A 230,686-nucleotide genomic window follows, 5' to 3' on the forward strand; every position below is an offset into this window, starting at 1 on the left:
ATTGGGTTGGGCCAGCTTGGCGCTGACATGGCCAATGGTTCAAACCATTCCAACAAATAGTTTTTGGTTGATCATATTAGGTGGACTTACGTATTCCTTTGGTGTGATTTTTTACAAATGGGAAAACCTTAAGTTCTCTAACGCGATTTGGCATGTCTTTGTCGTTGTCGCGACCTTAATGTTCTATATCGCCATCTATATCGGCGAAATGGCCAAACAAGCAGTGTGATTAATTTAAAAACCCCGACACTAGGAAACTGGAGGGATCTAGTGCCGAGGTTTCGGTAAAATCGTTATGATTACCGTTAAAAGGTGATACCGTTCAGCTAGCCTTCCGAACGGAGATAAACATATCACCATAGTCGTGATGTTGTTTCAGCAGGTCCTGATCAATAGTCCCTGACAATCCAACCACGGTTTCCCGATATATACGGGTGTGTTGTTCAAAACTCTCTACAAAATTAAACATAGAGTTTTTTGAAACTGAAATTACAAGAGGTATATATCTCAAGAAATAATCAACAGGGGTGTAATTGCATAGAAAACACAAAAGCTGCACCTCTTTTGCCACTTGGCAAGATAGATACAGCACAACCATCGATATTATAATGAAATATAAAACCACTCAATCAATCCTCTTTACTGTCCTAAAAATAGAATACTCTTTATTATTTTAAATCAATTTCAGCTTAACACCAAGACCACCTAAGGTTGTTTTAGGGCAAAATTAAGGCAAAATAGTTAATGCGCGATACATTTTTATATAGTGTACATCGCCTTTCAAAAAAGTAGCGCCAGTTTGCTCAAACCCACATTTTTCATAAAAAGGCAAAGCAGTTATACGAGCATCAAGCCACAATGTTTTTGAAGTATTATGCGTCAACATATTAAAGATGTAGCGCAGTATATCTGACCCAACACCGCCCCCTTGTTTTTCGGGGACAACTGCAAATTTCCTAAGCCTGTAATGACCTTGTCCTTCAAAAACGGATGCGACTGCGATTAAGGTTCCTTGATCAAATGCACCAATATGTATTCCATCTGCATCATTCTTTAAGATACAGTCTTCAATAGATAAATCAGGCCACAGAACTTTTTGCCTTATAAATAATGTTTCTGTCGCATCAATTACACGTATCTTCACCACAGATTATATCCCATTTAACATTCAATATTATGCACTTAATAATTCGTTAATATCACGGCTCTCATCTAAGAAAATAAAGTTGTGACGCTCAAAACCTTTCCCACTTGGGCCAGTTGCGGTCTCTATTTCACTCCATGGAATGTGGCGCGTACCTGCGAAGCATCATAAACCTCATAACCTACATTTTTCATGATCTGAAATGTTTCCGCACCATTAGGACTAATTGACACGCCTTCTGGTTGCAGGTCCGTTAGGTTGATTTCAATCAGCCAAACAGGCTTCTGCTTTGTATATTTCAAAGTGCACTTAACATAAACCCAAAAGGAGTTTTAACAGCAGGACGTTGTATCCGTCTACGCGCCACACGTGCACGTAGATATCCACGTAACTTGTCTTTGATCCCCATCACAACCATCCCCTCAAATATCCATGGGTGTCTATAAGACCTTTTTCACGAGAATGTTACTAAAAAATAAAGTCGACTAATCTATTAAATATTCTCTTACACATGCCTGAACATGACGAAAACGATCACCACCCAGATGCGTACCCCCATACCAGCGGGTTACAACAACGATATGATCTGACAGTTTTTCACGTTCCAACATCCGTAGAATGATGGCTCCTGCCCCGCTTTCGCCATCATCATTTTTCACCTGCTCACCATCCGAAAAAATAACAGCCCATGTATTATGTGTGGCCTTGGCAAACTTCTTTTTGCGTTTTAGCTCTTTAATAAAAGCCGCAGCTTCATCCCGCGATTTAACCACCCCACCGCTGACCGCATATTTTGATCCTTTATCTGTGAGAACATGTTCAATCTGACGCATGACTAAACCGCGTATAGCGTATCCGCATGAAACGTGATGTGATCTTCCATAAATGTCGCCACGAAATAATAACTGTGATCATAGCCTTCTTGCATCCGCATCGTGGCTGGTTGGCGCTTAGTTGCAATTGCGGCAGCCAATGCTTCTGGTTTCAACAGGTCCAGAAAATTATCCGCACTGCCTTGGTCGATCAAAACATGGTTCGGATGACCTTTTTCTGCCATCAACAAACTCGCATCATATGCGCCCCAGCTGCTTTCATCATCGCCCAGATAAGCCGACAGTTGTTTACGTCCCCAATCGGATCCAGTTGGGTTTGCAATCGGTGCAAAAGCTGACACTGATTTGTAAACCTCGGGATAGGTCATGCCAATCGTCAGCGCACCATGTCCACCCATTGAATGGCCAGTGATCCCTTGTGCATCTACATCCAATGGGAATTTTGAAAATACCAATTCAGGTAATTCTTTCGTAATGTAATCCCACATCTGAAAATGTGGCGCCCATGGATCTTGGGTGGCATTCACATAAAACCCTGCACCCTGCCCAAGATCGTAAGCCTCATCATTCGCTACACCTTCACCACGTGGTGATGTATCTGGGAAAATCACAGCAACACCATGTTCTGCCGCCCAAGCTTGTGCGCCTGCTTTCGTCATCGCATTTTCATGCGTACAGGTCAGGCCAGACAAATACCAAATCACGGGTACCTTTTCGTATTTCGCATGAGGCGGCAGATAAACTGCAAAAGTCATATCACATGCACATGATTTTGAACTGTGCTTATAGACACCTTGAACACCGCCAAAGCATGCATTTTCTGAAACTGTTTCCATCGATCTGATCCTAATAAGCCATTTAAAAAGTTAACCAAGTGGTAACGGTATTTCATACGCACCGCCATCCATTTTGGACGGTTTAGGGCGAATTTCGCGTCATATATTTTGTCATACGTGTGGTGCACGTAAGTCATACGTGGATCATACATCTGTTTTGGGGGATTGAAACGCTCGCAAAAACCCAGTATCTGCCCCCTACCAGTCGCAGCCTACCTGGTTAAAAACAAGGACTACGAAAATGAAAACCATCGTCATCTGCTCCGGCGGATTAGACAGTGTTTCGCTTGCTTATAAAGTGGCATCCGAGAACACATTGCACAGTCTTTTATCCTTTGATTACGGTCAAAGGCATAAAAAAGAATTGGACTATGCCGCGCGTGCTGCCAAAGCGCTTAATGTCCCACATCAGATCATTGATATCTCTGCCATTGGCGCAAGTTTAACAGGCTCTGCATTGACCGATGATATTGATGTGCCAGATGGTCATTATGCCGAAGAAAGCATGAAGGTCACAGTCGTCCCAAACCGCAATGCAATCATGCTGTCCGTGGCGTTTGGTGTCGCTGCGGCACAGGATGCAGACGCCGTTGCAACAGCCGTTCATGGTGGTGACCACTTTATCTATCCCGACTGCCGTCCGGGCTTTATCGATGCGTTTCAAACCATGCAAAATGAAGCCTTAGATGGTTATGCATCAGTGAAACTGTACACACCTTTTGTACACGGTTCCAAAGCGGATATCGTTACTGCTGGCGCTGACGTAAACACACCATTTGCCGATACATGGTCCTGCTATAAAGGCGGTAAAAATCACTGTGGGCGCTGTGGCACATGTGTGGAACGCCGCGAAGCATTTGACCTTGCAGGTGTGCCTGACCCCACCTTTTACGACGATCCAGAATTTTGGCGCACAGCCACAAAAGAGGACGCATAATATGCCCTACCGCATCACCAAAGAATTTACCTTTTCTGCCTCTCATTGCCTAACAACACTGCCAGAAGGGCATCAATGCACGCGCATCCATGGGCATAATTTTATCGTCAAAGTGGAACTGTCCGCCGATACATTGAATGAGCATGGCTTTGTGCGTGAATTCAGTGATTTGTCTATACTACGAGACTATATCGACAGTACATTAGATCACCGCCATCTGAACGATGTATTGGGCGACAATATGGTCACTTCAGAACAATTGGCGAAGCATTTTTATGATTGGTGTTTGCCACACTTCCCAGAAATTACAGCGGTGGGCATTTCCGAGACACCTAAGATATGGGCAGAGTATCGTCCATGAGCGATATTCGTGTCAGCGAAATCTTTGGCCCAACCATACAGGGCGAAGGCGCACTGATCGGTGTGCCAACAGTTTTCGTGCGCACAGGTGGCTGTGATTACCGCTGTGTGTGGTGTGATAGCTTGCATGCAGTGGATCAAGAGTTTCGTCACACATGGCACCCTCTATCCGCATCTGGTGTCTTTGCCGAGGTGGAAAAACTGTCTGGCGGCAAACCCCTGACGATCACATTGTCTGGTGGAAACCCTGCCATTCAGCCATTTGGCGATTTGATCGCTATGGGACATGCCAAGGGATATAAATTCGCATTGGAAACCCAAGGTTCCATTGCAAAGGATTGGTTTGCGGATTTGGATACTTTGGTTCTAAGCCCCAAGCCACCATCAAGCAAAATGGATACGGATTGGGCGTTATTTGACGATTGTTTAAAAGTCGCGCAGGGCAAGCCCAATACCATCTTGAAAATCGTTATTTTTGATGATGCGGATTACGCTTATGCAAAAGATGCCGCAAAACGTTATCCTGAACTGCCAATTTATCTGCAACCAGGGAATGACACACCACCTGTGGGTGATGAACAAAATGCAGAAATCGATCAGGCTGATGTGACAGATAAAATGCTTTGGCTGGTCAACAAAGTAACAAAAGATCAATGGTTTACCGCAACCGTTCTGCCACAATTGCACGTGATGCTTTGGGGCAATAAACGCGGTGTTTAGAAAGGATCAATCCTATGAGTGAAGAAACAATCTACAGCAATCTGAAACAACTTGGCGGCGATACAGTCCTGCCAACAAATCCAGAAGAAGCTGAATTGGAGCGTGTGGAAAACCCACAAGCAGGTGTGCGTTATGCAGTGCGGTTCACAGCGCCAGAATTCACATCGCTTTGTCCTATGACAGGCCAACCAGATTTCGCGCATCTTGTGATCGATTACATCCCGAATAAGTTCTTGGTCGAAAGCAAATCCTTGAAACTTTATCTTGGATCATTCCGCAATCACGGTGCATTCCACGAAGATTGCACCGTTTCAATCGGGCGACGTTTAGAAGAATTCCTAGACCCTATTTGGCTCCGTATTGGTGGGTATTGGTATCCACGAGGCGGCATTCCCATTGATGTATTCTATCAAACTGGTGAAGCGCCAAAAGACGTGTGGATTCCAGATCAAGGTGTACCAACATATCGTGGGCGTGGTTAACTCTGGTCTTCTGGGTTATTCCTGCGTTCCGTGACATCCATCAAATAGCCAGACACAGTTTTAAGCAAGCTCATTGCTGTTGATGCATCATGTTCAACAACAGATAAGAAATCATCACGACCAACGCGTAGCGCAACCACGTCTGTGTGTGCGCGCATGTCCAGCCACCTGTTTTCACCACGGATCAATGTTATGTCACCAACCAGACGCCCAGGCACAACTGTTGATATCAAATCAGTTTCGCGGCCTGAATTCGGATAATACAATCCAGCTTCGCCTTCAATCAACAGATAGGCGCCATCAGAACCATCATCACCACGCTGGAAAATCGTGTCACCCGCTGATGCTTTGTACCAACGTGCACCAAATGCCAATAGACGTAATTGCTTACGGTCCAATCCTTTAAACATATCGGGCTTAGACAATGCTCTCATTTTATTGGTCAGATCAGTATTTGCTGCATCATCAATGTTTGATGTCTGCGTAATTTCATTGGTTGTAATACGCCCATCTTCCAATTCGATCAAAATATCGAACTCCGTTTCATCAGCAAATTTCTCATCAATGAAAATGATCGTCGCATCTGGTAAAAACTCTCGCATTTTGCGGGGTAATCCAGCACGTGTTTCAGGTTCTGAACTCATCAATGCACGTTCTAAAATTATAATATCAGGACGTTTAATCATCGCACGATTGAACGCGATACGCTGTTCAAAAAAGCTCGATAGCCCTGCACCATCTAACCCCGTTTCAAAATCATAAATCAGCTCAGCGACAAGACGTTTCAACCCAGCGTCCAAAAGCGTGTCTGCAACCAGTTTTTTTAATACATCCGTTTTGCTACCCGCTTCTTTTGATAGCTTCCCGTACAATGCATTCTCTAAGACAGTTAGGCTTGATACGAATTTATTGGGTGCTATTGGTGCAAATAAATCATTAAAACGCGGTTGAATTTGTGATGCTTTATTTCGACGCAACATCAAAATATGCTCTTTCATTTCATCCGTAAAAATAGCGCCAATCTGTTCCGCTGAGATACTAAATGGCACAGTCAGAAGCAGTGCAAGTTCTTCCTCACTTAACGGATCACCACCATTCACACGGCTTTTGCGTGTTAGCTCGATCGCGCGGTCATAAAATTCTGGATCAAGGTTAATCTTCTGAAATAACGGGTGGTCTGTACCATCTTGGCCAAAAGTTCGGGTCAACATCTGGATGACATCTTGCGATAACTTTAACAGGCTTTCTGCAAGATCAAGCTCACGAAGCAAATCCAAAAAACCAGCTCGATCTGCGAGCTTTTGTTGTGATATTTTCAGACGTGGCGTTGCAAACAAAAGGTTTCCAGCCAATGGAAGTTCTGGGTTGTATTTCTCTTCGTCAAATCGGAAATAAAGCTTTTCCAAACCTGCTTTCTCTATCTTTTCAGCAATCAACGGACGTAGCTCAATTAACTTTGCGGCTAATTCTGGGTGATACTTTTCTTGAAAAGGTTGATCGACACCACGACGGAATAAAGCATTACCAGAGCCTAAGCCATCGACCAGCTTTAGCCACCAATCACCGATATCTGCATCCGTTTTATATCCCGCTATTTTAGGATCTAGCCAATCGGCATTAAGATCATCCGCACTATTGCCGGACTTTAGTGCTTCTATACGGGGCTTCTTAAATTTTTCGTCTACATAATTCGGATTCACATTAGGTTTACGGTGCAACGGCATTGTTACATTTTGCCCTACTGTGCCTGAGAACACATGCGGTCGAGAGTTTATATGTCCAATACGCGCAGCAATAACCGCTTGATGTAAACTCGCCATATTATCATTTGCAATTGTTACATTGCCCCGTGATGGCACAATCTCGCGGGTCAATAAATCTGCGATAGCGCGCCTGTCAGCTTCGCTATCGCTGGTGATCCCAATTGTACTTCCTTTTGGTAAAGCTGCGTTCAGATCATCAAGCACAATATCGCCATCCACATCGCGAACCGTTACATCCTTCAAGATAATGTCACCTGAAAGCCGTTTAAGAATTTCTGGCTCATCTTCAAATAAGCTTTCTGCGACCATACCTTTCGGTGCAAAACGCTGCGTTATAATAGTCCAACGCAAACTCATGTCTTGGACTTGGTTATAATAGGCTAACAGTTCCTTCCAAGGCCCCGACAAATCCTTATAAGCCGCTAAACCAGCAACAAGTGCGCCAAGTGTTAAATTACCTTTAATGACCAAGAAGCCACCAACAGAGAAAAAGAAAAAGGGTGTCAGCTGAGTAATGAAGTTGTTGATGAACTTCATAAAGAACTTCTTTTGGTAAATCTGAAAACGGATATCAAACAAGATGCCAAGCCGTTTAGAAATCTTCGCCATACGATAACGCCATCCGCCATTCGTACGCAGCGAACTTGCACCCGCTGCATTTTCACCAATTTCGGCTGCAAGCTTTCGCACTTCTTGGATGCGTTCTTTGTTCAGCAGGTTAACCTGTCTTTGTAACTTTGGGATCAACCAGGCTTGCAAAGGAATAAGTGCGACTGCAGCAAGGCCCAACCAAAAACTTTGCATGAACAGGAATGCCAAAATTGTAATCATCTGGCCTGCTTGCAAAACAGGTTGTGCCAAAGCGTCCCCCATCAAGCCACCCAATGGTTCCGCTTCGGCAGTAGCCATAGACACAAGTTCGGCTTGTGATGTCCGTCTGAAATAAGGTTGCGGGAACCGTAAAATACGCGAAATCAAGGAATATCTAAAACGTCGTAACATACGTTCCGACAAGATGCCCTTCATCGTATTAATTCGCATTTTCAACAACCCATGCCCAAGAATTGCGACTAGGAATAAAATGCAGAGCACCCCTAGGAACGGGATTTGTTCAAGTTCAAAACCATAGAAATCAACGACATCCGTTTCCGCTCCGATGGCATCGTTGATAATGCGTTTGGGTAATTCCAATGTTAGATATAACAATGGGAATAAGCAGGCGGTTACAGCAAGTAAGACAAACTGTTCTTTCTTTGAATATTTCCAAATAAAGGCAAATAATGATTTTTGGATGATTATTGCTCCAACAAAAATTGGCGATTAAAATATAATATAGCGGTTAGTATTACCTAAGCCAACTATGTTCAATATTGCTGAGCTCTGGGTAAATCAAATGTTATCTTTTTGTTTGTTCGCTATACTTTAAAACAATCATAAACCGTTCAACGGTACTTTTAAAACTGGATTACCATTATCGTCTTCTGGAACTTCTCCTGCCCGCATATTCACTTGCAATGCAGGTATGATTAATTTTGGCATCGCCAGTTGAGCATCACGCTCTGTACGAAATTTCACGAAGTCTTCTTTAGTCTTTCCGGCCCCGACATGAATGTTGTGTATACGTTCATCCCCAACGGATGTTTCCCATTCAATATCGCGCCCGTTCGGCCCGTAATCATGACACATAAACAAACGCATTTCATCAGGTAGACTTAAAACCTTTTGGATTGAATCGTATAATTCTTCGGCTGACCCACCAGGAAAATCACAACGGGCCGAGCCTCCATCGGGCATGAATAAGGTGTCACCGACAAAAGCGGCATCGCCAATCACATGAACCATACAGGCAGGTGTGTGGCCTGGCGTATGCATTGTGAAAGCTTTCAGATTACCAATCTGATATGTAGAGTTTTCTGTGAACAAAGCGTCAAACTGGCTGCCATCACGTTGAAATTCTGTGCCCTCATTAAACACTTTACCAAATGTGTCTTGAATGATTGTGATATTTTCACCAATCCCCATTTTACCGCCAAGTTTTTCTTGGATATAGGGTGCTGCCGACAAATGATCTGCATGCACATGCGTTTCAATAATCCACTGCAAGTCCAGATCATTATTACGAATATGAGCGATCATCGCATCAGCATGTTCGTATGTGATACGCCCCGCTGCATAATCAATATCCATAACCGAATCTATAATAGCGCAAGCCTTGGATGCCGGATCTTTTACAACATAGGAAATCGTGTTTGTATCCTCATCAAAGAAGGCTTTGACTTCGGGTTTTTGCGTCATATCAATCGGGTAAGTCGGCATAATGATGTCCTTTATTGTCGCATGTAAAATCCAGCTTATCAGCTGTTTTTGGCTATTTAAGTCCACTTAACACACAGTAACGCTTAATTTATGTCACTCGTCAATTCGATCCATAAGCTGTGCGACATAAAGTGATATGTCGAAGCATGATCAGGAGAATACATACTGCTTACAAATATAACTTTTGTAGGTATCCCAATGTCTGAGATGTTCACAGCTGAAGTTTTAGCACGTATGCAATTCGCATTCACAGTATCGTTTCATATTATTTTCCCAAGTTTTTCCATTGGATTGGCAAGTTTTTTAGCTGTCTTAAATGCGCTATGGTTAAAAACACGCAATGAAAATTATCGCGTGCTTTTTGAATATTGGAAAAAGATATTCGCAATGGCATTCGCTATGGGGGTCGTATCAGGCATTGTGATGTCATATCAATTTGGCACTAACTGGTCTGTATTCTCTGACAAAGCTGGACCTATCATTGGGCCACTGATGGCATACGAAGTGTTATCCGCATTTTTTCTTGAAGCTGGCTTTCTTGGTATCATGTTATTCGGCCGCGAACGTGTAGGCGATAAGCTTCACATGTTCGCAACAGCAATGGTTGCCTTTGGTACTTTGATGTCTGCCACTTGGATTTTATCTGTGAACTCGTGGATGCAGACACCTGCAGGTTTTGCCATCAATGAAGATGGCCAATTTATCCCGACAAATTGGTGGGCTATCGTTTTCAACCCTTCTTTTCCATATCGTTTGGTTCATATGGTCATCGCAGCCTTTTTAACCACCTCATTCGTAGTGGGGGCTGTTGCGGCATGGCATTTATTAAAAGATCGCACCAACCCCGCAACTCGTATTATGTTCTCTATGGCATTATGGATGGCCGCACTCGTAGCCCCCGTGCAGATATTCGTGGGTGACCTCCACGGCCTAAATACTCTCGAACATCAGCCTGTGAAAATTATGGCAATGGAAGGTCATTATGACAGTCACCCAGAAGGTGCACCACTGATCCTGTTTGGCATTCCAAATCCCAAAGAAAAACGGATTGATTATGCGATTGAAATCCCGAAACTGTCATCCCTGATCTTAAAACATGATCTGAATGCTCCGCTTGATGGTTTGGACACCATACCTGATGAAGATGAACCACCTGTGGCAATCGTTTTCTGGAGCTTCCGCATAATGGTTTCCATCGGGTTTGCTATGTTGGGCGTTGGTATATGGAGCTTATGGGCACGCTTTCGCGGCTGCTTATACGATGCTAAATGGTTGCACCGCGTTGCAATCATAATGGGCCCAAGTGGGTTTGTCGCTGTACTGGCAGGATGGGTCACAACCGAAGTTGGGCGGCAACCTTTTACAGTTTATGGGCTTTTGCGCACCAGCGATTCACTTGCACCCATTGAAGCGCCTGCAGTGGCAGCATCTCTTATTGCTTTTATTATCGTTTACTTCTTTGTCTTTGGTGCTGGTACATTTTACATTTTACGTATGATGAACAAAGCTCCTGATACAAAACGATTGGGCTTACGCGATGGCCCCATCAGGGCTGCAGGTATTACACCTGTTCAACAAATCCAACTGACTGCGAAAGGATCCGATGATGTTTGATCTTGCAACAATTTGGGCCGCAATTATTGCCTTTGCCGTTTTAACTTATGTCATCTTAGACGGTTTCGATTTGGGAATTGGAATTCTATTTCCCTTCGCAGAAACAGATCAAGACCGCGATACGATGATGAATTCCGTAGCCCCTGTTTGGGACGGGAATGAAACGTGGTTGGTCATGGGTGGTGGTGGACTATTTGCAGTTTTCCCGTTGGCCTATGCTGTCGTCATGCCCGCCCTTTATATGCCGATAACACTTATGCTGCTTGCACTTGTTTTTCGTGGTGTTGCATTTGAATATCGATGGCGCACAGAACGTTGGAAGGGTGTTTGGGATTTCGCATTTGCAGGCGGATCATTTGTAGCGGCCCTCTGCCAAGGCATCGCATTGGGCGCATTGGTGCAAGGCATCGAAGTCGCCGACCGCGCTTATGCGGGCGGTTGGTGGGATTGGCTGACAGCTTTTTCAATCCTGACTGGCGTGGCTGTCGTGTTTGGATATGCCCTTCTTGGATCTACGTGGCTTGTGATGAAAACATCATCTGATCTGCAAGAACAAATGCAATCGTTCAGCTGGCCATTAGCGTTTATCACATTGGCGTTGATCGGCGTTGTCAGCCTATTCACACCTTTACAAAACCCAGTTTATTTCGACCGTTGGTTTTCTTGGCCTCAATTGGGATATAGTGCTGTTGTGCCAATCTTATTGACCTATGCAGCCTATCGTTTGTTTTGGGGGTTAAAGACCAACAAGGATATCTCGCCTTTCTTATCCACCCTTGCAATTTTCATACTTTGCTTTGCAGGCATTGGGATCAGTTTTTACCCTAACATCGTCCCACCATCCTTAAGCATTGCAGAAGCGGCAGCACCTGATGAAAGCCTTGCTTTTGCATTGGTCGGTACAGTCATACTTATACCTATGATTTTAGCTTATACGGCTTATGCATATTGGGTTTTCCGCGGTAAAATTGACCCATCAGAGGGATACCATTGATGGTACAGAATACTACAAGAAAGCTGCTATGGTTCATCGCTATTTGGTGTGCCAGCGTAACAATATTAGGAATTGTCGCATACGCAATCAAACTTGTTGTGCTTTAAAGCATAGAGTTTCAAAATTGTGTTTTGGATATATTATTCTGCAGCAAAATCTATAATCGTAGCAGCCACTGCATTCTTTAAAAGAAGCACTCCACCTGCACCAAGACCAGCGATACCCACCAATAATTCTGCATTACGAACATATTCAGCCGCAATCTCTGGTGTGCAACCAAGTTCATTGATCAGCGTATTCTCGATAAGTGTGCGTTCATCGTCACCAGAAAGCAGTTGAGCAATTCCCTCAGACGCAATGTTGCCCCCAATTACAGTGTTTTCAGCAGCAAGACCAACTAAAGCTGCACAAGTTAAACCACCTTTTTCAGGACATGCTGCTAATGCTGCTAGGCCACCTACAACTTGTACACCACCAATGAATAGTTTTGTACCGCTTTCGTGGTTAAGCGCAGATGCTTTGATATTCGCTGTCGCCCCATCAAAGCTAATCTCACCATCAAATGCTTTTAATAAGACGAATATGGTAGTTTAGGATAACATATCCATTGATTTAATATTCAAGCTCCAAAAACGGAAACAGCTTTCGAAACCAATCTGCAATATGTGGATTCTCTTTAAGAGCCCGCATAGCAGCCTCATCAGAAATAGTTTTATCAAAGTCACCTGTGATTTGTGTACCTCGTGCGACTGCAATACCGCTGATAGCATCGAGCTCGGCATCTGTTGCGCCCAAAGAAGGAGAAAAACCAACGACCCTTGAAATGGGGATTGCGTCCCCACGGACTTTGACCTCCATGAGGTCAAAGATAAAATGTGGAGGATCATCCAGTATTTGGGCCACATGCACACACCATTGTTCGAGTTCGGGCAAGGTGATAGCAGAGCAGATATAGCAGTCCTCAATAAATCCTAAATCATCAGAATTATTCTTATCATATATCCGTAAACCTTCCATTCATCGCCCCTGATTGATGGCTTCTCCGCCGATATGACCTGTCTGATTATGCAATCTTTGCCTAACCAACTGCATTCTACCTGCGTCCTGATGATGATGCCATGTATAATTCGGAATCTTCGCACTGCCCGCTTCCAAAGCTTTTAACTGATCGTCATTAAATTGCTGACGCAAACCTGGGTTAGACTGGAATTCCGCCTGAACCTCGTCAAACACATCGCCGAACGCATTAACATAACCTGCGTCGCCCAAGTCACGATTGGCTTGCATAAATGTGCCTTGAGCTTCGATATACCGACTACGTGCCCCAATACATTGAATAGCGCCTTGAGGAAAATCACCTGTTTCACGCTACGCCTCAGCTTTATCAAAACTCCAGCTATTATATAACAGTCGGAGTTTATCAAGCCACTGTCTGCTCATCACCGTTGACAGACTCAAAAATAGCACCCGTCACGCCAATATCCTCAAAACGACGCTTAACCTCTTCGCTGACAATAATCGAACCAAGGTGTTTCTTGAGACGGAAGATATGTTTCCCTTCAGTTTTCGAAGGGTCCACCACTAGATTAAAGAACGTACTGTATTGCCTGCCTTATCTGGCCGAACTGGATCATCGACTAAATACTTCTGAAAGTCAGACAGTTCTTCATCTACACAGTCAATCTGTGTCTCAATTATCATCAAAAAATAATCTTGCTCAACTGACATACCCTCTAAGTTAACAGGTTCCAAAACAGTGTGATAATAGGGTTCATCAATCTCTGGCAAACCAGAAAGCGCCTCCTTGGCTTTTTGACTAAGAACAGGAACACCAAATGCTTCAGTTACGGTATAATCCATCTCCGTACCTTTGCGATAAACATCTAGCGTGTATATCGCTGGCTCCATGAAGTAAGGTGTAGGATCACTAAAACCCCAGTTGTCTACATTACGAATATCTCCAAGAAACCACCGATTAGGCAGCTCTAAATCATCCCTTAGTAAATAATACTTTATACTTATTGCCCTGTAAGCCAACGATTTCACTCATATGACCACTTTGACGATTTAAGCAACAGACTCTACCAACTCAAAAGCTAACATTTTTGTTTACCGAGTATTAAAACCTGCCCATCTATACAAAAATCCACCCCATTTCTGCGAGCCAGTAATATGTTTGGCAAACTAAATTCTATTTTCGTATATTGAAACATAATCGACCACTTGCTCCAATGGGTAAAATCCACACCAAAGAAGAAGTCATTTAGAAACGCGCGTTCATGCGCCGAAATGTTATCAATTGTTCGTTTCCGAATTACTTTACCCATTTCTCCACGCAGCGTAAACATTTCGTCGGTATCATAATTTACTTCACCCAAAACAAATTTATTTAACAATGATAATTTCCCAGGAGGAAGTAAATTAATCATAGTGTTGATTTCATTTAAAAGCTCTTCTTCCCACCTAGGTTTTAATTGTTCATAATTTAATACTTGTGAAAAAATAAAATTGTATACGTGTTCTGAAAGAGGAAACTTTTCAAGTATCTGCTTTAATTGATTTTGCTCTAGAGCATTATGAAACAATGTTTCAACATTCTGTATTTCAGAATATTGCTCTGGTTCATTTATACTTAAGACGTCGTCAATAATACTTCTTGGCATTAATTAGGCCTCCTCGGTAGTAAACTTGGATCAATGCTCCAGCGCTCTGCAAAAGCTGGCAATGAGCCCCAAAAACTATTCATATCAGGGCTGTTTGAAATCAACTCACTCAATTCATTATGGAATGTTGTGCTGCCTGTAAATGGAGCATTAATGGGAGAGCTAATATGTCCGCCAGTTTGACCACCAATCTTTGCGACATCGTTGGGCACAGTCCATCTCAAATCACCTGTTGCCGTTGAAAGGCTTCGGACATCATCAACACTGAGACCCCATGCAGCAAATTGATCATAATGATCGCACATACACCATTCATGCCTACCACCTGGTCTGATCATATCCTTAAAATCTGACTTCAAATCAGGATCTTTCCATATTTTACCAATGTCATCAACCGATAAACTAGATACCCACTCATCAAATTCAGAGCGAGAAGTAGGAATGTCACCATTAGGGAGAATATCGTCTAGTGTTCTATTCGTAACACTATTTAAATTTTCTAAGTTTCCATTACGAATAGGCACTTGCGCCGTTTTACCAACTGCATTCTTTAATAAAAGGACACCACCTGCGCCAAAGTCAGCAATGCCCACCAATAGCTCTGCGTTATGCACATATTCAGCCGCAATCTCTGGTGAATAGCCAAGTTCATTAATCAGCGTATCCTCGATGAGTGTACGTTCATCTTCACCAGAAAGCAGTTGAGCAATGCCCTCAGATGCAATGTTCCCTCCGATCACAGTGTTTGCACCAGCAAGGCCCACTAAAGCTGCACAAGTTAAACCACCTGTTTCAGGACATGCTGCTAATGCTGCTAGGCCACCTACAACTTGCACACCACCCACAAATAGTTTTGTACCGCTTTCGTGGTTCAGCGCAGATGCTTTAATATTCGCTGTCGCTTCATCAAAGCTAATTTCACCATCAAGTGCTTTTTGATAATTACGCACAGCCAATGCATCTAAATTTACAGGGGTTTCCAAATTAAATTGATCACCAGCGGATACATAAAATTGATCAGCGCCTGGCTTACTAATTCCCAAACCACCACTCATGCCCAAAATGCGGTCACGTGAAACTTCTTGTACAAATTCAGTGGCATCCCGCACCATATCTGCACAGCTTGCTGCACCACTTTCACAAGCAGCAAGCAATCGAGCACTTTGTGTTACCGATAGAGCCTTATATGCATCAACCTGGGCAGCCAAAGCAGCTATTTTCTCGTCAGAGCACCCCGCAAAAAAGCCATTTCTACAGCGGAATAATTCATCCTGTGCTTCTTTCGCCTCGATAAGCTGTTCATGATTCAGATAATTATTTTCATGCGCAGAAGCCGCAAATCCACCTGCAAGGCCAGCGCCTTCGACATCCCCTCCTCTTAGCAGGACAGCAGCGGTACCAATTAAACGTTGCAATCTGATTTGGGCCTCGGGTTGCAAACCAGACGCACCCACAAGTGGCCCTGTCGCTTCTGCCAAACCTCCAGCAAGTGCACCATCAGCAAAGCTACCACCAGCCAATTCAGAGGCTAAGCCCCCTGCAACAGCATGGCTTAGAATTTTTGGAAAAGCGCCTTCTGGGATACCATTCGCAACGCCAAAGTCACCGATCTGTTGCTGTACACCAGCAAGCCCTGCCGTAATCGCAGCCGTGCTCCACCCTTTAACAAGGTTATCGCCCAAATTACCGCCATTAATAGCTGTATCAACAGTGGCATTGACCGAAGCATGTAGAAGCCCAGATTGTAATTTATATGTGGCATTCTGAAGAGCTGTCGCAGTCTTTGGGTTAAAGTCGCCTAAACCTACAACATCCGTTAAACCCGCAGTAAACCCAGCGGATACAATCGATGTTAATAGGCTGCGAAGGCTTTCTGATGATCCCAGCTGTTGTAATGCATCGCCTAAGTTACCCTGGTTGTTTACAAGCGCTACTGCGGACTGATTTACGAGTGTTGTTACACCTGCATTAATTGCAGCATTCAATGCTACGTTTTCAGCAGCAATACCAAGCCCGCCAGCAATATTACTTGCGATACCATTCACAAGCCCCCCTGCACCACCAACACCAAACCCGCCTGTTGCAAAGGTTGTGATTGCTGTAATCAACAAAGCACCAGCCTGTGTCAAACCTTGGGACTCATAGTCCCATTCTTCGACTGTGGCTTCTACTGCACGCCAATCCACATTTGGATTTGTTTTTAGATCAGCAACCCATGCCAAACTCGGAACTTGTGAGAGTTCTGCAATAGCATCATTAAGGTTCTCATGTGCTTCATACTCAACGATAATTCCGTTGCCAGCGTTAATGCGAAGGCCGCCACCTGAGATGATTTCCACGGTTTCAATAGTTTCGCGTCGCTCACCTTTGTCCGCTTCATTCCACCAAAATAGGTCTTCTTCGCGTATATAATCTTGTGTAAAACTGCTGTCGGTTTCTGTAAGTAAAGCAACTTTGCCTTCTTCAGCGCTCAGAACAGTTTCACCATCGCTTTCCAATCGCGAAGCTTTAACTGTAATGTCTTTCTCGGCAGAGGTCGCAATAATATCATTGCCAGAAAGAACGACAGATTTTACAGTTTCTGTTGATTGTTCTTGTTTGCGGATTTCGGTTTTCGTTCCGAACAGGCCTCCTGTCTCAATCTTTAAATTTAGGTCTGACTGATGTTGATCCTGAACACTCGAAATGATGATTTCGCCTTTGGCATCTAAGGCCGCATCCTCTTTTGCTTTTGCGCGTACACCCTGCAGGATTAGATCTTGTCCTGCTGAGATATTTAAATCTTTGCCAGCTTTTAAAGATGACAATCTATTCATCAAATCATAGCTGCTGTCATAGCCCCCATCAAATGTGTCTTTACGTGCGTTTTCTAAAACAAGGCTACCGATTTCAATATTTTGCCCTGCTGTGATCGTTGTCGTTTCACCCGATACAAACTCACCCCCCGTAGATGTCACTGTTTCAGATGCATCAATCTGGACGTTTTTACCCGCCTCGATACGTCCTATTTGCTGGATACGATCACTGATGCCAGATGGTGTGGTATCACGTATTTTTGCTGTATCATTAATGATCAACCCAGCTGCAATTTGCACATTGCCATTAGCAACAACTTCGCCAGAGGTATTGGCAAAAATTGCACCACTATCAATCGTGATATCAGCAGCAGAAAACAATCTGCCACCTTGATTCAATATAGCATCAGTTGCTTTAATATTTAATCCATTCTCTCCAGAAATAGCCCCTGAATTGAATAAAGACGCAGTTTGGATATCTGTTGTACCCGCTCTGATTTGCCCACCTGCTACATCAACATTTGCGCGCGTTGCACCAGATAAATAAACCCGAGGCACCAGCACCTGTTCACCCCGTACCGTTTGGGTTTCAAGCCATATAATATCGGATGATAACCCTGCAATTTGACTAGGCGTTAAAGCGGTTCCAAATGTTAAGTTTAAGTTTGCCTGTTCATCTATTGCATTATTATACAACGTTTTCATCTGTTCATAATCACTGGCACCTGCTGTGATATTACGGTGCCCAGTTAAGGCAAATAATTGTTCACGAATAAGGCGGCCTTCGATATACGCATCGCCAAAACGACGTAAAGTAATATCTGGACCATATCCGCCAACCCGATCTAAAAAATAATCGGACCCTAAAAATTGCCCCGGTTGTATAAACTCTGGACGCGTTTCAATTAGGAACGGTGCCTCTGGATCAGATGGTGTGTCGAAGATCGCTGACCGATTAAGCAAACCTTCGATAGTTACAATCAGGTTTTCTTGTTCCCTAAGTGCATTCGTTTGCGTGCTAGAACTTTCAGAAGCGCCATTTAGCGCGCGATCACCAGAAGAAAGGCCAATTTGTGCGACACCAGAACGTACGGCATTATTATTCAAATATCCTTCCACATTAGCCGTTAGAGATTTACCTGCCTCAATGGTGCCAAATACAGCGCCTTTAGTAGAGCTTTCAGTGTCCTGAGTTGTTGTCGTAAAATATCGAGTGCCACGACTGATACAGAACCCAAAAATACGTCTTCTACAATATCTTACAGAATTCAATGTATCCGTTGTAGTCACAACTGTCTCAGTTAGGTCAGTGCCTTCATTTGTGACAGTCCCTGCATTTATGCTTACATTCTCATTTGCAGAAATCTGACTGTGACTATTCCGAACAGAATCTGTGTTAATATCCACCGATCCTCCTGCCAGGATTTGAGCCGCAGGGGTACTATCCTGTAATGTTTGCGTACGGGTTTCTACAGTTGTCGTCACATTACCAGATTGGCTTACCTCTGAGCTAACATTTTCTGATACGACTAGATTTGTGCGCTGATTGTTAAGTGATGCAACATTAAGGTCGATATCGCCATTAACGGCTTCTATTGTGCCAGATGAATTTAATAAAGCACCAGAACGATCATTCATTAAACCCGTTATAATAATATTATCCTCGGCCAAAATATCCGCATCGATATTATCAAAGGAGCCATCCAGTTTATACGCAGATGAGGTGCCTGAATATAACAATCCAGTATTAGAAATATTTCCTTGAATTTCAGCATCCAGCGCACCATTTGCAGAACCGATACGACCTGCGTTATTCAATGTATTTGCTGACACAACCAAACCAGTGCCACCGTTAATCAAACCGTTTTGCGTATTATTTACTGCACCTGGTAATGTTAGCGTGGTCACGCCAGTGCTCAGTATCTTACCGCCGTTTGTCAGGCTTTCTGCAGTTGTAAGTGTTAAATCTCCACCTTGTGCACCCAGTTCACCTGAATTGCTTATAGAGCCTGTATCCAATGTTAGATTGGCACCGGAAACGATCACACCTGCATCAGTATTCCTAAATGCATTTTGCGTTGTGATCTCTAAGTTTCTTTCTGAAATTAACGCGCCTGAATTGGTTGCAGCAGTCTCAGCCGTCACTTTCAAACCAGTGGCAGCGGCCAGCCGCCCAGATGTAACGACTTCTCCTGAATTACCACGCAGGATTATATCCGCTTGTGTTTCAAATGATCCTGAGTTTGATATATTTTCCGCTTCAATACGCACACCTTGAACAGATGCAAAGTCACCACCAGTAATGCTAACATCGTTGTCCGATTTGACATGTATAACACCGCCCGATTTTATGCGTGCTTTTCGTGCCATAACGGTATCAGCTTCAATCGTAATCGAACCAAGCGACCGCAGCGTCTCTGCATTTGTAGTATCAGAATGGCTGATATCAATTTGGGAAGCGGCTAAATCAACATGTTTGCCAGCAGCCAATTGGCTGTCACTTGCTGCAATCGATTGATCTGCATGTAATGTTAAAACACCTGCCGAGGTTTGAGTACCATCCTGCTGTACACCGGCTGCAACAATTGCATCAGGTCCTATAGAAATATTTGCGCTTTCGATTGTCACATCGCCTTTTGAAGCAACAAGCGCATTATCCGATATATCTACAGCGCTTAATCCTTGAAGCGTCACCGCTTGGTCAGAAAATAGAGTGCGTTTTACTTCAATGGTTCCATTTTGAGATTTTGCTTTGATAGTCCCCTTAGATTGCACTTTCCCAAGAACCAATCGACCGTCAGCAGTCAGGGACATTTCTCCTGTGTTTGAGGCCATTTGGCCGCGCATATTGACGCCTGAACCAGCATCTGTAGACAAGATTTTGATACGCCCTGCATACATGCCACCCAAGAGAGAGCTGTCAATTGCAATGCTCGGCTCATCACCATCAGGGCCAAGGGATGTGGCTGTACCTGACTTATAATCATAAGCGTTACGCCCAGCGATCAAATTTAAATCTCCGCCCGCAGCAACAGGTCCATCTATTTTGATTTTGCGAGACACAATATCGAAAATTTGCGAGGACTTTAGATTTGCACCATTCTCGCCAATTTGAACATCACCACCATCGACCTGAAACCCTGATAACCCGCCTCTGGCGTTTAATTCGACGCGGCCTGTTGAAAGGCTTACACGTGGTGTGTTTATAAAACCACATCCATTACATGTAATACCATTAACGTTTGCAATCACAACATCTGCAGCACGCCCATGTACCTCTAACGCACCCTCAAGAGCAGATCGGCCTGCCCCTGTAACTTCGTTTAAAATAACAGAAGCCGAGCCAGTGCCCGATAAGTTAGAATTGCCCTCCAGCAACCCCCCTAATTGTGATTGAGATAACGGCGATGTTGAATTGTTTAAAATTACACCGTTTTGATCAACATTAAAGGTTTCATATTGATTGTGCGATAAACCTGAAGCATTAGGAGCCACAATATCAACAGTCGTGACACCATTCCCAGCCTGATATACGTTAGGTGCATGAATAGGTGCAGTCGTATCAGCTTGAATTTGCGCGGCTTGTGCTAGCAAAGGTTCTGCCGCCATCAAAAAACACATAATCCCACCAGTTGTGTTTCGCAATATTTTTGCCAGACCTGTCGGCTGTACATACAGCCCAGTGGCATAAGACTTTGAACGTTTTTTATTTTGTGTATGTGCCTTAAAAGTCATAAAAATACCTCCTAAAACGCAACCGATGCGGTTACATATAAAACGCCAGATTGGCTTTTGATGTTTGCAAGGCTGTCAGGTGCAACAACCAAATCAGCATAACTAATGTCTAAATTCACTTTGCCTCTGCGTGTTCGCAGACCGATTGCTGTCCCGCCGAGTGTACCTGCAGAAATACCTTGATCTGGGCTACCCCAAACGCGGCCAACATCGAATGCAACATAGGGTTCCAGATTGCCGAATATTTTCGAAAACTTTGTGTTTTTCATTGCAGGCATTGGGGCTGATAGTTCAGCACGGTAACTGGCTGAGCGATTGCCAAAAAGCACAGCAGAATCCACGCCGACAATACTGAACGGCCCGCCTAAAGAATGCTGTTCTGTGCTGAAAAGCAGATCATCCGACCATTGAGAATACAGCGCGTTGCGAAAAATAAACTGCTGTCCTGCCATCTCGAACGCGCGTACATAATTTAATGAAACAGTTGCCTTTTTAAACTGCCCTTTTGGTGATCCAGTTGGTGCCGTATTATCATTAAATGCGCCAAACAGTTTTAAACCTTGATTGTAACCGATAGACGCGGATGCTTGCCCGCCCCAAAGTTGCCGCGCATGCGAAAGGTTTAAACCTGCGACGGATAAACTGCGGCTTGAGACATCAATCAAATTTCCTAGAATGAAACTTTGCGTATCTTTCCAAGTAATATCACCCGTTAGCGTAGTCTTCGATATTTGATTGCGATGCAAAACACGACTTGCGTATAAACGTGCCGATGTTGAATTACCCGAAGTGTCGAGGCTTGAAACGGCACCCGCAATTTGCGAACGGTATTTATTATAACTTCCGCTAAAGCCAAAGGTCCAATACCCATAAGGAATTTCTATGCCTGCAGTAAGTGTATCTCCGTTTGGTCGCCCTGACATAAAAGCAAAAGGATGCTTTTCCATTGAACGTTGATAAGATAACGTGAGGCTATCATTAAGACCAAATAGATCATCGGCTCCAAAGCGCAGAGAACTTTGATATTCACCTGTACTTTGGCTCCCTAAATTATCTAAATGCAATGACGCATGCCATGGACGTCCAGCGCGCCTTGTTACAGATAAAACCGAACCACCATTCTCTGAACCTGCACCAATTTCCATTCTAGCATCAACAGATCTGAGACGACCCATTTGCTCTAAGCCTTGCTCAATATCTCGTAAATTTAGAGGTTTTCCAATCAAGCCAGGGAACGCTGTATTGCGATGCTTACCTACAGATTTTTCATCTTGATTGATCAAGATATCTTCTAGCTTTCCCTCAACGACAACAACATCTAACGTTCCATCGGATATATCTTGCTGCGGTAAATATGCCCGCGAAGTCACGTATCCTTTTTTGATATAAGTAAATGTGACCGTTTCCAAAACAGAGTTGATCTGTGCAAGCCCTAAACACTGATGCTCAAACTGTGAAAGAACTGTCTGAAGTCTATCAGGCCTTATCAAAGAAACGCCAGATACAACTATTTTACGGACATCTATACATCGTTCCTGAGCAGATTTCTCTGCTATGGCAGGTGCTGTTAGTCTTGGTGCAGACGGAGCCTCTGGCGTTTGTTGGCTTTGCCGCTGTGCCTGTTCGCGTTGAATTTGTTGTGCCTGTTGTGCAGCAAGATCAACAGCAGTTTGGGCATATGCTGAACTGCCTATGATACAGATACAAAATGCAAGTGCGCTATTCTTCATTAGTTCGCACCTTGTGACGTCAACTTATTATATGCCTGAGTAAAACCTTGTAAGGAAAAGACAACTTTGACGACCTGACCATCTGTAAGTCTGAAAAAGCCAGCACCCTCACGTGCTTTCTTTAAGCCTGCTAAAACATTCGCTGTAACTGGAACAACGACCCAACATCCTAATGACGTACAATTTCGGTAACGGGTCACGATTGGCTTTCGCGCCCCTAATTTAAGACCAAAATCTGATGGTAAATGCACATCTAGCGGCGTTAAGATGATAAGTGCCCAGTCTACTTTACCAGCTTTATCATCTGCTTTTGATAATGATATATTTAAAACTTCAATTGGTTTTCCATCTTGCTCTACCTGAACAGATTGTCCAAGTTCGCATATGTTTACACCTTTACTGTTTGCCTCATACTTTTGGCATCTATAAGTCCAGTCTTTAAAATTCTCAAAAATCAGATCATTTTCAACCACTTCAGCCTCTTGTGCATTAAGGTTCGACACCATCAAAACGCACAAAAATACACTGCTTACCCAATAGGGTAACTTCAAAAAAACCATAACAAAATCTTCTTCAGAACAGGGAGCGTATAAATAAGAAATACGCGAAATAACTAAGTGTAAATTCGCAAACTTGTTCCATGCATAACGTTCACAACAAGTTTATGTACAGATGAAAATCTTTATGCGTACCTAATGGGAGAAAACTCGCTCATATTATGATAAAGGAAATTATTGTACCGCTTCATACAGAGATAATATACTTTGGAAATTACTTATTAGAAGGTTGTTTGAACGATGCGGTTTTCTTTATTTATAAGTTTTTTTACATCTTTTTTATCAGGCTGTTTTATTTCACAAGAAGAAATAGCAGCTCGGAAAACACAATTTAATGGTGCAAACATTGCCGAAGTCACAAAGATTATCGGCCCCCCAATTGAGTACGATTCTACAAAAGCCATTTGGAAATATGAAGAAACTTACAAACGAAAAATACCTTTGCAATCCTTTGTAAATGGGACATGGATTACAACAGGGTACCGATCAGAAGAAATATCCATAGATTGTACTTATACTGCTCAACTTGAAAACGATTATATACAATCCAGTCACTACAGTGGAAATAGTTGTGCAAGATTATATCCTAAAATACTGTCATGATAATGATATTGGTGCCAATAATTGACGGTATTGGTATAGCAAACACATTCCTTAGTGATATCTAAATCCACACATTTGCAATTTCACACAATAGTATCAGCTGCACTTAGAGTAACCACAATCCCCACAAGTCATACAGCCCTCGACCATACGCATACTTCCATACTGGCCGCAGGATGGGCATGCAGGGCCTTTGGGACGTTCACCAACGGCTACGACTTCAGCTTGTGGATCAGACTTTAAGTGACCACCTTCGGATCCAATGAACCCAATGCGGATCATGTGTTGTTCAATGACACCGCCAATAGCAGCCAGAATAGATGGGATGTATTTGCCACCAACCCATGCCCCGCCACGTGGATCGAATACGGCTTTCAACTCTTCCACAACGAATGACACATCCCCCCCACGACGGAATACGGCTGACACCATACGTGTCAGTGCCAATGTCCATGCATAGTGTTCCATATTTTTGGAGTTAATGAACACTTCAAATGGGCGTCGTTTATCGTTTTCGATCACATCATTGATCGTAATATAAATCGCATGCTCATTTTCTGGCCATTTGATTTTATACGTGTGCCCTTCCAACGATTCAGGGCGACTGAGCGGCTCAGATAAATACACAACATCTGCACCCGTATCCACCTCTGGTGCTTTTTCTTCTGCCTCAGACACAGACAGAACAGAGCCTGTGACATCATTCGGACGATAAGTTGTACATCCCTTACAGCCTTGATCCCATGCCGCCATATAAACCTCTTTGAAATCATCAAAGCTAATGTCTTCTGGGCAGTTAATCGTCTTTGATATAGAACTATCGATCCATTTTTGCGCAGCCGATTGCATCCGCACGTGATCTAATGGTGCCAAAGTCTGTGCATTGGTGAAATAATCTGGCAAAGCTTTATCACCAAACTTCTCACGCCACATCTCTACCGCGTAATCCACGACTTCTTCTTCAGTTCGCGAGCCATCTTTTTGCAAAACTTTACGCGTATAAGAATAAGCAAATACAGGTTCGATACCGCTGGATACATTACCCGCATAAAGTGAAATCGTGCCTGTTGGCGCAATGGATGTCAGCAGTGCATTACGAATACCTTTTCCCGCAATCGCATCGCGCACATCTGCATCCATTTCCATCATCGTTTCAGAGGCTAAAAATGCATCCTGATCATATAATGGGAACGCACCTTTTTCCGCAGCCAAATCAGCAGATGCCAAATATGCAGCACGCGCCACACGGTTCATCCAATCTTCAGTGATCTTTGCAGCCTCTTCCGATCCATAACGCTGACCAACCATCAACAAGGCATCAGCCAAACCTGTAACACCCAACCCAATACGGCGTTTCGCATTCGCCTCTTGTGCTTGTGCATCCAGTGGGAAACGTGATGCATCCACCACGTTATCCATCATACGCACGGCTGTGCGCACCAAATCATCCAATGCAGCCGTATCCAGATCCGCACCATTTTCAAACGGGTCTTTCACCAAACGTGCAAAATTAATGGAACCCAGTAAACATGCACCGTATGGTGGCAGCGGTTGTTCCCCACATGGGTTCGTAGCAGCAATACTTTCGCAATAATGCAGATTGTTCTTTTGATTGATGCGATCAATGAAAATCACACCTGGCTCGGCATAATCATACGTGGCGCGCATGATTTGGTTCCACAAATCCAACGCATTTACAGTTTTGTAAATTTTGTCTCCGAATTTTAAGTCCCAAGACCCGTTGGCTTTCACGGATTCCATAAAATCATCTGTAATCAAAACTGACAAATTGAACATACGCAAACGCGCACTGTCTTGTTTTGCTTCAATAAACTGTTCCACATCAGGATGATCGCAACGCATCGTCGCCATCATTGCGCCACGGCGCGATCCCGCAGACATAATCGTGCGGCACATCGCATCCCATACATCCATGAATGACAGTGGGCCACTCGCATCCGCAGACACACCTTTTACAAAAGCACCTTTTGGACGAAGTGTAGAGAAATCGTACCCAATACCGCCACCCTGCTGCATTGTAAGCGCTGCTTCTTTGAGCATATCAAAAATGCCACCCATCGTATCTGGGATCGTGCCCATCACAAAGCAATTGAACAAAGTCACAGACCGTTCCGTACCAGCACCCGCAATAATACGGCCCGCTGGCAGGAATTTAAAATCCTCTAAAGCACTGTAAAACTTAGGTTCCCATTCAGATGGGGACTTTTCAACAGAGGCCAATGCACCCGCAATGCGGTGCCACGTATCTTCGACAGTTTCATCAATCGGTTTGCCTTCCGCATCTTTAAAACGGTACTTCATGTCCCAAATTTGTTCAGCAATAGGGGCGGCAAAACGGCTCATATGATTATTCTTTCGATTCAAGAGGTAGAGAACATATCGTAAACTTTTGTTAAGCTCTGGTCAATTCTGTAAGCGCAGATTAACGTAAAAAAATGACTGAATATGTAAACCTTATAAAACTCAGCGTGGGCAGCGAAAGCGTCGAAACGCTAGGCGAATGGCAAGCCAATCGCCGCATAGAATTAAACCGCGACCATTCGTTGCACATCACCCGCATGTGGCCAAAACGCGAGCCCGAAATCCTAAAGGGTGGCTCGATGTATTGGGTCATCAAGGGCTTTATCCAAGCGCGCCAAGTGATCATAGGCTTTGATGAAATCATCGGCCAAGATGGGATCAGACGCTGTGGAATTAAACTTGCGCCTGAATTGATCCGCACAACCGCAGCTCAACGTCGCCCATTTCAGGGATGGCGATATTTAACCGCAGATGATGCGCCATCAGACTTGCCACAAGGGCGGGCATCTGATGATAATTTACCCAAAGATTTAGAAATAGCATTGGCTGATTTAGGATTGCGATAATGGATTTTTTCAAAGCTGCGGAACGATTGATGACAATGGATGACGCAACTTGGGAACACCATGCAAACCCCCTAAGCGTTTACACCCGCTTCACCATCCTCCCCTTATTATCCCTCGCAATCTGGAGCCGCGTTTGGCTGGGCTGGTGGTGCCTGATCCCTATTGCCCTCACCATAGTATGGACGTGGTACAATCCACGCGCCTTTGGCAAACCGTTATCTACGAAAAACTGGGCATCGCGCGTTACATTGGGGGAACGTCACTATCTGAACCGCAAATCACACCCTATACCAGCACACCATAATGGCATCCTAACAGCAACGCATGTCCTATCTGTTATCGGATTGATTGCCCTGACCTACGGATTAATTGTTCTAAACCTATGGGCCACAATCTTCGGTGTATCTATCATAATGATTGCCAAAACATGGTTTTGCGACCGCATGGTTTGGCTTTATATGGAAACCCATCCAGACGGTTAGTTCATCGCATGTGCAAACTTGCATTTGGTTAAGACTGCTGTAGTCTTGTTATACTTTTAAAAGACTTTGTTATATTAAAATCAGGATCATTATATTGGGATCAAAACATTCACTCCATCAAACACGCATTTTTCGTAAAGCCCGCATAGAGTTCAATCGAAGACCACTATTTTTCTTCCTATATCTGTCATTGATTATCTTGCTTTTATGGCTAGGCAACGCGCTCGTGATGCTTGCTATATTTTCAGGGGATACAACCAAGGCTGGCCCCGCAGGGGACATGTTTGGTGCAATAACATCGCTGTTCACAGGGCTCGCCTTCGCAGGTTTAATCGGCACAATGATTTTCCAGCAACGGGAACTGAAATTGCAACGCAACGAGCTTAAATTGCAACGCGAAGAGGTTTCGGGAACGCGTGAAGAAATCAAAGCGCAACGTGAGCAGATGGAACTGCAAAACCAGCAGATGCAAAAGCAGATGTTTGAAGAAACCTTCTTTCAAATGCTCAAGGTTTTTAACGATTATATTCAGGATATTACCGGACCTATTAGTAAAGATGGAACCATCCCAAGAAAAGGTAGAGACGAGTTAGCAAACCTAACACCAAGCATGACATATTACAGTAGTGACAATCAGCAAGAGATTGCGACCGAGTATTTAAACATGTACGATGGCAATACTGATGACCTAGGGGGATATTTTAGGATAATATACAATATCATAAAATACGTTCATACTTCTGAAATACCTAACAAAAAATTCTACACAAATATTGTCAGAGCACAGCTATCAGAAAGTGAGTTAGTATTATTGAAATATAATCTATCTACCCCGTTGGGTGAGAAATTCATCCTATATGTTAATGAATACGACCTACTCAAGCACTGTCCTGAAAAGTACGGGGGCGAGAATAGGCATGGTAATGTTTCCCAGGTCGGAATCGTTGCGGATCACATTAAAGAGCTCTTTATTGAAGATGCATAGTTGCCTCAACCCCTCAAAAAGCCCTCACAAGCCAAATCCACAGCCTCAATCAAAGCCTCCACCCGTTCACTCAGCCATTCTAATTCCTCAGCCGTAATCTTGTAATGCTTTGAATATCGCGCTTCCACGTAGGCTTTTTTCAGCAGTTCAAAATGGCGGCGGGATTGGCGGGTGTCTCGGGGCCAGATGGGACGCAGGCTTGGTTCCATGTCTTCGCAGCGCGAACGCAGGGTTTTGATGTTGTGCGTGGCAGGGGAATAAAGCGTATGGGTTAAGAGGTAAGCGTTATAGGCACGTTCGGTGGCTTGGTGCAGGTTGAATGCAGCCTCATTATATTTATTACCTGATATTGCAGCACGTGCCATAAACACCGCATCATTCGCCCTTTTACTCCACAGCTCATAATATTCCTGCGCAATCTTCTTAGCCGTTGCTTCATCAGGCGGCATAGGTTTCACCAAACGGCGCACTTTACCGCTGGGCGTTTTTTCCCGCAGCTCATGCAACAAAATCCCATCGGTCACGATATCACTGAAAAAATACTGCCCGACTTTAAGCTGGCTGTTCACCTCATCCAACGTATGTACGATGAACTGCGGCACACTGCTTTCGCCCTTGCACAGTAGCAACAAACGATCCTCGGCCGCCGTCCAATAGGTGGCGACATCCGTGAACTCTTTGCCATTGACGATAATCAGCAAGTCATAATCAGAAAAATAACCGCTAGTGCGATCCTCGACCCAATCACCACGCGCATGGCTGCCGAACAGGATGATTTTCAACACCCGCCCCCGCTTGCGTCGCTCGCTTGTGGCTGTTGTGATCTTTTCATTGAAATCTTCTAACAGGATATCAACGACCTGTTCCAAAACGCGGCGTTTGCGCAGTGGCAGGTGATCCAAATCGGTTTTCATGTGAAAGTCAGCCGTCATGGGCGAACTATCCGACATTCAAAGCGTGATGTCTATAATGCTTTAGCTTCAAAGACTAATTCACCAAATGATTGTCTATCAAACGTGCACGCCCCAAATGAGCAGCCCCAAAGATACGACAGGCATGGCCTTCGGCTTTTTCAACCAATTCCAGCGTATCAGGATCACGGCATTCCACGTAATCCACTTTTTCAAAGCCCGCTTTCAAAATCGCCTCAGCCGCTTTTTCACAAACATCTGATGCAAAGCCACCCGTCCCAATATCATAAGCGGCTTTTTTCAAAATCACGTTGAATTTGCGCGCTATTTCAATTTCTTCTTGGCTCAAATATCCATTGCGCGACGACAGCGCCAATCCATATTCATCGCGGGCAACGGGGACACCGCGGATTTCGGTTGGAATATCCAAATCAAGTGCCAAACGCTTCACAACTGTAAACTGTTGCCAGTCCTTTTCGCCAAAGAACGTCGCATCCGCCTGCGCTTGGTTCAACAATTTCGTCACGATCTGTGCCACACCATCAAAATGACCAGGGCGTGCCTGACCACATAGCACATCTGTCAAACCATCCACCAAAACGCGCGTTGTAAAGCCTGTTGGATACATTTCAGACACAGACGGCACAAACATCGCATGCCCGCCCCGTTCAGCCACCATTTCCGTATCCCGGGTCTCTGTGCGCGGATAGCTGTCCAAATCTTCGCCTTCGCCAAATTGCGTTGGGTTCACAAAAATCGTCGTGATCACACGGTTGGTGTTTTCCAATGCTGCATCAATCAGCGACATATGTCCCTCGTGCAGATTGCCCATGGTGAACACCACACCTATACGCAAACCATCATGACGCCACGCCGCAACCTGATCGCGCATTTCCTGAACAGTTCTGAACGTTGGAAGGGTCATATCTAACCTTTTAGCTTTGTAACATCCCAGCCTGTTTTGGCAGCAATTGCACCAAAGGCCGTTTTAGCATCATCTGACCAGTCAGCCGCAAAACTGCCAAAAACACAAGCTTGCGATTGTAAGATCAAACCGTCCGATAAGATTTTAAGGTGGTTCGCACGCAGTGTTTCACCCGAAGATGTAATATCTGCGATCGCTTCTGCCGTCAGATTTTTTACCACACCTTCTGTGGCCCCTTGGCTATCAACCAATTGGTAATCTGCCACACCACGCGCACGTAAAAATCCGCGCACCAAATTGTGGTACTTCGTAGCAATCCGTAAACGATAGCCATGGTTCGTGCGGAACTGGGCACAAACGGCATCCAAATCTTCGATACAATCCACATCAATCCAACCTTTGGGTACAGCAATGATTAAATCTGCATGACCAAAGCCAAGCTTTTGCAAATTTACGACCTCGCGTTCCCAAAGTGGTAGCTTTTCATGGATCAAATCTTCACCAGTCACACCCAAATGGATACGACCCGCTTTCAATTCTTTTGGAATTTCACCAGCAGAAAGCATTACTAATTCAACGCCGTCTACACCAGACACAGCGCCAGAGTATTCACGATCTGATCCAGTGCGGGACAATTTAATCTCATGATCTGCAAACCAATCCATGGTCTTTTCTTGCAAACGTCCTTTGGACGGCACACCAAGTTTTAGAACACTCATGACGCACCTCCACCAACAGCTGCCAAAACATCAGGGCGGATCACACCACCCACCGCAGGAATAGAGCGGCCTTGTCCCAAGACTTGGGTTAAAGCATCATAACGACCACCACTTGCAATGACGTTTTCACCATCAAAGAAACCAAAGACGAACCCATCGTAATATTCCATTGATGTCAGTCCAAAGTTGGCCTCAAACGGTAACGATTTGATATCAATGCCGCTGGCAGCCAAAGCTGTCAGGCGCATTTCCAAACAATCGACAGCAGTACTAAAACCTTCCAAACGATCCTGAACACCTCGCAACGTTTTCAATGCATCTGCAGCCGTTCCATTCAACGCCAGTAATTCTTCGACAACAGCCAACTCTTTAGCAGGAATAGGAGCGGTCGCTGCATCTTCTTGTAAACTCGCTACACGCGCCAAAACTTCCGCCTCACTGCGCACACCCAAAAATGGTTGCGCGTCATTCAAAACCGCTTCCGCATCAGAACCAGATACCTGATCCAATAGTGCCACACGCGTTGGCAGATTATCCGCTTTACCACTGTACCAATCCAACAATTGACGAAAGCGCATTGGGCGCCAAATCTGGCGTTTCAAACGTTCCTTACGGCGATCTGTCGTAGACAACCCATCAATGGCAGCGGACAACAATCCGATATCACCCGTCATAGTACGCAGCCCATATGGGCGTAAAATATTGTAAAACAACGAGAATACTTCCGCATCTGACAAAGATGAATCATTGCGATCAAACAGCTCGTACCCGACTTGTAAATATTCCGTAGCTCGTCCAATAGTTGGCTCTTGTTTCCGCCAAACAGGACCATTGTAAGTATAGCGTGCAGGTTCAGCACCACCATTCATATGCATCTGCACGACTGGCACCGTGAAATCTGGACGCAACATTTGCTCGCCGTTCACAGGATCATCGGTCACATAAGCCCGCCCGCGAATGTCTTCGCCGTATAAATCCAGCAACACTTCGGCAGGTTGCAAAGCTGGCGCTTCGACAGGTACTGCACCTGCGTTCATAAACGCATTCGACAATTGCCCAGCTAAGGTTTTAATCGCAACGGGTGTCATTATTCGGCACTCTCTGCGCGCGCAATCATCTTGCGCACCTCTGCAACCAAATCACCACGCTTGATTTCCATTTGCGCAGGCTGGGCTTTCCATTCTTCGGTTGTTTCAATCTCGGCTGACAAACGTGCGCCCAGCGCCAAATCTTTGATCTGCACAACACCGTTGGCTTTTTCGTCACCACCTTCGATCACGGCAACAGGGCTTTCGCGCTTATCCGCATATTTCAGCTGATTGCCAAAATTCTTTGGGTTGCCCAAATAAACCTCCGCACGAATACCTGCGTTCCGTAATTCCGCAACCATTTCTTGATAATCGCCCATACGGTCACGATCCATAACAGTCACAACAACTGGCCCTTTGGATACAGAGCCCATACGGCCCTTTTCACGCAACGCTGCCAACAAACGATCCACACCGATGGACACGCCCGTTGCTGGCACTTCTTGGCCAGTGAACCTCTTGACCAGATCGTCATAACGACCACCGCCAGAGACAGAGCCAAACTGACGTTTACGGCCTTTGTCATCAAAAATCTCGAAGGTTAATTCAGCCTCATAAACAGGCCCAGTGTAATAGCCCAAACCACGTACAACAGATGGGTCAATTTCTACACGGTCAGAACCGTAGCCACCTGAAGCCATCAGGTCTCCAATGGTTTCCAATTCGTTGATCCCGTCCAAACCATTTTTTGAACCGCCAACTGCATTGCGCAAATTTGCCAAGGTACCAGAAGCATCCGCAGCTTTGGATGTTAGGAAGGCAATCACTGGTTCCGCCTGATCCGCAGACAGACCAACACCGTCGATATAAGCTCCAGAGGTATCCAAACGCCCTTTGGTCAGCAGCTCACGCACACCATTTTCGCCAACTTTGTCGAACTTATCGATTGTGCGCAAAACTGCATCGCGATCAGTGCCTGCTTCCTCGGACAATCCCATGCTTTCCAACACACCGTTCAGAACTTTGCGGTTGTTCACACGCACGATGTAATCACCGCGCGGAATGCCGACATTTTCCAACGTGTCAGACAACATCGAACAAATCTCTGCATCTGCAGCAACAGATGCAGCACCTACAGTATCCGCATCGCATTGGTAAAACTGGCGGAAACGACCAGGGCCTGGTTTTTCATTGCGCCAAACAGGGCCCATCGCATAACGGCGATATGGGGACGGCAGATCGTTGCGGAACTGTGCATACACACGCGCCAAAGGCGCTGTCAGATCGTACCGTAGTGCCATCCATGCATCGTCTTCGTCTTGCCACGCAAACACACCCGCATTCGGGCGCTCCACGTCTGGTAGAAAGCTTCCCAAAGCCTCTACCGTTTCCACAGCAGAACTTTCCAACGCGTCAAACCCATAGCGATGATAAACCTGCGAGATCTGGGAAAGCATTGCTGAACGTTCAGCCACTTCCGCCCCAAAATAATCCCGAAAACCCTTCGGCGGTAACGCCTTGGGCCGTTGTGGTTTCTTTTTCTTATCTCTAGCCATCGCTTTAGGCTCCTTTACTTAAGGCTCATCTAACGGATTGCACCTCAAGGGGCAAGTTTGTAAGACAGATGTATGAGTGATATTGAACGCATAACCGAATTGGAAATTCAGCTGGCCCATGCAACCCGCTTGGCAGAAGAATTATCCGATATTGTCGCAGAACAGACCAAACGCCTTGAATTGGTCGAACGTCGTATCCAAATGTTAATGGAGCGCGCTGCCGAACAAGAGGCACAATCTTTGTCTGGCGAAGTCGTTGGAAACCAACCACCACCTCATTGGTAGAATAGGATTAGGATAGATATGACACACCCCATCAGCCGTTTTCCCGTTCCAGAACTTGCAGATATGCCCGACGATATTCGCGAACGCATATTGGCTGTACAGGAAAAGGCAGGGTTCGTGCCAAACGTCTTTCTAACATTCGCCCACCGCCCGGATGAATTTCGCGCCTTTTTTGCCTACCATGATGCATTGATGGAAAAAGAATGCGGCCTGACGCAAGCTGAACGCGAAATGATCATCGTGGCGACATCTAACCAAAATGGCTGTCTTTATTGTGTTATCGCCCATGGCGCTGTTTTACGTATCCGCGCTAAAAACGCCTTGATCGCAGATCAAGTGGCGGTGAACTACCGCAAAGCAGATATTACGGATCGTCAAAAAGCCATGCTAGATTTCGCGATGAAAGTCTGCACAAATAGTGCTGCAATTGGACGTGAAGACTACGAGACGTTGCATGCCCACGGTTTCACAGACCAAGACGCATGGGACATCGGTGCCATTACCGCATTCTTTGGTCTATCGAACCGTATGGTGAACGTCACAGGCATGCGCCCGAATGACGAGTTCTTTGGAATGGCACGCGATATCTAAACCACTTAGCGTACGCTGGCCTAAGACATCCTCAATCCTTTGCGCTGTATAACATCCCTGCTAGCAAAAGTGGTTACGGGTTTTCAAAGGATGGTTAGAACCCATCAAATGCGAAAACCACCGAAATAACAGGTTACATTAGGTGCAGGGCTTTCAACCCTGTTCGGCTCATACATCCACGTTCTGGTGGCGCCACCTTTTTCTTATAACAAAATAGATCCTCTGGAATACAGCCAACACATCGTTTGATGACATCAAGCGATGATAAAGTGCTGTTTTAAGAGTATGCTAGGGATAGCTTACAGTTCCCGTTTTTCAATCAGAACACCATATAACGTGGTTATAATACTCACACTATACAGTCCCAATAATCCATTCAGAAGCTGTGCTAATAATATCCCAACGATATTAAATGCTATGGCTTTTACAAGCAGTCCAACAATTGCGGTAATAGCAGAAAGCATTAATGCCAACTTAAAAATTGTCATATTTTCACCTTCAGTCGCTTCCCATGATTCACTAATTTTCATTGGTGTACCGATTGCAGCTGCGGGCAAAACTAAACTTATTCTGGTACCAATGAACCAAATAAAGAGGCTGAATAGAAAACTCATTATAAAGAATACAGTATATCCCCCACTTATCCCGATAGAAGCAACAATCGCCCCAAATATAAGCATTGGAATGATCATGGTTAAGAAAATCATAAGGCTACTTAAAAAATATGCTATATTCTGATCGCCATGCCAATTGGGGAAAAAACGATTAGGACCTTCTCCAAGTAAGATAAATCTATGCCAACCCACAATAACCCACAGATAAACGCATAATGTCACGATAAGAATTGCCAGTGTAATCAAAAATGCTTCCGTTGTCTCATCTGAAAGATTAGTAATATCCATAGGCTCAGGAAACATCGTTCCAAATCGCACATTATTAGAAGCGAAAAGTAAGGCAAGAATTGCGAGCCAAGGCACAAAAGTAATCCGAATAACATCTGATAAATTATCAGCAATCATCCGGTATGAATGTAATAAAATCTGCAAACTCATCAATAAAACACCTTATTATAATTCTAAAAATCAACCGACAACATCATTGCGTCCAGTCACAGCCATCATCGTTGCAGTCATAACTGCAATCAATTTTTCAGAACCGTCTTTCACCGCATAAGCACGGCTTTCTGTGAATGTCAGCGTGCGGCCAGGTTTTAGAACCTCGCCACGGAAAATAAACCTCTCACCATCCGCTGGTGCCAAAAGGCTGGTTTTGAATTCTGCAGTCAAAACAGCAGCCTCATCCGCCATAAGCGAATATGCGGCATAGCCCGCAGCACTGTCCAATGCCGTCGTGATAATACCTGCATGGACAAACCCATGTTGTTGCGTGGTTTTTTTGTGATACGGCATCGATAAATCAACGTGCCCTACGGCGACATGGTCAAGAGTAATGCCCAGTGTTTGCATCGCAACTTGACGCGCGAAACTATCGCGCACGCGTTGCTCATACTCGACTGATCTAGGCTTAAAGTCTGACATCCATCAAAATTCCTCAACCATCTGAACACCTTGAATGTGCTTCAAGGCACCTTTCACCTGCGGGTTCAGCGGATATTCATTGGGCAATGCCATCTCAACTTCTCCTGGTAATTCAGGATGGGTTAGCACCAGATGCACAGGGCCCCGCCCACGTGGACCTGCCCCTTGGGATATTTCCACCAAGCGTGTGGCGATAGACCCGACTGCATTTTCGTCATTCACGAAAATCTTTAATCCCATGGCAGCGGCATCTGCCACAGCACCATCAACAGGTTGCACCGCTTGGGCCAACAGCTTCAACTGGTCCGCTTCCATATCGGCCTTGACCGACAGCACAACGTTCTGTCCAGGTTCCAACAGATCGCGGAATTTCTCTAATGTGTCTGAAAACACCGTGACCTCATAGAGCCCTGTCGTGTCAGACAGTTGCACAAAGGCAAAACGGTTACCGCGTGCCGATTTGCGTTCCTGCTTGCCAGCAACAGAGCCCGCGATTTTCGCCACAACCGTACCGCCAGATGCTTTTTGTTCCAGCTCTGCCAAAGTCAGAACCTGCTTGCGTTTCAGCGCCCCAACATAATCATCCAACGGGTGCCCAGACAGATAGAACCCAACTGCCGTGTGTTCCTGACGCAAGCGCTCTGTTGGCAACCAATCTTCTGGCATTGGTAAACGTGGTGCTGGCAGCGCTTCGCCCGCATCGCCAAACAGGCCACCTTGGGCAGAGTTGCGATCTTCATGCGTTGCCGCAGAATACGCAACTAGTTGATCCACACTTTCCAAACATTTGCGGCGGTTGCCATCCAACAGATCAAAGCCGCCTGCGCGCGCCATCATTTCCATTGGGCGTTTACCCACACGTTTCAAATCGACACGGCGTGCAAAGTCGAACAAGTCTGCAAATTCGCCACCTTCGGCACGGGCATCGGTGATCAAACGCATGGCCTCGGCCCCTACGTTTTTCAAACCACCCAGCGCATAGGCGATTTTGCCATCCACAACGCTGAACAACGCCTGACCGCGATTTACACAGGGTGGGATCACTTCGATCTCAAGGCGTTTCACCTCTTGGTGGAACACATTCAACTTATCGGTCAGGTGCAAATCACAGTTCATCGCCGCCGCCATGAATTCCACAGGGTGGTTCGCTTTCAGCCAACCTGTTTGATAAGATACAACCGCATAGGCCGCCGCGTGGGATTTGTTGAAACCATAGTTCGCGAATTTATCCAGAAGGTTCCAAACCTCCATCGCTTTTTTCTTATCAACGCCGTTCTTGGCAGAGCCTTCAAGGAACTTCGGGCGTTCCTCATCCATCGCTTCTTGGATTTTCTTACCCATAGCACGGCGCAAGAGATCAGCCCCACCAAGCGAGTAGCCCGCCATTTCCTGTGCGATCTGCATCACCTGTTCCTGATAGACAATAATGCCCTGCGTTTCGTCCAAAAGATGGTCGATAGAGGGGTGCAGTAATTCCCGTTCTGCCCGTCCGTTTTTCACATCACAGAACATCGGGATGTTTTCCATTGGGCCAGGACGGTAAAGGGCCACAAGGGCAACGATGTCCTCGATACAGGTAGGTTTCATACGCCGCAGCGCATCCATCATACCCGAACTTTCCACCTGAAACACAGCCACAGTTTTAGCGGATGCATAGAGATCGTAAGTAGCCTTATCTTCCAAATCAATTGCGCCGATATCAATATCAACGCCGCGCTTCTTGATCATGTCCACAGCGCCTTGGATCACGGTTAGGGTTTTCAGACCCAAGAAGTCGAATTTGACCAAACCCGCTTGTTCCACCCATTTCATGTTGAACTGGGTCGCGGGCATATCGGAACGTGGATCTTTATAAAGAGCCACCAATTCATCCAAAGGACGATCCCCAATCACAACACCCGCCGCGTGCGTGGATGCGTTTCGCAACAAGCCTTCCAGCTTTTCAGCAAAACCCAGCATACGGTCGACGATTTCTTCGGCATTTGCCTCTTCGCGCAAACGCGGTTCATCCGCCAGTGCTTTGGTGATGGAAACAGGCTTCACACCCTCAACAGGGATCAATTTAGATAAGCGATCCACCTGCCCGTATGGCATTTGCAAAACACGCCCAACATCGCGCACAGCCGCTTTTGATAACAACGCACCAAAGGTAATAATTTGGGCTACTTTATCGCGCCCATATTTTTCCTGAACGTATTGAATAACTTCTTCACGACGATCCATGCAAAAATCGATATCGAAATCGGGCATGGACACACGTTCGGGGTTCAAGAACCGTTCGAACAGCAATGAATAGCGCAATGGATCAAGGTCAGTAATGGTCAACGCATAGGCCACAAGGGAGCCCGCACCAGACCCACGACCGGGTCCTACGGGAATATCATTTTCCTTTGCCCAATAGATAAAGTCAGCAACGATCAAAAAATAGCCAGGGAACCCCATACCTTCAATAATATCCAGCTCGAAATCCAACCGTTTTTGATATTCTTCAACAGTCGCCGCATGCGGAATAACATCCAAACGCGCCTTAAGCCCTTCGTTTGCTTGGCGGCGCAGTTCTTCGACCTCATCATCTGCAAATTTCGGTAGGATCGGATCACGCAGATACGCCTTAAATGCACAACGCTTTGCAATCTCAATCGTATTCTCAACAGCTTCCGGCAAGTCAGCGAACAGTTTCACCATTTCATCTTGAGATTTGAAATAATGTTCTGGTGTCAAACGGCGGCGATCATTTTGCTGATCCACATAAGCACCATCTGAAATACAGATCAGCGCATCATGCGCCTCATACATGTCCTTTTCTGGGAAATAGACATCGTTCGTTGCCACCAATGGCAAATCCAGATCATAGGCCAGTGTAACCATCGGCCCTTCGGTCAATTCCTCAACAGGCGTGCGTGGATGATCCCCATCAGGGTGGCGCTGTAATTCGATATAGAACCGATCAGGATAAATTCCTGCCAAACGCTCCACCAAAGCCCGTGCTTTTTCTGATTGTCCATCTTGGATCAGTTGACCAAGCGGCCCCAACGAGCCGCCAGACAAACAAATCAAACCATCCGAATATTGTGCCAGTTGATCCAATGTTACATGAGGTAGCGCATCACCAGATTCCAAAAACGTACAGGAATTCAGCTTCATCAGGTTCATATAACCCGCTTCGGATTGCGCCAACAGAACAATAGACTTGGCATCAGGTGTTTTTTCACCTGGGCGCGATGCAGGCGCATAGCTTAGGTCAAACTGACACCCGATAATGGGCTGCACACCAGATTTCTTTGCGGTTTCGGAAAACTCCAATGCGCCAAACAGGTTGTTTGTGTCTGTCACAGCAACAGCCGGCATATCCCCTTTAACACACATATCAGGCAGTTTTTTCAGCTGAATAGCCCCTTCTAACAAAGAATAGGCTGTGTGGACGCGCAGGTGAATGAATCGGGGATTATTGCTCATTCCCGAACACTATAGCAGCTTTGAATTTAGGGAAAGCGGTTGCAAAATTTATCTTACTGTTTAAATCTATTTTATACGTTACCCATATAAAACCAATAAACACTGGGTAGCAGCCAAACAGGGGGCTTATTTAGTAAATGACATGTCTGTTCACAAAAATATTTGGCGAACGCAACACTGGCGCCACATATCTTAGCAAATTGATTGATAAGAACTTTGCCACCGATAACCTGCGTGGTGATTTCGGCGTTGATCGCCGTGTCATGCGTTTGGTTCTCCAAACATATAAGCCAAAAGAACGTCCCTTTCACAACAACCGCCTGCAAGATGAATACCATGAACGTATTCTCTATTCCGACTTTGGGCTGAAACATGCCGCCCCACCGATTGATGTGATCCGTGCTGCACCGCATTCGCAAAGCACACTTTATTTGTTAATCACAAAACACCCCGTACATTTTTTAACATCTTTGCATGCACGTCCAGAAAATCCATTACTATCCAGCGACGAAATTCCATTTGAGAAATTTCTAATGTCCGAATGGCCTGTAGCTGAACGCGACAACATTGGCGAAGATAATCTGGAAAGCCCGATTGAGTTATGGAATCGTAAGATGCGCGAATATATGCGCGTGATGGAAGTGGCTGATAATGTACTGCACATCCGTTACGAAGATATCCTGTCTGATTTTGAAGGTCAGATGGATCGCATTGCCGATTACATCCCAAAAATCACAAATGGTTATGGTAATATTCGCAGATCGGTCAAAGCCAAAGACAACATGCGCTTCGAAGATTACCAGCGCCGTTACAAGTATCACAAGTTAAAGACAGATCATAAGAAGCGCGATCTGGAATACATCTATCGTAAAATCGATGATGAGCTGATGGATGCGCTTGGCTATCGCGATGTGATGTAAAACTAGGCTGGTAACGTTTTCAGATGCCGCGCATAAGCAAGCAGCAAAACACCCAATGCTGCGGCTTCTAAAACCCCTGCGAAATAATATGGTGCTGCTGGTAAATATATCGGTGCATTTTCAGCTGTGAAATATCCAAACAGACCTGTCATCATCAGTGGACTCATAATAGAGGCAATCGCTGCGACGCCTGTCATAACACCTTGCAATTCACCCTGCTCATTATCACTAACGGCTTTTGACGTAACACTTTGCAAAGCTGGGTTGTTGACCATGCCCAAACAGGTGATTGGCATAAGCGCATAAATCATCCACCCATGCGTTGCCCCTGCAAAAAACGCGTATGATATCGTCGCAATCGTCATGCCAAAAATCATCGTACGCCATTCGCCTAAACGTGGAACAATCATACGAATGACACCACCTTGAACAACGGCCATGCCAATACCAAAGCACGATAACGAAATGCCCACATCCCAAGCCGTCCATGCAAACTTTTCCTGCGTGTAATAGGCCCAAGTTGTTGGGTATACGAAAAACGCGATTTGATGGATGAAGTAAACAATCAGTAACAATCCAAGACCAGGTAATGAGCCGATATATTGTAGCGCACGAAACGGGTTCATACGACGCCATTCCAATGGGCGTCTGATCTTATCAGTGACTGTTTCAGGTAGGATAAAATATCCGAATATCAAATTGGCGGTGGCCAATGCTGCTGCTGCATAGAATGGTGCACGCGATCCGAATTCACTGAGCAAACCACCCATCATTGGTCCCAAAACAAAGCCAATACCAAAAGCAGCGCCGAGCAGCCCAAAATTAGATGGTTTCTCTTCTGGAGTGGAGATATCTGCCATATAAGCTGCAGCCGTTGATTGTGTGGCAGAGGCGACACCGCCGATTAGACGTCCAAGCAATAAAATCCATATGGATTGAGTGAGCCCCATAATCACATAGTCGACAGCCATAACCAAAAGTGACAACAGCAAAACAGGTCTACGGCCATAACGATCTGATAAGTTGCCGATGGCTGCACCAAACAAGAATTGCATCACTGCGAATGAAGCACTCAAAATACCGCCCCAAACGGCAGCTTCTGATAATTCTGCCTCTAATAGCTCACGTATCAAATCTGGTGTCACAGGCATGATCAATCCGATGCCCATGGCATCGATCACAACCGTCATCAATAAAAATAAGATCGCAAGTTTTTTATTCAAAGCAATATCCGATGGATCAAAGTATTCCGCTACTCAACACCAGGCTATAAAATTAGACAAGCCGTTCCGCTGGGTCATTACCGTCTATTCAATTTAATCCCGCCCGACCGACGCTTGTATAAGTGCTGACTATTTGTTCTGATCATTCGTTGTAACAACGGCTGTTTTTATGGAATTCACTTATGCATGTATTGGCTATCCTTGATCACCCCAACCCAGCTTCTTTTAGCGCAGCGATTGCCCAAAAATTTATGGAGGGTGCTAAAGCAGCGGATCATACAGTTGAGCTTGCAGATTTACACGCCGAAGGTTTTAATCCTCTTTGGTCGATGGCTGACATAGAACGCAAGGATGACGGAGTAGCCCCACCAGATGTTGTTAAAGAACAGGAACGGATAGCAAGGGCAGATGCAATTTGCCTGATTTTCCCTCTATTTTGGTGGGGGATGCCATCCATGACCAAAGGTTGGGTTGACCGTGTATGGTCTTGGGGATGGGCTTATGACCAATTAGATGATCCTGAGAAATCACTTCAAAGACCTCGTTCTGGCGTTCTTTTAATCCCTGCAGGCGCCCGTTCAGATGAAATAGAAAATGAAGGCTACCTAGCTGCCATGGAAACCGCTTGGACTAAAGGGACATTTGGATATTTTGGCTTCTCTCCACGAAAAATAGAACTACTTTACGGTTCGACTGGATCATTAATACGCAGGCAATCTTTGTTAGAAAAAAGTTATCAAGTTGGCTTCACATTGCCAGCTCCTAAACGGCTTGAAGAGACGTGATTAGACTACAGCACTAATCTGCAGCACCGCCTTGGAAAGCATTGCCGTTCTTATAATCGCACGGTGCATCCTGCATTTCCAAATGCAAACCAGTTCCCGAGTAAGGATTAGCCTTGGCTAAGTCTTCGTCAAACTCAACACCTATTCCTGCCGCTTTAGGGGCATGAACAAAGCCGTCTTCCCATTGAATACTGTGCTTAATCAAATCACCCGCAAAGCCACCACCTGTTCCAATGGTTTCTACCATTAAGATGTTTGGGATATTCGCCGCCAGTTGAATATTCGCCGCCCATTCCACAGGCCCTGCATAAAGATGCGGGGCGACTTGCGCATTATAAACCTCTGCCATCGCTGCAATTTTCTTAGTTTCTAAAATACCACCAGAGCGACCCAACGCAGGTTGTAAGATATTTGCAGCACCAGCACGCAATACAGGTGCGAATTCTGCTTTTGTTGTCAGACGTTCACCTGTCGCTACTGGAATGCGCACTGATTGTGCAACTTTTGCCATAGATTCTACATTATCAGGCGGCACAGGCTCTTCGTACCAAAGTGGGTCATACGGCTCCAATGCACGGCCTAAACGAATGGCGCCACCTGTGGTGAATTGCCCATGTGTGCCGAATAATAGATCAGCCTTAGTTCCAACGGCCCCGCGAATGGCAGCACACATCTGAACACTTAGATCAATATCTGTCACCGCAGGCATATGCCCGCCGCGCGATGTGTATGGGCCCGCTGGATCAAATTTAATGGCTGTAAACCCAAGCTTCACCATTTCTTTCGCTGTTTCCGCTTGTAGATCAGGGGATGTCCAAAAGTCATTCGGATCATGATGGGGTAATGGATACAGATAAGTATAGGATCGGATGTGGTCATTCATCAGCCCACCGATCAAAGCATAGGCAGGGCGATCATGCGCTTTGCCCAGAATATCCCAACAGGCAATCTCTAGCCCCGAAAACGCCCCTATGGTCGTTGGATCAGGGCGTTGCGTAAACCCACTGGAATAAACACGGCGAAACATCATTTCTATGTTTTCAGGGTTTTCATCCAGCATGTGTCGTTCAAACACATCCTTAATCACGGCACTCATGGCATCGGGGCCAACGGCTGCGGCATAGACTTCGCCATAGCCAATTATGCCCGTATCCGTCGTAAGTTTTACAAAGGTAAAATATCGCCCACCCCAGCCAGGGGGTTGATTGCCAACAACGAAAATTTCTAGATCTGTGAGTTTCATATGATCACCCAACCACGGAGTTTAATCAAAAACAATAACATTGCGGCGTGATTGCCCTGCTTTGGTATCCTCTATCGCTTCATTGATCTGATCTAATGTGTATCTGTTGGTGATCAATTCATCCAATTTCAAACGTCCCGCTTGGTAATGGTCAAGCAACACAGGGATATCACGTTGCAACACCGTGTCGCCCATTTTAGAGCCGCGTAAGACTTGGCTCATCGCAGCAATATTAACTGGTTCAATACCCATTTCATGCCCACTTGGTGTCATGCCAACCATGACCAATTCACCACGTGCGGCCATATAGTTCAGCGCAGACTTATAAGCCGCGACAGACCCAACTGTGACAAAAACATAATCCACACCGCGCCCACCCGTAATGGCGCGCACTTGTTCGGCTGCATCCTTATCCATAGCGTTTACGGTATGGGTTGCACCGAATTCCAATGCCCCATCCAGTTTTGATTGCTCCACGTCTAGTGCGATGACATATGACGCTTCGGACAAAACTGCACCTTGGATCGTGTTTAACCCAACGCCACCTGCACCAATCACAGCGGCACTTGCCCCTTTGGGCATTGCTGCGGAGTTGGTTACAGCCCCTATCCCAGTAATAGCACCACAAGCCAACAGACTGGCAGCATCCATTTTAATACTTTCAGGCAGGCCAATCACTTGGCTTTGATCCACGACTACCTCTTCTGCAAAGGCGGCTGTTGCCATGCCATGCTCCAAAGCTTCGCCATTTGCATCTGTTAAAGGGGAACCGCCAACGCGGTCATAAGGTGTTTCGCAATCTGTAGGATGGTCACTTTCACACATGGCGCAAGTTCCGCAGGCTTTGATCAGCGTCACCAATACCGCATCCCCAACAGATACATTCGACACATTAGCTCCAACTGCTAAAACTGTACCAGCTGCTTCATGCCCATAGACCGCAGGCACATGACCGCCCCATGCACCTGATGCAAACATGATATCGGAATGGCAAATCGCACATGCAGCGACCTTTACATGAACCTGATCTTCATTGACTGAAGTCAACTTAACCTCTTCAATCGTCAATGGTTTTCCGAATTCACGACAGACAGCAGCTTTCATATAATCTCTCCCTTTTTTATCAGATTGAGCGATGCGTGAATTAATAACCGCCTAAAGGCGACATGGATAGGTCGCAACACCGTAAAACTTTCTTTTCCACGCCGTAAAGTAAAGGCTTTCACAATAGGATAAGCTCGGTTACACGCAGCCAACTTAGATTGATAATTCAAGGTATGGACCCGTGGCCCGATTTACGACGATTTCAGATTTCGCACGTGCGCTTCGCAATGAAGACGCAAATGGCAATGCAATCACGCTGACCGCAGCACAAGGCAGAATAGAAATTCTATCTGGCTTAACCGTAGCACTTGCCTTGGTTCCAGAAGCAGTTGCTTTTGCATTCGTGGCAGGCGTTCAGCCTTTGGTTGGCTTGTATGCAGCTTTCATCGTTGGCTTGATCACAGCCGTATTTGGCGGCCGTCCTGGTATGATCTCTGGTGCAACGGGTGCTTTGGCTGTTGTGATGGTAGCTTTGGTCGCACAGCACGGTGTTCAGTATCTTTTTGCCACAGTCGTCCTGATGGGGATTATCCAAGTTTTGGCAGGCGTATTCAAACTGGGTAAATTCATCCGCATGGTGCCACATCCCGTAATGCTGGGCTTTGTAAACGGTCTGGCGATCGTTATTTTCCTTGCGCAAATGGAACAATTCAAAGTGCCATCCCCTGATGGTGGTCACGAATGGATGTCTGGTCTGACACTTTGGATGACCCTTGGTTTGGTTGGTGCTACGATGGCAATCATATGGGGCACGCCAAAGGTCACAAAACTGATCCCTGCCCCATTAGCAGCAATTGGTTTGGTTGCAGCAGCAGTGATCGTATTCGACATTCCAGTTCCACGCGTTGGCGATTTGGCATCGGTTAAAGGTGGCTTACCAGAATTCGCAATCCCGCAAGTCCCGTTTGATTTAGAAACATTCAAAATTATCTTCCCATATGCAATGATTTTGGCTGCGATTGGTTTGATCGAAAGCTTACTAACTCTGAACCTTGTGGGTGAAATCACACGTGAACGCGGTGGCGCATCGCAAGAATGTCTTGCCCAAGGTGGTGCTAATATCGTCACGGGTTTCTTTGGCGGCATGGGCGGTTGTGCAATGATCGGACAATCGATGATCAACGTAAACTCAGGTGGTCGCACACGCCTATCAGGTATTTCCGCCGCTTTGTTCCTGTTAAGCTTTATCCTATTTGCAAGCAGCATTATCGAATTGATCCCATTGGCGGCTTTGGTCGGCGTTATGTTTATGGTCGTGATCGGTACATTCGCATGGCAATCCATTCGCCTGATGCGCCGTATCCCATTGTCCGATGCATTGGTTATTCTAACGGTAACCATTGTGACTGTTCTTGAAGATTTGGCGATTGCAGTTGTTGTGGGCGTTATCATTTCCGCATTGGTTTACGCATGGAATGCCGCTGCGCAAATTCGTGCAACACCGCACCCATCGAAATCCGAAAAAGGTGCGTTGGTCTATGACATCGAAGGTCCATTGTTCTTTGGTTCAGCAACAAGCTTCCAAGAAATGTTTGAGCCTGAAAGCGATCCAGACACTGTGATCCTAGATTTCGCAGGATCACGCGTGGTAGATCAAAGCGCATTGCAAGCGATCGAAGCTGTGGCAGAAAAATATTCACAAGCTGGCAAAAAGCTGAAACTGCGTCACCTATCCAAAGATTGTCACCGTCTGTTGCACGGTGCAGGTCAATTGGTTGTGGAAGCAAGCGACGATCCAAGTTACCGTTTGGCAGTTGATTACGATATTCAACTTGGCCGTATTGGCGGGCATTAACACGGGATGACATGAATGGTGGACAGTTCACTTATTGCACTTGGTTGGTCAGATCACTTTGATGATCAGATCACATCAGATGCATTTGTGAACACACCACCTGCGCGTATCAGCGACATCTACCGCAAACAAATCTCGGCCTATAGCGCTGCTGGTGAGATCACTTTGGATTTACCCCCAAGCATGAGTGCAGGTGATTTGACCGTTGGCGATTGGATATTAACCGATCCAGAAACCAACCGCGTTTTATCTGTGTTAGACCGTCATACATTGTTGCAACGCCAATCCGCAGGGGCTGGGATTACACGGCAGTTGATCTCTGCGAATGTGGATACATTGATGATTGTGTCCTCTTGCAATGATGATTTTAATTTGGCACGGCTTGAACGCTATCTGATCCTTGCTCAATCCAATGACACGCAACCTTTGATCGTTTTGACCAAGATCGACCTGACAGATGACAGCGAAACATATCGCAAACAGGCCGAAGCTTTGTCGCCTGATGTGCAAGCGATCACAATCAATTCCAAAGATCCCGCTTCGCTTGATCAATTATCCCCTTGGGTGCAAGCGGGCAAAACCGCAGCTTTGGTTGGATCATCGGGGGTTGGCAAATCCACCATTCTAAGCGGCCTGACGGGCATTAAGGTCGCCACACAGGGCATACGCGAAGATGACAGCAAAGGCCGCCATACCACCACCGCACGCAGCCTGCGCCCTGCGCTGGCAGGGGGATGGTTGATCGACACCCCTGGTGTACGATCTTTGGGCTTGGGCGAAAGCGATGAAGGACTGGAACGTGTGTTTTCAGATCTCACTGAAATTGCACATGGCTGTAAGTTTTCTGATTGCAAACACGAAACCGAGCCCAAATGTGCTATTCGTGCAGCAGTTGATGTGGGCACATTGGATGGCGTACGTGTAGAGCGTTGGAAAAAACTTCTGAAAGAGAATGAACAGAACTCAAAGACGATTGCGAAAGAACGTGAGCGTCTGAGTAACTTGGGTCGCCATTCAAAGTCTTATGCCAAAAAGAAGCGACGTGGCGAAGATCAGGAATGGTGAACACATCTAATTCGTGATCTTCGCATATTTGTAGTTCTCTCAAGCATGAGATTTTAATTCACATAACTCACGACTTCAATTTCGATACGGTCAGGTCCTTTAAAATAAAACCGCAAACCTGGTTCGTAATCATCATGGCTATGAGGTTCATAACCTGCTGCAATGACTTTCTTTTCAACGGCCTTGATATCGCTCACAACAACTCCAATATGGTTTAAACTTCCGGGGGTGGAATAATTATCAGCGGGCAGCTCTGTCCCCCCTTTCGAGTAGAGGGCGAGATAGCTTTTGTCACCGCCAATATGGTATGACTTCCCATTATCTAATGATGCTCCTTTCCAACGCACATGCCAGTCAAAAATTTCACACAACACAGCCGCTGTTTTTTCAAGATCACTGACTGTTACGTTTAAATGCTCCAAATAAACATCGCTCATTTGAGTTACCTTTCCATATTATTTTCTATTACATTTATCTTTTGTAATTGCTAAACCTAACTTCAGGTCAAGGTTTATTTTAAAGAAAGGAAATAAGATGCGTTCAACAGATTGCCTCTCAATAGGACAGCTTTCTACCCGTACTGGCATCGCTGTTTCAGCCATTCGTTATTATGAAAAACAGAATTTGATTTATCCGGATCGCAACGCAGGTGGGCAGCGACAATTTATACGTTCTGATATCCGCCGTTTAAGCTTTATTCGTGTCGCGCAGCAATTCGGCTTTTCAATCGACGAAATTCGTGTGCAATTAAACTTGCTTCCCAATGGTCGCACACCAACGAAAGCAGATTGGACAAAAATCAGTAAAAACTTTCGCACAACATTAGATGCCCAGATTAACACGTTAATCAATTTACGAGACCGATTAGATGGTTGTATCGGGTGTGGTTGTCTGTCTTTTAAGAAATGCCACCTATATAACCCAATGGATGTAGCAGCAGCCAAAGGAGATGGGCCGCGCTATTTATTGGGTGATACCCCTGATGCAGAATAATCTAAACGGGACTATGCTTATCCATGCACCCTACGCCCTGCGCCCCACAAACACAGCAACTCCACCGCCACATGTGCCCCTGCGATCGCGGTTGCCCCTGTTGTGTCATAGGGTGGTGAAACCTCGACCACATCCATACCGACCAGATTAATACCCGCGATATCGCGCAGCATGATCGATGCTTGTGAAGACGTCAAACCACCCCAAACAGGTGTTCCAGTACCGGGTGCAAAGGCAGGATCAAGGGCATCAATATCAAAGGTCAGATAAGATTGGTGATCACCTACGATCTCTTTTATCTGGCGCGCCGTTTCTTCTGGTCCTTGTGTATGAACTTGACGTGCATCGATGATGTTTACACCCAATGTATCCTCGTTCGTTGTGCGAATACCAACTTGAACTGAACGTTCAGGAACAACAATGCCGTCTTTCACCGCTTTGTAAAACATCGTGCCGTGATCAATACGGGTTGGATCGTCATCCACCCATGTGTCTGTATGCGCATCGAATTGGATCAGGGATAATGGCCCATATTTTTCTGCGTAAGCCTTCAGAACAGGATAGGTGATATAGTGATCGCCACCCAACACCAATGATGCAGCACCCGCATCCAGAATGCCTTTGATATGGTTTTGCAAAGCAGCAGGAAACTCCGAAACCTTTGCGTGATCAAAAGCAACATCGCCGTAATCAGCCACGTTAAAATCGGTCATAGGATTAATATCCCAGCCATAAGGCGCATCAGGAGATTGCAAAGCAGAAGCTTCACGGATTGCACGTGGGCCAAGACGTGTTCCAGGGCGGTTCGTCGTGGCGCAATCAAACGGAACGCCCGTGACAGCCACATCAACACCTGTTAAATCTTTGGTGTATGAACGGCGTAAAAAGCTGGTGATACCACCAAAGGTCAATTCATAAGAATGACCCTTATGCCCCTCACGTGTGATAGCTGTATCAATCTCTTTGGCTGCATCCTCTAAGGCCATGGTTTACTTTCCCTCTTCCGTATCGATCCAAATCGTCACTGGTCCGTCATTCAACAGCGACACCTTCATGTCCGCCCCAAATTGACCCGTTTCGACAGGGATGCCAAGGCCTTTAAAATCCTCTATAAAACTTTCATATAAAGCGCGACCTTCTTCAGCAGGCGCAGACATTGAAAACCCCGGTCTGTTGCCGCGACTTGTATCCGCACCAAGGGTAAACTGACTGATAATCAATGCGGATCCTTCGATATCTTTCAAAGAACGGTTCATGCGACCCTCATCATCTTTGAATATACGCAGCTTGGACACTTTAAGAGCGAGCTTCGCACCAACCTCTGCACGATCTCCTTGCATTGCACATATGAAAACCAACAATCCTTCTGGGATTTTACCAATTGTTTTATTGCCCACATCCACCTGCGCATGTTTAACACGCTGTATCAATGCTCTCATGAATTCACCTAAACCATCCCAAGTGTTATTTTGTTATTCGGCACAAGTTGGCACAGTTTTCAATGCACTGCCAAGAAAATCTCTTTTATGCCAGAATCCCACTTGACGCTTATCCCCATCTGTCTTAATCACGCCTCACCTTTGGCGGGGTAGCTCAGGTGGTTAGAGCAGCGGAATCATAATCCGCGTGTCGGGGGTTCAAGTCCCTCTCCCGCTACCAATTTCCTTATATATTTCAATTAGATGCAAAAAGATTAAGAAAAATATCTCCTTATGCAAAATGTCAGGGGGCATATAGGGGACAAAATGCCCGAATAATAGCAAGAAGGACTTAACTGCCTTTGGTTAATACCCACTGATATGCAATGAGGGCGAAAAGCGGAAGTTCGCTGTAGTATGAATTTACATCAGTTTTACGGGAAAAGCCCATTTGGTTGTGCCCAACTTTAGTGCAAGCAATCAGACTTACTTGATTGCGGGGAAAATTGGTGCGATTGAGTTTGTAATTCTGCCGATAATCAAAATCGATCAAACACGCCTTGCTATTAATTGGGAAACATTTTGCTCTTAAATAATTATTCCGCCCCTAATTTTGACTGGTCTGAAAACCCGACGAGTGTCCAACCTAGAGCAGACCTTTGGGCAATCTTTAACGGAATGGGATTTTCCAAAGAAATTACAGCTTCACTAATTTCTTCAGGCTATGTTGTCAGCGAATACAGCCCAGTCATAATCGATCGATTTCACGGAGGTCCGTCGATGTCTTCAGATGGGAGCACAAGGTTTTCAACGGATAGTTTCAAGAAAGTTATCGACGAAGGTGGATTTATGAATTCTCCATTCCCTGTACACCGAGCAAAGTCGGAGCAAGATGTTCGAGAATTTGTGAAAAAAATTCAAACAAAATTTCCGACCAAGCAATTATGCTTTCGTGGGCAAACAAGCCACTACACTTTGAACCGCGAAGTTAAAAACCCAAAGCTCAATCATCCAGACCTGGGGGAAACTTCATTAGTCCCTTCGGTTTGGAGACATATGTTAAACTCCACTCTTAACGTGTTTCCAGAATTTGTGGGGATTCCACTTTTATTCTGGAGTTCGATACTATATAAAATGTGGCCCATGGATGAAATACATTCTAGAGAGAAGGCCCTGCAAACCAAAGGTGAGTGGCTTTACACAGCTTCCGACATGGAAGACTGCTCGGATGAACTTTTAAGGGCGTTTGGAAAGTTTCGCCTTGATTTACTTGTTGATGAAGCCGTGTTCCAGACTGGTCTACTAACAATGATGCAGCACTATGGTCTCCCTACACCTTTTTTAGATTTGACCTCTGAACTCGACGTAGCGATTTTCTTCGCCACCCATAAATTTGGTTTTGATAACACTCATGCAGCGTATGATTTCGCTGGAACAAATGGTCAGCAGTCAATTATTTATGTGCTTTCCTTACGTGAAGTGGATATGCACACAAATGAGCGAAATCGGGTCATGCAAATGGCCAAACCGGAGCGCCCTCGTCGCCAATCATGTGTCGTATGTTCGACAAATGCTTGGTCAATAAATCTTCCAGCTGACTATATCGTTGGCGCAATTTTAATGGACTACGAAATGACCCAGGCTGGTCGCTATGGCACGCCCGATCTCTTCCCCAGTCCAGACGACGATCCTTTCCTCAAGGCGTGGATGTCCACAGGGGAATATCCTCTTACCGTATTTTGATCGATTTTGGAATTTACTGTCGAGTTTAAACATACGGTTTTCCAATCAATGTCCCGTATGGGCGGAACTTGGGGCAAAGGCAAATAAGCCACCTCTAATTTTAATAGAGCATATAAAGTGATATTAGGAGTTTTGATGAACAAGCACGAGCACTACTATTTGAATTTCAAAAACGATAAGGAACTAGATAAAAATGTTTATCGGATCATGAAACAAGAGCACGTTTTCGCGTTGTTTCAAGACAAGAAAAACGCCATGAGCAAATTCAGCAACTGGAAAGACGGTTTTGCTCCGCAGGCGCAGTATAGTTTTACAAAGCAAAGCTCGAATGTGGCTTTCTTTGATTATACGTCACATGATTTGAGTGTGACTTTTACCAAGGCGTTTTGAAGAGGGTTTGAGCAGTAAAAGCTTTGCTCTGTTTCCCCTCAATCATCAGACGTATGTAGAAACGATAGTTTGGTAGTCCGGTGGGTCTGCTGGATTACGTATCTCCAACTGTTTGTCTTTTATTTACTCACTTACACGTATGTGTAGAACTTGCGACTAAAGATAATTAGTAAAGCCGACGTTAACAAATGTTAGATTTTCCAAAAAAATAATACTTATATAACATTATCTTAAGTGGTTTATTAAAAAAATCTCTAGTAATAAGCGAAAATACGCACATCAAAAATGATAACTTTAGACTCATTGACTTTAAAAAAAAGCAATGCAATCGTTTCAACCATAGGGAGATTATTTATTCCCTGTAGTTTATTTAGTTTTAGTTTTTTTTAACGAATTATTCTTATGAAAGGTCGATGTTTTGAACTTGTCCCTGCCTAGCTTTAAATACACTGAAAATACTTTCAACCCGTTTATTGTCGAGTGTTTCGATGACAAAGGATTTGGCTTGAAAGCCATCTCGTTGATCTCTGAGGGTCAACTAATTGTAGAAAACCCTGCTCGAAAAATACCGAAAGGTTCTAATGTAGGTTTTTCTATGGCTCAATTCTTATTTGTTGATCCAACTTCCTACAAAGACAATCAAAAACGTGACCTAATTATGGTTTGTGGCCCTATGACGTTTTTAAATCATAGTTCTGAACCAAATTGTCGGGTGAAATGGAAAGTTGAAACAAATGGCTTACTGTTAGCAACATTATATGCGGCATCAGATATCCTCCCAGATGATGAACTTACAATAAAATACACTGATGAAAGAGATTATAGAAACGAAGGTCTCTTCGCATAATTTTGCTAACTACATAAATTTCAATTTTAAAAACTAAATTATTAGGAGTTAACCATGTTAACTAAAAAAGCGCGTGTCACCAAGTTAGAAGGAAATAAAGACGAAAGTTTTTATGAAAAACGCACTTCAAGAAACAGCTGTTTTCTTGGTGTTGATGAGCAACAGCAAAAAGCATCTCAAAAGAAATTATCAGAATCTGTCGTTGCTGTAGCGGGAGCTGGAGGTTTGGGAAGCTATCTTGCCGTTCAGCTCGCAAGGGTTGGTGTAAGACATATAAAAATCGCTGATCCAGATCATTTTGAAGAAACTAACATTAATCGCCAAAATGGTGCGGGAATTAAAACTATCGGCCATAACAAAGCTATTACAGTTGGCAAAATGATTTATGAAGATATGCCTGATGTTACAGTCGAAATTTTTCCAGAAGGTATACAACGTCACACAGCAGAAGAGTTTGTTGAAGGTGCTGATTTAATTTATGATTGCACAGATTTTTATCTAGTTGATGAGCGCTACGCCTTACATCGTGCCTACCTCAACAACTCTCGTGCCAAAACAATGCTATGTGGGTGCGTATGGGGGTGGGGTTCTGCTATATATAAATTTACCCGTGATGGGATGACTTACGAAGAACTTATTGGACTTAAAGAAGGTGAAGATTTAACGCCTGAAAAAATCGATAAGTTGGTGCGAATGCAAGCAAATTATTTGCCAAGGTTTCCAAGTAAAGACAGTATTTACGGATGGATGGAAGATGTTGGAAATATTCCAATTCTAGGCGCTATCCCGCCAATCTGTTGCGGACTATTAACCTCAGAAGGCGTGAAGGTTTTATGTGGCCTTGATGAAGAGCCATATAGTAAGCCATTACCTCCAATCCCTGAGTATTATTGGATGGATGCTCAAGAATTATCATCTGGAATTTATACATTTGATGGTAATTGGATAAATTTAAATAATTTTGAAAAACATTTTAGAAAGTAAATATGATGCAGTCGCAATCATTGATTTCTTTGGATGATTTAGAACTAGCTAAAATTCGTGAAATTCTTTCGGTTTCTTCTGATATATTAAGAGGTAAAATCGATGTTTCTAAATCAGCTATTGGCAAAATTATTACTCCAATTTTCTTACAGGAAAGCTCGCGTACATATACGAACTCCGTTAGCGCGTTTTTAAGAATGGGCGGTCAAGTACTGCCCATTACAATAAATAATACTAGGTTTGGCTCAAAATGGGCTGAGCCAATTCAAGATTTTTCTACTCTTGTAGATACATGTGCTGACTGTGCAGTGGTTCGTGCCTCAGATGTAAACACTGTTTTGAATTTTAACCGAACCAGTACAATACCTATCATAAATGCAGGTAATGGTTTTGGTTTAGGTTCAGAGCATCCTATGCAAGCTTTGATTGATTTGTTTACTATTCAGAATAAATTTAACGATCAAAAACTTAATATTTTGATGATGGGGGGGCAGCATATAAGAAGCGCTCGAACACAAGTGAAATTGTTCCACAGATTGGGCCACACTATAACAGTAATGTCACCAGAAGTCAGTTGCGATAACTCTGATGTAGACGAATTTATAGCAATAAATTGTAAAACAATTTCGTCTCTTGATGATGTGGATTTGGGCAATATTGATATTATTTATCATAACGGTTTAGATGAAGACCCAAATGTCCATGTTTTAAACAAGTATATTTTAACTAAAGACCTATTAGAAAAAAAACATTTCACGGGTGTAGTTATGCACTCATTACCGCGCAAACAAGAATTACCGAGTTGCGTAGATAACACCTCATATAATTTATATTTTGAACAAATGAGGATTTCAAAGTTTGTCTTTCAAAGCGTTTATAAAATGCAATTAGATGGAACTTTATATGAATAGATACACAGGACCATTATTGATATTTATCGCAGCTGTATCATGGAGCACAGCTGGGTTATTTACTAGAGTTGTAACAACAGATATTCCTACAACATTATTTTGGCGATCCCTTTTTGGTGGATTGTGTGTCTTGTTAATTGTTTTGTTTTACAACCGTAAAATAACAGTAAAATCTATGTTCCACTTTAGTTTAGGCGAAGTTGTTATTGCCAGCCTATCGACGGCTGGAATGATCTGTTTTATTTCAGCATTCTTCTATACCTCCATTGCAAACGTGTCTTTTGTTTATGGGATTATGCCACTCGTCACATATATTTTAGCTGTATTATTTTTAAAAGAACGCATAAATTCGTTGGCTGTATGTTGTTGTATTTTGTCTGCTATAGGAATGTCTTTAATGACCTTCGGTAGTAGTAATCTTGAAGACTACATTGGCATTTTATTAGCTTTAGGAATGACTATATTTATGGCTGCCCTTACCGTTGCAGCAAAATTCTTCCCAAATGCGGACAGTTCAAAAGCCACATATCTTTCAGCATTTCTTGGCGCATTGATTGTTCTCCCTTTCGCTACATTTACCAATATTGCAGTAAATGATTATTATTGGCTTGCTTTATATGGTCTCATTAATGTTGGGTTAGGTTTTGGAATTTACTTACTCGGTGTGATGCGGGTCACTGCTTTAACAGCAGCTTTGATTGGCCTTCTTGAAATTCCACTGGCCCCAATATGGGCGTCATTGTTATTTAATGAACAAGTAGGTTTTTTAACTATCAGCGGAGGTATTTTAATCCTGATTTCAGCAATATTTTATTTAATTAGATCAAAAACATAATAGGAGGAAAACATGCAAATTAATAATATAATGAAAAGTTTAACTACCGTTATTGGCCTAGGTTTTACATTTCCAGCAATGGCAAGCGACACTGTTCGAATGGTATTACCAAGCTGGGATGGTGGCAAATATATTGCTTATAACTTAGCTCATGAAATTAAGACAGTTACAGGTCGCAATGTAGAATTTGTTACCATGGAAACTGACAAAATGTGGATCGAAATGGATAAGGATGATGGAGAAGTCGATATTTTTCCTGATTTATGGATGCCTAATCAAGAGCACAATTGGGGTAAGTATGTCACAACTAATAAATCGGTCGTGCATAACGATGCCCCTTATGAGGGAAAGCAGGGTTTTTACATTCTCAATAATGATGATGGGATAGGCATTAAGGATTTATCTGGCGATATTCTAACGGACCTTGATTATGACAACAATGGTCTTTCTGAATATTGGCCTGGCGCTCCATCTTGGCATGCGCCTGTTTTCAATAAAGTAAAATTAAAAAGCTACGGCCTTTATGATAAATTTGAAGCGATAAACCAAGATGATAAGGCTTTCTTAACAACACTAGATGAACGAGCGCGATCTGGCGATGCATTAATGTTTTATTGGTGGGAACCAGATTGGGTTCATGCGAAATATCTTTTGAAACGTATTGATGAACCTGAATACGTTGAAGGTTGTAAGGATATTACAGATCCATCAGAAAGTGATGATTGGTTAAATAAATCCAAATTCGGATGCGCTTTCCCATCATCAGAAGTCTTCGTGGTTTTTCGTGATGATTTCTTAGAAGATGATAAGCTTGGAACATTATTAAAAAATTACAAAGTTAACATCGAACGGCTGCAAAAAGATATTCTAGTCAGCAAAGAAAGTGGTGAAGATCTTAAGGTTTTAGCCGAAGCTAGTGAATAAATCTATGAATGTTAATATGTATTGATAGGTTGCAAATATGAATAAATCATTTGCCAAAGCGCGTACATGCTATCAACATTTAGCTGGCGATTTAGGCATCCAAATATGTGATGCTTTGATCAAAATTGGCTGTGTCCATCATAATATCATTGATGGACACAGCCAATATAAATTGTCGGATATTGGCGTAACCTGGACTAAGGACGTTGGTTTCTATCAGACAAAGCGAACACAAATAAAAGCATGTATTGATGTGACACATAAGCGACCTCATTTAGCAGGTGCATGGGCAATTGAGCTATGTGCCTTCCTCCTGAGGAATGGGTACACTGAACAAGATTTAAAGACACGCCATATTAAAGTAACGGCTTTAGGAGAGCAGTTTTTACAGCAAAAACTGGCAATAAACTGGGCTCAAATTACAAAATAACAAGGAGATATACTAATGATTAATTTAAATAAACTTGAAGACAAAGAGAGCTTTCTTGAAGAACAGTTCGTTGTGAGCATTCAAACACCAACAAAAAGCGTTGAAGAGTTTGCAAAAATGTTAGGTGATAATATTGAACTCATACAAGGTAATTATTCTCACTGTATGTACATACGCAGTAATGGGCATTGCCGATTTAAAGGAAATGATGGCGCGCACGGTGGAGCGGAAGAAACCATCCAAGAAGTACCGTCCGCAGAGATTGTAGTAGCAATTCCCCATGAAGTAGAAATGTTACAAAAGCTTATTTTGGTAATTAATAAGTATCATGTCCATGAAGAACCAACAGTACACATCTCATCAGTATTTGGTCTGCGCTCAAAGTATTCCTCAGATTCGGATAATCCCAATAAATATTGGAACCGTAAAGATGCCAAAGAAATCCACGGTGAAGCCATCTCATAATTTGATCTGATTTTAAGGTGATATATCAATGTCATATTTAAAACCTGCTGAACTTTTACCACTTCTAGCAGATGCGGGGGCGCAAAAAATATCCATGAGCATTCATAAAGTAATGGCTCGATCTTTCATGGCTGGTGCAATCCTTGCAGTATCCGCTGTCTTTGCAATTACAGTTTCAGTGCAAACTGGTTATCCGATTATTGGCGCAATTTTGTTTCCTATCGGTTTTTGCTTACTGAACTTACTGCAATACGATCTATTGACTGGTGCATTTGTTCTGGGGCCACTTGCATGGCTGCATAATGAACCAAACATAACTTTACGGCGTATCTTGAAAAATTGGGCGTTAGTTTTCGTTGGCAATTTTATAGGGGCATGTTTCGTAGCATACCTTACGGCAATAGTATTTACTTATGGTTTTACTACTGCACCAAATGAAGTTGGAGAGGTCATCGCAGAGATCGGGAAAAATAGAACTGTAGGTTATAAAGACCATGGAGCTGGCGGCATGCTTACTATTTTTGTACGAGGGGTTCTGTGTAATTGGATGGTTTCTCTTGGAGTAATTGGCGCATACATAGCTACGTCCGTAAATGGCAAAATTACCATTATGTGGCTTCCAATAATGCTATTCTTTGGCATGGCTTTTGAGCATTCAATCGTAAATATGTATCTATTCCCAGCAGCACTTATGTTAGGAGGACAGTTTTCAATAAGTGACTATTTATTATGGAATGAATTACCTGTAGTGCTTGGAAATCTTGTCGGAGGAATGCTGTTAACGGGGTTACCTTTGTATATTTCACACGGAAATAAAACCGCTAGACCATTACACCCACTAAAAAAAGTATTATAAAAGCTCCAGAAGATTGAAAATAATAAGTCTACGATGATGGATACTGCTCCCTTTCACATTCATGTCGCCGAGGGCCCAATCAATGTTTTTGCATATTGGATACATACAGAGGACAATGTTCGACTTCGCGTAACGTATTGGCCAACGGATAAAGTATCCAAGGGGAGCATCTTTATTTTCCAAGGACGTACGGAAAACAATGAAAAATACGGTCGCACCGCCGAAGAAATCCATAAGGCTGGCTACAATACTTTCGCTATAGACTGGCGCGGCCAAGGTCTTTCCGACAGGCTTACTGATGACCGAATGACGGGCCATATACTTAAATATTCTGACTATCAGAAAGACGTAGCAGCGATGATTGACGCTGCAAGCGCACTTGATCTACCTAAGCCTTGGTACTTGATAGGACACTCACTGGGCGCCTGCATTGGTTTACGATCTATTACAGAAGGTCTGCTGCCAGTTTCTGCCTGCGCGTTCACTGCGCCTTTGTGGGATATAAACCTCTCTTTATTTCAACGCTACGCCGCTTGGTCTTTGGCTTGGACGGCTCAATTTTTGGGAAAGGGTCACTTGTATGCACCAGGTACTCGCGGAGAAAGTTATGTACTCAATACGGCTTTTGAAGATAACAGGCTCACTCATGATCCTGGAATGTATCAGTACTACATCAACATCTCGAAATCTCTCGTTGATCAACAAATTGGTGGGCCGAGTATGGGGTGGCTCTTTCAAACGCTAAAGGAAACACGCTCTTTGTCAAAGATGTCTTCTCCTAGCATACCCTGCATTACGTTCTGTGGCGCCGAAGATAGCATAGTTGCTGCTCCCGCGGCACAAAATCGCATGGCACGTTGGCCCAACGGTGCATTTGATTTGGTGCAAGGTGCCAAACATGATGTTTTGTATGAAAGCCCAAACATCCGCGAGAGTGTGATAGCTAAAATATGCGATCTGTTTGCAGCGGAAAATTAAAATGTAACCCTTAACGTTTAAGTGTCCTCGCACTGAATGCTTTCGTCTGTGTCCCCCTTATCATCTGACTTTGAATTGGCCCGCGTCATCGGTGATGGCCACAATCGAGCCCAGTTGTTTCACATACATAAACCCGTGTTGGAACGGATTATCAGCGGGCGGCACAGATGTGTCGTTTACCGCAGGTAATATGGTTTACGTTTGTGCTCAGGTAGATTGACCCGTGTGTAAGCGGCTTGCGCCATCAGTGACAGTATCAAACCATCCAACACATCTGTAACATCGCTTCCAAGCTTCCCCTTTGCCAAATTGATAATCAGCGGTGTACTTGTATCCATAACATGACGCAGGCGGATCGATTGTTCAGGATCACATAGTGATTTACGCAAAACAGGGTTAGTCTCTTAAATCACGTCTGTTTGAATGTTTTTCTATGTTCAGCTATGTTAATACTAATCAGCTAACATACTAAATATATAAATTATTTATTCAATTATGTGAGGATATGAAAAACCTAAAAAGTTGATTACAAATCCGCGTACACTGGTTCGTTTCCAGTACTCACCTCCATTTAAAATCAATGACTTACAATAAAATTAAGTAATCTCTACAGAAATGTATTTGTTATTTGATTGGTTTATTCAGCCCTGTAACCACGTAAATATGCATATAATCCAACGACAGAAAACATAAGCTTTTGCAGCCAAATCGGTTGCCCTGTCATATAAAACCCAAACGCCTTCGCAGCACGATATTGAACTGCGATTTGCAAAAGTGGATGAAGTTTTTTTCGTTTTACACGTTCTAAGCCCATAAAAAAAGCTTGCATCTCGCCAGCAGGGTCAAATGAAACTTCAATTTGTGTCTTGGGGCAGTTATGCGTATGAAAAGTATGGGGTTGATTTGGTAAAATTTCAATTTGCTCCCCTTCACGTAATTCTTGTTCCCGATCAGAAAGAACTATGAACATTTTACCAGAAATAACACGGAAAGTTTCAGTTTGTTCAGGGTGAATATGCATAGGTGGCCCACCTGCATCCGCATCCAGAACATCTTCGAAACGCAGCACATTACCTTCTAAGATATAACGAATTGGTTTATTTTCATCAGCTGTGCCGTGTTGCTGCGTCTCTAAAATTTCCATGTCAGACCTACCTGTAATTCTTCGTCGCCTTGAAAACCACTAAGAGCAGCATCTGTTTTTGTGTTTGTCGGCAAACGAAACTTAACATCAATCAAAACATCATCTTTTAAACGCTGCCCATACTCAAATTCCCATAGACTGGCTGACGTCTCCCAATCGTGAATCAACCGTATGCCCATAGAACGCCCCAAACTATCATTTAAAAGCCATTCCATGCCAATAGATATATCACTATCAAACAATGTGAGTGGCGCAGAGCTTGAGCGTTTATCGTAAAACGCCTCAGCAAATACAAAAAGGTCTGATTGCCCCGAATTAACGCCGTAAAAGTAGCGTTCAATTCCAAATGCATATCCATAAAAGCTGCCACCAGTCTGACCAGACCGATGAAAAGCCTCAGCACGCAAGACATATGATCCAGCAGGAATTTCAATTGATAGACCAGCTTGTTCAATGACTCTGTAAAAAGGCAAAAACTCTGTCACGCGGCCACCAGAAATCACAGATTGAAATTCTGGCTCACGTGAATGCCCCGTAAAATAGTTCAAGTTAATACCAATTGTCTCAAACTGAAAACGCAATCTTGTTGCAAATTCCAAACGGCCCTGCCCATCCTCAAATACAGGTTCAGCAAGTGGTGCTGGAACAAGACGATAGCGCAGCTCAGTGTCTGGCAAACGTCGTTCTCTTCCTCCTGGGCTTAAAAGCAATAAAGCATCAACTGACGGCCACAAGCTTGTTTCCAAAGCAACTGCGGGTTGGCCCAAACGTTGTGAGCCATCGATATTCTCTATAAAATCTGTTTGATTGACCACATCCAAAGCAGAGTGCGTGGTCAATACACCCCATCGTTCTTGGAGTATGCCAAATCGCAATCGTGTGTCATTTTTTGTCCAAAGCAACGTCGCCTGCTCTGCATCCACAAAAAAAAGATCTTCACGGTCTTCCGCTGCACCAAAGCGTAATTTGCCGCGAAATTCCAAATCTGTTTTGTCAGAGAGGTCGAATGAAAATTCGAGATCGCCCGATAAACTCGGGTACACGCCTGTGTCACGCTGTTGATCGAAAAGCGGTTCTGAAAAGTAAGAATACGTTTCCAATGTAAGTCGTCCAGATACAGATTGAGCCAATGCTGGGAAAGCACTCAAACAATACAACAGGGCCGCACAGATTGCGCCCCTGTTTTTGAAACACTTGTTTAAAAACCAAGTCATTTTTACTTAGCCCAATCTCGAATGCGGGTATCTTTAAAATTCGTTTGGTTGAAACCTTTACCAAAACGATAATTACTCCACTTGATGTCAGTGACAGCACCTGTGCGCAGGTTGGTCATACGCGCATTCATGGGACGCATTTGGCCATTTCCAACTTTCTTATAACCTGTCATTTCAAGACGTTTTAATTCACGATTGTTTTTATCGTAATATGTGATTTGGATTGGTTTCAGAATGCTCATATCGATCACCTCAACCAAACGCGCATATCCCGAATGTGGATAGCGCGGAATATTTACAAGCACTTCACATCCAGCTTTGGCTTTACACTTTGTTGGCCCGACATATTCATAATCATAACGGTCCAATTCCCAGCGAACGATATCTTCGAATGAAAACTCTGATCCAGCAAAAGAGCCCGATTTATCACGTGATGAAAGTCTACGAACGCGGTCAAATTCTGGCAGATAAACCCATTGCAAATCAGGTGTTTTAAACCGCGTGTGGCTTAAAGATACAAATCCATCCAATTCTGTAGGCGCACTAAATGTAACAGCACGCAGGTCTCCGCCTTTAACCACTTCCAAAGTGACCATCTCAAATTCACGTGAAGATTTCGAACCATTGCCCGATTTAATTGTCATAACTGCATCAACGGTCTCATCTGCATACCCTTGATATGTGCGTTCAACTTTTGACGCGATCTCATAGGCTTTTGGATCACTTGCTGCCCATGCGTTTTGTGCAGCACCAAATGACATCAATGCAGCAGCACCTAACGCCAAGTTTGACAGGGCTGAACCGTTAAAAAATAAAGTACCCATTTTAGTTTTACTCCTAGTATTTTGTTTTCAATAAGAAAAGTACGGCTGGTAGAAATATGAGATCAAACAACAAAGCAATTATCGCAACGATTGCAGTCATCAATCCCAACCAAGCGTTAATTTGGAAGCCTGAAATTGCGAGTATGCCAAATCCGACAACCAACAAAAATGTTGTGATCGCCATACCCGGACCCGCATCCCCAAGAGCTTCTGCAACTGCTTCACGTGGATCGCTCATAGTTTTCAAGCGGTTTCGCAAGGCTGTCAGCAGATGGATGGTATCGTCCACCGCAATACCAAGGGTTGTTGCTACAATAGTGGACACAGCCATTCCAAGCTCACCAACCAACAGTCCCCAAGCACCAAGAGCCACCAAGCTTGGCATAACATTTGCAAGCATAGCAATACTCACAATAAGCAACGACCTCTGAACCAAAAGGAGGAACACAGCAATCGCACCAAAAGCAACAATTGTTCCCAAAATCATATTTTCGATATTCTTCATACCAATATAGGAAAACATTACCGTCGTACCCGTTGCCACAACACTTGAGGCAAGCTGCGGTGTGTTTTCAACAGCCCAAACGTGGGCATTGTCGATGAGCGAAAGAACCTCACCAGTAGAACGATCATCTAGGGAAACAGTCATACGTGATGCACTCCGATCCACCAAAACCTGTTCACGCAAATCCAACCCATATGGCAATTGCATGGCATACATTTCATGCAACTGTGCAGTCTGGGATTGAGATGACGGGATAAGATACTTGTCTTGCTGTCCCCCGCTGAACGCACGGTTTACCATCTTGATGCGATCAGCATGGTTGGCAACATGCGTCACACCTGGCTGCTGTCGAATAAATTCGGCTAAAGCATCGACATCTTCCAGATAGGCAGGGCTAACAGCATTTGTCCCTTCTGGCGCAAGTAAATCATATTCCACAACGTAGAAACCACCAATCAGGCTGTTCATCCGATCGGTTGCTTGGCGAAACTCAAATCGATTGTCAAAATAACGCGTATAACGGTCGTCCAAATTGTTCATAAAAATAAAGGATGCAATTCCAACAGCAATCAACAGCACTGAGATCACAGAGCTTTTCGCTCGAGCTGTCACAAAGTACCCAATACGTTTAAACACATTTTGCATAGACGCTGCTCTTTTACGCCCGCGCCATGGGAAAACAATCAAGCATGTTGGCAGGATCAAAAAAGTAAACACCATCGCAAGTAATGTGCCGATACCAGCCAATATACCAAGATGTTGAAATGGAGGAGACTCTGAGAAAATCAAAGAAAAGAACCCCACAGCAGTCGTCAAAGATGTCAGCAAAACAGGCCAAGATACTTTTCTCAAAGCTGCTTCAACAGCCCTATGGCGTCGTTCTCTTCCAAGTTCGCTCTGCTGCGCAGTTGCATCCTTTTGAAATGCTGCAGTACTCATGTGAACAACATCCGCAACAGCAATGATCGTAATCATAAAAGGCGATATCACAGATACAGATGTCAATGGTATACCTATAAAGCCACCTATCCCTAAAGTCGCCCCAATTGCACCACTGATAACAAGAAAAGCCGCAAAAACAGGTACCCAAGAACCCAAAATCAACCACATAAGCCCCAAAAGCAGCGTATACATGATAGGTACAAGAAGTGCGCTGTCACTCACAGCAGCTTCACCAAAAGCACTGTCCAAAGCGACGGAACCACTTAGTGAAATCTCAAGGTCAGGATAGTCTTCTTGAAACTGTTTCACACGCTCACGCATAACAGAGGTTAAAACAGTAGGCGCATCTTCGGACTGTTCTTCTGGGATTTCAAATGTCACTGAAATCAAAGCCGTCGCCAAATCCTCTGATAAAATACGATTAATCAACAATGGTGTTTGAGCTGCCCAGCCTTCAATACGTTTTAAATAGGCAGAATCCGTTGGGTCACCCTCGCGCCAAAGCTGGTCGATAATCACTTCGTCGCCTTCTCCGATGGCAATTTGAAATGCAACTGGAGAATCTACACGGCGCACCATATCCAACGCCCAGACATCATCTGTCATTTTGCGCAATGCAGCCAAATGCTCTGGGGTAAACAAAGTGCCTTCTGGTGTATGTACAACTAAAACACCTGTATCATCTTTCCCATAACGCGCTTCAAAATCCCTCAGACGTTGTAAATGCTCATTAGACTCCGAAAAAAAGACACGTTCATCTGAACGAAAACCCAGATTTGCAGTTCCTGCAGAAAGCACTGCGGCTATCATTATACCGAACAGCAAAGCAGCCATAGGTCGTTTCATAAGGATGGAGAGGAGATTTTGCATTATGTTTGCAAAACGCCCAAGTGAGGCCTCTTTACGGTTCCCTAACCTTCGTTCTAAAGTCACTGGGAAACCGCCTCTTTCATAATGCTGATACAGCGCGCCATATCTTCTTCACGATGATCCGCTGTGATGAAAAAGCGAATACGTGAACCACCTCTTTCAACGACGGGATGCAAAATAGGATGAGCAATCATACCCTCTTTCAACAAAGCCCCTGCCGCATTCAAAGTCATCACATCATCACCCAAAATAATCGGAACAATCGGGACCTGTCCTGTTGCCAAACCTACGTTCAAATTTGCGGCACGCGCAGTGTCACAGAAGAATTTTGAATTCGACATCAATTTACGAAGTCGTTCTGGCTCCTGCTCTAACATTTCAACAGCGGCCAAAGCCGCAGCTGTATTTGCAGGGGAAATACCTGTGCTATACATTAGGAACCCTGGAGCTAAATTCCGTAAAAAAGTTCCAAATTGTGCGTTACAACAAATAAAACCGCCACAACTGCCAAAGCTTTTCGAAAGCGTTCCCATAATAAGGTCGATTTCACGCGGGTCTGTATCATAAAGCTCAGACAAACCACGCCCTGTTTCACCCAAAGTCCCGACTGAGTGCGCCTCATCCACCATCAGCCAGCAATTGTATTTATGCTTAATCTCAAGAAGGCGCGGCAAGTTTGCGATATCGCCATCCATACTATACGCCCCTTCCACAAGGATAATTGTCCTTTCCACAGAACCACGGTTTGCTTCCAATAAAGTTTCGAGATGATCTAAGTCATTGTGGCGAAAACTGATGCGTCTTGCTTGTGAAAGAACACCACCCATAACACCAGAATTGTGCATGAGCGCATCATGAATCAATAAATCGTTTTTCCCTAAGAAATAGCCAATAGCCGTCATATTCGCCACATAGCCACCTACAGTCACAATGGCATCTTCTGTGCCAACAAATTGGGCCAATTTACGCTCCAGCTCACCGTGTAGCGTAATCTCACCACCTACCATACGTGCAGCACCAGCATGCGTTCCAAAATCACGCACAGCCTTAACTGTACGTTCAATCACAGCAGGATCGGCCCCCAAACCCAAATAGTTATAACCAGAAAAAAGTGTTTTATACCCTTTAGGGGTTTCAATCTTGTCTGACATCAGCCCTTTACGCGGAAGAAAGTACAGATCCTCCATTTCAGAACCTTTTCCGAAAAACGCATCCATTTTACGAATAGTAGTCATATCAGGCAGCTTAGCAGGATCCGTCCACTCAGCATCATATCCAACTTGCTCAGATGTTTTGCTCTCAACATTATTGGGTGAAGTTTCATTCAAGGAATTTGGTTGATTTGTGTCTTTACACATATGTTTACGCAACGATTTAAGAAGTTCAGTCATCTTGTCCTCAAAATAATAAATATAAAATAAGTCAGCAGCGCGAGATCACGCTGCCGTAGCAATTATGTCTTTGCCCAAACCACGATCGTCCAGAATCTTAGCAGCAATATCGCTCGTCGAATTTCCTCCGATCAACATCATCGCAGGAACAGTGCAAGCGAGGGCCTCTTCAATCGCCATTTGAACTGTCACAGAAAGCAATGAGTCCAAACCCGCTTCATCAAGACCAATGTCAAGAGGAATAGACGTTGGATCAAGACGCATGGCACCAGCAATTACTTCTCTTAAGAGCAGGCTCAATGCCTCAAACCGCTCTTCGAATGGTGCAGCACCAAGCTCGCGCCACAATGCTTCCATTTGCGCATCATCACCGCTTTCCAAGAAAACACCCGTTGTGTCAGCCATACGTGGTGTCGCACCGCCTCGACGGTCATAGGCACCGTATCGCTTCCAATCAATGCTAACACTGACCAAGGCCGTTGTGGCACCAACCATCATTGCATGCCCCATGCCTTCTAAAGCATCTTCAGCAGGCAAAGCAGTTAGACCAATCTCTTTCAAACGTTGTGTCAAAACTTTATCTGATGCCATTCCTGCATCAGAAATCGCCCCAAAACGGCAAGACAAAGCGGCAAGTCCACGTTGGCGACGAGATGCTGCAAGCGCATCAAGCCATGCATTCGCCGCAACATAGTTACTTTGCCCAATATTTCCAATCAATGCTGCCACCGAAGAATAAAGCACAAAAGCGTCCAACGCACAGTCTTGCGTCTCGCGATCCAGTATTTCAGCACCCAGTGCTTTTGGCTTCATAACAGATGAAATGCGCTCTTCATCCATTTCCTCAAATTTGCCATCTTGCGTCAAACCCGCAGCATGGAAAACGCCACACAATGGCTGACCATTCGCTGCAGTTTCGGAAATTAAAGCTTGTATCACTGTGGATGCGCTGTCTTCATCTCCAAGATCAAGACGCACACCTTCAACCTCGCTCCCAAGGGCACAAATATCAGAAATAAGTTTTTCCGCACCTTTGCTGGCAACCCCGGACCGACCTGCCAGATAAATTTTACCAGCACCGTTTTGTGCAAGCCAAAGTGCTGTACGACTGCCTAGCGCGCCAAAGCCCCCTGTTACCAAATATGCGCCATCGCGGCGGAAGGATGGAACATGAGAGGTGCTGACCTCTAAAGCCTGCGAGCGATTGATCATAACAATCGCAGCTTCATTTGGCCATCCTGCCCAGTCTTGTGTATTCACAATGCTCTTAGTCAGATCCGCCTCATGGAAACATGGGGCATGCACGAGATTTTCCAGCTCAGATAGCAACTGTGCATCATGGCAAGATGGTACTTTTTGTAAAAGGCTCAAAAAAGTGGTTGCTTCAGGAGGTAAGCTGACTGTTTGATCCATCTCTAATGAAAGATCTATAACTGTCGCCTTCTTCTTAAGCCACAGACCCGCTGGGAACATTCTTACAAAAGATTGATAGGGAACGGCAAGCAGATCAAAACGCTGCGTTTTGTCAGCCATGATTTGGCCAAACAAAGTCGTCAAACCTGCCCCCTCTGGAAGTATAACAACTTCGCTTCCTGCGGCACGCAATTGCTGCGCCAAAAGATGACCATGAGGTGTATTGGCAACCCCTGCTCGTTTCGGAATGTTTGCCCCAATATCACGCATTATATTTGCAACAGGTAAAAACAGAGGGGCTGCAGCTGCGGCTTGTGCAGCAGTATGAGCATCCTTACATTGCACGTAGAGCGCAGGGCGTGAAATATGACTGCTTGGGTATTCTGGTCGTTCCAGCACTCCCGCATACAGAGTTCCATCTGAGTCTTTAAAGGCAACACCTGCAACGGATAATGTTTTGTCAGTGTCTAGCACACGGGGTAACAACCCCCATGCCTCAACAGTTACATCTTCTGAGTTAGGCTGTTTAGACATACGCTCAAGATGCGAAGCCCCCATAACAATGTCTTCAGACCAAGGCCCAACCAGTGTCTCAGTTTCGTGTGTTTCAAACGTATCACGATCACGCAAGATGGGCGCATATACTTTTTGATTGCGGATCGCACGCTCCACTTCCGTACGTCGAGCACAGACTTCATTTACAATAAATTGTGCAAGACCTGCCTCCTGTAACGCATGATCTAAATCTTCGGCTAAGATATCTACAATGTTCAACGGCAATGTTTTGGTTTCGTTGTACGTCACTCTGGTAAACCCAGCAAAACTGGCTTGCATTGGGTTCGCACCTTCATTTTCCTCAACTGTTTGTCCATGAAATGTACAAACAGTTACCAATGGTGCATCCTCACCAAGTTCTGCAAAGCCCAATAGAATACGCTGTAACAACGCCAAAGAAGAAACAGCATCACCTTCATTGAGGCTGACAATAATCCTTGCGCCTGGATGCGCCATAAGCTGCTGGATAAGTTGTGTTCTTAAATTTTCGACATCAATATCAACAGAAATCACAGACACATCTGACATGTTCAGCACAGCGTTCAAAGGATCCCCATTACGGTGTAGGTGTAAAAGAGGTGCATCAACCTCTTCGGCAGCCTCTATTTGCTCCCATACATAATCACAATCTGCACCATATGCTCTTATATTTGCATCTTTTTTTTGCAAGGCAGAACATGTCAATGATTGAAGCCTACCAAGAATTCTCCCCTCTTCGGATATATAATCAATATCACAAACAACGGTGTCATCTTTTCGGGAAACCAACGTGACTTTTGCATATAACTTATTTGGAAAGCTCTCCTGAATTGCTAAAGCGCGGATCGTTGTTGGCAAATAGGCCTTGCCATCCCCCATCAAAGTTAAAGCCGCTTGAAAACTCCCATCCAACAATGAAGGGTGCGCAACAAAACCTTCACTAGATAACAAATCTTCAGGAAGCTCCAAAGCCGCAATCACTGTCTGCTTATCCGACGACAAATAACAGCGTTTAATCGACTGGAATGCTGGGCCGTATTCCAATTCCATTTCACGATAAGCATCGTAACAAGTAGAAGATTCAATCTCTTCGCAATCGCGCAAAAATACATCTAAATCGATTTGTTCAGAAACCATATTTGGAAGCGCATTTAAATTCCCTTCCATGTGAACCACAGCTTTGTCTGGTTCATTTAAATCGCGCGACAAAAGGACGGTCTCACCATTTGATGTATTATGGGAAACTTCCAAATGCTGTTCCCTATCTGTTTTCAGCAAAAGCGGGCGGGCGATACGAATATCGCTCACCAAGACAGTCTCATCAAACACTCCTGCAGATTGCAATGAACGCGCGGACAACATCGCTTCTAGGTAACCTGCTGCAGGCATAATTGGTACACCAGCGACAACATGGTCATTTAAGAAATTCAACGATGCAATTCCAAGGTCACTCACAACAGTTCGTTCATCACTCTGTTGCTGTGCAAGAGGTTTGCCACTGTAATTCAGACGGTCTTGCTCCTGAAGCGCCGCCTCGCGCCACAATTCTTCACGTGCAAAAGCATATGGGGGTAAAGCGATAGAACGGTCGGAAACATTACGAACGGGCCAGTTTATATCGCCACCAGTGATATAAAGATTTGAAATCGCTTTACCGATGTTCTTAACATCATCTGTATCACGCATAGAGAGAGTAGAAATAATCTCAGCAGAAACGCCACTTTGATCTATTATGCTCTTAAGAGCACGTGATAAAACTGGATGTGGGCCCACTTCAACAAAGTGCGTATACCCATCTTCCAGCATTTTATTGATAGCTTTTGCGAAAAGAACAGGATTGCGAACATTATTCGCCCAATATTCACCATCAAACGGTCGGCCATCAGCATTACCAGAAACAGTTGAATAAAGTGGAAGTTCAACTGGCTGTGGATCCAGAACCGACAAAGTGTCAACCAGTTCCTCTTTCAGCGGGTCCATGTAAGCTGAGTGATAGGGCACCTCTACATCCAACTTGCGCGCAAATACACCTTGAGCGGACAGCTTATCCTCAGCACTTTCAATAGCAGCAGTCTCACCCGCAAGTGTTAATGAGTCTGGTGCATTAACCGCAGCAATTTCAATCTTACCATCGTAATCAGCCACCAATTCTTTTGCATCTTGCTCAGAAATACCAGCAGCCAGCATAGCCCCTTGCCCCGCTGCACGTGCCTGAATGGAACTGCGATAGCGGCTCACAGTAACAGCTTCCTCAAGAGGCAACATGCCAGCTGCCCAACCTGATGCCACTTCTCCAACGGAATGACCAACAACGCCATCAGGTTGCACACCTTCAGATAAAAGAACTTTGGTCAAACCGTATTGCAACAAGAAGTTAGCGGGTTGCGCAAATTCCGTCTCACCAATACGGCTCTCTTCTTCAGGTTTCAGCATTTCCTCTAAAATTGAAAACCCTGCTACATTATAAAAAGCTGCATCCGCTTCTCGAAGAGCTTCGGCATATATTGTTGAAGTCTCGAATAAAGAACGCCCCATGCCCCACCATTGTGGCCCCATTCCAGTATAAACAAATGCTGTCTTCGCTAGGCGCGATGAAGATAAAACAGATTGTCCAATTTGAATATTAGCGGCATGACCAGTTTTGCCTGCCTCCAATAGGGTTTCAGCAATATCTGTTGCATTTTCACCAATGGCCACCGCACGATATGAAAAATGTGCGCGACGTTCGCTGGCAGCAAAAATCATGTCAGACAAGTTGTCAGATTGTTCGTCCTGACCAAGGTGTTCACCATAAGCACTAAGCATATTTGACAATGCGCCGCTAGAACGCGCTGAGATTGGCAGAACTTCTAACAACGGCTTACTATCTGCAACATCATCAGTTGACACCACATCAGGCTCTTTGAGGATAACATGTGCATTGGTTCCACCATAACCAAAGGAATTGATAGCAATATGACGCTCTCCCGCAACCCCAGAAAGAGCACGCAACTGATCTGCAATTGCAACAGAATATGTATCCAAAGGCAAAGCTGGGTTTGGTTGCTCAAGTCCTGCAACAGGAGGTATCGTCTCGTTCTCAAACATACCAAGAACCTTGATAACGCTGGCAATACCGGCGGCAGCCTCAAGATGACCAATATTGGCTTTAACGGATCCAAAGTAACACGGCTCTGTACGATCTGCAGAACCATATACAGAACCGATCGCAGAAACCTCCAAAGGATCCCCAACAGGCGTCCCTGTTCCATGTGCTTCAACATATGAAATGTCTTTTGCGTTCAATTGGCTTTCAGCCAAAACGCGATGCATCAAAGCCTCTTGTGCATCTGGATTTGGTACGGTGATCCCCGTTGTCCGGCCATCCTGCCCAACACCTACGCCTGCAACTTCAGCAAGGATTGTATCCCCATCCTCAATAGCCTGCTCATGTGATTTTAAGACTACAACACCAACGCCTTCTCCGCGTCCATAACCATCCGCTCTTGCATCAAAGCTTTTTGATCGACCATCTTTAGCCAAAAATTTTCCATGGCTCATTGCAATAAAATACTCTGGACGCATCATAAAGTTTACGCCACCAACCAAGGCTGCCTCACATCGCTCAGTCTCAATGGCACGTACAGCTGCTTCAAAAGCAACAAGAGACGATGAGCATGCTGTATCAACAGTGTAACTAGGACCACGCAGGTCAAAAGCATAAGATAAACGATTTGCAAGCATCGTAAGAGTAGCACCAGCAGCAGAATGGCTACCAATCGAAGAACGTGCTCCACTTCCAAGCTGGTTCAGCATATGATCCAGTGTAAAACCGCCGACAAAAACGCCAGTTTCACTGCCTCTCAAAGCCTCTATATCTCCCAGACCTTGCTCAACAGCAACCCATGCAGCTTCCAGTAAAAGCCTTTGTTGTGGGTCAATAAATTCAACCTCTGCAGGTGCAAATCCAAATGCATTCGGATCAAACATGCGATAGTCATAGTTGATAAAATGACCACGTTTTACATATGCTTTTCCTGCATGTATATCCTGATTGTAAAATTTACTTGTCTGAAACCTATCAACAGGTATGTCACCACAATATGTCTGACCATTTGATATGTTTTTATAGAAATCCCGCCAACTATTTGAGTTATCAGGAAATTTACAGTGCGCCCCTACGAGCACGACGCGTTTTTTGGGAATATTAAAATGTTTCATCAGACAGTCCTATAGACGAGTGGAAGAAGCAGTTCAGGCGCACCGAAACCGCGATAAAATGACAAAATTTGACGTTAAAATAGGCCAAGAAAATAGGCCGAGGCCAAAGTTAAAAAAGATATTAGAAAATGAATTTACACATTGGTGTTGTTAAAAAATTACCGTTTCAGTACCCCCCAAAGATAATATAGTTTGGCTAATCTCTAAATATTAATTTTTTATTAACGTGATTACACCTTAGAGTAGAAATATTACATTTTAATGACACTATAGGTGTTTAGGGATAATATTAAGTTTTAAAAAATTAATGCAGCCCACGGTGTCCGCCATCGAATAATTTGATACATATGGCAATTTAACTTTGAAGAGTAATTGCTCATAGGGTAACTGGATATATATTCTTCTTGCACTGCCCAGTTAAAGAATATCTTAGCTGTCACATACGCATGATGTTGTTCTGACGGTTTCTCTTTGAGGCTGTTAAGACGGCGCTGTATGTCAGCGCGTGTAATTTCATCAAGGCGTGTCCTGCCAAAAGGAAAGTGTCGTTTGAGGTGACGTGTATAGTCATAGACAGTACGTGGGCGGTTTTTGAGCGCACAAGCATCTAAAAACAACTTCTTCGCCTCTGCACGTGCTTGCTTAAGTGAAAGCCTACCATATCGCCCTATAGAGTAACGGCGACGAGTGGGGGCTGAATTACTACAAAAGTTTAATGCCTCCTTGCGAGACACGAATACCAAAGCCTGATTGAGCTATATCCCAGTGGGTAATCTGCCCAAGCTCTGGGAGAGGTAAGTTACGAATAGCAACATCTGTCATTTTGATTTGGGGCATCTTAAGCTCTCTAGAGGCTTTTTTTAGTGGGTATTAGGGTGGTTTACTATGTTCACCTATACCATATAAAATCAATCTAATATATTGTTAATAATATATTTTAATTGAATATATAGCACCCTATGAGAACATAAGTCTAATAAATCATAATCCGCGTGTCCGAGGTTCAAGTCCCTCTCCCACTACCAATACTTTCAATGACTTATCTGAGATGCAGCTAGGTCTTTTTATTTTGGTAGCGGTTGCGAAGATAAACAACATAAGCGCTATTAAGTTAAAACAGTGGCCTTAATATTATCGTTAATTTGACTGTTTTGGTATGATTTTCAGGTTTTGTAGCCAGTGGTCATATTTAAGCCTTATTCATTAATATCATGAAATAATATTTAGTATTTTATATTTGTACAACGTTTTGAAAAATTTGACGCTATGAAATGGTGATTTAAGATGAAAATATTAGCCGTAGACGATGATCCAATTATACTCGATTTACTACGTGAATTACTAAGCTTAATTGGTCACACAAACATTGTTACAGCTGAATCCGCAATCGAAGCCCTTGAGGTTATTGAAAACTCAACCGACCCTATTGATTGTTTCTTATTTGATATTCAGATGCCTGTGATGGATGGAATACAGTTGGTCACAAATGTCCGTAGTATCGGTCGTTATCAACACACCCCTATATTAATGATAACAGCCATGTCAGATAAGCACTACATTGATCGTGCTTTTTTTGCTGGAGCAACCGATTATGTTAACAAACCATTCGATATTAAAGAATTAAGCAACCGTATTAATACCATTGAAGAATTATTAATCGGACGTAGAGGTTACACAGATAATCTATTTTCTGCCACAGGCGATAGCAAATCCTCGAGCTCGGTTAATCGCCCTACTTTTTCAGAGCCCCTTTTTGTTAATGATGTAGATGGGGTCATTGGCTTTACCCCTATGCAAAATTATTTAAAACAGCTGTCACGCCTTTCCTTGTTTGGCTGTAGTGCTTTTGCATTTACATTACAGGATGCTCAAAGATTATATGACAACTCCACTGAGTTTGATTTCACATGCGCAATTACGGATGTCTCAGAAGCTATTTCAGAGACACTGAAGCCTAACTTCTTTTTAATGTCCCATGCTGGAGGTGGTAATTTCGCATGTGTGAGTGACAGCCATGGTTTACTCAACCTCGAAGAGATACAATCGAACGTCAATGATAGGCTTACAGACATGGATACATATTTCAGCGATGGGCGCCCAATGTATTTAACAGTCACATTAGGGCAGCCTATCCGATTAAACTTTAAATCAGGCAACAACGTATCGACCGTGTTGAGGCAGGCATGTATAAATGCGGAAAATACGAACCCATCCACAACAATTACCAAAAAAGAACCATCCGGTCTTTTGGGTATGTTAGGGGTAATGTAAACAACTATAGATTAACTAACCTTAGGTAGGGTTTCCATGAATACGTCCAGCATTCCAAATAGTATTGAAGATCAATTACAGCCAATAAGAGCCCGTTTCGTATCGTTGCTATATAATAGGTTGGATGCTCTTGAAGACCTGCGTAGCGATATGGAAATACCCGAATTACGTGACAATGCATTAAATGAAGCTTGTTTCATTGTACATAAAACTGCGGGAAGCGCAGGTACGTTGGGTTTTAAAGATCTTGGAAAATATGCAATTCAAGCAGAAACTCACATTAAGCTTTATCAAAAAGACAATACACAAGATTTTAAAACCGTATTGAATCACATAGATCATTTTCTAGAGTTTGGCAGCACGATACCATACCAGACAGAATAAGGTTCAAGATATTGCTTTGGTAATTTCTGCGGCAAGAGTCGTTGGGTCAAATGGTTTCACAATTACGTCTACGGCCCCTAAAGCTTTTAATGCTGCGACCTCATCTTTCTGGGCTCTTGCTGTCATAAATATCGCTGGTGTTTCCTGATAATTGGGCAACTCTCGTAGATGTTTCAAAACAATTTCACCACTCATCTCTGGCATCATAACATCAAGTAACAAAATATCTGCAATATATCCTTTGGCAAATTCTAATGCTTCTTTGCCAGATGCACACTGTTTTACTTCAAAATCACCAAAAACTTCTAAAGATAATTTAGCAACTTCTTGTATATCCAGATCATCTTCAACATGAAGTATTTTAATTTTATCGGTCACTATACGCCCCTTAATTCATTCGTCACTGCTTTTGCAGAATCTGATAATATTTCTTGTGTTAACGGTAATGTAAAACTAAAAGTCGTGCCTTTGTTAACTTCACTTTCGAAAGACAAAGTACCATCGTGCCTCTCAACAATTGCCTTTGCTATACTTAGTCCTAGACCTGAACCACCCACAGCCCTACGATCAGAACTATCCGCTTGGCTGAAGCGATCAAAAATCGTATCTTGAGCTTCTTTTGGAATACCTACCCCAAAGTCTCTTACATAAACAGTAAGCATTTCATCAGTTTGAGATGTCATTATAATTATTTTACTTTTGGGTTTAGAGAATTTAGCGGCATTACTTAACAAATTAGTCATAACTTGCAAAGTTCGGTCGGCATCACAATTCACAAAAACAGATTTATTATGCGTTTCTAATTCAATTTTAACCCCAAATTTTTCAGCATAAGGTTCGCTCTCTTCTACAGCATCATGAAGCAAGGTATTAATGTCGCAAGGTTCAATTCTAAATCGCATACTGCCAGCGGCAATCTTTTCAATGTCTAGAATATCGTTAATCAGTAGAACCAAACGGTCTGCATTCCTATGTGCTATAGAAACCATGTTTGTTGCTTTTTCTGGTAATGGGCCCACAGCCCCAGATAAAATCAAACCCAGCGCTCCTTTAATAGATGTTACAGGTGACCGCAGTTCATGACTAACTGTCGAAATGAATTCATCCTTAACTGTTTCAAACTTAATACGGTCAGAGATATTCTTCGCAACACGTACAATATGGCGTGCATTCCCATCTTGGTCAGCCAAATAAACAGTTACTTCTTCCGCACGCTGCATATCAATGTATGTTAATTTATTCTGAGTTCCATCAATGAGCGGTCTAATTTTCTCGATAAAATATTTTACCGCCTCTAGTGGAATTAATTCATGTAAAGTTTTCCCAACATAACTTTGACTTTGTAAACCGCGGCTCTTAAGGGCGTGTTCATTCATATAAACTATTTCAAAAGTATCAGCTTTTAGAATCGAAACAGCATCATTTATCAACTCTAGTGAGTAAGATAATGTCTGAGGTGTTTCTGAGGACGATATCCTATCAATACGATGTAGGTTCCAAATATAAAGAAGCGCAAGGATCAGAGATATTGTACTTAAAATTAATCCTAAATATAAAATATTAATTCCCTCCAATAGCATTAGATTAATTATAAATTAACAGACTACTTGCGATATAATAGTAACCGTACTGTTAAACTATGTGCTTTTGTAATAACCATAAATACCCTTATTACACGGTAGCTCATTTCTATTTTCACATTACGTTTTCTTATCAATCTCAATCAAGCATCTGTCTCGAATTTCCTGCAATGTAAGTCGCGTTTTAACCAACTCGACAATCGAGTTGTCATTTTTGAGTGAGGGTTCCGCAGCAGACAGGCCAATAATCGGCACACCATGGCAATGTTCACTTATATCAGTCAATAAAGTCTCTCCATCACCATCAGGCAAACCCCAATCGATAATGATCATGGAATATGGTTCTAATTGTAAAACCCTTTTAGCTTCTTTAATACTAGAAGCACGTGTCACATTCGCAATATCAGAAAATGTCTCTGCAATTAATATTGAAAAATCTTCGTCATCTTCAATATGGAGGATGTTCATTTTATAATTATTGCTAATTGCCAATGGATCTTGCGTTATAACTTTTTTTCTACGTACAGGAATCGTGATCCAGAAAATAGTTTCAACATCTGGTGTACTACTATAACCGATCCCCCCACCCAATCGTTCGATAAGGTGTTTAGAAATATTAAGCCCTAACCCTGTACCGCCATTATTTCGCGTCGCAGAAGAATCTGCTTGTGCAAATGGTGAAAAGATTTTGTCCTTAAAATTGTCAGGAATACCACTGCCGCGATCAATAACCGAAATTTTAACTTCCTTTTCCAAAGCTTCGGTTAACACGGTTACTTTACCACCTGTCTTTGAAAATTTTACAGCATTTGACAAAAGGTTTGCGATCACTTGCTCAAAGCGATCGCTATCGATCCAAGCCTTTGACTTTCTTTTTGGTAATATAACTTCGACTTCAACATCAGCCTCGTGAGCCATTGGCTTAATTCGGGCAACTGAATTTTCTATTAATGTGCAAACATCTTCGGATGAGTAATTGAACGTCAGCTTATTGGACGCCATTTTTTCAAGATCTAAAATGTCATTCACAAGATTCGTTAAACGATCACAATTACTATGTGCTATCTCCAAAAGACGTAAAATATTTTCAGGAACAGAATCCCTCATTCCCCCCAAAATCAATCCAACTGACCCTTTAATCGATGTTAGTGGAGTACGCAGTTCATGACTAACACTTGCAACAAACTCACCCTTAACCAGCTCAGCTTCTTTCTTTTCAGTTATATCGATAATTTGGGCAATAAAATACGCAGAGGTGTCATCATTACTTGCCATCCAGGAAATATGCAGCAAGCCCCAAATTATACCTGCATTCTTATGGAGAAACCTATGTTCCTTTTGGTAAGACGTTTCTTTGCCTTTACCAAGATCTGAAACAGCCCGTAATATTTCTGGCAACTCGGATGGCTCCACCAAAGATTGGAAATCCGAACCAATTAATTCACTTTGTCTCAATCCTGTAAATTTGGCTAAAGCTTCGTTTACATTAAAGAAAAAACCATCGTTATCGACTAATGCCATCGCAACGGGTGCTTGTGCAATAATATAACTAAGCTGCTGACGGCTTGACTTTAACTTTTCACGCGCTGTTTTTAATTGCGTGATATCTGTTTGAGTGCCAATCATACGCGTGGGGGTGCCATTTTCATCATGCTCAGCAATTACAGAATCTGACCGCATCCAACGCCACTCATCAAGCCCATCAAGAATTCTATACTCGGTCAAAGATCGTTTTACTTCGCCGCTAATACAGGCCTTATCACCTGCAATTTTATCTTCTTTATCATCTGGATGAATACGGTCTAAAAAATCATCTGGAGACATGAAGTTTTCAGCTTTATCCGAAAACCTCATTAACTTCATCCAGGTTTTTGACATGACGGCAGTACCGTTAGTAAGATTGATATCAAACACACCAATCTCGGCACCTGTTAAGGCTAAATCCCAACGTTTTTCTGTTTTTTGAAGTTCTTCACTACTCTGTTTCAACTCTTTCGTCTTAAGAATAACTTCTTTTTCAACTTGGGTGGCACGATTACTTAATGCCCTTAGCTGTAGCGAAATTAATAGTGTTAGAAATACACCGCTAAACAAAGTAACAAATGGCAGGTAACTAAAGTGAATATCTTCGTATAAACGCGTTGTTTGCCAATGAAGCATCCAAGTTTGCCCATGTAGTGAAATTTTTTCAGTCTTATAAAACGCGCTTTTATCTCTGAAATCATTGGTCTTATAAATCAAGGCATCATCAGAAATCTCCTCACCGTCATAAATAGCAAGCTCAAAGTCCACACCCTGTGGCTCTGTTAACATATCTAAGGCTTTATCCGCGATAAATGCCGCATATACCCACCCTGAAAATTCCGCATCTCGATTTTCAGCAGTAATGTTTGTATTCGAACCATTGTAAACAGGGCGCAACATTAAAAAGCCAGGTGTATGATTATGGTCTTGGACCAAGAAGATACGCTTTGTTAAAGTAACTTCACCTGTTTTACGGGAAGACACCGCAGCGTCACGGCGGTTTTTTTCAAATGCAATATCTAGGCCTATAGCCTCTGCATTGTTTTCATAGGGCTCAATGAAAAGAATCACAAAATGTTCTTCGCTTTTCACTTCTGGGTGGATTTTGAAATCCTTAACCCCCGTAATCTTAACGTAATCTAAGAACTCATTGGTTACGTCATTATGGAAAGGTACAATCCAGCCGATCCCGTTTACACCACCTAGCTCTTTTTCTAAATTAAGTTCGTCAACATATGCCTTCCAATCATCAATTGAAACAAAATCAGATGCTTTCAATAAACCTGCACCACCATAAAGGCTTCTCTTATAAGTATCTAAACGATGTCGAATTGCTTGCTTGCTATCCAATGTCATCGTCTCAAATGTCTTAGCTGATCGTTTTTCACCCACCCCCATAACACCGAAAGTCGCGAACCCTGTTATAAGCAAGCAAACCAGAATGATACCGATCCTGATTATGAAAGATAATCTAAATTCTGATACGTAATTTTTAAGTCGATCTTTTATACTTTTGAAGAATTTCACTAGTCTTCCCGTAGCGTGATTAATAATAATTCTATGCTAAAAAATAACTTACTAGCTACTGAAAACAAATAATTCGCATTTATAATACTCATTGCATCATATCTAAATACTGCCTTTTTGTTTAGTATTTGACAACCTCGTTGCTGGTATAATGTGAGAATGCTTATCAGTCAGTTACCGTTACACAGCACAATTTCATGAAAAATCGTGTATATATTTTTCGATTTGGCAGAGGTAACAGAAGAATTATCAGAACCGTTTGGGTAAACCCTGAATAGTTTACCGTTCGAGGTAATGCCCCGCACAATAAAACATAGCTTAGCCGTACATTTAAACCTTAATCAAACTGCACCATTAAAGGTAAAAAATTACCACCTAAGTTAAGGTGATTATTTCTGTCAGGTATTGAGTTAACCGTAATAAATTGATAGTCACAAATCAAACTTTCAATCGGAGTCTTCTAATATGTTTCGCACATTTATTACCGCTGCAATGGCTACAACCTTTATTAGCACAGCGGTCCAAGCTGATGAGGTTAACGTTTACTCATACCGTCAACCAGAACTGATAAAGCCATTATTTGATGCTTTTACAGAAAAAACAGGCATTGATGTAAATATCGCTTTTCTGAAAAAAGGTCTTGTTGAAAAGCTGGTATCCGAAGGCGATCGTAGCCCAGCAGATTTAGTTGTGACTGTCGATATCTCACGTCTGAGCGCTGTGGTTGATGCTGGTGTAACACAATCCGTTAACTCAAATATTATAAACGCTAACATTCCCGCAGACTTCCGTGACCCAGAAGGCCATTGGTTTGGCCTGACATCACGTGCACGCGTTATTTATGCGTCCAAGGATCGTGTCGCAGATGGTGAGGTGACGACATACGAAGATCTTGCATCAGATAAGTGGAAAGGACGTATTTGCACGCGTGCGGGTACTAATGCATATAACCTTGCACTGACATCATCTGTAATTGCACACCATGGTGAGGAAGCCGCTAAAACATGGCTGAAGGGCGTTAAAGGTAACCTTGCACGCAAACCTTCTGGTAATGATCGGGCACAGATAAAGGCTATTTGGGCCGGTGAATGTGATATCTCTATTGGTAATACATATTATATGAAAAAATTGCTTGCCAACGAAGATCAAAAAGTATGGGCAGATAGTGTGCGTATCGTGTTCCCTAAATTTGAAAATGGCGGAACACATGTGAACCTATCAGGTGTAACATTAACAAAAGCAGCACCTAATAAAGAGAACGCTATAAAATTGATGGAATTTTTAACAGGTGAGGCTGCACAAGAAATCTATGCAGAAACGAATGGCGAATATCCATTAAGACCAGGGTCAAACGCATCAGAGCTTGTATCAAGCTGGGGTGAATTGGTTCCAGATGAAATTCCACTTACTGATATTGCAAAGCTCCGACCAACGTCATTAAGGCTTACAGAAGAAGTTGCGTTTGACGAATAAATGATTTTAGAAGCCCTCAAAGTTCTGAGGGCTTTTTTACATTCAATTGCTAAAAATCCGAAGCGTGGCTTGCTTAAAATTTCGAGCGCGCCTTGAAATAATTTTACTAATATCCAGAAACGGGCGCGTATAAATATCAATCATATTTGTTGCGCTTGCCTCATTCGGCAGTAGGCCAAATTCAAGTTCTTTGTCATCTTCAGACAAATGAAGCGACCCGAACATCCAATCCCATATAGCCAAAGCTACGCCAAAATTCTTATCATAATGCTCTTCTGCAATGGAATGGTGAAGTTGATGCTGGGCCGGTGAAATCAGGATGTATTCCAACCATGGCCAATAACTGATGCTAATATGTGAATGTCGTAGGTTAGAACCTGTTACATGAAACACAAACGACAGAATATTCACTCCTACGATTGTGTACAAGTCAACCGAATTTCCAAAAAGAAAAAGGAACGTTGATATCGCGACACCTTGAGCAAAGGCACTTCTCAATCCATAGAGAATACCTTCAAGCGGGTGGACACGATAAACAGTTACTGGCGTCAAAGTTTCTGCCGAATGATGTACCTTATGTATGGCCCAAAGAACATGAAAACGGTGCATCCAGCGATGTACAAGATATTTTGTAAAATCATCGATCACAAAAACAAACAAAGTAAACGAAGCAACAACTACCCCTATGTTTACATCGTTAAAATAGCCTGATTGGATAAAATCTTGTCGGTGTAAGAACAGATAAATCGCCGTCGCAATTGCGATCTGTGTCAATAATAATGGCGAGATAAATAAGGAAAACAATCGGTTGATTACAAAGATTTTATAATCAGCTTTTGACGACGCCGAAAAGAAGACTTTGCGATCAAATACCTTTGCAATAGCTGTTGAAAAGGTTGTTCGCTTAAACAGTATTAACCAAAGGAAAGCGATGAGTAGTGATAGGGCTAGGTAACCCACAAAAATGCGTTTCCTAGGGTCGGTGAAATCGACGAATATCGATGTTATTTGTTCAAAAAACTCCATCATTCACCGTTAAGATAAAGGTTAGGGTGGCGCAAGTATCTGCGCCACCCTAATAGATTAATCAGTTTCAGCGCTTGAAGCTTCGCCCAACTTACCAGCAAGAGCTTCGATATCTGATAGATTATCGTTTGCACGAGCTGCAACACTAAAAGTATCAACCATAAGCTGTTGAACTTTTAACATCTGAAGTTGGTAATCGCCCCATGTAAGTTTACGCTCTCTTACAAAGTTACCATCTGCATCAATGCCCGTTACATAAGAGTTGTCAGCAGTAACTGGACCAAAGCCAGTCAATTCATTTAAGGAAACTGCTGTTGCACCAAGGTTGTTTTTACCGCTTTGTAATGACATCGCAAAACCTTTTAGCTCGCCCCAATGTTTAACATAAGCACGGTAGGCTTTCGCTTTGTCTTCGTCGTTTGCAGCTTCCTTCATCTTAGTGATGTCTTTGTAAACTGAACCCGCATATTTGAATGTTGCTTCTGCTAGAACCTTTTCCCAAGCAGAGCCAATTGTTGCGGCATAAGCTTTAAGTTCTGAGCGCTGAGCGTCCGTCAATGCTTCACCGTTTGCAGCAGCAATCAATTTACGACCATCCAAGAACGCACCCATAATCGTTTGAGTGTAATCCGTGCTCTTCGTACCAGAACGGTCAAATGCAGCTGCATAATAAGCTGGGCCAAAGACATGCTCTGATTTCAAATCAATAACACCATCACCATTGGCATCAGCCAAAGCTAGGTCTTTCATTTTAGCAATATTGTATACTTCATCAGCTGACATGCCTTGGATATGTGCAGCAGCGCCCCAATATCCAAATGCTTCGTCCCAAGAATGTTCTTTACCTGTGTAAGCAGCACCATCTTTATATGGTTTATTATTTGGTTTTTTCTCAGCGCTTAATTTTTCATCAAGGTAGTTATCAACCACTTGGCTGTAAGCCATCGCACCCATTGTGTATTTAGATATAATTTGCGCCCAATCATATCCATTGTCAGCATCAAAACCTTTGTTTGCTTTTGCCGCATGTTTAATCATATGCAAGGCAGCCGCTTTACCAGTCATATTACCTGGCCATGCTGGCATCGCGCCATCATAAAACTTACCAGAAATATTCTTGCCTTTAGAAATTTCATTCAGTGTAGATTGCTTAACCGCATATCCATCTTTACCAGCTGGAGCAATGATTGGCAGATCTTCGTCTGAACCATTGAAATAAGACAGCAATTGCGCTTCGATTTCAGCAGCGTTTGCACCGCCATCACCTTTGCCTGCCAGTTTCTTTATGCTGTCATGCAGCACATGGCGCGCAATCTGACCTGAATAAGAAACAGAGTTCGTTTTATCACCTGAATAACTTTTTTCAGTTATAGGGAAAGGGCCATAGCTCTCCGCATTTGCAATACTAGCAATCATCGTCGCAGCAACGATAAATGTTGAGCATTTTAGTTTTGACTTTAACATTTACACTTCTCCATATTCTTGATTATTTTAATCAAGTTAATTTAATCTGAGTGTTTTAATCAACATATCGAAGTAAGAGTCAATACACATATCGAAAAGGAACGCCTAACTTGATGGAGTATTATTAAATATTTGGCCATTAAGGTTTGTTTAATCACTTCACAAATTAACAAAGGGAAAAAGGGTTACCCCCTTGGAATAGCAAGATTGCCGAAATTTATGACCATAAAATTTCTCAACATTGCAGGCAACTCAAAGGTTAATCTAGCGGAGGCGAAAACCAAGAATATGTGACAACATTATTCCTTCAATACCTTAACTTTGCTAACAGAGTAAACATTACCAAAAGCGTTCAATACCTTCGCCTTACGAAGGCTTAATTTGGTTCATACTTATTTAATACCCACAGTTTTTATAATCATTCTGCTTGCAACTATATGCTGCGGTTACAGCTTTTGCTTTGTCAGTTTTACTCATTTTTTCGAGCATAACAGCGCTAGATTTATCTGCCTTTTCATTTCCTTCACCTGCAGCCATTTGATACCACACGTATGACAAAATATTATCTTGCGAAACACCTTTGCCCTGTTGATAAAGCCAGCCAAGGTTATATTGGCCCACTCTGTTACCCTGTTCTGCTGCAAGCTTGTACCACTTAGCCGCCTGAGCATAATCTTGGGCAACACCCAGACCTTGGTCATAAAACCAACCCAGATTGCTTTGACCCGTCGCATAACCACTCTCTGCGGCTAACCTGTACCATTTCAATGCCTTGGCATAATCTACGGGTACACCGTTACCTTTTTCATGCATCCAACCTAATTTATTTTGTGCTCTTGCATGATTTTGGTCCGCTGCAAGCTTGTACCATTTAAGTGCCTCAGCATAATCTTGGGAAACGCCTTTACCATAGCTATACATTCCACCCAGATTGGTTTGCGCCCATTTAGAACCTTGTTCTGCGGCTAACCTGTACCATTTCAGCGCCTCGGCATAATCTTGTGGAACACCATCACCATATTCATACATATCCCCCAGATTGGTTTGCGCCCATTTGTAACCTTGTTCTGCTGATAATCTGTACCATTTCGCAGCTTTAACATAATCTTTGGGAAGGCCTTTACCAAAGTAATACATATCACCCAATTCGTATTGGGCCCATTTATCACCTTTTTCTGCAAGCGGTTTCCACTCTTTTAACGCTGTTTCATAATCACCACTTTCATAAGCATCCAATCCTATTTCGTAGTCTGCCGCATATAAAGGCGTAAGGCTTATAAATACTACAGACATAAGCGCTAAAATTGTTCTGATCATTATGAATTTCCCCCAGCTTTTAAGTTAGCAAATCTCAAGACTTCGATTGTGTCAAGATACCGCCATCCTATGTGCTTTGGTTTTGCAACTGCGAAATGTTTATGTACCATTCTTAAAATGGCATTTTGAATGCTTAGCAAAAAAGCCCAAATGCGGATCAACACATTCGGGCTTTAGTTCTTGCATGGGATAATGCAGGAGACTATCTCACGACATATACTGAGCATTTAGAATGTCGCACAATACGGGCGGCATTTGGGCCAAGCAAATAGTCTTTGAAATCAGGTTTATGTGCTCCAACCACAATCAATGTAGTGTTTGCTTCTTTTGCAACTTTAAGAACTTCATCATAGGCATTACCCGTTGAAATGATGTGGCGGACTTTTGCGTTTTCTTGATCACCGATAACTTTAGACACTTCTATATTCAGCTGCTTCTTTGCTTCTGACATAGCTTTATCATGGTGGTCTTGATTAAAAAACGATCCAACAACACTCATCCCAAAATCGGGGACTACTGTCACAACATCTAGTTGAGCATCATGTAATCGAGCGAGTTCTGCTGCAGTATTAATGACCTTGGCGTCAGCCCCCGGATTACTGATATCGACGGCACATAAAATTGCGTTACTCATGCTGTTTTTTCCTCTCTTGACACACGCGAGCGTTGTAGCATTGCTATTAAGACAAGCAGGATTAACGCTGGTATGAATATGATTTCTTTGGCCATCTGTGATGTTGGCGCTTGAATGCTTGCAAGGTTAACAGGTGTATCACCATAGAAATCAAAGCTTCCTAAGCTTGCAGCATATGGCGAACCAAAGGATGGTTCTTCCATTATCATAACACCGTCTTGTTCAAGCAGGATCAATCCTGTTTGTTCTAAACGTTTTGCACCATCACCGTCACCATCAATTGGCATAACCAAGGTTGTTTCTTTTGTTTCGCCCGTATCAAAGTCTGGACCTGAAACAACCACACGCAACTCTTGCCCAGCTTCGGCATTCCCCAATGCTTGGGTGAACTCGCTTGGCGCAACATTCGTAAATGGTGGCTGGATGCGATCCATTACAAAGTCAGGGCGGAACAACACGAATGCGATCAAAACAAGTGCTACACTTTCGTAGATACGGCTTTTGGTTACGAACCAGCCCATTGTGCCTGCCGTAAAGACAAGGATAGCAATAGACGCGATCACAAAGATCAACACGCCATGTGCAAAGCTTACATCAATCAACAACAGATCTGTGTTGAAGATAAATACGAATGGCAACGCGATTGTTCTTAGGGAGTAAAAGAACGCGGTGAAACCGGTTTTAATCGCGTCGCCACCTGATACGGCAGCCGCTGCAAAACTTGCAAGTCCGACGGGTGGAGTAACGTCTGCCATAATACCAAAATAGAATACAAACAAATGAACCGCGATCAAAGGCACGATCAAACCTGATTGTGCACCAAGTTCAACAACCACGCCTGCCATCAAGGATGACACAACGATGTAGTTTGCTGTTGTTGGCAGCCCCATGCCCAGAACAAGGCTGAGCAAGCCAACCATGACGAGCATAAGAACAAGGTTACCACCTGATAAAAATTCAACGAGGTCAGCCATAACCTGACCTACGCCTGTCAGCGTAACAGTACCCACGATCACACCAGCAGTTGCAGTGGCAAGGCCAATACCAATCATATTACGTGCGCCATCGATCAAACCTTGGATCAAGTCCGCTACACCATTTTTGAAGGCATTCGCTGTGTCACTTTCGCCGCGGAACATCGCTTTAAGCGGTTGCTGTGTCAGTAGGATAACAAAGAGCAGTGCAGTTGCCCAAAATGCTGACAGGCCGGGTGATTTTTGTTCAATCATCAAGAAGTAAACCAAGACGATGATCGGTAATAGGTAATACAAACCAGCTTTGTAGATTTCACCAACAACAGGAAGTGTAACCTCTTTGGCATTTGGATCATCAGGTTCCAAATCTGGAACTTGTGACGCTAAACGCAGCAGCCATACATACGTTAGGAAGATCAAAATAGACATGATCAAACCTGAACCTTCTGGGAACAATGATGACACCCATCTCACTGGATATTGAACGCCATAACAAAGGCCAGCAAAACCAGCAAAGAACGCCCCCATACCACCAATGGTTTTACCCATTGATACAACACGGTCACCTAAAGTTGGCATATTGGTTTTCACGGCTTCCAAGTGCACGATATACACAAGTGCGATATATGAAATCGCAGCTGGTAAGAATGCATGTGTGATCACTTCAACATATGAAATGCCCACATATTCAACCATTAGGAATGCAGCAGCACCCATAACAGGTGGCATGATTTGACCGTTCACAGAACTGGCCACTTCTACAGCGCCCGCTTTTTCAGATGAGAAGCCAACGCGTTTCATCAATGGGATTGTGAAGGTACCTGTTGTTACAACGTTTGCGATTGAAGAGCCTGAGATAAGGCCCGTTGCAGCAGAACCCACAACGGCAGCTTTTGCTGGGCCGCCTTTTAAGTGACCTAAGGCACCGAAGGCCATTTTGATAAAGTAGTTCCCTGCCCCTGCTTTATCAAGCAAGGCACCAAAGAGAACGAATAGGAATACGAATTTCGTGGATACGCCAAGGGCGATACCAAACACACCTTCAGATGTAATCCACATATGGCTCATTGCTTTTTTCAGCGATGCACCCTTCCAGCGGATAACGTCAGGAACAATTTCAGAAGAGCCAAAGAACACGTAACCTAGGAAGATAGTGGCAATAATTGCCATTGCTGGCCCCAATGCGCGACGTGCAGCTTCGAACAACAACAGCAAGCCAGCAAGAGCAAACCATTTATCTGTGTTGTCAGCAAGGCCGCCTGCATCAACGATTTTTTGATAAAAGATAAAGCCATAAAGGGCGATGAATGTCGCTGCTAAGGCCATTATCCAGTCTATAATAGGGATGTAATTTCGCGGACTGGATTTAAACGCGGGATAGGCCATGAAGGCCAAGAAAATTGCAAATGCCAAGTGGATTTGGCGTGAATTATTGATAATGTCACCTGGCAAAATATAATTTGCCAGTGGGGATGCAAGGATAACTTGGAATAAGGACCATACCACAGCAACGATTGCCAGAAGCATTCCAACCGACCCTTCTGGGTCTCGGGCACCTGCGTCTGAGGAAGCAACAAGGTCTTGAAGTTCTTCTTCGCTCAAAGCCTGGTTATCCGTGTTCTTATCAGCCATGGTTCCCTCCCTAAGGTTTTCCAAGTTTATTAATGACTTTTCTTTTCTAAGATGGGGAAGGGTAAAACACCCTTCCCCAAATACGTTATTTAATTACCAGTGGTAATTGATTACTCAATCAAACCAGCTTCTTTGTAATATTTCGCAGCACCTGGGTGCAGAGGAGCTGACAAACCTGCTGATGCCATATCTTTTGGCTCTAGATTTGCGAATGCTGGGTGCAATTTTCTGAAGTCTTCGATGTTTTCCATCACTGATTTCACAACTGCATATACGGCGTCGTCAGATACTTTGTCTGAAGTTACGAATGTAGCGCCAACACCGAATGTTTCTGTGTCTGCGTCATTACCGCGGTACATACCACCAGGAATTGTTGCTGTACGATAGAACGGGTTGTCGTCAACCAAACCAGTAACTGCATCACCAGAGACAGTCACAAGAACTGAATCACATGCTGTTGTTGCTTCTTGGATTGAACCAGATGGGTGGCCCACTGTGTAAACCATCGCATCGATTTGGTTGTCACAAAGAGCTGCTGATTGTTCTGCTGCTTTTAGCTCTGTTGCCAAAGCGAAATCATCAGTTGTCCAACCTTTAGCTTCCAATAGAACTTCCATTGTGCCGCGTTGACCTGAACCTGGGTTACCGATGTTAACACGTTTACCTTTTAGGTCATCAAACGTTTTCACACCTGCATCTGCGCGTGCAACAACTGTGAATGGTTCAGGGTGCACTGAGAATACAGCGCGTAGGCCTTCGAATTTACCCGCATCTGCGAATTTTGAAGTACCGTTATATGCGTGATACTGCCAGTCAGACTGAGCCACACCAAATTCCAACTCGCCTTCGCGGATTGTGTTGATGTTGTAAACAGAACCACCAGTAGATTCTACTGAACAGCGAATGCCGTGCTCTTTGCGACCTTTGTTTACCAAACGGCAAATAGCGCCCCCTGTTGGGTAGTAAACGCCAGTCACGCCGCCAGTACCGATTGTAATAAACTCTTCAGCAAATGTTGCTGGAGCCATAACAGCAGTCGCAGTAACTGCAGCCATCGTTAGTTTAAATTTAGAATACATAAGTTTTCTCCTTGAGTTGATAATTTGTATTTTAGGTTTCGCTCTTCTTTTCGAATGAGAGCGATTTTTACGAAATGAGCCGTTTTGGAATTCACGGCGCATTATTTCTGGAGCAACCAAACAAACGGCGCATTTGCACTCATTGGTTAAGATTGGAAGCGTATGCTGTTTGTGAAAGGTAGCCTTTTGATCTCGAGATCAAAATTGAAATTTACATTTATCTTGCGCTAATATTCCCCCCCGAGTGTTATCTTTGAGGTTTTCAGCTATCTATAGCCTTGTCTATAAGCGTGACTGCCTAGGCAATTACGCTGATTTACCTGAGCTGTGTTTAAGGGAATAAAGCCAAAGCTTTAGAGTTTGCACTTTAACAGCAATGGTATTGACCAATACACAACAGCACTATCAGTATAGGGTCATGTATTCAAAAATTGAGGGTATCAAAAACTCTCTATAGGAGCTTACTGAATGAAACTTTCGCTTGGTGCCATACTTGCGATTTGCTTAGCTGGCTTACAGCTTATAGCAGTGCTTTCAGTTGTTCTGTCATCTTATGTAACATCTGAACGCGTGCTGTTGGATCATGCACGTTCTTTACTAAGCGATCTTGGCCTCAATGCTATTGAACATTCAAAGGGTTTTTTACAACCTGCCCGTGGCACTGCGGAACTTGCTAAACGTTTGGCAGAAAACGAAATTGTTGCAAGCGATAACCCTGAAATATTGGAAAAACTATTATTTCAAAACTTGCAAATTTCCCCTCAGTTTTCGGGCCTATATTATGGTGATCAAACAGGTAGTTTCGTCTATGTTATGCGCAGCAGCAGTATTGGCCCATATCGTACAAAGATCATCACAAACAGCAAAGGGGATCGTGTCACAAAATTCATCTGGCGCAATGAAGATTACTCGGTTGTTGGAACACGATTTGATGCGACAGACACATTCGACCCAAGAGAGCGGCCTTGGTACAAAAATGTGCTCAGAACTCGTGATATCATTTGGACTGACCCCTATATTTTCTTTTCATCAAAGAAACCTGGAATTACTGCAGCATCCCCTGTCATTAAGTCAAATGGACAATTAGATGGCGTGATTGGTGTCGATATTGAGATCGACGCGATATCGGATTTTCTATCGAATCTAAAGATTGGTAATAACGGTGCGGTCATAATATTGAACCGAAATGGGGATGTGATTGCACATCCAAACCCTGATTTGATCAAGATTGAAGATGCTGATGGAACCTTGAAATTTGCGAATATCAACGAGATCCTAGACCCTATTGCGCAAGCCGCTTTTGGGACGTTGCCAAAAACAGATGACGTAACTGTACAAACGGAAATAAGTTCCAAGTTTAAACATGGTGGAAAAACCTATGTGTCAACTTTGATGCCAATGGGCCAATCCGAACTTCCGTGGACTATTGCAGTTTATGTGCCAGAAGATGACTTCACTGGGGGTATAAAAGACAATAGAACCAGAAATATATGGATTGCATTCGCCATTGCGGTGATTACGGGATTGCTTGGGTTAAAGTTGGCAGATCGTATTATTAAACCAGTTCGTGATTTTGCTGTGCGCGCAGAATTAGCCTCTAAAGGTGAGGTTGATGTCTCTAAGGATTTGCCAAAAACTTACCCAGAACTAGAAGACGCTAATGACACTTTAGTTCATGAAATCGTTCAGCGGAAAATTTCAGAACGTGAATACGGCCAGACATTTGATCTTGCATCACGCGGCATGGCAGAAATATCACCGAACACAGGACGTTTCATTCGTGTAAATTCACAACTTGCGGACATCTTAGGGTACAGCGCAGATGAGATATTGGGCATGCGCTTTTCCGACATTTTACATCCGGACGATTCTGACACATACGCATTTTTCCAAGATGCTGTTCATGAAGATTACGAATACAATCAGGAAAAACGGTACCTACATAAAGATGGCTCTACGATCTGGTTGCGCGTAAATGCCATTCTTATTCGCGATGAACATGGTAAACCATTGCACGCTGTGGCGACCGTTGATGATGTGACCGCGCAAAAAGTATCTGAAGTGAAAATTAACGGGCTTAGCAGAGATTTATCTCACTTTGCACGTGTAAACATGATGGGTGAGATGGCCGCAGGTTTAGCACATGAATTGAACCAACCTTTGACAGCAATCACACAAAATGCTGATGCCGCACTTTCGACATTACAAGAACAGACAACATCTGATCCTGAACTGACACAGATACTGACAGAGTTGGATCAGCAAGCGCACCGTGGTGCTGATATTATCCGTGCTTTGCGTGGATTTGTACGTAAGGACGAAGGATCGAAAGCTGCTTTCGATTTTTCTGAATTGGTAGAACAAGCGCTGCATCTTGTTCAATCCGAAGCAAGCGTCCATGGCATTTCCATTGTGTTTAATGCCGAAAATATCCCAAATGTTTTCGGCAATCGCATTCAAATTGCACAAGTCCTAGTCAATCTTATTCGTAATTCGATTGAAGCTATTGCAAGCGGAAATACAGCCCTTAAGCAAATTGATGTCATTGCTAAGGAGATTGATAATTTCGTGGAAGTTTGGGTTGAAGATACTGGTGCAGGAGTTAATCCAGATATCAATCTGTTCACGCAATTTGAAACCAGTAAAAGTGATGGTATGGGTTTAGGTCTTTCCTTTAGTCGTTCTATTGTTGAAGCAAATGGTGGTCAACTTTGGTACGATGTAAATAGCGCCGAAAAATCAAGGTTTTGTTTTACTCTTGCCAGCGCAGTTGTAAATGAAGAGGTTCTTTCAAATGTCTGAAGCCAATCTAACTGTTTTCCTCGTTGATGATGATGAAGATATCCGCTCATCCCTTTCAAGAGCTTTGACTAAGCGTGGTTTTCACATTGAGAATTTTGCGTCTGCAGAAGAGTTTTTAGACACTTATAATGGTGAAAAATCTGGATGTCTGTTGCTGGATTACGGAATGCCCCGTATGAACGGTCTAGAGTTGCAACAACACATGATCAGCAAAGGATACTCACTTCCGATCATTTTCATCACAGGCCACGGCGGCATTCCAGAATCCGTTCAAGCAATGAAAGCGGGTGCCATCGATTTTTTGGAAAAACCATTCCGCCAGAAAACATTGGTAGATTGCATCAATGCAGCATTTGAAACAGCTTTGGCGACGCAGGAACACGAAAAGAAAACAAAAGATCTACGTATCAAATTTGAACGCCTGACAGATCGGGAAAAAGAGATTGCCCAACTAATGGTTTCAAATTCATCTAGTACTTCCAGTAAAGACATTGGCAGGATATTAAATATCAGTCCGCGCACAGTTGATCATCACCGCGCACGCATCTTAGATAAAATGAATATAAATTCCGTCACAGAATTGGTCGATTTATCGATACGTGCAAATCTGTTTTCAAAATAGCTTATCTGATACGAGGCCGTCTCGGTTTCCAATACGCCCCCGCTTGATCACGCATGGATTCATAATTTGTGATTCTGGTTTTTACACCCTCTCCACCTCGCTTGATGAGATAGGATAATAAGCATTCCAAAACAGCCATTGCCCCACCGAAGCATGCAAATTCATGCGTAGAAAATGTGGACACTTTTAAAAAGTAATCTGGTTTGACATTAGGCCCAATCACTTCAGAATCTGATATCAAAATGATTTTTGCGCCTCGTTCTTTGGCAAACCGCATCGCTTGGATCGTTTCCGAACTATAAGGTGCAACCGTGATGGCCAGCAGGACATCGTCCTTCCCAATATCAACCAGTTCATCAAGTGGTGCGCTCATATACTTGGGAACCAATTGCAACTGCGGAACGGCCATACGACCAACATAATGAAAGTAATACGCCAATGCATAGCTAGCTCTAACAGCAACGGTATAACAATTTTTACTGGCCTGAATGACGTTAGAAATTTCTTCAACACGTTCGAGTGTCATAAGATGTAATGACCGCGATATATTATGAAGCTCATTGTTGATCGCTTGGGCATGCTGCTTTCCAGCCTCTCCATGCTCTTCTATTTCTGCGATCCATTCTTGACCTTCTATTGCTTCATTTTCCGCCACCAAAGCCACACGAAAAGGTTCGCGAAACGCATCGAACCGTTCAAAATCATACCTCTGTGCCAAACGCACCAATGAGTTTGGGCTCACGCCTATTTTCTGGGCCGATGTTCTAAGAGTATCCAAGCCAAAATCATTTGGATAATCCACAACGTATTTTGCGGCTGACTTTAAACTGACAGGCAGACCATCAATTGTGTTTCGGATCGTTTCTATAAGTTCAAATTTTTGAATTGGTTTCATAAAAATACTCCCAAACCAAAAAAGAACATATGTTTCTATTTTATTCAATTGAAATCAAATGTGCATAATGAAAGAGTTTTATTAATATACTTTACACCTTGAGGTATTGAAAATGCTGGACAGAAAATGACACCCTATAAATTAACGGTTGCCCCCAACGGGGCAAGATTGCAAAAAACAGATCACCCAGCCCTTCCAATCACCATCGCAGAGACTGTGAAAACAGCACAGGATTGTTTCACAGTTGGGGCCAATGAAATCCATCTACATGTTCGAGAAGATGACGGCAGCCACAGCTTAGATGCAGATCGTTATCATGAATGTATTCAAGAATTGAATAAAGCCGTTCCCGATATGACAATTCAAATCACAACCGAAAGTGCAGGAGTTTTTGACGTTCGCCAACAGCTTGACTGTATAGAACAGCTGCGCCCCAAAGCTGCTAGTATCTCGGTACGCGAAATGGCTCGTGACCCAAAACTGGCAGCGCGTGTTTATGCTATATGTGCAGAGGCACACACAAAAGTGCAGCATATATTATACACGCCAGAGTGTGCTGCGCAGCTTATTAGATGGCAGCAAGATGAAACAATCCCTTTAAACCAGAATGATGTGATATTCGTGCTTGGATATTACAATCCACCCGTGCTGGGGCAGCCTGATCATATAGATCGGTTTTTAACAACCATTAAAGGGCATAACTACAAATGGACTGTCTGTGCTTTTGGGAAAAATGAACACGCCTGTTTGTTAAAAGCTATTCAGCTTGGCGGGCATGTCCGCATTGGATTTGAAAACAATGATCGACAACCAAATGGGCAAAGATATGCAGATAATGCTGCGTCTGTTTCTGCATTTACCGCACTCGCAAAAGCGCATGATTTCACTGCAATGAAGGTTAAAAAATGAGCCATGTTTTTCCACGTCATACAAAAGCCAACTTACCAACCGCTGTTGCGGGGGATGGATGCTATTTAATTGATAAAGATGGCAAACGTTATTTCGATGGCAGTGGCGGCGCAGCAGTATCTTGTCTTGGCCACAGCAATGAACGCGTCATATCAGCGGTGCAAAGCCAAGTCGGAAAACTTGCGTTTGCTCATACAGGTTTTCTAACTTCTAACCCAGCAGAAGAATTAGCTGATTTATTGATCGAACACGCGCCAGGGGCCTTAGACCGCGTTTATTTTGTTTCAGGCGGGTCAGAAGCGGTAGAAGCGGCGATAAAGCTATCGCGCCAATATCATCTTGAGAATGGTGAACCTCAACGTGAACACATTATCGCACGTAAGCAAAGTTACCATGGGAATACTTTAGGCGCACTTGCAGTAGGTGGAAATCAATGGCGCCGTCAACAATTTGACCCTTTGCTAATCAATATCAGTCATATCTCACCATGTTATGAATACATTGGACGAGGCGAGGATGAGACGCGTTTTGATTATGGTCAACGCATGGCGCAAGAATTAGAGGATAAAATCCTACAGCTTGGTACAGATAAAGTAATGGCTTTTATTGCTGAGCCTGTTGTTGGTGCAACCCTTGGTGCCGTTGCTGCCGTTGAAGGGTATTTCAAGCGTATACGCGAGATTTGTAACGTTTATGGTGTCCACCTTATCCTTGACGAAGTTATGTGTGGTATGGGGCGGACTGGCCATCTGTTCGCCTGCGAAAAGGATAATGTTGATCCTGACTTTGTATGTATCGCCAAAGGTCTTGGTGCAGGATATCAACCTATTGGCGCAATGCTGTGTACTTCGCAAATTTACGAAGCCATCCAAAATGGAACTGGTTTTTTTCAGCATGGCCATACCTATATTGGACATCCAGTTGCTGCTGCTGCAGGTGTTGCTGTTGTGAAAGAAATATTAGAAAATGGGTTAGTCAATCGTGTGCGAACCATGGGACAAAAATTACAAACAGCCTTAAAGGCCGAATTCGCCCAACATCAACACGTTGGCGATATCCGAGGCCGTGGGTTGTTCCAAGGTATTGAGTTCGTCAAAAATCGTTCAACAAAAGAGCCATTTCCTGCAACGGATAGGCTGGCAGGAAAAATAAAGAAAGCCGCATTTGAAGCTGGCCTTATTTGTTATCCAATGCCAGGCACACGAGATGGTAAAGTCGGTGATCACGTTCTGTTAGCGCCACCCTTTATTTTGGATGACGCACAGATTGATGAAATCATAATGAAACTCTCTCAAGCAGTAGACAAGTCAATAAAGGTATAACTGTTCATAAGTCACTTGGAACGTTCTGCCTTTGTACGTGCTTTTTTACGTTTACCTTTAGCAATAGCCGCTTTGGATTTACCTTTGGCAGCTCTGCTTTCTGATTTCTTCTTCAGACGTTTTACTGCACCATCACCCAATAAATCGTCCTCTGGCCTTTTCTTTGCAAATGGCGCGCTTTTGGAACCACCTTTTGGGCGTTTCTTGCTTGGTTCTTGTCCACTGTTGTGATCCCAGTAGTCTTTATCAGATCGTGTATGTGAACGTGATTGTGGTTTTTCTTTACCACCACCACGTGGTTTATTATCACGGTGGCGGCCGCCTGAATTTGGGCGTGGTGATGCTGTGATCTTAGGCGCTTTATCCAGTTGAATTAACGTTGCGCCAGCCTCTACATTCAAATCTGGTCCCATCGCTTTTACAAAAGCATCAACGCTGGATTTACGGATTTCAATAAAGGTTTCATTTTGTTGAACACGAATGGCACCAACATCTTCTTTGGTAATGCCCCCCGCTTTGCAGATCATGGGCAGAATGCGCCGCGCTTCTGCATTATCTTTGCGCCCCCCAGCAAGAGAGAACCAAACGCTTGCACCAAAAGCAGCACGTTTTTGCGGTGCACCATCAGAGCCCGATGCGCTTAATTCTTCAGGGGCAGATTGCCGGCTATTATAAAGACGTAAATATGCAGCTGCAATTTGTTCTGCACTATAAAGTTCTGCAAGTTTCTGCGCACCAGCTTGCTCTTTTTCTGAAATGTCTTGTTGCCACGTTGGGTCATTCATCAAGCGCTCTTCGTCGCGGGCGATAACAGCATCAGCGGATGGTGCGTCACTCCATTCAGCCGTCACTTTTGCGGACTTCAAAATGCGTTCTGCTTTACGGCGTGATTTAGCTGGAACGATCAATGCGCTGACACCTTTGCGCCCAGCGCGACCAGTACGACCAGAACGGTGTAAAAGTGTTTCGTGGCTAGATGGTAATTCCGCGTGAATCACCAATTCAAGATTCGGCAAATCAATACCGCGGGCAGCAACATCCGTTGCGATACAAACGCGTGCACGACCATCACGCATGGCTTGTAATGCATGTGTCCGTTCATTCTGAGAAAGCTCACCAGACAAGGCAACAACAGAAAAACCACGGTTTGAAAAACGTGTTGTTAAACGGTTTACCATTGCACGAGTGTTACAAAATACAATCGCAGTTGGAGACTCGTAAAACCGCAAAACATTGATAATTGCGTTTTCACCATCGCGCGCAGAAACATTCATCGCTCGGTATTCGATATCGCTATGCTGCGATGCTTCGGCTTTTGTTGTGACCCGTACAGCGTCTTTTTGGTAATGCTGTGCAAGTGTTGCAATCGAGCGTGGAACCGTTGCGGAAAACATTAATGTGCGGCGATCTTCGGGCGCTTCGCCAAGGATCATTTCCAGATCTTCGCGAAACCCAAGGTCCAGCATTTCATCTGCTTCGTCCAAAACCACGGCACGCAATGCGTTCATATTCAATGAGCGACGGCCAATGTGATCCCGTAAGCGCCCTGGTGTACCCACAACAATATGTGCCCCACGTTCCAAAGTGCGGCGCTCATCACGCATGTCCATACCACCCACACAAGATGCAATGGTCGCACCCGCTTTGCCGTACAACCATTCCAACTCACGTTTCACCTGTAGTGCCAATTCACGTGTTGGTGCAATGATCAACGCCAATGGCTTACTAGCTTTTGGGAAGCGTTCCATATCCCCTAAAAGCGTTGGTGCAATCGCCAAACCAAAGCCAACAGTTTTACCTGAGCCTGTTTGGGCAGATACTAATAAGTCTGCTTCACCAAGCTCTGGTTGCGTTACAGCTTCTTGTACAGGTGTTAAAGTATCATAGCCACGCGCCTTTATGGCGTCTGAAAGAGTTTTTATCACAGCGTTATCTTCTATGGTTGGGTCCATCACCAGACCTGTCTGATCTCTGTAACATGGCACCTAAACTCGTGCTGGCAGAGAATAAGATTCGGCTGGTATAGGCTTTACTCTGGAATGTATAGCCCAAGATAGTATTCGCATCCGAATGATGCTCATATGATGTTAATCAACACCGCTTAATGCATCGGCCATAACTTGAAAAAGTACATTCTTTTTCACTGGTTTTGCCAAGTGATTATCCATCCCTACATCAATATATTCTGCAATTTGGTGTACCATAGTATTGGCCGTTAAGGCCAAAATTGGTGTATGTTTTCTGTTGAGTTCCGCATCTTTTTTGCGAATGGCCTGCGTTGCCATAACGCCATCGACGATTGGCATGTTAATATCCATGAAAATCAAATCAAATTCAGTCGTTTCCGTTGCATCAATGGCTTCTTGCCCATTGCCAGCAACGGTAATATCCAAATCAAATTGCTTTATGAATTTTTTAAAGACTAATTGATTAGTTCGATTGTCTTCGGCCAATAATATACGCCACTTCTTTTGTCCAATAATAGCTATAGAACTATCCATGTCGCGTTCCGCGTCATCCGCGATGGCTTCTGTTAAAATAACATTCACAGTCGCTGTAAAACATGACCCAGAACCCTCCGTACTTTCAATATGAATATCGCCATCCATCAATGCACATATCTGTTTGGAAATAGACAGTCCCAGCCCAGTCCCACCGTGTTTACGCGCAACAGATGCATCCACTTGAACAAACGGTTGGCATAATCCAGCTATCTTATTCGCAGGTATGCCAAGCCCTGTATCATAAACCGCAATGTTCAATTTTCCCTTTTGGTTGGTCTCTGTATCCAATGTAACATCGACAATAACAGACCCTATACTGGTAAATTTTATCGCGTTCGAGATCAAATTACCAACCACTTGGCGCAACCGCACAGGGTCACTTTTGATCCAACGCTTTGCACTTTCTTCGACACGGATTTCGAATGTAATACCTTTCTCTATAGCCTTGAAAGAATACAACTGGTGTGTTGCTATAAACAACGCTTCCAAATCAAATGGTAAGGTTTCAATTTCCAACTGTCCTGCTTCGATTTTAGACAGGTCTAAAATATCATTCAACACTGCCAGCAAAAGTTGGCCCGAATCCACAATTGTAGCAGCCATTGATTTTTGCTCATCGGACAGCTTTGTATCGGTTAATGCTTCCGCCATACCCAAAACACCATTGAGGGGTGTTCGAATTTCATGGCTCATACTTGCCAAAAAAACACTCTTGGCATGGCTTGCTGCCTCTGCCACTTCTCGGGCTTTTTCCAAATCCGCAGTGCGTTCCTGAACGGTTTGCTCTAGGTCATCTGCCTGTTTTATAAGCTTTTGATTTACATCCCATAGTTCACGGCTTTTCCCATCCAGCAATTGCTCTGCTTCTTGGCGAGCAAGGCGTTCGCGGTTGTAACGCCTGCGTGAAACATGCGGGCTGTCTGTTGGCGTATGTAACATTCGAAGCCCTTTACGCAGCCATAGAGATTTGAAAGTCTGCTTTGAACTCACGGCCAGAACTGTGGTCAACTTTATTGATCTGTGCAGGAGCTTTAAAGTGTTCAATACATGCTTCGATCATGCCTTGGCAAAAATCAATCAAAGGACGTTCAGAGCAATAAATCATCTTTAATGTAGTTTCATCCAAACGTTCTGTTGCAAATGTTGGCAACTCTACCTCAGGATATAGTTTTCGCACTTCTACATGTACTTCATCTTCAATGGATTCCAGCATGGTAAAGGCGTCATCTTTACCAACAAAAAAAGCAGGATAACCTTCGGCAAAACGCATAAACATCCAACGGCCAAATTTGTTCTGCAATTCAGATACAGGTGCATCTAATTTTTCACTAAATGCCTGAACAATAATCATCAACTCGCTACATGGATAATTGCCGACTGCGGTAAAGGCACCACCATTCTCCAAAGGACATTCATCCAAGATCGCATCAACGGCTTCTTCGCCTGCTATAGATTCTGCCATATTCAACAGCTCTACAAAAACCACACCCTTCATTCCAATCTCCTTATGTTTGCTTAACGACATCGTTAGGGGGTGAGGGTTAAGAAGGCGTTTAATCTTGTTGTTATGTTTCGATCAAAATTTATGAACCTTGGTACAATAAAGCGACCCATATATGGACGGCGATTAAGGGTAACATGATAAATGACAAGGAAATATGAACCCAAAACCACGTCAAATACATCCAGTGCTTTGGATACGAAATAATCTCACGGTTCAGCACACCCGTGATAGCTGTCAGTATGAAAACAATAACCAATGCAGATGTCCACATATGCCCAGCGCTAATGGCATGAAAGGCAAACAATAGAACCGTCATAACCCCTATCCATCTGTGTGCAAGATAGTGAAATCGCATCTGTTTTGTACGTTGCGTTTGACGCAAATATAAAAGGAACCATTGATAAGATATAACTATTACAAGAGCCGTACCCGATATGACTTGCCAAGTAAACTTAGGTACGTTTGGCTTAAGAAACCCCTGCAATTGCTGCATCAATGCAGCCAATGCCACAACGATCGCAAAAATAGCAAAGATCAAATATGGCTGCTTCTTTGCCTTTAAGACTATCGCATTCATTGCACATCCTCCTTTGGTTGGTTCGAAGCCAGCTGTATTAGGATCGTTTCGGCGGATGCGCGGCGCACTTCCGCCATGAAAATCTTGGCATTTGGCAAAACAACGTTTGTCTTGCTTGGCCATTCATCGGTGATCGGTATCGGCTGTTGAAAGCTTTCTGTTTTCTCCAGATATAATGCGTAGGTTTCTTCGATAGATTGAAACACCGCGTCCAAAGTCTCTAAATACTCTGAACTGCCGATGAGACCTTTGGGATATGTCCATGTCGTTGCACCCATCACATCATTCAATTCCCAATCCGTTTTAGGGCTGTCTAAATGATCATTGTGACAAGCAACACAGGGTTGCGCCCCTGCAATGTCAGGATACATCGCAACATATCCGATCATTTCATCTTGTTTAAAAATCGGGGCACGCGTTTGTTTCAATGTTGTAAATACTTTGGCTTGTTCACCCGTAAAAAGATTGGATTTATTGATCGGCTCATCGGACCCTAGATATAATCCCAAACGTGGTGGCTTTGTTTCTAATTGTTGGGCGACTAAGCGTAAGAACAATGCTGGAAGTGGGCCTTCTTCCACATTTGGTTCGGCCCAATCTTCACCATATTTAAATCCGATTTTCAAACCAACGCCAACAATACGTTTTGTATAGATTGTACGTGCCGCTTCATTGGCTGCATTCACAGCGTTAAACAGCTTTTCCACCTCAACCATACGCGCACCTGCTCTCACTCCATTTTGGTCATTCAAAGGTGGTGGAGCAGAGGCAAAGAGATAGACACTCATACATGTGAAAATTCCAACTAAGATTATCTTTGTTCTATTCATTTTCTTTCGCCTTATATGTTTTAACATCCCCATAGGGGCTGGGGCCCGCGTTTAAATATGCGCGTATATCGTCAAGTGAATGTGCCGCTTTGAGTGTTAACGGTGCCTTAACTGGATGGTTGCCGTGAAAGTCGTGGCACCCCAAACAGGTACCCCATGATTTATCTGCCAGTAATGTTTTATGAGGCACATCAATCGGGTCATTCTTAACATTCAGGTCAGCATGGCATGCCTGGCAAAATTCTGGCTCCACAAACACCCGTTGATCTGCATGCTCTGAATGGCAACCAAGACAAGACGATGCTTCAACTGTTTCTAGCGCTTTGACAAATCTTGGTTCGCGGAAACGGTAAATTGGGTGGCGTTCATTTTTACGCTCGTGACATGCGAGACATTGCGCAGAGGTAACAGGAGCATACCCAAAATCTGCGGGCGTTTCGCGTTGCCCTAATGCATACAAAATATTCGCTTGGATTTGCTGGCGGTATGATCCTGCACTTGGCGCGTGACACCCACTGCAATCGGTATTTTCGTGACCTGCCTGGATTGGACCATGCGCCACTAAGGGTTTGCCTGTATCCGTTAATAGAACCGCACCACCAAGCAATACAACTGGAATAGCCGCTATGAGAGCAAATAAGCGTAATCTTTGAAGGCTGACTTTCTTTGCCACGATACTAACCTTATTTTAATACATATTAAAATTAAGGTTATTTTGATTAAAGACTGTTTAAGAATTTATTAAAATAAACGAAAAAGCGCGACCCACTGGATCGCACTTCACTCTAAAATGTTTATGGAAAGCTTATAAACCCCATTTATCGCGTGTCGCAGCAAAGAACCCCTTTGCCTCTTTAAGTTCGATCCAGCTGTTCACATAATTGATCCAAACTTGATCTGCTTGTGGCAACAACATCGCAATCGGTGTTGGCGCACGTGCTTCAACATCAATGGCTGCTACTTCTGGAAATTTCGTCACCAATGTAGAGCCTTCGATGTTCGACGTTACAAACACATCTGCACGACCTGCAAGAACTTCTTGGTATCCACGCGCTGGGGCCTCTACTGTTTTGATGTCTGCGTTCGGGAACCAGTCTTTGACCAGCTTTTCAAATGATGTGCCCAATGTTGTTGCGACCTTCACGCCTGGTTGGTTGATCGCATCCCAGCTGTCGAATTTCGCAGCTTTGTCTTGTGTCGTGAATGGCAGCATTTCCACATATATGTAGCTGTCAGAATACCCTGCGACTTTCATACGTTTTGTGCTGATCGATGCAGAACCTGTCATGTGGTAGTTGCCCGCAACGATACCGTTCACCAATGTTTTCCAATCTGTTGGAACCATTTCCAGTTCAACACCCAAATCTTTGGCAAGCTCGGTTACGATGTCGATATCATAACCTTTGTAAGTGTTTGTCGCTGGATCTTTCACAGACATAGGGTTCCAATCCCCAGTTGTGCCAACTTTCAATGTGCCATTGTTCAAAATGTCATTTAACGCAGATTGCGCTGATGCAGGTGCACTGATCAAAAGTGCCACAGCCGTCGCTGCTAATCCAAGTGACTTTAGTAGTTTCATAATTTACCATCCCTTATTAATTTCACTTAACTTATCGTTGATACGAAATTTGTCGAGTTTATTTCCCGCACTATTTGTGTGTAGATAGGCGTAACAGGGTCGGGAAAACTGAATGCCAAGCACACAACATGCGATTGAAATCACGGGTTTGAACAAATGGTTCGATGATTTTCACGCTTTGAAAGATATCAACCTTACGATCAGCCAAGGCGAACGCGTTGTGATTTGTGGCCCGTCTGGATCAGGTAAATCCACACTCATCCGCTGCATCAACGATCTTGAAACACATCAGTCTGGTGAGATCATCGTCGATGACACCCAAGCAAATATTGGAATGGTGTTTCAACAGTTCAATCTGTTTCCACATTTAACGGTTCAACAGAACTTGACGCTCGGGCCAATGAAGGCGCTCGGGCTGTCAAAAGCAGACGCGGAAGAACGCGCAATGAAATTCTTAGAACGTGTTCGCATTCCAGAACAAGCTGATAAAAAACCACGCCACCTGTCTGGTGGACAACAGCAACGTGTAGCAATTGCGCGATCTTTGTGTATGTCTCCCGAAATCATGCTGTTTGATGAGCCAACATCTGCACTTGATCCTGAAATGATCGCAGAGGTTCTGGATGTGATGACCGATCTTGCAGATGACGGCATGACCATGATTGTTGTCACGCATGAAATGGGTTTTGCCCGTAAAGTGGCCGACCGTATGGTATTTATGGATGGTGGTGAGATCATCGAAACAGGCACACCAAAAGAGTTTTTCTCCACCCCAAAATCAAAGCGCTGTAAGCTGTTCCTTGAACAGATTTTGCAACATTAGGAGGGGTTGATGCGACTTAATACTTTTTACGCCGTTTTTTCCCTTTTGCTTTTAACGGGATGTGCATCAACCAGTAATACTTGGGGTTGGTATGTGATCAACCCTAATACTCCAAGTGGTTTGGCCAACATCAAATTCCTTTTGAATGGATTTGGCGCAACGATCAGCCTGTCAGTGATTGCGGCTTTGATGTCGATGGCGATCGGTTTGTTCGTCGCATTACCCAGCATATCGCAAAACAGATGGGTACGTTTACCATCCCGCGTATACGTAGAAATCATTCGCGCAATTCCATTGCTGCCAATGTTGTTTTGGGTTTTTTATGGTCTGCCTGTAATTTTCAAATCCATGGGGCTGAACATATCCATTGATCCGTTTTGGGGAGCGATTATCACGCTTGCCATTTCAGACAGCGCTTTTACTGCAGAGATTTACCGTTCTGGCATTCAATCCGTCAGCAAGGGGCAAACAGAAGCAGCAAAGACTGTTGGCCTAAACTACGTACAAACTATGCGTTATGTGATCTTACCCCAAGCAATCCGCCGCATCTTACCCCCCCTTGCGAACCAATTTATTTACATCGTGAAAATGTCCGCCTTTGCATCTGTCATTGGTATGCAAGAGCTAACACGCCGCGCCAATGAATTGGTTGTCACTGAATACCGCCCATTAGAGATATACACGCTGTTAATTTTAGAATATCTGGTTCTTGTCTTAATCATCAGCTTTGGAGTACGATGGTTGGAACGCAAAATGGATGCGGATGAAAGCAAGTAATCTATGAGATTTGATAGCCAAACCCCTCCGAAAGGGACTGTACGTGATTGGATAAATCACCGTGCGGATATAACCCCTGACGAGGTCAGCCATTTCTTTCCAGATAAGGGCACCACGCTCACTTGGGGCGAGCTACGAGATTCTGCGCGTGACGTGGCATATCGTTTGACGGCACTTGGCATCGATAAGGGCGAAAGTGTTGCCATCTGCAAGCCCAATGGGCGCAATGCAATCATATGCTTGTTTGGGATCTTTTATGGTGGATTTCGGGCAACGCCGCTTGATCTTTCTGTCGAAGCGTCCCAGTTGGGACATTCCATAAATCATTGTAAATGCAGATATATTTTTCTGGGAAAGAGTCAGGTAGGCCTATTTGGCGCCGCTTTATCAGAAGTCGACGCGCACCCCTGTACGATCCCCGTTGATACGCACATCATGTTCCCTGGTGCAGGTAAATTACAAGACGTTGCTTTGCATGACATCACCGCTGACGATCATGCATTGTTGATGTACACATCAGGTACGACGGGTGTACCCAAAGGTGTTGTTCACACCCATGCCAGCCTATTGGCAGGCGGCTGGGCCACATCTATTGCACATGATCTTACATCCGAAGATCGCGCGTTTTGTGTTTTACCTTATTACAACATCAACGGATTATGCGTCACACTTATCGCCCCATTGATATCAGGTGGCCAAGTTGCGATGGCGATCAAATTCTCTGCCAGTAAGTTTTGGCAACATTGCGAAGATTACGAAGCCACATGGTTTTCCGCAGTACCAACCATTCTTTCGCATCTTTTACATAGTGATCGCGTTCCGAATGAGATGTGTAAAAACCGTATGCGGTTTGGACGCTCTGCTTGCGCCCCTCTTGCCCCAGAAGTGCAAACCAGTTTTGAAGAAAAATTTGGCGTTACCATCATCGAAACGATGGGCTTAACAGAAGCTGCTGCTTCTATCCTTGCAAGCCCTTTACCGCCCAAACAACGCAAACTTGGGTCATCAGGAATTGCTTGTGGAAATGAGATAGCAATTTTCAACCATAAACAAGAACCTGTAAAAACTGGAATGACGGGCGAACTTGTTGTGCGGGGTCCGAATATCCTGAAAGAATATCTGGACAACCCAGAGGCCACAAAAGCCGTTTTAATTCACGATGGATGGTTCCGCACTGGTGACATGGGCTATCAAGATGAAGACGGCTATGTTTTTGTGACAGGCCGCTTAAAGGAATTGATTATCAAAGGTGGTGAAAACATTGCACCACGTGAGATTGATGATGTGCTTTACAGCCATAAAGAAGTCATCGAAGCAGCCGTTTTTGCCAGCCAATGCGAAACTCATGGTCAGCGTATCGATGCCGCAGTGGTTACACCAGTTGGCAGCACCGTTTCTGGCGCTGAATTGATCGAGCTTTGTAAAAGCAAATTAGGCCCATACAAATGTCCCGATAACATCCATTTCGTTAAAGAATTGCCCAAAGGCGCATCAGGGCAGATACAACGTTTAAAGCTGAAAGAGCTATTTTCTGAATAAACTTTCGGGTTTTCGCAACAGCACCTTGCCGCTTGAACCCCCGAACAGATTATCTTACAAGATCATCATACCGTTGGAGATCCCCAATTGAGGGGCTGAGAATTGCAATTGCATAAATCCATCGAACCTGATCCGGGGCAAACCGGCGTAGGGAACGGTCACGACTTATGTCCCCCGCTTCCTATACCATGACACTTCGGATCGTAATGATGCGGAGTAGACTATGACAGCGATAGCTTTGACAATTGCAGGATCAGACAGTGGTGGCGGTGCTGGTATCCAAGCCGACCTAAAAGCGTTTTCAGCTTTGAGGGCATATGGCGCTAGTGTAATTACAGCGATCACAGCACAAAACACACAAGCGGTTACCGCTGTTCAAGAGATTTCCACCGATGTGATTGCCGCACAGATTGACGCAGTGTTGAGCGATCTGTCAGTGAATGCGGTCAAAATCGGCATGCTGTCTTCGCCAGAGATTATTTCAACTGTTGCAAAAGGTTTAAAAGGCTTTGACGGCCCTATCGTTCTGGACCCTGTGATGGTGGCAAAATCAGGCGATGCATTGCTTAAAGACGAAGCTGTGTCTGCGTTGATTTCTGAACTATTGCCAATGGCAACTGTGCTGACACCTAACCTGCCAGAGGCCGCAAAGCTATTGGACATAGATGAAGCTGCATCATCTGAAGATATGCAATCACAAGGGCAAGCTTTGCTGAACCTTGGTCCGCAAGCCATTCTTATGAAAGGTGGTCATGCAAGCGGGGATGTTTGTAGTGACTTCCTTATTTCAGATGGCGATACTGTTGAGCTTACGGCCAAACGTGTTGATACGAAAAACACGCATGGTACGGGCTGTACATTGTCATCATCTATAACAGCAGGTTTAGCCAAACGATTGCCGCTGAATGCAGCGGTTCGTGAAGCGCATACATACTTGCAACAAGCGATCTTGAAAGCGGATGATTTGAATATCGGATCAGGCCATGGCCCCGTGCATCACTTTCACCAAGTTTGGACTGAATAATGGTTGATGTATCCATCATAGGTGCAGGAGTGGCTGGGCTGTGTATGGCCACAGAAATTGCTGCGCGTGGTGGAACAGTACATCTGTATGACCGCGAGGCTGCCATTGGCGAACACGCCTGTTCATGGTGGGCAGGTGGGATGCTGGCACCCTTTTGCGAAGGCGAAAGTGCCGAAGAACCTGTTGTGCGTTTGGGGCAAGAATCCATCGATTGGTGGGACACACATGCAGGGGGCGTTGAACGCAACGGTTCCCTTGTTTTGGCAATGGGGCGCGATCAATCAGAGTTGAAACGTTTTGCGCGGCGCACCAGTAATTTTGATCATGTAAGTGGTGATTTCATTGCTGAAAAAGAACCCGATTTAGAGGGACGTTTCAATGCTGGTTTGTTTTTTGGAAGCGAAGCGCATTTGACGCCAAGAGTGGCGTTGAGTGCGTTGTCTGAAAAGCTGGCCACGAAAGGTATTCACGTTCAAACGAGTTCTGCGCCCGAACAGACCACAATCGATTGTCGTGGTTTGTCTGCCAAGGATGCATTGACCGATTTGCGCGGTGTCAAAGGAGAAATGCTGGTTTTGAAATGCCCTGACATTACCTTGTCCCGCCCTGTGCGATTGTTGCATCCGCGTATCCCGCTTTACATCGTACCGCGTGGTGATGGTGTTTTCATGTTGGGCGCCACAATGATTGAAGCAACCGAGCGTAGCCGTATTACGGCGCGATCCATGCTGGAATTGCTGTCAGCCGCTTATGCGCTGCATCCAGCGTTTGGTGAGGCTGAAATATTGGAAATTGGTGTGGATGCACGCCCCGCGTTTCCTGACAATCTACCCCGCATTCGCAAACGCGGTGATGTAATTTATGCAAACGGTTTGTACCGCCATGGGTTCCTGTTGGCACCTGCTTTGGCACGTATGACCGCAGACTACTTATTCGAAGGCAAACGCCCAGAGGTGATGGATGAAGATTAATGTAAACGGCGAAAGCCAGAATGTAACGGCCGCGACATTGGCGGAGGCTTTGATCGAGCTGGGCTTTGGCGATGCAAAGGTTGCTACAGCGGTAAACGAAGGTTTCGTGCCCGCAGGTTTGCGTGCTGGTCACGTATTGAACGAAGGGGACAGATTGGAAGTTCTGGCCCCGATGCAAGGGGGTTAACCATGCGCCAATTCTACGGTGTCACTTTAGACAATCCTTTGATGTTAGGTACTGCGCTTTATCCATCCCCTGCAATTTTGGCGGATGCGTTTGCGCAATCCAAAGCGGCAGTTGCAACTGTATCGCTGCGCCGCGAAAGCGGGCAGGATAAAGCGGGGCAAGAGTTCTGGTCTATGATCCGCGATTTGGGCGTAGCGATCCTACCCAACACCGCTGGCTGCCATACTGTGAAAGAGGCGGTAACAACCGCGCATATGGCGCGTGAAGTGTTTGATACGAAGTGGATCAAGCTTGAAGTCATTGGGCATACGGACACGTTGCAACCTGATGTGTTTGGATTGGTGGAAGCCGCGCGTATTCTGACCGAAGATGGATTTCAGGTGTTCCCTTATACGACTGAGGATTTGGTTGTTGCGGATAAACTGCTGAACGCTGGGTGCGAGGTTCTTATGCCTTGGGGCGCGCCGATTGGATCAGGGCAAGGTTTGAACAATATCCTTGGCCTGCGGACATTGCGCGCGCATTTTGAGGATGTGCCTTTGGTCGTGGATGCAGGTATCGGCCTGCCGTCCCATGCCGCGCAAGCGATGGAGCTGGGCTATGATGCTGTGCTTTTAAATACAGCCGTTGCGAAAGCGGGTGATCCTGCGCAAATGGCGCGTGCTATGGCATTGGCTGTGGAAGCTGGTCAACTTGCGGCTGTTGCTGATCCTATGGAGCCACGCGATATGGCCGCCCCTTCTACCCCTGTTATTGGAAAGGCGTTCTTGGAATGAGTTTAGACCGTTTCTACCCTATTTTTGACCGCGCAGAGTGGCTGCCACGCATGTTGCCACTGGGTGTAAAACTGATGCAATTGCGCATCAAAGACCAGCCTTTGGATGTTGTGCGGTCTGATATCAAGATCGCCAAAAAGCTTTGTGCAGACTATGGATGCGAGTTGGTCGTGAACGACTTTTGGGAAATCGCAATGGATGAAGGGTGTGATTTCATCCACCTTGGTCAAGAGGATATGGATACGGCGGATATGGCTGCCATCCAAAAAGCGGGTATTCGGTTTGGTCTGAGTACACACGATGAAACTGAATTAGACCGCGCATTATCCTATAACCCAGAATACGTCGCCCTTGGGCCTGTGTATCCAACGATCTTGAAAAAGATGAAATGGACGGAGCAAGGTCTGGACCGTGTCACTGAATGGAAAAAGCTTGTGGGTGATACACCGCTTGTTGGCATTGGTGGCATGTCTGTGGAACGTGCTGCGGGTGTTTTTGCAGCGGGTGCCGATATCGTATCTGTTGTCACAGACATAACATTAAACACTGATCCAGAAGCACGTTTGACCGAATGGGTGAAAGCCACACGATGAGCCGTTATGCCCGTCAAATAATCCTGCCAGAGGTTGGCGCATCGGGGCAAAAAGCCCTGACAGATGCCCATGTTTTGGTTGTGGGTGCGGGTGGGCTGGGCGTACCTGTTTTGCAATATTTGGTTGGCGCTGGGATTGGGCGGATCACATTGGTAGACGGCGATGTTGTGGATGAAAGCAATCTACATCGCCAAACGCTTTATGGGCAATCTTGGGTTGGCAAACCAAAAGCAGAAGCTGCCAAAGAGATATTACATAACCTCAATTCAGAATGTGTTGTGACGCCTGTCGTTACATTTCTGGATCCTGTGAATGTTCACGATCTTATCCAAGATATCGACATTGCATTGGATTGCGCGGATAGCTTTGCAGCTTCTTATATTCTGTCTGATACATGCCTTGCACAAAACATCCCTTTGATCAGCGCATCTGCCCTTGGGCTTGCAGGATATGTTGGCGGTTTTTGTGGCGGCGCCCCCAGTTTACGCGCCCTCTTCCCTGATTTGCCTGACCGTGCGCAAAGCTGCGCCACCGCGGGCGTGCTTGGCCCAGTCGTGGGAACAATCGGGGCTATGCAAGCGCAAATGGCGTTGTCAGTATTGCTTAATCTAAAGCCCAGCCCGCTTGGGCAATTGGTGCGTTTTGATGCTGCAACATTCCGATCATCAAGCTTTCGATTTGATGCCGCACCAGAGCCAGAAAACATCCCCTATACTTTTATTGCATCTTCACAGATAAACGACACGGATTATGTTGTGGAATTACGAGGTGATATCGAAGCACCCACACCTGTGACACCCAACGCTTTGCGCGCAAATGCGCAAGAGTTTGGACAGAACGAGCCATTGCCCCAACAGGGACAACGCGCTGTTATGTGTTGCAAAAGTGGGTTGCGGGCTTGGACAGCTGCGAACAGATTGAATGACATATGGGACGGCCAAATCGTTTTGGTCGCCATGGGAGATAACTAACAAAGGGGACAGCGCAAATGCGTATCTTTGCAACTTTACTAATGATGATTATGGCGGCACCTGCAATGGCTGCTGATAAGATGACAGTTCTATTGGATTGGTTCATCAATCCAGACCACGGCCCGATTATTGTGGCACAAGAAAAGGGCTATTTTGCTGATGAAGGTCTGGAAGTTGAAATCGTAGCCCCTGCTGACCCTGCTGATCCCCCTAAACTGGTTGCTGCTGGTCAGGCTGAATTGGCAATTTCATACCAGCCATCACTGCACTTACAAGTCGCTGAAGGTTTGCCGTTGAAACGTGTTGGTACATTGGTTGCAACACCATTAAACTGTTTGTTGGTTCTAAAAGATGGCCCAATTCAAAACATTGCTGATCTTAAAGGCGGCAAAGTTGGGTTCTCTGTTGCTGGTGTTGAAGAAGCAGTTTTAGGTGCTGTTCTAAAAACACACGGTTTGACAGTTGATGATGTTGAATTGGTGAACGTGAATTGGTCTTTGTCGCCATCTTTGATGTCGAAGCAAGTTGATGCAGTCATCGGTGCATACCGTAACTTCGAATTGAACCAGATGGAAATCGAAGGCGTTGAAGGCAAGTGTTTTTACATCGAAGAAGAAGGTGTTCCAACATATGACGAGCTGATCTATGTGGCCAACCCAGCAACGATGGATGTAGATAAAATCAAACGCTTCTTGGCAGCGACTGAAAAAGCGACACAGTTTATTGTGAACAACCCTGAAACCAGCTGGGAAATCTTTTCAGGGTCTTCAAAAGAGTTGCAAGACGAATTGAACGCAAAAGCTTGGGTGGATACGTTGCCACGTTTTGCATTGCGCCCAACAGCATTGGATCACGGTCGTTATGCACATTTTGAGAACTTCTTGTTGGAAAGCGGTTTGATCAAAGAGGCAAAATCCGTTTCTGATTTGGCAATCGACCTTAACGCCCAATAATGAGCGCAGATACATCATATGGCAGCGTCTTTGCAGACTTGCGAGACGCCGCACCTGAGCCATGGCGCGCCTATACGCGCCATGCGTTTGTCGAAGGGGTACGTGATGGCACGTTACCAAAGGCAGCTTTCATTCATTATCTGATACAGGATTATGTGTTCCTTGTGCATTTTTCCCGTGCATGGGCATTGGCGGTTGTGAAAGCGGATACCTTAGAAGAAATGAAAATTTGCGGTGCCACTGTGAATGCATTGGTCAATGACGAGATGCAATTGCATGTGAAAACATGTGCAGAGCTTGGCATCAGTGAGGACCAACTTTTCAATGCTGTGGAAGAAGCTGAAAACCTTGCCTATACGCGTTATGTCTTAGAGTCTGGATATTCTGGTGATTTCTTGGACTTAATGGCGGCCTTGGCACCTTGTGTCATGGGGTATGGTGAAATCGGTGAGCGTTTAGGAAAAGAACGTACATCCGATATCTATCAAGATTGGATCAACACCTATGCCGATCCAGAGTACCAAGAGCTTTGCGTTATGGTTGGTGATATGATCGATGCTGCTTTCAAGTCGCGCTTAGGTGAAGATTATCAAAGCAGCCCACGCTGGGATGCTTTGATAAATCGTTTTTCCACCGCAACACAATTGGAAGTATCCTTTTGGGATATGGGATTGCGCGGCGCGTGACAGGTGGTGTTGGTATAAAGTTTTCAGGGTCTGCGACCATTGATGGTGCGCCCCTCTTTATGCCGATCACACTTAATATAACGCCTAATGAATGGACCTGTTTGTTGGGGCCATCTGGGGTTGGAAAAACAACCGTTTTACGCGAAATCGCTGCTTTGGAAACTGCTGTAGATTTCGATGGTAGTATTACAACTAGTGATAACAAACCCCTTAATGACCGCGTGGCCTATATGGCGCAAAGTGATCTGCTGTTTCCTTGGTTATCCGTTTTGGACAACATATGTATCGGGGCAAAGTTACGTGGGCAATCAGCTGATTTTGAACGTGCCACAAAGTTGTTAGATCGGGTCGGTCTAAGCGATCATAAAAGTAAAAAACCAAAAGCCCTATCGGGTGGTCAGCGTCAACGCGTGGCACTTGCACGGACATTGATGGAAGACCGACCCGTAATTTTATTGGACGAACCTTTTTCCGCATTAGATGCAAAGACACGTGCAGAGATGCAGGAACTGTCTGCGGAGCTGTTAAAGAGCAAAACTGTTCTGCTAGTCACACATGATCCAGCTGAGGCCGCACGATTGGGGCACTCTGTTTATGTCATGCAACAAGATGGGTTGCAGACAATAAAAATGCCGTCGACGTCCCCTATCCGCGCAACAGACGATGCTGACACTTTAACAACGCAAGGCGTCTTGTTCCGTATTCTTAGGGGACAAGTTATATGAATTGGAAGCATGGTCTACTATCTACTGTTTTTCTAATAGGCGTATGGCAATTGGTCATTATCATGACAGGCATACAGCGTTTTATTTTGCCACCACCTTGGACTGTTCTAGAAACCTTGTGGACGAGCCGTGCTTTAATTGCAGAACATACGCTTGTTACCTTAACAGAGATTATTATAGGGATGATCATCGGAACCATTTTAGGCGTTGCAACAGCGCTAAACTTGGCGGTATCCACAACAGCACGCGCAATATTGCGACCCATTTTAGTATTTCTCCAAGCAATGCCCGTCTTTGCGTTGGCTCCTATCTTAGTCTTATGGTTTGGGTTTGGCATTGCACCCAAAATAATAATGGCGGTAATGATCATCTACTTCCCGATCACATCAGCCTTTTTTGATGGGTTAATGAAAACACCCACTGGATACATGGATCTTGCCAAAACAATGGGTGCGAAGAGCATAAACACATTATGGCATATTCGCTTTAAGGCCGCATTACCTTCTCTTGGGTCAGGTTTGAGGTTGGCTGCAGTCTATGCCCCTATTGGTGCTGTAATTGGTGAATGGGTCGGTGGCTCGAAGGGGCTAGGGTATCTGATGTTATTAGCAAATGGACGTGTGAAAACAGACTTATTATTTGCCTCTCTCTTCGTCTTGGCATTTGTAACTGTTTGTTTACACCTTGCGGTGGACATACTCGCCAGACGGTTAGAAAAAGATCATTAACCGACGATTGCAACTTGCAAGTCAGCCACATTTGTTCCTGTTGCGCCAATCTTAATAAGCGCATCAATCCGCTCTAAAACAGGGTAGGAATTATTCTGTGCAAGTTCTGCATCCACATCGAATCCAGCTTCTGAAATCTGTGTAAGTGTTGTACCATTTACAACAGCGCCTGCTGCATCTGTTGGACCATCAATGCCATCTGTACCACCACTTAGAAATGCCCAATCGCGATCAGCCATTTGGCCTTTCATCAAATGCGCAACGCGCAATGCAAGTTCTTGATTACGGCCGCCCATCCCTTTGCCATTCAATTGCACAGTGGTTTCACCACCCCACAAAAATACAGTCTTTTGATCAGTGGGGGCATTCAACATAGCATCCACAATTTCGCGGGCTGCATCATTCACATCGCCCGTCATAGGAGCATCTGAAAACACAGTGTTAAAATCGCTCGGTACAGGTTTGGCCATCGCTTCAACACTGACAGTGTTTCCTGCGATTAGTATATTATGTGAAGGGGCAACCGCGCGTTTTTCAGGGCTGCTTAAGTAGTTTTGAACATCCGCAGGCAATTTATCCCAAAGCCCTGCACCGTTTAAAATATCCACTGCTTCAAACATGCAATCAGGTGCTGCAACAGTTGGGCCACTGGCAACGTCTGCCAGATTATCATCAGGCACATCGGACAGGATAAACGCATATAGATTTGCAGGAGCCGCCAAACGCGCAAAGCCCCCACCCTTTAACTGCGAGAGTGATTTACGTACGACATTCATCTTGCCAATCGGCAGACCAGAGCCAACCAAAATGTCATTCACTTTGATTTTGCTATCAAAGCTGATCTCAGGCACAGGCGCTGGTAGTAACGCCGATGCACCACCGCTTAGCAGTAAAAGAACAGTGTCGTCCGCTTCGGCCGCAGAGATTTTAGCTATGATCGCTTGAGCCGCTTTCACACCTTGAATATCAGGGGTTGGATGGCTTGAGCCCAGAACAATGCAATTGTCCAACTCTCTCAAGTTTTCATAGTTCGTCACAGCCATCGCACTGTCGGGCTGACACAATTCTAACGCCTGTTCCATCATTGCCATCGCAGCTTTGCCAGCGGCGATAACATGCAGTTTACCTTTAACTTGCAAAGCTTCTGGGCAATCTGCCAATGCGTTCTTCAATGCCAATGCAGGGTCAGCTGCTATAACGCCTGCGCCAAAGCAATCTCGTGTCAGTTTAACCAGTGTCGTCATATTACCCCTGTACCAAGTTTGGCGGTGTATCCCCATCAAAGAAAGCGATCGCATTGTCAGTCGCCATGTTACCCATTGCTTCGCGTGTTTCCAGCGTAGCACTGCCCAAATGCGGGGCAAGAACAACGTTATCTAGGGCTTTTAAATCGGCAGGAATGCTTGGTTCTTTTTCGAACACATCCAGACCAGCGCCCGCAATGCGCCCTTCTTTCAATGCTGCTGTTAAAGCCGTCTCGTCAACAACATCACCACGTGCGGTATTGATCAAATGTCCACTTGGTTTCATTGCTGCCAATGCTGCAGCATTCACAATCGGTTCTGCCTGACCACCTGGGCAATGCAGAGATACAAAATCAGAGGCTGCCATGACTTCGGCAACTGTATCCAGCTGGGTTGCATTCGTTTGTGCGGCAATATCATCGGCCACTTTCGAGCGGTTTTGGAACACCACTTTCATACCAAACCCGTGGTGCGCGCGGTGTGCCATCGCTTGACCAATGCGGCCAAAGCCGATGATACCCAATGTAGCACCTGTAACTTTTGCCCCAATCATGTGTGTTGGACGCCAGCCTGTCCAATTGTCAGAGCGCACTTCACGTTCACCTTCGCCAATGCGGCGTGCGGATGACAATAACAACCCCATTGCAATGTCAGCTGTACAATCCGTCAAAACACCCGGTGTGTTTGTAACTGTCATACCAGCGGCATGCGCTGCTGTTATATCAATGTGGTTATACCCAACACCAAAGTTCGCCAATAACTTTGTACGCACATTCGGTGCTGTGTAAGCGTCCGCAGGTATCATATCTGAAACTGTTGGCAATACGGCATCATAGTTCTGGAACGCCGATACAAATGCAGCTGCATCAAAGGGTACATCCGTTTCATTCAATGTCACATCAAAAGTTTCGCGCAAGCGCGCTTCTACAGACGCAGGCCATTTGCGTGTTACAATTAACTTAGGTTTTGTCATAATCTTTCTCCCACACACCTTTGAAAAACAAATAGGTGCCTTCACACCCTATATGACTTGGTATAACCTTTTAGTGAATAGGTATTATTAGGTGAAGATATGAACTCTAAAATTTTAACTCTTGCTTTGTTTCCTTTCGTAGTCGGTTGTGTTGAAACAACGGCTCCACCACCGCAGCAGAAAAAGCCTGCCCCAACAACGGCTCCGGCTAAACCGCAGGTTACAAAATTACGCAGCGCATCCTCTGGTTTAGCTGCCTATAAACGTGTGTCGCGTCGTGTAGAGCCTGTTGCAGAACGCTCTTGTCGCGAAATGCATCCTAAAGCACCGCAAAAATTCTGTGATTTTCAACTGAAAGTGTTGAACAATCCAAAACAACCGCCAAATGCTTTCCAATCTATTGGTAAGGATGGTCGCCCTGTTATTACGTTTAACATCAACATGCTTCGCTCGATCCAAAACGACCATGAGGTTGCGTTTATTATGGGTCATGAAGCGGGCCACCAAATGGCAACGCATTTGATTAAGCAAAGACAAAATGCAACAGCTGGTGCTTTGATCGGTGGTATTTTGGCTGGTGCATTGGGCGCCAGTGTGAATACGGGAACTGATTTGGGTGGTTTCGTTGGTGCGCGCAGCTATTCAAAGAACTTTGAATTACAAGCGGATCGCATTGGTGCATATATCGCTGATCGTGCTGGATATAATCCTGTGATTGGCGCACGATCTTTTAACCGTACAAGAGGGTCTAGTGCATTCTTAGCAACCCATCCGCCATCGCAAGATCGCATCAATACAGTGAATCAAACGGCTGCGAAGATTAAAGCAGAAAAGGCGAGAGGTGTTCGTACACCGCCTATTAGATTCTAAATGACTGCATCTAAAACTTCGTTTTTTGGCTATGGGTCGCTGGTTAATCTTGCGACCCATATTTATGAGAACCCACGCCAAGCATCGGTAACAGGCTGGCGGCGTGAATGGGTCACATCCAACAGTCGTGATGTTTCTTATCTAAGTATCCGCCCCGATCCAGATTGCACAATAGATGGTATGAAAGCAGATGTGGCAGGTATCGGTTGGGATGCGCTTGATGAACGCGAAGCAGGATATAATCGATTAGACCCAGCAAATGCAGATTTTCAAGTTTACGTCGCAGACCCTGATTTTATTGATGCGACAGGTCCAACAAAACCAATATTGCTAAGCTATATAGATTGCGTCATCCAAGGGTTTCATACGCATTATGGCGATAAAGGTGTCGCCCGTTTTTTTGATACGACAACAGCGTGGGATCGACCCATTTTAAATGATCGTAAAACCCCATTATATCCACGTGCACAAGTGCTATCACCCATCGAAACTGGGTTGGTAGATGAACATTTAGAACACTTAAAGGTTCAAATTATCTCTTAAAAATTAACACGTTGCAGCAATGGCATCAGTTTTGACATGTCTGGGCCATGCTCCATACCAGTCAATGCTTTGCGCAATGGCATAAAGAGACTTTTTCCTTTACGACCCGTTGCTTCTTTCACAGCACCTGTCCATGTTTTCCAAGTATCGCCTGTCCATGGTTGTGCTGGAAGCAATGATTTTGCTGTCTCAACGAACTCTTTGTCTTCATCATCGATCATTGGATCAGCACCTTCAGAACACAAAGCCCACCATTTGGCAGCTTCAAGACGTGTCGCAATATTTTCACGTGTTACATCCCAAAACTCAGCCATGACATCCGCAGGAACATCCATTGCTGTTAGTTGATCTGTAACGTCTTCAACAGAAAGGCTTGCAACATAACGCGATGTCAAAGGTTTCAAATCCTCGACATCGAATTTTGTTGGAGCGGCACCGAATGTAGAGATATCAAAACCAGCAATCAATTCATCCAAAGACCCACATAACTCGACAGGTTGAGATGACCCAATACGTGCCATATGCGATAGGATCGCCATTGGTTCCAAACCTTGAGCGCGTAGATCGCGTAATGCCAATGTACCAAGACGTTTTGACAAAGCTTCGCCTTGTGGACCTGTTAGCAATGAGTGGTGTGCGAACTCTGGCACAGTGCCACCAAGTGCTTGAATTATTTGGATTTGTGTTGCTGTATTTGTCACGTGATCCGACCCACGAACAACGTTAGTGATACCAAAGTCAATGTCGTCGCAAACGGATGCCAACGTGTATAGGAACTGGCCATCACCACGGATTAAAACAGGGTCAGATACGTTGGAGCCATCAATAGAACGATCACCTAAAATACCATCTGTCCATTCAATCGCAGACCAATCCAGCTTGAACCGCCAATGGCCTGAGCGTTCTGCACGCAATGCGTTTTTGTCATCTTCTGAAAGCTTCAAAGCAGAGCGATCATAGACAGGTGGCTTGCCCATGTTCAGTTGCTTTTTACGTTTTAAATCAAGCTCTACAGGTGTTTCAAAACACTCATAGAAACGCCCCATATCACGCAATTTTTGTGCTGCATCTTCATAGCGGCCAATGCGGTCTGATTGTTTTTCAACACGGTCCCATGTCAGGCCAAGCCATTCCAAATCTTCCATAATTGCGTCAGCATATTCTTGCTTTGAACGCTCTGGATCCGTGTCATCCAAACGCAGGATAAATTCGCCACCTTGCTTGCGAGCGATCATGTAGTTGAACAATGCTGTGCGCAGATTGCCTACGTGAAGATAGCCTGTTGGACTGGGTGCGAAACGTGTGACGGTCATGATCGGGATTCCATTTGAATTTGGGGTGATATAGCCCGTCATTGCGCAAACGCCAAGAGCCGAAAGTGCATGTATGACTTGCGTATGATCCGCGTATGACTAACGTATGACTTCTGTCACATGACGTTTCTTTAAAATATCAGGCAATTCATGACTGCAAAAACCAGAACAGCACTTATTCCATTCCTATTCGTATGGCTGTGGTCCACAGGCTTTATCGGTGCGCGCTTTGGCCTACCTTACATCGAACCATTCAACTTTATCAGTATCCGCTTTGGCATCGTGATCGTGTTGTTCGCAATTATGATCTTGATTGCAAAAGCAGCATGGATACCGCTTCGTGAAATTGGCTTGCAAATGCTTGTAGGGTTCCTGCTGCATGGGCTTTATTTGGGCGGCGTGTTTTATGCAATCAGTCGTGGGTTTCCCGCAGGGCTTTCTGCGATCATTGTGGGCGTACAACCGATCCTAACGATTACAGTCAATCGCTTATTCTTTGGAACTGTGATCTCTCACAAACAAGCCATAGGCGTGATTTTGGGATTTGCAGGATTATTGGCTGTGATTTTAGGCAGCGCTGAAATTGATGGCTCTGACGTAGGAACCATTGGTTTAACCGCTTGTATCGTTGCACTGTTTGGCATTGCAGCGAGTACTATTATTCAAAAAAGATATTGTGCAGACATTCCCCTTTTGGCAGGATCATTCTGGCAATATGTTGGTGCGTTTATCACTGTACTACCAGCGACATTATTGCTGGAAACCCATTGGGTTGAGCATACATGGCAGCTTTATGCCGCTATTATCTGGGCAATCGTTGCCTTATCAATCGTTGCGGTATTATTGCTTATGTACATGATCCGCGAAGGTGAAGTGGCAAAGGTCACCAGTTATTTCTATTTGGTGCCACCCGCAGCCGTTATTCAGGCGTGGTGGTTGTTTGGTGAAACGTTAAGTCCAGTTTCCATATTTGGATGTTTAGTGGTTATGCTTGGGGTCGCTTTGGTGGTCAGGAATTAAGTGAATGGTGTCTAAATCCACCCATCAGATTACATTCACACGGCTTCCCGCTATTTCGCCTGATGAAATCATAGCGCATATGTCCGACCCACGTGTGGCTGAACACATGCCGCTTCTGACATTCGAATGGAACCACGACACGCTTGCAGATTTCATTGCCACAAAAGAAGCGTGTTGGGAACGCGATGGATTGGGGCATTGGGCGATATTATGTAACGGCAGCTATGTCGGATGGGGTGGGTTTCAAAAAGAAGGTGATGAATGGGATTTTGGGTTGGTATTGAAACCCGATCACTTTGGTCTTGGCCTTGCAATTACAAAGAAGGCTATTCAGTTTGCCAAAGAAGATGAAAACATCCCTTATGTGACATTCCTTTTACCCCCGTCACGGACACGGCTTAAAGCGTTGGAACGATTGGGCGCTCAGTTTATTGAGATAATCACATATGATGGTCAGGACTTTTTAAAATATCGGTTAGATACACCATAGAAAACTCATGCTGACGCGGATGTCATTTGATCCGTTTGTGATTTTCCATAAACTGAACATATGAAATGGGTTGGTTTGAAATTTGCTAAAGCGTTGCGCATCCCTGCCCTTATTTTAGGGCTCACATCAACCGCTTATGCACAAGACATCCCGTTGATGCAAGAAAACTGGCTGCGCTACAAAGTAAACGGCACGGATATCCCCGGGTTAAAGCATTCAATTTCCATCCGTGGGCCGGATGGGTTTTGGGCGTTTACGGAATGGCGTTTGCGCGCAACTGAGCTGTGTTTTGTCACCGTTACCGTTAATTATTACATCCCCGAAATACGTGACCGCAGTGCTGTGCCTGCAAATGTATTGGTAAAATGGGATAGGATGATCGAAAACTTGATCACCCATGAAAAGAAGCATGGGCAGAATGGGTTTGAAGCGGCCAAAGAAGTTATGGCCAATAAGTGTGAAAACGCGGTTGAGATCACCAAACGTTGGGCAGAGAAAGATCGGTTATTAGATCAAAAGACCCGTCATGGCGTTTTGGACGGGGTGTTTTTGGAGTAAAGACAAATGCTGCTTGTTTTTGACCATTTTTTATATCTAAAGGTAAACTTAAATAATTTGAGGTCAGCCATAGTGTTTATTTCCAAAAGAACTGAAGAAGCTATTAGCCATCTATTTGAAACTTCTGAAATCGAACGAGTGAAAGATAAATTAGAAATAGTTAAGGGTATATTTGGAGGTTCGAATGAGAATGATGTTGATAGATGTCAACTAGCTGTTTTAAAACTTAGTAACGGTAATTTAGACGAGTTAGAGGATGCAATTAAATTATACAAAGTCGATGCAAGAGATTTGGTCCTTGCCGCAGGTTTCCCTAACTCTGCCTACGATGCTTATAATTGGTTAACAAACTTAAAAACAAAAGGGTAAGGTTAATTGCTCTCATCCCGCCATCTATTCGCTATCGGATAACGACGATCCAACCAGAAAGCTTTCAGTGACAAACGTGCGCCTGGTGCGGATTGGAAGCGTTTGTATTCGGATATGTAGAGCAAATGTTCCACGCGTTTGACTGTGGCGCGGTCGTATCCTGCGGCGACGCAATCGGCGACGCTTGCGTCTTGGTCCATGAGCATTTCTAAAATGCCGTCCAGCACATCGTATTCTGGTAAGCTGTCGCTGTCTTTTTGATCATCGCGCAATTCCGCGGTGGGTGGTTTGCTGATGATGTTTTCGGGTATCACAACACCTGCGGGTGCCAGCATCCAATCGCGGTGGTTGTCGTTGCGCCAGCGGCATGTTTCGAACACGCGGGTTTTATAGAGGTCTTTGATCGGGTTATAGCCCCCTGACATATCGCCATATATGGTGGCATAGCCCACTGCGACCTCTGATTTATTGCCTGTGGTCAAAAGCATTTCACCGAACTTGTTGGACATCGCCATCAGCAGTAATCCACGCAGGCGGGATTGGATGTTTTCTTCGGTTACATCTGGTTCCATACCCTCGAACATGCCTGCCAATGTGTTGGTGATGGCATCGCGGCCTTCGGATATTGGGACATTGTGATATTGACATCCAAGTGCTTTGGCGACGGCGACGGCATCATCCAAGCTTTCTTGGGATGTGTATTCGGATGGCATCATCACGCAGCGCACATTTTCTGGACCCAGCGCATCGGCGGCGATTGTGGCAACGATTGCGGAATCTATGCCGCCTGAGAGGCCAAGCAGTACTTTTTTGAAACCTGTTTTGGCCATGTAGTCGCGCAAGGCCAAAACCATGACGTGGTAATCCTGTTCCCATTCATCTGGAAAGCTGGCTTTGGCGCCCTCTTCTGCGATCCAACCGTCATCAGTGTTGATGAAATCAACATGGGCGATGGCCTCTTCGAACAGAGGCATTTGCAGGGCGAGTTTACCACCTGGGTTTAGGACGAATGAACCGCCGTCAAAGACTTGATCGTCTTGGCCACTGACAAGATTTAGATAAACCAATGGCAATTCGGTTTCGATCACACGGCTGACCATCGTGTTGATGCGTTTTTCGAACTTGCCGCGATAGTATGGGGAAGCGTTGGGCGACACGAGGATTTCAGCACCCGTTTCTTCGAGTGTTTCACAGACGTCTTCGTACCATGCATCTTCGCATATCGGTGAGCCGATGCGGGCTGGGCCGATGGTGTATGGGCCTGACATGTCGCCACTTTCGAATGTACGCGGCTCGTCAAAAACTTTGTAGTTCGGCAAGTGGTGTTTGCGGATGATGTTCGCAACTTTGCCGTCTTTTAGAATGGCATAGCAATTATAGATGCTTTCGCCATCGCGCATCGGTAGACCGATACCAACGGCTGGGCCGTCTGTGCATAGCGCAGCGAATTCTTCTAGCTTGGCTTTTGCATCTGCTGTGAAGGCTGGTTTTTGCACCAAATCTTGGGCTTGGTAGCCTGATAGGAACATTTCTGGCAGGACAAGCATATCCGCATTTGCAGCTTTGGCTTGATCCCAAGCATCCTTTGCTTTGGCAAGGTTGCCCTTAAAATCACCCATTGTTGGGTTTAATTGTGCCAGCGTTAACCTTAATTTATCGGTCATTTTGCATCCTATCACATAGACTTGGGTTCGTTTTATCAGATTGATCGCCCATGGAAAGCGAAAGTGGTCAGGATGCTTGTCAGATTGTGTGGCACATCATAGAGTTTGGATGAAACCGTAAAGGAATATGACTGGTGACTATAATGCGACCTTTGAAAATCCTAACTTTGCTGATGGCGGGGGCTGTTATTGTGGCGCCTGCGCAGGCGCAAACGACCAAAGTATTGACCAAGCAATATGATACAGGCGGGGTTTATACGGGGACGTTTAAAGATGGGCGCCAGCATGGTCAGGGCAAATATGTTTTGCCCAATGGTTATGAATATGACGGGCAATGGGTTGAAGGTAAAATCCAAGGCGAAGGCACAGCAAAGTTTCCAAACGGATCGCTTTATGAAGGGCAGTTTGTGGATGGCAAACCGCAAGGTTTGGGCAAGATCACCTTTGCAGATGGCGGCACCTATGTGGGCACTTGGAAGAACGGTAAAATTGGCGGGCAAGGCATTGCGCGTTATGCCAATGGCGAAACGTATGAAGGCGCTTTTGATCAAGCCAACCATCACGGCAAAGGGATTTTGACCAGCGAAACAGGGTACCGTTATGACGGTGACTGGGTTGAAGGGCAAAAAACGGGTGTTGCAAGTATCGTTTATCCTGATGGCTCAAAATACCAAGGCGATGTGGTGAATGGATTACGTCATGGTACTGGCACAGTAACTCTGGCCGATGGTGTGACCTATACGGGTGAATGGGTTGAAGGGCAGATCAGTGGTTCTGGTACATTGGCATTGGCGAATGGGGAAACCTATGACGGTGCTATGCTGAATGGGCAAAAGCATGGTCAGGGCAAACAGGTTCTGGCGAATGGCGATGTTTACGAAGGTGGTTTCGCAAAAGGTCTGCGCCATGGTGATGGCACGCTCAAGCGTAAGGATGGGTCTGCATCTTCGGGCACTTGGGTTCAAGGGAAGTTGCAAGGTGCGGGGCAGATCAATCATACGGATGGGTCTGTTTATGTTGGGATTTTGAAAGATGGATTGCCTGAAGGTACAGGTAAAATCACATATGCAAACGGCAGCAGCTATGAAGGTGGTTGGGTTGCTGGTGTGATTGAGGGCAAAGGTTTGGCGAAATTTGAGAATGGTACTGTTTATGAGGGTGAGTTCAAGAATGCGAAAAACCACGGACAAGGTAAGATCGTTTATGCCGAAGGTTATACATATACAGGCCAATGGGTGAATGGCATTCGGGATGGGCAAGGCATTGCAACATTTTCGGATGGCAGTGTTTATGATGGGCAGTTCAAAGCTGGCAAACGTCATGGCGCTGGGCGATTGGCAACGAATGATGGGTTTGAATATGACGGGCAATGGGTTGAAGGCCAAATAGACGGCGCAGGTGTTGCCAAATATGCCAATGGGGATGTTTATGATGGTTCATTCGCCAATGGCGTGCGCGCAGGTGTGGGTGTCATGACATATGCAAATGGCGACGTGTTTGATGGCGCTTGGGAAAATGGGCAGCCTGTTGTTGAAGAGGTAAGCGAACAATCTGAAGCCACGCAATAATTTTGCCTTAATAATCTTCGCCAGCATATTTGTTGAGTTGCCCAAACGCAGTGTCATCGTTTAGGAACTTTGCCCAGTCATTTCCTGGGCGCCATATACCATCCATGATTTCATAGACTTTGGCATCATCCATATCGGATTTGGATTTTGCGTACCGATATAAGAAAGCCGTAACGCGAGCATTGTAAATGCAATGGACATGAATTTTAGTGTCTTTATTACTTTCTATAGCTTCGCAAAATTTAGCAAAATCTTCATCCGTTGGCGTTTGGAATTTCACAGGGATATAGATGTATTCCATCCCTAATGCAGCAACAGAAGCCGCTTCGTCAGGCAAGGCACCTTTGTTCGAATGTGGGCCAAGGTTGATGATATGTGTCACGCCCAAGTCTTTAATTTCAGACAATTGTTTTTCTGTTGGCTGCCCAGAGAGTGTGATTTTATCATCAAGGCGGCGCCAATTTATAAAATCTTTTAAATCACGCATAACACCCTCCGACTAATGCTCTTTTACTAGATAGATTTGTTATGGAGCGGGTCAAATGATTATCGAAGCACAGGTTTACCAAACAGGCTTTTTCCCTGCCCAATCGAAAAACTCGCCTGTATCTCTGGGTGTCAGGCTATCCGCAACGTTTAACAAATCTTGGGCCGCATCTTTTGGCGCAACAAACGTGCGGTTTTTAAGGTATTTCTTTGTAAGATCAGTCCCTACTGTTCCTGGATGATAAGCAATACAAATGGCATTCGGATTTTTGCGATCTAATTCAATCGCTGTTGTGTGGATGATTTGATTCAATGCTGCTTTGGCAGAACGATACGAAATCCAGCCGCCCAAATGATTGTCACCGATAGAACCAACGCGTGCGGATAATGTCATCACCACGCAACGGCGGGACTTGGTGAGCTTTGGGGTGAAGTATTTTAGTAACAACGCAGGTCCAAGGGCATTGATCTGGAATTGTGTCATCAATTTTTCGGCAGTCATGGATTGGATGGTTTTTTCGGGGCGCAATCCATCCACCTCTAATACGCCTGTTGCAATGACGATCATATCAAGGCCACCTGCGATAGTGTCTGCTGCGGCTTTGATGCTGCTTTCATCAGTGATGTCTATGCCATCGTCGCGTCGCGATAATGTGGATACGTGGTAATCGCGTTTTATGCACAGCTCAGCTAGGGCAGATCCTATACCGCCTGATGCGCCTATGATAAGAACTTTCTTCTGAGCTGTTGCCATTCCTTACCCTTTAGACTTTTTGCACCTCTATTGTGCCCATGTATTCTGCCAATGTGCCACCCTTTTGCAAGTTGTCCATTAGTTTGGCTTCTTTTGCGAGGATCGCTTGTGCTGCTTCCAGCACTTCATCCACGCGTGCCAATGGAACAACGACTACACCATCTGCATCACCGATAATCAAATCCCCTGATTTAACTTTGGCACCACCACATGTGATTTCGGCATCAATCGCGCCCTCGTTTTGACGTTTTGGGCGGCATGGCACTACGGAACGGCAAAACACGTTTAAACCTGCTTCGATGATTTCATCACTATCGCGGACTGACCCATCAATCACAAGGCCACCAACTTTTTGTTCCATGGCAAACAGAGCGATAAGGCCTCCAAGAACTGCGCGTTCTTCGTAAGCTTTGGCATCCGCTACAATAACCTCGCCCTCTTTGGCGATTTGCAACGCGACACGGATTGGGCTGTTGTCTCCTGGCAGGCAATCCGCAGTACGCGCTTGCCCACAAATGCGCATATCACGCGTTAATGGGTTGATCGCACCACCCATTGTCATCCGTTCACCAACTGCGTCTGAAATGACAGCCGCTGGTATATCAGCAAAAACTGCTAGCGTGTCAGCAGGTAATTTAGGGTAATCAGTGGTATGTTGGAGGATAGTCATATTCGTACTTTCGTTATTTACCTAAGTTTGGACTGAAACGTAATAAGTCGCAAATAGCTTAGACGCAATTACACTTATAGCTATCTTTTTCGTATTACACGCCTCTTCAAACAAAAAAGGCAAATGAGTGGGAACTACAAATATGGCTAAAATGATTGGACAATTCGACCTTAAAGAAGGTGAAACGGTTAAGGCATATAAAAAATCTTTTGATGATTTTTGTGAGTACTTGAAAGAACAGAACCTACTACAAAGCTGGGGAGTTTATGAACGAGCACCTCATGACGGGTACGATACAAATCCACCACATCAAACCTTAATGATAGAGATGGGTTTTATTAATTTAAAGCAATCTCAGAGTTGTTGGGATTATATCGAAGCATGTGAAAGCAAAAATACCGAACCACTTTGCATGCTGCATCGCAGTATGAATTCAAAAGTAACTGACACTGTTTTTATTTTATATAGAGCTTGTGAGTAAGGGTTTATACCCTCTTCCATTCCGTACGAATCCCGTTATAAGCGTATCTCATGAATACTAGCGCACATATCATTGATGGATCGGCTCCTTTGGGCCTGAATCTTATTGCGCTGCTTCTGCTTAGCCGCCTCTGAGCGTGTCTTAATGGCGCGTGCGCTCAGAGGGTATGAAATTCGCGCAAATATGAGACTGAAAAGCTAAGTATAAAAACGAGATACCAAAATGACTGATACATCTAAACAAGACCGCGTCTTGATCTTTGACACAACTTTGCGCGACGGCGAACAAAGCCCTGGCGCCACAATGAGCCACAATGAAAAGTTGGAAATTGCTGGCCTATTGGACGAAATGGGCGTGGATATTATCGAAGCCGGTTTCCCAATTGCCTCAGAGGGTGATTTTGCAGCTGTTTCTGAGATTGCGAAACGTTCGAAGAATTCTGTGATCTGTGGTTTAAGCCGCGCGGTTTACAAAGATATCGACCGTTGCTGGGAAGCTGTACAAAATGCAGCGCGTCCGCGCATTCACACCTTTATCGGCACAAGCCCGCAGCATCGTGCAATCCCTGATTTGACGATGGATGAAATGATTGAACGTATTCACGATACGGTCAGCCATGCGCGTAATTTGTGCGACAATATTCAGTGGTCACCGATGGATGCGACACGCACAGAAGAAGATTATTTGTGCCGTACTGTGGAAACGGCTATTAAAGCCGGTGCAACAACGATCAATATTCCTGACACAGTGGGCTATACGGCGCCACGTGAAAGTGCGGACATCATTCGTATGTTGTTGGAAAAAGTGCCTGGTGCTGATGAGATCGTTTTTGCAACGCATTGTCACAATGACCTTGGTATGGCGACAGCCAATGCTTTGGCGGCTGTTGAAGGTGGCGCACGTCAAATTGAATGTACAATCAATGGCTTAGGCGAGCGAGCGGGTAACACTGCGTTGGAAGAAGTTGTGATGGCAATGCGTGTTCGTAATGACATCATGCCGTTTGCCACTGGGATTGATACCACGAAATTGATGAACCTAAGCCGCCGTGTGGCGACTGTGTCTGGGTTTGCCGTTCAGAACAACAAAGCGATTGTTGGTAAGAATGCTTTTGCCCATGAGAGCGGTATTCACCAAGACGGTATGTTGAAGTCGGCAGATACGTTCGAAATCATGCGTCCAGAGGATGTGGGTTTGTCTGAGACGAATTTGGTGATGGGCAAACACTCTGGTCGTGCGGCGTTACGTTCTAAGTTGGCTGATTTGGGTTACGAGTTGGGCGACAATCAGTTGAAGGACGTTTTTGTACGTTTCAAAGCTTTGGCGGATCGCAAGAAAGAAGTTTACGATGATGACTTGATTGCTTTGGTGTCTGACGAGGGCACACATCAGGAATATGACTTCTTACAAGTGAAATTCTTGCGCGTGATTTGCGGAACAGAAGCACCGCAATCTGCGGATTTGACCCTAACTATTGATGGTAAAGATCATCAGGTGACGTCAACGGGTGACGGACCAGTAGATGCGACATTCAATGCTGTGAAAGCTTTGTTCCCGCATGAAGCATCGTTGAACGTTTACCAAGTGCACGCTGTGACCGAAGGAACGGATGCACAAGCCACTGTTTCTGTGCGTATGGAAGAGAATGGCAAGATCGTAACAGGGCAATCTGCGGACACAGATACGGTTGTGGCATCGGCCAAAGCTTATGTGAATGCACTGAACAAGCTTTTGGTACGCCGTGAGAAAACAGCACCTGACGCTGAATAGCACAATAATCTAAAACATAGGGCGAACGCATACTAATCTATGCGTTCGTTTCGTACAATTTCAAGTATTTGGGGCAAAACTTCGCCTAAATTGATATTTATTGTGCGACGTGGGGTATTTAGCCCTGAATCCCCCTTTACGTGAAAGGGGTTCACAACCTATAAGATTAAGGCTTTCAAGGTGAGTCTTGAAACGTGTAATTCAAGATGGGGCGTAATACATGCTGGGTAACCTTTTAGGCATATTTTCTTCTGACATGGCAATCGATTTGGGTACAGCGAACACGCTGATCTATGTCAAAGGTAAAGGAATTGTCCTAAATGAACCTTCTGTTGTGGCTTATCATGTTAAAGACGGCGTAAAACGCGTTCTAGCCGTTGGCGAAGATGCAAAATTAATGATGGGGCGTACACCTGGTTCAATTGAAGCCATTCGCCCAATGCGAGATGGCGTGATTGCTGACTTTGATACGGCTGAAGAAATGATCAAACATTTCATCACCAAAGCACACAGACGCTCACCTTTGTCGAAGTTGCGTATCATTGTTTGTGTCCCTCATGGGGCAACGCCTGTTGAAAAACGTGCCATTCGCCAATCTGTTTTATCTGCGGGCGCTAGCAAGGCTGGTTTGATTGCAGAACCAATTGCAGCAGCTTTAGGTGCTGGCATGCCGATCCAAGAACCAACAGGTTCTATGGTTGTGGACATTGGTGGTGGTACAACAGAGGTTGCTGTGATGTCATTGGGTGATATCGTTTATGCGCGTTCTGTGCGTGTTGGTGGTGACCGTATGGATGAAGCTTTGATTTCATATCTGCGTCGCCAACAAAACCTATTGGTGGGTGAAGCAACGGCTGAACGTATTAAAACAACAATCGGTTCAGCGCGTATTCCTGAAAACGGTGTGGGTGAGAAAATGATCATTCGCGGCCGTGACTTGTTGAACGGCGTTCCAAAAGAAGTTGAATTGAATCAGGCTCAGGTTGCAGAAGCTTTGGCTGAACCAGTTCAGCAGATTTGCGAAGCTGTGATGCAAGCGCTGGAAAGCACACCGCCAGATTTGGCTGCAGATATTGTGGATCGCGGCGTGATGTTAACAGGCGGCGGTGCATTATTGGGGGAATTGGATTTGGCATTGCGTGAGCAAACAGGCCTGTCAATTTCCGTTGCAGACGAAAGTTTGAATTGTGTTGCCGTGGGTACAGGTATGTCTTTGGAATTCGCAAAACAACTGGCCCACGTCATCGATTATGACAGCTGATACATCAGCCGTCATTTCCAAGGTATAGGACATGGCAAAGAAAACCGGTCAAGACATTAACTTTGGGCGATCCATTCGTCAGGTTTTGTTCGGCCTAACACTTTTCTTTTTATTCCTGATTTTCCTATTTTGGCGCATTGATAATCCACGTGCGGAACAATTACGTGTTTCTATATTGGATAAGGTCGTACCGAATATGGAATGGGCGATGGCGCCGATTACACGTATTTCGCAGATCGTAGATGATTTCCAATCTTACGGACGTATTTACGAACAAAACCAAGAGTTGCGCCGCGAGTTGCAACAGATGAAGGCATGGCGCGAAGCAGCTATTCAGTTGGAACAAGAGAAAGCGCGGTTGTTGGATTTGAACAATGTGAAGCTACCTGCAAAACTGTCGTTTATTTCAGGCGTGGTTTTAACGGATTCTGGCAGCCCTTTTAGACAATCTGCATTGATTAACCTAGGTGAGAATGACGGGATCAAAGATGGCTGGGCCGCTATGGATGGGCTAGGATTGCTTGGACGTATTTCAGGTGTTGGCAAAAACTCATCCCGTGTTGTATTTTTGACCGATAGCAACAGCAATGTGCCCGTAACGATTAAGCCGTCAAACCAGAAAGCTATTTTGACTGGGGATAACAGTTTGTTACCTGTTTTAGAGTTCATCGAGAACACAGATTTAGTTCAGCCTGGGGATCGTATCGTAACATCTGGTGATGGTGGCGTGTTTCCTGCCGATTTGTTGATTGGACAAGCTGTACTGACATCCGATAAAAGGTTTCGTGTGCGATTGTCCGCAGATTACAGCCGTTTAGAATTTATGCGCATTGTACGCCATTCTCCAGGGTTACCGATTACTGACCCAGATCGTTTGATCGGGCCCGATTTACCCGAAGAATTAGTAGAACCACAAACACAAATAGAGGGCACTGAAGGATGAACGACACAAAGCTTAATCTCAACTGGTTAAGACAAGTGGTCTTGGTTCTGTTCGCATTCTTAATAATTTTTTACCAACTCATCCCATTTTCGTTGATACCTGGTGAATTACCTGCACCTGATATAATGTTTTGTGTTGTTTGTATTTTTATAATCCGCCGCCCAGAAATCGTACCCTTTTGGTTAATTGGTCTGATCTACTTTGCCTTTGATATCTTTCAGTCGAAACCTTTTGGGGTCTGGACGGCATGTATTTTAATCGTGACAGAAGTGTTGCGAGCCAATCGTGATGCCTTTCGTGAAAACTTGTTTCCGTTTGAGTGGATCACTATTTCCATGGTTTTCGTATTAGCGCTTTGTGCAAATCAAACGTTTCTGGCCATGTCCATTGTAGAAACGCCGCCACTTTTCATTCTGCTGTGGGAGTTGATTTTCACTGTAATAGCATACCCCATTGTTTTGTTCATCATCACGTATATTCTAAGGGTGCGGAAGCCTGCCTTGGGTGAGTTTGATATCAAGGGTCAAAAGATATGAGGCGACCTGTTAAAGATAAAAAACCATCAAAAAAAATGTCACGCCGTGCATTCATTCTAATGGGAGCTCAGATTGGGTTTATGGGTATCCTTGCCCTACGTATGCGCCAGCTGGGAATTAAACAATCAGAGCAATTTAGACTACTTGCCGAAGAAAATCGTATCAACCTGCAATTGGTACCACCCACACGTGGTTTGATCTATGATCGACGTGGTAGACCAATTGCGATAAACATCCCTATTTATCGCATTCAAATGGTGCGCGAGCAGGCAAGTGATCCTGAAGAAGTTTTACGAAAGCTTTCCCAAATTGTTCCTTTATCAGAAGAAGATATCAGTTCTGTCTTGGAAAATATGTCCAAACGCAGACCTTGGGTTCCTGTGACAGTTACGGAAGACATTACATGGGAACATGTTGCAAGCGTTGCAGCAAATGCACCGTCTTTGCCTGGGATTTCGCCAATTGTAGGTTCTTATCGCCAATACCCTGAGGCTCATGAATACTCGCATATTCTTGGGTATGTTGGCCCCGTAAGTGACTATGATCTGAGTAAAACAGAAGATGATGATCCTTTGCTGCGTATTCCACGCTTCCAGATTGGTAAAAATGGCGTAGAGACGCGTGTTGAAAAGGATCTGCGCGGCAAAGCAGAAATCAAACGTGTCGAAGTGAATTCACGCGGACGTGTTATGCGCGAAATTGATAGTAAGCCGGGTGAGCCAGGTAAAAACCTGCAATTAACCGTTGATAACACTGTTCAAAAAGCTGCTCTTGATCGTATTGGCGAACAAAGTGCAGCGGCTGTTGTTGTAGATGTGCGAAACGGTGATATTTTGGCTTTGGCATCCGCACCAACATATGACCCGAATAAATTCGTCACTGGTATTTCTGTGCCTGACTGGCAAGCATTAAACGAAAACAAATATCGCCCACTTGCTAACAAAGCTGTATCTGGCACTTATCCTCCTGGCTCCACATATAAAATGATTGTTGCTTTGGCAGCACTAGAAGCTGGAGTGATTAAAAGTGACGAACAAATTCGTTGTCTAGGTCATGTCGAAGTTTTCAATCGCAGATTCCACTGTTGGAAAAGAGGCGGGCACGGGCGTGTAGACTTAGCACGATCATTACGAGAGTCATGCGACGTATATTACTATGATATTGCACAGCGTGTTGGAATTGAAAAAATCTCAGAAATGGCGCGGCGTTTGGGGCTAGGTACACGACATGATTTACCGCTGCCCGCTATTCGCGAAGGCTTGGCACCGACGAAAGCATGGAAGCAATCTGTTAAAGGTAAAGACTGGTTTGTAGGTGATACTTTAAATGCAGGGATTGGTCAGGGTTTTACGCTGGCATCACCTTTGCAATTAGCCGTGATGACCGCGCGGTTGAGTGCTGGCACAAACATCCAACCACGTTTGATCAATACGATTGGTGAAGATCTTATGCCTATCAAAGGAAATGAGGCACTTGATATTGATCCCGAGCATTTGGCACTTGTTCGTCGTGGTATGTTTGAAGTGGTTAATCATAGGCGCGGTACTGCCCGTGGTTCGCGGATTAGAACTGAAGGCATGGAAATGGCAGGAAAGACAGGAACGAGCCAAGTACGTTTCATAACTAAGGCGGAACGTGCACGCGGTGTTATTCGAAATGAAGACTTGCCATGGGAGCGCCGTGACCATGCGCTGTTTGTAGGTTTTGCACCCTATGATAACCCAAAGTATGCCTTATCTGTTATTGTCGAACATGGTGGTGGCGGATCAAAAGCAGCAGCGCCTATAGCGCGTGATATCATGCTGGCAGCTCTTGAGCGGGATAAAACTGGTTACGGTCCATTGCCATCGCAGAAACGCCGTACTGATGACCCTGATGAACAAACACCTATTGCACAATCCCCACCAAAGGATCGCGCATGACGTATTACGATCCAAATGGGGACAACCTGCCAACAGGATTTGGCAAAGTTCTTGCTTATAATTGGGCTTTAACGTTGCTGATTATTGCGGCATGCTCGGTTGGTTTTCTAATGCTATTTTCAGTGGCTGACGGAGATATAAACCGTTGGGCGCGCCCACAAATGGTACGCTTTGCGATGGGTTTAACCCTTATGACTATCATGGCGTTCATTCCAATTTCGGCATATAGAAGCCTGTCCTTTTTTGCCTATCTTTTTGCGTTAGCTTTATTGTTAGTCGTAGAATATTTCGGTGACATCGGAAAAGGCTCCCAACGTTGGATTGATCTTGGGTTCATGCGATTACAGCCATCTGAACTTATGAAAATCACATTGGTGATGGTTCTCGCATTTTACTACTCATGGTTAGATCGATCTCTGGTATCAAAACCGCAATGGCTACTGCCTCCGATTATTTTAACCATAATTCCTATGGCTCTGGTTCTACGCCAACCCGACCTTGGCACTGCTATGCTATTATTCGCAGGCGCAGCGATTATGATGTTCGTAGCTGGTGTCAGTTGGTGGTATTTTGCTACAGGTGGAGCCGCAGCGATTGGTGTTATCTATGCCGTCATGATTTCCAAAGGGCAATCGTGGCAAATTCTAAAAGATTACCAATACAAGCGTATCGCTACATTTTTAGACCCATCCAATGATCCTTTAGGTGCTGGATATCACATCACCCAATCCAAAATTGCGCTTGGATCTGGTGGCTTCTCTGGACGCGGGTTTATGCAAGGAACACAAAGCCGTTTAAATTTTTTGCCTGAAAAGCATACAGATTTTATCTTTACAACACTGGCCGAGGAATTCGGGTTCATTGGTGGAATCGCATTGCTGATAATCTACCTTTTGATCGTGGTATTTTGTGTGGTTTCGGCCGCATCCAACACCAACCGCTTCGGTGCTTTAATCACACTGGGCATTTCAGCGACATTCTTTTTCTATTTTGCCGTGAATATGTCGATGGTCATGGGTTTGGCCCCTGTTGTAGGTGTCCCCTTACCCCTTGTAAGTTATGGAGGCTCGGCCATGCTTGTGCTGATGATGGGCTTTGGGTTGGTACAAAGTGCGCATGTTCATAGGCCGAGGTCGCTCAATTGATTAACATCCTTTTCAACGCACGCGATGCAATTTGGCCCGAATATAAAACGCATTTGACGCAAGAGTTTTCTGCAGCTGGTTTGGATGTAAATTTGATGCAAGAAACAAAGCAACCAGAAGAAGTTGATTACATTATCTACACTCCAACAGGGCCTGTTCAAGATTTTAGATCGTTCAAAAACGTAAAATTAATCCAAAGCATTTGGGCAGGTGTTGATGTAGCCATAAAAAACCCCACCCTAACACAACCATTAGCACGAATGGTCGATGATGGTATGAGCGAGGGTATGTCAGATTATGTATTAGGACATGTATTGCGATACCATTTAGGCATAGACCAATATATCAATGTTGAAGCAGGCTCATGGAAGCAGAATACACCTTGCTTAGCACGTAAACGTACTGTTGGCTTTTTAGGGATAGGCGCATTGGGTATGTATTGTGCGAAAGCCGTCGCGCGGCAGGGTTTTGAAGTTTTAGGCTGGTCGCGCACACTTAAAGAAGATGACATGATACAATCCTTTTGTGGATCAGATGGTTTACAGATAGTTTTAGAACGATCAGATATTTTGGTTTTATTGATGCCAGGAACATCTGAAACTGAGAATATTATCAATGCTAAAACGATTGCACAGATGAAACACGGTATAGCTATTATTAATCCTGGCCGCGGGTCATTGATTGATGATGCCGACCTTATAGATGGCCTGAACAGCGGGCAAATTTCTGGAGCAACATTGGATGTATTTCGTGTAGAGCCATTGCCACATGATAACCCTTATTGGAACCACCCAAATGTACTGATCACACCACACATAGCTTCTGAAACACGTATGGAAACGGCGGTTCCTGTAATTATAGATAATATCAAGCGCGGTGAAAACAATCAGCCATTTTTACATCTCGTTAATCGATCTGTTGGTTATTAATGCAGCTTTGGTGGTTTATCAGGATTTGATCCAGGTGCTTCCATAACTTGTGCTTTGGGCTCTAACAACTCGGGTAAATCAAAACGCAGAGCAACTTTTGATAGGTGTTCGTAGATAGGATCAGACGTCCGTAAGAACAACACATCTAATGTACCTGCTTCAATGCCACTAAACGTAAGAGCTTCTGCAATTGCAGATGTGATTGCAGGTTGTGCAGCTTCGATCGCTTCGACAAATGCAATCACGTGCCCTCGTGGTGCATCTTCGTATTCCACTTCCGCCAAATAAGCGGCTTTGGCAACGCCTGCCATTGCCGCCAATTTTGTATCTAATGATGTGACAAGAACTTCAGGGATAGACTTTGGAGCATAAACAGCAATCGGCTTCGCCTGCGTTTGTTCTGGCTCAATCAAAAGCGTTTCAGCCAACCAGCCGACTGCTTCACTAGGTAGCAACATTGAGGACGGTGCTACGGTTAGATTTACACCTAGTCCAATACCTTGCCCGTTCAACATCTGAGCAACCAAGCGCCCACTTAAGCTGACAAATGGAGCAGATTGCTGTGCAAATTCCACCAAACGCTCTTCGCTATCAAACACCAATGCAAACTGTTGGTCCTCAACAGGGAATAACATTGGCTTTGCGATATCCTCTGTCGGTTCTTCTTCTAACAGCAAGAACAATTCACTGTCTGCCAACCGTTCATAAAACTGTAAGCGGAATGCATCTATTTCTGGCTGTGCCTCCATCTCGGCATGCGCGGCGTCTAATGGTGTCATCAATTATCTTTCACGAGGGTCGAAACCTGCTTGCGTAATACAGGCAGCAAATCAGCTTCGAACCATGGGTTCTTTTTCAACCATCCAGTATTGCGCCAAGATGGGTGTGGCAATGGAAAAATGAACGGTGCGTGCGTTTGCCATCCAGCAACACGTTCGGTCACTGTTTGTTTTTTAGTTTCTGGCAAATGCCACTTTTGTGCATATCCACCAATTAAAAGGATTAATTTGATCTGAGGCATATGGGTCATTGCTTCTGCGCGCCAAGTTTTCGCGCATATAGGTGGCGGAGGTAAATCAGCCCCTTTGTCATTATATCCAGGAAAGCAAAACGCCATGGGCAATATCGAAAACTTATTCCGATCGTAAAACATAGCTTCATCTACACCGAGCCATTCACGCAAACGATCTCCCGATGGATCAGTAAATGGCCGACCGCTTTCATGCACCCGTGCACCTGGGGCTTGGCCTGCTATTAATATAGGGGCCGTTCCAGACAACCATGCTACGGGGCGTGGTTCGTGTGCTGTCTTTGTGGCAGCAAAACGATCCGCGCATATAGTGCAGGCAGAGACTTTGTTTTGAAGTTTATGAATATCATTTCCCATTCCTCTCTTTAACACATTTCTATGATTATCGAAATAAAACTTGCTTTATTTCGATATTTCTATAATTATCGAAATATGAATAGATTCGACGATACACACCTCTCCCTAGAGCAAGCCGCCAGTGCCTTTGCTGCATTGGGATCCGAGCAACGTTTAAGCGTTTTACAAACCTTAGTGCGCGCCGGGCCTGACGGCTTGTCCATGGGGGACCTTGGTGAAAAGACAGGTGTGACAGGCTCAACCCTGACACATCATTTAAAATTTCTCACTGCTGCCGATTTGGTCGTTCAAGCTAAACAAGGGCGTACGATAATTTGCACCTCTGTTGCCTATGATGTGATCGAAGCGCTTTCAAAATTCCTGCTGCAAAATTGCTGTGCTGACAGTGACCATCCACATGAAGGGAAAGATCATGGCTGATACGAGTTCCTCTCCATTACCAAAAAAATACTCACTTCGTAATCTGGATGGCGCATGGACAGCAATTGTAGTTGCCTTGGTAGCCGTCGCAGTTTTCGTACCAAATGATCTGGGGTACGTCGTGCAATTCACAATAAAAAACCTTGGATATACTGGGATATTTATCACATTCGCCGTCTTTCTGGTGTCATATCTACGCGCCTCTGGGGCTGAAACACTTGTTGCATCTGCATTTCAAGGCAATCAATTTAAGATGATTATACTTGCCTCTATGGTGGGAGGATTGCTTCCGTTTTGTTCTTGTGAAGTGATCCCCTTCGTAGCTGCGCTATTGGCTTTGGGTACACCACTTTCTGCTGTGATGGCATTCTGGCTGGCCTCTCCGATTATGGACCCGCCGATGTTTTTGATCACTTCAGGGACATTGGGTGTGGATTTTGCAATTGCGAAAACGGTTGCTGCCGTCAGTATCGGTATGATGGGTGGTTTTGGTGTTATGCTGTTCAACGCATCCCCTATTTTTGCCAACCCTTTAAAAGAAACTGCACCCACAGGATGTAACAGCTGCTGTGGTTCTGACCCTCTTTCTGGCAAACCTGTTTGGAAATTCTGGAAAGAATCTGAGCGTGTGAAAACATTCAAAGAAGTTGCCATTGAGAATGCATTATTCTTGATCAAATGGCTGACACTTGCCTATGTATTCGAAGCTTTGATGCTGCGCTTTGTTCCTGCGGAATGGATCGCTGGCTTTCTTGGGGGTGATGGTCTGGGTACAATCATCCTTGGTGCTTTTGTTGGTGCCCCTGCTTATCTGAATGGTTATGCCGCTGCCCCGCTTGTGCAAGGTTTGATTGAGCAAGGCATGTCACAAGGGGCTGCGATGAGTTTCATGATGGCAGGTGGCGTTAGCTGTATACCCGCCGCAATCGCAGTATGGGCATTGGTGAAAACCCGCGTGTTTCTGGCCTATCTGAGCTTTGGCATCATTGGCTCGATCTTCGCGGGAATTCTATGGGCAGCTTACGTCTGATCTAAACCAAGAAGTTGATGAACAGCGTTGCGCCCAACAGAACGGCAATAGACAACACCATTGCCCCTGTTGGCCAACTGCGCGCCATTTGTCCTTCTGGTCCATGTGAACGATATAGACGTTTGATCGTGCGTTCCGTGGTCTTGGACATCAGCTTGGTGAGCCAAGTGTAGAACGATCCGATCACCCACGAGAACCAATGAATCACAGAAGGCCCAGCTTTGCGGTATGTCCAATCAGTGTCCAGATTAATGGATTTCAGCTCTGGTGGATAAATGCCTGTACGCATCAAAACCGTGAAGGCCAGAGCCGAGAAGAACAGCAATTGCAACTGCGTGATCACGTGAGTTGTAGTGTAAGGCACGTAATCCACGTCATATGGCAATAAGCTATAGAGTGGTGCTGGATAAGCGCCGATCGCAATACATAGGAATGCTGTTAGACCCATTGCCAATAGCATATTCCAAGGTGCCTCTTTCGGGCGTAAACCGCTGTCATGTGCAAAGAACACAAAATACGGGATTTTGATGCCAGAGTGATGGAACACACCTGCAGAAGCAAACAAGAGGATTGCCCAGATAACGTAGTAATGATCATGTGCTGCGGCTGACAGGATCAGCGATTTGGAGATGAAACCAGAGAACAGTGGGAAGGCAGAAATTGAGGCTGCCCCAACCACACAGAAAATCATCGTCAGTGGCATGGTTTTATAAAGCCCACCCAACTCAGATCCTTTGGCGGTGCCCGTACGGAACAGCACAGCACCCACAGACATAAACAGTAGTGATTTATAAAGGATATGCGCGAATGCGTGCGCGGCTGTGCCGTTCAATGCAAGCTCTGTACCGATGCCAACACCAACCACCATAAAACCAAGTTGGTTGTTCAAAGAATAGGCCAAAACGCGACGTAAGTCGTTTTCTATCACAGCGTAGAAGATCGGGAACAACGTCATCACCGCACCGATATAGATCAGAATTTCCGTACCCGGAAAACCGCGTGCTAATGAGTAAACCGCAAGCTTTGTTGTGAATGATGACAGGATAACTGTGCCTGTGATTGTCGCCGCTGGGTAGCTGTCTTGAAGCCAGTTGTGCAACAATGGGAAAGCACATTTGATCCCGAAAGCAAAGAAAATCAAGATCGTGCCGATATCACCCGCTGCGAATAAATCGCTCATGCTGGTGAATTCGACATTGCCTGTTGTGCGGAAATAAAGGGCCGCGCCTGCAATCAAAATCACACCTGATGCAATTTGCATGATCAGATAGCGCATACCTGTGTGATACGCCCCTTCGGTGCCGCGTGCCCAGATCAAGAAGACGGATGCAATTGCTGTCCCTTCCCAGAAGAAGAAAAGCGTAATCAGATCACCTGCGAACACCGCACCAATGGCAGAGCCTGCATAAAGCAATGCAGCCACTTGTTGGACTGTATCGCGCACATGCCATGCGTAAAGCAGCGATAGAAAAGCTGCGAGCGAGAAGATTAAGCCAAAGATCGTCGCCAACTTATCAACACGTAAAAGCGTGATATCAAGACCAACAAATGCCATGGATAAATGCAGACCCTCTGGCATTGTCCAGATCAGCCATGCACTGATGACTGGGAAGATCAGCGAGATAGCAGAGCGTAGGTTACCCTGTGGGATCAGCGGCAGGATTGCAGCACCGATAAAGAAAATTAGAAATGGCGGGAACGTATCAATCATTTACGCTCTCCCGATCTAAACCGTCTTCGGGATACTCTTCTGCTTCCACATCATGCGGGGCGTAATAATCCTCTGAGCGCATTAGATAACGGCGCATGAGTTTTGCGCAAACCACCAAAGCTGCGCACATGAAGAACCCATAAAGGGCATAAAAACCTGGGAATTTTTCAAGATCTAGGTAGACCTTTTTATAGTATAGAAAGTCTGCCAAGAAGAGCGCTGTGCAAAGTGCATAAAGCCCATATACGATACGGTCGACGTTTTTCTTTTTGTCCAAGAACATTAACCACCGTCCTAATGCAGGGTAGTTCGCTGGATCATCTTTTGGTGTTTTAGCCATCTTCGAACCCCTTTACAGACCGACGATTGGCGCAAGGAAGTCTTGGATTGCGCCTGCGTATAGGAATAAAATTAAGCAGCCAAATGCTGTGATTGCTGGTGGCAGCCAACACAATAGCGGTGCTTCTGCCACGCCTTTTGGCAGTTTGCTGTCAGTGACGGGGCGGTAGAACCCACGCCCAACGATTGGCAATAGATAGGCCACGTTCAACAACGAACTGAGCATCAGAACCGCAATGATAATCTGGTGACCTGCGTCCGCTGCCCCCACCATCAATAGGAACTTCGGCCATGAGCCGCCCAAAGGTGGTAGACCAATGATAGATAATGCGCCCACTAGGAAAGCGATGAATGTGATCGGCATGATGCGACCAAGGCCCTGCATCTGGCTGATTTCAGTTTTGTGGTAGGCCACGTAAATTGACCCCGCACACATGAACAATGTGATCTTGCCCATTGCGTGCATAGCTATATGCATACCGCCACCCAATGCGCCCATGCTTGTGGCCAAGGCCATGCCAAGCGTGATGTAAGACAGTTGGGACACGGTGGAATACGCAAGGCGTGCTTTTAGATTGTCTTTGGTCATCGCGACGACAGATGCGGCGATGATGGAATAAGCGGCCAACCACATCAGCCATTCTGAGGCGCCAGTTTGCGCCAGAAAGTCGATACCAAAGATGTAGATGCCCACTTTTAGGATTGAAAATACACCCGCTTTCACAACCGCAACGGCATGTAGAAGTGCGGATACAGGCGTGGGAGCGACCATCGCAGCAGGAAGCCAGCGGTGGAATGGCATCAATGCCGCTTTACCTATACCGAATGCATATAGCGCAAGTAGGATTGGCACTAAGCTTGGGGCGATTTTGCCTTCGAGAATACCACCCTGTACAAAGTCCAACGTACCTGCTGCAACAAATGTCCAAATCACGCCTGTTAGAAGAAGTGCGATTGATGTGCCAATCAATATGCCCAAATAGATACGGGCACCGATGATTGCATCTTTTGTGCCTTTGTGGGCGACCAGTGGATATGTGGACAGCGTTAGAATTTCGTAAAATACAAACAATGTGAACATGTTAGACGCGAATGCGATGCCCATCACGGCAGCGATTGCGATGCTGAAACAGGCAAAGAAACGCGCGTGATGATCTTCGTTGTTTCCACGCATATAACCGATGCCATAGAGATGAGTCAGTATCCAAAGTCCTGAACCGATGATCGCGAACATCAGACCCAATGGTTCAACATGGAATGCGATTGTCAGGCCGGATACGACTTCGAACAATGCGATTTCTTCCATTGTGCCATTGCCAACGGCACATAAGATGCACAGCACACATGCAAACGTTAGAAGCGCACATATGAATGTAAAACCGTCACGCAGGTTTTCACGATCTTTGAATGCCATGTTCCCAGCCATTGCGACTGTTGGGATAAGCATTGTTAGAAATAGAGCTGTTGATGTTTCCATGTACCCTACTCCTTAATGCGCCATACCAGCGGAACCCGCCAGCAGACCGTCGGCTGCAACGCGTGCAGAACCGAGTGTTAATTCTGTGTCGAAGCCAAACCAGATACAAGCAATTGCCAATACCCACATTGGCACCAACATTGCGAGTGGTGCTTCTTTGGCTGTGCTCTGTGGATCTGGGGCCGTGAGATATAAAACCTCAAACATACGCCAAACATAGATCACTGCCAAAAGCGATGACAACATGATAGCGATTGCGATGATCCACCAACCATTTTCAAAAGCGGCTTGAACCAGAACCCATTTGGAAATGAAGCCAGCTGTACCTGGCACACCAATAAGACTGAGACCACTTGCGACCATGGCAGCCCCAGTAAGTGGCATTTTACGACCCAGGCCATTTAGGTTGTTAAAGAACGCGCTGCCTGAATAAAGCATCATTGCGCCAACACCCATGAATAAGGCTGCCTTGGTTACACCGTGATTAACGAGATGTACCAGCGTTGCCGATAGGCCTGTTGCATTTAGCATTGCAATACCAAGAAGCATATAACCAATCTGTGCGATGGATGAATAAGCTAACATACGTTTGATGTTGGTTTGGAATACTGCCACAAAAGAGGCTGCGAACATCGCCAATAATGAGAACGGAATGAATACGATATATAATGTCCATTCTTCGAACACGAAACTTGGATTAAAGACTGAGAACATGAAGCGCAATAAAACGTATATTGCTGCTTTGGTTGCTGTCGCTGCAAGAAATACAGATACCGCAGAAGGTGCGAATGTATATGCGTTTGGTAACCAATGGTGCAGCGGATAAATCGCAACCTTTAATCCCATACCAACAACGATGAATGCAAAGGCTGCGCGGATGGTACGGTTAGTACCTTCATCGGCGATACGGTCAGCAAGGTCAGCCATGTTTAACGTGCCTGTCGCCATGTAAAGCATAGCAAGCCCGATAATGAAGAATGTTGCGCCTATCGTGCCCATAATCAGATAATCATAAGCTGCTGTTAATGCTCGTTTATTGTGGTTAGCACCTTGGGCAACAAGAACATACGTAGAAAGCGATGATATCTCTAGAAATACGAACACGTTGAACGCGTCACCTGTGGCCACCATGCCCAAAAGACCTGTGAAACATAGCATGAAACAAGCATAGAATAATGTGTGGTTTTTCTTTGGTATCTCCGCTTTTACGCTTTCATAGGCATACGGCAATACGACTGTCCCGATACCTGAAATCAAAGCCAATACCAATGCGTTTGCAGCATCGATACGGTATTCAATACCTAATGGTGGTGCCCAACCGCCAACGTGATAAGAAATAAACCCGCCATCCAAGACTTGGATCAATAAGATACATGAAATCACAAATGCAGCAGCGCTAGCCGCAAAAGCGATTGGCCATGCGAGACTACGTTTGCCGATAAAGACAATGATAGGTGCTGCGAATAGCGGAATTACGACCTGTAAAACAGGCAAGTGATCCATAAATGTTTTTGCAACGTGATGCGTTTCTTCGGCAGCCATTATGCGCGTCCACCCATTGCTGCACCGTATTCTTTGTTATCTTCGGCAGTCATTTCGCGTTCGATCTTCAAAATATCTTCTTCTTCGATTGTGTCATAAGCTTCGCGGATACGTACGATCAACGCGAGACCTAGGGATGTAGTCGCAATCCCCACAACGATCGCTGTTAGGATCAAAACGTGTGGCAATGGGTTGGAATAAACAATGGATGGGTCTGGCTCAATATGCCCAGTCAAATCCACTGGGAAAATTGGGGCGGTACCGCCTGTGATTTTGCCTATTGAAATGTACAGCATGAAAACAGAAACTTGGAAAATATTCAAACCAACAATCTTTTTCACCAGATTTCCGCGTGCAACAACAACATATAAACCAGTCATCATTAAAACGATGAACAGCCAGTAATTCACGTGACCTACGATAAAAGCCCAATCAATAAGTTGTTCCATTACCAATCCTCATCTTTCATGGGTGGCGGCCGACCTGCGAACGCATAGTAAATTGCCACCATAACGCCCGTCACAGTGATACCCACACCAAGCTCTACCAACAGGATGCCCCAGTGTTGCCCGTGGCTAGGGTGATGTGGGGAGAAAGCATCGTAATCCAAATAGTTATACCCCAGTAGCATACTTACGACGCCAACACCTGCGTACAGTAAAACACCCAATGCAACCAGCTTATGAACCAGCCATGGTGGGAAAACTTGTTCTGCTTTATCCAAGCCAAAAACAATGCCGTAAATGATGAAAGCCACAGCCATGATTACACCCGCCTGAAAGCCGCCGCCTGGTGAAAAATCGCCGTGGAATTGAACGTAGAATGCAAACAGCATAATCGCACCTACAAGCATTTTCGTAACAACGCGTAAGATTAAATGGTGATGATGCATTATGCGTCCTCCTCATCTTCATCTTTGCGTCTGCGCCCCAGTCCACTGAGCAGCAAGAGTACGCCAATACCTGCTGTGAAAACCACAGCCGTTTCGCCAAGCGTATCGTAACCACGATAACTAGCCAAAATCGTTGTGACGACGTTAGCGATTTCGACATCTTCAAGGCTGCCTTGTAAAAATTCAGGAGCTAAGTGTTGCTGTGCAGGTGCCATTGGGTCACCAAAGTTTGGCATATCAATTGTGCCGTAAACCAACGCTGCGCCTGTAATCAGAACCACAATGAATGGGAGTGGGCTGGAGATACTGGATTTCTTTTCTGTACGAGATGTCAGCGCAATTGTACCCAACATAAGAACTGTTGAAATACCTGCACCAACAGCCGCTTCGGTAAAGGCAACATCAACCGCATCTAGTGCCACGAAAAGCAATGCAGATAATAGACTAAAAACGCCAGACAACATAACAACAGCAAACAGGCGATCTGTTTTTACGATTGCAAATGCTGTGAATACCAACATTGCAAAGAGACCTATTTCAATAAACGTTTCGATCATTTCGCAGCCCCCTCATCACTGTCAGGCTTTTCTCCTGACGTTAATGCGGCATTCGAAACCGCGTGCGTAGATGTTGGGCCCGTGATAAAAATAAACCCGCCAATGATGATAAGCTTTACTGTTATCAACGTTAAACCTGATTGAAGACACATCCCAGCAACCAATAAAATCATACCAGCAGATTCACTGACAGAGGCTGCATGTAATCGTGACCAAAAATCTGGAAAGCGTAGTGTTCCAACAGCGCCAATTACGACAAATGCGCTTCCTGAAAGGATAAGTACCCATGAAAGGATATCTATTAAAATCGTTGCCCAGTTCATTTCTTAGCTCCTTTGGAATTTGGAACTTGGGAAACATCACCAAGCGCACGATATCTAAAGAATTTCAGAATTGCGATTGTGCCTACGAAATTGATCAAAGCGTAAAGAAGCGCGATGTCCAAAAAATCTGGACGCCCGTTTAGGAACCCCATGACCGCAATCAATAAAACCGTTAATGTACCAAAACTATTCACCGCCAAAACACGATCATACAATGAAGGGCCCGCATAAAGACGCAAAAGCACCAGCACCATAGAAATAAACAATGCAATTGCTGCTGCTAAAAACATTAGATGCTATCCTTTTCAATTGCCGTTACTCGGCGATCCATATCGGCCAATGCATCCAAGTCATCCTCGGAATAGCCAACTGCGTGGATTAAGAATTCACCCTCCTCCACCTCCACAGAAATAGTTCCAGGTGTTAGCGTAATTGAGTTTGCAAAAATTGCCTGACCCAAATCAGTTTTCTGTGTGTATGGAATTCTAAACATGTGTCTGTTGATCGGCATGCTAGGTGATAAGATAAGTTTTGTAACAGCCCAATTTGCCTTCGCAATCTCGACCATAAGCCAAGCCCAATATGCAATTGTAGCAAACACCCCAAGATTGACCTCTAAACGATCGGCGTCAGCCGCATTGTCCATACGCCGTACAACATACACAGAAATCATTGCAGAAATGATCCCAAAACCAATAATCATTGGCTTGTAGATTCCTGACATTAACAACCAAAGCACAAACAATATTAGTGCGGTCAATAATGTTCTCAGCATTCATCCCCCCAAGTTCTGTCTCAACGTCCAGAACCATTTAATTCTAAATTACAAAGCAATGTAACAAGTTTGCAAAGCAAGGTTAACCCCATCTGAGTTAATTTCCTGCATATTTTTCTTGGTATCATTACCACTATGAATCTCGGCATTTTTTTGCCACATTTGCGTCGATATTTAACATATTTCGGCATATATGGTGCAATATTGGTATAAATCTAAAGTCCAATAACAAATACGTTGCAATTTGGTGATTAGACACAGCATATTAAAGTAATAATAATATCTTCAGTAATGAAGTATAAAAGCAGCGCTAAAACGCGCAGGGGCAAGTATTCGGTAGAGGCATCTGAATGATTGAATTCAGAAATGTAAGTAAGTCCTTTTGGACTGGAACACAACGCAAGGTCATTCTTGATCAGGCGTCATTTCGCGTGGATATTGGTCATAGTATCGGCATCCTAGCGCCTAACGGCACAGGTAAAACAACACTAATAAATATGATGTGCGGTTTAGAAAAGCCCGATGAAGGTGAAATACATCGAACATCGAAGATTTCGTTCCCATTAGGTTTTATGGGCGGCGTAAATGGCAGGCACACAGCAGTAGAAAACTGTCGTTATATCGCAAAGTTATACCGCTTAGATGCTGATTATGTAGAAGCATTTTGCAGATACTTATGTAACTTAGACGAATATTTTGAAATGCCTTTAGCAACATATTCTAAGGGCATGAAAGCCCGTTTCATGATGGCGCTTCTACTTGCATTAGAATTTGATATCTACCTTATTGATGAAGGTATGCCCCAATCAACAGACGCTGAATTCAACCGTAAAGCTGGTTCAGTTCTGCGCGACCGATTGAAAAAATCCACAGTCGTTATTGTATCTCACCAAGTTGATATCCTTGAAGCTTTTTGCGACTCAGCCGCTGTATTAAAAGATGGAAGACTAATGTTCTTTGACACGTTAGAGCAAGCCAAACAGGTTTATAATTATGCCCAGTAATGAAAAAAGAATCCCAAGAATTCGTAGAGCAGAGCCGCAAAACCAGCAGCAGCCAATTGGTAGTATTGATGCCGTTCAACAAAACTCTACAGATGCAAATGCACAGCAAATTGATGCAACCAATAATCTATCAGCACGTGAGGAAATTGAATTAATCAAACGTGAAAATTTGACTGGTCGGCAACTTCGAATAGCAAGACGTGCCGCTCAAAAGCACGGCTTGCAGGTAACATCGGATTTAGATGCTGTTCGCGTATTGCGTAAAAATGGTATTGAGCCATTTCAATCAACATCTAACAACATCTTGAAAAACGCTGCTAATAACAGCCAAAACACTGCGCCTTCTAACTTACCCTCAACTGTACGGCGCACTGACGTTGCACAACCAGTGGAACCTTTAGATACAAACACCCGAGAGCTTGAAGTACATCAAATTCAAAAGGAACTGGTCAAACGCCGCCGACGCCGCATTGCTGCAACAGTTGCGAAATTGATATGCTTCATTGCTATACCAACAATAATCGCAGGTTATTATTTCTACCGTGTAGCAACGCCGATGTATGCCTCATTTACTGAATTTGTTATTCAAAAAGCAGACAATCCAGCCTCAGCTGGCGCAGGCGTAGGTGGATTACTCAGCAGCTCCCTTTTAGCAACCGCGCAAGATTCTATCGCTGTACAAGGTTACTTATCATCAAGAGAAGCCATGAATAGATTAGATGGCGATCTGGGTTTCAAAAATACATTCCAAGGTGAAAAAATCGACTCAATACAGCGCTTGGATAATCAAGCGACGAATGAAGCTGCCTACAAAGTATATAAAAAGCATGTCCAGATTGGGTTCGACCCCACAGAAGGCATCATCAAGATGGAAGTAGTCACACCGTCGCCTGAAAAGTCGTTGGAATTTTCAAAAGCCCTAATCGGATATGCCGAGCAACAAGTTGATCATCTTACTCAGCGCTTACGCGAAGACCAAATGAAAGGCGCGCGCGACGGTTATGAAAAAGCTGAATTAGATTTTTCTAATGCTCAAAGCCAAGTTGTGGCTTTACAAGAAAAGCTTGGTGTTTTGGACCCAACAATCGAAATTTCAGCACAAATGAGTCTCATTCAACAACTAGAAGCGGATGTTCAACAGAAGCAACTTGAATTGATTGAATTACGCGACAACCCACGCCCAAATAGAACAAAGCTAGCGGTATTAGAACGGTCAATTTCAAGTCGTGAGACTATGATTAAAGACATGCGTAACGAACTCACACAAGGTACGTCAGATGCAGCATCATTGGCAAAAATTACTGCAGAACTCCAATCTGCACAAGCACAGCTAGTTTTACGCCAAGAATTCTTAGCAAGTTCACTGGCAAGTCTAGAAACTTCGCGTGTTGAGGCAAATCGCCAAACTCGCTACTTATCGATGGCTGTTGCACCTGTTGCACCTGATGAAGCTAGTTATCCTAGGGCCTTTGAAAACACACTATTAGCAGCCATAGTTTTTGCTGGGATTTACTTAATGGTTTCACTAACAGCGTCTGTGCTGAGAGAACAGTTAACATCAGGCTAATGAGTTAATTTTAAAAAGTTTAATATGTAAGGAATAAAAAATGCCAAAGCCATTGAGCGAAAGCACCCCAAACACATGGGGGTTTCTGCGTGATGCAATGATCGCACCCACTGGTTTCCGTGAATATGATGCGCGCTGGAAATACCCAGATGATGTCAACTTACCTGGCATAACAGCGTTAGGCTTGGGTCTTGGGACACAGATGCATGAAAAAGGTATTGAACCTGTGATTGCTGTAGGTAATGACTACCGTGATTATTCATTGTCTATCAAAAATGCTCTTATGCTCGGCCTGATGCAAGCGGGCATCCATGTAAAGGATATTGGCCCCGCTGTATCCCCCATGGCCTACTTTAGTCAATTTCACTTAGACGCCCCTGCGGTTGCTATGGTGACCGCATCCCATAACCCAAATGGCTGGACTGGTGTTAAGATGGGTTTTGAACGCCCGCTAACACATGGCCCAGATGAAATGGGCCGTTTACGTGATATTGTTCTGAATGGCGAAGGTATTGCACGTGATGGCGGCAAATACGAATTCGTTGATGGCGTCAAAGAAGCCTATATTGACGATCTATGTGGTGATTTCAAAATGTCCCGTAAGTTGCGCATTGTTTGTGCAACAGGCAATGGTACTGCATCCGAATTTGCACCCGAAGTTTTAAAGCGCATCGGTGTAGAAGTTATACCCTCCCATAATGAGCTAGATTACACATTCCCACATTATAATCCAAACCCAGAAGCTATGGAAATGCTGCATGATATGGCTGCATCTGTCAAAGAAAGCGGTGCTGATCTGGCGCTTGGTTTCGATGGTGATGGTGATCGTTGTGGTGTCGTTGATAATGACGGTGATGAAATTTTTGCCGATAAGGTTGGTGTCATCATGGCCCGCGACTTATCCAAGATCTACCCAGATTCTACATTTGTTGCAGATGTAAAATCCACTGGCCTATTTGCCAGCGATCCTGAATTACAAAAGAACGGTGTAAAAGCCGATTATTGGAAAACAGGCCACAGCCATATGAAACGCCGTGTCAAAGAAATTGGAGCATTGGCTGGTTTTGAAAAATCTGGTCACTACTTTTTGGCAGAGCCCATAGGCCGCGGATATGATTGCGGCATGCGTGTAGCGGTTGAGATGTGTAAGCTTTTGGATCGCAATCCTGACATGTCTATGGCTGATCTGAAAAACGCCCTGCCCGTCACATACGCAACACCGACAATGTCACCGTTCTGTCCTGATCTAGAAAAATACGATGTGCTAGAGCGTTTGGTTGAAAAGCTCGTTGCAAAACATAAGGCGGGCGAACAAATTGCAGGGCGTAATATTGCACAGGTTGTGACTGTGAATGGAGCACGAGTGATCCTTGATAACGGTGCTTGGGGATTAGTCCGCGCTTCATCCAATACACCTAATCTGGTTGTTGTTTGTGAGAGCCCAGAATCGGATGCAGAAATGCGCGCAATCTTTGCCGATGTAGACGCTGTAATACGCACAGAAGCATCTGTTGGTGAGTATGATCAAACCATTTAAGGGTCTTGAATTCCTTCTAAATCACCTTATTTAAATACTCTGCACCGCGCCCCAAAAGCGCGGTGTTATTTTGTGCCAGACGTATCGATATATTGGAGCCCAATAAATGCTATCCCGCCTAACCCAATTGATAGAAAGTAATCTTTTTCGCAATTTCATTTTGGGCATCATTATTTTCAATGCATTGTTGTTGGGCTTAGAAACCTCTTCATCCATTATGGCTGAATTTGGTGGATTGATTACCTTTTTAGACGCTGCTTGTTTGGCAATCTTTTGTCTCGAGATTATCGCCAAGTTAATCGTTCACAGATTTCAATTTTTTCGCAGTGGTTGGAATATCTTCGACTTTGTAATTGTAGGCGTTGCCTTGGTTCCTGCAAGCCAATCTATTTCCGTTCTCCGCGCCTTGCGTGTTTTACGTGTGTTTCGCGTATTGTCTTCGGCACCGCGTTTACGCCGCGTTGTTGAGGGGTTTGTTTCAGCGCTACCTGGCATGGGGTCCGTTTTTTTATTGATGGCTATTATCTTTTACATCAGCGCCGTCATTTCCACGAAACTGTTTGGTGCAGCTTTCCCAGAATGGTTTGGCGACTTGGGATTATCTGCATATTCACTGTTCCAAATCATGACGCTTGAAAGCTGGTCGATGGGGATCGTCCGCCCTGTGATGGAAGTCTATCCATTGGCTTGGGCGTTCTTCATACCTTTTATTCTTGCCACCACATTTGCTGTCGTGAACTTATTGGTCGGTTTGATCGTGAACTCTATGCAAGATGCTCATTCAGAGGAAGATAATGCCAAGACAGAAGATTACCGTGATACGGTATTAGAGAGGTTGGCAATCATGGAGCAAAAATTGGATGCTTTAAAAAAAGATTAAACCGCCTGTCCTGCCGCCCAACCAGATGACCACGCCCATTGGAAGTTATAACCACCTAGCCAACCAGTTACGTCGACCACCTCGCCTATAAAGTATAGGCCCTTTACAGAATTGGTCTCCATAGTTTTAGCATCTAATTCTTTTGTATCTACCCCGCCTAACGTAACTTCTGCAGTACGATACCCTTCAGACCCAACTGGTTTGATCTGCCAATGATGAATAGCATCGTCTAATTGCTGCAATCTCTTGTCAGATTGATCGGCTAGATTTCCTTTCAAACCAACATTTTCTACAATAAATTTTGCAAGTGCTTTGGGTAAATGATCCGTTAAAGCTGTTTGTACTGCAATGCGCCCATATTCAGATCGCTTCTTTTGCAAAGCTGCTAAAATAGGCTCTGAAAACGCAAGGTCCACACTCAACGTATCACCTTCTTTCCAGTAAGATGATATCTGCAAAATAGACGGGCCTGAGAGCCCACGATGTGTAAATAACAGACCTTCTTCAAAGCTGGTCTTACCATGCCTCACAGAGGCATATACCGAGGTTCCTGACATTGCAGCAATTGGTCCAAGGTCTTGCTCGGCAAAAGTCAACGGCACCAATGCTGGGCGCGTTTCAATAATGTTTAACCCAAAGTGTTTAGCGATTTCATACCCCAAGCCTGTAGCACCCATTTTAGGAATGGATTTACCACCACATGCCACAACAAGAGATTCGCATGACACTGTACCGCCTGTAAGGGTAACCTCGTATTGCTCATCCTTTTGCACATCTAAGAATTCTGTTTCCAGCACAATGTCCACTTGGACATCATGTAGATGTCCTAAAAGCATATCGATAATTTGCGTCGACTTCCCATCACAAAACAATTGGCCAAGGGTTTTCTCATGATAAGAGATATCCGCCTCTACCACCATTTGAATAAAATCCCACTGCGTGTAGCGTGATAGGGCAGACAATGCAAATCTTTGATTTTGTGATATAAATTTTTCACGGCTGATATTTAAATTGGTAAAATTACATCGCCCACCACCAGATATGCGGATTTTTTCGCCAACAGATTTAGCATGATCCACCAGTAATACAGACCGCCCCCTGCGGCCTGCCTCTATTGCGCACATCATACCTGCGGCACCTGCGCCGATTATTACAACATCATAATGTTCCATGCTTTCGCTTACGGTGAATAATCTTTTCGCACAAGCCGACAATTTACATGATTTTTGACTTGCAGATACATGCATCTCATCGTAAACACCCCCTCAGTTGGGTCGTGGCCAAATGGTAAGGCACCGCTTTTTGGTAGCGTAGATTGTAGGTTCGAGTCCTACCGACCCAGCCAAATTAATCAGATCACATCTATATGCTTTTCGATTGCTTAATCAGGTCGGCTGCTTTTTCTGCGATCATAATCGTAGGGGAATTTGTATTTCCTGATGTGATCGTTGGCATAACAGATGCATCCACCACACGCAGCTTTTCGATACCACGTACTTTTAAATTAAAATCAACCACAGCCCTATCATCATTCCCCATTCGGCACGTCCCAACTGGGTGAAAAATTGTCGTACCAATATCGCCTGCAGCTTTAATCAATTCTTCATCACTATCATCAGTATTTTCTGGTAAAAACTCCTGCGGATTATATTTTGCAAAACTCGGTTGATTTACAATTCGGCGCGTTAAACGGATCGCATTCGCAGCAACGCGTTGATCTTCTAGCTCAGATAAATAATTAGGGGCAATTTTTGGATGGTCCAACGGATTAGGCGAAGCAATTTGAACAGTTCCACGACTTTGCGGTCGTAGATTACAAACGCTTGCAGTAACGGCAGGGAAATCATGTAGCGGCTGACCAAAAGCTGGTAATGACAATGGTTGCACATGATATTCAAGATCTGGCGTGGCCTTGTCTTTTGATGAATATGCAAAAGCCGCTAGCTGACTTGGAGCCATAGACATAGGACCTGTACGCTTCAAAGCGTATTCTGCAGCAATCTTGAATTTACCCCACATAGACTGCGCCATAGTATTCAGTGTTTTTGCGCCTGTTACTTTATACGCGCAACGGATTTGCAAATGATCTTGCAAATTACCGCCCACATCTGGTGCCTCATGCTCAACATCTATGCCCATTTTCTGTAGAAGTGCACCAGGCCCAATACCAGAAAGTTGTAAAATTTGAGGAGACCCAATTGCACCCGCTGATAAAATCACCTCATCTTTTGCATAAAGCTTATTTCCATCGCATAATTCTACACCCAGCGCTTTGCGATCTTTTATAATAATACGCGCCACTTGCGCATCTGTGCGTACAGTCAGGTTTTTCCGTTTTTTAACTGGACGTAAAAACCCCTTCGACGTGTTCCAACGCAATCCAGATTTTTGGTTTACTTTAAAATACGCAACACCATGATTATCACCATCGTTTAAATCATCCGTATACGGAATACCTTCTTCAACACAAGCTTTGGCAAAATCGTCCAAGACATCCCAATGCAAGCGTTGGTCTTCGACACGCCATTCGCCGCCTGCACTGTGCGCATCATTCGCGCCTGCAAAATAATCCTCTGATTTTTTGAAATAGGGTAATACATCGTCCCAGCCCCAGCCCGCACCACCCAATTGACGCCAACCATCGTAATCTTCGGCTTGGCCTCTAACATACAACATACCGTTGATTGATGAGCATCCGCCAAGAACGCGCCCACGTGGGTATAGCAATTGACGCCCATTCAAACCCACTTCAGCTTCAGTCTTAAATCCCCAGTCTGTACGTGGATTTCCAATACAATAGAGATAGCCAATTGGGATATGTATCCAATGGTAATTATCACGCCCACCAGCCTCTAATAGCAGTACATTTTTTGTTGGGTCTTCGCTTAAGCGGTTTGCTAGAACACAGCCCGCAGAACCTGCACCGATGATCACGTAATCATATGGTGCAGTCATGGCATCATCCTTCAAGAAATTTTGCAATCAACGTTTGCGCTTCATCACTTTCCCAGCAATCCGCAAGCGCATTAATCGTTGTCGTAATCCTTTCAGTTTCGTCACCGCTTTGCAAGTCTAGTAACAACCTCTTTGCTTTTGCAACGGCCTGTGGCGCAGTTTTCAAAATCACATTGATTTCATCATCAATTAAGCGGTCCATTTCATCTGAAGAACAGCTCACACTGACCAATCCAGCTTGCTGTGCAAATGCCGTACCAAAGACCTTAGAGCTAAAGAAAATCTGGCGGCTGAACGCTTGGGGGACTTTCCCCAATACAAACGGGCTGATCGTAGCTGGGATCAAACCGAGTTTGGTTTCTGTTAGTGCGAATTTCAAATTATGTAGAGCAAAAACAACATCGCATACAGCCATCATACCGATGCCTCCCCCAAATGCATTACCTTCTACACGCCCAATCAATGGTTTTGGCAGCTTGTTCAATTCTGCCAACATCGTTGCCAATACTGTTGCGCCCTCAATCTTTCCGGCACGATCCAATTCAGCTTGCTCACGCATCCAATTCAAATCAGCGCCTGCGCAAAAGCTTTTCCCAGTCGCTTGTAAAACAACAGCGCGAACAGTTTCGTCAGCACCAATTATTTTAATTGCATTGGTAATTTCATGCATCATCTTTTCACTTAATGCGTTGTGCTTTTCAGGGCGGGAAAGCGTTAATATGGCGACACCAGTGCTATTTTTTACAAGGTTAATTGTCTCATACATCAATCATGCCCTCCTAAGGACCAAAGGGATATTAAAGCTTGAGCTTCATATAGTTTCTCAATATTTAAACCCGTTTCCCAGCCAGCAGAATGCAACATTTCTACCAAGGGTACAGTCGATACATTTCCTTTTGCACCTGGGGCATAAGGGCATCCGCCAAGGCCACCAATGGCGCTATCAAATGTACGCATACCGTATGGCAAACTGGTTTGAACATTTTCAAGTGCATTTCCTTTTGTATCATGGAAATGGCCTGCAAATAATGACCCTGAAATATGTGGCGTAACCGTATCCAATAAACGAGCTACATCAGCTTCCGTCGCTATGCCAATTGTATCTCCCAACGAAACCTCATAGCATCCCATATCAAACAGAGCATTTGCCACATCTAATACAGCTTGTGGTGCAATACTTCCTTCATAAGGGCAGGCAACAACACAAGATACATAGCCACGTAATTTTACACCTTGAGCTATAGCTTTTTTTGCTACCGGTTTGAACCGTTCAAAGCTTTCAGCAATACTACAATTGATATTCTTTTGACTAAAGCTTTCAGAGGCAGAGCCAAAAATAGCGACCTCATCGACATCGGCTTTGATTGCAGCATCTAAACCTTTCAGGTTTGGTACCAATGCTGCGTAAGTTACATTTTTATACCTCTTGATACTTTGCATCACATCGACAGCATCCCCCATTTGAGGCACCCATTTAGGGGATACGAAACTAGTCGTTTCTATCTTGCTCAATCCCGTTTCGGAAAGCATATTAATCAATGCTATTTTATCTGCTGTAGGGATTACCGTTGCTTCATTTTGCAACCCATCGCGCGGCCCAACTTCATAAACGGTAATAAAACGATCACTCATGTGTCACCGTCGACAAATTGAACCAATAATTGCCCTTGGTCGACTGCATCTGATGCAGTGCACAATACAGTATCGATAACACCATCTTGATCAGCAACAACGACATGTTCCATCTTCATCGCTTCTACCGCAAAAAGGGGAGCGCCTTTTTCAACTTTCATTCCAGCCGTAACATGCACGACAGTTACGACACCTGTCATAGGTGATATAATTTGGCTAGAATTTTGCGCATGCGCATCACCAGAAGAAAATGGGTCGATACACTCAAAGCTATATTGATCGGTAGATGATTTGACATGAGCAACCACCTTTTTATTGGAAACCATGGCAGTCTGTTTTTTACTACCATTATGGGCCGTCACCAAATCACTTGTATTAGAAATATTCGAAAACGTTGTTTGCAAATCTTTTACAATCAGAGTTGCGTTATTTGCTCCATCAAAACGAATTGATCCGTCTAATTCCATTCCATTATAAAGCATATTTAGTGATTGAGTGACTTGCTCCCATAAGCCCCAACCCAAACGTGGCGCCATAAAATCAACAGGATTTAATACTAGAAAGGCCGCCATAATATCAAATGGATCAAGTGATTGTACTTTGGTCAGATTCTCTTGTTTGCGTGCGATCAGCCCTGTATCGAAATCACCTTTTACGAAATCATCATCCTGAGCAAGTTTAGATAGGAAGCCGATATTGTTTTTAATACCAGTACAAAATGTATGGTCTAATCCCACAACCAACTGTGATAAAGCCGTATTACGATTTGCACCATGCGAGGTAATTTTTGCTATCATAGGATCATAAAATGGGCTAACCGTATCACCAGTTTTTACGCCTGTATCTATGCGGCAGCCTTTTGCAAACCTAACGGTTTCCAAAGTACCCGGAGATGGTTTAAAATCTTCTTGTGGATCCTCTGCGTAAATTCGAGCTTCAAAGGCGTGACCATTTAAAGGGATTTCTTCTTGTGACATTGGCAATAATTCACCACTTGCAATCCGCAATTGCCATTCGACAAGGTCAACGCCAGTAACCGCTTCAGTCACGGGATGTTCGACCTGTAAGCGGGTATTCATTTCCATGAACCAAAAACCGTCAGCGCGCAGAGAACCTGATCCATCAACGATGAATTCAATTGTCCCCGCACCCTGATAATCGATCTTCTTTGCAGCTTCGATAGCAGCATTTGTCATAGCTGCGCGCACATCTTTTGACATATCTGGCGCAGGTGCTTCTTCAATCACTTTCTGGTGACGGCGTTGCAATGAGCAATCGCGTTCGTATAAGTGCACAACATTGCCATGTGTATCGCCAAAAACTTGCACTTCAATATGGCGTGGCGAAGTGATGTATTTTTCTATCAAAACATGCGGGTCACCAAAACTTGCCTGTCCCTCGCGCTGAGCCGATGCCAAAGCTGTTTTAAAGTCAGTGGCTTGTTCTACTAACCGCATACCTTTGCCACCACCGCCAGCCCGCGCTTTGATCAATACTGGATATCCAATTTTATCCGCTTCTGACGCAAGGAATTTTTCATCTTGATCATCACCATGATATCCAGGCACGACAGGAACATCAGCGTCTTGCATCAAACGTTTGGCTTGGTCTTTCAAACCCATTTTACGAATAGACGATGCTGAGGGACCAATGAATACCAAACCTGCGGCTTCAACCTGTTCCACAAAGTCAGGATTCTCTGACAGAAATCCATATCCAGGGTGAATAGCCTGTGCGCCAGTATCTAGCGCCACTTGAATGATGCGTTCGCCCTTTAGATAACTTTTTTCGCTTGGAGCTGGGCCAATTAAGACAGCTTCATCAGCATTGAGACTGTGCATAGAATTTACATCAGCTTCCGAATAAACAGCAACTGTTTTAACACCCATTTTCTGTGCTGTCTTAATGATGCGACAAGCAATCTCACCACGGTTTGCAATTAAGATTTTATCAAACATCGCCCTACCTTTACATTCTGAACACAGAGAATTGTGTATCTTTAACAGGCGCATTCAAAGCAGCCCTTAAAGATAACGCAACAACATCACGCGTCTTTCGAGGATCAATAATGCCATCATCCCAAAGGCGTGCAGACGCATAAAGCGGCTGAGATTGTTCTTCAAATTGATCCAATATTGGTTGTTTTAGCTTAACTTCATCATCACCCGAAAATGTGCCGCCTTTTGCCTCTATAGCTGCGCGTGTCACAGTTGCCATGACACCCGCAGCCTGCTCCCCGCCCATGACCGAAATTTTTGCATTTGGCCACATCCACATAAATCTTGGGCTGTAAGCGCGCCCACACATGCCATAGTTCCCAGCGCCATAAGAGCCACCAACAACGACAGTCACTTTTGGTACATCAGCACAGGAGACTGCGGCAACAAGTTTTGCCCCATCTTTTGCAATGCCGCCTGCCTCGTATTTCGAACCAACCATAAAACCTGTGATATTTTGTAAAAACAAAAGTGGTATTTTGCGTTGGCAACACAACTGAATAAAATGGGCTCCCTTTTGTGAGCTTTCTGAAAACAACACCCCGTTGTTAGCTAGGATGCCCACCTGAATACCGTCAATCTTAGCAAACCCGCATACCAATGTTGTACCAAACCGAGCTTTGAACTCTTCAAAATCTGAATTATCAATAATGCGCGCAATGATTTCTCTGATATCAAACGGCGTTTTCGGGTCGGCAGGAACAATCCCTAATAATTCTTCAGGGTCGAGTTTTGGTAATTCGCCGCCCACAGGAACAGATGTTTTTCCCCTGCCTAAATTGTGAACGCATTGCCTTGCCAAAGCTAAGGCGTGTTTATCATCTTCGGCAAGATAATCTGCAACACCAGAAAGACGCGTATGTGTATCACCGCCGCCTAAAGTTTCGGCATCGATCACTTCACCTGTCGCTTCTTTTACCAATGGTGGGCCAGCAAGAAAAATCGTTCCTTGGTCACGTACAATTATAGTCTGATCTGACATTGCGGGCACATATGCGCCACCAGCAGTACATGACCCCATAACCACAGCAATTTGAGTTATACCCTTCGCACTCATACGCGCTTGATTGTAAAATATACGCCCAAAATGGTTCTTATCCGCAAATACCTCATCTTGGTTCGGTAAATTTGCACCACCGCTATCCACCAAATAAATACATGGCAGATTGTTTTCTTCTGCGATCTCTTGCGCACGCAAATGCTTTTTCACAGTTAACGGATAATACGTGCCCCCTTTTACAGTGGCATCATTACATAAGATCATACAGTCACGACCCTCAACACACCCTATACCTGCAATCACACCTGCGGCTGGTAAATCCGTCTCATAAACGTTGTGTGCTGCAAACAAACCTATTTCTAAAAACGGTGAGCCAACATCCAATAAGCCAGCGATACGATCTCGTGGCAACAATTTCCCGCGAGATACATGGCGTGCACGAGAAGCCTCTCTTCCTCCCAATGATATCTTTGCAGCAAGTACAGACATATCACTCAAAAACACTTCATTCGCTTTTACATTTTCGGCGAAATGTGGCGAATGTGGGTTTAATTTTGTCTCAATTATAGCCATTATACGGTTTCCATTTCACCATTTGCATGCGCACGTAATTCCCTGCGCATTATCTTACCAGTTACTGTCATAGGTAGCGTTTCTAGGAATTCTATTTCACGTGGATATTCATGCGCAGCAAGCGCAGTGCGAACATGATCTTGCAACTCGAGAACCAGAGCATTATCGCCATGAACATCAGCTTTTAATTTCACATAAGCTTTAATAATCTCACCACGTGCATCATCAATTTTGCCCACTACCCCTACGGCTTCCACACATGGATGCCCAAGCAAACAGTTTTCAATTGCACTTGGACCAATACGGTACCCAGCAGAATTAATGACATCATCATCACGCCCAACAAAACGGACATACCCGTTCTCCATAATGCCGCGATCTCCTGTTACCAACCAATCACCGCGAAATTTATCTGCTGTCGCAACGGGATTTTGCCAATATTCTAACATCATAACAGGTGTGCCCGCACGAACCGCAATATCACCTTCTTTGTCCGTTGTATGGCCATCCTCATCGATGATTGCTATATCATGCCCAATAACAGGTCGCCCCATACAACCGTCTTTATTTTCAAACAGCTCACTACAAGATGAGACGATCATATTACATTCTGTTTGGCCGTAAAATTCATTCATAGTCAAACCAAGATTTTCGCGTCCCCATTCTAACAACTCTGCACCCAAAGCTTCGCCACCAGATGCAACCGTGCGTAAACCTTTGATTGATGCTTCTTCGGCTTTAAGGTGCTTCAATGCAGTGGCGGGAAAGAACACATTTTTGACCTGCCCTTCTTCGATAATCCTTTGGCAACCCTCAGCATTAAATTTATCCATCCGAGCTGCAACAACAGGGATTCCATGGTGCAATCCTGGCATTAAAACATCTAACAAACCTCCGATCCAAGCCCAGTCAGCAGGTGTCCATAAACAGTCATCTTTTTGCGGCAAAAAATCATGGCTCATCTCCACCCCAGGTAAGTGCCCCAATAAAACGCGGTGTGCTAGCAACGCACCTTTTGGTGCACCTGTTGTGCCCGATGTATAGATAATAATTGCTGGATCGTTTGGCCCAGTCTTAACAGGTGTAAAGGCCGTATCATTATCAAATGTTGCATTCTCGGGATCAATGACATGCTTAAGCTCAGGTAAATGATCCTGAAGACCTGACAAAATAAATGCGCCCTCTTGGTCTGTAATAACAACACTTGCCCCAGAATTTCCAAGTCTTGTTTGCAATGCCGCTGTACGAAACAGGGCAAACAACGGAACAGAAATCGCGCCTAACTTCCAAATAGCTATATGTGCTGCAGCCGTCCAAACAGACTGACTGCGAAACACACCAACACGATCGCCGATCCCTATGCCAAGATCGCGCAAACGAACTGCTAATCGATCAGATAGATATTGCAGCACCGCAAAGCTAACATCAACACGCTCACCAGAAGTTAAATCGATCAGAGCTGTACGTTCAGGGTCTATCTCAGCCCACTTATCGCAGACATCGACGCCCATATTATAAAACTCAGGAATATTCCACGAGAACCTAGCCTTTAAATCTTCATATGTAACGGCTTTGGTAAGCATTTTATGCTTTCGTCTCGTTAAACAATTCACGCCCGATTAGCATACGGCGAATTTCAGAGGTGCCCGCGCCAATTTCATACAGCTTAGCATCACGTAATAATCGGCCTGTAGGGTATTCATTCGTATAGCCATTTCCACCTAAACATTGGATAGCCTCCAACGTAATTTGGGTGGCTTTCTCAGCTGCATATAATATACATCCTGCGCTGTCTTTACGTGTCACTTCACCACGATCACAAGCTTGCGCAACAGAATAAACATAGGCACGGCAAGCATTCATAGTCGTGTACATATCAGCCAGTTTACCCTGCATCAGCTGGAAGGTTCCGATGGGCTTCCCAAACTGCTCGCGTTCATGCACATAAGGCACAACAACATCCATAGCCGCAGCCATAATTCCAAGCGGGCCAGCAGCCAAAGTTACGCGTTCATAATCCAAGCCAGACATCAATACAGTGGCGCCCATACCCTCCTCGGCCAGAATGTTCTCAAATGGAATGAAGCAATCTTTGAAGACCAGCTCACAGGTGTTCGACCCACGCATCCCAAGTTTATCCAGCTTTTGCGCTGTCGAGAAACCTTCCATGCCTTTTTCAACTAAAAATGCCGTAATCCCTTTCGATGCGGCATCTGCATCAGATTTTGCATAAACGATCAGGGTGTTTGCATCTGGACCATTTGTAATCCACATTTTGTTACCATTCAGCAAAAACCCATCATTACGCTTATCCGCACGTAGTTTCATCGAAACCACATCTGAACCGGCTCCTGGCTCTGACATAGCAAGTGAACCAACGTGCTCACCTGAAATCAACTTCGGTAGGTACTTCGCTTTTTGCTCTACAGTTCCCCAACGGTTAATCTGATTTACACATAGATTAGAATGAGCACCGTACGAAAGCCCGACAGATGCACTGGCACGGCTGATTTCTTCGATCGCCACACAATGCGCGAGATAACCCATATCTACGCCACCATCATCTTCTGGTACTGTGATCCCATGCAAACCCAAAGCACCAAGTTTTTCCCACAAGTCCATCGGGAACTCATTTGTTGCATCAATTTCTGCCGCACGAGGAGCAACTTCATCCGCTGCAAAACGGCGTACAGTTTCACGCAGAGCATCAATATCGTCACCTAGATTGAAATTCATTGTGGAATTAAACATATCATGTTCCTTTAATTTCGTAACCGACACTGCGCAAAGTCAGGTCTACATATGTGTCTTCAATTTCTTTTTGGCTCATACGACCCTCAGCACGAAACCATGTATTAACCCCGTTTAAAGAGCCAAGAACCGACATCGCTGCAACATGCGCATCTGAGGTATGAAATACCCCAGAATTTATTCCGGAACGAATAATGTCGCGCAAAATATCTTCATAAACGCGCCGTTGCTTTTCGATTGTTTTGTGACCTTCAGGCTCAAGAGAACGTAATTCCATAAACGAAATAAAAACTGCTTTTGGCTTTTCGACATTAAATCGAATGTGGAAACGTGTGAAAATTTCAAGTTGTTCCTGGGCAGTTTTCCCACGGATATCTTGATTATCCCATGCAGCCATCAGACTATCCATATGATCTATCATAAGCCTTAAAAGGATTTGTTGTTTGTTTGGAAAGTGATTGTAAAGAGCACTGACATTCACACCAACAGCTTCCGCGATTTGGCGCATAGAGACTGCCGAATACCCATATTGTGCAATCATTGGCAAAGCTGTCGATAATATCGCAACCTTCGTTTCTGCCCCGACAGATCCTTTTAAGCGCGCCATGTTAATCCTTAATTAAATGAACGTTCGTTCTTATAATAAGCAAACCAGTTTATGTCAAACTTTTCATCTGATTATTTATCTTTGAAGTTCGGCTTACGTTTTTCAATAAAAGCATTCATGCCTTCTTTTTGATCTTCTGTCGAAAACAGTGAGTGGAATACACGACGTTCAAAGAACAACCCTTCTGCCAAGCTTGTTTCATCCGCTCGGTTGACCACATCACGCACCAAGGCAGTGACTGGCTTAGAATAAGCTGCGATTTGCACCCCGGCTGCCAAAGCATTTTCCAGCACTTGATCATCAGGAACGACGCGTGCCACTAAACCACAAGCAAGTGCTTCATCCGCTGGCATCATGCGCCCTGTTAAGTGCATATCCATGGATTTCGCACGACCAATTAATTTAGTCATACGTTGCGACCCACCCATACCAGCAATGATACCAAGTTTGATTTCTGGTTGTCCAAATTGGGCACCCTCACCTGCAATAATGAAATCACACATCATCGCCAATTCGCAACCTCCACCCAGCGCATAGCCATTTACCGCAGCAATTTTTGGTGTGCGCATATTTACGAAAACATCCCAATCGGAAAAATAATCCTCTGCAGCCGCTTTAGCATAGGACAACACAGACATTTCCTTGATATCCCCACCTGCAGCAAATGCTTTTTCATTACCAGTTAGAACGAAACACCGCACAGAAGGGTCTTTGTCTAGTTTAGGTAGCTCAGCTAATATCTCATTTTTTAATTCCATGTTCAAAGCATTCAATTGCTTAGGGCGGTTCAAACGGACCAGTACAACACCGTCTTTTTGCGTAATCTCAATCGTCTTTGTCATGGTATTTTCCTTACAACTTAAAATCACCATCTTCTGCTGCTTGATGCATCTTTGCCAACAAAGTCTTTGGTACATCCGCTAGTGTTGGAAACTTCCAAACTGGATTACGGTCTTTATCAATAACCGCGGCACGAATACCTTCAAGAAATTCTCCTTCGGTCGTAGAAATACTCACGAAACGATATTCATTGCGCAAAGCTTGTTCCAGATCACCATTTCGCGCATCACGAATAGCAATCAATGTCGCCATTTGTGAGTAAGGCGCCCCATGCTTAAAAGCCTTTAAGGCCTTCATCGAAAAATCACTCCCAATGTCGGCGAGCATAGCCATCATTTCGGGAATGGTCTCTAAACTAAAGACAGAATTAATAATGGGCTGCTGTTCCTGTAGACGCGACAATCCAGGCGCTTCGTGGAATGCTTCTAGAACACTTAAATCACCATCTTGTAACAAGGCATCGTGTAATTCATTTAGCTTCTCTGAGGGAATATAGTAATCCGCCACACCTGCATATAAACAATCGGCACCTGATAGGTGTGCACCCGTTAATCCTAGATATTCACCGCATGCACCTGGAGTATTTGCAAGAAGATAAGTACCACCTACGTCGGGTAATAATCCAATCGCACACTCTGGCATGGCAAGCATTGTTCGATCAGTAACAATACGATGCGATCCATGCGCAGAAATACCAACACCGCCACCCATAACGATACGATCCATAAGGGCCACATAAGGTTTAGAATAATTAGCAATCTTTGCATTCAACCGATATTCGTCTCGCCAAAAACTCCGTGCACCTTTATGGTTCCCTGTCGTACCTTGCCTATAAAAATCAGCAATATCCCCACCTGCACAAAATGCTTTTTCTCCTTCGGCATCGATTAGAACGAAGGCGATATTATCATCCTTTTCCCAAGCGTCTAAAGCTTTTTCTATTGCCAAAGCCATGGCATGATTCAAAGCATTTAAGGCCTGCGGTCGTGTTAAGGTTATGTGTCCAACACGCCCAGTTATTCTTATATTGATATCAGTCACGAGCGATCTCTTTCGTCTAGGAATGCACGGCTGATGATAACGCGCATAATTTCATTTGTGCCCTCTAGAATTTGATGCACACGAATATCACGCAGCAACTTTTCAATACCGTAATCTTCAAGATATCCGTACCCGCCTAAAAGTTGCAAAGCATCGTTCGTGACATCATAGCATGTATCCGTCACGAACAGTTTTGCCATCGCACAGTATTTCGTTGCATCCGTTGCATTTGCATCCAACTTCCATGCAGCTTGCCGTAGGAAAATACGGGATGCTTGCACCTTCGTTTCCATATCCGCTAGTTTAAATTGCAACGCTTGAAATCGATCAATCGATTTACCAAAAGCTTTACGTTCACCCATATAAGTCGCAGCAATTTTCAATGCTTGGCTTGCAGCACCTAATGAACAAGCCGCAATGTTCAGACGCCCACCATCCAAACCTTCCATAGCATAATTGAACCCTTTGCCCTCTTCACCCAACAAGTTATCCGCTGCTACATGGCAATCATCCATCTGAACTTGTGCAGTAGGTTGAGCACGCCAACCCATTTTTTGCTCTAAGCCACCAAAGGACAACCCATCAGACCCACTTGGAACTGTAATTGCGGACACGCCTTTTGGGCCATCTTGGCCAGTGCGGCACATAACCAAATATAGGTCAGCATAACCACCACCAGAAATGAAAGCTTTATTACCCGTCAATGAATAGCCTTCATTTGTACGTGTCGCTTTAGTTCGCAATGCAGCGGCATCTGACCCAGAGCCTGGTTCTGTTAAGCAATAAGAACAATAGGCTTCCATCGAAACCAGCTTATCCAACCATTCTGTTTTGACTGTATCAGAACCATGTTTCGCAATCATATTTGCACACATATTATGAATAGAAATAAACGCTGACACTGCAGGACATGCCATGGCCAACGCTTCAAAAACAAGCGTTGCATCCAAACGCGACAGACCAGCACCGCCTTTATCCTCGGGTACATACATTGCTCCAAACCCAAGTTCGGCGGCAGATGTTAAAACATCGCGGGGAATCGTTCCATCTTTTTCCCATTGCAGAGCATGTGGTGCGATTGTATCTTGGCCAAAGTTATAGGCCATTTCAAAGATAAGGTTTTGCTCTTCTGTCAGTTCAAAATTCATATGACCCCCTTTAACGTGGTTGCATCCGTGTTGCTCCATCAAGACGGATGACTTCGCCATTTAGAAAGCTATTTTCAGCGATATGCATCGCAAGTTTTGCAAACTCATTTGGTGACCCCAGTCGATTTGGGAATGGGATATTTGATGCAAGTGAATCCTGTACGTCTTGTGGAAATGCCGTCACCATTGGCGTGCCAAAAATACCAGGAGCAATCGCCATCACGCGAATTCCAAGCTTTGCCAAATCCCGCGCCATAGGGATCGTCATTGCCGCAACCCCCCCTTTAGAAGCACCATAAGCAATCTGCCCAATTTGCCCTTCAAACGCAGCAACAGAAGCCGTGTTTATAATAACACCCCGCTCACCGTCTTCATTCAGTGTGTCAGCTTTTGACATACCCAATGCGGATTGGCTGCTAACATTAAAACTGCCTACCAAATTCACGTTAATCACTTTTTGAAACAGCGCCGCATCATGTGCAGCCCCCCGTGAAACAGTTTTAGCAGCTGGTGCAATACCCGCACAGTTGACGCAAATACGTTCCTGACCATTTGCCTTACGTGCTTTTTCCAAAGCTGTCATAACACTTTCAGGATCGGTCACATCTGTTTGGCAAAAAACAGCATCTGTCTCCTTTGTGGGGGTATTTATATCTAAAATGGCGACCTTAACACCCTTAGCCAACAAACCATCAACAACAGCCCCTCCAAGACCAGATGCCCCACCTGTTACAACAGCGGAAATATTGGAACTAAGTTCCATACTTACGCCCGTTCAACAGCAATTGCAGTTCCTTCACCACCACCAATACAGATTGCAGCGATCCCACGTTTTAATCCGCGTTTTTCCAAAGCATTCAGAAGTGTGACAACAATACGCGTACCAGAGGCACCAATTGGATGGCCCAATGCACATGCGCCCCCATTCACATTGATCTTATCACGTGAAATACCCAGTTTTTGCATAAACGCCATTGGAACGACTGCAAAAGCTTCATTCACTTCCCAGAGATCAACATCATCGACAGACCAACCGATCTTCTCCATTAGTTTTTGAGCCGCAGGAACGGGAGCGGTCGTAAACCATTCTGGCTCATGTGCATGACTTGCGTGCCCAACAATCCGCGCTTTAATTGGAGTATTTAATTCCTGAGCCTTATCTTCAGACATCATCACAACGGCAGCAGCGCCATCTGAAATTGATGACGCATTCGCAGCTGTGACAGTCCCATCTTTATCAAATGCTGGGCGTAATGTAGGGATTTTATCAGGGCGTGCTTTTGATGGCTGTTCATCGGCATCGATTACAATATTACCCTTACGCGTTTTCACTGTAAATGCTGCAATCTCCCCATCAAACGCACCCGTCTTTTCAGCTTCAATCGCATTAGACAAAGACGTTAAAGCATAATCATCCTGCGCCTCACGCGTGAATTGATGCTCTTTTGCACATAGCTCAGCAAAGTGCCCCATAAGGCTACCTTTGTCATAGGCATCCTCTAAACCATCAAGGAACATATGATCTTTCATCTCCACATGGCCTAAACGGGCACCACCACGTGTTTTAACAGATAGATAAGGCGCAAGGCTCATATTTTCCATACCACCTGCAACCATAATATCCTGACTACCAGCCTTCAATTGATCATGGGCAGTCATGATTGTCTTCATTCCTGAACCGCAAACTTTATTCACGGTTGTACAGGGTACAGATTGCGGTAGTCCAGCGCCCAATGCAGCCTGACGCGCAGGTGCTTGACCCAGACCGGCTGGCAGCACACAACCCATCAATACTTCATCCACTTTATCCGCACTTATACCAGCGGCATCCACAGCTGCTTTGATTGCAGCTGAACCAAGTTCGGGGGCTGGTGTATTTTGAAAGTCCCCTTGGAACCCTCCCATAGGCGTGCGTGCCGCTCCAACAATTACGATTGTATCTGACATAAATGCTCCTAGGCTTTATCTAATTAAATGAACGTTCGTTCATATATTGGTATTGAAATGGAAAATCCAAGCGGAGTCAACATTATCATTTTATACGGTTATTTAAAACTCTCAGCAGATTAATTCACATCACGCAGATCATGAATAACCAAACCATCTTTGGGAAGGCTGCCCAGAGCACAAATCTCAATTTCACTGCGTAATTTCAAAATATCTTTGATACTCGCTTGATATTTTGCACAATCACCTTCGTTAGTTTCAAGTTTCACACGCATGATATCGCTTTTACCATCGTTATCTACTTCGATACGCGCTTTTGATACCTCGGGATGCCGCTCTACAAGCGTAGCAACTTGTTCAGGGCGTACAAACATACCCTTTACCTTTGTGGCTTGGTCTGCACGGCCACGCCAACCAACAATGCGCATATTCGTTCTTCCACATGGGCTTTTGCCTGTCATAACAGCCGATAAATCGCCTGTAGAAAAGCGTATCAAAGGAAAATCAGCATTTAAGCTGGTCACAACAACTTCACCAATTTCACCATTTGCAACGGGCTTTCCAGTACCTGGTATTACAATCTCAACAATCACACCTTCATCAACAATCAAGCCTTCCATTGCAGATGTTTCATAAGCGATATTCCCTAGTTCAGCTGTACCATAGGCCTGCAAACATTGGATGCCGCGCTCTTGGTACGCTTGGCGCATTTGTGGGAATAACGGTCCACCACTTACTACCGCTGCACGAATTGATGAAAGGTCTAAACCCAATTCATCCCCTTTTCCCAAGATACGGCCCAAATAATCTGGCGTACCTGCATAGGCTGTTACCCCTAGGTCTGCTGCAGCCAGTGCTTGCAATTCCGTCTGCCCCGGTCCTGTTGGAATAATTGTAGCCCCAACCGCCGCAGCCGCATTTTCAAACATCATTCCAGCGGGAGTAAAATGATACGAAAACGTATTTTGAATGATGTCGCCTATACCAATACCCGCAGCATTTAAGAACCGACCAAATCGCCACCAATCTTTATCCCGTTGCCCCATTTCATAAATTGGGCCTGGTGATTGGAAAACGTGGTGCACTTTATCCATTGATAAAGCGGCATACCCACCCAAAGGTCGTCGTTTTTTCTGTGCATCAGACAAACCAGATTTTCGCAACACTGGTAATCTCACCAAATCTTCAACGCATGTAATTTGATCGGGGTTAATATCTGCAAAACTTTCAGCAAACCCCGCAGCATTCATTTTAGCATTTGCAATAGCGACGGGCAAAACCTTTGCAAAATCTGCAGCACGTTCATCATCAGATCGCGTTTCCAATGTATCGTAAAAACCCACCATTAGCTTAACCATCTTTTGCGGCGACGATAACTGCGCACATCGCGAAATGATTTGCGACCTTCATCCGACATACCCAAATAAAATTCTTTCACATCAGGATTTTCGCGCAATTCTGCGGCAGGACCATCCATAACAACACGACCAGATTCCAAGATATAGCCATAATGTGCGAACCGCAAAGCTACGTTTGTGTTTTGCTCAGCCAATAAAAATGAAACACCTTCTTTTTCATTCAGGTCTTTTACGATCCCAAAAATCTCTTCCACCAATTGTGGCGCCAAGCCCATACTCGGCTCATCTAACAACACAGTTTCAGGTTTCGACATCAAAGCTCGCCCAATCGCGCACATCTGTTGTTCACCGCCCGATGTATATCCCGCCTGACTTTTACGACGTTCTTTCAATCGGGGAAAATATTCATATACCAGATCCAGATCCCGTGTAATTTCTGCACGGCTTGCACGGCGCGTATAACTGCCAGTCAGCAAATTCTCTTCGATAGTTAGATGCTCAAAACAATGGCGCCCTTCCATCACTTGGATCACACCAGACTTCACTAAGGCAGCAGGATTAAGGTCAGCAACAGGGCTCCCACGATAGGTAATTGTGCCCTTTGTGACTTCTCCGCGCTCAGAATGTAGTAAGTTGGATATGGCTTTTAACGTTGTGGTCTTACCAGCACCATTGCCACCCAAAAGTGCCGTAATACCACCTTTGGGAACCGACAGGCTTACACCTTTCAAAACAAGGATCACGTGATTATAAATCACTTCAATATTGTTCACTTCCAGCAATTTCTCTTGTATGTTTGTGTCATCCAACATGGGTGTTTCCAACAGGTAAAAATTCAATAGGAACCTCTGGCCCAATCATGGGCCAGAGACAATTTAACAGGGCTTACTTACAGCCTTCTGCAATGTTGTTTTCTGCAGCAAATGCAGCACTATCTTCTGCGATCAAAGCATTGATAATTTCATTATCCGATGGCTCAAAACCAGAGATCAAAGACCACTTCTTCGCAGATGCATCCCACTGGCTGATCGCGCCCAAACCTGGGCCACCGTGGTTTTCGCACGATACGCTAAATGTTGGGCCAAAGTTCGGCATACCAAGTGCAGTCATCTTCGCTTCGTCAATAACCAAAGCTTCCATGCCATCACGCATCATCGCAGGTGTAATATCTGCAGTGCCGTGAATTTCTTGCGCTGTTTTCGCCGCTTCTACAGCCAACATAGCTGCGTACATGCCGCGATTGTAAAGCACTGTACCAACTTGGTCGCCAGCACCCGCTGCATTACCCGCATCGACAACATACTTTTTAATGTCATCAAACACTGGGAAATCAGACCCAACATTGTGCATTGCCAAAGCTTTATAACCGTTTGCACCGTCACCTGCTGGCAAAACATCATTTTCAGAGCCAGACCACCAAATACCTACAAATTTATCCATTGGGTAACGGATGTTCGCAGCTTCTTGGATTGCCACTTGGTTCATAACACCCCAGCCCCACATGAATACGTAGTCTGGTTTTTCACGACGAATTTGCAACCACTGCGATTTTTGTTCTTGGCCTGGGTGATCCACAGCTAACAAGCTTAGTTTGAAACCGTGTTTTTTGGACAGTTCTTCCAGCGTACGGATAGGCTCCTTACCATAAGCAGAGTTGTGATAGACAAGCGCAATTGTTTTACCGCTAATGTCACCACCACTGTCGGCAATCGCATGGTTCACAGCATGGCTAGCACCATTCCAATAGTTTGCAGGGTAGTTAAAGATATTTGAAAACACCTTACCATTCGCTGCTGACGTACGTCCGTACCCCATTGAGTGCACAGGAATACCATCCGCAGTTGCTTTTGGGATCAACTGATATGTAATACCCGTTGAAAGCGGTTGATACACAAGTGCACCCTCACCTTTTGTAGACTCATAACACTCAACACCTTTTTCAGTGTTATAGCCTGTCTCACAAGCAATCACTTTCGCAGCAACTCCACCGATGCCACCGTCACGCGCATTCACAAGCGTAAAGTAATCCGCATAGCCATCTGCAAACGGAATACCGTTCGCTGCATATGGGCCTGTTCTGTAATCCAATGATGGGAACACTAGGTCCGCCAAAACTGGAGTTGCGGCGATTGATGCCGCGACAGCTGCTGCTGCCAGTTTGGTTAGTTTCATGTCAGGTTCCTCCCTATAGGTTGACATATTGTGATGCGCCTTTGCGGCGCGTGGTATTGGGCCCTAATGTGGGAAGGGCCAAAGTCTTAATTTTTCTTTTGCAAGACGCCATAATTGTGCAAAACCGTGAGGTTCTAGGATTAGGAAAATCACGATCAAACCGCCCACAATGACAAATTGGAAATGTGATGCCAAATCTGTTGGCCAGCCAAGATACCCAACCATGATGTTTTTCAACAGAACGGGCATCAGCACCATAAAGGCGGCCCCTGCGAATGATCCAAAGATTGAGCCAAGGCCGCCAATGATAATCATAAAGAGCACAAGGAATGATTTGCTGATATCAAACGCTTCACCAACTTCAGCAGCACCAAGATAAATCGCAAACAACAGAGCTCCTGCTATACCAATGTAGAATGAGCTGACACCAAAGGCCGTAAGTTTGGTTTTTAACGGATCAACACCAATGATTTCTGCAGCAATATCCATATCACGGATAGCCATCCATTTGCGCCCGTTGGCTCCGCGAGTCAGATTGCGCGCGGCCCAAGCTAAGACAAAGACAAAGCATAGACAGAACAAATAACTCACTGCAGGCGTTACATTCGCACCCGTAACAGCAAATCCAAAAACACTGCGTTCTGGGGCTGAAATTTGACCGGAAGCTGAGTAATTATAAAACCATGGGAATTTGTTAAACATCCAAACGAGGAAAAACTGTGCGGCCAATGTCGCCACGGCCAAATAGAACCCTTTGATCCGCAGGCTTGGCAGACCGAATAAGATTCCAACAAATGCCGTTACGCCACCTGACAGTAAGATAACAATAATCATACTCAATTCAGGGAAAGCCGTCATTAACTTGTAAGCTGAAAAAGCCCCAACAGCCATAAAACCACCAGTCCCAAGGCTGACCTGCCCACAATACCCCGTAAGAATATTTAAGCCAATCGCAGCGATTGAGTAAATCAAAAATGGTAACACAACCGCATTGACCCAATAGTCATTGATCAAAAAGGGTACCACCAAAAACGCAAATGCGATTGTGATGAAATACCCCCAACGATCAAACGCAATTGGAAAGGTTTGTTGGTCTTTTGCATAAGATGTTTTGAAATCACCTGCTTCACGGTACAGCATCTTTACACCCTCTCAATAATCTTTTCGCCAAACAAACCTTGGGGTCTGAAGACTAGGAATAATAAGGCCAACATATAGGCAAACCAGTTTTCTGTGGCACCACCCAAGAACGGCGCGCCAATTAAGAATTCAAATAGTTTTTCACCGACGCCAATGATCAACCCGCCGATGATCGCACCCGGGATGGATGTAAATCCACCAAGCATTAAAACAGGTAACGCCTTGAGTGCGATCAAAGACAGGGAGAACTGAACCCCTGATTTAGACCCCCACATAATCCCCGCAACAAGTGCCACAAATCCTGCGATTGCCCAAACAATCACCCAAATGGATCGTAGTGAAATACCAACGGACAATGCTGCTTGGTGATCATCTGCAACAGCGCGTAATGCACGGCCCGTTTTTGTGTATTGGCTAAAGATTACCAGACTGATCACAAGGATCGCAGCAAAGATCGTGGCCCAGATATCAAGGTTATCAATATAGAACCCATAAAAATCATCACCACCTAAGAAAGCTGTATTTTCTTCCAGCCAGATATTACCACCCTGCGGAATACCAACATCAAGCTTCTTAATATCAGCCCCCCACATCAGGTCGCCAAAACCTTCCATGAAATAAGCCAAACCAATGGTCGCCATGAACAGAATAATAGGTTCTTGATTAACCAGATGTTTCAGGATGTATTTTTCAACCAAAAAGGCAAACAGGATCATTACGGCTAAAGAGCAGAGGATCGCAAAGAAAGCAGGCATATGCCAACCAAAGTGGTGTATATCCGTCCCAAATACCGCATTAATCAAATGTGAAAATGGTATTTCGCCATTTTGAAACCCAACCAACGTCAGCGCAGCAAACAATGCCATAACTCCTTGGGCATAATTGAAAATACCAGACGCTTTGAAAATCAGAACAAAGCCAAGCGCCACCAGTGAATACATCACCCCAGCCATTAATCCGTTTAAGATCACTTCTATGGCATAGTAAAAATCAGCAGACATAGAAGCCCCCTATTGTTTTTAGCGTCCTAAAATCAGTCATGTGACACCCCCAAATATGCGTCGATCACAGCTTGATTGCTACGCACCTCATCAGGTGTTCCATCGCCAATCTTTTGTCCATAATCCATCACCACAACACGATCAGCGATATCCATCACCACGCCCATGTCGTGTTCAATCAATGCAATCGTTGTGCCAAACTCATCATTCACATCCAGAATAAAGCGGGACATGTCCTCTTTTTCTTCAACGTTCATGCCTGCCATTGGTTCATCCAACAGCAACAACTTTGGTTCAGCGGCCAAAGCGCGCCCAAGTTCCACGCGTTTTTGCAAACCATATGGCAAACGCCCAACAGGTGTTTTACGGATGGTTTGAATTTCCAAAAAGTCGATGATTTTCTCAACAACTTCGCGGTTCGCGGTTTCCTCGTCTTGGGCCTTACCCCACCACGCCATTTGGCTGACCATGTTTGATTTCATATGCGTCAAACGACCTGTCATAATATTATCCAGCGTCGACATGCCCTTGAACAAAGCAATATTTTGGAAGGTCCGTGCCAAACCTTGTTTCGCAATCTGATGTGGCTTCATCGGCTTGCGTTTTGCGCCGCGAAACCAAACCTCGCCCTCTTGTGGGTGATAAAATCCATTGATCACGTTCAGCATAGATGACTTACCAGCACCGTTTGGGCCAATGATTGCGCGAATTTCACCTTCGCGAATATCAAAAGAGATATCTTTAATCGCCACTACACCACCAAAGCGCAGTGTGATATTCTTCATCTCCATAACAGGTGCACCAATCGTGCGTCCGTCTACCGTGATATAACTGTCTTGCATATTCATGCCGCCACCTTTGTACGTGGCTGTACAGCCGTATCACGAATTTCTAATGTTGCAGAAATAGATCCCTTACGACCATCCTCATAGCTGACTTCTGTTTCCGTAAAGATTTCAGAAGCACCACCATAAAGCGCGTTCAACAAGTCTTCGTATTTTTCACCAATGATATTGCGGCGCACTTTTTGTGTCCGTGTCATTTCACCATCATCCGCATCCAATTCTTTGTGTAAGATAAGGAAACGACTGACCTGACAACCCGACAACATCTCGTCCTGAGCAACCGATGCATTTACCTCTTCAATATTCTTTTGGATCATTTCATAAACTTGCGGATGTGCCGCCAGTTCTTGATAGGATGAATAGGCAATATTATTACGCTCTGCCCAATTTCCCACGGCCGTAAGGTCGATATTGATAAAAGCAACACATTCGTCGCGCTGATCCCCAAACACAACAGCTTCTAGAATATTAGAAAAGAACTTCAATTTGTTCTCAACAAACTTCGGCGCAAACATTGATCCATCATTCATCTTACCAACGTCTTTGGCACGATCAATGATCCGCAATTGCCCACTGTCTTTCTCGATAAAGCCAGCGTCACCCGTGGCAACCCAACCTTCTTTATCCTTCGTTTCTTTGGTGCTTTTCGGGTTCTTATAATATTCAACAAAAGCCCCAGGAGAGCGGTAGAAAACCTCACCGCGATCATCAATTCGCAGTTCAACACCTGGGGATGGAACGCCAACGGTATCAGCACGAACACCACCATCAGGCTGTTGTGTAATGAAAACACTCGCTTCTGTTTGACCATAAAGCTGTTTCAGATTGATACCCAAGGAACGGTAAAAATCAAACAACTCAGGCCCAATAGCTTCACCCGCAGTATACCCCACCCGCACACGACTTAAGCCAAGCGTATTCTTCAACGGGCCCGTGATAAACACCTTACCAAAGTGATACTTAAGCTTGTCCATTAAACCTACAGACATGCCATCCAACAATTTCGGACCAACCACTGATGCATGATCCATGAAATACTTAAACAACCATTGCTTAAATTTCCCTGCGTCTTCCATACGGATTTGAACTGTCGTCAGCATACCCTCGAAATATCGCGGAGGGGCAAAGAAATACGTTGGCCCCAACTCACGCAGATCATGTTGCATCGTGTCGCCACTTTCAGGGCACGCCACGCAGAACGCTGCCGAATACGCCTGACCAATCGAGAAGATGAAGTCACCCACCCATGCCATTGGCAGATAAGCAAGAACGCTATCATTGACAGTCAAGCTATCAAATTCGCTGGTCGTACGGCCCGTTTCGATAATGTTGTGATTGGACAAAACTACGCCTTTAGGCCGACCTGTGGTGCCAGACGTATATAGCATCACACAGGTCGTATCTGCCCCTTGCATATCCAAACGCTTTTGCAGTTCAGGCATTAAATCGGCCTTTGCCGTTGCACCCTTAGCCTGCACATCCGTATATTCAAACAATGCAGATTTATCGTATTTTCGCATCCCACGCGGATCCAAATAAACGATTGATTTAAGTGTCTTCAAATCGTCCTTAACATCAATAATCTTATCAACTTGTTCTTGATCTTCAGCCACAACAAAACGCGCCGAACAATGCTCCAGCACATAGGCCATCTCTTCAGCAATAGCGTCTTTATAAAGAGGTACAGGTACTGCGCCTACAGATTGCGCAGCCACCATTGACCAATATAAATGTGGGCGATTACTGCCTACGATAGCAATGTGATCGCCGACATTTACACCCATATCCAAAAACCCAAGCGCAAGATTTTCAATCTCTTGCGCTGTCTCAGCCCAAGTCCAACTCTGCCAAATCCCAAGCTCTTTCTCGCGGTAAGCCGCGGCATTAGGATATTTAGATGCATTGCGCGCTAAAAGCTTTGGCACTGTATCCAGTGCCGCTGCAGAATGTGTATCGGTCATTTTTCCTCCCTCACGTCATATGACGCGTGCCTTAGAGAAACCGAATCTAAGACATGTATAGAGCTTAACCTGAGGAATGTGTTTTTCAGAAGTATTTCCGAAATGTTTCGAAATGTAACAAACGCAAAAATATAGTGTCTGGTCATTTTATATGCCCTAATGCTAACCATTTGGAATGGATAGTAGAGCATTAGAAATAGACCAAATGACACGGTCAGGCCTGAATCTGATCAAGCAAGCGATATCAATTTATGATCGCGATTTAAAACTTATCGTCGCCAACAGACGTTTCAAAGATATGTTTGAACTGCCAGAAAATTTGGTTCAAGTTGGCGCTACTTTTCGCGATACAATCCGTTTTTTAGCGGAGCGCGGCGAATACGGAGTTATCGATGATATAGATGCTTATGTCATTGAAAAGGTTATCCAAGCAAAAGAGTTCGAACCCCATTACATGGAACGCAAGCGCGCAAATGGCACGACCATTTCTGTCGAAGGCAGCCCGTTACGCCAAGGTGGATGGGTTACGGTTTACACAGACATTACCGAAATAAAACATCAAGAAGAACTATTGCAGATACATTCCGATGGTTTATCCGAAAAACTGGTCTCACGCTCTCAGCAACTTAGTAAAATCAATCGAGAACTCACGGCATCTGTTACAGCACTGGAAGAAGCCAAAAGACAGCTTACAGAATCCGAGGCAAGATTAAATTTAACAAACGCGATGACACCAGCCCATATCGCACGAGTAGATCGCAATGGGATTTATACATATTCCAACAATAAACTTGATACGGTTATCCCAACCCGCCCCAAAAACATCATCGGTTTGACCTTTGAAGAAGCGGTAGGGCAAGAAGCATATGAACAGCTAAACCCAAAATTCCAAGAGGCATTAGCAGGTCATTCCAGTTATTTCGAACTGGGTCTTAGAGATCATAACCGCTATGTCCGCGTTGCTTTCACACCTGATATCGATGAAACGGGTGCAGTGTCAGGTGTATATCTGCTGTCCATGGATGTGACCGAAGAAAGTAAAGCTCGTCAAGCATTGATGCATTCTAGGCGCCGTGAATTAGCCGCGCAGTTAACCAGCGGTATGGCGCATGATTTTGCCAACCTACTGACGATCATTCTAGGCCAGCAAAACAAATTGGAAACCCAAGATGGGTTATCCAATGATATGCAAGAAATCATCGCAACAACAAAAGCTGCTGCCTTACGCGGTGGTGCATTATTGGATGGTCTTTCTGCAATTGACGCCACACGAAACTTGACCATCAAACCTGTATCATTCGACGATTTTATGGATGGTGTCAGCCGTCTTGCCTATGCTGCCGTTGCAGACGACGTCACAGTCACAATAGAAACCAATCTAGACGATGCCAAAGTTCTATTAGACCAAGGCTTCACACAAGACGCTTTACTAAATCTTGTTTTAAACGCCAACGAAGCCATTGAGGGCACAGGAAGTATAAAACTTGAAAGCAATATCGTTGAAGATAATTGGTTGGAGTTTACGATCACAGATACAGGAACGGGATTTTCCGAAGAAGCAATACAAAATGCCTTCACACCGTTTTACACATCGAAAAAAGGGCGTGTCGGGCGTGGATTAGGACTATCAACAGTGTTTGACTTTGCCAAAGTCAGCGGAGGGCATGTGAAACTGGACAATACGCCCCAAGGAGGCGCAAGAGTATCTTTGCGAATTCCTTACAGCGTTGCTGCCGATATAAAACCTGGGCTGGTGCTGCTTGTGGAAGATAACCTTGAAATACGCGAAAATATTCGCGGCTATCTACGTGATATGAATCATGCCGTAATCGAAACCAATAGCGCTGAAGAAGCTCAAAAATTGGTTCAAGTTTCAGACATCACACATATAATCACTGATGTTATGTTAGAAGGCAATTTGACTGGTGTCGATTTGGCAAAAACAATATCAAAAGACATTCCCATTCTGATCATTACGTCACTCCCCAAAACCGATCCCCTTCGCATTCAAGCAGAGAATAAATTCCCTGTTCTGCATAAACCATTCGAGGCCGATGATCTGATGTATTTCTTCCAAAGAAAGTCAATGCAATGCTAACAGACCAAAAACTCGTCACCATCCTTGATGATGTAGGCGAAATCCGTGAGATGTTATCAAAGGGGTTGTCTGAAGCTGGTTTCGCAACAAAATCCTATGGCCGTGCCTTAGAATTTGAACGCGATATGCGCACTATATCACCTGATCTTTGCATCATTGATCTAGGCTTACCAGATAAAGACGGTTTGGCTTTGGTTAATAAAATTGCACTGGAAAGTGGTGCAGCCATCATCATTATTTCAGGGCGTTCCATGATCCAAGACAAAATCGCTGGTCTTGAACTGGGCGCAGATGATTACATTACCAAACCCTTCGAATTGGCAGAGGTGATTGCCCGTGTTCGCGCCTTACTCCGTCGCAGTAAAGATGTGGAACAAGTTCAAAAACAGATAGTACATTTTTCAGGTTGGACTGCTGATTTTGATCAACACACACTGACAGATCGGTCTGGCGATACTCAAAGTCTTTCTTTTGCCGAAGCGCAAGTTTTACGTTTGTTTTTGGATGCGCCTAACCGTCTAATCACACGGGAATATATTTTGGATAATCTAGGTACGACAGCCAATGATAACTTTGAACGCGCCATTGATGTGCGCGTTTCACGCCTACGGACAAAGTTGAAAGACGACTCTCAAAACCCAAAATTGATAAAAACCATTTACGGCGCAGGGTATATTTTCATTGGTGAAACGTCTTAAACAGACGGCACTGGCGCATTCTTTTTAACACGGAACATATTCACCTTTTCGCGATCCTCTTGTGGTGTAACCCCGAATTCCTCGGTATAGTATTTCACCAACAGTGCAGACGTTGAATACCCAACTGCCAATGCAATTTGCGCCATTGAAACCCCAGAGTATTGCACCAATTGGCGTGCTGCATTCATGCGTTTGCTACGGTAAAAATGAATAGGGCTTTGTCCTGTTTCCTGTTTAAACTTTCGCTCCATCTGACGTGGCGACAAACCAACAATATCCGCGACTTCTGTCACACTAATCGGCTCATCCAAACTTTCAGAAAACAACTGGACCGCTTTTTGAATAGCAGGCGGCAGCATATCATCAGTACTACTGGAATTCGCAGTCGGAATACGTTGTTGCACCCCTGCCCCGCGCACCAATGGGTGTTGAAACCAACAGGCAACTTCTGTCATGACCTCAGAGTCATGTTCTTGTTTAATCAGGTTCAACATAACATCAAAACCAGCGGCTGCACCTGAAACGGTTGTCCGCGACCTATCCGAATAAATCACATCATCAACCGTTTCTAATTGCGGGAATTCCGCTTCGAATGCGGCGCGATAGCACCAATGCACACTTGTCGTAAATCCGTCCAACAAACCAGCTCGCGCCAATGGAAAAACACCGCCACTGATGCCACCAATATACATCCCATGTTGTACTAATCGACGCAACACACCATTGGAATGCTTTGCATCCTTAAACTCTGACTGCGGCGCGCTTAGGACATAAAGATAATCCAATCCATCCACACCATCCAAATCAATATCAGGATCAAAACCAACAGCAGCACTAGATGTAACGCGGCTGTGTGTTTCGCCAACCAACTGCCAACTGAAAACATCTTTTCCAACAATCTCATTTGCCGCACGCAGCGGTTCAATCATCGATGTCAAACACGCCATAGGGAAACCATCAAAAATCAAAAAGCCTAATTTTTTGACTGAACTATCTGTCATTTCATTTTCCCATTTTTACAAAGCCTAGCGTAAAGACTCTCATAAGGCTAGAATTTGAATATGTCGGATAAATCCATGTCCATGTCCGATTCAATAACGACTTTAAAATCCAAGTCTCTTACCATTTTTATCAAATGGAGTCGTTCAATGCGCTTTTCAGGCTTTAAAGTTATAAAAGAGGCCCTGACCGGTCACAAAGGTTGGGGGCCACAATGGCGGAATCCAGAACCGAAACCACATTATGATTTCATCATCATTGGCGGCGGCGGTCATGGTTTGGCCACAGCTTATTATTTAGTAAAAGAATTTGGTCAAAAGAATATCGCAGTCATCGAAAAGGGCTGGATCGGTGGTGGTAATGTTGGACGTAATACAACAATCATCCGTTCGAACTATCTGTTAGATGGCAATGAACCCTTTTATGAGTTTTCCCTAAAGCTTTGGGAGGGTTTAGAACAAGACTTCAACTACAACGCTATGGTCAGCCAACGTGGTATTTTAAACTTGATCCATTCTGATGCGCAACGTGATGCTTTCACACGTCGTGGCAATGCGATGATCTTGAATGGTGCTGATGCTGTTTTGTTAAACGCTGAAGAAGTCCGCGCCGAAGTTCCTTTCCTAAACTTCGACGATGCGCGTTTTCCAATCAAAGGCGGCCTTGCCCAACGCCGTGGCGGCACAGTTCGTCACGATGCCGTTGCATGGGGCTATGCACGCGGCGCCGATCAACGTGGCGTGGATATTATCCAAAATTGCGAGGTCACTGGTTTCCGCATCGAAAACGGTGTTTGCAAAGGTATCGAAACCTCGCGTGGCTTCATCGGTGCAAATAAAGTTGCATCAGCCGTAGCTGGATCATCCAGTCGTTTGATGTCCAAAGCTGGCATGCGTCTGCCAATGGAAAGCCACGTCCTACAAGCTTTCGTCACCGAAGGCCTTAAACCCGTCATCCCAGGTGTTATCACATTTGGCGCAGGCCATTTCTATGTCAGCCAATCAGACAAAGGTGGCCTTGTGTTTGGCGGCGACATCGATGGTTACAACTCTTATGCCCAACGCGGTAATCTTCCCACTGTCGAAGATGTATGTGAAAGCGGTATGGCGATCATGCCCATGATCGGTCGTTCACGCCTACTACGCTCTTGGGGCGGCATTATGGACATGTCTATGGATGGCTCGCCAATTATCGACAAGACCCATATCGATGGCCTCTATTTCAACGGCGGCTGGTGTTATGGCGGGTTCAAGGCAACCCCTGCATCTGGCTGGTGCTATGCACATCTATTGGCCACAGATACTCCACATAAAACTGCCAAAGCTTATCGTTTTGACCGCTTTGAACACGGTTATATGATTGATGAAAAAGGAATGGGCGCACAGCCCAATTTGCACTGATATGATTATAAACCATCCCATATTAGGTCCACGCGATGCTCAAGAATTCACATATCTTGGCGATGCATCATTGCTCAATCGCCCTGATTGGCAGGCAAATGATGCCGCTGATCAATTCTATAACTACCAATACTTGCGCGACAACCCAGCGGGCGAGCACCGCGAGTTGTGGTTCCATGAGCAAGGGGATCGCAGTTGGTTGGTTGTGACACGCAACACAGTCACACATGAGATTTCTAAGGTCGAATTAGCATCCGATGTCGCCCGTAAAGAGGGTCGCAGCAAATGACACAAAAGAACCGTTTAACTGGCGGCCTGATCGACCGTACGAAACCACTAGAATTCAAATTCGACGGTAAATCCTATGAAGGATTTGAAGGCGATACACTGGCATCTGCTTTACTTGCAAATAATGTCCGCCTTATGGGGCGGTCGTTCAAATACCACCGCCCGCGCGGCCCACTGACAGCTGGTTCAGAAGAACCAAATGCTATCGTTGAATTACGTACAGGTAATCGCCAAGAACCAAACACACGTGCCACAACGGCAGAGCTCTATGATGGTTTGATTGCGAACAGCCAAAATCGCTGGCCATCATTGAAGCATGATTTTATGGCGATCAATGATCGTTTCTCACAATTCTTTGCCGCTGGTTTTTATTATAAAACATTCATGTGGCCTGCTGCATTCTGGGAAAAGGTATACGAACCGATCATTCGCAAAGCAGCTGGCCTTGGTTCCTTGTCTATGGAAGCGGATCCTGATGCCTATGACAAGGGTTTCTTACACTGCGACTTGCTGATCATCGGCGCAGGCCCTGCTGGCCTCTCCGCCGCTTTAACTGCGGGTCGTGCAGGCGCACGCGTGATCATGTCCGAAGAAGACTATATTTGTGGCGGCCGCTTGAACTCTGAAACTTATACTTTGGATGATATGACAGGCACTGAATGGGCCGCGCAAACTTTGGCGGAATTACAAAGCCTGCCAAACGTGCGCATCATGACCCGCACAACTGTTATTGGTTCTTATGATCACGGTATATATGGCGCAGTTGAACGCGTTTCTGATCATATAGCCGTTCCAGCAGATGGCGCTCCAAGACAAACATTATGGCGTATCTACTCAAAACAAGCATTACTTTGCGCAGGATCAACAGAACGCCCAATCGCATTCGAAAACAACGATCGTCCAGGCATCATGCTTGGCGGGGCTGTGCGTTCTTATGTAAATCGCTGGGCAGCAACACCTGCACAAGAAATCGCAATCTTCACTAACAATGACGATGGTCACCGAACTGCGGCTGACTTGGCTGCAAAAGGTATAAAAGTTTCCGCGATCATCGATACACGTGCAGATGCGCCAACTTCGGAACACACAACAGTTCTTGCAGGTGCAAAGGTAAAAGACAGTTTGGGACGCTTAGGTGTGAAACAACTATCCGTGGAATTGGCAGACGGTTCAATCCGTAATGTATCATGTGAAGCTGTCGCTGTTTCAGGCGGATGGAACCCGAACGTGCACATGACATGCCACCAGCGTGGCCGCCCAGAATGGGATGAAAACATTGCAGCCTTTGTTCCAGGTAAAGATGGCCCACCAGGATTATCTGTTGCGGGCTCTGCCGCTGGTATTATGTCAACGCACGGCGCTTTGACAAGCGGCGCAAAATCAGCTGTTGCAATATTGAAGGGCTTAGGCATCAAAGCCAAAGCAGCCAAGACACCAGAAGCAGAAGATGCGCCCGTGAGTTTACAACCTTATTGGTATGTCAAAGGCGGCAAAGGGCGTGCATGGTTGGATCAACAAAATGATGTGACTGTCAAAGACGTAAAACTGGCTCACCAAGAGAATTTCCGTTCTGTTGAGCACTTAAAACGCTACACCACTTTGGGTATGGCAACTGATCAAGGTAAGACATCAAACATGGGCGGTTTGGCGATAATGGCCGAACTTGCGGGCAAGTCTATTCCAGAAGTCGGCACTACAATTTTCCGCCCCCCTTATACCCCCACATCCTTGGGTGTTCTTGGCGGTCGCGCAGTTGGTAAAAATTTCCACCCAACACGTAAAACCCCAAGCCATTTCTGGGCCGAAGAACGCGGTGCTGTTTTCGTTGAGGTTGGCAACTGGCTGCGTGCGCAATGGTTCCCGATTGCTGGTGAAACACATTGGCGCCAATCTGTTGATCGTGAAGTTTTAGCAACCCGTAAATCTGTTGGTATTTGTGATGTGACAACACTGGGTAAAATTGATGTGCAAGGCGCAAATGCTTCAGAGTTTTTAAACAAAGTATATTGCAATGGTTTTGCAAAACTTGCAGTTGGCAAAACGCGCTACGGCTTGATGCTGCGCGAAGATGGCATTGCCATGGATGATGGTACTGCAGGCCGTATGGCAAAGGATCACTTCGTTGTAACCACTACAACAGCAAATGCCGTAAGTGTTTATAGACACATGGAATTTTGCCGCCAATGTCTGTGGCCAGATATAGATGTGCAGCTAATTTCAACAACTGAAAGCTGGGCGCAATATGCAGTGGCTGGGCCAAACTCCAGAAAGCTTTTGGAAAAAGTTGTGGATAGGGAATTTGATATCACGAATGAAGCTTTTCCGTTTATGGCGTGCGGCGAAATCACAGTTTGTGGTGGGTTACGGGCACGTTTGTTCCGCATCTCATTCTCGGGCGAATTGGCCTATGAAATCGCAGTTCCAACACGCTACGGCGATGCGATGATCCGCAAACTTATGGAAGCTGGTGAAGAATTTGATGCCGTCCCCTACGGCACAGAGGCCTTGGGGGTTATGCGCATCGAAAAAGGCCATGCTGCGGGTAATGAACTGAACGGGACAACGACCGCATTAAATCTTGGTATGGGCCGTATGGTTTCCAAGAAAAAAGACAGCATTGGATCAACACTTTCTGAACGTGTTGGCCTGAAGAAAGACGATGCTTTGATGCAGGTTGGTTTTAAACCAGTGGACAGTAAAGAACCTGTGGTTGCTGGATCGCATTTGATGGCCAAAACGGGCGAAGTGAATGCAGCGGTTGATCAGGGATATATCACCTCTGCCGCCTATTCACCCATCTTGGAAAGTTCCATTGGTATCGGCTTCCTCAAAGATGGCAAAAATCGCAAAGGTGAGATCATGCGTGCAGTTAACCCATTGAAAAACCAAACAGTATTCGTAGAAGTTGTCAGCGCCCATTTCGTTGACCCAGACGGGGAGCGGCTTCGTGCATAATCTAAAACCCATCACCGCGTTGGGCGGAAACAAAGCACAGATTGAGACAATCGGCACAGTCACAATTAGCGAATGCCCTGACGTATCATTGACCTCTGTTACTGCGCGATTAGGGGCTGAAAAAACCACAGCTACTGCGTTTAAAAAGGTGTTGGGAATTGGCTTTCCAAAACCAATGCTGAGCGAAACCAAAGACAATGTCACTGCATTTTGGACAGGCCCAAATCAATGCTTTGTCGAAGCCCCTTATGCCACACATGAAACGCTTGCTGCCAGCCTTGCAACATCACTTGAAAACAAAACCTCTGTCACGGAACAATCTGATGGATGGGTGCGGTTTGACTTAGACGGCACAGACTGTTTTTCTGTTCTGGAACGCAGTTGCGCAGCCGATACACCAACAATGCCAATGAATGGTGTGACGCGCACCATTATAGAGCATTTGGGATGTTTTGTTTTACGGCGCTCTGATCATCATTTCAGCATCTACGGCCCACGGTCATCAGCAGGATCTTTGCACCACGCTTTGGTTGCCACAGCACGATCCGTTTTAGCCCAAAAGTGATGTATGATCCGCGTGCACAACCTGTGCACAGTACGTATGACATTTGTCAGACTCTGGGTGTTTTTAAAATCAACGCAAACAGGTCTCAACGTCATTCGATAAATGATAGATACAGCCCTGCTCACGCGGTAATTTAGACAGTTGTTCTTTATCCAACCCTAACCACAATCCACGTAGGATTAAGGATGTGACACCGTGCGTTATAATAAATGCTGGTGCATTTATATCCGTTAGGAATGACATGACACGATCACAAATCGTTGTGAAATCTTCACCTTTTGGGCTGTCATAAAACCACAGACTATCCTCAAAAGGGGATGTGATTTTATCCTCTAACTCTACGTGCGTTAATCCTTCCCAATCGCCAAAAGCAATCTCTTGCAAACGATCATCTATTTGCGGCGCTATAATACCATCCAAAGCAATCTCTGCAGTTTGCAAAGCACGTGGTTGTGGGCTGACGAAAGCTTGCAGTGGTTTACAGGCAATAGATAAAGCAATCTCATTTTGGCGCTTAGCTTGGTCTTTGCCCAATTCAGTCAAAGGGGAATTCATACGACCTTGGAAACGCCCCGCAACGTTCCAAGTGGTTTGGCCATGTCTTAAAATATAGAGGTCAGGAAAACTGGGCATGCAATCACCTAAAAGAAAAAATCGCCTTCACCCGACTTACACGGGTGAAGGCTTATAGGCGTGTAAGGTGTTCACACCTTACTCAATTACTTAGGCTCTAAACGGATAGCCCCTTGAGATGCATTGCCAACCAAAGAGGCATAAGCACGCAATGCTTTGGTAATTTTGCGTTTGCGTGGCTTTTCTGGTCTCCAAGCCATATCACCTTTGGCTTCCATTTCCGCACGACGTTTTGCCAGTTCTTCGTCTGTCAAACGCACATCCATTTTGCGGTTCGGGATATCAATGTCGATGATGTCACCTTCAGCAATCAATGCGATGTTACCACCCTCTGCAGCTTCTGGAGAAACGTGACCAATTGACAAGCCTGATGTCCCGCCAGAGAAGCGACCATCTGTGATCAAGGCACAGACTTTGCCCAAGCGCATGGATTTCAAGTAAGATGTTGGGTAGAGCATTTCTTGCATACCCGGACCACCGCGCGGACCTTCGTAACGGATGACCACAACGTCGCCCGCTTTCACTTCTTTGTTCAAGATGCGGTTTACCGCTTCGTCTTGGCTTTCGCATACAATGGCTGTACCGCTGAATTTATGGATGCTTTCATCCACGCCTGCGGTTTTCACAACGCAACCTTCTTGTGAGAAGTTACCGTATAGAACGGCCAAGCCACCCTCCAATGAATGTGCATGTGCTAAATCGCGGATCACACCATTTTCACGGTCTTTGTCCAACTCTTTGTAACGACGTGATTGGCTGAAGGCTTGTGTTGTGCGCACACCACCAGGCGCAGCTAGGAACAATTCCTGCACAGCCTCATCGTTCGATTGCATGATATCCCATTTCTGGATCGCTTCACCCAATGTATCGGAGTGGATTGTGCCAACAGATGTATCCAGCAAATTCGCACGGTCCATTTCACCCAACAGGCCAAAGATACCACCTGCGCGGTGTACATCTTCCATGTGAACGTTTTGAACCGCTGGTGCCACTTTACACAAGCATGGTGTCGCGCGTGACAAACGGTCGATGTCTTCTACAGTGAAGTCAACTTCGCCTTCCAAAGCAATCGCCAACAGGTGAAGGATCGTGTTTGTTGACCCGCCCATTGTGATGTCCATTGTCATCGCGTTTTCAAAAGCTGCTTTTGTGGCGATACCGCGTGGTGAAATCGATGTGTTCCCCTTCACATAATATTCTTGTGTCAGCTCAACGATGCGTTGGCCCGCTTTGCGGAACAGCATTTCACGATCCGAGTGTGTTGCTAATGTTGAGCCGTTGCCTGGTAGTGCAAGGCCCAGAGCCTCTGCCAAGCAGTTCATAGAGTTGGCTGTAAACATACCAGAACAAGATCCACATGTCGGACATGCATTTTCTTCAATAGATTGTACTTCTTCATCTGTGCGTTCAGGGTTCGCCGCTTCGATCATTGCATCCACTAGGTCAACTTTGCGCAAGTCGCCATCGATATCAACTTTACCCGCTTCCATTGGGCCGCCTGATACGAACACAACTGGGATATCAAGGCGCATCGCAGCCATCATCATACCCGGTGTGATTTTATCGCAGTTAGAAATACAAACCATTGCGTCTGCACAGTGTGCATTCACCATGTATTCCACACTGTCAGCGATCACTTCGCGTGATGGCAATGAATACAACATGCCATCGTGACCCATTGCGATACCGTCATCCACAGCGATTGTGTTGAATTCTTTTGCAACACCGCCCGCCGCTTCGATTTCGGACGCAACCAAACCGCCAAGGTCCTTAAGATGCACGTGACCCGGGACGAATTGTGTGAAAGAGTTTACCACTGCGATGATCGGCTTGCCGAAGTCGTCGTCTGTCATGCCTGTTGCGCGCCAAAGACCGCGGGCGCCTGCCATGTTACGTCCATGCGTAGAAGTACGTGAGCGATATGGTATCATTGTAATGGCTCCAAAAGATTAGCTTGGGCTGTTTTGCCTCAAGTTTTTCGAAGTTTCCAGAGGATTCAGCGATTATTTATCGGAACCTGTTGTTTTCTTCCAAAAACGGGACAATCTGCCGCCTGCTTGACCTGCGCGATCGCTGGCACCATCCCATGCATCTTCGATATCCTCTAGGACTGGATCAATACGGCGGCGTTTAAAGCGTTGTATTAAACGGAATAGGCCAAGACCGAACAGTCCTATGATTATAAAGAAGATGATGTTGAACCATGGGATCAAGCGGGCTTCTGGACCATCAACAATCTTCATGGATGTCGCGTTTGGATAAATAGACCAATAATGGAAACGCCAACCATAGTGTCGAATGGCCACCCATGTCGGATTATCCTCTGTTGAAATAAGCGTCTCAGCGCGCGCGCTGAGATCTGCGCTGTCAAACTTGAAATAGAAGGGCCATGATAGTCCTGTATCCTCATTGCGGTAAACCATGATAGAACCATCCGACATAGACGTATTTATATAACGCACATCGCGATTTGGTTGTGCCGTAGAACCTGAATCAGGATTTGCGTAAAAAATACGATTTATGCCAAAGTCTTCGCGCCTTTGATCTACACTAATAATACGGACGATATCGCGCTGCGGTAATGTGTAATGAGACACGCCAGCAACCAACAAAACCAGTACAATAATTACGATCCATTTTATCCAGCGCATTTTTAAACCCTTATGCTTATTCCGTCTTATATGGGGATTCTTAGTCAGCTTACCAGTCAGAAACTGCGAAAAATATTTATGCGTTTATATCTCGTTAAGGTTCCAACCCTAGGCTTCAATCATGGTTAACAAAATATAAGGGGGCTTCATATGTATGCTGAAACATTATCTGCGGACCGTCAAAACACCTTAAGCTGCAATCTGTTTGTTGATGATCGTTCTCGGGTTTCCGTCACAACTGTTGATCCTGAACAAGAGGTACAGACCACCTGCCATATCCACGCCAGCAAACAAATCACGGTGTTAGATGGTTATGCAGAGGTGGATATAGAGCACACTCGGATTAAGCTGTTTGAGGGGCAATCTGCCCATATTCCCAATGGGACTGCACATAAGATTATGAATTTGGGTAAAATCCCGTTAAAATATGTTGAGATACGCACAGGACCCTATGTCAAAGATGACGACTTGCTTTCATAACACGTCAAATTGATCCACATAGGTTGCTACTGATCCTATAATATGCCACGCATGCGCTGATACTGAAATTCAACGTAAAAGGTGCACTCATGCTGGATACAACCGATCTACAATCTTTATTAAAAGACCCAAGTCTTTTGCCAACACAGGCCTACATCAATGGTGAATGGGTTGATGCCAAAGATGGCGCAACATTCCAAGTGATCAACCCAGCGCGTGGTGATGTCATCGCGACAATCCCTGATATGAGCGTCGCCGATGCTGCTGCCGCGATTGATGCAGCTGAAGCTGCCCAAAAAGAATATGCCACATGGTCTGGCAAAGAACGTGCCGCTGTTATCCGTAAAATGTATGATCTGATGATGGCAAACGTTGATGATCTTGCCACGATTATTACAGCCGAAATGGGTAAACCATTGGCAGAGTCCAAAGGTGAGATTGCATATGCCGCTAGTTTCTTTGAATGGTTCGCAGAAGAAGCGAAACGTGTTTACGGTGAAACTATTCCAGGCCATATGCGCGACAAACGCATCACAGTGATCAAACAACCAATCGGTGTCGTGGCTTGTATCACACCGTGGAATTTCCCATCAGCGATGATCACCCGCAAACTGGGCCCAGCATTGGCAACAGGCTGTGCATTCGTTGCGCGCCCATCTGAGCAAACACCGCTTTCAGCACTGGCAATTGGTGTGATCGCAGAGCGTGCTGGATTGCCAAAAGGTATTTTTAGCGTCGTTACATCTGCAACGCCGCAAGCGGTTGGTGAAGAATTCTGTACAAATAACACTGTGCGCAAGGTGACATTCACTGGTTCTACAAATGTTGGTCGTATCTTGATGCGTCAATGTTCAGATCAAATCAAAAAGCTATCATTGGAATTGGGCGGCAACGCGCCATTGATTATTTTTGATGATGCTGATCTGGATGACGCAGTAGATGGTGCAATGGCATCTAAGTTCCGCAACAATGGTCAAACATGCGTCTGTGCAAACCGCATTTATGTGCAAGCAGGTGTTTACGACAAGTTTGCAGAGAAATTAGGTGCAGCTGTTGCAAAGATGAAAGTTGGCGATGGCTTTGATGACGGCGTTACAGCTGGTCCATTGATTGATGGCAACGCTTTGAAAAAAGTTAAGAGCCATGTTGAAGATGCTAAATCAAAAGGAGCTAAGGTTATAACAGGTGGCAAGCCGCATGATTTGGGCGGTACCTTTTATGAGCCTACAATTTTGACTGGTGTGACATCTGACATGGTTGTTACAGAAAATGAAACATTTGGCCCAGTGGCACCGTTGTTCAAGTTCGAAACAGAGGCAGAAGTTGTGCATGCTGCTAACAACACGATCTTTGGCTTAGCCTCATACTTTTATTCCAACGATCTTAGCCGTGTTCACCGCGTACAAGAAGCATTGGAATACGGCATCATTGGTGTGAACACAGGGATCATCTCAACAGAAGTGGCGCCATTCGGCGGTATCAAACAATCTGGTTTGGGTCGTGAAGGATCACATCACGGTATGGAAGAATACCTGGAAATGAAATACATCTGTACGTCGATCAAAACGACAGAATAAACAAAAAGGCCCGCATCATAAGCGGGCCTTTTCTTTTAAGTGGTTAAACTTTTTTCGTAACTTTTTTGGCCTGCGGCTTTGCCTCGATTGTTTTCGGGCCAGCAATTTCAATTTTGCGAGGTTTCAGTGCTTCGGGCACTTCACGCACCAGGTCGATATGCAATAAACCATCTTTGGTTTCCGCCCCTACTGGACGCACATGATCTGCCATTTGGAAGCGTTTTTCGAATGCACGTGATGCAATGCCACGGTGCAGATATGTGTTTGGATCTTTTTCCTCTTCTGCTTTTTTCGCAGAAACGACCAACTGACCATCACGCATTTCGACAGACAGTTCCTCTTCGGAAAATCCTGCGACGGCTACCGAAATACGGTATTCGTTCTCGCTTGATTTTTCGATATTATATGGGGGGTATGAATTGGTTCCAACATCTGCGGTCAATGCGCGATCTAACATGTTTGCCAGACGGTCAAAGCCTACTGTTGAACGGTATAAGGGTGCGAAATCATAAGTACGCATAATGCTATCCTCCTAGAGAAGCGATATATTTTCAGTTCGACCTTCCGATTGGACAGGCCATTTCAGTTAAGTACGGACCCCATTTGGGCATCCGGTAGAAAATATATGGGTATTAAATGTGGATCGTCAAGCCCCTTAAGGGCGAAGTGTTTTCGCCGTTTGTTGGACATTGCCCAACTGCTCGCTGATGGATTTACCAGTTGGGCGTTTGCCCTGAAAAACACCGCGATTTGCGCGGAGTTGTGATAATAATTGTTCCAAAGGTTCCCCCAATGATGCGCCTAAGGCCACTTTTTGACCTTTCACAACGGCTTTGGCAGAAACAACAGAAGCTATTTTCAATTCACCATCGTCTTCGACGAATATCGGTGATCCTGATGCGCCATAATCAACGTTACACGTCAAAACCAAGGCGCGAACATCACGGCCCATAACCTTACACGGCTCTTCGATGGATGGAACCTCGGCGCGGTCTTGGGCATAGGAAACAACTTTGACATTGTCCCCAACTGCAACTTTGCCTTTATGCGTAAACGCTTTGATACCATTCGCGGTTATCGGTAGTGCCAATTCAATTAATGCAATATCACTGGCGACATAATCTAGTTTCACATCACGTCCCGGTCGGTAATCTTTGTGAATCACAACACGTCGTGCTTTGCGCAACGCCCCCGCGCGACCACTGCGCAGGCCTGCTTTGAATTCCATATCTTGTGGGCGTAGTTTTACGTTAGTTTCGGGGTGAAACATGCAATGTGCGGCAGTTAAAACCAAATTTGGCGCAATCAATGCACCTGTGCAGAACCCAGCGTTTTTTAGGTCAATACGACCCACGGCTTGCCATGTTTTGGCTTCATCAGCGGTCAATAGTTTGCGTAAAGGAGCTTGATCTGCATAGGCTGTAAAGCCAATCGTCAAAAGAGAACTTATTAAACAGAATAATCGCACGCAGGGGCCCCCACCAGTTTTTTTTCAAACTGTGTGGCAGGGGAATGTGATCAAAAAAAGGCGTTTTAGCAGATGTACTGTTACTCAGCTGCGACAACGGAAGTGCCCAATTTACGTGGCTTTGGCCCACCAGTGGCCCAATCCAACAGCTCTGCTGTATGAACCACAGGAACGCCAGTACCAGAACCGATTTGCATCATACACCCGATATTACCCGCAGAAATGATCTGCGGCTGTGTTGCCTCTAACGTATTGATTTTACGTTCTTTCAACTGCTTTGATATTTCAGGCTGCATCAAATTGTATGTCCCAGCAGAACCACAACATAAATGCGGATCAGCAGGTTCTAAAACCGTGAAACCAGCGTTTTTAAGCAAAGTTTTCGGGTGTATTTTGATCTGTTGACCGTGTTGCAATGAACAGGCTGAATGATAGGCCACGCGCAAATCTTGCGGGTTTTCCACTTTCAGTTCTAACTCCATCATTACTTCGGAAATATCTTTGGCAAGTGTAGAAACAACCGCCGCTTCCTGCGCCAATGGTTCGTTTTCGAACATATGGCCGTAGTCTTTTACTGTTGTTCCGCAACCCGATGTGTTGATCACGATAGCATCTAAACCCTCGCCATTCACCTCTGCCATCCATGCGCGGATATTTTTTGCAGCACTTGTATGGCTTTGCTTTGTCTTGCCCATGTGATGAGTCAGTGCGCCACAGCACCCTGCCCCACGTGCAACCACGACTTCGCAACCATGACGGCGTAACAAACGGATCGTGGCGTCATTAATATCTGTATCCAGCGCCTTTTGCGCACATCCCGTCATAAGGGCTACGCGTTTCACTCGTGTGCCTTCGGCGGGGAAAACCTGCGGTTTATCATTCAGGCTTGGGGGCGGTAATTCTTTGGGTGCGAATTCCACCATATTGCGGATTTTTGCAGGCATGACAGGTGCAAGCGGACGTGCAATCTGTGCCCCACGCATGGCTAAACGAAACCGTTTTTCGTAGGGTAGGATTTGCGCCAATGTGGCACGCAACACGCGGTCAAAAATCGGACGCTTGTAATTCTCTTCAATGTATTCGCGCGCATGATCAACCAAATGCATATAATTCACACCCGATGGACAAGTCGACACACAAGCCAAACAAGACAGGCAGCGATCAACGTGTTTTACAGTTTTTTCATCAGGTACGCGGCTGTTTTCCAACATATCTTTGATCAGATAAATACGCCCACGTGGGCTGTCCAATTCATCGCCTAAAACCTGATATGTGGGGCAAGTTGCCGTACAAAATCCACAATGCACACATTTACGCAAAATATTATTAGAATGCGCAATTTTCGGATCAGCCATTTGCTGTTCAGTGAAATTCGTTTGCATATCTTACCCCATAATCCCAGTGTTCAAGATGCCCTTAGGGTCAAACTTTGCACGTAAGCCTTGTTCAATTTTCGCTATCGCAGCATTTTGCGGCACAACACTTTGTGCGGATGTGTCTTGGTCGCGGATGCAAACGGCATAACCATCGATACCAACCAATGCAGAACGCGCATCTGTTCCATAAGGAACCGAGGCCCAAACAAGGCCACCGCCCCAATCATAGACAACCTGTGCATCTGTTATATCGCGTAATGCTTGTGCTACTTTCGGGCCATCAGAGGGCGCCACAGAAATACGCCAAACAGCCGTTTCCTTTTTGTGGAACGCTTCGACATCGCGAACTGTTTTCCACAACATCACGTTTTGCTTTTCGGCAGTAACAACAGAGATATCACCCGCTTTGCTGAGCTGTTCTTTCAGCTTCTCAGCACGATACGCCACTGATTTTTTGAAGCCTTGCAAACGGATCAACGTCGTTGCGTCTTTGGTATCTTGCGCTGTGATATGCGCGGCACCACTGACATCATAGGGGGCTGTTAAAGCTTCGGACAAAGTTGCAACAGCAACCTCATCACCAAGACCTTGAATTTTGATCGTTGCCGTGGCTTCTGATGCGGGAAGCACTTTAAACGCCACTTCGGTCAAAACACCCAAAGTTCCAAAACTGCCGCTGGCAAGTTTTACCAGATCATAGCCTGTTACATTTTTCATAACACGCCCACCATTCTTGATGATGCTTCCAGTACCATCCACCATGCGTACACCAATCAGGCTGTCGCGGCATGAACCCACTTGGATACGTGCAGGGCCAGATACATTACAGGCGACAACACCTCCAATGGTTGGTGTGCCTTGACTGCCCAACAAGCCACGATGATCCATCGGTTCAAACGGTAAACGTTGGCCTTCGGCAGCAAGTGCTTTTTCGATATCTTCAACAGGTGTCCCTGCCCCTGCAACAACCGTTAATGCACCTGGTTCATATAGAGAAATACCGTTCAAATCTAACGTTGAAACAGTCGTCGCTATATCGCATATGTTACCCAAAGATTGGCGCGTGCCGCCACCGATGATGCGCAGTTTTTGCCCATTCGAATGGGCTTGCGCAACTTGATCCGCAAGTTTTTGTTCTGCTGTTTGTGTCATGCTGATCTCCGCGCGTCAGAGCTGGCCAGTGGGAACACTTTTGCTGCATTCAACAACCATTTTGGATCAAACACATCTTTCACACGCATCTGCGCATCCAAATCAGCATCCGTGTATTGGGTGCTCATAAGATCGCGCTTTTCCACGCCAACCCCATGTTCACCTGTCAAACATCCGCCTACTTCTACGCAAAGTTTCAAGATATCTGCACCAAACTCTTCACAGAGTTCCAAATCACCTGGTTTATTGGCATCAAACAAAATAAGCGGATGCATATTACCGTCGCCTGCATGGAATACATTGGCAACTTTTAAACCATATTGTTCAGACATCTCGCCAATGCGGCGCAGCACCAATGGCAGTTCGCTTACAGGAATTGTGCCATCCAGACACATGTAGTCATTGATACGTCCCATCGCGCCAAAGGCGGCTTTGCGACCTGCCCAAATAGCGGCGGATTCTTCGGCGGATTTGCTTTCGCGCAATTCAACTGGATCGTGTTTTTTGGCAATGGCTACGATTTTGGCAAGTTGTTCGTCTATTTCCTCGTCTGAACCTTCGACCTCAACAATCAACACAGCTTCCGCAGTTGGATATCCTGCTTGTGCAAAATCTTCGACTGCTTCCACACAGGGTTTGTCCATAAATTCAATCGCGACAGGTAAAACCCCCGCTTTGATGATGTCAGATACACAAGCACCGGCCACTTCGTTACTGTTAAAGCCCATCAGAATTGGACGCGCGCCTTCTGGTTTACGCAAAATGCGAAGTGTTGCTTCGGTCACAACACCAAGTTGCCCTTCTGATCCGCAAATCACACCCAGTAAATCAAGGCCAGCATTATCCAAATAAGCGCCGCCAATATCAACAACCTCACCATCCATCATGACCATTTTGATGCCAAGTAAATTGTTCGTCGTCACACCGTATTTTAAGCAATGTGCACCACCTGAGTTCATCGCCACATTACCCGCAATAGCACAGGCCAACTGGCTGGATGGGTCAGGGGCATAAAAGAAATCATTCGCCTCGACAGCGCCAGTCACGCTTAGGTTGGTACGCCCAGATTGCACACGAATATAACGATCATCATAATTGGTTTCTAAAACACCATTCATGCGGGCAATGCCAAGGATCACGCAATCTTCGGTTGGAAGTGCGCCACCCGCAAGTGATGTGCCAGATCCACGTGGGACAACGGGTACACCTTCAGCGTGGCAAATTTTCAGTACAGCTGAGACCTCTTCTGTTGTGCTTGGAAGCACTGCAATCATTGGTGCGCAACGATAAGCTGTTAAACCGTCACATTCATAGGCATGCGTTTCACGATCTTCGAAAATCACAGCATCTTTGGGCAAAACTTTTAAAAGTTTTTGTACAATCTCGGATTTACGATCCAAAACGGTGATATCTGGCTTTGGCATTTCCATGGCGCGACTCTCATTTTTCACAATTGGTAATTTTATATTACCAATTTAAGAAATTAACAAGCGCTTTTGAAAATTCCTTTAACGGCTTTCAAGCCGCCAAGCACCAACAATCAATATTGCTGTTAAAAACAGTAACAGCCATGCAGGTAACAATGGGCGGCTGGTGATATCTGTAATCACGTATGCATTGCGAGGTGTCAGGCCGATCCAATCCCGCCCCCCTGCTACGCGACCTGTGCGAACAAGTCGGATGTTCGGAACATAAACATCGTGTATCGCCAAAACCGCCCCTTTGGTTTTTGACACAATGGGGCTTAATATATCGCCACTCGCGATTGTATTTTCAAACTCTTTTGGCGCGGATGGCCCCAAGGCAAAGACAGATGACAGTAATCCATCGGATAAACGGTACAAACCGTTTTGCGACCCTTGAAAGTTACCCTGCCAACGACCCGGACTGACTTCTTTAAGGTCTAATTCAAATACCGTTCCATCTGGAGATTCTATTGTGACTGGTTTATTTTCCACCGCAACAGAACGGCGTGTAATCGTAACTTTCTGTCCAACAGCTGTGGCCGTTAAACGTTCCTCTTCAAGATCTGGTTCTTTCATCATCCAATGGCCCAAACGGCGAAGCAACTCTAATTGCGGTCCACCGCCTTCGAAGCCACGCGACCACAGCCAAGCGTGATCTGAAAGAAGTAGTGCAATACGCCCTTCATCCACACGGTCCAAAACAAGTAATGGGCGCCCATCGACACCAGTCATTACTGTTGTCCCTGAAAGCGGTTCTGCATCAATATGGCGGAACCAGCGCCCCCAAGGCGCGTCTTGATCTTCACTTGTAATAGGGGAAAAACTTTCAAGATTTTCCGTAACTGGGTGACGTGTTCCAACATCTGAAACAGTTGGGCGATACCCTTCTTCATAAACCCGTGCTGTGGGCTCTGCGGGCAAAATTTCTGATAGCGGGGTGCGATACATACTGTTCACACTCGCAAACGATGGACCAGAGGCAACTAAAACAGCTCCACCACGCCGCACGTATTGAACGACACTGCGCAAATAGGACGGTGGTAACAATCCGCGTTTGGAATAACGGTCAAAAATGATCAAATCGAATTCATCTACCTTTTCCAAAAATAACTCGCGTGTTGGAAAGGCTATCAAAGACAACTCACGTACTGGTACATTGTCCTGCTTTTCTGGTGGGCGCAAAATAGTGAAATGAACCAGGTCAACAGCACTGTCTGATTTCAACAGATTGCGCCATGTCCGTTCCCCTGCATAGGGTTCGCCTGAAACAAGAAGCACGCGCAAACGATCACGCACACCATTAATGGAAACGACGGCAGAGTTATTGCGTTCGGTTAATTCACCTTCAATGGGAACTAGATTGAATTGGAGTACATTAATGCCGCCATGCGGCAAGCGTAGTGGCATCTCTAAATCGGTGTTGGTTTCCAAATCAAATGCAACAGGATCAGCGTCATCAATTGCGATTTCCACACGTGCTTTTCCACGAATATCTGTAGGAACATTACCCTGCTCTTCAATGCGTAATGTTAAGGTGATCACCTCATCTAAAATTGCAAAAGCAGGTGCATTTTTTATGATCAACCGACGATCCCAATCATTCTTTTCACCCGTTAGAAGCACATGAACTGGAAAGTTAAATTGACCTGCAATATCGACATCATGTATTTGGCCATCCGTCACCAAAACTGCACCCGCTATACGATTAGACGCTACTTCATTTATCGTGCGATTTAGGGCTGTGATTAAAAATGTACCATCCTCTTCGCCATTGGCATCATTTTTTACATCCATTTGCTTAATCTCAAAGTTTTCTAGACCTTCGATATCAGCAACCAGTTCAGTAACGGCATCTTCAATCTGAAACGGGCGCGCTGCAACCGTTTGGCTTTCGGATTTATCGACAATAACCAAAACAATATTAGAAAGGTCTTCACGCGCTTCTTCTTGCAAGCTTGGCTCAATCAAAGCTCCAAGCAAAACGAGAGCTGCAAGTCCACGTAAGGCCCAACCAGATAAACCACGCCAAAGGCAAAATAGAATGCATGCTGTAGAAAGTGCAGCCAAGCCATAGATCATCATCCATGGAATGAGTGGGCTGAATGTAATACTGCTTTCCATCCTATTGCCCCAAACGATCTAGCAATGCAGGTACGTGAACCTGATCGGATTTATAGTTACCTGTCAGCACATACATAATCAGATTCACCCCAAACCGTTGTGCATATTCGCGTTGTAATTGCCCTGCTTGACCACGGCCAACTGGAAATAGGTAACGCCCATTTTGATCAATCGCCCAAGCAGCGGCCCAATCGTTTGCACCAATGACGACAGGAGTGACGCCATCATTCGCATTGCGAAATGGTACGCCTTCAATTTCAGTAGAATCTGCTTGTGAAGCTTCAATCCAAACGTTGGCCCCAACATGTCGTCCTGGGAATTCTTTCATCAGATAAAAAGACCGTGCCAACACATGATCTTCGGGCACTGGCTCAAGCGGTGGTATTTCCAATTGCGTCGCGATTTTTTTCAACACGCGTCCATTAGCTGTGCCACCTGCCCCCGCAAAGGATAAATGAGCATCACGCGTATCAAACAAAATCATACCACCGCTGCGCAAAAAACGGTTTAGTTTATCAACGGCGGCTTCAGATGGTGGTTTTTGGTTCTCGCTCATTGGCCAATACAAAAAAGGATAAAGTGACAACTCGTCTATTTCTATGTTCACTCCAACAGGAGAAATTGGCTCAACAGATGTGCGGCGACGTAATTCTGCGGACAAGCCAAGCAATCCTGCTTCCGATGCACGATCTACTTTAGCGTCGCCAGTTTTTACATACCCCAAAACCGTATTGTTTATGATCTTTGCGATATCCACATCAGATTGTGCATATCCTTTTTCGCTAAGACCAAGAGTTGTCAGCAAAACAACAACAGCTATTTGACCCACATATCGCTTGGTTAATTTTCCACTTAACCAAAGAGATGCGAATATATCGAGAAGTAATAATACAAAGGCCGCTATCAGAATATATGGTTTTAAAAACACCTGTGCTGTTTTTCCAAGTGATAAAAAAGATGTTCCCAAAGGCCAATCCGCGCGGTTTAACACTTGATCTTGAGCGATCACGTTCAATGCGGCCTTACGGCCAGCATTCCCATAGACACCTGCGGGTAAGTCGGCAGAGACTACTTTGGTTGCCAATTGTTCACCTTGAACACCTGCCAATCCTGTTACATTACGTACAGCACCAAAAGCATCGATGGTCTCTTCAGGCTTCCAGATCAATCCTTCCAAATCATCAATGTCATTAAGTGTTCCAGACGTGGATACAGCCAAACGATCCAACATTTGCACGAATAATCCAGACAGGGGCAAATTTGACCAATCCGCATTTGCTGTTACGTGAAACAAAACAACACGCCCATTGCCTACGGTCTTTTGTGTTACTAATGGCGTCCCATCTTGCAACTCGGCCACTACGCGTTCCGCTAAGTTTGGGTCAGGTTGTGCAATCACTTGGCTGTTAATGCTTACATCATCAGGCACCTTTAAACCAAAAAAGTTGGTACCCTCGACAAAGTCTTGTATCTTTTTAGGTGCACCCCATGACATGGCACCACCAACGCTACGGCCGCCCGCACGTAAACGTACTGGTAGTAATGGATGCTCCTCGCGCAGTCCGATTTGACTGGCTGCCAAACGTGAACCCGCAAAGCGAACCAGTAAACCGCCCTCTTCGGTCCATTTCAATACACTGTCAGTATCGGTCGTGCTTAACTTGCCAATATCCACAAAAATTAAAACATCAGGGTTGGCTTGCAATGTGGTTTTTAAATCAGCTTCGATCACATCTGCTGTCGGCACTAAAGCTTTACGTAAATAAAACACATCTGATACAAGGTTTGACCCTTCTTGCTGTTCAGATGGCGCAATAATACCAACCTTGCGACGTTGAATTGTATCGCCCGTCACCGCAACAGCACCCGCAGAACGGCGGCCCTCTATTGCCACAGATTTAACGCGGTTGCGCAATTCTACAGGTAAATCGAAAACCAGTTCGGTTTCAGTTTCATTTCCAGAAAAACGGCCATTTGAAACACCTAAAATCTGCATCATACCATTAGGATCAGGACCAACCGCATTCACAGTGACATCCAAAGCTGTATCCGCAAAACTGCGTTTGACTTTCACCACCATATTATCGTCTTTGACAACGGGTGGCGCCATTGCCAAAACAGGGCGATCGCTTTGAACAACCGATACATCCCCTTTTTCGGACAGAACTTCCATCAATGCCGCCCTATCAACGGTCTCTAAACCATCAGAGAACCATATCGTATCAAACGAACCCTTTTGTGTGCTCAAATAGCTTTGCCATTCTGCATAATCTGGCCGCCAAGCGTTTGGAACCAATGATGCTACCCTTTGCAAAGATACTGAGGGGGATGCAAAATTCAACACAACACCTGGTTTAGGTCGGTCGCTCAGTTGCAAAACCACAGTGGGTTGATTGTTCTGAGCAGCCCCACGAAGCACCTCTGTTAATTTGTCTTGGCGTTGTTTCCAATCTGATGCACTGGCCCAGCTGGCATCCATTAAGACAATCAGATTTTTATTCGAGGGTTTCGCATCGGTTGGATTTAATATCGGCGCCGCAAATCCAATAATAGCAGCCCCCAACACGGCAATACGCAAAGCAAGTAGCCACCACGGTGTACGATCTGGCGTTGTTTCTTTGTCTTTCAAGCCCAGCAGTAAAAGGATACCTGGGAAATGCGCGCGTAAAGGTGCAGGGGGTACAGCGCGCAATATCCACCATAAGACAGGCAATAAAACCAAGGCCCATAATAAAAGCGGTGCAACGAAGCTGATGTTCAAGCCAAACATCACGCAATTCCCCCCAAAGCTTGGGATAACCACAACAATTGTGGCGTAGCAGAAGCGTTAGTTGTGTGGCAACTATACCGCCATCCCGTTCGTTTAGACAATTGCTGCAAAGCTGCTTTACGCTCTGCCAGTTTCTGTTGATATTCCTTACGTAAAGATTGCGCTCGCATCGTTTCAAACTTGTGCTGATTATTCATGCTCAATAACACGGTACGGCCTTTGAACGGGAAATCTTGTTCGACGGGGTCTAAAACTTGTACAATATAGCCGTCAACATTCTGATGTGCAGCATGCGATAATCCGTCAAAAATTTCTTCCCAATCCCCCAAAAAGTCAGAGATAAACACGGCTTTTTGCCCCTGCTTCATTTCCTTTTTGGGAGGTGCTAAAAAATCATCTTCTAAATTGGTACGGATTAAGGCCGCTGCCAAAATATCAACATGTCCAACCCCTTGCCTTGCAGGATCAGCCAAATCTAATAACCCAACTTTTTCACCCGCTTTCGTTAGAAGAATGCTTAAAGCAAGAGCCAGCACATTCGCGCGTTCCATTTTTAGTGGAAGTTTCTCGTTTGATCGAAAAGCCATAGATCCGCCGCGATCCGCCCATATGTGCACAGATTGCGTATTTTGCCATTCTTGTTGACGCACAAAATGTGCATCTGATCGCGCTGAACGCCGCCAGTCAATATCGCCCACAGCATCGGTATCGACAGCAGCGCGATATTGCCAGAACTCTTCACCCATGCCTGCACGGCGACGGCCATGCGCGCCAAGGCTGATATTAGCAGCCAGTTGACGTGCCTCTGCCAAAAGCTCGGTAAAGCCTTGCGCCAATCCATCCGCACTTTGGCGGATATTCACGGCTGACATATTTTGGGTTTGGTTCAAGCGGCCGCCTCTTTACCCAGCGCTTTGCCCGCTAGACTTGCGATGATGCGATCCAAAGTTTCGCCCTGTGCTTTGGCAGAGAAATTCAATGCCATTCGGTGAACCAATGCAGGATGCGCCAAGGCTTCGACATCATCCAATGACGGCGCCAATCGTCCTTGGATCAATGCACGCGCACGGGTTGCAAGCATCAATGCCTGCGCTGCACGTGGACCCGGGCCCCACCCAATAGCCTCTTGGATAAATGTGTCAGAGGTTTCTTCTGGACGTGCTGAGCGCACCAGATCAAGGATCGCTTCAACAACACTTTCGCCAACGGGCATACGGCGCACAATTTCTTGGGCTGCGATCAATTGCTCTGGTTTGAACACTTGATCAGCGACCGCCTCATCAAAACCAGTCGTCGCTAATAAGATTTCACGTTCCGTATCACGGTCAGGAAAGCCCACATCAATTTGTAATATGAAGCGGTCAAGTTGTGCTTCGGGCAACGGATAAGTCCCTTCTTGTTCAATCGGGTTTTGTGTTGCGAGTACGTGAAATGGTTCTGCCATTTTACGCGTTTGCCCAGCGATTGAAACTTCACGTTCTTGCATCGCTTGTAAGAGTGCAGATTGTGTCCGTGGGCTGGCACGGTTGATCTCATCTGCCATCAACAACTGGCAAAAAATTGGACCCTCAACGAAACGGAACGCACGTTTGCCATCTTCGGCGATATCTAAGATTTCAGACCCCAAAATATCTGCTGGCATTAAGTCAGGGGTGAACTGCACACGGTTAGAATCCAGCCCCATCACAGTGCCAAGTGTTTCCACAAGGCGGGTTTTCGCCAATCCCGGTGCACCCACCAGAAGCGCATGACCACCACTTAGAAGTGCCGTTAACGATAATTCAACGACCTTTGGCTGCCCAATCACGCATTTTTCGATGTTATTTTTTGCGGATTCTAATAGGCCACCCAACTCATCTATCTGTTTTGCTAACGTATTTGTCGTATTGGCCATGACAAAAGCCTTTCAAAATATTAATCTGTTACTACCTATTAAACGAAACTATTGCGCGCCTGACAAATGACAAATCAAAAAGATGACCAAAAAGTTATAAAACCAACGGCTGATAGCATTGCTCAGTCGGCTCAGGCTGTGTCGAAAAAGGGTCCACCCCCTGTTCATCTGTGGAATCCACCGTTTTGCGGTGATTTGGACATGCGCATCGCGCGTGATGGCACTTGGTTCTATATGGGCACCCCAATCGGCCGTATGCCGCTGGTGAAATTGTTTTCATCCATCATCCGCAAAGATGGCGATGACTATTTCTTAGTGACACCTGTGGAAAAAGTCGGAATCACAGTGGACGACGCCCCATTCCTTGGCATTGACTACGATGTTGACGGTTCAGGCAAAGATCAGGTGATTACATTCACCACACAAGTGGATGATACTGCCGTTGCAGGCCCCGAAAACCCAATTCGCGTTGTCCGTGACCCTGAAACAGGCGAACCGTCCCCATATGTTTTGATCCGAGCCAATCTTGAAGCCTTGATCGACCGCAAAAGTTTCTACCGCTTGGTGGATATCGGTGTGCATGAACAGCACGAAGGCGAACAATGGTTCGGCGTTTGGTCGTCGGGCATGTTCTTCCCGATTATTCCGTCGGCGGAATTAATGTAGATTTATTCATCCGTCACTATTTCAACAAAACCACTAGTGAAGGTTGATAATATTCGTTCTGCAATCATATCACGCTCACTTTGTGTAAGGGGTTGCCCATGCGGTCCTTCCCAGCAATCTTTTTCAGAAATCCAAATAACAGAAGGCTCACCAAGTTCGCCTTCAAGCTTAGTTAATCTATCTTTTTCGATATAACTAATAACGCTAAATCTGCCGCGTACAGAAATTGTCCAACCATTTTTTTCGATAGATGGCCACTTACGTTTTTTTTCATTGTTGCGCATAAATATTGGCATTACATATTTCAGAATATCTAAGAACTTAGCCATGCCAAGGGCCGTTAACCTTTTCACCTGGGTTATCGAGACGCTCAAACGTATGCGCACCGAAATAATCACGCAAACCTTGGATCATATTTGCCGTTGAACGGCCCGTGCGGCGCATATTGTGATAGTTTAATGCAGCGGCGAAGGCAGGGATCGCATGGCCATTGCCAAGGCCAAACGTAGCAACTGCTTGCAACGCAGGCGCATGGGTTTGCATATGTTTCTTGAACACAGGCGCCAAAATCAAATGGCGCTCATCCGTATTGTCGAACACATCTGAAATCTCATCCAAGAATACAGATCGAATAATGCAACCCGCGCGCCAGACGCGTGAAATCGCTGCCATGTCCAAATCCCATTCGAATTGATCCGACGCTTTTTGCAGCACTTCAAAACCTTGTGCATAGGAACAAATTTTTCCCGCTATCATGGCACTTTCAAGCGTCTTAATCGCTTCTGCTTTATCCACATCCGAAACAGGTTCTGGTGATGGGCCAAATGCCGCTTCCATTTCCAAACGTGTGTCTACATCCGCAGAAATATTGCGCGCTTCAACCGCAGCGGCCATCAAACTGGCAGGGGCACCCAAATGCAATGCTTCGATCACAGACCATCGGCCTGTACCTTTTTGCCCAGCTTTATCCAGAATGATATCCAGCATGGCTTTGCCAGTCTTTGGATCCTCAGCCAAAGCAACCTCTGCTGCGATTTCCATCAGGTAGGAATCAAGAGGCCCTTTGTTCCATTCCTTGAATACAACACCGATCTCTTTGGGCGTCATGCCAAAGCCATTGGCCATCAAACCGTAACTTTCGGCAATCAGCTGCATATCCGCATATTCAATACCGTTGTGCAGCATCTTGATAAAATGACCTGACCCGCCTGGACCAAACCAATCACAACAGGGATCATCGCCAAATTTTGCAGAGCTATCTTGCAATGGCGCCTTAACACGCGCCCAACTTTCTTTGGAACCACCCGCCATGATCGCAGGGCCATGACGCGCACCTTCGGCACCCCCTGAAATACCCATGCCTAAGAACATCAATCCTGTGTCTTCTAATTCGGCGACACGGCGTTCTGTGTCTGTATAGTTTGAATTGCCGAGATCAGCGATCAGATCACCCTTATCCAAGAGCGGCTTTAACATACCGATCACGCTGTCCAATGGGCCACCTGATGGTACTAAAACAAGGATAGAACGTGGTTTTGGTAAAGACTGAACGAAAACTTCAGCATCAGCACAGGCAATCAGTTCACCTGGTAAACCCTCTGATTTAGCTTCACCCACTGCTTCCGCCATTTTTTCAGAACTGCGATCCAATAAACTGACCGTATGGCCTTTTTCTGCCAAGTTCAGTGCAAATGCACCGCCCATAACGCCGATCCCGATCAATCCAATATGTGCCATTAAGTATCCGTCCCTTTTATCCTTTGGGCGTATCTTAGCCATGCCAGTGCGCTTGTCTATGGCTGCACGCCTGATCACTGAAAAGTGCATGGAACCCCATGTCGGGAATGAACGGTTACACTTCGCATATCACGTCATAAAATGTTTGACGCATCTCTTTTACGGCTCTACCGTTTCTTATGTTTTCACATCAGGTTCAAACATGACATCACAACGCCCATATCGCATCGACAATCTGCAATACGCAAAATGGTCTGAAAAAATCTTTCGCCAAATGCGTGAAGGCAATGTTGATGCTGTACATGTGACGATTGCTTATCATGAGAATTTTCGCGAAACCGTTTTGAACATGGAACAATGGAACCGTTGGTTTGAACAGTTCCCTGATCTGATCTTTCAAGGTCTCACTGGTGCTGACGTGCGTTTGGCGCGTGAAACCAACCGCACAGCGATTTTCTTTGGTTACCAAAATCCTTCTCCGATTGAAGATGATATTGGGCTTGTTGAAATCCATCACAAGCTTGGTGCTCGTTTTATGCAGCTGACCTATAACAACCAATCGCTTCTGGCCACAGGGTGTTATGAAGACGATGATACTGGCGTCACCCGTATGGGGCGTGAAGTGATTGCTGAAATGAACCGTGTTGGTTTGGTTGTGGATATGAGCCATTCTGCGGATAGGTCTACATTTGAGGCTATGGGGATTTCCAACCGACCAATTGCGATCACACATGCCAATCCTTCCAGTTGGCATCCCGCGCTACGCAATAAATCTGATGACCTATTAAAGGCTTTGGGGCAATCTGGCGGCATGTTGGGCTTTTCAGTCTACCCGCACCATTTGGATCAGAAATCTGATTGCACCTTGGACAATTTCTGCGGGATGATTGCCCGTACCGCTGATCTGATGGGTATTGATAACATCGGTATCGGCACCGATTTATGCCAAGATCAACCTGATAGTATTGTTGAATGGATGCGCACAGGGCGTTGGACAAAGAACATTGATTACGGTGAAGGATCGGCAAGTGATGCAGGTTTCCCGCCAATGCCAAGCTGGTTCAAAGACAACCGCGACTTTGGCAATATCGAAGAAGGGTTAAAAGCTGTTGGCCTGACAGACGAAGACGTTGGTAAGGTCATGGGCGAAAATTGGTTACGCTTTTATGATGAAAACTTTGGGCCGGCATGATGACAACAGACGCGCGCCCCAATAACTGGAAAGCCCCTTTGCGTGACCCAAACACGGTCATGCGGCTTTCGCAAATGGGATCGTTCCATCAATCCCGTCTTAGTTTCATGCGTGCTTTACTGCGCCGGCTACAATCCGAAGAATGGCAGTTCGAAGTCAAAGCGTTTCAAATTGACGACACTTGCGTCGGTCATGCCGTTTATTCCGCCATTGGCCCAACACATACATATTCACTGATCGCCTTTGCGCATGATCTACCCGATGACATGCGATCTGATCGCGTAATCGCAACCGCTTGGGATTGCACGTTCACTCTGTTTGATGGTGTTCCAACGGATGCAGATATCGAACGACTATCGCAAAATGTACCGTATCAAGAAGCTGGACGTATTTCGCCATCTGAACTCAGCTTAAGCCGTGCCAATCGTTCAAACCGTTTGTGGGGACATGTGGTCGATAGATTGGCAGATGGCCGGCAACCAGACCCAGAGTTGATCCGCTCTGTTGGGTATCTGATGCGTACAACCGCTGTTTATGGGAATGGCAAATTTGGTGCGGCTGACAGAACCAGTTTCATGCACCGCCCGATGATGGCTGATCCGTTTCGTGTAGAGTTACTGAGCGTTTATCTGACCCGCGCGTTTGTTATGGATTTGGTGGAACACGCTGCCCGCACCAAAGGCGGCGATAAAGCGATTACACTTGACCCAAACTTACGCCGCGAATTTGGCATCGGTAATTCCACTGGGTTAGGAATGGCGCCTTTCTTAACGTTCCACCCAGCACTATTAAACAATTGGATTGCGTCACGCGAAGAGGCTTTTTCTCTTGTAAGGTCTGTAGAAACAGCAAGTACATCTGAACGAACGACTTTTAAAAATTTCCTAAGCCGTGCGATTAAAAACGCAGATGATTGGCAATCTGAGCATCCACTGCAAATCGAAAAAATCACAGCACTTCGATCTGATTTATCTACATTGAATGCGCACGTTGAAAACGCAGACCTTTCCCAACCATACGCATGGGATGCACTTGCGACTTGGGCAGCGGATAACCTATCAACCGAAGGTCAAGAACAGCTGGTGAGCTTACTTCTAGAACCCTACCCTGATTTGGTTGATGACTTGGCCAATTGCATGAAAGCAGATGAAGCAGAAACCTTTGCGATAGATGGAACGAAAACCGTTTCAGATACACTCGGTTGCATATATGAAAACTACGCTTGGGCGCTTGATAATGATTATTCATGCCCCGACAGTCGTTCCCGCTTCTGGTACGTTTCCGAAGAAAAACTAGAACCACGATTAGGCGAACGTTTCGAAGAAGATGGTGGCGATCTGGAGCAACCTCATACCATAGCACAAGACATAGATAAGTTTTGTAAAGTACTAGAGTTGTGGCCATCATCTGCACTATTGGCAGATGTGTTAATGAAGCACCCAGAATATCGCCAAGTGGCACGTCGTGCACAACTTACACAGAAATTGCCCTACGCAGAAATACGCGACAATCAGATCAGTGCAAATATGCTGCCCATCGATATGTTACGCTGCAAACTATCCTTCTTTGGCGCTACAAAATTCGACCCACGCTCTGACCGTTGGTTGCGTATTTGCATGTATCAAAATGCACCTTTCCCAGATGAATTGGCAACAGCCCCATTCGATGACTGGGCCTATCCGAGTATCGATTGATGCCTTGTTATTCCTTAACCGAGATTGAAGCCCATTGCCGCAAAGCCGCACGGGGTGCAGGATATCATTGGGGCGAGGCTGATGAACTTGGCAAAGCGACAAGATGGCTTTGCGCGGTGGGTATAAACGGACCACTTTATGCATTGGATATGCTTGAACAAGTTGATGGTAAGTGTTCCGATTTACGCCCCACTTCTGCAATGTTCGATGGCAATCAAACCACAACAGTTTGCGGACTATCATTAGGCTGCACATTGGCAGATCGCGGTGGTGAACTTGGTGATATGCCCACCCTTATCATAGGCCCTATGATTGCATATGCTGTCGTTGGAAATGCAGTTAAAAATGCGGATTTAGAAACGCTCGCAAAACATCTAAAAATTGAAGTTGTAACTGGCGAACCTTACACGGATATCAACACAGAAACATGGGCAAGTTTGAATAAATTTGCGCATCGTACATACGTACCCTCGACAGAAGAAAGCCGCTTAAGAGGCGCTGGTTAATCCTAAAGATCGTTTAAAATCACCTGAGACTGAACTGCACCAATTCTTTGATCTTCTGCAATTTTGTCAACAAGCTGTGTAAGAGCTTTCGTAGAAGGCACTTTAACCCAAACCACAGCATCTACTGCACCAGCAAGGGAAAGAACTTTAATCACACCTTGCAACCCCTTAAGGCTTTTCAAAACAGGCAAACAAGGCCGTCCCAATATCTCTACAGAGATCAATGCCTCGATGTCTTCTTCTTGCACATTAAGCACAGCCGTATATCCCGCAATCACACCTGAGTATTCCAACTTAGCAATACGATCTTGAACAGCCGTGCGCGATAATCCCAATGTTTTACCCAAAGCCGTTGCTGATTGTCTGCTGTTTTCAGAAAGCAGCTCTAACAACCGCCTATTCGTCGGATCCAAGCTTTCTGCGTTTCGCAAGTTTTTCACGTATTTTTCCGTCGTTTCGAAGGCAGATAAACCGATCTGCGTATTTCCATGAGTACTACGAGATAGATATCATATCCTGACTTCAAACGAAACAGGCAGGCCACTAAATGAACGTTTTTCACCCCAAAGATTTCACTGGCAAACAAGCATGGGATGCATTGGACATAGAGCACATTCAAAATGCAACCATCCGCCTACATTGGACGGATCAACCCTATAAGTGGCACATCAATGATGGTCCAGAAGTGTTTGTCGTTCTTGATGGCATGGTCGATATGCACATCCGAAAAGATGGGATCGAATATATACACCGTTTAAATATCGGTGATATATTTCACGCGCAGTGTGGAGATGAGCATGTTGCCCATCCACAAGGAGCTGCGCGTGTATTAGTCATTGAAACCGAAGGCAGTGTTTAGCGAATAACATGCACAGAACACTGTGCATGGCGTACAACACGCGCCGCAGTGGAACCAATAAAGTAATCCATGTAATCAGGCTTGTGTGATCCGATGATAATACAGTCTGAATTTGTCAGCTTTGCGTGCTCCAAAATTGAACCTGAAGGCTTACCCGTCACAACCATGACTTCTGTGTTGCCATGCCCGTCTGCATCTTTTTGCAACTTGGCCACAGCCTCTGCTTTTTCTTTAATCAAATAATCATCCGGCATATGTGATTGCATATGCGCAGGAGCCGCTTCAATCGCAGACATCAAAATAATTTTTCCATCCTTTGCCCGCAATACTTCTGCCAATTCAAGTGCAGCAGCAACATGTCCAAGATGATCAGGTGCGATTGGAATAAGAATTTTTGAATACATAGTCATAGTCTCCCTTTTTTAGAGAAGGAGTATAACCAAGAAATCAGCCTTGTCTTGGGTTAAATTTTAATCGTGTTCAAACGTCGAACCAGTGCGCTGTTGGCCCCAAGTTAAATACCTGAGTTTCCCCAATCATGGCGGTTGTATTCCAAGCTTCATGAATATGCCCGCATAAGTTCAAAACAGGCTGTTTTAATTTTATTGTATCTCGAATAGCGGCGCTGCCTTCATGCGTTCCGTTTTCTTGTTGGTCACAATATCCTAATGGCGGGCTATGCGTGATCAACACTCCGGCAGCGGGGCAGGCCTGCAACATATCAGCAGCTTCATTTTCACTTAAAGATTGGTTCCACTCTGCGTCATTTCGATGTGGTATTTCATCACCTAAACCAAAAAAATCGACACCATTTATACTAAGCACTTCGCCATGGAGCATGTGCAAATTTTCAAATCGATTACATATCGCACGCAATACTTTTGTGTCATCATGATTTCCTGACACGATAATTACTGGTATTTTAGCCTTAGCTAAAATCAACATCGTATCATCTGTACCCAGCCCCTGTGTTGCAAAATCTCCTGCACCAATCAGAATGTCCGCATTGCCACTCTCTTGCATAATTTCATGCAAAGCTTTCGCATCTCGATGCAGATCACTGAATGCAAGAATTTTCAAATCAGTGCGCCTCGGCCCAATTCGCGCCTTGGCCTGCATCCACGATCAACGGAACATCTAATTTCACCAAAGGCATAGCGGCATTTTCCATCACATCACGTACAACGGAAATGGTCTCATCCACCGCATCTTTTGGCACTTCAAACAATAATTCATCATGCACTTGCAACAGCATCTTAGCAGGTAAATGCGCAATCGCATCTGGCATGCAGATCATAGCACGCCGGATCACATCTGCGGCTGTTCCTTGAATAGGTGCGTTGATAGCCGCACGTTTGGCAAAGCCTGCGTGTGGCCCCTTGGCGTTAATCTCCGCTGTGTGAATTTTACGACCAAACAATGTTTGCACATACCCATGTTCTTTTGCATAGGCGACCGTGTTATCCATATAGGTCCGAATACCAGGGAATTTCTCGAAATACGTATCAATAAACGCCTGTGCTTCTTTGCGTGGAATACGCAAATTACGCGCCAAACCAAACCCGCTGATCCCATAAATCACGCCAAAGTTAATCGCTTTGGCCTGACGACGGATCATCGGATCCATGCCTTCAATCGGCACATGGAACATCTCAGATGCCGTCATCGCGTGAATATCATGCCCATCCATAAATGCCTGTTTTAAACTATCAATCTTCGCAATATGCGCCAGAATGCGCAATTCGATTTGGCTGTAATCCAAAGCCACCAACGTATTGCCTTCTTCGGCTATAAAAGCTTCACGAATTTGGCGCCCAGCAGGCGTGCGGATAGGAATATTCTGTAAATTCGGATCGGTTGACGCCAAACGTCCTGTACTCGCTCCAGATATAACGTAAGATGTATGCACACGGCCTGTTTCAGCATTGATATGCCCCTGCAACGCATCCGTATAGGTGCTTTTCAACTTCGACATCCCACGCCAATCTAACACTTTGGCAGGCAAGGTATTCCCTTCAGCCGCTAAATCCTCAAGCACATCTACACCTGTGGAATAGGCTCCAGTCTTTCCTTTTTTACCGCCCTCAAGACCCAATTTATCAAACAAGATTTCACCAAGTTGTTTAGGTGAACCCACATTAAATTCTTGCCCTGCGAGTTCATGAATCTCAGCTTCCAAACCAGCCATCTGTTGAGCAAAGTTATTCGACATACGGGACAGATGATCACGGTCCACCTTAATCCCATTCATTTCCATATCTGCCAGAACAGGGATCAATGGGCGTTCTAGCCCCTCATAAACGCGCGTGACCTTTTCCATATGCAACTGCGGTTTAAACAGCTGCCACAACCGCAACGTGATATCCGCATCCTCAGCTGCATATTTCACAGCCTCATCAATCGGCACCATGTCAAAAGTGATCGCAGACTTACCGGTCCCCAAAAGCGTTTTGATAGAGATTGGCTTATGATCTAAATAGCGCTCTGACAATGCATCCATACCATGGTTATGCTTGCCGCCATTTTGCGCATAGGACAGCAACATCGTATCATCCACAGGCGCAATGGTAACACCATAGCGTTTCATCAGCTTGTAATCATACTTCATGTTTTGGCCGATTTTCATGATCGAAGGATCTTCTAAAACGGGCTTTAACATTTTCAAAGCTTCATCCAATGGCATCTGACCATCAGCCAGATCAGATCCCCCGAACAAATCCCCCTCACCCTCTTTATGGGTCAATGGAATATAACAAGCCTCGCCTGCGTCAACGCACAAACAAATACCAACCAGATCAACGATCATCTCGTTCAGGCCAGTGGTTTCCGTATCAAACGCCACATGTCCACGTTCTTTGATCTTATCAATCCAGACTTGCAATGCTGCTGCATCGCGCACGCATTCATATTTCTCGGGATCAATGGGGGCATGTGGGGCAACAGCCCCACCGTTTGTGGCGGGGGTCGATCCCCCGCCGGAAACGGGTTCTGGAATATTCGGGGCTTCCACACCTAATTTCGTAGCAATCCGTCCTGTCATCGAACGGAATTCCATTTCAGCCAAGAACCCTAACAAAACATCTGGTTCAGGGTCTTTGATCTCTAAATCCGCAAAATCCACATCCAGCGGCATGTCCGTCGCCAAAGTTACCAAATCACGGCTAATCCGAATTTGATCAGCTTTCTCGATCAAGGTTTCACGCCGTTTCGGTTGCTTAATCTCACCGGCACGCTCCAACAAAGTATCCAGATCACCGTATTCATTAATCAAAAGCGCCGCCGTTTTAATGCCAATCCCTGGGGCGCCAGGCACATTGTCCACACTATCCCCTGCAAGCGATTGCACATCAATCACACGGTCAGGGCCAACGCCAAACTTCTCTTCGACCTCATCCACGCCAATCCGTTTGTTCTTCATGGCGTCAAACATCTCGACACCACCACCCACCAATTGCATCAGGTCTTTATCAGATGAAATCACTGTCACACGTGCCCCTGCATCGCGTGCACGTACAGCCAAAGTCGCAATAATATCATCCGCCTCATAGCCTTCGGTTTCAATACAAGCCAAATTAAACGCCCGTGTCGCTTCACGCGTCAAAGGAAATTGCGGCACCAGATCTTCAGGCGCTGGTGGGCGGTTTGCTTTATACTCAGGATAAATATCAGAACGGAATGTTTTGCCCTTATGATCAAAGATCACGGCAACATGCGTAGGCGCATCAGAACCCTTCTGATCTTCCACCATTTTAAACAGCATATTGCAAAACCCACTGATCGCCCCAACAGGCAAACCATCAGATTTACGGGTCAGTGGTGGTAAGGCGTGATAGGCGCGAAAGATAAATCCAGAACCATCAATCAGATGTAAGTGATGACCTTGACCAATTGATTGACTTCCCACGATGAACGCTCCTTAATTGCCTTTCACAAATTCATACTTGGATTCCAGCTTGAAGACCACAACAGTTACAGCATTGCTTGCGATAATTTTCGCAATTGGCGCAGCCCTAATCTACACAACCACGCGTCCAGCACCCAAACCCCTGACATTAGCACAAGCCTGCGATGGGACATCCCAAACGGGTCATTGCGCCCCAATGGTGGGATGTATTGCAGGACAAGAGGCGACTTTCACAGGACGCACCAATGGGTATTTCAAGGGTGAAATCATTGGCATATTATCGAATGGCCTGCTTTGTTCAGGGGAATGGGCTGCAAACCCAACAAATTCTGGCGGTACAGGAACCGCTACATGTTCAGATGGCACAACGTTTTCAGTTGGCTTTCACAAATATGATCGCAGCGATTGGACACTTATTGGCAAAGGCACAACATCATTAGGCAAAACGGTTTATGCCATCACATCCGCACCAGCCTTTCGCAAAGACCACGTCCCTGTCACACAAATAAAAATGTTAGAAAAATGTCAGCGGTTGCTTACAGATCAGTGACCTACAGTAGCACCCTCTTTTAGCACAAATTTGCAATCACAATATGGGCATTCCACCCAGCCATGTTCACCTGGAATTTGCAACCAAACACGTGGATGGCCGCCTTCACCACCATCACAGGCAATGCGCATTTTATCTACTTCGATCACTTCAGGGGCTTCTTGTGCCATGGCTACTGTCTTTCATCGCTTAAGCTTTAGGTATATTTAGCCAGAACAAGCGTATGCTGCAATGGTTTACGGCGAACTTTAAGCCTTTTTAATCATCGGGCCCAAAGGACGCCCTGCCAAAATGTGAACATGCAGATGTGGCACATCTTGCACACCATTTCTGCCAGTGTTCGCAATCAAGCGAAAACCTTCGCCTTCATGACCAAGATCAACGCCCAGCATTTTACAAACTTCGCCAATCGCACGTGTGTAGCCGACGATCTCTGCATCCGATGCTTCAGATGCAAAATGATCATAGCTTACATAAGGTCCTTTTGGGATCACCAAAACATGATCTGGGGCTGCAGGGGCAATATCATGAAACGCCAACGCATGATCTGTTTCCAAAACTGTGCTGTTTGGAATTTCGCCACGCAAAATCTTGGCAAAGATATTTTCGGGGTCATATGAATAGGCCATAATTCAGGCTCTCCTAATCTGAAAATAAGTATGGGGTTTCAGCAATGTGGCGTGCTTTTTCTTCACCAATATCTAAAAACGCTGAGATTTGCATCATGTTATCCTCAGGGCTGTGCTTATCCGAAATCGAATAGAGATGTGGAAAATTACGGTCTCTGATACGATCACTTTCAAACGCCAAATCTTGGCGTACAGTTGGCACCAAACGTGCCAATGCATCCTCAGAACTGTTTTCATTCGCAATCCCAGATCGGATCGCATGCCCCCTAATATAATCATTTGTAAAGCTGCATGCAATTTCCATGGTTTTAATCGTGGCGCGGTCCCCATAAAAATCATCGAGTACATCAATATTACTTGGGTCCAAACATACGATCAAACGATCTGTGGCCATATCCTCATAAATCATTCGCACAAAAGACCGTCTATGGCGCGCACGTTTCTCAAGGGTTTTTTCAATACCACCAACGTTCGGTAAAGATGTACCTGCTTCATCAAACAAATAACCAACACCATTCACACCTAGATGTTCTTTGGCTGCATTCAAAAACCTCTTTGCTACATGCCATTTCTTACAAATGATTATGAGCAGTTCACGTTCGCGCCCAATACTGGCTTCTTTTTCCCAGAAACGTTGCGCATAACGGCGCCCATCCCGCCCTCGCTTAGTTAAATATCCATAAAGCTGGCGCCCCTCGCTGGTAATATTCAAATCCACATCTGGACCTGAATAAAGCTTACTCAATCGCTCTTTCAAATCCGTTGCATGCGTTGAAATTTTACGCGCGAATAAGTGTTCTTGTGACAGCAACAATTCATATTGATCATTAAAAAACGTAACAGGCATCCCATAATCCGAGAACATAAGAAACGTTAAAGTACGGGCTTCAATTTCCTCTTCTGGAACAAGATGGCAAACCAGTGTCTGGAAAAAAGTTTCGTCTGGAATCCATGTTGTCTTGAAAAAACTCATCACATCACGACGTTGCTTCGTAAATTGCAAAATAGCTTCAATCGTCTTACGTCGCAAACACCACCACTGCGAACCAATACGCATTTCGATATCATTTGGGACACTGCGTTTGATGCCCAACTTTTGTTGCAAGTTTAATGATGTATAAAACATCGTCTTTTGTTGCCGTTCATTAAACCAGTGACGGTAAATCAAGCGTTCTTCTTTCAACCCGACCTTAATCCAGTCGGATTCAAAGAAATCCTCGCATTCGACAAAATCAAAATTACGGTCTTCTAAAAATTTATGTGTATAGGTCGCTGGCTTAATAGCCATACAATCTCCAGACACCATGTAAAAATGGGTGGCGGAAGGAAACGCCTCTTCTGCAGCTTCAATCGCATTCAGCGATGCTTCGACCAAAGACCATTCGCCCCAGCCACACTTCAAACGTTTACCATAAGATACATTCGGATTGTCAGCCAACCCATCTTTAATTTTCTTAAAATCCGCCGCAGATGCACGTGCATCAAAATGAATCGAAATAAAATCGCCTGCCGCGGTTAGACCAATCGCCTGTCGGATAATCGATTCAGGATCCTTATGACAGAGCAAAATATACGCTATTTTTACCATATTAACTGCTTAACCTTTGCCTCAGGTTTCTTTCTATAGAATAGATGCGGCTCCGAAAACACTTTTTCTTGGCAATTTATCGCTATATAGGTACATCTAACATTGTAAAATGCTAATAAAAGCATCGTAAAGGGGCAGTAAAGTATGGGATTTCCAGGAACTTGGATGACAGAAAGTCAAAGTGTGGTCTATCGGGTTATCCCAAAGTGTGCCTGTTCAACAATCGGTCAGATTATGTTCTATTCTGATCATGGGCGTTTCTTTGATGGTGATATTCACGATGCAAAAACGGGTATCCACAAATGGGGTATTGATGAAAGCCAATCTTTCATCACAGATCGTGTAACAGCCCAAGACACCTATACTTTTACATGCGTGCGCAATCCATACACGCGCGTTTTATCTGCGTTTTTTGACAAAATTTGCGGCATTCAGCGTAATGGCAAACATTATCGTGGAAACTTAGTTCCAAAACTCGCACGTCAATACGGCGTAGAGGTTGAAGGTGATTTCGATCAAATCAAATCCTTCCGCCGTTTCCTTTTATTCGTGCGTGACACTATAAAGTTTCGCCGCCCAATGGACCCAGATATTCACTGGTCAGCCGTTGCAGGACATGCATCCACATTGGTCAAAAATGGTGGCCGTTATGATAAAATAATCTCTACCGAAGATTTCAAAACGGGTATGAAAGATGTGATGAAAAACATCAATACCAGCTTTGAATTGGACATAGATACAATGCCACGCTTTAACGAAAGCGAAGGTCACGGGCCAAAACGCGCGCATCCAGTGGAAGATTACTTTGATGATCTATCCATGCATCTGGTCTATGAAATCTACAAACGAGATTTCGTATTGTTCAAATATGATGCGATGGATCCAAGCAACAAAATGCCAATCGGCGAAATTGACCTAGATGAGGTTCACGCCAAACTTGGTGAATAAAAAAGGGGCTATGCGCCCCTCTTGCGCTTTCGCACAATTCACCTGCAGGATATTTTAACCATAAAGAAACCAATTCCGCGTTTTATTGGGAGCACGGTACAGGCGGGGACGCCGATGACCGTCCATGAAGAAGCCGCCCTGTTTCGCATGCCTTGCAAACAGGGCGCACCTTCTTGTTTCTTTATGGTCTAAATATCCAAATTTAACTTATGCCAAATTATGCTGAGCAAACAGCTCTTTCAAATCTGTTTCGGGACGCGCACCCATATGACTGATCGCCTCACCCGCTGCGACACAGCCCATTTCACCACATGTCAGCAAATCACTGCCTGATGCCAAGCCGTGTAGGAAACCCGCTGCAAACATATCGCCAGCACCCGTAGCATCAACAACGGTTGCAGGGTTTGCTTTTGCGTGAATCTTTTCGCCACTATTCAAAATGTAAGCGCCTTTTTCACTGGCCGTACAAGCAACGGTTTCAACTTCTGTTGCAGCAATGTCTAATGCTTCGTCCAGTGTTTCTGTTTGATAAAGCGCCTGCATTTCATGTTCGTTACAGAACAACAAATCAACATGGTCTTTTACAAATGCGCGAAACGCATCACGGTGACGATCTACACAAAACGGGTCAGACAAAGTCAATGAAACCTTACCGCCCGCAGGCTTTGTTGCATTCGCTGCCATATAAAACGCCGCTTGGTTTGCAGGACTGTCAAACAGATATCCTTCCAAATAAATCCAATCGGTATTGGCTAACATGCCAACATCCAAATCATTTGCAGACATCTCAGACGATACGCCAAGATATGTGTTCATAGAACGCTCACCATCTGGGGTTACCAAAACCAGACAACGTCCTGTTTCCGTCGCATGATCATGTGGGGCCTGACGTGTTGAAAAATCAGTGCCTTGTGCTTGAATATCATGGGCAAAAATCGCACCCAACTGATCATCACGTACCTTCGCCATAAATCCTGTCCGTCCGCCAAGGGCAGCAATGCCTGCAATCGTATTAGCCGCGGACCCACCAGATACTTCCTGTGCTGAACCCATTTTCCCATACAGCTCTGCCGCACGGTCTGTGTCTATCAACTGCATCACACCTTTATCGATGCCAGCCTCTGTCAAAAACGCGTCATCACATTTTGCCAGTACGTCCACCAAAGCGTTCCCTACGCCAACGATTTGATATTTTTTAGCCATTTGTTTTCTCCTCAAAAGGACATAAATCTTCAATTAAACAGTTTGCACAGACGGGTTTGCGTGCCTTACACACATACCTCCCATGTAAAATCATCCAGTGATGCGCATGTTGTTGGAACTCTGCGGGGATATGATCCTCTATCGCGCGTTCCACTTGCACCACATCTTTGCCAACAGCCACACCAGCACGATTACCAAAGCGTAAAATATGCGTATCCACCGCCTGTGTTGGTTGCTTGAACCACATGTTCAACACAACATTTGCCGTCTTACGCCCCACACCTGGTAAGCTTTCCAAAGCGGCGCGCGAAGATGGAACGATACCATCGTAATCATCCACCAAAATCTGGCTGGCCTTCATCACATTCTTCGCCTTTTGGCGGTAAAGCCCGATCGTCTTGATATGTTCGATCAAACCATCCATCCCCAAATCCAGCATCTTTTGTGGCGTATCCACAATTTTGAACAAAGCTTCTGTGGCTTTATTCACCCCAACATCGGTGGCTTGCGCTGATAAAGCGACAGCCACAACAAGTGTATAGGCGTTGGAATGGTTCAATTCGCCTTTGGGTTCCGCTTCCTGATCTCGAAAGCGGCGAAACATTTCATAAATGGTGTGATAATCAAGTTGTTTAGCCATTTATGCTATGTGCCACATGGGAAACCTAAAACCAACCCTTTCTCGCAAGAAACGGGTGGTATGATTTGGCGCAATGCCGCATGATCAAATCATGACACAAGATCCATATCATCACGCCGTAATTGCCCGCGCCATCGACTATATCGGTGACACTTTGCATGACCAACCCAAGCTAGAGGATGTTGCCTCAGCTGCGGGGCTATCACCTATGCATTTTCAACGCGTTTTTTCGCAATGGGCAGGCGTAAGCCCAAAACGATATCAGCAATATTTGACCCTAAACCATGCCAAAACATTGCTCCAAGATCGTTTTACAGTACTGGAAACTACCAATGAAACGGGCCTCTCTTCCAGCAGCCGTTTACATGATTTGTTCCTGAAATGGGAAGCGATGAGCCCAGGGGAATATGCAAAAAAGGGTGCGGGTTTAACCATCAATTATGGCTATTTCGACAGCCCCTTTGGTGACATGCTGGTTATGGGCACAGATCGCGGCATTTGCGGTCTTGCGTTTACTGCTGAATTTGGGCGCGATCATGCGATGAAAGATATGACATCGCGCTGGCCACAAGCAACTTATATCGAAAACCCTGACAGTTTGGATGTTGCATCACTGATCAACAACGACCAACCTGCAAATCTCCATTTGATTGGCTCCCCCCTACAAATCAAAGTCTGGGAAGCCTTGCTCTCCATCCCCTCTGGCCAAGTCACCACATATAGCGAAATCGCCGAACATATCGGCAGTCCCAAAGCTGTGCGCGCTGTTGGTACAGCCGTTGGACGTAACCCTATCAGTTGGCTGATCCCATGCCACCGCGCCCTGCGTAAATCGGGCGGATTGGGCGGATATCATTGGGGTTTACCCGTTAAGCGCGCCATGTTGGCATGGGAATCCGTTCGATTTGATGCGCAAAACTGACTGCGCAAAAACCCGCCACTTACAGGGATAAGCGCGCAAAACTCTTGAAATAGTCCCAAACTGCCCTTTTATGTTTAGGTATAACTATAAAACGAGGCAGCTATGAGTAATTCCCCAAAGGCCATTGGCCTAAGCATTTTGGCCGCATTTGCGCTAACCGCATGTGACGCTATTGATGACAGTCCACAGAAAAACACCATTCGTGGTGCAGGCGTAGGCGCAGGTACTGGCGCCCTTGCTGGTTTGGTCCTTGGTGACAGCCGTCGCGACGTGACAGTTGGCGCAGCAGCTGGTGCCGTGATCGGTGGACTTGTCGGAAGTCAACAAAACTAGTAATATGAATACCATAAGGGCCCACAAAGGGCCCATCTATAAAAAAGAACGAGGCAGTTATGAAAAATCAAGGCAGGGCCATTGGCCTGACTATCCTATCCGCATTTCTATTATCCGCATGTGATGACATCGCAAACAGTCCACAAAAAAATACTGTGCAAGGTGCTGGTATTGGTGCCGCAACAGGTGCGCTTGCTGGCCTGATCTTGGGCGACAGCAAAAAAGACGTTGTCATTGGTACAATCGCTGGCACAGCCATTGGTGGCGTTGTTGGCAACCGTTTGGATAAACAAGAACAAGCATTGCGTGACAGCTTATCATCCAAAGACACAACCATTCGCAACACAGGTTCTGAACTGGTCGTAACACTGCCAGAAGGCATCACATTCGACACAGACAGTACTTATGTGCGCAATGATTTCCGCCCAGAGATTTACAAAATCGCTAACAACCTGCGTGAATACTCTGACACAACAGTTGACGTAATCGGTCACACAGACAGCTCTGGTAGCGAAGAATACAACCAAGCATTGTCAGCAGATCGTGCATATTCCGTTACAGATATCTTAACCGACCAAGGTGTTTCAGATAGCCGTATCGTTTCTTATGGGCGTGGTGAAACAACACCGATTGCTTCAAATGATGATGAATTCGGCAAATCTAAAAACCGCCGTGTGGAAATTATAATCCGCCCAGCGGCCTAATTCTGCCCGCACCACGACCGAATTGCCCACCTCTAGGCCGCTCACTCCTCCCCGAAGCGGCCTTTCTTTTACTTGATCCCAATCGGCATTAAGCATAAATTTGAAGGACTTCGATTGGGGAACCGTATGCCGTTTCAGAAAATAAACCAAGAACGCGTCGCGGACACCGTGATGCATCAGATCGAGCAATTAATTCTACGTGGTATCCTGCGTCCTGGCGAACGCTTGCCATCTGAACGGGATTTATCCGAAAAGATGAGCGTGTCTCGGCCGTCTCTGCGTGAAGCCATTTCTGATCTGGAAAGCCGTGGGTTGTTAACCACGCGTAAAGGATCGGGTGTGTACGTAGCCGATGTATTGGGCAGCGCTTTTTCAGAACCTTTGATCCAACTCTTCGCCAGCCATGACGAAGCCTTGTTCGATTACATCGCATTCCGTCGTGACCTAGAAGGATTAGCTGCCGAACGCGCCGCTCGTTTGGCATCTGATACAGATATCAAGGTCATCAGCGCCATTTTCAAGAAAATGGAAAACGCCCACAACAAACGTAACCCAGCCGAAGAATCTGCATTGGATGCTGAATTCCACATGGCAATTGTCGAAGCATCCCACAACGTATTCATGCTACATATGATGCGGTCTATGTTTGAAATGTTACGTGCAGGTGTGTTTTACAATCGTCAAGTCATGTTCAAAGTTCGCACAACACGTACCGCCCTCTTAGACCAACATCGTAAAATTCATGATACAATCGTTGGGCGTGATCCAAAAGCCGCCCGTAAAGCAATCGAAGAGCATTTAAGTTTTGTTGAAATGTGTATGACGCAAAATCAAAAAGCGGACCAAAATGAAAAGGTTGCCAAGCAACGTTTTGAACACGAACAAAACCGCTAAACTCAACAATAAGATCGCTTAAATTCCATTGTTTCCAATTCAGATACAGTCGCGCGTTTTTTGTATCTCTGAGGTAACAAATTCTCTGGCAAACCCTGTCATCAAAGGCGGAATCTTTGACTCTCGATTAATTTCGGTTAACCTTAGCTTTTGTAATTAGTACGAGGGGATTACGATGAAATATATTCTAAGCACTGCTGCTTTCGCTGCCACAATCAGCATCGTAAGCACTGCATCCGCCCAAAATATTCCAGAACGCAATTCACATCACACAGGCCCAGGCCACCAAGTTACCAACTACGAATATATCGAAGGCGGCAGCTATGTGTCCCCATACGCCGGGAACAATGCTGGTGAGTGGTCTTTCAAAGACGCGGACAGCCAATGCTACCACGGTAATTATGGTTATAACGGTCAAACATCAAATTATGATCATTCAAAATGTGTCGTGGTTTACGATGCCCAAACATATGTACGCTTGTTACGCGGCAGCGGAGCAGCTGGTGGGACACAATATTTCGGTAATTGATTAGCCGTTTACCACTCCAAGATAGAAGCCTCACAAGTCTTACTTGTGGGGCTTTTTGTTGCTGACGAATATCCACATTGTTTTTCACCTTTGACATCATTTAATCACTTGCGGAGTGTTATGTTATAACATAATTAAGAATCAAATAATTATCACCCATATGCAATGACCGCACTTGAGTAATGACATGACCCAACTTCGCAATGCTAATCTCGGAACAACAGGCCTGCCAAAAACGCGCAGAAGCCATGATCCAATGCGATCATATGATGCCCTGCCTGTTGAATTACGAAGATGGCTTATGGATGCCTGTCTGCCTTGGTCACCAAATTCATGCTTAAAAATATGGCGCAAAGCACGCATAGCGGGTGCAAGCCCATCAGAAGTGATGACAAAACTGAGCAAGATTGAGCGCGCCATGCTGGCTCGCGACCCGAATTCCACTCAACAACGGCATCAACAGTCCCGATTAAGTTGAACAACACACTCACACAAATTGGAGAAACACATGAAATATGAAATGCTCGCTATTTCAGCCTTACTACTCAGCACAGGCGTCGCTTTTGCTGATGAAACACAATATCCGCTTACAATAGACAATTGTGGTCGCAGCCTCACATTTAATGCAGCTCCAGAGCGCGCTGTAAGCATTGGCCAAGCCTCAACTGAAATGCTATATGAGCTTGGTTTGGCAGAACGCGTAGCTGGTACAGCTGTTTGGTTCACCGATGTTTCCCCAAAATATAAAGCTGTGAATGATAAAGTAGAACGGTTGGCAGATAACACACCTAGCTTTGAAAGCGTGCTTGCCAAGAAACCGCAATTGGTAACGTCCCAATACGAATGGTACATTGGCCCAGAGGGCAGTGTTGGAACTCATGAACAATTCGAAGGCTTTGGTATCCAGTCATACACAATGCCATCAGATTGCATTGGCAAAGATAACAGCACAGGTGGAGATGGCACACGCCTGGAAAGTTTTTCCATGGATAGCATCTATCAAGGCATCACACAGTTCAGCACAATCTTTAATGTACAAAGCGCAGGACAAGCTGCGATGACAAGCTTACAAGACAGATACAACAAAGCAATTGAACAGGCAAAAGCGCTAGATGCAAAAGACCTATCTGCTGTTGTTTGGTTCTCAAGCCCTGATCAAGATTCAGATGCATATGTAGCAGGTCAAAAAGGCGTACCTGGTTTCATGTTAAAAGAACTTGGCATCCGCAATGTCATCGAAACAGACGAAGAGTGGCCAATTGTTGGTTGGGAAACCATTACAAAAGCCAACCCTGATATTATCGTTCTGGCCCGTATGGACCGTCGTCGGCGCACCATGGATGACTACAAAATGAAGTTGGAATTCCTAAAGAACGACCCAGTGGCATCAAAATTAGACGCTGTCGTAAATGACCGCATTATTATTGTTGACGCACACGCTATTCAGCCTTCTATACGTATCGCAAGCGGATTAGAAACTATTGTGAATGCAGTACAAGAATTTGATATCAAAAAATGACAACCACCGTAGAAACTGAACCAGTCATACAAAAAACGTTTGACTGGTCTCGTCTCTATTGGCCATTAGCAGGGATCGTTGCGATTTTCGCAGCGATCCTAGCTGGTTTAATGATTGGTGAAACCCAAATTTCGGCAATCACTGCATTCAAAACAATCGCAAATAAAATGTGGTCAGCGGGCTATGACATAGACCTGATTGATCAGGGCATCCTATGGGAATACCGTTTGCCACGTGCCATTGTAGCCGCTTCTTGTGGTGCAGCATTGGCCGTTTCTGGGGTCGTTTTACAAGCATTATTACGCAATGCCTTAGCCGACCCTTATATCTTGGGTTTATCCGCAGGTGCCTCAACTGGTGCTGTACTTGTATCAATCGCTGGGTTTGGTGCAGGCGCGATTTCAATGTCCACGGGCGCTTTTGGTGGCGCCATCATCGCTTTCATTATTGTTGCTGGCTTAGCCAAACTCGCAAGTGGCAGAGGTGGGGCTGCACAATTCGTTCTGGCAGGGATTGCAGGCTCACAACTATTCAATGCGTTAACATCTTTCATAATTGCCAAATCCGCCAGCGCCGACCAGGCGCGTGGCATCATGTTTTGGCTGCTTGGCAATCTATCTGGTGTGCGCTGGTTTGATGTAGTAACCGCAGCACCTGTTGCATTGCTTGGTGTATTTATTGTCTTTCTCCATGCTCGCTCACTTGATGCATTCACATTCGGCACAGATGCCGCTGCTTCCGTCGGTGTTGCCATACGCCGTGTTCAAATCACATTGATCAGCATCACCGCTTTATTGACCGCTATAATGGTGTCCATTGTAGGATCTATTGGATTTGTTGGCTTGGTCATTCCTCATGCTGCCCGTTACCTTGTAGGTGTTCGCCACAAAGCCCTTATTCCAACAGCTGCAATCATAGGCGCTGTTTTCCTTGTCCTTGCAGATATCGTCGCCCGTGTCATCATCCCAGGCCAAGTTTTACCGATAGGCGTTGTCACAGCTTTGGTCGGTGCACCTGCATTTGCGATCATCTTAATTAAGGGGCAACGATGAAGTTAGAAGCCCAAAACCTAACATGGTCTGCACGACAATTACCTATTGTGTCTGATGTCTCCGTATCCATCAAATCTGGCGAAATGTTTGGCCTTATCGGGCCCAACGGTTCTGGCAAGTCCACTCTCATGCGTATGCTTGCAGGTCTCAGCAAACCCCAAAAGGGTGTTGTTGAATTAGATGGGATTTCCTTAAAACAAACCTCTCGCAGGCAGATTGCCCAGAAACTGGCATTTGTTGAACAACAAGCCGAAACACAGGATCTGATAAAGGTACGTGATGCTGTAGAACTAGGCCGAACATGCTGGTTGTCTGCAATATCCCCATGGTCGGCACATGATACCTATATCGTAGATACTGCTTTAAGAAGTGTTGATATGTATCACATGGCAAATCGCAGTTGGCACACATTATCAGGCGGCGAACGACAACGCGTTCACATTGCCCGCGCATTAGCACAAGAACCCAGTGTTTTGTTATTGGATGAACCCACCAATCACCTTGATATTTCCTATCAAGTTTCAATTCTGGATTTGGTAACCCAGTTGGACACTACGACAGTAGTAGCCTTACATGATCTAAACCAAGCGTTTAAATGTGATCGTATTGGTGTCATGCAAGCTGGTAAAATGATCGCAATCGGCACTCCAGAAGAAATTCTGAAGCCCAAATTTCTTGAAGAAGTATTTGGCGTATGCGTCCACACACTCATAGATCCCAATAATGGAAAAACTGTCCTGTCTTTTCACAGTGTGAGCAGTGGACGCGAGCATAATATGCGGCAAGTCATTTAACGAGCAGCTAAATCCCGCAGCTCTGCAAAATGGCCATCCCACCCTTTATCAAGCGCCTGCACCAATCCCATAAATGCATCCCCAGCCTTTTCCATACCTTTGTGATGCATTGTGATCCGTGTCCCACCTTCAACGGCATCTAACTTCCACTCCACAGTTGATGAAACTGTAGGGAAAAATTTAGTCGAGAAACTGTAAACCAGACGTGTTACAGGCTCCATTGCCAGCACATCCCCCCAGCACAACTTATCCCCGCTCTCGCTGCCGTATAGAATATATGGCCCTATTACCAAATCTTCTTTTGGCCCATGAAACCACTTCGCAAGCTTGTCTGCTTCGGTAAGATACGTCCACGCGATCTCGGGTCCAACGGGTAAAAATATCGTTTTAATAATCTCTGATGTACTCATTTGATATGTTCCTTATGAATAATATCCGACAAGGCATCCAATTTATCATCCCAGAATTGATCAAAGTACTGCAACCATTTTTCAATCTCTTTGAAACCTGCGCGGTTCAACGAATTTACACGTTCGCGCCCATCGGGTGTAACGGAAATCAAACCGCCTTCTTCTAACAGCCGCATGTGTTTTTTCACACCAGCACGCGTCATATCAAAATGATCAACAACCTGACCAATTGTCATATCGTCATCCGCTAAGAGTGCTAAGATTTTCTGGCGCGTTGGATCGCCCAAGGCTTTGAATGTTGCAACAGATGTCATCTGTGATTCCTTATGATACCTTTTGGTATCACTTATATAATACCAAAAGGTATCATATCTCAATAGTAAATAACTTCAAAATGCTTACCAATCTTCACACCAACAGACGAAAGAGTGCTTTATGTAGGTTTCTCGGATAACAGCCAATTTAGCACAGCCTTTTTTTCCAATGTCATTCTCTTCTCCTTAGAATACAGCACATAATAATCGTTAGTCTCGATTTGCTCATCAGACCAAAGTGAAATGAGCATGCCCTTTCTCAATTCGTCATCAACAAATATCCTTGGCGCAAGCGTAATCCCCTGACCGCTTAAAGCAGCATCAATACCTAAAGATGTTTGGTTGAACTGCGTGATACCTTGCTTTGGCTTCAGTTTCATGGACTTGCCTAATTCATCCCAACGATAATGGCTGTCTTGGATTAGCCTATAGCCGAATAAATCCTGCACTCTGGTTATTTCGGAAACCTCCCGCGCGTATTCCTTAGAACATACAGCGCATAGTTCCATTTTGGAAAACAGATGATACTTTAAATCAGCATCAAACGGCAAATGTCCCAACCTAATTGCGAAATCTATTCCATCCAACTTAAGATTTGCTGGATGTTCGCTGGCTTCAACTTCCACAGAGATTTCTGGATATATTTTTGAAAATTCAGTTAAGCGATACACCAACCATTTTGATGCGAAACTCGGCGTTACAGTTAATGTCACGACTTTGTTTTCTGGCGACAGTTTTGCCGTCGCTGTATCGATAATATTCAACGCTTCCTCTATGGCAGCATGATAGGAGCTACCGGCCTCAGTAAAAGTAAGACCACGGGCTTGTCTGTGAAATAATGCCTGCCCTAACACAACTTCAAGCTGCCGCACACGATCAGCTACAGCGCCCTGCGTAATGTTCATTTCCTGCGCAGCCTTTGTAAAATTTAAGTGACGCGCAGCTGCATCAAACATTCTTAATGAATTCAAATTGAGTTTTTGCATTATGCTCCAAGCCTATAGAATTTCTATAGGCTTCAGTCAAAAACCATGGTTAGTCAATCCACTTCACATCATCCATACCAAATAAGCGAACCACTATTTTGAGGTATTTCGCCTAAAAATTTCTGACAAACACGCATTTAACCACTGGATCGGGTCCACAAGATGTCACTACTGCTTATCAAAATCGCACTCACATCATTCAGCATAATTATACTTGGGTACATAGCAGATAGAGGCAACCCCAGACTCGCAGGCATTTTAACAGGCTTCCCAATAGGAACGGCCATCGTTGCATCTTTCATTGCCATTGAAAATGGGCCCCTTATCGCGTCCGAAGCATCTTTGTATTCTCTGGCCGCTTTATCTCTCAATCCAGTGTTTGCATATTCATATTATATATTTGGTTCCAAAATCGCAGAAGACTTCAATTACAAAACCACCCTGTCCTTAGCCCTGGTTATTTATTTTATTATGGCAATCATGATTGCAAATATTCCATGGAGTTTCACTGCTGCTGTTATTTTCTTACTCTGTACAGCTATCTTCGTGAATTACTTTCTCAATAAAATTGAAAGCAATCAAAAACAGAGGCCAGTAAAAATCACCCCAATAATACTGTTTGTGCGTATCATGCTTGCCTCAAACATCGTCATCATTGTTACAAACATGGTAGAGTTGGTCGGGCCAGAATGGGCGGGGGTATTCACCCCTTTTCCCGTTACGCTTGTACCCCTTATAGCCATTCTACATTCGACATATGGAAAAGAAGCAGCCTTTAGCATGATTAAAGGTTTTGGATATTCTTTCTTATCTACGGGCATCTATCTGGCATCCATCACCCACTTCTTTCCAACCTTAGGCATAATAACCAGTAGTTTGATCGGCTTTCTATTAGCTGGGTTTTACCTAGTCGGTCTCGAGGTAAATAAGCGTTCAATTTGATACCCTGCATAAGAGCACTATCTCATATGCACCAATAATAAGCGTTTTCAGGTTTTGAACAGTCTAAGATATTGTTCTCTTTACCCCAGCGGTAAAGCCCATTGAAAGAAGCAGGGGTTTTCGAGAGATAATCTGATAGAAAGTCGATCACTTTCGTATCACTATCAGCACGATTCAACTCACTTAGACAACCTTTCTCAGAACATCCTTCTTTGAAATATACCACATCTATTATCCAACCGTATATTTCACCTGGTGTCTGAGTGTGGGTATCTCTGTAATCTTTCATTTCTGCCATATGCACCTTGATATCAGCATAGGTCGTATCATCCGATATGTGATAAGCGCGTGTAACGTGACTTTCAGAATCCCCTCCTTCCCCAATTAAAGTAAACTCTGCTGCAAAGGATGCTTTTTGCATGAACATAGCTATAAGCAATGACCATAAAATAGTTTTCATTTAAAATACTCCTCATAAAAATAAATATTTAACAAAATAAAACCCCGCTACTTTACAGTAACGGGGTCATAAATTTTCAAAGCTTTAAAAACGCTTAATGAAGCTTTTCACCAACGTCTTTAATCGCAGCATCGATCAAGCCGCCTGCATCTTTTGCAGGCATTTTTGATGCAATCACGCCGCCAGCAACAGATGTTGCTACAGAGATTGCAGTGTCACGAACCTCTTTAACAGCAGATGCTTCTGCAGATGCGATTTGGTCTTCCGCAGCTTGCAGACGACGTGCAATCGTATCTTTCAAATCGATCTTAGCTTGCTCAGCAGCGGCTTGTGCCTCTGTCTTTGCATTCGCTACGATCTTGTCAGCTTGCTCTTGTACTTCTTGTTGCTTACGCTCGTAAGACGCCAAAACAGCTTGAGCTTCGTCACGTAATGTACGTGCTTCTTCCAAATCCGCTTTGATACCTTCTGCGCGCTCATCCAACATGCCACCAACTTTGCCAGGAACCTTAAGGTATACCAACAAACCAATGAACAATAGGAATGCGATCAACACAACAAAGTCTGTGTTGTTCAAGCTAAAGAAAGGACCACTTGCAGCCAACGCTGGTGCAGATGTCAAAGCCAATACAGCTGAAGTTGTAAAAATTTTCATGATCTTACCCTTTCAACTGTGCTTTAACAGCAGCTTTAACAGCTTTCGCATCCGCCGCACCCGGCATCACTGCATCAACAATTGCAGATGCTGTATCGGTTGCAACAACCTCAACAGATACCATCGCATTGTCTTTGATTCCTTTGATCTTTGCTTCGCCTTCAGCAGCTTTTGCAGAAATCTCTGCATCCGCTTTTGCAATCGCTTTATCCAAATCTTTTTGAATGTCCGCTTTTGTCTCAGCAACGATATTAGACGCTTCTAGACGTGCATCAGCCAAAGCTTTGTTATATGCAGCTTCTGCATCAACAGCTTTTGCTTTCAACGCTTCAGCTTTTTCCAGATCACGTTGGATCGTGTCACTCCGTTCCGCCAAAACGTTTGCAATGCGAGGCAATGCAACACGGCTTAGAACGATGTAGATCACAACCAGTGTAACCACCAACCAGAAAATCTGGTTTGGAAAAGTTGAAAAGTCTAACTGCGGCATACCAGGTGCCGAAGCCGCTTCATGACCTGCGCTATGAGTAGTGTCAGCCATTATACTCTCCAATGGGAAAACGAGTGGGGCAGACTGCCCAACACTCGCCAATCATATACTTAACCCCAGAAAGGTTAAGCTCTCAAACCTTGCTTAAACAGCAAACATTAGTAGCAATGCTACTAGGAATGAGAAGATACCCAAAGCTTCGGCAAATGCGATGCCGATGAACAAAGTAGCTGTTTGCGCGCCAGCTGCTGCTGGGTTGCGAAGTGCACCTGACAGGAAGTTACCTGCAACTGTACCCACACCGATACCTGCGCCACCCATACCAATACAAGCCAAGCCTGCACCGATGAATTGACCCATTTCTGCGATATTACCTTCCATGACGATTTCTCCTTTTGATGGAATAGATATATTTAGTGTTCAAACGTTAGTGGCTCGGATGCAAAGCATCGTTCAGATACACACACGTTAGAATGGTGAAAACATACGCCTGAATAGCGGCCACAAGGACCTCCAGACCATAAACTGCTGTGATCGCAAAGATTGGTGCAATAGCACCCAAACCCAGCGCGCCTGCGAAACCCGCAAACACTTTGATCACCGCGTGACCCGCCATAACGTTACCCGCAAGACGGATAGAGTGGCTAACAGGACGTACGAAATAAGAGATCAGCTCGATCACCGCCAAAACAGGACGCAATGGAAGCGGTGCTGATGAAACCCAGAACAGACCCAAGAATTTGAAGCCGTTCAATGCGAAGCCAAGGATCGTCACTGTAAAGAAGACAGCGAAAGCCAATGTGGCTGTAACCGCAATGTGGGATGTTGTTGTGAATGATGTAGGGATTAAGCCAAGGAAGTTGGCAACCAAAACAAACATGAACAATGTAAAGATATATGGAAAGAACTTCAGACCTTGCTTGCCTGTGATGTCTTCGACCATTTTGTAGATAAAGCCGTACATGCTTTCCGCAATGGACTGGCTACGTGAAGGAACGATTGCGCGACCGCGTGTACCTAAAACCAACAATGCGATGATGGCTAGAACTGTAAAGCCCATCCACAATGTTACGTTTGTTGGTGTGTACCAAAGGATTTCAGAACCACCAAACAAAGGTTTGATTTGGAACTGATCCATTGGATGGATGTTAAAGCCGCTTGTTGCTTCGTCTGCCACGTGTCTTTTCCTTTTCTTAGGCGATCATACCGCCCGTCTCATCTTGCTACCCGCGCAACGCTTAGTCAGCGTCTTGCATCGAATTCTTATTCTGGACCTCTTGCGCTGTCCGCATCATCGTGCGCACCCCCGCTATAAACCCAAGGATCGTGAATATGATCATAAACCAAGGCAATGTGCCTGCGAGGTGATCAATCCCGTACCCTATTCCGAAACCCAGCAGCAAACCTGCCACCAATTCCGTCACCATCCGCCAGCCATGCTGGGCTTGTGAGATATGGCTTTCTTCGCGCGCTTCAGGTTCTT

Annotated in this window: 223 protein-coding genes, 2 tRNA genes and 1 riboswitch (2 of these 226 cut by a window edge); of the genes, 98 read left to right on the forward strand and 127 right to left on the reverse strand. The window is 45.0% G+C overall.

From position 1 onward, the window contains the following. Window positions 1–229, forward strand: partial view of a hemolysin III family protein gene (locus F9L33_RS10055; protein WP_152142658.1) — the final stretch only. It extends 437 nt beyond the left edge of the window; the window shows 229 of its 666 coding nt (coding positions 438–666); the start codon falls outside the window, past its left edge; it ends in the stop codon at window positions 227–229. A gap of 498 nt (window positions 230–727) precedes the next feature. Here F9L33_RS10055 and F9L33_RS10060 read toward each other — a convergent pair whose 3' ends face one another. The 4 genes from F9L33_RS10060 to fghA form a co-directional block, all read right to left on the reverse strand. Continuing rightward, window positions 728–1,147, reverse strand: coding sequence for a GNAT family N-acetyltransferase (locus F9L33_RS10060; RefSeq protein ID WP_152142659.1), 420 nt, complete (start codon window positions 1,145–1,147; stop codon window positions 728–730). A 122-nt stretch (window positions 1,148–1,269) separates the two neighbouring features. Beyond that, the gene (locus F9L33_RS15780) at window positions 1,270–1,446 is read right to left on the reverse strand and encodes a hypothetical protein (protein WP_193222015.1); all 177 of its coding nucleotides are present in this window, start codon (window positions 1,444–1,446) and stop codon (window positions 1,270–1,272) included. Between the two features lie 183 nt (window positions 1,447–1,629). Next, window positions 1,630–1,977 carry a YigZ family protein gene (locus tag F9L33_RS10065; RefSeq protein WP_152142660.1) on the reverse strand — a complete coding sequence of 116 codons (348 nt, stop codon included), beginning with the start codon at window positions 1,975–1,977 and terminating at the stop codon, window positions 1,630–1,632. A gap of 2 nt (window positions 1,978–1,979) precedes the next feature. After that, window positions 1,980–2,813, reverse strand: coding sequence for an S-formylglutathione hydrolase (fghA, locus tag F9L33_RS10070; RefSeq protein WP_152142661.1), 834 nt, complete (start codon window positions 2,811–2,813; stop codon window positions 1,980–1,982). Between the two features lie 241 nt (window positions 2,814–3,054). Here fghA and queC point away from each other — a divergent pair, with 241 nt between their 5' ends. From queC to queF, 4 genes are read left to right on the forward strand one after another with little or no spacing between them, the layout of a single operon-like run. Continuing rightward, window positions 3,055–3,750, forward strand: a complete 696-nt coding sequence (gene queC / locus F9L33_RS10075) for a 7-cyano-7-deazaguanine synthase QueC (protein WP_152142662.1) — start codon at window positions 3,055–3,057, stop codon at window positions 3,748–3,750. A gap of 1 nt (window position 3,751) precedes the next feature. Beyond that, entirely contained in the window at window positions 3,752–4,111 is a 360-nt protein-coding gene (locus tag F9L33_RS10080) for a 6-pyruvoyl tetrahydropterin synthase family protein (RefSeq protein ID WP_152142663.1), read from the forward strand. Next, on the forward strand, window positions 4,108–4,830 hold the full coding sequence (gene queE / locus F9L33_RS10085; RefSeq protein WP_152142664.1) for a 7-carboxy-7-deazaguanine synthase QueE: 723 nt from the start codon (window positions 4,108–4,110) through the stop codon (window positions 4,828–4,830). Before F9L33_RS10080 ends, queE begins: the two co-directional genes overlap by 4 nt. A 14-nt stretch (window positions 4,831–4,844) precedes the next feature. After that, complete coding sequence (gene queF, locus F9L33_RS10090) at window positions 4,845–5,312, forward strand: preQ(1) synthase (protein WP_152142665.1); 468 nt, start codon at window positions 4,845–4,847, stop codon at window positions 5,310–5,312. Here the strand turns inward: queF and F9L33_RS10095 are convergent. Further along, a complete protein-coding gene (locus F9L33_RS10095) occupies window positions 5,309–8,281 on the reverse strand; it encodes an ABC transporter transmembrane domain-containing protein (protein ID WP_226804077.1) in 2,973 nt (990 codons plus the stop codon). The genes queF and F9L33_RS10095 overlap by 4 nt on opposite strands. A 225-nt stretch (window positions 8,282–8,506) precedes the next feature. Further along, the gene (locus F9L33_RS10100; protein ID WP_152142667.1) at window positions 8,507–9,391 is read right to left on the reverse strand and encodes an MBL fold metallo-hydrolase; all 885 of its coding nucleotides are present in this window, start codon (window positions 9,389–9,391) and stop codon (window positions 8,507–8,509) included. 198 nt (window positions 9,392–9,589) lie between these two features. Between F9L33_RS10100 and F9L33_RS10105 the strand changes: the two genes are divergently transcribed. The 3 genes from F9L33_RS10105 to F9L33_RS10115 are packed head-to-tail and all read left to right on the forward strand — an operon-like array spanning window position 9,590 to window position 12,106. After that, entirely contained in the window at window positions 9,590–11,005 is a 1,416-nt protein-coding gene (locus F9L33_RS10105) for a cytochrome ubiquinol oxidase subunit I (protein ID WP_152142668.1), read from the forward strand. Next, window positions 10,995–11,999: a cytochrome d ubiquinol oxidase subunit II gene (gene cydB, locus F9L33_RS10110; RefSeq protein WP_193222016.1), complete on the forward strand. Its 1,005-nt coding sequence runs from the start codon at window positions 10,995–10,997 to the stop codon at window positions 11,997–11,999. The genes F9L33_RS10105 and cydB overlap by 11 nt, the downstream gene beginning before the upstream one ends. Beyond that, entirely contained in the window at window positions 11,999–12,106 is a 108-nt protein-coding gene (locus F9L33_RS10115; protein WP_152142670.1) for a DUF2474 family protein, read from the forward strand. The genes cydB and F9L33_RS10115 overlap by 1 nt, the downstream gene beginning before the upstream one ends. Window positions 12,107–12,611: 505 nt before the next feature. On the opposite strand, the gene F9L33_RS10120 is transcribed toward F9L33_RS10115, so the two are convergent. The 8 genes from F9L33_RS10120 to F9L33_RS10150 form a co-directional block, all read right to left on the reverse strand. Beyond that, on the reverse strand, window positions 12,612–13,016 hold the full coding sequence (locus F9L33_RS10120; RefSeq protein WP_152142671.1) for a hypothetical protein: 405 nt from the start codon (window positions 13,014–13,016) through the stop codon (window positions 12,612–12,614). After that, entirely contained in the window at window positions 13,017–13,286 is a 270-nt protein-coding gene (locus tag F9L33_RS10125; RefSeq protein WP_152142672.1) for an HNH endonuclease, read from the reverse strand. Between the two features lie 133 nt (window positions 13,287–13,419). Continuing rightward, a complete protein-coding gene (locus F9L33_RS16065) occupies window positions 13,420–13,581 on the reverse strand; it encodes an imm11 family protein (protein ID WP_370452113.1) in 162 nt (53 codons plus the stop codon). Then, complete coding sequence (locus F9L33_RS15910; RefSeq protein WP_226804078.1) at window positions 13,581–13,859, reverse strand: hypothetical protein; 279 nt, start codon at window positions 13,857–13,859, stop codon at window positions 13,581–13,583. Before F9L33_RS15910 ends, F9L33_RS16065 begins: the two co-directional genes overlap by 1 nt. A gap of 236 nt (window positions 13,860–14,095) precedes the next feature. Then, window positions 14,096–14,662, reverse strand: coding sequence for a hypothetical protein (locus F9L33_RS10135; protein ID WP_152142673.1), 567 nt, complete (start codon window positions 14,660–14,662; stop codon window positions 14,096–14,098). Next, window positions 14,662–21,192: a DUF637 domain-containing protein gene (locus F9L33_RS10140; RefSeq protein WP_152142674.1), complete on the reverse strand. Its 6,531-nt coding sequence runs from the start codon at window positions 21,190–21,192 to the stop codon at window positions 14,662–14,664. Before F9L33_RS10140 ends, F9L33_RS10135 begins: the two co-directional genes overlap by 1 nt. A gap of 11 nt (window positions 21,193–21,203) precedes the next feature. Then, entirely contained in the window at window positions 21,204–22,922 is a 1,719-nt protein-coding gene (locus F9L33_RS10145; protein WP_152142675.1) for a ShlB/FhaC/HecB family hemolysin secretion/activation protein, read from the reverse strand. Further along, window positions 22,922–23,482, reverse strand: coding sequence for an invasion associated locus B family protein (locus F9L33_RS10150; RefSeq protein WP_152142676.1), 561 nt, complete (start codon window positions 23,480–23,482; stop codon window positions 22,922–22,924). The genes F9L33_RS10145 and F9L33_RS10150 overlap by 1 nt, the downstream gene beginning before the upstream one ends. Window positions 23,483–23,719: 237 nt before the next feature. Between F9L33_RS10150 and F9L33_RS10155 the strand changes: the two genes are divergently transcribed. Next, entirely contained in the window at window positions 23,720–24,082 is a 363-nt protein-coding gene (locus F9L33_RS10155) for a hypothetical protein (RefSeq protein WP_152142677.1), read from the forward strand. A 96-nt stretch (window positions 24,083–24,178) separates the two neighbouring features. On the opposite strand, the gene F9L33_RS10160 is transcribed toward F9L33_RS10155, so the two are convergent. Then, entirely contained in the window at window positions 24,179–26,446 is a 2,268-nt protein-coding gene (locus tag F9L33_RS10160; RefSeq protein ID WP_152142678.1) for an adenosylcobalamin-dependent ribonucleoside-diphosphate reductase, read from the reverse strand. 92 nt (window positions 26,447–26,538) lie between these two features. On the opposite strand from F9L33_RS10160, the gene F9L33_RS10165 reads away from it, so the two are divergent. The 3 genes from F9L33_RS10165 to F9L33_RS10175 all read left to right on the forward strand — a co-directional run bounded on the left by F9L33_RS10165 (window position 26,539) and on the right by F9L33_RS10175 (window position 28,437). Then, window positions 26,539–26,970, forward strand: a complete 432-nt coding sequence (locus tag F9L33_RS10165; RefSeq protein WP_152142679.1) for a DUF1489 family protein — start codon at window positions 26,539–26,541, stop codon at window positions 26,968–26,970. Next, window positions 26,970–27,452 (forward strand): DUF6653 family protein, encoded by a 483-nt coding sequence (locus tag F9L33_RS10170; protein WP_152142680.1) that lies wholly within the window; start codon window positions 26,970–26,972, stop codon window positions 27,450–27,452. The genes F9L33_RS10165 and F9L33_RS10170 overlap by 1 nt, the downstream gene beginning before the upstream one ends. Window positions 27,453–27,681: 229 nt before the next feature. Further along, window positions 27,682–28,437 carry a putative phage abortive infection protein gene (locus F9L33_RS10175; protein ID WP_152142681.1) on the forward strand — a complete coding sequence of 252 codons (756 nt, stop codon included), beginning with the start codon at window positions 27,682–27,684 and terminating at the stop codon, window positions 28,435–28,437. Between the two features lie 5 nt (window positions 28,438–28,442). On the opposite strand, the gene F9L33_RS10180 is transcribed toward F9L33_RS10175, so the two are convergent. From F9L33_RS10180 to hisS, 5 genes are read right to left on the reverse strand one after another with little or no spacing between them, the layout of a single operon-like run. Further along, the gene (locus tag F9L33_RS10180) at window positions 28,443–29,369 is read right to left on the reverse strand and encodes a HEPN domain-containing protein (RefSeq protein WP_226804079.1); all 927 of its coding nucleotides are present in this window, start codon (window positions 29,367–29,369) and stop codon (window positions 28,443–28,445) included. Between the two features lie 55 nt (window positions 29,370–29,424). Next, window positions 29,425–30,273 (reverse strand): pantoate--beta-alanine ligase, encoded by an 849-nt coding sequence (gene panC / locus F9L33_RS10185; RefSeq protein ID WP_152142682.1) that lies wholly within the window; start codon window positions 30,271–30,273, stop codon window positions 29,425–29,427. A 2-nt stretch (window positions 30,274–30,275) separates the two neighbouring features. Beyond that, window positions 30,276–30,992, reverse strand: a complete 717-nt coding sequence (gene hisG, locus F9L33_RS10190) for an ATP phosphoribosyltransferase (RefSeq protein WP_152142683.1) — start codon at window positions 30,990–30,992, stop codon at window positions 30,276–30,278. Further along, window positions 30,989–32,080, reverse strand: a complete 1,092-nt coding sequence (locus F9L33_RS10195; RefSeq protein ID WP_152142684.1) for an ATP phosphoribosyltransferase regulatory subunit — start codon at window positions 32,078–32,080, stop codon at window positions 30,989–30,991. Before F9L33_RS10195 ends, hisG begins: the two co-directional genes overlap by 4 nt. After that, window positions 32,080–33,576, reverse strand: coding sequence for a histidine--tRNA ligase (hisS, locus tag F9L33_RS10200; protein ID WP_152142685.1), 1,497 nt, complete (start codon window positions 33,574–33,576; stop codon window positions 32,080–32,082). Before hisS ends, F9L33_RS10195 begins: the two co-directional genes overlap by 1 nt. Window positions 33,577–33,648: 72 nt before the next feature. Here hisS and F9L33_RS10205 point away from each other — a divergent pair, with 72 nt between their 5' ends. Together F9L33_RS10205 and F9L33_RS10210 are read left to right on the forward strand one after the other, a co-directional pair. Next, window positions 33,649–33,861 (forward strand): SlyX family protein, encoded by a 213-nt coding sequence (locus F9L33_RS10205; RefSeq protein WP_152142686.1) that lies wholly within the window; start codon window positions 33,649–33,651, stop codon window positions 33,859–33,861. A gap of 18 nt (window positions 33,862–33,879) precedes the next feature. After that, the gene (locus F9L33_RS10210; protein ID WP_152142687.1) at window positions 33,880–34,452 is read left to right on the forward strand and encodes a peroxidase-related enzyme; all 573 of its coding nucleotides are present in this window, start codon (window positions 33,880–33,882) and stop codon (window positions 34,450–34,452) included. A gap of 299 nt (window positions 34,453–34,751) precedes the next feature. Here the strand turns inward: F9L33_RS10210 and F9L33_RS10215 are convergent, their stop codons facing one another. The 3 genes from F9L33_RS10215 to dnaE are packed head-to-tail and all read right to left on the reverse strand — an operon-like array spanning window position 34,752 to window position 39,446. After that, a complete protein-coding gene (locus F9L33_RS10215) occupies window positions 34,752–35,504 on the reverse strand; it encodes a hypothetical protein (protein ID WP_152142688.1) in 753 nt (250 codons plus the stop codon). A 30-nt stretch (window positions 35,505–35,534) separates the two neighbouring features. After that, complete coding sequence (locus tag F9L33_RS10220) at window positions 35,535–35,990, reverse strand: PaaI family thioesterase (protein WP_152142689.1); 456 nt, start codon at window positions 35,988–35,990, stop codon at window positions 35,535–35,537. Between the two features lie 3 nt (window positions 35,991–35,993). Further along, window positions 35,994–39,446: a DNA polymerase III subunit alpha gene (gene dnaE, locus F9L33_RS10225; RefSeq protein WP_152142690.1), complete on the reverse strand. Its 3,453-nt coding sequence runs from the start codon at window positions 39,444–39,446 to the stop codon at window positions 35,994–35,996. Between the two features lie 137 nt (window positions 39,447–39,583). Between dnaE and F9L33_RS10230 the strand changes: the two genes are divergently transcribed. Further along, on the forward strand, window positions 39,584–40,366 hold the full coding sequence (locus tag F9L33_RS10230) for a hypothetical protein (RefSeq protein WP_152142691.1): 783 nt from the start codon (window positions 39,584–39,586) through the stop codon (window positions 40,364–40,366). Window positions 40,367–40,368: 2 nt separating this feature from the next. Here F9L33_RS10230 and F9L33_RS10235 read toward each other — a convergent pair whose 3' ends face one another. Beyond that, complete coding sequence (locus F9L33_RS10235) at window positions 40,369–41,589, reverse strand: TCR/Tet family MFS transporter (protein WP_226804081.1); 1,221 nt, start codon at window positions 41,587–41,589, stop codon at window positions 40,369–40,371. A 182-nt stretch (window positions 41,590–41,771) separates the two neighbouring features. Here F9L33_RS10235 and F9L33_RS10240 point away from each other — a divergent pair, with 182 nt between their 5' ends. Further along, window positions 41,772–42,374, forward strand: a complete 603-nt coding sequence (locus tag F9L33_RS10240) for an NAD(P)H-dependent oxidoreductase (protein ID WP_152142692.1) — start codon at window positions 41,772–41,774, stop codon at window positions 42,372–42,374. A 13-nt stretch (window positions 42,375–42,387) separates the two neighbouring features. On the opposite strand, the gene F9L33_RS10245 is transcribed toward F9L33_RS10240, so the two are convergent. Both F9L33_RS10245 and F9L33_RS10250 read right to left on the reverse strand, forming a co-directional pair. After that, window positions 42,388–43,617: a mandelate racemase/muconate lactonizing enzyme family protein gene (locus tag F9L33_RS10245; RefSeq protein WP_152142693.1), complete on the reverse strand. Its 1,230-nt coding sequence runs from the start codon at window positions 43,615–43,617 to the stop codon at window positions 42,388–42,390. Window positions 43,618–43,638: 21 nt separating this feature from the next. Further along, window positions 43,639–44,721 (reverse strand): Zn-dependent alcohol dehydrogenase, encoded by a 1,083-nt coding sequence (locus F9L33_RS10250; RefSeq protein ID WP_152142694.1) that lies wholly within the window; start codon window positions 44,719–44,721, stop codon window positions 43,639–43,641. 199 nt (window positions 44,722–44,920) lie between these two features. Between F9L33_RS10250 and F9L33_RS10255 the strand changes: the two genes are divergently transcribed. Both F9L33_RS10255 and rsgA read left to right on the forward strand, forming a co-directional pair. Further along, window positions 44,921–46,516 carry a SulP family inorganic anion transporter gene (locus tag F9L33_RS10255; RefSeq protein ID WP_370452123.1) on the forward strand — a complete coding sequence of 532 codons (1,596 nt, stop codon included), beginning with the start codon at window positions 44,921–44,923 and terminating at the stop codon, window positions 46,514–46,516. A 15-nt stretch (window positions 46,517–46,531) separates the two neighbouring features. Continuing rightward, window positions 46,532–47,581, forward strand: coding sequence for a ribosome small subunit-dependent GTPase A (gene rsgA, locus F9L33_RS10260; RefSeq protein WP_152142696.1), 1,050 nt, complete (start codon window positions 46,532–46,534; stop codon window positions 47,579–47,581). Between the two features lie 53 nt (window positions 47,582–47,634). Here rsgA and F9L33_RS10265 read toward each other — a convergent pair whose 3' ends face one another. Beyond that, the gene (locus F9L33_RS10265; protein ID WP_152142697.1) at window positions 47,635–48,018 is read right to left on the reverse strand and encodes a VOC family protein; all 384 of its coding nucleotides are present in this window, start codon (window positions 48,016–48,018) and stop codon (window positions 47,635–47,637) included. Window positions 48,019–48,115: 97 nt separating this feature from the next. Here F9L33_RS10265 and soxR point away from each other — a divergent pair, with 97 nt between their 5' ends. Further along, window positions 48,116–48,574 carry a redox-sensitive transcriptional activator SoxR gene (gene soxR, locus F9L33_RS10270; RefSeq protein WP_152142698.1) on the forward strand — a complete coding sequence of 153 codons (459 nt, stop codon included), beginning with the start codon at window positions 48,116–48,118 and terminating at the stop codon, window positions 48,572–48,574. 17 nt (window positions 48,575–48,591) lie between these two features. On the opposite strand, the gene speB is transcribed toward soxR, so the two are convergent. Together speB and dtd are read right to left on the reverse strand one after the other, a co-directional pair. Further along, the gene (speB, locus tag F9L33_RS10275; protein ID WP_152142699.1) at window positions 48,592–49,560 is read right to left on the reverse strand and encodes an agmatinase; all 969 of its coding nucleotides are present in this window, start codon (window positions 49,558–49,560) and stop codon (window positions 48,592–48,594) included. A gap of 3 nt (window positions 49,561–49,563) precedes the next feature. Then, window positions 49,564–50,013, reverse strand: a complete 450-nt coding sequence (dtd, locus tag F9L33_RS10280) for a D-aminoacyl-tRNA deacylase (protein ID WP_152142700.1) — start codon at window positions 50,011–50,013, stop codon at window positions 49,564–49,566. 143 nt (window positions 50,014–50,156) lie between these two features. On the opposite strand from dtd, the gene F9L33_RS10285 reads away from it, so the two are divergent. The 12 genes from F9L33_RS10285 (at window position 50,157) to F9L33_RS10340 (ending at window position 59,355) form a co-directional block, all read left to right on the forward strand. After that, a tRNA-Met gene (locus F9L33_RS10285) sits at window positions 50,157–50,233 on the forward strand. A gap of 341 nt (window positions 50,234–50,574) precedes the next feature. Beyond that, complete coding sequence (locus F9L33_RS10290) at window positions 50,575–51,735, forward strand: FRG domain-containing protein (protein WP_152142701.1); 1,161 nt, start codon at window positions 50,575–50,577, stop codon at window positions 51,733–51,735. Between the two features lie 135 nt (window positions 51,736–51,870). Beyond that, window positions 51,871–52,125 (forward strand): surface lipoprotein assembly modifier, encoded by a 255-nt coding sequence (locus tag F9L33_RS10295; RefSeq protein WP_152142702.1) that lies wholly within the window; start codon window positions 51,871–51,873, stop codon window positions 52,123–52,125. A gap of 418 nt (window positions 52,126–52,543) precedes the next feature. After that, the gene (locus F9L33_RS10300; protein ID WP_152142703.1) at window positions 52,544–52,972 is read left to right on the forward strand and encodes an SET domain-containing protein-lysine N-methyltransferase; all 429 of its coding nucleotides are present in this window, start codon (window positions 52,544–52,546) and stop codon (window positions 52,970–52,972) included. A 54-nt stretch (window positions 52,973–53,026) separates the two neighbouring features. After that, window positions 53,027–53,956, forward strand: coding sequence for a ThiF family adenylyltransferase (locus F9L33_RS10305; protein ID WP_152142704.1), 930 nt, complete (start codon window positions 53,027–53,029; stop codon window positions 53,954–53,956). Between the two features lie 2 nt (window positions 53,957–53,958). Then, on the forward strand, window positions 53,959–54,867 hold the full coding sequence (locus F9L33_RS10310; RefSeq protein ID WP_152142705.1) for a hypothetical protein: 909 nt from the start codon (window positions 53,959–53,961) through the stop codon (window positions 54,865–54,867). After that, window positions 54,860–55,702, forward strand: coding sequence for a DMT family transporter (locus tag F9L33_RS10315; protein ID WP_152142706.1), 843 nt, complete (start codon window positions 54,860–54,862; stop codon window positions 55,700–55,702). Before F9L33_RS10310 ends, F9L33_RS10315 begins: the two co-directional genes overlap by 8 nt. A gap of 12 nt (window positions 55,703–55,714) precedes the next feature. Continuing rightward, window positions 55,715–56,626 carry a glycine betaine ABC transporter substrate-binding protein gene (locus tag F9L33_RS10320; protein ID WP_152142707.1) on the forward strand — a complete coding sequence of 304 codons (912 nt, stop codon included), beginning with the start codon at window positions 55,715–55,717 and terminating at the stop codon, window positions 56,624–56,626. Window positions 56,627–56,663: 37 nt separating this feature from the next. Beyond that, entirely contained in the window at window positions 56,664–57,056 is a 393-nt protein-coding gene (locus tag F9L33_RS10325) for a hypothetical protein (protein WP_152142708.1), read from the forward strand. A 15-nt stretch (window positions 57,057–57,071) separates the two neighbouring features. Beyond that, a complete protein-coding gene (locus tag F9L33_RS10330) occupies window positions 57,072–57,521 on the forward strand; it encodes a hypothetical protein (RefSeq protein WP_152142709.1) in 450 nt (149 codons plus the stop codon). Between the two features lie 28 nt (window positions 57,522–57,549). Further along, window positions 57,550–58,377: a formate/nitrite transporter family protein gene (locus F9L33_RS10335; protein ID WP_152142710.1), complete on the forward strand. Its 828-nt coding sequence runs from the start codon at window positions 57,550–57,552 to the stop codon at window positions 58,375–58,377. A gap of 33 nt (window positions 58,378–58,410) precedes the next feature. Beyond that, window positions 58,411–59,355: an alpha/beta hydrolase gene (locus F9L33_RS10340; RefSeq protein ID WP_152142711.1), complete on the forward strand. Its 945-nt coding sequence runs from the start codon at window positions 58,411–58,413 to the stop codon at window positions 59,353–59,355. Window positions 59,356–59,531: 176 nt separating this feature from the next. Here the strand turns inward: F9L33_RS10340 and F9L33_RS10345 are convergent, their stop codons facing one another. From F9L33_RS10345 to F9L33_RS16000, 8 genes are all read right to left on the reverse strand, one after another. Then, the gene (locus tag F9L33_RS10345) at window positions 59,532–59,744 is read right to left on the reverse strand and encodes a hypothetical protein (protein WP_152142712.1); all 213 of its coding nucleotides are present in this window, start codon (window positions 59,742–59,744) and stop codon (window positions 59,532–59,534) included. Between the two features lie 248 nt (window positions 59,745–59,992). Further along, complete coding sequence (locus tag F9L33_RS10350; RefSeq protein ID WP_152142713.1) at window positions 59,993–60,499, reverse strand: cupin domain-containing protein; 507 nt, start codon at window positions 60,497–60,499, stop codon at window positions 59,993–59,995. Continuing rightward, the gene (locus tag F9L33_RS10355) at window positions 60,487–61,713 is read right to left on the reverse strand and encodes a hypothetical protein (RefSeq protein WP_152142714.1); all 1,227 of its coding nucleotides are present in this window, start codon (window positions 61,711–61,713) and stop codon (window positions 60,487–60,489) included. The genes F9L33_RS10350 and F9L33_RS10355 overlap by 13 nt, the downstream gene beginning before the upstream one ends. 2 nt (window positions 61,714–61,715) lie before the next feature. Beyond that, window positions 61,716–62,537, reverse strand: coding sequence for an outer membrane lipoprotein-sorting protein (locus F9L33_RS10360; protein ID WP_152142715.1), 822 nt, complete (start codon window positions 62,535–62,537; stop codon window positions 61,716–61,718). Window positions 62,538–62,550: 13 nt separating this feature from the next. Further along, window positions 62,551–64,917 carry an RND family transporter gene (locus tag F9L33_RS10365; protein WP_152142716.1) on the reverse strand — a complete coding sequence of 789 codons (2,367 nt, stop codon included), beginning with the start codon at window positions 64,915–64,917 and terminating at the stop codon, window positions 62,551–62,553. Then, window positions 64,914–66,245 carry an aminotransferase class I/II-fold pyridoxal phosphate-dependent enzyme gene (locus F9L33_RS10370; RefSeq protein WP_152142717.1) on the reverse strand — a complete coding sequence of 444 codons (1,332 nt, stop codon included), beginning with the start codon at window positions 66,243–66,245 and terminating at the stop codon, window positions 64,914–64,916. The genes F9L33_RS10365 and F9L33_RS10370 overlap by 4 nt, the downstream gene beginning before the upstream one ends. A 45-nt stretch (window positions 66,246–66,290) precedes the next feature. Next, window positions 66,291–72,392 carry a type I polyketide synthase gene (locus tag F9L33_RS10375; RefSeq protein WP_152142718.1) on the reverse strand — a complete coding sequence of 2,034 codons (6,102 nt, stop codon included), beginning with the start codon at window positions 72,390–72,392 and terminating at the stop codon, window positions 66,291–66,293. A gap of 702 nt (window positions 72,393–73,094) precedes the next feature. Beyond that, window positions 73,095–73,229 (reverse strand): hypothetical protein, encoded by a 135-nt coding sequence (locus F9L33_RS16000; protein WP_255478366.1) that lies wholly within the window; start codon window positions 73,227–73,229, stop codon window positions 73,095–73,097. A 447-nt stretch (window positions 73,230–73,676) separates the two neighbouring features. Here F9L33_RS16000 and F9L33_RS10380 point away from each other — a divergent pair, with 447 nt between their 5' ends. Together F9L33_RS10380 and F9L33_RS10385 are read left to right on the forward strand one after the other, a co-directional pair. Continuing rightward, window positions 73,677–74,663, forward strand: a complete 987-nt coding sequence (locus tag F9L33_RS10380) for a PleD family two-component system response regulator (protein WP_152142719.1) — start codon at window positions 73,677–73,679, stop codon at window positions 74,661–74,663. 36 nt (window positions 74,664–74,699) lie between these two features. Next, window positions 74,700–75,047, forward strand: a complete 348-nt coding sequence (locus tag F9L33_RS10385) for an Hpt domain-containing protein (RefSeq protein WP_152142720.1) — start codon at window positions 74,700–74,702, stop codon at window positions 75,045–75,047. A gap of 3 nt (window positions 75,048–75,050) precedes the next feature. Here the strand turns inward: F9L33_RS10385 and F9L33_RS10390 are convergent, their stop codons facing one another. The 3 genes from F9L33_RS10390 to F9L33_RS10400 form a co-directional block, all read right to left on the reverse strand. After that, a complete protein-coding gene (locus F9L33_RS10390) occupies window positions 75,051–75,425 on the reverse strand; it encodes a response regulator (RefSeq protein WP_193222018.1) in 375 nt (124 codons plus the stop codon). Further along, complete coding sequence (locus F9L33_RS10395) at window positions 75,425–76,627, reverse strand: cell wall metabolism sensor histidine kinase WalK (protein WP_152142722.1); 1,203 nt, start codon at window positions 76,625–76,627, stop codon at window positions 75,425–75,427. The genes F9L33_RS10390 and F9L33_RS10395 overlap by 1 nt, the downstream gene beginning before the upstream one ends. A gap of 120 nt (window positions 76,628–76,747) precedes the next feature. Next, complete coding sequence (locus F9L33_RS10400; RefSeq protein ID WP_152142723.1) at window positions 76,748–79,678, reverse strand: CHASE domain-containing protein; 2,931 nt, start codon at window positions 79,676–79,678, stop codon at window positions 76,748–76,750. 465 nt (window positions 79,679–80,143) lie between these two features. On the opposite strand from F9L33_RS10400, the gene F9L33_RS10405 reads away from it, so the two are divergent. Continuing rightward, window positions 80,144–81,151 (forward strand): Fe(3+) ABC transporter substrate-binding protein, encoded by a 1,008-nt coding sequence (locus F9L33_RS10405; RefSeq protein WP_152142724.1) that lies wholly within the window; start codon window positions 80,144–80,146, stop codon window positions 81,149–81,151. A 42-nt stretch (window positions 81,152–81,193) separates the two neighbouring features. Here the strand turns inward: F9L33_RS10405 and F9L33_RS10410 are convergent, their stop codons facing one another. From F9L33_RS10410 to F9L33_RS10435, 6 genes are all read right to left on the reverse strand, one after another. Further along, window positions 81,194–82,180: a sterol desaturase family protein gene (locus F9L33_RS10410; RefSeq protein WP_226804085.1), complete on the reverse strand. Its 987-nt coding sequence runs from the start codon at window positions 82,178–82,180 to the stop codon at window positions 81,194–81,196. A gap of 54 nt (window positions 82,181–82,234) precedes the next feature. Continuing rightward, on the reverse strand, window positions 82,235–83,641 hold the full coding sequence (locus tag F9L33_RS10415) for a DUF4856 domain-containing protein (protein WP_152142725.1): 1,407 nt from the start codon (window positions 83,639–83,641) through the stop codon (window positions 82,235–82,237). Between the two features lie 396 nt (window positions 83,642–84,037). Next, the gene (locus F9L33_RS10420; RefSeq protein WP_152142726.1) at window positions 84,038–84,958 is read right to left on the reverse strand and encodes an SEL1-like repeat protein; all 921 of its coding nucleotides are present in this window, start codon (window positions 84,956–84,958) and stop codon (window positions 84,038–84,040) included. A gap of 202 nt (window positions 84,959–85,160) precedes the next feature. After that, a complete protein-coding gene (locus F9L33_RS10425; RefSeq protein ID WP_152142727.1) occupies window positions 85,161–85,592 on the reverse strand; it encodes a universal stress protein in 432 nt (143 codons plus the stop codon). After that, entirely contained in the window at window positions 85,589–88,198 is a 2,610-nt protein-coding gene (locus F9L33_RS10430; RefSeq protein ID WP_152142728.1) for a TRAP transporter permease, read from the reverse strand. Before F9L33_RS10430 ends, F9L33_RS10425 begins: the two co-directional genes overlap by 4 nt. Before the next feature lie 110 nt (window positions 88,199–88,308). Continuing rightward, window positions 88,309–89,277 carry a TAXI family TRAP transporter solute-binding subunit gene (locus F9L33_RS10435; RefSeq protein WP_152142729.1) on the reverse strand — a complete coding sequence of 323 codons (969 nt, stop codon included), beginning with the start codon at window positions 89,275–89,277 and terminating at the stop codon, window positions 88,309–88,311. A 468-nt stretch (window positions 89,278–89,745) separates the two neighbouring features. Between F9L33_RS10435 and F9L33_RS10440 the strand changes: the two genes are divergently transcribed. Together F9L33_RS10440 and F9L33_RS10445 are read left to right on the forward strand one after the other, a co-directional pair. Continuing rightward, the gene (locus F9L33_RS10440; RefSeq protein ID WP_152142730.1) at window positions 89,746–92,079 is read left to right on the forward strand and encodes a cache domain-containing protein; all 2,334 of its coding nucleotides are present in this window, start codon (window positions 89,746–89,748) and stop codon (window positions 92,077–92,079) included. After that, on the forward strand, window positions 92,072–92,701 hold the full coding sequence (locus F9L33_RS10445) for a response regulator transcription factor (protein WP_152142731.1): 630 nt from the start codon (window positions 92,072–92,074) through the stop codon (window positions 92,699–92,701). The genes F9L33_RS10440 and F9L33_RS10445 overlap by 8 nt, the downstream gene beginning before the upstream one ends. 1 nt (window position 92,702) lies before the next feature. On the opposite strand, the gene F9L33_RS10450 is transcribed toward F9L33_RS10445, so the two are convergent. Further along, window positions 92,703–93,596 (reverse strand): MurR/RpiR family transcriptional regulator, encoded by an 894-nt coding sequence (locus tag F9L33_RS10450; RefSeq protein ID WP_152142732.1) that lies wholly within the window; start codon window positions 93,594–93,596, stop codon window positions 92,703–92,705. Window positions 93,597–93,722: 126 nt separating this feature from the next. Between F9L33_RS10450 and F9L33_RS10455 the strand changes: the two genes are divergently transcribed. Beyond that, window positions 93,723–94,505: a 3-keto-5-aminohexanoate cleavage protein gene (locus F9L33_RS10455; protein ID WP_152142733.1), complete on the forward strand. Its 783-nt coding sequence runs from the start codon at window positions 93,723–93,725 to the stop codon at window positions 94,503–94,505. Continuing rightward, entirely contained in the window at window positions 94,502–95,827 is a 1,326-nt protein-coding gene (locus tag F9L33_RS10460; RefSeq protein ID WP_152142734.1) for an aspartate aminotransferase family protein, read from the forward strand. The genes F9L33_RS10455 and F9L33_RS10460 overlap by 4 nt, the downstream gene beginning before the upstream one ends. Before the next feature lie 11 nt (window positions 95,828–95,838). On the opposite strand, the gene F9L33_RS10465 is transcribed toward F9L33_RS10460, so the two are convergent. The 7 genes from F9L33_RS10465 to F9L33_RS10495 all read right to left on the reverse strand — a co-directional run bounded on the left by F9L33_RS10465 (window position 95,839) and on the right by F9L33_RS10495 (window position 102,821). Next, window positions 95,839–97,779: a DEAD/DEAH box helicase gene (locus F9L33_RS10465; RefSeq protein WP_370452116.1), complete on the reverse strand. Its 1,941-nt coding sequence runs from the start codon at window positions 97,777–97,779 to the stop codon at window positions 95,839–95,841. Between the two features lie 135 nt (window positions 97,780–97,914). After that, window positions 97,915–99,270, reverse strand: coding sequence for an ATP-binding protein (locus F9L33_RS10470; protein WP_152142735.1), 1,356 nt, complete (start codon window positions 99,268–99,270; stop codon window positions 97,915–97,917). A 10-nt stretch (window positions 99,271–99,280) separates the two neighbouring features. Further along, window positions 99,281–99,826 (reverse strand): heme NO-binding domain-containing protein, encoded by a 546-nt coding sequence (locus F9L33_RS10475; protein ID WP_152142736.1) that lies wholly within the window; start codon window positions 99,824–99,826, stop codon window positions 99,281–99,283. A gap of 88 nt (window positions 99,827–99,914) precedes the next feature. Then, window positions 99,915–100,412, reverse strand: a complete 498-nt coding sequence (locus tag F9L33_RS10480) for a hypothetical protein (protein WP_152142737.1) — start codon at window positions 100,410–100,412, stop codon at window positions 99,915–99,917. Then, the gene (locus F9L33_RS10485) at window positions 100,409–101,242 is read right to left on the reverse strand and encodes a DUF3365 domain-containing protein (protein ID WP_193222019.1); all 834 of its coding nucleotides are present in this window, start codon (window positions 101,240–101,242) and stop codon (window positions 100,409–100,411) included. Before F9L33_RS10485 ends, F9L33_RS10480 begins: the two co-directional genes overlap by 4 nt. After that, window positions 101,235–101,915, reverse strand: a complete 681-nt coding sequence (locus F9L33_RS10490; protein WP_152142739.1) for a hypothetical protein — start codon at window positions 101,913–101,915, stop codon at window positions 101,235–101,237. The genes F9L33_RS10485 and F9L33_RS10490 overlap by 8 nt, the downstream gene beginning before the upstream one ends. Before the next feature lie 132 nt (window positions 101,916–102,047). After that, window positions 102,048–102,821, reverse strand: coding sequence for a transporter substrate-binding domain-containing protein (locus tag F9L33_RS10495; protein WP_152142740.1), 774 nt, complete (start codon window positions 102,819–102,821; stop codon window positions 102,048–102,050). Window positions 102,822–102,933: 112 nt separating this feature from the next. Here F9L33_RS10495 and F9L33_RS10500 point away from each other — a divergent pair, with 112 nt between their 5' ends. From F9L33_RS10500 to F9L33_RS10560, 13 genes are all read left to right on the forward strand, one after another. After that, window positions 102,934–103,644 (forward strand): amino acid ABC transporter ATP-binding protein, encoded by a 711-nt coding sequence (locus F9L33_RS10500; RefSeq protein ID WP_152142741.1) that lies wholly within the window; start codon window positions 102,934–102,936, stop codon window positions 103,642–103,644. A gap of 9 nt (window positions 103,645–103,653) precedes the next feature. After that, window positions 103,654–104,421, forward strand: a complete 768-nt coding sequence (locus F9L33_RS10505) for an amino acid ABC transporter permease (RefSeq protein ID WP_152142742.1) — start codon at window positions 103,654–103,656, stop codon at window positions 104,419–104,421. 3 nt (window positions 104,422–104,424) lie between these two features. Beyond that, window positions 104,425–105,960 carry an AMP-binding protein gene (locus F9L33_RS10510; RefSeq protein ID WP_152142743.1) on the forward strand — a complete coding sequence of 512 codons (1,536 nt, stop codon included), beginning with the start codon at window positions 104,425–104,427 and terminating at the stop codon, window positions 105,958–105,960. A 64-nt stretch (window positions 105,961–106,024) separates the two neighbouring features. Continuing rightward, window positions 106,025–106,131: riboswitch (TPP riboswitch) on the forward strand. A gap of 52 nt (window positions 106,132–106,183) precedes the next feature. Beyond that, window positions 106,184–106,984 carry a bifunctional hydroxymethylpyrimidine kinase/phosphomethylpyrimidine kinase gene (gene thiD, locus F9L33_RS10515; RefSeq protein ID WP_152142744.1) on the forward strand — a complete coding sequence of 267 codons (801 nt, stop codon included), beginning with the start codon at window positions 106,184–106,186 and terminating at the stop codon, window positions 106,982–106,984. Continuing rightward, entirely contained in the window at window positions 106,984–107,955 is a 972-nt protein-coding gene (locus F9L33_RS10520) for an FAD-dependent oxidoreductase (RefSeq protein WP_152142745.1), read from the forward strand. The genes thiD and F9L33_RS10520 overlap by 1 nt, the downstream gene beginning before the upstream one ends. Beyond that, a complete protein-coding gene (thiS, locus tag F9L33_RS10525; RefSeq protein WP_152142746.1) occupies window positions 107,945–108,142 on the forward strand; it encodes a sulfur carrier protein ThiS in 198 nt (65 codons plus the stop codon). The genes F9L33_RS10520 and thiS overlap by 11 nt, the downstream gene beginning before the upstream one ends. A 2-nt stretch (window positions 108,143–108,144) precedes the next feature. Next, window positions 108,145–108,918 (forward strand): thiazole synthase, encoded by a 774-nt coding sequence (locus F9L33_RS10530; RefSeq protein WP_152142747.1) that lies wholly within the window; start codon window positions 108,145–108,147, stop codon window positions 108,916–108,918. Next, window positions 108,915–109,511, forward strand: a complete 597-nt coding sequence (locus tag F9L33_RS10535) for a thiamine phosphate synthase (RefSeq protein ID WP_152142748.1) — start codon at window positions 108,915–108,917, stop codon at window positions 109,509–109,511. Before F9L33_RS10530 ends, F9L33_RS10535 begins: the two co-directional genes overlap by 4 nt. After that, complete coding sequence (locus tag F9L33_RS10540; RefSeq protein ID WP_193222020.1) at window positions 109,508–110,482, forward strand: HesA/MoeB/ThiF family protein; 975 nt, start codon at window positions 109,508–109,510, stop codon at window positions 110,480–110,482. The genes F9L33_RS10535 and F9L33_RS10540 overlap by 4 nt, the downstream gene beginning before the upstream one ends. Before the next feature lie 17 nt (window positions 110,483–110,499). Then, entirely contained in the window at window positions 110,500–111,435 is a 936-nt protein-coding gene (locus F9L33_RS10545; protein ID WP_152142750.1) for an ABC transporter substrate-binding protein, read from the forward strand. Then, the gene (gene tenA / locus F9L33_RS10550) at window positions 111,435–112,121 is read left to right on the forward strand and encodes a thiaminase II (RefSeq protein WP_152142751.1); all 687 of its coding nucleotides are present in this window, start codon (window positions 111,435–111,437) and stop codon (window positions 112,119–112,121) included. Before F9L33_RS10545 ends, tenA begins: the two co-directional genes overlap by 1 nt. Further along, window positions 112,118–112,846 (forward strand): ABC transporter ATP-binding protein, encoded by a 729-nt coding sequence (locus F9L33_RS10555; protein WP_370452124.1) that lies wholly within the window; start codon window positions 112,118–112,120, stop codon window positions 112,844–112,846. The genes tenA and F9L33_RS10555 overlap by 4 nt, the downstream gene beginning before the upstream one ends. Beyond that, a complete protein-coding gene (locus F9L33_RS10560; RefSeq protein ID WP_152142752.1) occupies window positions 112,843–113,574 on the forward strand; it encodes an ABC transporter permease in 732 nt (243 codons plus the stop codon). Before F9L33_RS10555 ends, F9L33_RS10560 begins: the two co-directional genes overlap by 4 nt. Here F9L33_RS10560 and F9L33_RS10565 read toward each other — a convergent pair. Then, window positions 113,571–114,818, reverse strand: a complete 1,248-nt coding sequence (locus F9L33_RS10565) for a glycerate kinase (RefSeq protein WP_193222021.1) — start codon at window positions 114,816–114,818, stop codon at window positions 113,571–113,573. The genes F9L33_RS10560 and F9L33_RS10565 overlap by 4 nt on opposite strands. A 1-nt stretch (window position 114,819) precedes the next feature. Beyond that, on the reverse strand, window positions 114,820–115,791 hold the full coding sequence (locus F9L33_RS10570; protein ID WP_226804087.1) for a D-glycerate dehydrogenase: 972 nt from the start codon (window positions 115,789–115,791) through the stop codon (window positions 114,820–114,822). 99 nt (window positions 115,792–115,890) lie between these two features. On the opposite strand from F9L33_RS10570, the gene F9L33_RS10575 reads away from it, so the two are divergent. Together F9L33_RS10575 and F9L33_RS10580 are read left to right on the forward strand one after the other, a co-directional pair. Then, on the forward strand, window positions 115,891–116,661 hold the full coding sequence (locus tag F9L33_RS10575; protein ID WP_152142754.1) for a M48 family metalloprotease: 771 nt from the start codon (window positions 115,891–115,893) through the stop codon (window positions 116,659–116,661). Further along, complete coding sequence (locus tag F9L33_RS10580; protein ID WP_152142755.1) at window positions 116,662–117,204, forward strand: gamma-glutamylcyclotransferase family protein; 543 nt, start codon at window positions 116,662–116,664, stop codon at window positions 117,202–117,204. On the opposite strand, the gene gltX is transcribed toward F9L33_RS10580, so the two are convergent. Further along, complete coding sequence (gltX, locus tag F9L33_RS10585; RefSeq protein WP_152142756.1) at window positions 117,201–118,517, reverse strand: glutamate--tRNA ligase; 1,317 nt, start codon at window positions 118,515–118,517, stop codon at window positions 117,201–117,203. The genes F9L33_RS10580 and gltX overlap by 4 nt on opposite strands. Window positions 118,518–118,667: 150 nt before the next feature. On the opposite strand from gltX, the gene F9L33_RS10590 reads away from it, so the two are divergent. The 4 genes from F9L33_RS10590 to F9L33_RS10605 all read left to right on the forward strand — a co-directional run bounded on the left by F9L33_RS10590 (window position 118,668) and on the right by F9L33_RS10605 (window position 120,954). Beyond that, window positions 118,668–119,537 (forward strand): DMT family transporter, encoded by an 870-nt coding sequence (locus tag F9L33_RS10590; RefSeq protein WP_152142757.1) that lies wholly within the window; start codon window positions 118,668–118,670, stop codon window positions 119,535–119,537. A 4-nt stretch (window positions 119,538–119,541) separates the two neighbouring features. Further along, window positions 119,542–120,027: a GNAT family N-acetyltransferase gene (locus F9L33_RS10595; protein WP_226804089.1), complete on the forward strand. Its 486-nt coding sequence runs from the start codon at window positions 119,542–119,544 to the stop codon at window positions 120,025–120,027. Window positions 120,028–120,102: 75 nt separating this feature from the next. Beyond that, the gene (locus F9L33_RS10600; RefSeq protein WP_193222022.1) at window positions 120,103–120,585 is read left to right on the forward strand and encodes a DUF922 domain-containing protein; all 483 of its coding nucleotides are present in this window, start codon (window positions 120,103–120,105) and stop codon (window positions 120,583–120,585) included. A gap of 6 nt (window positions 120,586–120,591) precedes the next feature. Then, window positions 120,592–120,954 carry a hypothetical protein gene (locus F9L33_RS10605; RefSeq protein ID WP_152142759.1) on the forward strand — a complete coding sequence of 121 codons (363 nt, stop codon included), beginning with the start codon at window positions 120,592–120,594 and terminating at the stop codon, window positions 120,952–120,954. Between the two features lie 2 nt (window positions 120,955–120,956). Here the strand turns inward: F9L33_RS10605 and F9L33_RS10610 are convergent, their stop codons facing one another. Next, window positions 120,957–122,618 (reverse strand): NAD+ synthase, encoded by a 1,662-nt coding sequence (locus F9L33_RS10610; protein ID WP_152142760.1) that lies wholly within the window; start codon window positions 122,616–122,618, stop codon window positions 120,957–120,959. Window positions 122,619–122,761: 143 nt separating this feature from the next. Between F9L33_RS10610 and F9L33_RS10615 the strand changes: the two genes are divergently transcribed. After that, window positions 122,762–124,186 (forward strand): 2-isopropylmalate synthase, encoded by a 1,425-nt coding sequence (locus F9L33_RS10615; protein WP_152142761.1) that lies wholly within the window; start codon window positions 122,762–122,764, stop codon window positions 124,184–124,186. Window positions 124,187–124,193: 7 nt separating this feature from the next. Here the strand turns inward: F9L33_RS10615 and F9L33_RS10620 are convergent, their stop codons facing one another. The 3 genes from F9L33_RS10620 to F9L33_RS10630 form a co-directional block, all read right to left on the reverse strand. Continuing rightward, window positions 124,194–124,673, reverse strand: a complete 480-nt coding sequence (locus F9L33_RS10620) for a protein tyrosine phosphatase family protein (protein ID WP_152142762.1) — start codon at window positions 124,671–124,673, stop codon at window positions 124,194–124,196. A gap of 75 nt (window positions 124,674–124,748) precedes the next feature. After that, on the reverse strand, window positions 124,749–125,426 hold the full coding sequence (locus F9L33_RS10625; RefSeq protein WP_152142763.1) for an SDR family NAD(P)-dependent oxidoreductase: 678 nt from the start codon (window positions 125,424–125,426) through the stop codon (window positions 124,749–124,751). 10 nt (window positions 125,427–125,436) lie between these two features. Further along, the gene (locus tag F9L33_RS10630; protein WP_152142764.1) at window positions 125,437–126,096 is read right to left on the reverse strand and encodes an RraA family protein; all 660 of its coding nucleotides are present in this window, start codon (window positions 126,094–126,096) and stop codon (window positions 125,437–125,439) included. 142 nt (window positions 126,097–126,238) lie between these two features. On the opposite strand from F9L33_RS10630, the gene F9L33_RS10635 reads away from it, so the two are divergent. The 8 genes from F9L33_RS10635 to F9L33_RS10670 all read left to right on the forward strand — a co-directional run bounded on the left by F9L33_RS10635 (window position 126,239) and on the right by F9L33_RS10670 (window position 135,083). Continuing rightward, on the forward strand, window positions 126,239–126,577 hold the full coding sequence (locus F9L33_RS10635; protein WP_152142765.1) for a DUF6614 family protein: 339 nt from the start codon (window positions 126,239–126,241) through the stop codon (window positions 126,575–126,577). Window positions 126,578–126,799: 222 nt separating this feature from the next. Further along, the gene (locus tag F9L33_RS10640; RefSeq protein WP_152142766.1) at window positions 126,800–128,347 is read left to right on the forward strand and encodes a 2-isopropylmalate synthase; all 1,548 of its coding nucleotides are present in this window, start codon (window positions 126,800–126,802) and stop codon (window positions 128,345–128,347) included. Between the two features lie 220 nt (window positions 128,348–128,567). Continuing rightward, entirely contained in the window at window positions 128,568–129,608 is a 1,041-nt protein-coding gene (locus F9L33_RS10645) for a rod shape-determining protein (protein WP_152142767.1), read from the forward strand. A gap of 31 nt (window positions 129,609–129,639) precedes the next feature. Next, the gene (gene mreC / locus F9L33_RS10650; protein ID WP_152142768.1) at window positions 129,640–130,551 is read left to right on the forward strand and encodes a rod shape-determining protein MreC; all 912 of its coding nucleotides are present in this window, start codon (window positions 129,640–129,642) and stop codon (window positions 130,549–130,551) included. Further along, a complete protein-coding gene (locus tag F9L33_RS10655; protein ID WP_152142769.1) occupies window positions 130,548–131,087 on the forward strand; it encodes a hypothetical protein in 540 nt (179 codons plus the stop codon). The genes mreC and F9L33_RS10655 overlap by 4 nt, the downstream gene beginning before the upstream one ends. Continuing rightward, the gene (gene mrdA, locus F9L33_RS10660; RefSeq protein WP_152142770.1) at window positions 131,084–133,009 is read left to right on the forward strand and encodes a penicillin-binding protein 2; all 1,926 of its coding nucleotides are present in this window, start codon (window positions 131,084–131,086) and stop codon (window positions 133,007–133,009) included. The genes F9L33_RS10655 and mrdA overlap by 4 nt, the downstream gene beginning before the upstream one ends. Then, entirely contained in the window at window positions 133,006–134,154 is a 1,149-nt protein-coding gene (gene rodA, locus F9L33_RS10665; protein WP_152142771.1) for a rod shape-determining protein RodA, read from the forward strand. Before mrdA ends, rodA begins: the two co-directional genes overlap by 4 nt. Then, entirely contained in the window at window positions 134,151–135,083 is a 933-nt protein-coding gene (locus F9L33_RS10670; RefSeq protein ID WP_152142772.1) for a glyoxylate/hydroxypyruvate reductase A, read from the forward strand. The genes rodA and F9L33_RS10670 overlap by 4 nt, the downstream gene beginning before the upstream one ends. Here F9L33_RS10670 and F9L33_RS10675 read toward each other — a convergent pair. Together F9L33_RS10675 and F9L33_RS10680 are read right to left on the reverse strand one after the other, a co-directional pair. Then, entirely contained in the window at window positions 135,080–135,862 is a 783-nt protein-coding gene (locus F9L33_RS10675) for an SseB family protein (RefSeq protein ID WP_152142773.1), read from the reverse strand. The genes F9L33_RS10670 and F9L33_RS10675 overlap by 4 nt on opposite strands. After that, window positions 135,862–136,470, reverse strand: coding sequence for a uracil-DNA glycosylase family protein (locus F9L33_RS10680; RefSeq protein WP_152142774.1), 609 nt, complete (start codon window positions 136,468–136,470; stop codon window positions 135,862–135,864). Before F9L33_RS10680 ends, F9L33_RS10675 begins: the two co-directional genes overlap by 1 nt. Before the next feature lie 75 nt (window positions 136,471–136,545). On the opposite strand from F9L33_RS10680, the gene F9L33_RS10685 reads away from it, so the two are divergent. Continuing rightward, window positions 136,546–136,890: a helix-turn-helix transcriptional regulator gene (locus F9L33_RS10685; RefSeq protein ID WP_152142775.1), complete on the forward strand. Its 345-nt coding sequence runs from the start codon at window positions 136,546–136,548 to the stop codon at window positions 136,888–136,890. Next, on the forward strand, window positions 136,883–137,920 hold the full coding sequence (locus F9L33_RS10690; protein WP_152142776.1) for a permease: 1,038 nt from the start codon (window positions 136,883–136,885) through the stop codon (window positions 137,918–137,920). The genes F9L33_RS10685 and F9L33_RS10690 overlap by 8 nt, the downstream gene beginning before the upstream one ends. A 1-nt stretch (window position 137,921) precedes the next feature. On the opposite strand, the gene F9L33_RS10695 is transcribed toward F9L33_RS10690, so the two are convergent. Genes F9L33_RS10695 through F9L33_RS10740 form a run of 10 tightly spaced genes read right to left on the reverse strand, consistent with a single transcriptional unit; the run spans window position 137,922 to window position 145,536 of the window. After that, complete coding sequence (locus F9L33_RS10695) at window positions 137,922–139,631, reverse strand: Na(+)/H(+) antiporter subunit D (RefSeq protein WP_152142777.1); 1,710 nt, start codon at window positions 139,629–139,631, stop codon at window positions 137,922–137,924. Beyond that, a complete protein-coding gene (locus F9L33_RS15790) occupies window positions 139,624–139,971 on the reverse strand; it encodes a hypothetical protein (RefSeq protein WP_193222023.1) in 348 nt (115 codons plus the stop codon). The genes F9L33_RS10695 and F9L33_RS15790 overlap by 8 nt, the downstream gene beginning before the upstream one ends. Window positions 139,972–139,983: 12 nt before the next feature. Beyond that, window positions 139,984–141,447: a proton-conducting transporter membrane subunit gene (locus tag F9L33_RS10705; protein ID WP_152142778.1), complete on the reverse strand. Its 1,464-nt coding sequence runs from the start codon at window positions 141,445–141,447 to the stop codon at window positions 139,984–139,986. Window positions 141,448–141,459: 12 nt separating this feature from the next. Next, complete coding sequence (locus F9L33_RS10710) at window positions 141,460–142,989, reverse strand: monovalent cation/H+ antiporter subunit D family protein (protein WP_152142779.1); 1,530 nt, start codon at window positions 142,987–142,989, stop codon at window positions 141,460–141,462. Then, window positions 142,989–143,438, reverse strand: coding sequence for a cation:proton antiporter subunit C (locus tag F9L33_RS10715; RefSeq protein ID WP_152142780.1), 450 nt, complete (start codon window positions 143,436–143,438; stop codon window positions 142,989–142,991). Before F9L33_RS10715 ends, F9L33_RS10710 begins: the two co-directional genes overlap by 1 nt. Further along, a complete protein-coding gene (locus F9L33_RS10720; protein WP_152142781.1) occupies window positions 143,438–143,881 on the reverse strand; it encodes a Na(+)/H(+) antiporter subunit B in 444 nt (147 codons plus the stop codon). Before F9L33_RS10720 ends, F9L33_RS10715 begins: the two co-directional genes overlap by 1 nt. After that, window positions 143,881–144,438, reverse strand: a complete 558-nt coding sequence (locus tag F9L33_RS10725; protein ID WP_152142782.1) for a DUF4040 domain-containing protein — start codon at window positions 144,436–144,438, stop codon at window positions 143,881–143,883. The genes F9L33_RS10720 and F9L33_RS10725 overlap by 1 nt, the downstream gene beginning before the upstream one ends. Beyond that, window positions 144,435–144,761, reverse strand: a complete 327-nt coding sequence (gene mnhG, locus F9L33_RS10730; RefSeq protein ID WP_152142783.1) for a monovalent cation/H(+) antiporter subunit G — start codon at window positions 144,759–144,761, stop codon at window positions 144,435–144,437. The genes F9L33_RS10725 and mnhG overlap by 4 nt, the downstream gene beginning before the upstream one ends. Continuing rightward, complete coding sequence (locus tag F9L33_RS10735) at window positions 144,758–145,051, reverse strand: monovalent cation/H+ antiporter complex subunit F (RefSeq protein ID WP_152142784.1); 294 nt, start codon at window positions 145,049–145,051, stop codon at window positions 144,758–144,760. Before F9L33_RS10735 ends, mnhG begins: the two co-directional genes overlap by 4 nt. After that, window positions 145,051–145,536 carry a Na+/H+ antiporter subunit E gene (locus tag F9L33_RS10740; protein WP_152142785.1) on the reverse strand — a complete coding sequence of 162 codons (486 nt, stop codon included), beginning with the start codon at window positions 145,534–145,536 and terminating at the stop codon, window positions 145,051–145,053. Before F9L33_RS10740 ends, F9L33_RS10735 begins: the two co-directional genes overlap by 1 nt. 350 nt (window positions 145,537–145,886) lie before the next feature. Between F9L33_RS10740 and F9L33_RS10745 the strand changes: the two genes are divergently transcribed. The 4 genes from F9L33_RS10745 to F9L33_RS10760 all read left to right on the forward strand — a co-directional run bounded on the left by F9L33_RS10745 (window position 145,887) and on the right by F9L33_RS10760 (window position 150,524). Continuing rightward, the gene (locus tag F9L33_RS10745; RefSeq protein ID WP_152142786.1) at window positions 145,887–146,540 is read left to right on the forward strand and encodes an ABC transporter ATP-binding protein; all 654 of its coding nucleotides are present in this window, start codon (window positions 145,887–145,889) and stop codon (window positions 146,538–146,540) included. After that, complete coding sequence (locus F9L33_RS10750) at window positions 146,530–148,107, forward strand: capsule biosynthesis protein (RefSeq protein WP_152142787.1); 1,578 nt, start codon at window positions 146,530–146,532, stop codon at window positions 148,105–148,107. Before F9L33_RS10745 ends, F9L33_RS10750 begins: the two co-directional genes overlap by 11 nt. 40 nt (window positions 148,108–148,147) lie before the next feature. Further along, a complete protein-coding gene (locus F9L33_RS10755) occupies window positions 148,148–149,644 on the forward strand; it encodes a phosphomannomutase/phosphoglucomutase (RefSeq protein WP_152142788.1) in 1,497 nt (498 codons plus the stop codon). 106 nt (window positions 149,645–149,750) lie between these two features. Beyond that, the gene (locus F9L33_RS10760; protein WP_152142789.1) at window positions 149,751–150,524 is read left to right on the forward strand and encodes an ion transporter; all 774 of its coding nucleotides are present in this window, start codon (window positions 149,751–149,753) and stop codon (window positions 150,522–150,524) included. Here F9L33_RS10760 and F9L33_RS10765 read toward each other — a convergent pair. Beyond that, entirely contained in the window at window positions 150,521–151,696 is a 1,176-nt protein-coding gene (locus tag F9L33_RS10765; RefSeq protein WP_152142790.1) for an NAD(P)/FAD-dependent oxidoreductase, read from the reverse strand. The genes F9L33_RS10760 and F9L33_RS10765 overlap by 4 nt on opposite strands. Window positions 151,697–151,794: 98 nt before the next feature. Here F9L33_RS10765 and F9L33_RS10770 point away from each other — a divergent pair. After that, window positions 151,795–151,869, forward strand: a tRNA-Gln gene (locus tag F9L33_RS10770). A 17-nt stretch (window positions 151,870–151,886) separates the two neighbouring features. Here F9L33_RS10770 and F9L33_RS10775 read toward each other — a convergent pair. The 20 genes from F9L33_RS10775 to F9L33_RS10870 form a co-directional block, all read right to left on the reverse strand. Beyond that, complete coding sequence (locus tag F9L33_RS10775) at window positions 151,887–153,479, reverse strand: GMC family oxidoreductase (protein WP_152142791.1); 1,593 nt, start codon at window positions 153,477–153,479, stop codon at window positions 151,887–151,889. A gap of 4 nt (window positions 153,480–153,483) precedes the next feature. After that, entirely contained in the window at window positions 153,484–154,245 is a 762-nt protein-coding gene (locus F9L33_RS10780; protein ID WP_152142792.1) for an enoyl-CoA hydratase-related protein, read from the reverse strand. Beyond that, window positions 154,245–155,111, reverse strand: coding sequence for a hydroxymethylglutaryl-CoA lyase (locus F9L33_RS10785; protein ID WP_152142793.1), 867 nt, complete (start codon window positions 155,109–155,111; stop codon window positions 154,245–154,247). Before F9L33_RS10785 ends, F9L33_RS10780 begins: the two co-directional genes overlap by 1 nt. Further along, window positions 155,108–157,069: an acetyl/propionyl/methylcrotonyl-CoA carboxylase subunit alpha gene (locus F9L33_RS10790; RefSeq protein WP_152142794.1), complete on the reverse strand. Its 1,962-nt coding sequence runs from the start codon at window positions 157,067–157,069 to the stop codon at window positions 155,108–155,110. Before F9L33_RS10790 ends, F9L33_RS10785 begins: the two co-directional genes overlap by 4 nt. A gap of 10 nt (window positions 157,070–157,079) precedes the next feature. Beyond that, a complete protein-coding gene (locus F9L33_RS10795; protein ID WP_304505327.1) occupies window positions 157,080–158,597 on the reverse strand; it encodes a carboxyl transferase domain-containing protein in 1,518 nt (505 codons plus the stop codon). An 83-nt stretch (window positions 158,598–158,680) separates the two neighbouring features. Continuing rightward, a complete protein-coding gene (locus F9L33_RS10800) occupies window positions 158,681–160,264 on the reverse strand; it encodes an AMP-binding protein (protein ID WP_152142796.1) in 1,584 nt (527 codons plus the stop codon). A 1-nt stretch (window position 160,265) separates the two neighbouring features. Continuing rightward, window positions 160,266–161,432: an isovaleryl-CoA dehydrogenase gene (locus tag F9L33_RS10805; RefSeq protein WP_152142797.1), complete on the reverse strand. Its 1,167-nt coding sequence runs from the start codon at window positions 161,430–161,432 to the stop codon at window positions 160,266–160,268. A gap of 1 nt (window position 161,433) precedes the next feature. Then, on the reverse strand, window positions 161,434–162,039 hold the full coding sequence (locus F9L33_RS10810; RefSeq protein ID WP_152142798.1) for a TetR/AcrR family transcriptional regulator: 606 nt from the start codon (window positions 162,037–162,039) through the stop codon (window positions 161,434–161,436). A 71-nt stretch (window positions 162,040–162,110) separates the two neighbouring features. Beyond that, on the reverse strand, window positions 162,111–162,881 hold the full coding sequence (locus tag F9L33_RS10815; protein WP_152142799.1) for an enoyl-CoA hydratase-related protein: 771 nt from the start codon (window positions 162,879–162,881) through the stop codon (window positions 162,111–162,113). Between the two features lie 10 nt (window positions 162,882–162,891). Further along, window positions 162,892–163,920 (reverse strand): enoyl-CoA hydratase/isomerase family protein, encoded by a 1,029-nt coding sequence (locus tag F9L33_RS10820; RefSeq protein WP_193222024.1) that lies wholly within the window; start codon window positions 163,918–163,920, stop codon window positions 162,892–162,894. Beyond that, the gene (locus F9L33_RS10825) at window positions 163,917–165,068 is read right to left on the reverse strand and encodes an acyl-CoA dehydrogenase family protein (RefSeq protein WP_152142801.1); all 1,152 of its coding nucleotides are present in this window, start codon (window positions 165,066–165,068) and stop codon (window positions 163,917–163,919) included. Before F9L33_RS10825 ends, F9L33_RS10820 begins: the two co-directional genes overlap by 4 nt. 10 nt (window positions 165,069–165,078) lie before the next feature. Further along, the gene (locus tag F9L33_RS10830) at window positions 165,079–165,831 is read right to left on the reverse strand and encodes an SDR family NAD(P)-dependent oxidoreductase (protein ID WP_152142802.1); all 753 of its coding nucleotides are present in this window, start codon (window positions 165,829–165,831) and stop codon (window positions 165,079–165,081) included. A 2-nt stretch (window positions 165,832–165,833) separates the two neighbouring features. Beyond that, complete coding sequence (locus F9L33_RS10835; protein ID WP_152142803.1) at window positions 165,834–167,015, reverse strand: acetyl-CoA C-acyltransferase; 1,182 nt, start codon at window positions 167,013–167,015, stop codon at window positions 165,834–165,836. A gap of 119 nt (window positions 167,016–167,134) precedes the next feature. Next, the gene (locus tag F9L33_RS10840) at window positions 167,135–168,358 is read right to left on the reverse strand and encodes a phenylacetate--CoA ligase family protein (protein ID WP_152142942.1); all 1,224 of its coding nucleotides are present in this window, start codon (window positions 168,356–168,358) and stop codon (window positions 167,135–167,137) included. 2 nt (window positions 168,359–168,360) lie between these two features. Further along, window positions 168,361–169,185, reverse strand: a complete 825-nt coding sequence (locus F9L33_RS10845) for an ABC transporter ATP-binding protein (protein ID WP_152142804.1) — start codon at window positions 169,183–169,185, stop codon at window positions 168,361–168,363. 73 nt (window positions 169,186–169,258) lie between these two features. Next, window positions 169,259–170,545 carry an ABC transporter substrate-binding protein gene (locus F9L33_RS10850; RefSeq protein WP_152142805.1) on the reverse strand — a complete coding sequence of 429 codons (1,287 nt, stop codon included), beginning with the start codon at window positions 170,543–170,545 and terminating at the stop codon, window positions 169,259–169,261. Window positions 170,546–170,608: 63 nt separating this feature from the next. Beyond that, window positions 170,609–171,685: a branched-chain amino acid ABC transporter permease gene (locus F9L33_RS10855; RefSeq protein WP_152142806.1), complete on the reverse strand. Its 1,077-nt coding sequence runs from the start codon at window positions 171,683–171,685 to the stop codon at window positions 170,609–170,611. Window positions 171,686–171,687: 2 nt separating this feature from the next. Then, window positions 171,688–172,686, reverse strand: coding sequence for a branched-chain amino acid ABC transporter permease (locus F9L33_RS10860; RefSeq protein WP_152142807.1), 999 nt, complete (start codon window positions 172,684–172,686; stop codon window positions 171,688–171,690). A 32-nt stretch (window positions 172,687–172,718) separates the two neighbouring features. Next, the gene (locus F9L33_RS10865; RefSeq protein WP_152142808.1) at window positions 172,719–173,534 is read right to left on the reverse strand and encodes an ABC transporter ATP-binding protein; all 816 of its coding nucleotides are present in this window, start codon (window positions 173,532–173,534) and stop codon (window positions 172,719–172,721) included. Then, a complete protein-coding gene (locus F9L33_RS10870) occupies window positions 173,531–175,492 on the reverse strand; it encodes an AMP-binding protein (RefSeq protein WP_152142809.1) in 1,962 nt (653 codons plus the stop codon). The genes F9L33_RS10865 and F9L33_RS10870 overlap by 4 nt, the downstream gene beginning before the upstream one ends. Window positions 175,493–175,667: 175 nt before the next feature. On the opposite strand from F9L33_RS10870, the gene F9L33_RS10875 reads away from it, so the two are divergent. After that, a complete protein-coding gene (locus F9L33_RS10875) occupies window positions 175,668–177,590 on the forward strand; it encodes a PAS-domain containing protein (RefSeq protein WP_226804091.1) in 1,923 nt (640 codons plus the stop codon). Beyond that, on the forward strand, window positions 177,584–178,288 hold the full coding sequence (locus F9L33_RS10880; protein ID WP_152142810.1) for a response regulator transcription factor: 705 nt from the start codon (window positions 177,584–177,586) through the stop codon (window positions 178,286–178,288). The genes F9L33_RS10875 and F9L33_RS10880 overlap by 7 nt, the downstream gene beginning before the upstream one ends. Here F9L33_RS10880 and F9L33_RS10885 read toward each other — a convergent pair. After that, window positions 178,285–179,289 carry a GlxA family transcriptional regulator gene (locus F9L33_RS10885; RefSeq protein ID WP_226804093.1) on the reverse strand — a complete coding sequence of 335 codons (1,005 nt, stop codon included), beginning with the start codon at window positions 179,287–179,289 and terminating at the stop codon, window positions 178,285–178,287. The two genes, F9L33_RS10880 and F9L33_RS10885, sit on opposite strands and share 4 nt — an antisense overlap. 147 nt (window positions 179,290–179,436) lie before the next feature. Here F9L33_RS10885 and F9L33_RS10890 point away from each other — a divergent pair, with 147 nt between their 5' ends. Genes F9L33_RS10890 through F9L33_RS10905 form a run of 4 tightly spaced genes read left to right on the forward strand, consistent with a single transcriptional unit; the run spans window position 179,437 to window position 184,495 of the window. Beyond that, the gene (locus F9L33_RS10890) at window positions 179,437–180,687 is read left to right on the forward strand and encodes a sarcosine oxidase subunit beta family protein (protein WP_152142811.1); all 1,251 of its coding nucleotides are present in this window, start codon (window positions 179,437–179,439) and stop codon (window positions 180,685–180,687) included. Window position 180,688: 1 nt separating this feature from the next. Further along, a complete protein-coding gene (locus tag F9L33_RS10895) occupies window positions 180,689–180,976 on the forward strand; it encodes a sarcosine oxidase subunit delta (protein ID WP_152142812.1) in 288 nt (95 codons plus the stop codon). Continuing rightward, window positions 180,973–183,930 carry a sarcosine oxidase subunit alpha family protein gene (locus F9L33_RS10900; RefSeq protein WP_152142813.1) on the forward strand — a complete coding sequence of 986 codons (2,958 nt, stop codon included), beginning with the start codon at window positions 180,973–180,975 and terminating at the stop codon, window positions 183,928–183,930. The genes F9L33_RS10895 and F9L33_RS10900 overlap by 4 nt, the downstream gene beginning before the upstream one ends. Next, window positions 183,923–184,495 (forward strand): sarcosine oxidase subunit gamma, encoded by a 573-nt coding sequence (locus F9L33_RS10905; protein WP_152142814.1) that lies wholly within the window; start codon window positions 183,923–183,925, stop codon window positions 184,493–184,495. The genes F9L33_RS10900 and F9L33_RS10905 overlap by 8 nt, the downstream gene beginning before the upstream one ends. A gap of 69 nt (window positions 184,496–184,564) precedes the next feature. Here the strand turns inward: F9L33_RS10905 and F9L33_RS10910 are convergent, their stop codons facing one another. The 3 genes from F9L33_RS10910 to F9L33_RS10920 form a co-directional block, all read right to left on the reverse strand. After that, on the reverse strand, window positions 184,565–185,128 hold the full coding sequence (locus F9L33_RS10910) for a histidine phosphatase family protein (protein ID WP_152142815.1): 564 nt from the start codon (window positions 185,126–185,128) through the stop codon (window positions 184,565–184,567). 86 nt (window positions 185,129–185,214) lie between these two features. Beyond that, window positions 185,215–187,059, reverse strand: a complete 1,845-nt coding sequence (ilvD, locus tag F9L33_RS10915; RefSeq protein ID WP_152142816.1) for a dihydroxy-acid dehydratase — start codon at window positions 187,057–187,059, stop codon at window positions 185,215–185,217. Between the two features lie 72 nt (window positions 187,060–187,131). Beyond that, window positions 187,132–187,779, reverse strand: coding sequence for a DUF1523 family protein (locus F9L33_RS10920; RefSeq protein WP_152142817.1), 648 nt, complete (start codon window positions 187,777–187,779; stop codon window positions 187,132–187,134). Between the two features lie 150 nt (window positions 187,780–187,929). Here F9L33_RS10920 and F9L33_RS10925 point away from each other — a divergent pair, with 150 nt between their 5' ends. Together F9L33_RS10925 and F9L33_RS10930 are read left to right on the forward strand one after the other, a co-directional pair. Next, entirely contained in the window at window positions 187,930–188,259 is a 330-nt protein-coding gene (locus F9L33_RS10925; protein ID WP_152142818.1) for a cupin domain-containing protein, read from the forward strand. Window positions 188,260–188,348: 89 nt separating this feature from the next. Then, entirely contained in the window at window positions 188,349–189,836 is a 1,488-nt protein-coding gene (locus tag F9L33_RS10930; RefSeq protein ID WP_152142819.1) for an NAD-dependent succinate-semialdehyde dehydrogenase, read from the forward strand. A 43-nt stretch (window positions 189,837–189,879) separates the two neighbouring features. On the opposite strand, the gene F9L33_RS10935 is transcribed toward F9L33_RS10930, so the two are convergent. The 9 genes from F9L33_RS10935 to F9L33_RS10975 form a co-directional block, all read right to left on the reverse strand. Further along, on the reverse strand, window positions 189,880–190,356 hold the full coding sequence (locus tag F9L33_RS10935) for an Hsp20 family protein (RefSeq protein ID WP_152142820.1): 477 nt from the start codon (window positions 190,354–190,356) through the stop codon (window positions 189,880–189,882). Between the two features lie 135 nt (window positions 190,357–190,491). Next, window positions 190,492–191,274 (reverse strand): serine protease, encoded by a 783-nt coding sequence (locus tag F9L33_RS10940; protein ID WP_193222025.1) that lies wholly within the window; start codon window positions 191,272–191,274, stop codon window positions 190,492–190,494. A gap of 110 nt (window positions 191,275–191,384) precedes the next feature. Continuing rightward, window positions 191,385–192,686, reverse strand: a complete 1,302-nt coding sequence (glcF, locus tag F9L33_RS10945; RefSeq protein ID WP_152142822.1) for a glycolate oxidase subunit GlcF — start codon at window positions 192,684–192,686, stop codon at window positions 191,385–191,387. A 3-nt stretch (window positions 192,687–192,689) separates the two neighbouring features. Beyond that, complete coding sequence (locus F9L33_RS10950) at window positions 192,690–193,832, reverse strand: FAD-binding protein (RefSeq protein WP_152142823.1); 1,143 nt, start codon at window positions 193,830–193,832, stop codon at window positions 192,690–192,692. Continuing rightward, on the reverse strand, window positions 193,829–195,262 hold the full coding sequence (locus F9L33_RS10955; RefSeq protein WP_152142824.1) for an FAD-linked oxidase C-terminal domain-containing protein: 1,434 nt from the start codon (window positions 195,260–195,262) through the stop codon (window positions 193,829–193,831). Before F9L33_RS10955 ends, F9L33_RS10950 begins: the two co-directional genes overlap by 4 nt. A gap of 78 nt (window positions 195,263–195,340) precedes the next feature. Further along, window positions 195,341–197,419: a hypothetical protein gene (locus F9L33_RS10960; protein WP_152142825.1), complete on the reverse strand. Its 2,079-nt coding sequence runs from the start codon at window positions 197,417–197,419 to the stop codon at window positions 195,341–195,343. 1 nt (window position 197,420) lies between these two features. Beyond that, complete coding sequence (locus F9L33_RS10965) at window positions 197,421–200,189, reverse strand: DUF4159 domain-containing protein (protein ID WP_152142826.1); 2,769 nt, start codon at window positions 200,187–200,189, stop codon at window positions 197,421–197,423. Next, on the reverse strand, window positions 200,189–201,079 hold the full coding sequence (locus F9L33_RS10970) for a DUF58 domain-containing protein (RefSeq protein ID WP_152142827.1): 891 nt from the start codon (window positions 201,077–201,079) through the stop codon (window positions 200,189–200,191). The genes F9L33_RS10965 and F9L33_RS10970 overlap by 1 nt, the downstream gene beginning before the upstream one ends. Then, window positions 201,076–202,083, reverse strand: coding sequence for a MoxR family ATPase (locus tag F9L33_RS10975; protein WP_152142828.1), 1,008 nt, complete (start codon window positions 202,081–202,083; stop codon window positions 201,076–201,078). The genes F9L33_RS10970 and F9L33_RS10975 overlap by 4 nt, the downstream gene beginning before the upstream one ends. A gap of 66 nt (window positions 202,084–202,149) precedes the next feature. Here F9L33_RS10975 and F9L33_RS10980 point away from each other — a divergent pair, with 66 nt between their 5' ends. Next, window positions 202,150–202,749 (forward strand): DUF1285 domain-containing protein, encoded by a 600-nt coding sequence (locus F9L33_RS10980; RefSeq protein ID WP_152142829.1) that lies wholly within the window; start codon window positions 202,150–202,152, stop codon window positions 202,747–202,749. Window positions 202,750–202,751: 2 nt separating this feature from the next. On the opposite strand, the gene F9L33_RS10985 is transcribed toward F9L33_RS10980, so the two are convergent. After that, complete coding sequence (locus F9L33_RS10985; protein ID WP_152142830.1) at window positions 202,752–203,078, reverse strand: hypothetical protein; 327 nt, start codon at window positions 203,076–203,078, stop codon at window positions 202,752–202,754. After that, window positions 203,071–204,528 carry an NADP-dependent phosphogluconate dehydrogenase gene (gene gndA / locus F9L33_RS10990; protein WP_226804095.1) on the reverse strand — a complete coding sequence of 486 codons (1,458 nt, stop codon included), beginning with the start codon at window positions 204,526–204,528 and terminating at the stop codon, window positions 203,071–203,073. The genes F9L33_RS10985 and gndA overlap by 8 nt, the downstream gene beginning before the upstream one ends. A gap of 160 nt (window positions 204,529–204,688) precedes the next feature. Here gndA and F9L33_RS10995 point away from each other — a divergent pair, with 160 nt between their 5' ends. From F9L33_RS10995 to F9L33_RS11005, 3 genes are read left to right on the forward strand one after another with little or no spacing between them, the layout of a single operon-like run. Beyond that, complete coding sequence (locus F9L33_RS10995; RefSeq protein ID WP_152142946.1) at window positions 204,689–205,678, forward strand: membrane dipeptidase; 990 nt, start codon at window positions 204,689–204,691, stop codon at window positions 205,676–205,678. Beyond that, on the forward strand, window positions 205,675–207,372 hold the full coding sequence (locus tag F9L33_RS11000) for a hypothetical protein (RefSeq protein WP_226804097.1): 1,698 nt from the start codon (window positions 205,675–205,677) through the stop codon (window positions 207,370–207,372). The genes F9L33_RS10995 and F9L33_RS11000 overlap by 4 nt, the downstream gene beginning before the upstream one ends. Then, window positions 207,372–207,878, forward strand: coding sequence for a DUF3726 domain-containing protein (locus tag F9L33_RS11005; protein ID WP_152142831.1), 507 nt, complete (start codon window positions 207,372–207,374; stop codon window positions 207,876–207,878). The genes F9L33_RS11000 and F9L33_RS11005 overlap by 1 nt, the downstream gene beginning before the upstream one ends. 2 nt (window positions 207,879–207,880) lie before the next feature. Here the strand turns inward: F9L33_RS11005 and F9L33_RS11010 are convergent, their stop codons facing one another. After that, window positions 207,881–208,318, reverse strand: a complete 438-nt coding sequence (locus tag F9L33_RS11010) for an Lrp/AsnC family transcriptional regulator (protein WP_226804098.1) — start codon at window positions 208,316–208,318, stop codon at window positions 207,881–207,883. Between the two features lie 107 nt (window positions 208,319–208,425). Between F9L33_RS11010 and F9L33_RS11015 the strand changes: the two genes are divergently transcribed. After that, complete coding sequence (locus F9L33_RS11015) at window positions 208,426–208,737, forward strand: cupin (protein WP_152142832.1); 312 nt, start codon at window positions 208,426–208,428, stop codon at window positions 208,735–208,737. Here F9L33_RS11015 and F9L33_RS11020 read toward each other — a convergent pair. From F9L33_RS11020 to polA, 3 genes are all read right to left on the reverse strand, one after another. Further along, complete coding sequence (locus F9L33_RS11020) at window positions 208,734–209,141, reverse strand: universal stress protein (RefSeq protein WP_193222026.1); 408 nt, start codon at window positions 209,139–209,141, stop codon at window positions 208,734–208,736. The genes F9L33_RS11015 and F9L33_RS11020 overlap by 4 nt on opposite strands. Before the next feature lie 76 nt (window positions 209,142–209,217). Continuing rightward, window positions 209,218–209,817 (reverse strand): metallophosphoesterase, encoded by a 600-nt coding sequence (locus F9L33_RS11025; RefSeq protein ID WP_193222027.1) that lies wholly within the window; start codon window positions 209,815–209,817, stop codon window positions 209,218–209,220. Window position 209,818: 1 nt separating this feature from the next. Beyond that, on the reverse strand, window positions 209,819–212,641 hold the full coding sequence (gene polA / locus F9L33_RS11030) for a DNA polymerase I (protein WP_152142835.1): 2,823 nt from the start codon (window positions 212,639–212,641) through the stop codon (window positions 209,819–209,821). 49 nt (window positions 212,642–212,690) lie between these two features. On the opposite strand from polA, the gene F9L33_RS11035 reads away from it, so the two are divergent. Continuing rightward, window positions 212,691–213,191 carry a hypothetical protein gene (locus F9L33_RS11035; protein WP_152142836.1) on the forward strand — a complete coding sequence of 167 codons (501 nt, stop codon included), beginning with the start codon at window positions 212,691–212,693 and terminating at the stop codon, window positions 213,189–213,191. On the opposite strand, the gene F9L33_RS11040 is transcribed toward F9L33_RS11035, so the two are convergent. The 3 genes from F9L33_RS11040 to F9L33_RS11050 all read right to left on the reverse strand — a co-directional run bounded on the left by F9L33_RS11040 (window position 213,185) and on the right by F9L33_RS11050 (window position 215,408). Next, the gene (locus F9L33_RS11040; RefSeq protein WP_152142837.1) at window positions 213,185–213,361 is read right to left on the reverse strand and encodes a zinc-finger domain-containing protein; all 177 of its coding nucleotides are present in this window, start codon (window positions 213,359–213,361) and stop codon (window positions 213,185–213,187) included. The two genes, F9L33_RS11035 and F9L33_RS11040, sit on opposite strands and share 7 nt — an antisense overlap. Window positions 213,362–213,439: 78 nt before the next feature. Further along, window positions 213,440–213,820, reverse strand: coding sequence for an HIT domain-containing protein (locus F9L33_RS11045; protein ID WP_152142838.1), 381 nt, complete (start codon window positions 213,818–213,820; stop codon window positions 213,440–213,442). Between the two features lie 13 nt (window positions 213,821–213,833). Then, entirely contained in the window at window positions 213,834–215,408 is a 1,575-nt protein-coding gene (locus F9L33_RS11050; protein WP_152142839.1) for a DUF5928 domain-containing protein, read from the reverse strand. Window positions 215,409–215,552: 144 nt separating this feature from the next. On the opposite strand from F9L33_RS11050, the gene F9L33_RS11055 reads away from it, so the two are divergent. After that, a complete protein-coding gene (locus tag F9L33_RS11055; protein WP_152142840.1) occupies window positions 215,553–216,356 on the forward strand; it encodes a sulfotransferase family protein in 804 nt (267 codons plus the stop codon). A 207-nt stretch (window positions 216,357–216,563) separates the two neighbouring features. On the opposite strand, the gene F9L33_RS11060 is transcribed toward F9L33_RS11055, so the two are convergent. Beyond that, on the reverse strand, window positions 216,564–217,559 hold the full coding sequence (locus tag F9L33_RS11060) for an adenosine kinase (protein ID WP_152142841.1): 996 nt from the start codon (window positions 217,557–217,559) through the stop codon (window positions 216,564–216,566). Then, window positions 217,552–218,199, reverse strand: coding sequence for an endonuclease III (gene nth, locus F9L33_RS11065; protein ID WP_152142842.1), 648 nt, complete (start codon window positions 218,197–218,199; stop codon window positions 217,552–217,554). The genes F9L33_RS11060 and nth overlap by 8 nt, the downstream gene beginning before the upstream one ends. A 91-nt stretch (window positions 218,200–218,290) precedes the next feature. Between nth and F9L33_RS11070 the strand changes: the two genes are divergently transcribed. The 9 genes from F9L33_RS11070 (at window position 218,291) to F9L33_RS11110 (ending at window position 224,946) form a co-directional block, all read left to right on the forward strand. Beyond that, entirely contained in the window at window positions 218,291–219,121 is an 831-nt protein-coding gene (locus tag F9L33_RS11070) for a bifunctional helix-turn-helix domain-containing protein/methylated-DNA--[protein]-cysteine S-methyltransferase (RefSeq protein ID WP_152142843.1), read from the forward strand. Between the two features lie 102 nt (window positions 219,122–219,223). Continuing rightward, window positions 219,224–219,454, forward strand: coding sequence for a YMGG-like glycine zipper-containing protein (locus F9L33_RS11075; RefSeq protein WP_152142844.1), 231 nt, complete (start codon window positions 219,224–219,226; stop codon window positions 219,452–219,454). Window positions 219,455–219,513: 59 nt separating this feature from the next. After that, window positions 219,514–220,158 carry an OmpA family protein gene (locus F9L33_RS11080; protein WP_152142845.1) on the forward strand — a complete coding sequence of 215 codons (645 nt, stop codon included), beginning with the start codon at window positions 219,514–219,516 and terminating at the stop codon, window positions 220,156–220,158. Between the two features lie 126 nt (window positions 220,159–220,284). Next, window positions 220,285–221,052, forward strand: coding sequence for an FCD domain-containing protein (locus F9L33_RS11085; RefSeq protein WP_152142846.1), 768 nt, complete (start codon window positions 220,285–220,287; stop codon window positions 221,050–221,052). Window positions 221,053–221,227: 175 nt separating this feature from the next. Then, window positions 221,228–221,581 (forward strand): hypothetical protein, encoded by a 354-nt coding sequence (locus tag F9L33_RS11090; protein WP_152142847.1) that lies wholly within the window; start codon window positions 221,228–221,230, stop codon window positions 221,579–221,581. Window positions 221,582–221,768: 187 nt separating this feature from the next. Next, window positions 221,769–222,059: a DUF6525 family protein gene (locus tag F9L33_RS11095; RefSeq protein ID WP_152142848.1), complete on the forward strand. Its 291-nt coding sequence runs from the start codon at window positions 221,769–221,771 to the stop codon at window positions 222,057–222,059. Window positions 222,060–222,089: 30 nt separating this feature from the next. After that, window positions 222,090–223,100: an ABC transporter substrate-binding protein gene (locus F9L33_RS11100; protein WP_152142849.1), complete on the forward strand. Its 1,011-nt coding sequence runs from the start codon at window positions 222,090–222,092 to the stop codon at window positions 223,098–223,100. Next, window positions 223,097–224,152: an iron ABC transporter permease gene (locus F9L33_RS11105; RefSeq protein WP_152142850.1), complete on the forward strand. Its 1,056-nt coding sequence runs from the start codon at window positions 223,097–223,099 to the stop codon at window positions 224,150–224,152. Before F9L33_RS11100 ends, F9L33_RS11105 begins: the two co-directional genes overlap by 4 nt. Further along, window positions 224,149–224,946 (forward strand): ABC transporter ATP-binding protein, encoded by a 798-nt coding sequence (locus F9L33_RS11110; protein WP_152142851.1) that lies wholly within the window; start codon window positions 224,149–224,151, stop codon window positions 224,944–224,946. The genes F9L33_RS11105 and F9L33_RS11110 overlap by 4 nt, the downstream gene beginning before the upstream one ends. On the opposite strand, the gene F9L33_RS11115 is transcribed toward F9L33_RS11110, so the two are convergent. The 3 genes from F9L33_RS11115 to F9L33_RS11125 all read right to left on the reverse strand — a co-directional run bounded on the left by F9L33_RS11115 (window position 224,943) and on the right by F9L33_RS11125 (window position 226,656). After that, complete coding sequence (locus tag F9L33_RS11115) at window positions 224,943–225,356, reverse strand: SRPBCC domain-containing protein (RefSeq protein WP_152142852.1); 414 nt, start codon at window positions 225,354–225,356, stop codon at window positions 224,943–224,945. The genes F9L33_RS11110 and F9L33_RS11115 overlap by 4 nt on opposite strands. Further along, window positions 225,353–225,670 carry a helix-turn-helix transcriptional regulator gene (locus tag F9L33_RS11120; protein WP_152142853.1) on the reverse strand — a complete coding sequence of 106 codons (318 nt, stop codon included), beginning with the start codon at window positions 225,668–225,670 and terminating at the stop codon, window positions 225,353–225,355. Before F9L33_RS11120 ends, F9L33_RS11115 begins: the two co-directional genes overlap by 4 nt. A gap of 119 nt (window positions 225,671–225,789) precedes the next feature. Then, window positions 225,790–226,656 (reverse strand): LysR substrate-binding domain-containing protein, encoded by an 867-nt coding sequence (locus F9L33_RS11125; RefSeq protein ID WP_152142854.1) that lies wholly within the window; start codon window positions 226,654–226,656, stop codon window positions 225,790–225,792. Window positions 226,657–226,818: 162 nt separating this feature from the next. On the opposite strand from F9L33_RS11125, the gene F9L33_RS11130 reads away from it, so the two are divergent. Beyond that, complete coding sequence (locus tag F9L33_RS11130; protein ID WP_152142855.1) at window positions 226,819–227,598, forward strand: hypothetical protein; 780 nt, start codon at window positions 226,819–226,821, stop codon at window positions 227,596–227,598. Between the two features lie 22 nt (window positions 227,599–227,620). Here F9L33_RS11130 and F9L33_RS11135 read toward each other — a convergent pair whose 3' ends face one another. The 6 genes from F9L33_RS11135 to F9L33_RS11160 form a co-directional block, all read right to left on the reverse strand. Beyond that, on the reverse strand, window positions 227,621–228,058 hold the full coding sequence (locus F9L33_RS11135; RefSeq protein WP_152142856.1) for a hypothetical protein: 438 nt from the start codon (window positions 228,056–228,058) through the stop codon (window positions 227,621–227,623). A gap of 94 nt (window positions 228,059–228,152) precedes the next feature. Beyond that, window positions 228,153–228,713 (reverse strand): F0F1 ATP synthase subunit B, encoded by a 561-nt coding sequence (locus F9L33_RS11140; protein WP_152142857.1) that lies wholly within the window; start codon window positions 228,711–228,713, stop codon window positions 228,153–228,155. A gap of 4 nt (window positions 228,714–228,717) precedes the next feature. Then, window positions 228,718–229,254, reverse strand: coding sequence for a F0F1 ATP synthase subunit B' (locus F9L33_RS11145; RefSeq protein ID WP_152142858.1), 537 nt, complete (start codon window positions 229,252–229,254; stop codon window positions 228,718–228,720). Between the two features lie 93 nt (window positions 229,255–229,347). Then, entirely contained in the window at window positions 229,348–229,584 is a 237-nt protein-coding gene (locus F9L33_RS11150) for a F0F1 ATP synthase subunit C (RefSeq protein ID WP_099591843.1), read from the reverse strand. Between the two features lie 46 nt (window positions 229,585–229,630). Next, window positions 229,631–230,341: a F0F1 ATP synthase subunit A gene (locus tag F9L33_RS11155; protein ID WP_152142949.1), complete on the reverse strand. Its 711-nt coding sequence runs from the start codon at window positions 230,339–230,341 to the stop codon at window positions 229,631–229,633. A 100-nt stretch (window positions 230,342–230,441) separates the two neighbouring features. After that, on the reverse strand, window positions 230,442–230,686 hold the 3' portion of the coding sequence (locus tag F9L33_RS11160) for an AtpZ/AtpI family protein (RefSeq protein WP_152142859.1). Its footprint extends 70 nt past the window's final position; only the last 245 of its 315 coding nucleotides appear in the window; its start codon lies off the right edge, out of view — the gene reads right to left on this strand; it ends in the stop codon at window positions 230,442–230,444.

Origin of the sequence: Amylibacter sp. SFDW26, from assembly GCF_009184395.1 — a bacterium.
GTDB lineage: Bacteria > Pseudomonadota > Alphaproteobacteria > Rhodobacterales > Rhodobacteraceae > Amylibacter.

Coding starts and splice junctions, on each gene's coding strand:
- F9L33_RS10065 (WP_152142660.1), bottom strand. CDS start 1,977: ATGCGTCAGATTGAACATGTTCTCACAGATAAAGGATCAAAATATGCG.
- fghA (WP_152142661.1), bottom strand. CDS start 2,813: ATGGAAACAGTTTCAGAAAATGCATGCTTTGGCGGTGTTCAAGGTGTC.
- queC (WP_152142662.1), top strand. CDS start 3,055: ATGAAAACCATCGTCATCTGCTCCGGCGGATTAGACAGTGTTTCGCTT.
- F9L33_RS10080 (WP_152142663.1), top strand. CDS start 3,752: ATGCCCTACCGCATCACCAAAGAATTTACCTTTTCTGCCTCTCATTGC.
- queE (WP_152142664.1), top strand. CDS start 4,108: ATGAGCGATATTCGTGTCAGCGAAATCTTTGGCCCAACCATACAGGGC.
- queF (WP_152142665.1), top strand. CDS start 4,845: ATGAGTGAAGAAACAATCTACAGCAATCTGAAACAACTTGGCGGCGAT.
- F9L33_RS10100 (WP_152142667.1), bottom strand. CDS start 9,391: ATGCCGACTTACCCGATTGATATGACGCAAAAACCCGAAGTCAAAGCC.
- F9L33_RS10105 (WP_152142668.1), top strand. CDS start 9,590: ATGTCTGAGATGTTCACAGCTGAAGTTTTAGCACGTATGCAATTCGCA.
- cydB (WP_193222016.1), top strand. CDS start 10,995: ATGATGTTTGATCTTGCAACAATTTGGGCCGCAATTATTGCCTTTGCC.
- F9L33_RS10115 (WP_152142670.1), top strand. CDS start 11,999: ATGGTACAGAATACTACAAGAAAGCTGCTATGGTTCATCGCTATTTGG.
- F9L33_RS10120 (WP_152142671.1), bottom strand. CDS start 13,016: ATGGAAGGTTTACGGATATATGATAAGAATAATTCTGATGATTTAGGA.
- F9L33_RS10125 (WP_152142672.1), bottom strand. CDS start 13,286: ATGCAAGCCAATCGTGACTTGGGCGACGCAGGTTATGTTAATGCGTTC.
- F9L33_RS15910 (WP_226804078.1), bottom strand. CDS start 13,859: ATGGATTATACCGTAACTGAAGCATTTGGTGTTCCTGTTCTTAGTCAA.
- F9L33_RS10135 (WP_152142673.1), bottom strand. CDS start 14,662: ATGCCAAGAAGTATTATTGACGACGTCTTAAGTATAAATGAACCAGAG.
- F9L33_RS10140 (WP_152142674.1), bottom strand. CDS start 21,192: ATGACTTTTAAGGCACATACACAAAATAAAAAACGTTCAAAGTCTTAT.
- F9L33_RS10145 (WP_152142675.1), bottom strand. CDS start 22,922: ATGAAGAATAGCGCACTTGCATTTTGTATCTGTATCATAGGCAGTTCA.
- F9L33_RS10150 (WP_152142676.1), bottom strand. CDS start 23,482: ATGGTTTTTTTGAAGTTACCCTATTGGGTAAGCAGTGTATTTTTGTGC.
- F9L33_RS10155 (WP_152142677.1), top strand. CDS start 23,720: ATGCGGTTTTCTTTATTTATAAGTTTTTTTACATCTTTTTTATCAGGC.
- F9L33_RS10160 (WP_152142678.1), bottom strand. CDS start 26,446: ATGAGCCGTTTTGCCGCCCCTATTGCTGAACAAATTTGGGACATGAAG.
- F9L33_RS10165 (WP_152142679.1), top strand. CDS start 26,539: ATGACTGAATATGTAAACCTTATAAAACTCAGCGTGGGCAGCGAAAGC.
- F9L33_RS10170 (WP_152142680.1), top strand. CDS start 26,970: ATGGATTTTTTCAAAGCTGCGGAACGATTGATGACAATGGATGACGCA.
- F9L33_RS10175 (WP_152142681.1), top strand. CDS start 27,682: ATGCTTGCTATATTTTCAGGGGATACAACCAAGGCTGGCCCCGCAGGG.
- F9L33_RS10180 (WP_226804079.1), bottom strand. CDS start 29,369: ATGACGGCTGACTTTCACATGAAAACCGATTTGGATCACCTGCCACTG.
- panC (WP_152142682.1), bottom strand. CDS start 30,273: ATGACCCTTCCAACGTTCAGAACTGTTCAGGAAATGCGCGATCAGGTT.
- hisG (WP_152142683.1), bottom strand. CDS start 30,992: ATGAGTGTTCTAAAACTTGGTGTGCCGTCCAAAGGACGTTTGCAAGAA.
- F9L33_RS10195 (WP_152142684.1), bottom strand. CDS start 32,080: ATGACACCCGTTGCGATTAAAACCTTAGCTGGGCAATTGTCGAATGCG.
- hisS (WP_152142685.1), bottom strand. CDS start 33,576: ATGGCTAGAGATAAGAAAAAGAAACCACAACGGCCCAAGGCGTTACCG.
- F9L33_RS10205 (WP_152142686.1), top strand. CDS start 33,649: ATGAGTGATATTGAACGCATAACCGAATTGGAAATTCAGCTGGCCCAT.
- F9L33_RS10210 (WP_152142687.1), top strand. CDS start 33,880: ATGACACACCCCATCAGCCGTTTTCCCGTTCCAGAACTTGCAGATATG.
- F9L33_RS10215 (WP_152142688.1), bottom strand. CDS start 35,504: ATGAGTTTGCAGATTTTATTACATTCATACCGGATGATTGCTGATAAT.
- F9L33_RS10220 (WP_152142689.1), bottom strand. CDS start 35,990: ATGTCAGACTTTAAGCCTAGATCAGTCGAGTATGAGCAACGCGTGCGC.
- dnaE (WP_152142690.1), bottom strand. CDS start 39,446: ATGAGCAATAATCCCCGATTCATTCACCTGCGCGTCCACACAGCCTAT.
- F9L33_RS10230 (WP_152142691.1), top strand. CDS start 39,584: ATGACATGTCTGTTCACAAAAATATTTGGCGAACGCAACACTGGCGCC.
- F9L33_RS10240 (WP_152142692.1), top strand. CDS start 41,772: ATGCATGTATTGGCTATCCTTGATCACCCCAACCCAGCTTCTTTTAGC.
- F9L33_RS10245 (WP_152142693.1), bottom strand. CDS start 43,617: ATGAAACTCACAGATCTAGAAATTTTCGTTGTTGGCAATCAACCCCCT.
- F9L33_RS10250 (WP_152142694.1), bottom strand. CDS start 44,721: ATGAAAGCTGCTGTCTGTCGTGAATTCGGAAAACCATTGACGATTGAA.
- rsgA (WP_152142696.1), top strand. CDS start 46,532: ATGGTGGACAGTTCACTTATTGCACTTGGTTGGTCAGATCACTTTGAT.
- F9L33_RS10265 (WP_152142697.1), bottom strand. CDS start 48,018: ATGAGCGATGTTTATTTGGAGCATTTAAACGTAACAGTCAGTGATCTT.
- soxR (WP_152142698.1), top strand. CDS start 48,116: ATGCGTTCAACAGATTGCCTCTCAATAGGACAGCTTTCTACCCGTACT.
- speB (WP_152142699.1), bottom strand. CDS start 49,560: ATGGCCTTAGAGGATGCAGCCAAAGAGATTGATACAGCTATCACACGT.
- dtd (WP_152142700.1), bottom strand. CDS start 50,013: ATGAGAGCATTGATACAGCGTGTTAAACATGCGCAGGTGGATGTGGGC.
- F9L33_RS10295 (WP_152142702.1), top strand. CDS start 51,871: ATGAACAAGCACGAGCACTACTATTTGAATTTCAAAAACGATAAGGAA.
- F9L33_RS10305 (WP_152142704.1), top strand. CDS start 53,027: ATGTTAACTAAAAAAGCGCGTGTCACCAAGTTAGAAGGAAATAAAGAC.
- F9L33_RS10310 (WP_152142705.1), top strand. CDS start 53,959: ATGATGCAGTCGCAATCATTGATTTCTTTGGATGATTTAGAACTAGCT.
- F9L33_RS10315 (WP_152142706.1), top strand. CDS start 54,860: ATGAATAGATACACAGGACCATTATTGATATTTATCGCAGCTGTATCA.
- F9L33_RS10320 (WP_152142707.1), top strand. CDS start 55,715: ATGCAAATTAATAATATAATGAAAAGTTTAACTACCGTTATTGGCCTA.
- F9L33_RS10325 (WP_152142708.1), top strand. CDS start 56,664: ATGAATAAATCATTTGCCAAAGCGCGTACATGCTATCAACATTTAGCT.
- F9L33_RS10330 (WP_152142709.1), top strand. CDS start 57,072: ATGATTAATTTAAATAAACTTGAAGACAAAGAGAGCTTTCTTGAAGAA.
- F9L33_RS10335 (WP_152142710.1), top strand. CDS start 57,550: ATGTCATATTTAAAACCTGCTGAACTTTTACCACTTCTAGCAGATGCG.
- F9L33_RS10340 (WP_152142711.1), top strand. CDS start 58,411: ATGATGGATACTGCTCCCTTTCACATTCATGTCGCCGAGGGCCCAATC.
- F9L33_RS10350 (WP_152142713.1), bottom strand. CDS start 60,499: ATGGAAATTTTAGAGACGCAGCAACACGGCACAGCTGATGAAAATAAA.
- F9L33_RS10355 (WP_152142714.1), bottom strand. CDS start 61,713: ATGACTTGGTTTTTAAACAAGTGTTTCAAAAACAGGGGCGCAATCTGT.
- F9L33_RS10360 (WP_152142715.1), bottom strand. CDS start 62,537: ATGGGTACTTTATTTTTTAACGGTTCAGCCCTGTCAAACTTGGCGTTA.
- F9L33_RS10370 (WP_152142717.1), bottom strand. CDS start 66,245: ATGACTGAACTTCTTAAATCGTTGCGTAAACATATGTGTAAAGACACA.
- F9L33_RS10375 (WP_152142718.1), bottom strand. CDS start 72,392: ATGAAACATTTTAATATTCCCAAAAAACGCGTCGTGCTCGTAGGGGCG.
- F9L33_RS16000 (WP_255478366.1), bottom strand. CDS start 73,229: ATGCCCCAAATCAAAATGACAGATGTTGCTATTCGTAACTTACCTCTC.
- F9L33_RS10380 (WP_152142719.1), top strand. CDS start 73,677: ATGAAAATATTAGCCGTAGACGATGATCCAATTATACTCGATTTACTA.
- F9L33_RS10385 (WP_152142720.1), top strand. CDS start 74,700: ATGAATACGTCCAGCATTCCAAATAGTATTGAAGATCAATTACAGCCA.
- F9L33_RS10395 (WP_152142722.1), bottom strand. CDS start 76,627: ATGCTATTGGAGGGAATTAATATTTTATATTTAGGATTAATTTTAAGT.
- F9L33_RS10405 (WP_152142724.1), top strand. CDS start 80,144: ATGTTTCGCACATTTATTACCGCTGCAATGGCTACAACCTTTATTAGC.
- F9L33_RS10410 (WP_226804085.1), bottom strand. CDS start 82,180: ATGATGGAGTTTTTTGAACAAATAACATCGATATTCGTCGATTTCACC.
- F9L33_RS10415 (WP_152142725.1), bottom strand. CDS start 83,641: ATGTTAAAGTCAAAACTAAAATGCTCAACATTTATCGTTGCTGCGACG.
- F9L33_RS10420 (WP_152142726.1), bottom strand. CDS start 84,958: ATGATCAGAACAATTTTAGCGCTTATGTCTGTAGTATTTATAAGCCTT.
- F9L33_RS10425 (WP_152142727.1), bottom strand. CDS start 85,592: ATGAGTAACGCAATTTTATGTGCCGTCGATATCAGTAATCCGGGGGCT.
- F9L33_RS10430 (WP_152142728.1), bottom strand. CDS start 88,198: ATGGCTGATAAGAACACGGATAACCAGGCTTTGAGCGAAGAAGAACTT.
- F9L33_RS10435 (WP_152142729.1), bottom strand. CDS start 89,277: ATGTATTCTAAATTTAAACTAACGATGGCTGCAGTTACTGCGACTGCT.
- F9L33_RS10440 (WP_152142730.1), top strand. CDS start 89,746: ATGAAACTTTCGCTTGGTGCCATACTTGCGATTTGCTTAGCTGGCTTA.
- F9L33_RS10445 (WP_152142731.1), top strand. CDS start 92,072: ATGTCTGAAGCCAATCTAACTGTTTTCCTCGTTGATGATGATGAAGAT.
- F9L33_RS10450 (WP_152142732.1), bottom strand. CDS start 93,596: ATGAAACCAATTCAAAAATTTGAACTTATAGAAACGATCCGAAACACA.
- F9L33_RS10455 (WP_152142733.1), top strand. CDS start 93,723: ATGACACCCTATAAATTAACGGTTGCCCCCAACGGGGCAAGATTGCAA.
- F9L33_RS10460 (WP_152142734.1), top strand. CDS start 94,502: ATGAGCCATGTTTTTCCACGTCATACAAAAGCCAACTTACCAACCGCT.
- F9L33_RS10465 (WP_370452116.1), bottom strand. CDS start 97,779: ATGGACCCAACCATAGAAGATAACGCTGTGATAAAAACTCTTTCAGAC.
- F9L33_RS10470 (WP_152142735.1), bottom strand. CDS start 99,270: ATGTTACATACGCCAACAGACAGCCCGCATGTTTCACGCAGGCGTTAC.
- F9L33_RS10475 (WP_152142736.1), bottom strand. CDS start 99,826: ATGAAGGGTGTGGTTTTTGTAGAGCTGTTGAATATGGCAGAATCTATA.
- F9L33_RS10480 (WP_152142737.1), bottom strand. CDS start 100,412: ATGAATGCGATAGTCTTAAAGGCAAAGAAGCAGCCATATTTGATCTTT.
- F9L33_RS10485 (WP_193222019.1), bottom strand. CDS start 101,242: ATGAATAGAACAAAGATAATCTTAGTTGGAATTTTCACATGTATGAGT.
- F9L33_RS10495 (WP_152142740.1), bottom strand. CDS start 102,821: ATGAAACTACTAAAGTCACTTGGATTAGCAGCGACGGCTGTGGCACTT.
- F9L33_RS10500 (WP_152142741.1), top strand. CDS start 102,934: ATGCCAAGCACACAACATGCGATTGAAATCACGGGTTTGAACAAATGG.
- F9L33_RS10505 (WP_152142742.1), top strand. CDS start 103,654: ATGCGACTTAATACTTTTTACGCCGTTTTTTCCCTTTTGCTTTTAACG.
- F9L33_RS10510 (WP_152142743.1), top strand. CDS start 104,425: ATGAGATTTGATAGCCAAACCCCTCCGAAAGGGACTGTACGTGATTGG.
- thiD (WP_152142744.1), top strand. CDS start 106,184: ATGACAGCGATAGCTTTGACAATTGCAGGATCAGACAGTGGTGGCGGT.
- F9L33_RS10520 (WP_152142745.1), top strand. CDS start 106,984: ATGGTTGATGTATCCATCATAGGTGCAGGAGTGGCTGGGCTGTGTATG.
- thiS (WP_152142746.1), top strand. CDS start 107,945: ATGAAGATTAATGTAAACGGCGAAAGCCAGAATGTAACGGCCGCGACA.
- F9L33_RS10530 (WP_152142747.1), top strand. CDS start 108,145: ATGCGCCAATTCTACGGTGTCACTTTAGACAATCCTTTGATGTTAGGT.
- F9L33_RS10535 (WP_152142748.1), top strand. CDS start 108,915: ATGAGTTTAGACCGTTTCTACCCTATTTTTGACCGCGCAGAGTGGCTG.
- F9L33_RS10540 (WP_193222020.1), top strand. CDS start 109,508: ATGAGCCGTTATGCCCGTCAAATAATCCTGCCAGAGGTTGGCGCATCG.
- F9L33_RS10545 (WP_152142750.1), top strand. CDS start 110,500: ATGCGTATCTTTGCAACTTTACTAATGATGATTATGGCGGCACCTGCA.
- tenA (WP_152142751.1), top strand. CDS start 111,435: ATGAGCGCAGATACATCATATGGCAGCGTCTTTGCAGACTTGCGAGAC.
- F9L33_RS10560 (WP_152142752.1), top strand. CDS start 112,843: ATGAATTGGAAGCATGGTCTACTATCTACTGTTTTTCTAATAGGCGTA.
- F9L33_RS10565 (WP_193222021.1), bottom strand. CDS start 114,818: ATGACGACACTGGTTAAACTGACACGAGATTGCTTTGGCGCAGGCGTT.
- F9L33_RS10570 (WP_226804087.1), bottom strand. CDS start 115,791: ATGACAAAACCTAAGTTAATTGTAACACGCAAATGGCCTGCGTCTGTA.
- F9L33_RS10575 (WP_152142754.1), top strand. CDS start 115,891: ATGAACTCTAAAATTTTAACTCTTGCTTTGTTTCCTTTCGTAGTCGGT.
- F9L33_RS10580 (WP_152142755.1), top strand. CDS start 116,662: ATGACTGCATCTAAAACTTCGTTTTTTGGCTATGGGTCGCTGGTTAAT.
- gltX (WP_152142756.1), bottom strand. CDS start 118,517: ATGACCGTCACACGTTTCGCACCCAGTCCAACAGGCTATCTTCACGTA.
- F9L33_RS10590 (WP_152142757.1), top strand. CDS start 118,668: ATGACTGCAAAAACCAGAACAGCACTTATTCCATTCCTATTCGTATGG.
- F9L33_RS10595 (WP_226804089.1), top strand. CDS start 119,542: ATGGTGTCTAAATCCACCCATCAGATTACATTCACACGGCTTCCCGCT.
- F9L33_RS10605 (WP_152142759.1), top strand. CDS start 120,592: ATGCTGCTTGTTTTTGACCATTTTTTATATCTAAAGGTAAACTTAAAT.
- F9L33_RS10610 (WP_152142760.1), bottom strand. CDS start 122,618: ATGACCGATAAATTAAGGTTAACGCTGGCACAATTAAACCCAACAATG.
- F9L33_RS10615 (WP_152142761.1), top strand. CDS start 122,762: ATGCGACCTTTGAAAATCCTAACTTTGCTGATGGCGGGGGCTGTTATT.
- F9L33_RS10620 (WP_152142762.1), bottom strand. CDS start 124,673: ATGCGTGATTTAAAAGATTTTATAAATTGGCGCCGCCTTGATGATAAA.
- F9L33_RS10625 (WP_152142763.1), bottom strand. CDS start 125,426: ATGGCAACAGCTCAGAAGAAAGTTCTTATCATAGGCGCATCAGGCGGT.
- F9L33_RS10630 (WP_152142764.1), bottom strand. CDS start 126,096: ATGACTATCCTCCAACATACCACTGATTACCCTAAATTACCTGCTGAC.
- F9L33_RS10635 (WP_152142765.1), top strand. CDS start 126,239: ATGGCTAAAATGATTGGACAATTCGACCTTAAAGAAGGTGAAACGGTT.
- F9L33_RS10640 (WP_152142766.1), top strand. CDS start 126,800: ATGACTGATACATCTAAACAAGACCGCGTCTTGATCTTTGACACAACT.
- F9L33_RS10645 (WP_152142767.1), top strand. CDS start 128,568: ATGCTGGGTAACCTTTTAGGCATATTTTCTTCTGACATGGCAATCGAT.
- mreC (WP_152142768.1), top strand. CDS start 129,640: ATGGCAAAGAAAACCGGTCAAGACATTAACTTTGGGCGATCCATTCGT.
- F9L33_RS10655 (WP_152142769.1), top strand. CDS start 130,548: ATGAACGACACAAAGCTTAATCTCAACTGGTTAAGACAAGTGGTCTTG.
- mrdA (WP_152142770.1), top strand. CDS start 131,084: ATGAGGCGACCTGTTAAAGATAAAAAACCATCAAAAAAAATGTCACGC.
- rodA (WP_152142771.1), top strand. CDS start 133,006: ATGACGTATTACGATCCAAATGGGGACAACCTGCCAACAGGATTTGGC.
- F9L33_RS10675 (WP_152142773.1), bottom strand. CDS start 135,862: ATGACACCATTAGACGCCGCGCATGCCGAGATGGAGGCACAGCCAGAA.
- F9L33_RS10680 (WP_152142774.1), bottom strand. CDS start 136,470: ATGGGAAATGATATTCATAAACTTCAAAACAAAGTCTCTGCCTGCACT.
- F9L33_RS10685 (WP_152142775.1), top strand. CDS start 136,546: ATGAATAGATTCGACGATACACACCTCTCCCTAGAGCAAGCCGCCAGT.
- F9L33_RS10690 (WP_152142776.1), top strand. CDS start 136,883: ATGGCTGATACGAGTTCCTCTCCATTACCAAAAAAATACTCACTTCGT.
- F9L33_RS10695 (WP_152142777.1), bottom strand. CDS start 139,631: ATGATTGATACGTTCCCGCCATTTCTAATTTTCTTTATCGGTGCTGCA.
- F9L33_RS15790 (WP_193222023.1), bottom strand. CDS start 139,971: ATGGCTAAAACACCAAAAGATGATCCAGCGAACTACCCTGCATTAGGA.
- F9L33_RS10705 (WP_152142778.1), bottom strand. CDS start 141,447: ATGGAAACATCAACAGCTCTATTTCTAACAATGCTTATCCCAACAGTC.
- F9L33_RS10710 (WP_152142779.1), bottom strand. CDS start 142,989: ATGGCTGCCGAAGAAACGCATCACGTTGCAAAAACATTTATGGATCAC.
- F9L33_RS10715 (WP_152142780.1), bottom strand. CDS start 143,438: ATGGAACAACTTATTGATTGGGCTTTTATCGTAGGTCACGTGAATTAC.
- F9L33_RS10720 (WP_152142781.1), bottom strand. CDS start 143,881: ATGCATCATCACCATTTAATCTTACGCGTTGTTACGAAAATGCTTGTA.
- F9L33_RS10725 (WP_152142782.1), bottom strand. CDS start 144,438: ATGATCGAAACGTTTATTGAAATAGGTCTCTTTGCAATGTTGGTATTC.
- mnhG (WP_152142783.1), bottom strand. CDS start 144,761: ATGAACTGGGCAACGATTTTAATAGATATCCTTTCATGGGTACTTATC.
- F9L33_RS10735 (WP_152142784.1), bottom strand. CDS start 145,051: ATGTTTTTAGCAGCAGCAATTGCATTGTTTATTTCTATGGTGCTGGTG.
- F9L33_RS10740 (WP_152142785.1), bottom strand. CDS start 145,536: ATGCTGAGAACATTATTGACCGCACTAATATTGTTTGTGCTTTGGTTG.
- F9L33_RS10745 (WP_152142786.1), top strand. CDS start 145,887: ATGATTGAATTCAGAAATGTAAGTAAGTCCTTTTGGACTGGAACACAA.
- F9L33_RS10750 (WP_152142787.1), top strand. CDS start 146,530: ATGCCCAGTAATGAAAAAAGAATCCCAAGAATTCGTAGAGCAGAGCCG.
- F9L33_RS10755 (WP_152142788.1), top strand. CDS start 148,148: ATGCCAAAGCCATTGAGCGAAAGCACCCCAAACACATGGGGGTTTCTG.
- F9L33_RS10760 (WP_152142789.1), top strand. CDS start 149,751: ATGCTATCCCGCCTAACCCAATTGATAGAAAGTAATCTTTTTCGCAAT.
- F9L33_RS10765 (WP_152142790.1), bottom strand. CDS start 151,696: ATGGAACATTATGATGTTGTAATAATCGGCGCAGGTGCCGCAGGTATG.
- F9L33_RS10775 (WP_152142791.1), bottom strand. CDS start 153,479: ATGACTGCACCATATGATTACGTGATCATCGGTGCAGGTTCTGCGGGC.
- F9L33_RS10780 (WP_152142792.1), bottom strand. CDS start 154,245: ATGTATGAGACAATTAACCTTGTAAAAAATAGCACTGGTGTCGCCATA.
- F9L33_RS10785 (WP_152142793.1), bottom strand. CDS start 155,111: ATGAGTGATCGTTTTATTACCGTTTATGAAGTTGGGCCGCGCGATGGG.
- F9L33_RS10790 (WP_152142794.1), bottom strand. CDS start 157,069: ATGTTTGATAAAATCTTAATTGCAAACCGTGGTGAGATTGCTTGTCGC.
- F9L33_RS10795 (WP_304505327.1), bottom strand. CDS start 158,597: ATGTCTGTACTTGCTGCAAAGATATCATTGGGAGGAAGAGAGGCTTCT.
- F9L33_RS10800 (WP_152142796.1), bottom strand. CDS start 160,264: ATGCTTACCAAAGCCGTTACATATGAAGATTTAAAGGCTAGGTTCTCG.
- F9L33_RS10805 (WP_152142797.1), bottom strand. CDS start 161,432: ATGTTTAATTCCACAATGAATTTCAATCTAGGTGACGATATTGATGCT.
- F9L33_RS10810 (WP_152142798.1), bottom strand. CDS start 162,039: ATGGCGCGCTTAAAAGGATCTGTCGGGGCAGAAACGAAGGTTGCGATA.
- F9L33_RS10815 (WP_152142799.1), bottom strand. CDS start 162,881: ATGACAAAGACGATTGAGATTACGCAAAAAGACGGTGTTGTACTGGTC.
- F9L33_RS10825 (WP_152142801.1), bottom strand. CDS start 165,068: ATGAATTTTGAACTGACAGAAGAGCAAAACCTTATCTTTGAAATGGCC.
- F9L33_RS10830 (WP_152142802.1), bottom strand. CDS start 165,831: ATGGAACTTAGTTCCAATATTTCCGCTGTTGTAACAGGTGGGGCATCT.
- F9L33_RS10835 (WP_152142803.1), bottom strand. CDS start 167,015: ATGTCAGATACAATCGTAATTGTTGGAGCGGCACGCACGCCTATGGGA.
- F9L33_RS10845 (WP_152142804.1), bottom strand. CDS start 169,185: ATGTTGGATGACACAAACATACAAGAGAAATTGCTGGAAGTGAACAAT.
- F9L33_RS10850 (WP_152142805.1), bottom strand. CDS start 170,545: ATGAAACTAACCAAACTGGCAGCAGCAGCTGTCGCGGCATCAATCGCC.
- F9L33_RS10855 (WP_152142806.1), bottom strand. CDS start 171,685: ATGCTGTACCGTGAAGCAGGTGATTTCAAAACATCTTATGCAAAAGAC.
- F9L33_RS10860 (WP_152142807.1), bottom strand. CDS start 172,686: ATGTCTGCTGATTTTTACTATGCCATAGAAGTGATCTTAAACGGATTA.
- F9L33_RS10865 (WP_152142808.1), bottom strand. CDS start 173,534: ATGAATATGCAAGACAGTTATATCACGGTAGACGGACGCACGATTGGT.
- F9L33_RS10870 (WP_152142809.1), bottom strand. CDS start 175,492: ATGACCGATACACATTCTGCAGCGGCACTGGATACAGTGCCAAAGCTT.
- F9L33_RS10875 (WP_226804091.1), top strand. CDS start 175,668: ATGGATAGTAGAGCATTAGAAATAGACCAAATGACACGGTCAGGCCTG.
- F9L33_RS10880 (WP_152142810.1), top strand. CDS start 177,584: ATGCTAACAGACCAAAAACTCGTCACCATCCTTGATGATGTAGGCGAA.
- F9L33_RS10885 (WP_226804093.1), bottom strand. CDS start 179,289: ATGACAGATAGTTCAGTCAAAAAATTAGGCTTTTTGATTTTTGATGGT.
- F9L33_RS10890 (WP_152142811.1), top strand. CDS start 179,437: ATGCGCTTTTCAGGCTTTAAAGTTATAAAAGAGGCCCTGACCGGTCAC.
- F9L33_RS10895 (WP_152142812.1), top strand. CDS start 180,689: ATGATTATAAACCATCCCATATTAGGTCCACGCGATGCTCAAGAATTC.
- F9L33_RS10900 (WP_152142813.1), top strand. CDS start 180,973: ATGACACAAAAGAACCGTTTAACTGGCGGCCTGATCGACCGTACGAAA.
- F9L33_RS10910 (WP_152142815.1), bottom strand. CDS start 185,128: ATGCCCAGTTTTCCTGACCTCTATATTTTAAGACATGGCCAAACCACT.
- ilvD (WP_152142816.1), bottom strand. CDS start 187,059: ATGATACCATATCGCTCACGTACTTCTACGCATGGACGTAACATGGCA.
- F9L33_RS10920 (WP_152142817.1), bottom strand. CDS start 187,779: ATGCGCTGGATAAAATGGATCGTAATTATTGTACTGGTTTTGTTGGTT.
- F9L33_RS10925 (WP_152142818.1), top strand. CDS start 187,930: ATGTATGCTGAAACATTATCTGCGGACCGTCAAAACACCTTAAGCTGC.
- F9L33_RS10930 (WP_152142819.1), top strand. CDS start 188,349: ATGCTGGATACAACCGATCTACAATCTTTATTAAAAGACCCAAGTCTT.
- F9L33_RS10935 (WP_152142820.1), bottom strand. CDS start 190,356: ATGCGTACTTATGATTTCGCACCCTTATACCGTTCAACAGTAGGCTTT.
- glcF (WP_152142822.1), bottom strand. CDS start 192,686: ATGCAAACGAATTTCACTGAACAGCAAATGGCTGATCCGAAAATTGCG.
- F9L33_RS10950 (WP_152142823.1), bottom strand. CDS start 193,832: ATGACACAAACAGCAGAACAAAAACTTGCGGATCAAGTTGCGCAAGCC.
- F9L33_RS10955 (WP_152142824.1), bottom strand. CDS start 195,262: ATGGAAATGCCAAAGCCAGATATCACCGTTTTGGATCGTAAATCCGAG.
- F9L33_RS10960 (WP_152142825.1), bottom strand. CDS start 197,419: ATGGAAAGCAGTATTACATTCAGCCCACTCATTCCATGGATGATGATC.
- F9L33_RS10965 (WP_152142826.1), bottom strand. CDS start 200,189: ATGTTTGGCTTGAACATCAGCTTCGTTGCACCGCTTTTATTATGGGCC.
- F9L33_RS10975 (WP_152142828.1), bottom strand. CDS start 202,083: ATGGCCAATACGACAAATACGTTAGCAAAACAGATAGATGAGTTGGGT.
- F9L33_RS10980 (WP_152142829.1), top strand. CDS start 202,150: ATGACAAATCAAAAAGATGACCAAAAAGTTATAAAACCAACGGCTGAT.
- F9L33_RS10985 (WP_152142830.1), bottom strand. CDS start 203,078: ATGGCTAAGTTCTTAGATATTCTGAAATATGTAATGCCAATATTTATG.
- gndA (WP_226804095.1), bottom strand. CDS start 204,528: ATGGCTAAGATACGCCCAAAGGATAAAAGGGACGGATACTTAATGGCA.
- F9L33_RS10995 (WP_152142946.1), top strand. CDS start 204,689: ATGACATCACAACGCCCATATCGCATCGACAATCTGCAATACGCAAAA.
- F9L33_RS11000 (WP_226804097.1), top strand. CDS start 205,675: ATGATGACAACAGACGCGCGCCCCAATAACTGGAAAGCCCCTTTGCGT.
- F9L33_RS11005 (WP_152142831.1), top strand. CDS start 207,372: ATGCCTTGTTATTCCTTAACCGAGATTGAAGCCCATTGCCGCAAAGCC.
- F9L33_RS11015 (WP_152142832.1), top strand. CDS start 208,426: ATGAACGTTTTTCACCCCAAAGATTTCACTGGCAAACAAGCATGGGAT.
- F9L33_RS11020 (WP_193222026.1), bottom strand. CDS start 209,141: ATGTATTCAAAAATTCTTATTCCAATCGCACCTGATCATCTTGGACAT.
- F9L33_RS11040 (WP_152142837.1), bottom strand. CDS start 213,361: ATGGCACAAGAAGCCCCTGAAGTGATCGAAGTAGATAAAATGCGCATT.
- F9L33_RS11045 (WP_152142838.1), bottom strand. CDS start 213,820: ATGGCCTATTCATATGACCCCGAAAATATCTTTGCCAAGATTTTGCGT.
- F9L33_RS11050 (WP_152142839.1), bottom strand. CDS start 215,408: ATGGTAAAAATAGCGTATATTTTGCTCTGTCATAAGGATCCTGAATCG.
- F9L33_RS11055 (WP_152142840.1), top strand. CDS start 215,553: ATGGGATTTCCAGGAACTTGGATGACAGAAAGTCAAAGTGTGGTCTAT.
- F9L33_RS11060 (WP_152142841.1), bottom strand. CDS start 217,559: ATGGCTAAAAAATATCAAATCGTTGGCGTAGGGAACGCTTTGGTGGAC.
- nth (WP_152142842.1), bottom strand. CDS start 218,199: ATGGCTAAACAACTTGATTATCACACCATTTATGAAATGTTTCGCCGC.
- F9L33_RS11070 (WP_152142843.1), top strand. CDS start 218,291: ATGACACAAGATCCATATCATCACGCCGTAATTGCCCGCGCCATCGAC.
- F9L33_RS11075 (WP_152142844.1), top strand. CDS start 219,224: ATGAGTAATTCCCCAAAGGCCATTGGCCTAAGCATTTTGGCCGCATTT.
- F9L33_RS11080 (WP_152142845.1), top strand. CDS start 219,514: ATGAAAAATCAAGGCAGGGCCATTGGCCTGACTATCCTATCCGCATTT.
- F9L33_RS11085 (WP_152142846.1), top strand. CDS start 220,285: ATGCCGTTTCAGAAAATAAACCAAGAACGCGTCGCGGACACCGTGATG.
- F9L33_RS11090 (WP_152142847.1), top strand. CDS start 221,228: ATGAAATATATTCTAAGCACTGCTGCTTTCGCTGCCACAATCAGCATC.
- F9L33_RS11095 (WP_152142848.1), top strand. CDS start 221,769: ATGACCCAACTTCGCAATGCTAATCTCGGAACAACAGGCCTGCCAAAA.
- F9L33_RS11100 (WP_152142849.1), top strand. CDS start 222,090: ATGAAATATGAAATGCTCGCTATTTCAGCCTTACTACTCAGCACAGGC.
- F9L33_RS11105 (WP_152142850.1), top strand. CDS start 223,097: ATGACAACCACCGTAGAAACTGAACCAGTCATACAAAAAACGTTTGAC.
- F9L33_RS11110 (WP_152142851.1), top strand. CDS start 224,149: ATGAAGTTAGAAGCCCAAAACCTAACATGGTCTGCACGACAATTACCT.
- F9L33_RS11115 (WP_152142852.1), bottom strand. CDS start 225,356: ATGAGTACATCAGAGATTATTAAAACGATATTTTTACCCGTTGGACCC.
- F9L33_RS11120 (WP_152142853.1), bottom strand. CDS start 225,670: ATGACATCTGTTGCAACATTCAAAGCCTTGGGCGATCCAACGCGCCAG.
- F9L33_RS11125 (WP_152142854.1), bottom strand. CDS start 226,656: ATGCAAAAACTCAATTTGAATTCATTAAGAATGTTTGATGCAGCTGCG.
- F9L33_RS11130 (WP_152142855.1), top strand. CDS start 226,819: ATGTCACTACTGCTTATCAAAATCGCACTCACATCATTCAGCATAATT.
- F9L33_RS11135 (WP_152142856.1), bottom strand. CDS start 228,058: ATGAAAACTATTTTATGGTCATTGCTTATAGCTATGTTCATGCAAAAA.
- F9L33_RS11140 (WP_152142857.1), bottom strand. CDS start 228,713: ATGAAAATTTTTACAACTTCAGCTGTATTGGCTTTGACATCTGCACCA.
- F9L33_RS11145 (WP_152142858.1), bottom strand. CDS start 229,254: ATGGCTGACACTACTCATAGCGCAGGTCATGAAGCGGCTTCGGCACCT.
- F9L33_RS11150 (WP_099591843.1), bottom strand. CDS start 229,584: ATGGAAGGTAATATCGCAGAAATGGGTCAATTCATCGGTGCAGGCTTG.
- F9L33_RS11155 (WP_152142949.1), bottom strand. CDS start 230,341: ATGGATCAGTTCCAAATCAAACCTTTGTTTGGTGGTTCTGAAATCCTT.